The sequence below is a fragment of the Pseudomonas sp. nanlin1 genome (genome assembly GCF_045571515.1).
Classification (GTDB): Bacteria; Pseudomonadota; Gammaproteobacteria; order Pseudomonadales; family Pseudomonadaceae; genus Aquipseudomonas.
In genome coordinates, this window is sequence record NZ_CP124218.1 from 3265407 (window position 1) to 3489679 (window position 224273).

The 224273-nt window shown below is 61.7% G+C and carries 218 protein-coding genes, 3 tRNA genes and 5 pseudogenes (2 of these 226 cut by a window edge); 97 read left to right on the plus strand and 129 right to left on the minus strand.

Going from position 1 to position 224273, the window contains the following annotated elements:
- The 3 genes from QCL65_RS15045 to QCL65_RS15055 form a co-directional block, all read left to right on the plus strand.
- Positions 1-1429: the 3' portion of a sensor histidine kinase gene (locus QCL65_RS15045; protein ID WP_407309957.1), read on the plus strand. The gene continues 125 nt to the left of window position 1, outside the view; only the last 1429 of its 1554 coding nucleotides appear in the window; its start codon lies beyond the left edge, outside the window; its stop codon occupies positions 1427-1429.
- A 245-nt stretch (positions 1430-1674) separates the two neighbouring features.
- A complete protein-coding gene (locus QCL65_RS15050; RefSeq protein ID WP_407309959.1) occupies positions 1675-2106 on the plus strand; it encodes a hypothetical protein in 432 nt (143 codons plus the stop codon).
- Between the two features lie 167 nt (positions 2107-2273).
- Positions 2274-2603: a hypothetical protein gene (locus QCL65_RS15055; protein ID WP_407309961.1), complete on the plus strand. Its 330-nt coding sequence runs from the start codon at positions 2274-2276 to the stop codon at positions 2601-2603.
- Positions 2604-2667: 64 nt separating this feature from the next.
- Here the strand turns inward: QCL65_RS15055 and QCL65_RS15060 are convergent, their stop codons facing one another.
- The 4 genes from QCL65_RS15060 to QCL65_RS15075 all read right to left on the minus strand — a co-directional run bounded on the left by QCL65_RS15060 (position 2668) and on the right by QCL65_RS15075 (position 7385).
- The gene (locus QCL65_RS15060; protein ID WP_407309963.1) at positions 2668-3399 is read right to left on the minus strand and encodes a carbon-nitrogen hydrolase family protein; all 732 of its coding nucleotides are present in this window, start codon (positions 3397-3399) and stop codon (positions 2668-2670) included.
- Positions 3400-3502: 103 nt separating this feature from the next.
- Entirely contained in the window at positions 3503-5716 is a 2214-nt protein-coding gene (locus QCL65_RS15065; protein ID WP_407309965.1) for a xanthine dehydrogenase family protein molybdopterin-binding subunit, read from the minus strand.
- The gene (locus QCL65_RS15070) at positions 5713-6708 is read right to left on the minus strand and encodes an FAD binding domain-containing protein (RefSeq protein WP_407309967.1); all 996 of its coding nucleotides are present in this window, start codon (positions 6706-6708) and stop codon (positions 5713-5715) included. Before QCL65_RS15070 ends, QCL65_RS15065 begins: the two co-directional genes overlap by 4 nt.
- Positions 6708-7385, minus strand: coding sequence for a (2Fe-2S)-binding protein (locus QCL65_RS15075; protein WP_407309969.1), 678 nt, complete (start codon positions 7383-7385; stop codon positions 6708-6710). Before QCL65_RS15075 ends, QCL65_RS15070 begins: the two co-directional genes overlap by 1 nt.
- Positions 7386-7788: 403 nt before the next feature.
- On the opposite strand from QCL65_RS15075, the gene dmeF reads away from it, so the two are divergent.
- Both dmeF and QCL65_RS15085 read left to right on the plus strand, forming a co-directional pair.
- The gene (dmeF, locus tag QCL65_RS15080; protein WP_407309971.1) at positions 7789-8721 is read left to right on the plus strand and encodes a CDF family Co(II)/Ni(II) efflux transporter DmeF; all 933 of its coding nucleotides are present in this window, start codon (positions 7789-7791) and stop codon (positions 8719-8721) included.
- Between the two features lie 51 nt (positions 8722-8772).
- Positions 8773-9102 (plus strand): hypothetical protein, encoded by a 330-nt coding sequence (locus tag QCL65_RS15085; protein ID WP_407309973.1) that lies wholly within the window; start codon positions 8773-8775, stop codon positions 9100-9102.
- A 153-nt stretch (positions 9103-9255) separates the two neighbouring features.
- On the opposite strand, the gene QCL65_RS15090 is transcribed toward QCL65_RS15085, so the two are convergent.
- Positions 9256-11514 carry a TonB-dependent receptor gene (locus tag QCL65_RS15090; RefSeq protein ID WP_407309975.1) on the minus strand — a complete coding sequence of 753 codons (2259 nt, stop codon included), beginning with the start codon at positions 11512-11514 and terminating at the stop codon, positions 9256-9258.
- A 263-nt stretch (positions 11515-11777) separates the two neighbouring features.
- Between QCL65_RS15090 and QCL65_RS15095 the strand changes: the two genes are divergently transcribed.
- Together QCL65_RS15095 and QCL65_RS15100 are read left to right on the plus strand one after the other, a co-directional pair.
- Positions 11778-12614 carry an AraC family ligand binding domain-containing protein gene (locus QCL65_RS15095; RefSeq protein ID WP_407309977.1) on the plus strand — a complete coding sequence of 279 codons (837 nt, stop codon included), beginning with the start codon at positions 11778-11780 and terminating at the stop codon, positions 12612-12614.
- 49 nt (positions 12615-12663) lie between these two features.
- Positions 12664-13233, plus strand: coding sequence for a LysE family translocator (locus tag QCL65_RS15100; protein ID WP_407309979.1), 570 nt, complete (start codon positions 12664-12666; stop codon positions 13231-13233).
- Between the two features lie 110 nt (positions 13234-13343).
- Here QCL65_RS15100 and QCL65_RS15105 read toward each other — a convergent pair whose 3' ends face one another.
- A complete protein-coding gene (locus QCL65_RS15105) occupies positions 13344-14255 on the minus strand; it encodes a LysR family transcriptional regulator (RefSeq protein ID WP_407309981.1) in 912 nt (303 codons plus the stop codon).
- Positions 14256-14369: 114 nt separating this feature from the next.
- Here QCL65_RS15105 and QCL65_RS15110 point away from each other — a divergent pair, with 114 nt between their 5' ends.
- The 3 genes and pseudogenes from QCL65_RS15110 (at position 14370) to QCL65_RS15120 (ending at position 17345) form a co-directional block, all read left to right on the plus strand.
- Positions 14370-15287, plus strand: coding sequence for a DMT family transporter (locus QCL65_RS15110; RefSeq protein ID WP_407309983.1), 918 nt, complete (start codon positions 14370-14372; stop codon positions 15285-15287).
- A gap of 114 nt (positions 15288-15401) precedes the next feature.
- Positions 15402-16484: pseudogene (locus QCL65_RS15115) on the plus strand (cache domain-containing protein); the annotation flags it as partial.
- Positions 16485-16577: 93 nt separating this feature from the next.
- Positions 16578-17345 carry a methyl-accepting chemotaxis protein gene (locus QCL65_RS15120; protein ID WP_407316868.1) on the plus strand — a complete coding sequence of 256 codons (768 nt, stop codon included), beginning with the start codon at positions 16578-16580 and terminating at the stop codon, positions 17343-17345.
- Between the two features lie 49 nt (positions 17346-17394).
- Here the strand turns inward: QCL65_RS15120 and QCL65_RS15125 are convergent, their stop codons facing one another.
- The 3 genes and pseudogenes from QCL65_RS15125 to QCL65_RS15135 form a co-directional block, all read right to left on the minus strand.
- Positions 17395-18177 carry a hypothetical protein gene (locus QCL65_RS15125; RefSeq protein WP_407309985.1) on the minus strand — a complete coding sequence of 261 codons (783 nt, stop codon included), beginning with the start codon at positions 18175-18177 and terminating at the stop codon, positions 17395-17397.
- A gap of 55 nt (positions 18178-18232) precedes the next feature.
- Positions 18233-18499 (minus strand): hypothetical protein, encoded by a 267-nt coding sequence (locus QCL65_RS15130; RefSeq protein ID WP_407309987.1) that lies wholly within the window; start codon positions 18497-18499, stop codon positions 18233-18235.
- A 227-nt stretch (positions 18500-18726) separates the two neighbouring features.
- Positions 18727-19695: pseudogene (locus QCL65_RS15135) on the minus strand (DUF4113 domain-containing protein); the annotation flags it as partial.
- Between the two features lie 55 nt (positions 19696-19750).
- Between QCL65_RS15135 and QCL65_RS15140 the strand changes: the two are divergent.
- Genes QCL65_RS15140 through QCL65_RS15155 form a run of 4 tightly spaced genes read left to right on the plus strand, consistent with a single transcriptional unit; the run spans position 19751 to position 22333 of the window.
- Positions 19751-20167: a TetR family transcriptional regulator C-terminal domain-containing protein gene (locus QCL65_RS15140; protein ID WP_407309989.1), complete on the plus strand. Its 417-nt coding sequence runs from the start codon at positions 19751-19753 to the stop codon at positions 20165-20167.
- A gap of 35 nt (positions 20168-20202) precedes the next feature.
- Positions 20203-20658: an MFS transporter gene (locus QCL65_RS15145; protein WP_407309991.1), complete on the plus strand. Its 456-nt coding sequence runs from the start codon at positions 20203-20205 to the stop codon at positions 20656-20658.
- A complete protein-coding gene (locus tag QCL65_RS15150; protein ID WP_407309993.1) occupies positions 20658-21446 on the plus strand; it encodes an MFS transporter in 789 nt (262 codons plus the stop codon). Before QCL65_RS15145 ends, QCL65_RS15150 begins: the two co-directional genes overlap by 1 nt.
- A gap of 11 nt (positions 21447-21457) precedes the next feature.
- On the plus strand, positions 21458-22333 hold the full coding sequence (locus QCL65_RS15155; protein WP_407309995.1) for an NAD(P)-dependent oxidoreductase: 876 nt from the start codon (positions 21458-21460) through the stop codon (positions 22331-22333).
- Positions 22334-22706: 373 nt separating this feature from the next.
- Here QCL65_RS15155 and umuC read toward each other — a convergent pair whose 3' ends face one another.
- On the minus strand, positions 22707-23987 hold the full coding sequence (gene umuC, locus QCL65_RS15160; protein ID WP_407309997.1) for a translesion error-prone DNA polymerase V subunit UmuC: 1281 nt from the start codon (positions 23985-23987) through the stop codon (positions 22707-22709).
- Positions 23974-24402 (minus strand): LexA family protein, encoded by a 429-nt coding sequence (locus QCL65_RS15165; protein WP_407309999.1) that lies wholly within the window; start codon positions 24400-24402, stop codon positions 23974-23976. The genes umuC and QCL65_RS15165 overlap by 14 nt, the downstream gene beginning before the upstream one ends.
- 101 nt (positions 24403-24503) lie before the next feature.
- On the opposite strand from QCL65_RS15165, the gene QCL65_RS15170 reads away from it, so the two are divergent.
- Positions 24504-25190: an SOS response-associated peptidase gene (locus tag QCL65_RS15170; RefSeq protein ID WP_407310001.1), complete on the plus strand. Its 687-nt coding sequence runs from the start codon at positions 24504-24506 to the stop codon at positions 25188-25190.
- A 78-nt stretch (positions 25191-25268) separates the two neighbouring features.
- On the opposite strand, the gene QCL65_RS15175 is transcribed toward QCL65_RS15170, so the two are convergent.
- The 13 genes from QCL65_RS15175 to QCL65_RS15235 all read right to left on the minus strand — a co-directional run bounded on the left by QCL65_RS15175 (position 25269) and on the right by QCL65_RS15235 (position 37289).
- A tRNA-Cys gene (locus QCL65_RS15175) sits at positions 25269-25342 on the minus strand.
- 190 nt (positions 25343-25532) lie between these two features.
- Complete coding sequence (locus QCL65_RS15180) at positions 25533-26459, minus strand: ABC transporter permease (protein ID WP_407310003.1); 927 nt, start codon at positions 26457-26459, stop codon at positions 25533-25535.
- Entirely contained in the window at positions 26459-27568 is a 1110-nt protein-coding gene (locus QCL65_RS15185; protein WP_407310004.1) for an ABC transporter permease, read from the minus strand. The genes QCL65_RS15180 and QCL65_RS15185 overlap by 1 nt, the downstream gene beginning before the upstream one ends.
- A complete protein-coding gene (locus tag QCL65_RS15190; protein ID WP_407310006.1) occupies positions 27561-29075 on the minus strand; it encodes an ABC transporter ATP-binding protein in 1515 nt (504 codons plus the stop codon). The genes QCL65_RS15185 and QCL65_RS15190 overlap by 8 nt, the downstream gene beginning before the upstream one ends.
- Entirely contained in the window at positions 29072-30151 is a 1080-nt protein-coding gene (locus QCL65_RS15195) for a BMP family ABC transporter substrate-binding protein (RefSeq protein WP_407316870.1), read from the minus strand. The genes QCL65_RS15190 and QCL65_RS15195 overlap by 4 nt, the downstream gene beginning before the upstream one ends.
- 56 nt (positions 30152-30207) lie before the next feature.
- Positions 30208-30594 carry a glyoxalase gene (locus tag QCL65_RS15200; protein ID WP_407310008.1) on the minus strand — a complete coding sequence of 129 codons (387 nt, stop codon included), beginning with the start codon at positions 30592-30594 and terminating at the stop codon, positions 30208-30210.
- A gap of 1 nt (position 30595) precedes the next feature.
- Positions 30596-31609 (minus strand): isopenicillin N synthase family dioxygenase, encoded by a 1014-nt coding sequence (locus QCL65_RS15205; RefSeq protein WP_407310010.1) that lies wholly within the window; start codon positions 31607-31609, stop codon positions 30596-30598.
- A 195-nt stretch (positions 31610-31804) separates the two neighbouring features.
- Positions 31805-32548, minus strand: a complete 744-nt coding sequence (rutR, locus tag QCL65_RS15210) for an HTH-type transcriptional regulator RutR (RefSeq protein WP_407310012.1) — start codon at positions 32546-32548, stop codon at positions 31805-31807.
- A gap of 96 nt (positions 32549-32644) precedes the next feature.
- On the minus strand, positions 32645-33646 hold the full coding sequence (locus QCL65_RS15215; RefSeq protein ID WP_407310014.1) for an ABC transporter substrate-binding protein: 1002 nt from the start codon (positions 33644-33646) through the stop codon (positions 32645-32647).
- 39 nt (positions 33647-33685) lie between these two features.
- The gene (locus tag QCL65_RS15220; protein WP_407310016.1) at positions 33686-34552 is read right to left on the minus strand and encodes an ABC transporter permease; all 867 of its coding nucleotides are present in this window, start codon (positions 34550-34552) and stop codon (positions 33686-33688) included.
- A gap of 21 nt (positions 34553-34573) precedes the next feature.
- Positions 34574-35437, minus strand: coding sequence for an ABC transporter ATP-binding protein (locus tag QCL65_RS15225; protein ID WP_407310018.1), 864 nt, complete (start codon positions 35435-35437; stop codon positions 34574-34576).
- A gap of 13 nt (positions 35438-35450) precedes the next feature.
- Positions 35451-36335 carry a TauD/TfdA dioxygenase family protein gene (locus QCL65_RS15230; protein WP_407310020.1) on the minus strand — a complete coding sequence of 295 codons (885 nt, stop codon included), beginning with the start codon at positions 36333-36335 and terminating at the stop codon, positions 35451-35453.
- Positions 36336-36437: 102 nt separating this feature from the next.
- Positions 36438-37289 (minus strand): urea carboxylase-associated family protein, encoded by an 852-nt coding sequence (locus tag QCL65_RS15235; protein ID WP_407310022.1) that lies wholly within the window; start codon positions 37287-37289, stop codon positions 36438-36440.
- Between the two features lie 165 nt (positions 37290-37454).
- Here QCL65_RS15235 and QCL65_RS15240 point away from each other — a divergent pair, with 165 nt between their 5' ends.
- Positions 37455-38018: a DUF1003 domain-containing protein gene (locus QCL65_RS15240; protein WP_407310024.1), complete on the plus strand. Its 564-nt coding sequence runs from the start codon at positions 37455-37457 to the stop codon at positions 38016-38018.
- 110 nt (positions 38019-38128) lie between these two features.
- Entirely contained in the window at positions 38129-39190 is a 1062-nt protein-coding gene (locus QCL65_RS15245) for an SDR family oxidoreductase (RefSeq protein ID WP_407310026.1), read from the plus strand.
- Between the two features lie 48 nt (positions 39191-39238).
- On the opposite strand, the gene QCL65_RS15250 is transcribed toward QCL65_RS15245, so the two are convergent.
- Positions 39239-39766 carry an SgcJ/EcaC family oxidoreductase gene (locus QCL65_RS15250; RefSeq protein ID WP_407310029.1) on the minus strand — a complete coding sequence of 176 codons (528 nt, stop codon included), beginning with the start codon at positions 39764-39766 and terminating at the stop codon, positions 39239-39241.
- 168 nt (positions 39767-39934) lie between these two features.
- On the opposite strand from QCL65_RS15250, the gene QCL65_RS15255 reads away from it, so the two are divergent.
- The 4 genes from QCL65_RS15255 to QCL65_RS15270 are packed head-to-tail and all read left to right on the plus strand — an operon-like array spanning position 39935 to position 44575.
- Positions 39935-41119 carry a sensor histidine kinase gene (locus QCL65_RS15255; protein ID WP_407310031.1) on the plus strand — a complete coding sequence of 395 codons (1185 nt, stop codon included), beginning with the start codon at positions 39935-39937 and terminating at the stop codon, positions 41117-41119.
- Entirely contained in the window at positions 41116-41781 is a 666-nt protein-coding gene (locus QCL65_RS15260) for a response regulator (RefSeq protein ID WP_407310033.1), read from the plus strand. Before QCL65_RS15255 ends, QCL65_RS15260 begins: the two co-directional genes overlap by 4 nt.
- Positions 41778-44120, plus strand: coding sequence for an ATP-binding protein (locus QCL65_RS15265; RefSeq protein ID WP_407310035.1), 2343 nt, complete (start codon positions 41778-41780; stop codon positions 44118-44120). The genes QCL65_RS15260 and QCL65_RS15265 overlap by 4 nt, the downstream gene beginning before the upstream one ends.
- Positions 44117-44575, plus strand: coding sequence for a response regulator (locus QCL65_RS15270; protein WP_407310037.1), 459 nt, complete (start codon positions 44117-44119; stop codon positions 44573-44575). The genes QCL65_RS15265 and QCL65_RS15270 overlap by 4 nt, the downstream gene beginning before the upstream one ends.
- Here QCL65_RS15270 and QCL65_RS15275 read toward each other — a convergent pair.
- From QCL65_RS15275 to QCL65_RS15285, 3 genes are all read right to left on the minus strand, one after another.
- Complete coding sequence (locus tag QCL65_RS15275; RefSeq protein WP_407310039.1) at positions 44550-45275, minus strand: ABC transporter permease; 726 nt, start codon at positions 45273-45275, stop codon at positions 44550-44552. The two genes, QCL65_RS15270 and QCL65_RS15275, sit on opposite strands and share 26 nt — an antisense overlap.
- Before the next feature lie 12 nt (positions 45276-45287).
- Positions 45288-46010, minus strand: a complete 723-nt coding sequence (locus tag QCL65_RS15280; RefSeq protein WP_407310041.1) for an ABC transporter permease — start codon at positions 46008-46010, stop codon at positions 45288-45290.
- A 68-nt stretch (positions 46011-46078) separates the two neighbouring features.
- Positions 46079-46933 (minus strand): transporter substrate-binding domain-containing protein, encoded by an 855-nt coding sequence (locus QCL65_RS15285; RefSeq protein WP_407310043.1) that lies wholly within the window; start codon positions 46931-46933, stop codon positions 46079-46081.
- Between the two features lie 284 nt (positions 46934-47217).
- Here QCL65_RS15285 and QCL65_RS15290 point away from each other — a divergent pair, with 284 nt between their 5' ends.
- Entirely contained in the window at positions 47218-47931 is a 714-nt protein-coding gene (locus QCL65_RS15290) for a cupin domain-containing protein (protein ID WP_407310045.1), read from the plus strand.
- A gap of 172 nt (positions 47932-48103) precedes the next feature.
- Here QCL65_RS15290 and argE read toward each other — a convergent pair whose 3' ends face one another.
- The 10 genes from argE to QCL65_RS15340 all read right to left on the minus strand — a co-directional run bounded on the left by argE (position 48104) and on the right by QCL65_RS15340 (position 59522).
- A complete protein-coding gene (argE, locus tag QCL65_RS15295; protein ID WP_407310047.1) occupies positions 48104-49264 on the minus strand; it encodes an acetylornithine deacetylase in 1161 nt (386 codons plus the stop codon).
- A complete protein-coding gene (locus QCL65_RS15300) occupies positions 49261-50415 on the minus strand; it encodes an NAD(P)/FAD-dependent oxidoreductase (protein WP_407310049.1) in 1155 nt (384 codons plus the stop codon). Before QCL65_RS15300 ends, argE begins: the two co-directional genes overlap by 4 nt.
- Positions 50412-51788 (minus strand): FAD-dependent oxidoreductase, encoded by a 1377-nt coding sequence (locus tag QCL65_RS15305; RefSeq protein WP_407310051.1) that lies wholly within the window; start codon positions 51786-51788, stop codon positions 50412-50414. Before QCL65_RS15305 ends, QCL65_RS15300 begins: the two co-directional genes overlap by 4 nt.
- Positions 51770-52078, minus strand: a complete 309-nt coding sequence (locus tag QCL65_RS15310) for a (2Fe-2S)-binding protein (RefSeq protein ID WP_407310053.1) — start codon at positions 52076-52078, stop codon at positions 51770-51772. Before QCL65_RS15310 ends, QCL65_RS15305 begins: the two co-directional genes overlap by 19 nt.
- Positions 52075-53919, minus strand: coding sequence for an ABC transporter ATP-binding protein (locus QCL65_RS15315; RefSeq protein WP_407310055.1), 1845 nt, complete (start codon positions 53917-53919; stop codon positions 52075-52077). The genes QCL65_RS15310 and QCL65_RS15315 overlap by 4 nt, the downstream gene beginning before the upstream one ends.
- Positions 53920-54756: an ABC transporter permease gene (locus QCL65_RS15320; RefSeq protein ID WP_407316872.1), complete on the minus strand. Its 837-nt coding sequence runs from the start codon at positions 54754-54756 to the stop codon at positions 53920-53922. It lies immediately after the preceding gene.
- 41 nt (positions 54757-54797) lie between these two features.
- Positions 54798-55754 (minus strand): ABC transporter permease, encoded by a 957-nt coding sequence (locus QCL65_RS15325; RefSeq protein ID WP_407310057.1) that lies wholly within the window; start codon positions 55752-55754, stop codon positions 54798-54800.
- Positions 55755-55784: 30 nt separating this feature from the next.
- Positions 55785-57428, minus strand: coding sequence for an ABC transporter substrate-binding protein (locus QCL65_RS15330; RefSeq protein ID WP_407310060.1), 1644 nt, complete (start codon positions 57426-57428; stop codon positions 55785-55787).
- 81 nt (positions 57429-57509) lie between these two features.
- A complete protein-coding gene (locus QCL65_RS15335; RefSeq protein ID WP_407310062.1) occupies positions 57510-58784 on the minus strand; it encodes an NAD(P)/FAD-dependent oxidoreductase in 1275 nt (424 codons plus the stop codon).
- Between the two features lie 66 nt (positions 58785-58850).
- On the minus strand, positions 58851-59522 hold the full coding sequence (locus QCL65_RS15340; protein ID WP_407310064.1) for a haloacid dehalogenase type II: 672 nt from the start codon (positions 59520-59522) through the stop codon (positions 58851-58853).
- A gap of 518 nt (positions 59523-60040) precedes the next feature.
- Between QCL65_RS15340 and QCL65_RS15345 the strand changes: the two genes are divergently transcribed.
- The 3 genes from QCL65_RS15345 to QCL65_RS15355 all read left to right on the plus strand — a co-directional run bounded on the left by QCL65_RS15345 (position 60041) and on the right by QCL65_RS15355 (position 63853).
- The gene (locus tag QCL65_RS15345) at positions 60041-60895 is read left to right on the plus strand and encodes a GNAT family N-acetyltransferase (RefSeq protein WP_407310066.1); all 855 of its coding nucleotides are present in this window, start codon (positions 60041-60043) and stop codon (positions 60893-60895) included.
- A 206-nt stretch (positions 60896-61101) separates the two neighbouring features.
- Positions 61102-63039, plus strand: a complete 1938-nt coding sequence (locus QCL65_RS15350) for a DNA topoisomerase III (RefSeq protein WP_407310068.1) — start codon at positions 61102-61104, stop codon at positions 63037-63039.
- A gap of 484 nt (positions 63040-63523) precedes the next feature.
- The gene (locus QCL65_RS15355) at positions 63524-63853 is read left to right on the plus strand and encodes a hypothetical protein (RefSeq protein ID WP_407310070.1); all 330 of its coding nucleotides are present in this window, start codon (positions 63524-63526) and stop codon (positions 63851-63853) included.
- Between the two features lie 56 nt (positions 63854-63909).
- On the opposite strand, the gene QCL65_RS15360 is transcribed toward QCL65_RS15355, so the two are convergent.
- Together QCL65_RS15360 and QCL65_RS15365 are read right to left on the minus strand one after the other, a co-directional pair.
- Entirely contained in the window at positions 63910-66504 is a 2595-nt protein-coding gene (locus QCL65_RS15360) for an EAL domain-containing protein (RefSeq protein ID WP_407310072.1), read from the minus strand.
- Positions 66505-66624: 120 nt separating this feature from the next.
- Positions 66625-67149 carry a DUF4174 domain-containing protein gene (locus QCL65_RS15365; RefSeq protein ID WP_407310074.1) on the minus strand — a complete coding sequence of 175 codons (525 nt, stop codon included), beginning with the start codon at positions 67147-67149 and terminating at the stop codon, positions 66625-66627.
- A 265-nt stretch (positions 67150-67414) separates the two neighbouring features.
- Here QCL65_RS15365 and QCL65_RS15370 point away from each other — a divergent pair, with 265 nt between their 5' ends.
- Positions 67415-68440, plus strand: coding sequence for a hypothetical protein (locus tag QCL65_RS15370; protein WP_407310076.1), 1026 nt, complete (start codon positions 67415-67417; stop codon positions 68438-68440).
- Between the two features lie 170 nt (positions 68441-68610).
- Here QCL65_RS15370 and hutH read toward each other — a convergent pair whose 3' ends face one another.
- Positions 68611-70143: a histidine ammonia-lyase gene (gene hutH, locus QCL65_RS15375; protein WP_407310078.1), complete on the minus strand. Its 1533-nt coding sequence runs from the start codon at positions 70141-70143 to the stop codon at positions 68611-68613.
- 372 nt (positions 70144-70515) lie between these two features.
- Here hutH and QCL65_RS15380 point away from each other — a divergent pair, with 372 nt between their 5' ends.
- Complete coding sequence (locus QCL65_RS15380; RefSeq protein WP_407316874.1) at positions 70516-70758, plus strand: DUF6555 family protein; 243 nt, start codon at positions 70516-70518, stop codon at positions 70756-70758.
- Between the two features lie 73 nt (positions 70759-70831).
- On the opposite strand, the gene QCL65_RS15385 is transcribed toward QCL65_RS15380, so the two are convergent.
- Entirely contained in the window at positions 70832-73528 is a 2697-nt protein-coding gene (locus QCL65_RS15385; protein WP_407310080.1) for a glycoside hydrolase family 3 protein, read from the minus strand.
- Between the two features lie 212 nt (positions 73529-73740).
- Between QCL65_RS15385 and QCL65_RS15390 the strand changes: the two genes are divergently transcribed.
- Positions 73741-74346, plus strand: coding sequence for a TetR/AcrR family transcriptional regulator (locus tag QCL65_RS15390; RefSeq protein ID WP_407310082.1), 606 nt, complete (start codon positions 73741-73743; stop codon positions 74344-74346).
- On the opposite strand, the gene QCL65_RS15395 is transcribed toward QCL65_RS15390, so the two are convergent.
- The 3 genes and pseudogenes from QCL65_RS15395 to QCL65_RS15405 all read right to left on the minus strand — a co-directional run.
- Positions 74343-75389, minus strand: a complete 1047-nt coding sequence (locus QCL65_RS15395) for a DUF1615 domain-containing protein (protein ID WP_407316875.1) — start codon at positions 75387-75389, stop codon at positions 74343-74345. The genes QCL65_RS15390 and QCL65_RS15395 overlap by 4 nt on opposite strands.
- Before the next feature lie 107 nt (positions 75390-75496).
- Positions 75497-76405 carry a LysR family transcriptional regulator gene (locus QCL65_RS15400; RefSeq protein WP_407310084.1) on the minus strand — a complete coding sequence of 303 codons (909 nt, stop codon included), beginning with the start codon at positions 76403-76405 and terminating at the stop codon, positions 75497-75499.
- 43 nt (positions 76406-76448) lie between these two features.
- Positions 76449-76852 (minus strand): annotated as a pseudogene (locus tag QCL65_RS15405) (REP-associated tyrosine transposase); the annotation flags it as partial.
- Between the two features lie 248 nt (positions 76853-77100).
- Here QCL65_RS15405 and QCL65_RS15410 point away from each other — a divergent pair.
- Positions 77101-77532: a YeeE/YedE family protein gene (locus tag QCL65_RS15410; protein WP_407310086.1), complete on the plus strand. Its 432-nt coding sequence runs from the start codon at positions 77101-77103 to the stop codon at positions 77530-77532.
- 2 nt (positions 77533-77534) lie between these two features.
- The gene (locus QCL65_RS15415) at positions 77535-77957 is read left to right on the plus strand and encodes a DUF6691 family protein (protein WP_407310088.1); all 423 of its coding nucleotides are present in this window, start codon (positions 77535-77537) and stop codon (positions 77955-77957) included.
- 20 nt (positions 77958-77977) lie between these two features.
- On the opposite strand, the gene QCL65_RS15420 is transcribed toward QCL65_RS15415, so the two are convergent.
- From QCL65_RS15420 to QCL65_RS15460, 9 genes are read right to left on the minus strand one after another with little or no spacing between them, the layout of a single operon-like run.
- On the minus strand, positions 77978-78751 hold the full coding sequence (locus QCL65_RS15420) for an ABC transporter ATP-binding protein (protein WP_407310090.1): 774 nt from the start codon (positions 78749-78751) through the stop codon (positions 77978-77980).
- A 2-nt stretch (positions 78752-78753) separates the two neighbouring features.
- Positions 78754-80094: an ABC transporter substrate-binding protein gene (locus QCL65_RS15425; protein WP_407310092.1), complete on the minus strand. Its 1341-nt coding sequence runs from the start codon at positions 80092-80094 to the stop codon at positions 78754-78756.
- Positions 80095-80119: 25 nt separating this feature from the next.
- Complete coding sequence (locus QCL65_RS15430; protein ID WP_407310094.1) at positions 80120-81184, minus strand: branched-chain amino acid ABC transporter permease; 1065 nt, start codon at positions 81182-81184, stop codon at positions 80120-80122.
- A gap of 2 nt (positions 81185-81186) precedes the next feature.
- Entirely contained in the window at positions 81187-82065 is an 879-nt protein-coding gene (locus QCL65_RS15435; RefSeq protein ID WP_407310096.1) for a branched-chain amino acid ABC transporter permease, read from the minus strand.
- Positions 82065-82835 (minus strand): ABC transporter ATP-binding protein, encoded by a 771-nt coding sequence (locus QCL65_RS15440; RefSeq protein ID WP_407310098.1) that lies wholly within the window; start codon positions 82833-82835, stop codon positions 82065-82067. Before QCL65_RS15440 ends, QCL65_RS15435 begins: the two co-directional genes overlap by 1 nt.
- On the minus strand, positions 82832-83779 hold the full coding sequence (locus QCL65_RS15445; protein WP_407310100.1) for an acyl-CoA synthetase: 948 nt from the start codon (positions 83777-83779) through the stop codon (positions 82832-82834). Before QCL65_RS15445 ends, QCL65_RS15440 begins: the two co-directional genes overlap by 4 nt.
- A 9-nt stretch (positions 83780-83788) precedes the next feature.
- Positions 83789-85189 carry an LLM class flavin-dependent oxidoreductase gene (locus QCL65_RS15450; protein ID WP_407310102.1) on the minus strand — a complete coding sequence of 467 codons (1401 nt, stop codon included), beginning with the start codon at positions 85187-85189 and terminating at the stop codon, positions 83789-83791.
- Positions 85179-85622, minus strand: coding sequence for an acyl-CoA dehydrogenase family protein (locus QCL65_RS15455; RefSeq protein ID WP_407310104.1), 444 nt, complete (start codon positions 85620-85622; stop codon positions 85179-85181). Before QCL65_RS15455 ends, QCL65_RS15450 begins: the two co-directional genes overlap by 11 nt.
- A 15-nt stretch (positions 85623-85637) precedes the next feature.
- Positions 85638-86828 (minus strand): SfnB family sulfur acquisition oxidoreductase, encoded by a 1191-nt coding sequence (locus QCL65_RS15460; protein ID WP_407310106.1) that lies wholly within the window; start codon positions 86826-86828, stop codon positions 85638-85640.
- A gap of 257 nt (positions 86829-87085) precedes the next feature.
- Here QCL65_RS15460 and QCL65_RS15465 point away from each other — a divergent pair, with 257 nt between their 5' ends.
- Positions 87086-88312: an acyl-CoA dehydrogenase family protein gene (locus QCL65_RS15465; RefSeq protein WP_407310108.1), complete on the plus strand. Its 1227-nt coding sequence runs from the start codon at positions 87086-87088 to the stop codon at positions 88310-88312.
- A 16-nt stretch (positions 88313-88328) separates the two neighbouring features.
- Here the strand turns inward: QCL65_RS15465 and QCL65_RS15470 are convergent, their stop codons facing one another.
- The 3 genes from QCL65_RS15470 to ampC all read right to left on the minus strand — a co-directional run bounded on the left by QCL65_RS15470 (position 88329) and on the right by ampC (position 90835).
- On the minus strand, positions 88329-88670 hold the full coding sequence (locus QCL65_RS15470) for a hypothetical protein (protein WP_407310110.1): 342 nt from the start codon (positions 88668-88670) through the stop codon (positions 88329-88331).
- Positions 88671-88808: 138 nt separating this feature from the next.
- A complete protein-coding gene (gene pcsA, locus QCL65_RS15475) occupies positions 88809-89528 on the minus strand; it encodes a phosphatidylcholine synthase (protein ID WP_407310112.1) in 720 nt (239 codons plus the stop codon).
- A 176-nt stretch (positions 89529-89704) separates the two neighbouring features.
- Positions 89705-90835, minus strand: a complete 1131-nt coding sequence (gene ampC, locus QCL65_RS15480) for a class C beta-lactamase (RefSeq protein WP_407310114.1) — start codon at positions 90833-90835, stop codon at positions 89705-89707.
- A gap of 116 nt (positions 90836-90951) precedes the next feature.
- Between ampC and QCL65_RS15485 the strand changes: the two genes are divergently transcribed.
- On the plus strand, positions 90952-91827 hold the full coding sequence (locus QCL65_RS15485) for a LysR substrate-binding domain-containing protein (RefSeq protein WP_407310116.1): 876 nt from the start codon (positions 90952-90954) through the stop codon (positions 91825-91827).
- Here QCL65_RS15485 and QCL65_RS15490 read toward each other — a convergent pair.
- From QCL65_RS15490 to QCL65_RS15515, 6 genes are all read right to left on the minus strand, one after another.
- Positions 91817-93052, minus strand: a complete 1236-nt coding sequence (locus QCL65_RS15490) for an aspartate aminotransferase family protein (protein ID WP_407310118.1) — start codon at positions 93050-93052, stop codon at positions 91817-91819. The two genes, QCL65_RS15485 and QCL65_RS15490, sit on opposite strands and share 11 nt — an antisense overlap.
- Positions 93053-93078: 26 nt before the next feature.
- Positions 93079-94365, minus strand: a complete 1287-nt coding sequence (locus QCL65_RS15495) for a TRAP transporter large permease (protein WP_407310121.1) — start codon at positions 94363-94365, stop codon at positions 93079-93081.
- Complete coding sequence (locus QCL65_RS15500; RefSeq protein WP_407310123.1) at positions 94362-94859, minus strand: TRAP transporter small permease; 498 nt, start codon at positions 94857-94859, stop codon at positions 94362-94364. Before QCL65_RS15500 ends, QCL65_RS15495 begins: the two co-directional genes overlap by 4 nt.
- A gap of 2 nt (positions 94860-94861) precedes the next feature.
- Complete coding sequence (locus QCL65_RS15505) at positions 94862-95857, minus strand: TRAP transporter substrate-binding protein (RefSeq protein WP_407310125.1); 996 nt, start codon at positions 95855-95857, stop codon at positions 94862-94864.
- Positions 95858-96393: 536 nt separating this feature from the next.
- On the minus strand, positions 96394-97086 hold the full coding sequence (locus QCL65_RS15510) for an OmpW/AlkL family protein (protein ID WP_407310127.1): 693 nt from the start codon (positions 97084-97086) through the stop codon (positions 96394-96396).
- A 93-nt stretch (positions 97087-97179) separates the two neighbouring features.
- Positions 97180-98106 (minus strand): LysR family transcriptional regulator, encoded by a 927-nt coding sequence (locus QCL65_RS15515; protein ID WP_407310129.1) that lies wholly within the window; start codon positions 98104-98106, stop codon positions 97180-97182.
- A gap of 114 nt (positions 98107-98220) precedes the next feature.
- Between QCL65_RS15515 and QCL65_RS15520 the strand changes: the two genes are divergently transcribed.
- The 3 genes from QCL65_RS15520 to QCL65_RS15530 are packed head-to-tail and all read left to right on the plus strand — an operon-like array spanning position 98221 to position 101792.
- On the plus strand, positions 98221-99111 hold the full coding sequence (locus QCL65_RS15520; protein WP_407310131.1) for an NAD(P)-dependent oxidoreductase: 891 nt from the start codon (positions 98221-98223) through the stop codon (positions 99109-99111).
- 3 nt (positions 99112-99114) lie between these two features.
- Positions 99115-100632: an aldehyde dehydrogenase family protein gene (locus QCL65_RS15525; RefSeq protein WP_407310133.1), complete on the plus strand. Its 1518-nt coding sequence runs from the start codon at positions 99115-99117 to the stop codon at positions 100630-100632.
- Positions 100633-100637: 5 nt separating this feature from the next.
- Positions 100638-101792: a M20 aminoacylase family protein gene (locus QCL65_RS15530; protein ID WP_407310135.1), complete on the plus strand. Its 1155-nt coding sequence runs from the start codon at positions 100638-100640 to the stop codon at positions 101790-101792.
- A gap of 125 nt (positions 101793-101917) precedes the next feature.
- On the opposite strand, the gene QCL65_RS15535 is transcribed toward QCL65_RS15530, so the two are convergent.
- Entirely contained in the window at positions 101918-102343 is a 426-nt protein-coding gene (locus tag QCL65_RS15535; protein ID WP_407310137.1) for a VOC family protein, read from the minus strand.
- Positions 102344-102450: 107 nt separating this feature from the next.
- Here QCL65_RS15535 and QCL65_RS15540 point away from each other — a divergent pair, with 107 nt between their 5' ends.
- The 11 genes from QCL65_RS15540 (at position 102451) to QCL65_RS15590 (ending at position 116015) form a co-directional block, all read left to right on the plus strand.
- Positions 102451-103332 carry a LysR family transcriptional regulator gene (locus QCL65_RS15540; protein ID WP_407310139.1) on the plus strand — a complete coding sequence of 294 codons (882 nt, stop codon included), beginning with the start codon at positions 102451-102453 and terminating at the stop codon, positions 103330-103332.
- A 455-nt stretch (positions 103333-103787) separates the two neighbouring features.
- A complete protein-coding gene (locus QCL65_RS15545; RefSeq protein WP_407310141.1) occupies positions 103788-104699 on the plus strand; it encodes a glycosyltransferase family 2 protein in 912 nt (303 codons plus the stop codon).
- Positions 104700-104707: 8 nt separating this feature from the next.
- Positions 104708-105517: a polysaccharide biosynthesis/export family protein gene (locus QCL65_RS15550; RefSeq protein WP_407310143.1), complete on the plus strand. Its 810-nt coding sequence runs from the start codon at positions 104708-104710 to the stop codon at positions 105515-105517.
- A gap of 59 nt (positions 105518-105576) precedes the next feature.
- Positions 105577-107565: a GumC family protein gene (locus QCL65_RS15555; RefSeq protein ID WP_407310145.1), complete on the plus strand. Its 1989-nt coding sequence runs from the start codon at positions 105577-105579 to the stop codon at positions 107563-107565.
- The gene (locus tag QCL65_RS15560; protein WP_407310147.1) at positions 107565-108746 is read left to right on the plus strand and encodes a glycosyltransferase; all 1182 of its coding nucleotides are present in this window, start codon (positions 107565-107567) and stop codon (positions 108744-108746) included. Before QCL65_RS15555 ends, QCL65_RS15560 begins: the two co-directional genes overlap by 1 nt.
- Positions 108743-110065, plus strand: coding sequence for a beta-xylosidase (locus QCL65_RS15565; RefSeq protein WP_407310149.1), 1323 nt, complete (start codon positions 108743-108745; stop codon positions 110063-110065). The genes QCL65_RS15560 and QCL65_RS15565 overlap by 4 nt, the downstream gene beginning before the upstream one ends.
- 14 nt (positions 110066-110079) lie before the next feature.
- Entirely contained in the window at positions 110080-111294 is a 1215-nt protein-coding gene (locus QCL65_RS15570; protein WP_407316877.1) for a glycosyltransferase family 4 protein, read from the plus strand.
- The gene (locus QCL65_RS15575; protein WP_407310151.1) at positions 111285-112388 is read left to right on the plus strand and encodes a glycosyltransferase family 4 protein; all 1104 of its coding nucleotides are present in this window, start codon (positions 111285-111287) and stop codon (positions 112386-112388) included. Before QCL65_RS15570 ends, QCL65_RS15575 begins: the two co-directional genes overlap by 10 nt.
- The gene (locus QCL65_RS15580; protein ID WP_407310153.1) at positions 112388-113785 is read left to right on the plus strand and encodes an O-antigen ligase family protein; all 1398 of its coding nucleotides are present in this window, start codon (positions 112388-112390) and stop codon (positions 113783-113785) included. Before QCL65_RS15575 ends, QCL65_RS15580 begins: the two co-directional genes overlap by 1 nt.
- A complete protein-coding gene (locus tag QCL65_RS15585) occupies positions 113782-114603 on the plus strand; it encodes an acyltransferase (RefSeq protein WP_407310156.1) in 822 nt (273 codons plus the stop codon). Before QCL65_RS15580 ends, QCL65_RS15585 begins: the two co-directional genes overlap by 4 nt.
- Complete coding sequence (locus QCL65_RS15590; RefSeq protein WP_407310158.1) at positions 114603-116015, plus strand: lipid II flippase MurJ; 1413 nt, start codon at positions 114603-114605, stop codon at positions 116013-116015. Before QCL65_RS15585 ends, QCL65_RS15590 begins: the two co-directional genes overlap by 1 nt.
- On the opposite strand, the gene QCL65_RS15595 is transcribed toward QCL65_RS15590, so the two are convergent.
- The gene (locus tag QCL65_RS15595) at positions 116005-116901 is read right to left on the minus strand and encodes a helix-turn-helix domain-containing protein (RefSeq protein WP_407310160.1); all 897 of its coding nucleotides are present in this window, start codon (positions 116899-116901) and stop codon (positions 116005-116007) included. The two genes, QCL65_RS15590 and QCL65_RS15595, sit on opposite strands and share 11 nt — an antisense overlap.
- A 268-nt stretch (positions 116902-117169) precedes the next feature.
- Here QCL65_RS15595 and QCL65_RS15600 point away from each other — a divergent pair, with 268 nt between their 5' ends.
- Positions 117170-118483: an ABC transporter substrate-binding protein gene (locus QCL65_RS15600; protein ID WP_407310162.1), complete on the plus strand. Its 1314-nt coding sequence runs from the start codon at positions 117170-117172 to the stop codon at positions 118481-118483.
- Positions 118484-118536: 53 nt separating this feature from the next.
- Positions 118537-119310 (plus strand): L-iditol 2-dehydrogenase, encoded by a 774-nt coding sequence (locus tag QCL65_RS15605; protein WP_407310164.1) that lies wholly within the window; start codon positions 118537-118539, stop codon positions 119308-119310.
- A gap of 6 nt (positions 119311-119316) precedes the next feature.
- On the opposite strand, the gene QCL65_RS15610 is transcribed toward QCL65_RS15605, so the two are convergent.
- The 5 genes from QCL65_RS15610 to moaB all read right to left on the minus strand — a co-directional run bounded on the left by QCL65_RS15610 (position 119317) and on the right by moaB (position 124034).
- A complete protein-coding gene (locus tag QCL65_RS15610; protein WP_407310166.1) occupies positions 119317-120123 on the minus strand; it encodes an MOSC domain-containing protein in 807 nt (268 codons plus the stop codon).
- Between the two features lie 54 nt (positions 120124-120177).
- Complete coding sequence (locus QCL65_RS15615; RefSeq protein WP_407310168.1) at positions 120178-121113, minus strand: chemotaxis protein CheV; 936 nt, start codon at positions 121111-121113, stop codon at positions 120178-120180.
- 186 nt (positions 121114-121299) lie between these two features.
- Positions 121300-122199, minus strand: a complete 900-nt coding sequence (gene yegS, locus QCL65_RS15620; protein ID WP_407310170.1) for a lipid kinase YegS — start codon at positions 122197-122199, stop codon at positions 121300-121302.
- Positions 122200-122287: 88 nt separating this feature from the next.
- Complete coding sequence (glp, locus tag QCL65_RS15625; RefSeq protein WP_407316879.1) at positions 122288-123475, minus strand: gephyrin-like molybdotransferase Glp; 1188 nt, start codon at positions 123473-123475, stop codon at positions 122288-122290.
- A gap of 19 nt (positions 123476-123494) precedes the next feature.
- Positions 123495-124034 carry a molybdenum cofactor biosynthesis protein B gene (gene moaB / locus QCL65_RS15630; RefSeq protein WP_407310172.1) on the minus strand — a complete coding sequence of 180 codons (540 nt, stop codon included), beginning with the start codon at positions 124032-124034 and terminating at the stop codon, positions 123495-123497.
- Between the two features lie 78 nt (positions 124035-124112).
- Here moaB and mobA point away from each other — a divergent pair, with 78 nt between their 5' ends.
- From mobA to QCL65_RS15650, 4 genes are all read left to right on the plus strand, one after another.
- A complete protein-coding gene (gene mobA, locus QCL65_RS15635) occupies positions 124113-124697 on the plus strand; it encodes a molybdenum cofactor guanylyltransferase MobA (protein ID WP_407310174.1) in 585 nt (194 codons plus the stop codon).
- Positions 124698-124770: 73 nt separating this feature from the next.
- Positions 124771-124992 carry a YgdI/YgdR family lipoprotein gene (locus QCL65_RS15640; RefSeq protein WP_407310176.1) on the plus strand — a complete coding sequence of 74 codons (222 nt, stop codon included), beginning with the start codon at positions 124771-124773 and terminating at the stop codon, positions 124990-124992.
- A gap of 61 nt (positions 124993-125053) precedes the next feature.
- Positions 125054-125130: transfer RNA gene (locus tag QCL65_RS15645), tRNA-Pro, on the plus strand.
- Positions 125131-125279: 149 nt separating this feature from the next.
- Positions 125280-126878: an inorganic phosphate transporter gene (locus QCL65_RS15650; RefSeq protein ID WP_407310178.1), complete on the plus strand. Its 1599-nt coding sequence runs from the start codon at positions 125280-125282 to the stop codon at positions 126876-126878.
- On the opposite strand, the gene QCL65_RS15655 is transcribed toward QCL65_RS15650, so the two are convergent.
- The 3 genes from QCL65_RS15655 to QCL65_RS15665 form a co-directional block, all read right to left on the minus strand.
- Positions 126879-127766, minus strand: coding sequence for a pseudouridine synthase (locus QCL65_RS15655; RefSeq protein WP_407310180.1), 888 nt, complete (start codon positions 127764-127766; stop codon positions 126879-126881).
- A gap of 41 nt (positions 127767-127807) precedes the next feature.
- Positions 127808-128122 carry a transcriptional regulator gene (locus tag QCL65_RS15660; protein ID WP_407310182.1) on the minus strand — a complete coding sequence of 105 codons (315 nt, stop codon included), beginning with the start codon at positions 128120-128122 and terminating at the stop codon, positions 127808-127810.
- A 124-nt stretch (positions 128123-128246) separates the two neighbouring features.
- Positions 128247-128678 carry a D-Ala-D-Ala carboxypeptidase family metallohydrolase gene (locus tag QCL65_RS15665; RefSeq protein ID WP_407310184.1) on the minus strand — a complete coding sequence of 144 codons (432 nt, stop codon included), beginning with the start codon at positions 128676-128678 and terminating at the stop codon, positions 128247-128249.
- A gap of 261 nt (positions 128679-128939) precedes the next feature.
- Here QCL65_RS15665 and QCL65_RS15670 point away from each other — a divergent pair, with 261 nt between their 5' ends.
- The 4 genes from QCL65_RS15670 (at position 128940) to QCL65_RS15685 (ending at position 131514) form a co-directional block, all read left to right on the plus strand.
- The gene (locus QCL65_RS15670; RefSeq protein ID WP_407310187.1) at positions 128940-129254 is read left to right on the plus strand and encodes a YqjD family protein; all 315 of its coding nucleotides are present in this window, start codon (positions 128940-128942) and stop codon (positions 129252-129254) included.
- A 2-nt stretch (positions 129255-129256) separates the two neighbouring features.
- Positions 129257-129643, plus strand: coding sequence for a phage holin family protein (locus tag QCL65_RS15675; RefSeq protein ID WP_407310189.1), 387 nt, complete (start codon positions 129257-129259; stop codon positions 129641-129643).
- On the plus strand, positions 129640-129987 hold the full coding sequence (locus QCL65_RS15680) for a hypothetical protein (RefSeq protein ID WP_407310191.1): 348 nt from the start codon (positions 129640-129642) through the stop codon (positions 129985-129987). Before QCL65_RS15675 ends, QCL65_RS15680 begins: the two co-directional genes overlap by 4 nt.
- Positions 129988-130182: 195 nt before the next feature.
- Positions 130183-131514 (plus strand): deoxyguanosinetriphosphate triphosphohydrolase, encoded by a 1332-nt coding sequence (locus QCL65_RS15685; protein WP_407310193.1) that lies wholly within the window; start codon positions 130183-130185, stop codon positions 131512-131514.
- Here QCL65_RS15685 and QCL65_RS15690 read toward each other — a convergent pair.
- On the minus strand, positions 131501-132397 hold the full coding sequence (locus QCL65_RS15690; RefSeq protein WP_407310195.1) for a LysR family transcriptional regulator: 897 nt from the start codon (positions 132395-132397) through the stop codon (positions 131501-131503). The two genes, QCL65_RS15685 and QCL65_RS15690, sit on opposite strands and share 14 nt — an antisense overlap.
- 131 nt (positions 132398-132528) lie before the next feature.
- Between QCL65_RS15690 and QCL65_RS15695 the strand changes: the two genes are divergently transcribed.
- The 3 genes from QCL65_RS15695 to QCL65_RS15705 are packed head-to-tail and all read left to right on the plus strand — an operon-like array spanning position 132529 to position 135500.
- Entirely contained in the window at positions 132529-133821 is a 1293-nt protein-coding gene (locus tag QCL65_RS15695) for a CitMHS family transporter (protein ID WP_407310197.1), read from the plus strand.
- Positions 133822-135186: an acyclic terpene utilization AtuA family protein gene (locus QCL65_RS15700; protein WP_407310199.1), complete on the plus strand. Its 1365-nt coding sequence runs from the start codon at positions 133822-133824 to the stop codon at positions 135184-135186.
- Complete coding sequence (locus tag QCL65_RS15705) at positions 135183-135500, plus strand: hypothetical protein (RefSeq protein ID WP_407310201.1); 318 nt, start codon at positions 135183-135185, stop codon at positions 135498-135500. Before QCL65_RS15700 ends, QCL65_RS15705 begins: the two co-directional genes overlap by 4 nt.
- A gap of 6 nt (positions 135501-135506) precedes the next feature.
- Here the strand turns inward: QCL65_RS15705 and QCL65_RS15710 are convergent, their stop codons facing one another.
- From QCL65_RS15710 to QCL65_RS15730, 5 genes are all read right to left on the minus strand, one after another.
- Positions 135507-137777: a molybdopterin guanine dinucleotide-containing S/N-oxide reductase gene (locus tag QCL65_RS15710; protein ID WP_407310203.1), complete on the minus strand. Its 2271-nt coding sequence runs from the start codon at positions 137775-137777 to the stop codon at positions 135507-135509.
- A gap of 24 nt (positions 137778-137801) precedes the next feature.
- Positions 137802-138596, minus strand: a complete 795-nt coding sequence (locus tag QCL65_RS15715; RefSeq protein WP_407310205.1) for an ABC transporter ATP-binding protein — start codon at positions 138594-138596, stop codon at positions 137802-137804.
- Complete coding sequence (locus tag QCL65_RS15720; RefSeq protein WP_407310207.1) at positions 138590-139585, minus strand: ABC transporter permease; 996 nt, start codon at positions 139583-139585, stop codon at positions 138590-138592. Before QCL65_RS15720 ends, QCL65_RS15715 begins: the two co-directional genes overlap by 7 nt.
- On the minus strand, positions 139572-140636 hold the full coding sequence (locus QCL65_RS15725) for an ABC transporter substrate-binding protein (RefSeq protein ID WP_407310209.1): 1065 nt from the start codon (positions 140634-140636) through the stop codon (positions 139572-139574). The genes QCL65_RS15720 and QCL65_RS15725 overlap by 14 nt, the downstream gene beginning before the upstream one ends.
- 188 nt (positions 140637-140824) lie before the next feature.
- Positions 140825-141040: a molybdopterin-binding protein gene (locus QCL65_RS15730; RefSeq protein ID WP_407310211.1), complete on the minus strand. Its 216-nt coding sequence runs from the start codon at positions 141038-141040 to the stop codon at positions 140825-140827.
- Positions 141041-141266: 226 nt separating this feature from the next.
- Between QCL65_RS15730 and tauD the strand changes: the two genes are divergently transcribed.
- On the plus strand, positions 141267-142100 hold the full coding sequence (gene tauD, locus QCL65_RS15735; protein ID WP_407310213.1) for a taurine dioxygenase: 834 nt from the start codon (positions 141267-141269) through the stop codon (positions 142098-142100).
- Between the two features lie 64 nt (positions 142101-142164).
- Here tauD and QCL65_RS15740 read toward each other — a convergent pair whose 3' ends face one another.
- On the minus strand, positions 142165-143625 hold the full coding sequence (locus tag QCL65_RS15740; protein WP_407310215.1) for an aldehyde dehydrogenase family protein: 1461 nt from the start codon (positions 143623-143625) through the stop codon (positions 142165-142167).
- A gap of 358 nt (positions 143626-143983) precedes the next feature.
- Between QCL65_RS15740 and QCL65_RS15745 the strand changes: the two genes are divergently transcribed.
- Positions 143984-144862, plus strand: a complete 879-nt coding sequence (locus QCL65_RS15745) for an MBL fold metallo-hydrolase (protein WP_407310217.1) — start codon at positions 143984-143986, stop codon at positions 144860-144862.
- A gap of 12 nt (positions 144863-144874) precedes the next feature.
- The gene (locus QCL65_RS15750) at positions 144875-145672 is read left to right on the plus strand and encodes a sulfite exporter TauE/SafE family protein (RefSeq protein ID WP_407310219.1); all 798 of its coding nucleotides are present in this window, start codon (positions 144875-144877) and stop codon (positions 145670-145672) included.
- An 8-nt stretch (positions 145673-145680) separates the two neighbouring features.
- On the opposite strand, the gene nikR is transcribed toward QCL65_RS15750, so the two are convergent.
- Entirely contained in the window at positions 145681-146127 is a 447-nt protein-coding gene (gene nikR, locus QCL65_RS15755) for a nickel-responsive transcriptional regulator NikR (RefSeq protein WP_407310221.1), read from the minus strand.
- Between the two features lie 107 nt (positions 146128-146234).
- On the opposite strand from nikR, the gene nikA reads away from it, so the two are divergent.
- From nikA to nikE, 5 genes are read left to right on the plus strand one after another with little or no spacing between them, the layout of a single operon-like run.
- The gene (gene nikA, locus QCL65_RS15760) at positions 146235-147806 is read left to right on the plus strand and encodes a nickel ABC transporter substrate-binding protein (RefSeq protein WP_407310223.1); all 1572 of its coding nucleotides are present in this window, start codon (positions 146235-146237) and stop codon (positions 147804-147806) included.
- 3 nt (positions 147807-147809) lie between these two features.
- Positions 147810-148751 carry a nickel ABC transporter permease subunit NikB gene (gene nikB, locus QCL65_RS15765; protein WP_407310225.1) on the plus strand — a complete coding sequence of 314 codons (942 nt, stop codon included), beginning with the start codon at positions 147810-147812 and terminating at the stop codon, positions 148749-148751.
- Complete coding sequence (nikC, locus tag QCL65_RS15770; RefSeq protein ID WP_407310227.1) at positions 148748-149596, plus strand: nickel ABC transporter permease subunit NikC; 849 nt, start codon at positions 148748-148750, stop codon at positions 149594-149596. Before nikB ends, nikC begins: the two co-directional genes overlap by 4 nt.
- The gene (locus tag QCL65_RS15775; protein ID WP_407310229.1) at positions 149593-150366 is read left to right on the plus strand and encodes an ATP-binding cassette domain-containing protein; all 774 of its coding nucleotides are present in this window, start codon (positions 149593-149595) and stop codon (positions 150364-150366) included. The genes nikC and QCL65_RS15775 overlap by 4 nt, the downstream gene beginning before the upstream one ends.
- On the plus strand, positions 150363-151142 hold the full coding sequence (gene nikE / locus QCL65_RS15780) for a nickel import ATP-binding protein NikE (RefSeq protein ID WP_407310231.1): 780 nt from the start codon (positions 150363-150365) through the stop codon (positions 151140-151142). The genes QCL65_RS15775 and nikE overlap by 4 nt, the downstream gene beginning before the upstream one ends.
- A 26-nt stretch (positions 151143-151168) precedes the next feature.
- Here the strand turns inward: nikE and QCL65_RS15785 are convergent, their stop codons facing one another.
- Genes QCL65_RS15785 through QCL65_RS15825 form a run of 9 tightly spaced genes read right to left on the minus strand, consistent with a single transcriptional unit; the run spans position 151169 to position 159908 of the window.
- Positions 151169-151915, minus strand: coding sequence for a fumarylacetoacetate hydrolase family protein (locus QCL65_RS15785; RefSeq protein WP_407310233.1), 747 nt, complete (start codon positions 151913-151915; stop codon positions 151169-151171).
- Positions 151912-153348, minus strand: a complete 1437-nt coding sequence (hydA, locus tag QCL65_RS15790; RefSeq protein WP_407310236.1) for a dihydropyrimidinase — start codon at positions 153346-153348, stop codon at positions 151912-151914. The genes QCL65_RS15785 and hydA overlap by 4 nt, the downstream gene beginning before the upstream one ends.
- Before the next feature lies 1 nt (position 153349).
- Positions 153350-154078: an aspartate/glutamate racemase family protein gene (locus tag QCL65_RS15795; protein WP_407310238.1), complete on the minus strand. Its 729-nt coding sequence runs from the start codon at positions 154076-154078 to the stop codon at positions 153350-153352.
- On the minus strand, positions 154075-155457 hold the full coding sequence (locus tag QCL65_RS15800) for an amidohydrolase family protein (RefSeq protein WP_407310240.1): 1383 nt from the start codon (positions 155455-155457) through the stop codon (positions 154075-154077). The genes QCL65_RS15795 and QCL65_RS15800 overlap by 4 nt, the downstream gene beginning before the upstream one ends.
- A complete protein-coding gene (locus QCL65_RS15805) occupies positions 155454-156251 on the minus strand; it encodes an SDR family NAD(P)-dependent oxidoreductase (RefSeq protein WP_407310242.1) in 798 nt (265 codons plus the stop codon). The genes QCL65_RS15800 and QCL65_RS15805 overlap by 4 nt, the downstream gene beginning before the upstream one ends.
- A complete protein-coding gene (locus tag QCL65_RS15810) occupies positions 156248-157246 on the minus strand; it encodes an NAD-dependent epimerase/dehydratase family protein (RefSeq protein ID WP_407310244.1) in 999 nt (332 codons plus the stop codon). Before QCL65_RS15810 ends, QCL65_RS15805 begins: the two co-directional genes overlap by 4 nt.
- Before the next feature lies 1 nt (position 157247).
- Positions 157248-158018, minus strand: coding sequence for an ABC transporter ATP-binding protein (locus QCL65_RS15815; protein WP_407310246.1), 771 nt, complete (start codon positions 158016-158018; stop codon positions 157248-157250).
- A 2-nt stretch (positions 158019-158020) separates the two neighbouring features.
- On the minus strand, positions 158021-158881 hold the full coding sequence (locus tag QCL65_RS15820) for an ABC transporter permease (RefSeq protein WP_407310248.1): 861 nt from the start codon (positions 158879-158881) through the stop codon (positions 158021-158023).
- 1 nt (position 158882) lies between these two features.
- Positions 158883-159908, minus strand: a complete 1026-nt coding sequence (locus QCL65_RS15825; protein ID WP_407310250.1) for an ABC transporter substrate-binding protein — start codon at positions 159906-159908, stop codon at positions 158883-158885.
- Between the two features lie 317 nt (positions 159909-160225).
- On the opposite strand from QCL65_RS15825, the gene QCL65_RS15830 reads away from it, so the two are divergent.
- Both QCL65_RS15830 and QCL65_RS15835 read left to right on the plus strand, forming a co-directional pair.
- Positions 160226-160957, plus strand: a complete 732-nt coding sequence (locus tag QCL65_RS15830) for a GntR family transcriptional regulator (RefSeq protein ID WP_407310252.1) — start codon at positions 160226-160228, stop codon at positions 160955-160957.
- A gap of 44 nt (positions 160958-161001) precedes the next feature.
- Positions 161002-161742 (plus strand): aspartate/glutamate racemase family protein, encoded by a 741-nt coding sequence (locus QCL65_RS15835; RefSeq protein WP_407310254.1) that lies wholly within the window; start codon positions 161002-161004, stop codon positions 161740-161742.
- 11 nt (positions 161743-161753) lie between these two features.
- Here the strand turns inward: QCL65_RS15835 and QCL65_RS15840 are convergent, their stop codons facing one another.
- Entirely contained in the window at positions 161754-163169 is a 1416-nt protein-coding gene (locus QCL65_RS15840) for an amidase (RefSeq protein ID WP_407310256.1), read from the minus strand.
- 327 nt (positions 163170-163496) lie between these two features.
- Between QCL65_RS15840 and QCL65_RS15845 the strand changes: the two genes are divergently transcribed.
- The 8 genes from QCL65_RS15845 (at position 163497) to gudD (ending at position 172246) form a co-directional block, all read left to right on the plus strand.
- Positions 163497-164603, plus strand: a complete 1107-nt coding sequence (locus QCL65_RS15845; RefSeq protein ID WP_407310258.1) for an ABC transporter ATP-binding protein — start codon at positions 163497-163499, stop codon at positions 164601-164603.
- A 14-nt stretch (positions 164604-164617) separates the two neighbouring features.
- Positions 164618-165664 carry an ABC transporter substrate-binding protein gene (locus tag QCL65_RS15850; RefSeq protein WP_407310260.1) on the plus strand — a complete coding sequence of 349 codons (1047 nt, stop codon included), beginning with the start codon at positions 164618-164620 and terminating at the stop codon, positions 165662-165664.
- 152 nt (positions 165665-165816) lie between these two features.
- Complete coding sequence (locus QCL65_RS15855) at positions 165817-166674, plus strand: ABC transporter permease (protein ID WP_407310262.1); 858 nt, start codon at positions 165817-165819, stop codon at positions 166672-166674.
- Positions 166671-167489, plus strand: a complete 819-nt coding sequence (locus QCL65_RS15860) for an ABC transporter permease (RefSeq protein WP_407310264.1) — start codon at positions 166671-166673, stop codon at positions 167487-167489. The genes QCL65_RS15855 and QCL65_RS15860 overlap by 4 nt, the downstream gene beginning before the upstream one ends.
- A 30-nt stretch (positions 167490-167519) precedes the next feature.
- Positions 167520-168197 (plus strand): GntR family transcriptional regulator, encoded by a 678-nt coding sequence (locus QCL65_RS15865; protein WP_407310266.1) that lies wholly within the window; start codon positions 167520-167522, stop codon positions 168195-168197.
- Positions 168198-168311: 114 nt separating this feature from the next.
- Positions 168312-169346: a LacI family DNA-binding transcriptional regulator gene (locus QCL65_RS15870; protein WP_407310268.1), complete on the plus strand. Its 1035-nt coding sequence runs from the start codon at positions 168312-168314 to the stop codon at positions 169344-169346.
- 153 nt (positions 169347-169499) lie between these two features.
- Positions 169500-170864: an MFS transporter gene (locus tag QCL65_RS15875; RefSeq protein WP_407310270.1), complete on the plus strand. Its 1365-nt coding sequence runs from the start codon at positions 169500-169502 to the stop codon at positions 170862-170864.
- 26 nt (positions 170865-170890) lie between these two features.
- Positions 170891-172246 carry a glucarate dehydratase gene (gudD, locus tag QCL65_RS15880; protein ID WP_407310272.1) on the plus strand — a complete coding sequence of 452 codons (1356 nt, stop codon included), beginning with the start codon at positions 170891-170893 and terminating at the stop codon, positions 172244-172246.
- 148 nt (positions 172247-172394) lie between these two features.
- Here the strand turns inward: gudD and QCL65_RS15885 are convergent, their stop codons facing one another.
- Entirely contained in the window at positions 172395-172589 is a 195-nt protein-coding gene (locus QCL65_RS15885; protein ID WP_407310274.1) for a hypothetical protein, read from the minus strand.
- Between the two features lie 187 nt (positions 172590-172776).
- Here QCL65_RS15885 and QCL65_RS15890 point away from each other — a divergent pair, with 187 nt between their 5' ends.
- A complete protein-coding gene (locus tag QCL65_RS15890; protein WP_407310276.1) occupies positions 172777-173571 on the plus strand; it encodes an SDR family NAD(P)-dependent oxidoreductase in 795 nt (264 codons plus the stop codon).
- Here QCL65_RS15890 and QCL65_RS15895 read toward each other — a convergent pair.
- The 8 genes and pseudogenes from QCL65_RS15895 to QCL65_RS15930 all read right to left on the minus strand — a co-directional run.
- Positions 173568-174929, minus strand: coding sequence for an MmgE/PrpD family protein (locus QCL65_RS15895; protein WP_407310278.1), 1362 nt, complete (start codon positions 174927-174929; stop codon positions 173568-173570). The two genes, QCL65_RS15890 and QCL65_RS15895, sit on opposite strands and share 4 nt — an antisense overlap.
- Positions 174926-175819 (minus strand): polysaccharide deacetylase family protein, encoded by an 894-nt coding sequence (locus QCL65_RS15900; RefSeq protein WP_407310280.1) that lies wholly within the window; start codon positions 175817-175819, stop codon positions 174926-174928. Before QCL65_RS15900 ends, QCL65_RS15895 begins: the two co-directional genes overlap by 4 nt.
- A complete protein-coding gene (locus QCL65_RS15905) occupies positions 175812-176660 on the minus strand; it encodes a polysaccharide deacetylase family protein (RefSeq protein ID WP_407310282.1) in 849 nt (282 codons plus the stop codon). The genes QCL65_RS15900 and QCL65_RS15905 overlap by 8 nt, the downstream gene beginning before the upstream one ends.
- Positions 176661-176722: 62 nt before the next feature.
- On the minus strand, positions 176723-177556 hold the full coding sequence (locus QCL65_RS15910; protein WP_407310284.1) for an ABC transporter substrate-binding protein: 834 nt from the start codon (positions 177554-177556) through the stop codon (positions 176723-176725).
- 27 nt (positions 177557-177583) lie between these two features.
- Positions 177584-178348 carry an amino acid ABC transporter ATP-binding protein gene (locus QCL65_RS15915; RefSeq protein ID WP_407310286.1) on the minus strand — a complete coding sequence of 255 codons (765 nt, stop codon included), beginning with the start codon at positions 178346-178348 and terminating at the stop codon, positions 177584-177586.
- A 12-nt stretch (positions 178349-178360) separates the two neighbouring features.
- The gene (locus QCL65_RS15920; RefSeq protein ID WP_407310288.1) at positions 178361-179236 is read right to left on the minus strand and encodes an amino acid ABC transporter permease; all 876 of its coding nucleotides are present in this window, start codon (positions 179234-179236) and stop codon (positions 178361-178363) included.
- A gap of 19 nt (positions 179237-179255) precedes the next feature.
- Entirely contained in the window at positions 179256-180683 is a 1428-nt protein-coding gene (gene argH / locus QCL65_RS15925) for an argininosuccinate lyase (RefSeq protein WP_407310290.1), read from the minus strand.
- Positions 180684-180699: 16 nt separating this feature from the next.
- A pseudogene (locus QCL65_RS15930) lies at positions 180700-180879 on the minus strand (argininosuccinate lyase); the annotation flags it as partial.
- Positions 180880-181043: 164 nt separating this feature from the next.
- Between QCL65_RS15930 and QCL65_RS15935 the strand changes: the two are divergent.
- Positions 181044-182030, plus strand: a complete 987-nt coding sequence (locus tag QCL65_RS15935) for a LysR family transcriptional regulator (RefSeq protein ID WP_407310292.1) — start codon at positions 181044-181046, stop codon at positions 182028-182030.
- Positions 182031-182042: 12 nt separating this feature from the next.
- On the opposite strand, the gene QCL65_RS15940 is transcribed toward QCL65_RS15935, so the two are convergent.
- Positions 182043-182999, minus strand: a complete 957-nt coding sequence (locus tag QCL65_RS15940; RefSeq protein ID WP_407310294.1) for a LysR family transcriptional regulator — start codon at positions 182997-182999, stop codon at positions 182043-182045.
- 426 nt (positions 183000-183425) lie between these two features.
- On the opposite strand from QCL65_RS15940, the gene QCL65_RS15945 reads away from it, so the two are divergent.
- Positions 183426-184184 (plus strand): class II aldolase/adducin family protein, encoded by a 759-nt coding sequence (locus tag QCL65_RS15945; RefSeq protein WP_407310296.1) that lies wholly within the window; start codon positions 183426-183428, stop codon positions 184182-184184.
- Positions 184181-185107, plus strand: a complete 927-nt coding sequence (locus QCL65_RS15950) for a 2-hydroxyacid dehydrogenase (RefSeq protein ID WP_407310298.1) — start codon at positions 184181-184183, stop codon at positions 185105-185107. The genes QCL65_RS15945 and QCL65_RS15950 overlap by 4 nt, the downstream gene beginning before the upstream one ends.
- A gap of 13 nt (positions 185108-185120) precedes the next feature.
- Here QCL65_RS15950 and QCL65_RS15955 read toward each other — a convergent pair whose 3' ends face one another.
- From QCL65_RS15955 to QCL65_RS15965, 3 genes are all read right to left on the minus strand, one after another.
- Positions 185121-186155, minus strand: coding sequence for a methionine synthase (locus tag QCL65_RS15955; protein ID WP_407310301.1), 1035 nt, complete (start codon positions 186153-186155; stop codon positions 185121-185123).
- A 24-nt stretch (positions 186156-186179) separates the two neighbouring features.
- Complete coding sequence (locus QCL65_RS15960; protein WP_407310303.1) at positions 186180-187163, minus strand: DUF1852 domain-containing protein; 984 nt, start codon at positions 187161-187163, stop codon at positions 186180-186182.
- 210 nt (positions 187164-187373) lie between these two features.
- Complete coding sequence (locus QCL65_RS15965) at positions 187374-188318, minus strand: GlxA family transcriptional regulator (protein WP_407310305.1); 945 nt, start codon at positions 188316-188318, stop codon at positions 187374-187376.
- A 195-nt stretch (positions 188319-188513) separates the two neighbouring features.
- On the opposite strand from QCL65_RS15965, the gene QCL65_RS15970 reads away from it, so the two are divergent.
- The 4 genes from QCL65_RS15970 to QCL65_RS15985 all read left to right on the plus strand — a co-directional run bounded on the left by QCL65_RS15970 (position 188514) and on the right by QCL65_RS15985 (position 191932).
- The gene (locus QCL65_RS15970; RefSeq protein WP_407310307.1) at positions 188514-189458 is read left to right on the plus strand and encodes a choline ABC transporter substrate-binding protein; all 945 of its coding nucleotides are present in this window, start codon (positions 188514-188516) and stop codon (positions 189456-189458) included.
- A gap of 72 nt (positions 189459-189530) precedes the next feature.
- Positions 189531-190418, plus strand: a complete 888-nt coding sequence (locus tag QCL65_RS15975; RefSeq protein ID WP_407310309.1) for a 3-keto-5-aminohexanoate cleavage protein — start codon at positions 189531-189533, stop codon at positions 190416-190418.
- Positions 190419-190453: 35 nt separating this feature from the next.
- On the plus strand, positions 190454-191419 hold the full coding sequence (locus tag QCL65_RS15980) for an L-carnitine dehydrogenase (RefSeq protein ID WP_407310311.1): 966 nt from the start codon (positions 190454-190456) through the stop codon (positions 191417-191419).
- Between the two features lie 36 nt (positions 191420-191455).
- Positions 191456-191932 (plus strand): thioesterase family protein, encoded by a 477-nt coding sequence (locus tag QCL65_RS15985; protein ID WP_407310313.1) that lies wholly within the window; start codon positions 191456-191458, stop codon positions 191930-191932.
- Between the two features lie 37 nt (positions 191933-191969).
- Here the strand turns inward: QCL65_RS15985 and QCL65_RS15990 are convergent, their stop codons facing one another.
- The 8 genes from QCL65_RS15990 to QCL65_RS16025 all read right to left on the minus strand — a co-directional run bounded on the left by QCL65_RS15990 (position 191970) and on the right by QCL65_RS16025 (position 200535).
- The gene (locus QCL65_RS15990; RefSeq protein ID WP_407310316.1) at positions 191970-192422 is read right to left on the minus strand and encodes a hypothetical protein; all 453 of its coding nucleotides are present in this window, start codon (positions 192420-192422) and stop codon (positions 191970-191972) included.
- A 302-nt stretch (positions 192423-192724) separates the two neighbouring features.
- Complete coding sequence (locus QCL65_RS15995; protein WP_407310319.1) at positions 192725-193942, minus strand: fumarylacetoacetate hydrolase family protein; 1218 nt, start codon at positions 193940-193942, stop codon at positions 192725-192727.
- Between the two features lie 116 nt (positions 193943-194058).
- On the minus strand, positions 194059-195648 hold the full coding sequence (locus QCL65_RS16000) for an aldehyde dehydrogenase (NADP(+)) (protein ID WP_407310321.1): 1590 nt from the start codon (positions 195646-195648) through the stop codon (positions 194059-194061).
- Positions 195649-195684: 36 nt separating this feature from the next.
- Positions 195685-197226: a UxaA family hydrolase gene (locus tag QCL65_RS16005; RefSeq protein WP_407310323.1), complete on the minus strand. Its 1542-nt coding sequence runs from the start codon at positions 197224-197226 to the stop codon at positions 195685-195687.
- Between the two features lie 98 nt (positions 197227-197324).
- Positions 197325-198020 (minus strand): hypothetical protein, encoded by a 696-nt coding sequence (locus tag QCL65_RS16010; RefSeq protein ID WP_407310325.1) that lies wholly within the window; start codon positions 198018-198020, stop codon positions 197325-197327.
- 20 nt (positions 198021-198040) lie between these two features.
- A complete protein-coding gene (locus QCL65_RS16015) occupies positions 198041-198934 on the minus strand; it encodes a fumarylacetoacetate hydrolase family protein (RefSeq protein WP_407310327.1) in 894 nt (297 codons plus the stop codon).
- A gap of 3 nt (positions 198935-198937) precedes the next feature.
- Entirely contained in the window at positions 198938-199735 is a 798-nt protein-coding gene (locus tag QCL65_RS16020) for a 2-keto-4-pentenoate hydratase (RefSeq protein WP_407310329.1), read from the minus strand.
- Positions 199735-200535, minus strand: a complete 801-nt coding sequence (locus QCL65_RS16025; protein WP_407310331.1) for an IclR family transcriptional regulator — start codon at positions 200533-200535, stop codon at positions 199735-199737. Before QCL65_RS16025 ends, QCL65_RS16020 begins: the two co-directional genes overlap by 1 nt.
- A gap of 243 nt (positions 200536-200778) precedes the next feature.
- Here QCL65_RS16025 and QCL65_RS16030 point away from each other — a divergent pair, with 243 nt between their 5' ends.
- From QCL65_RS16030 to QCL65_RS16045, 4 genes are all read left to right on the plus strand, one after another.
- The gene (locus QCL65_RS16030; protein WP_407310333.1) at positions 200779-202206 is read left to right on the plus strand and encodes an MFS transporter; all 1428 of its coding nucleotides are present in this window, start codon (positions 200779-200781) and stop codon (positions 202204-202206) included.
- Positions 202207-202280: 74 nt separating this feature from the next.
- The gene (locus QCL65_RS16035; protein ID WP_407310335.1) at positions 202281-203105 is read left to right on the plus strand and encodes a shikimate dehydrogenase family protein; all 825 of its coding nucleotides are present in this window, start codon (positions 202281-202283) and stop codon (positions 203103-203105) included.
- A gap of 272 nt (positions 203106-203377) precedes the next feature.
- Positions 203378-204379, plus strand: a complete 1002-nt coding sequence (locus tag QCL65_RS16040) for a Gfo/Idh/MocA family oxidoreductase (RefSeq protein ID WP_407310337.1) — start codon at positions 203378-203380, stop codon at positions 204377-204379.
- 74 nt (positions 204380-204453) lie between these two features.
- On the plus strand, positions 204454-205254 hold the full coding sequence (locus QCL65_RS16045; RefSeq protein WP_407310339.1) for an IclR family transcriptional regulator: 801 nt from the start codon (positions 204454-204456) through the stop codon (positions 205252-205254).
- 119 nt (positions 205255-205373) lie between these two features.
- Here the strand turns inward: QCL65_RS16045 and QCL65_RS16050 are convergent, their stop codons facing one another.
- On the minus strand, positions 205374-206183 hold the full coding sequence (locus QCL65_RS16050) for a sugar phosphate isomerase/epimerase family protein (RefSeq protein WP_407310341.1): 810 nt from the start codon (positions 206181-206183) through the stop codon (positions 205374-205376).
- Between the two features lie 274 nt (positions 206184-206457).
- Here QCL65_RS16050 and QCL65_RS16055 point away from each other — a divergent pair, with 274 nt between their 5' ends.
- Positions 206458-207249, plus strand: coding sequence for an SDR family NAD(P)-dependent oxidoreductase (locus tag QCL65_RS16055; RefSeq protein WP_407310343.1), 792 nt, complete (start codon positions 206458-206460; stop codon positions 207247-207249).
- Positions 207250-208447: 1198 nt separating this feature from the next.
- Positions 208448-208708 carry a hypothetical protein gene (locus QCL65_RS16060; RefSeq protein WP_407310344.1) on the plus strand — a complete coding sequence of 87 codons (261 nt, stop codon included), beginning with the start codon at positions 208448-208450 and terminating at the stop codon, positions 208706-208708.
- Positions 208709-209295: 587 nt separating this feature from the next.
- Here the strand turns inward: QCL65_RS16060 and arsH are convergent.
- The 5 genes and pseudogenes from arsH to QCL65_RS16085 form a co-directional block, all read right to left on the minus strand.
- Complete coding sequence (gene arsH, locus QCL65_RS16065; protein ID WP_407316881.1) at positions 209296-209988, minus strand: arsenical resistance protein ArsH; 693 nt, start codon at positions 209986-209988, stop codon at positions 209296-209298.
- Positions 209989-210026: 38 nt separating this feature from the next.
- Complete coding sequence (locus tag QCL65_RS16070) at positions 210027-210500, minus strand: arsenate reductase ArsC (protein ID WP_407310346.1); 474 nt, start codon at positions 210498-210500, stop codon at positions 210027-210029.
- Positions 210501-210508: 8 nt separating this feature from the next.
- Positions 210509-211798 carry an arsenic transporter gene (locus QCL65_RS16075; RefSeq protein WP_407310348.1) on the minus strand — a complete coding sequence of 430 codons (1290 nt, stop codon included), beginning with the start codon at positions 211796-211798 and terminating at the stop codon, positions 210509-210511.
- Positions 211799-211818: 20 nt separating this feature from the next.
- Positions 211819-212169: a metalloregulator ArsR/SmtB family transcription factor gene (locus QCL65_RS16080; protein WP_407310350.1), complete on the minus strand. Its 351-nt coding sequence runs from the start codon at positions 212167-212169 to the stop codon at positions 211819-211821.
- Positions 212170-212272: 103 nt separating this feature from the next.
- Positions 212273-212446 (minus strand): annotated as a pseudogene (locus tag QCL65_RS16085) (CrcB family protein); the annotation flags it as partial.
- 35 nt (positions 212447-212481) lie between these two features.
- Here QCL65_RS16085 and QCL65_RS16090 point away from each other — a divergent pair.
- The 4 genes from QCL65_RS16090 to QCL65_RS16105 all read left to right on the plus strand — a co-directional run bounded on the left by QCL65_RS16090 (position 212482) and on the right by QCL65_RS16105 (position 214993).
- Positions 212482-212634, plus strand: coding sequence for a hypothetical protein (locus QCL65_RS16090; protein WP_407310352.1), 153 nt, complete (start codon positions 212482-212484; stop codon positions 212632-212634).
- Between the two features lie 283 nt (positions 212635-212917).
- Positions 212918-213505: a hypothetical protein gene (locus tag QCL65_RS16095; RefSeq protein WP_407310354.1), complete on the plus strand. Its 588-nt coding sequence runs from the start codon at positions 212918-212920 to the stop codon at positions 213503-213505.
- A 37-nt stretch (positions 213506-213542) separates the two neighbouring features.
- Positions 213543-213944 (plus strand): helix-turn-helix transcriptional regulator, encoded by a 402-nt coding sequence (locus tag QCL65_RS16100; protein WP_407310356.1) that lies wholly within the window; start codon positions 213543-213545, stop codon positions 213942-213944.
- The gene (locus QCL65_RS16105) at positions 213830-214993 is read left to right on the plus strand and encodes a tyrosine-type recombinase/integrase (RefSeq protein WP_407316883.1); all 1164 of its coding nucleotides are present in this window, start codon (positions 213830-213832) and stop codon (positions 214991-214993) included. Before QCL65_RS16100 ends, QCL65_RS16105 begins: the two co-directional genes overlap by 115 nt.
- A 77-nt stretch (positions 214994-215070) precedes the next feature.
- Here the strand turns inward: QCL65_RS16105 and QCL65_RS16110 are convergent.
- From QCL65_RS16110 to thrS, 9 genes are all read right to left on the minus strand, one after another.
- Positions 215071-215147: transfer RNA gene (locus QCL65_RS16110), tRNA-Pro, on the minus strand.
- 133 nt (positions 215148-215280) lie between these two features.
- The gene (locus QCL65_RS16115) at positions 215281-215637 is read right to left on the minus strand and encodes a MerR family transcriptional regulator (protein WP_407310358.1); all 357 of its coding nucleotides are present in this window, start codon (positions 215635-215637) and stop codon (positions 215281-215283) included.
- Complete coding sequence (gene ihfA, locus QCL65_RS16120; RefSeq protein WP_002553164.1) at positions 215618-215920, minus strand: integration host factor subunit alpha; 303 nt, start codon at positions 215918-215920, stop codon at positions 215618-215620. The genes QCL65_RS16115 and ihfA overlap by 20 nt, the downstream gene beginning before the upstream one ends.
- A gap of 3 nt (positions 215921-215923) precedes the next feature.
- Positions 215924-218302, minus strand: coding sequence for a phenylalanine--tRNA ligase subunit beta (gene pheT / locus QCL65_RS16125; RefSeq protein ID WP_407310392.1), 2379 nt, complete (start codon positions 218300-218302; stop codon positions 215924-215926).
- Positions 218303-218329: 27 nt separating this feature from the next.
- On the minus strand, positions 218330-219346 hold the full coding sequence (gene pheS / locus QCL65_RS16130) for a phenylalanine--tRNA ligase subunit alpha (protein WP_407310394.1): 1017 nt from the start codon (positions 219344-219346) through the stop codon (positions 218330-218332).
- 111 nt (positions 219347-219457) lie between these two features.
- A complete protein-coding gene (gene rplT / locus QCL65_RS16135) occupies positions 219458-219814 on the minus strand; it encodes a 50S ribosomal protein L20 (RefSeq protein WP_407310396.1) in 357 nt (118 codons plus the stop codon).
- 27 nt (positions 219815-219841) lie between these two features.
- Positions 219842-220036 carry a 50S ribosomal protein L35 gene (gene rpmI, locus QCL65_RS16140; RefSeq protein WP_407310398.1) on the minus strand — a complete coding sequence of 65 codons (195 nt, stop codon included), beginning with the start codon at positions 220034-220036 and terminating at the stop codon, positions 219842-219844.
- A 60-nt stretch (positions 220037-220096) separates the two neighbouring features.
- Positions 220097-220648, minus strand: coding sequence for a translation initiation factor IF-3 (gene infC / locus QCL65_RS16145; protein WP_407316885.1), 552 nt, complete (start codon positions 220646-220648; stop codon positions 220097-220099).
- Positions 220648-222570 carry a threonine--tRNA ligase gene (gene thrS / locus QCL65_RS16150; RefSeq protein WP_407310400.1) on the minus strand — a complete coding sequence of 641 codons (1923 nt, stop codon included), beginning with the start codon at positions 222568-222570 and terminating at the stop codon, positions 220648-220650. Before thrS ends, infC begins: the two co-directional genes overlap by 1 nt.
- A 350-nt stretch (positions 222571-222920) precedes the next feature.
- On the opposite strand from thrS, the gene QCL65_RS16155 reads away from it, so the two are divergent.
- Together QCL65_RS16155 and QCL65_RS16160 are read left to right on the plus strand one after the other, a co-directional pair.
- Complete coding sequence (locus QCL65_RS16155; RefSeq protein WP_407310402.1) at positions 222921-223223, plus strand: hypothetical protein; 303 nt, start codon at positions 222921-222923, stop codon at positions 223221-223223.
- Between the two features lie 288 nt (positions 223224-223511).
- Positions 223512-223724 carry a cold-shock protein gene (locus tag QCL65_RS16160; protein WP_003234260.1) on the plus strand — a complete coding sequence of 71 codons (213 nt, stop codon included), beginning with the start codon at positions 223512-223514 and terminating at the stop codon, positions 223722-223724.
- A gap of 65 nt (positions 223725-223789) precedes the next feature.
- Here the strand turns inward: QCL65_RS16160 and QCL65_RS16165 are convergent, their stop codons facing one another.
- Both QCL65_RS16165 and QCL65_RS16170 read right to left on the minus strand, forming a co-directional pair.
- A complete protein-coding gene (locus QCL65_RS16165; protein WP_407310405.1) occupies positions 223790-224107 on the minus strand; it encodes an I78 family peptidase inhibitor in 318 nt (105 codons plus the stop codon).
- A gap of 131 nt (positions 224108-224238) precedes the next feature.
- A protein-coding gene (locus tag QCL65_RS16170) for a hypothetical protein (protein ID WP_407310407.1) crosses the window boundary here: on the minus strand, positions 224239-224273 show its 3' portion. 271 nt of this gene lie beyond the right edge of the window; the window shows 35 of its 306 coding nt (coding positions 272-306); the start codon falls outside the window, past its right edge; the stop codon is at positions 224239-224241.

Genomic DNA, 224273 nt, shown 5'->3' on the forward strand with positions numbered 1-224273 from the left:
CGATCTGCTGACCGACGCCTGCATCGCAGTCGCCAAAGGCATGAACACGCAGTTCGCAAAAATCCTCATTTACCAGCCTGACGAGTCGAATTTCGTCCTTTACAAGGGCGTTGGCTGGGCACCCGAAGACATTGGCAGCGCCACGGTGGGCGCTGACGACGCAAGCCCGGCCGGGTTCGCCTATAGCCACAACCGCCCGGTGATCTCCAACCATTTGGGCGATGAGCACCGTTTCCGCACCCCAGCGCTGCTGCAAAAATACGGTATCGAGCGCGCTATTAACGTGCCCATCCGCGGTTTGGCCTCAGCCCCGTATGGCGTGCTCGAGGCCGACAGCACCCAGGGCGACGCCTTTATCGAGAGCGACCTGGTGTTCATGGAAGGCATCGCCAATGTCATCTCCATGGCCGTGGAGCGCCTGCTGACTCAGGGCCAACGCGCTGCCCGCGAGTCGTACTCAGAGAACGTGCTCAATTGCAGCCCCGATTGCATCAAGGTGCTGTCGGTGGACGGCAAGGTTGAGTTCATCAACGAGAGCGGAGCCGCGCAGATGGAGCTCGAGCCCCTGCAACCGGTCATTGGCGTGCCGTGGGCCAGCCTGTGGTGGGGTGAATCCAGGGGAATAGTGGAGTCGGCCATTGCCCAGGCGACCCAAGGCAACACGTTGCGTTTCGAAGCGCTGCGCGAGCCTCCCGGTGGTCAACGGCGCTGGTGGGACACGACCGTAGCGCCCATCGCCGACCCAGACGGCCGGGTGGAACGCCTGATCGTTGTGTCGCGCGACGTCAGTGAGCGGCATGCCCACGAAGAAGCCCTGCAAAGCTTGATCAAGCTCGGCCATGAGAAGGTCAGTGAAAGTGTTTTCGCCTTGGAGGAAATCCACCACCGGGTGCGTAACAGCCTGCAACTGGTCAACACCTTATTGCTCCTGCAAGCCAACCTGGCCAACGACGAGTCGGTCGAAAGCCAACTCAAGATCGCAGCGCACCGGGTCCTGACCATCGCCTCGGTGCACCAGCGCTTGTACCAAAACCCAGAAAGCGGCCGGCTCGAGCCCACCGACTACCTGACGGGCTTACTCGATGACATCCGTAGCCTCTTCGGCGAGCGCCCTATCGCGCTGAACGCCGTTGATATTCTGGTGCCCAGCGACCGTTTGGCCGCACTCGGCCTGGTGATATCGGAACTGGTGACCAACGCCGTTAAATATGGCGCCGGGCAGATCAAGGTCAGCCTTGAACAGCAAGGCAGCGACCTGATGATCGTGGTCACCGACGAAGGTAACGGCTTCCCCAGCCACTACCCGGTCCCCCAGGGTACGGGCCTGGGCATGCGCCTGGTGAAAAACTACGCAGGCCATGGCGAGCAATCGATAGAGGTCGATCGCCATGTTCCCTACAGCCGTATCGTGGTGCGCTTCAAGACTTGATGGCGGTTCGCGCACATCCGCTGCGCCTCATTCGGCCCCATGCCTGCAAGTAAGAAAATCAGCCGCGAGCGCTCAAGCACAGGCTTCTGCGGCCGATAGCCTGCTGCTGCCCAGGCCACAGGTGACTCACAGGAAGACTCACCAGTCGCACCCCGGGCGCGCACCTCACAACCAGAGGCGATAGCCGCACGCCTAGCGGCGGCTCAGCCTCCACGGTTCGAATATGGAAATTAAAGGAATAGCCGATGTCCCTCCTCCGCAACCTAGTAGCCGCCACGTGCATAGCATTGACCGCCGGCTGCGCCAATGGCCTTAACTCTGCTCAGGAATCCGAGCTTGCCGGCCTGCGAGCCAACAACCTCGCGGTACAGGAAAAAAGCCCAGGGCTGGCAGCTGCCCTGGGGCTATTGCCTGGTGGCGGTTCTTTTTACGGCCGCTCTTACGGGCTTGGCGTCGTTAACCTGTTGTTTTGGCCGATATCCATCCTGTGGGACCCTATCAGCGGTTACAACGCTGCCGAATCTATCAACTACCAAGCGTCGAAAGCACGCGTAGCCAGCTTGAAAAGACGCGACATGGAGGAACTGGATACGCAGCTGGCTTCTGATCAGATCAGCATGAAGCAGTACTCCCTGGAGCGGAGCAAGATCAGCCACAAATACGCCTACGACCTTTAAAAGATCGGCCCATCCCAAGCACGCGTCAGCGGTCAGTCTATACATCTTCTGTAATGGTTCAGCCGCAGTACAGATACCAACTGTTACAACATCTTCGTACAGATGCATTCGAGCGCTCAGGCCTTGCCTGGCGCTCTACCAACTTGCAGGGGTTTCGAGGAGGTAGCATGTTCTTACGGTATGCGGCACTGATCGTCCTATTCGCAACAGCGTCTGGCTGCGTAGAAGAACGCGTCGTCCACGAACGCGCGCCTGTGCACCATGAGTATGTGGAAGTCATCGCGCCCCAGGCCCCGCCCGAGCGCGTCATCGAGGTCGAACCTGCACCTCGCCCCGGCTACGTTTGGGCACGCGGCTATTGGCACTGGAACGGTCAGCGGTTCGTAGCGGTCCATGGCCATTGGGAAGTGGAACGGCCGGGCTACCGTTATGTGCATCCGCACTGGGAAGCCGCCGGTGATGGTTGGCATTGGCATGCCGGGGTATGGGTCAACTGACCTGTTTTAACTCATAGCCTGCTGGAACCAATGGGCCCAGCAGGCCCGGGCAATCCGGCGCAAATCAGGCCAGCTTATGCAAAGCCGCGATACCGGTCTGTAGGTCATATGCCAACAACACCTCCCGGTCGGCATCAGCGCTGCACAAGCGCTCGCCCTTAGGGTTCCAAACCCCAGACTGCCCCGCGCCGACGAAGTTGTCAGCCGGCCCAATGCAGTTAGCCATCATCACCGTCATCCCCAGTTCGCTGGCTATTTGTGGGTAGTGCGCGTAAGCGCCAAGCACGCCCTTGGCGGATTTCGCCACGCTCGCCACATAGACCTGCGCACCCAACCCCGCCGCTTGCTGGGCATGTTCCGGCTGTAACGACTCGAAGCAGATGGCAGGCGCCAAGACCTGGCCCTTGACCTGATACACCCGTTGCTGCTTGCCTGGAACGAAAAATGGCAGCTCGTGCGCGTGTAAATGCATTTTGGAATACGAACTGCGCGCTTGCGCCGGCTGAAAGATCACCATGCCGATCTCAGTGCCTTTATCACCCACCAAAGGCACACCTACACCTATCACTAGGGCGTGCTGGTCACTGAGTGTTTGCAAGACATCCAGGCGCTGATCACTCGCCAACATGGCCAACTGCTCAGCCAGGTGTGGCTCGTAGCCGGTGAGTGACAGCTCTGGAAAGAACACGCAGTCGGCGCCGTGCCCTGCAGCGACCTCGATGGCGTGCCGATGTTTATCCAGGTTGCGTGGGATGTCTCCTGGGTGTGCGGCCAGTTGGGCGGCGATCAGTTTCATAGCGAGTCCATCTGCAGCGGCGTTAGTCGAAGAGGCTTGCAAGTACAGGCAAGCGCTGGCGAGCAGAATACACCAGGGCCAGCCTCCCCGGGCCACCTCAGGCCTACACCTGCATCAACTTCTCAAGACTAATCGGCAGGTTGCGTACGCGCTTACCGGTTGCATGGTAGACGGCATTAGCCACCGCCGCCGCCAGCCCAGTCACGCCGATTTCACCCACCCCACGGGCGCCGAACTCGTTCAGGTTGTAGTCTGGATAGTCGAGCAGAATCACCTCGATGTCCGGCTGATCCGCATGCACCGGCACCATGTACTCGGCATAGTTATTGTTCACCGGCAGGCCGTTGCGTTCGTCGTAGTCGGCCGACTCGAACAGGGCCATGCCAATGGCCATGACGATCGCGCCTTCGACCTGATTGCGCGCCGTTCTAGCGTTGATGACTTTGCCCACATCAATGGCACTGACCACCCGCGACACGCGCAAGCGAGAAATACCCGGGTCCCAGCGCACTTCCACGAAATGCGCGCCGAAGCTACTGAAGGCATGCTTGGCGGTATCCGCCATGCCAGTGTGAGCATCGCCGTCAGCGCTGGCGATCTTCAGCTGATTAAGCACTTCGGCGAACCCCAGGCTGGTCGTTGCGTCGTGCAAGCGGCCAGCGCTGACCGTGAGGGCATCGGCTTTGCTGTTAGGGAAGCCACCATTGGCCGACGCCGCGAAGCTTTTCAGTTGCGTAAGCGCCGCACGGGTCGCCTCAGCCACGGCAGGCAGCACACTGGCGGTGATCCACGAACCGCCGGAAACAGGCGCTGGGGGATAAGAGGAATTGCCCAGCTCCACCTCGACCCGGTCCAGCGGCAAACCGGTGATGTCGCTGACACATTGCGCGATGATCGTGTAGGTGCCCGTACCGATGTCCTGAGCACCGCAGTACACCACCGCGCGCCCGTCGGCTTTGAGCGACACCCGAGCCTGGGCCGGCGTGCGATAGGCATCCCAGTTGCACTGGGCCATGCCGTAGCCAATGACTTCCTGGCCGTCACGCATGCTGCCGATACCAGGGCTGCGCTTGCCCCAACCGAAACGCTCGGCCCCTTGCGCCAAGGCTTCGCGTAGATGATTGCTCGACCAAGGCAGCTTTTCCTGCTCATTCTGCTGCGCCCAGTTGAGCTGGCGAAATGCCAGGGGGTCGAGCCGACATTGGTCGGCTAGCTCATCGATCGCGCACTCCAGGGCGAACAACCCCGGCGCGGCACCCGGCGCACGCATGGAGGTTGGCGCCCCACGGTTGACCTGCACCGTGCCGTGGGTCACTTGCACATTGGCACATGAGTAAAGGCTGGCACTCATACCGCCGCAGTTCTCGACGTATTGGTCGCCGAAACCCGTGCTGTTGAGGGATTCGTGGCGCAGGGACAGCAATTTGCCCTGGGCATCGGCGGCCAGGCGCAGACGTTGCCGGGTTTCGGGCCGGTGCCCTACGGTGGTGAACATCTGCGCGCGTGGCACGACCAACTGTACCGGCCGGCCCAGCACTTTTGCCGCAGCGCACGCCGCTACTGAGTGAGGCCAGATCCACAACTTACCGCCAAAGCCCGAGCCAATGAACGGTGCCCGAACTTCCACCCGTTCGGTCGGTAGGCCAAAGATCTGCGCCAGAGTATTGCGATGCACGACCACAGACTGGGTGGCTTCGTACACCACCAACCGGCCATGCTCCCACAGCGCCACAGTGGCATGCATTTCCATCGGGTTATGGGTTTCCACCGGGGTGTGATAAGTGGCGTCCAGGGTTTGCGCGCCGCGTTCGAATGCAGAAGCCGGGTCACCGCGTTTGTGCCCTTGCCCGCCATCGGCCGGGGCGCCTCGTTTCAACCCCTGCTCGAGATTGGCCAATACAGGGCTAGTGGTGTAGCTAACGTGCACTTTGTACGCCGCCTCGCGGGCATGCTCGAACGTATCGGCGATCACCAGGGCGACGAACTGCCCTGCATAACGAATGATTTCATCCTCGAACGGCAAGCGTTTCTCATCGGTGCGAGACCCCGTCAACACCCCAGCCAACGAGAATGGCACCGGTGAGGTGTGAAACGCCTGAGGGAAGTTGCCATGGTGCAGAATCTCGACCACCCCGACCGAGCGGCGTGCGGCCTCGACGTCCAAGGCCTTGATCGAGCCGCTGGCCACAGTGCTATAAACGCCATAGGCGAAGAGCATACCTGCGGGATGTTGATCGGCTGCATATAGGGCTTTGCCGGTTACCTTCAAACGGCCGTCGATACGCCGCGGCGATGCGCCCAGGATAGATTCGCTCATACCAAAGCCCCCATGCCCAGGGTGGTCAGATTGCGCACGATGGCCTGCTGTCCCAAGGGGATCTTGTAGGCGTTGTGCGCGTAAGGCACTGCACCTTGCAGCGCAATAGCCGCGGCCTTGGCGAAGTTTTCCGCCGTAGCCGTAGCCCCTCGCAATGCCCGCTCTGCTTCGAGGGCTCGCCAGGGCTTGGTGCCAACGCCGCCCATGGCGATCCGGGCGTCGCGAATGACATTGCCTTGCATGACCAAAACCACCGCACTCGACGCCAAGGCAAACTGATACGAGGCGCGGTCCCGTAGCTTCAAATACCCTGAGCGACTGTGGGGCAATGGTGCATTCAGGGTGACGTGGGTGATCAATTCATTCGCTTGCAGTGCGTGTTCCTTCCAGGGTGTGCTGCCTGGCAACAGATGGAAGTCGAGAAAATCGATCTCGCGCTTGCCGTTCGGCCCTTGTACTTGCACCGAGCCCCCCAGGGCCGCCATCGCCACGCACATGTCAGAGGGGTGGCTGGCGATACACTGATCGCTGGTCCCCAGCACGGCATGCACGCTCCGGTTGTGCCCCCCAATAGCCGCGCAGCCAGAGCCTGGAACACGCTTGTTGCAGGCCGAGACACCATCACGGAAATAGTTACAGCGCACGCGCTGTAAAACATTACCGCCCGTGGTGGCTTTGTTGCGCAATTGCGTAGTCGCCCCGGAAAGCAGCGCCTGGGACAATACGGCGTATTCGCTTTTGATCCGCGGATGATGGGCCAACTGGGTATTGGTGACCATCGCCCCGATACGGGTGCGGCCATCCTGCAAGGTTTCGATCTGGTTCAACCCCAGCTTATGCACATCGACCACCCGATCAGGTTGCATGATGTCCAGCTTGACCAGATCGAGCAACGTTGTGCCGCCGGCCAGGAAAGCGCTGGCGGGCTCGCGCGCGTGGGTTGCAATGGCCTGTTCGGGGCTCGTGGCCCGGGTATATTCCAACGCTCTCATCAGCTCACCCCCTGTACTTTACTGCGAGCGTCCTGCACGGCGGCGAGGATGTTCTTGTAGGCACCGCAGCGGCAGATATTGCCGCTCATGGCCTCACGGACGCTGGCGTCGTCAGCGCCGATGTCGGGATCTTTGAGGATCGCCGCGGCCGTCATCATCTGCCCAGAAGTGCAATAGCCGCATTGGAACGCGTCATGCGCCCAGAACGCTTCTTGAATGGGGTGCAATTGCCCATTGTGCTCCAGGCCTTCGATAGTGGTGATTGCATCACCTTGATGCATGGCCGCCAGGGACAGGCAGCTGTTCACGGGCTGGCCGTTGATGTGCAAGGTACAGGCACCGCATTGGCCGTGGTCGCAACCCTTCTTGGTCCCGGTGAGCTGCAAGCGGTCACGCAAAACATCCAGCAACACGGCATTGCCCGGTACGTTAAGGGTATGGCGTTGCCCGTTCACCTCAAGGGTGATCCGCTGCTCGCCTTTGGCCAGGGTCTTTTCGCTGTCATCGATGGGGCGTTCGAGCTGCGCCGCCTGGGCCCATACCGGTGCCGTCGCGGCGGCCATGCCGGAGATACCGACGGTGCGCAGAAAGCTGCGACGCGAGGGCGCGGTGAGTTCTTCGAATAGCGGCTCGGGCCGGTCCTTCTCAGGGCGGGGGCTGTTGGTCGGTTCGGTCACGGGATGGTCCTCATTGGCTAGGTTCAGGTCACGGCACTGACACCCATCTGACGGTAACCTGGGCCTGTACTACCCAACCCCGATCCCGGCTATTTTTAGGCGCTACAAAGACCAGAGTATGCCTTTAGGCATACACGGCCACTTGCCCAATTGAAGCGGGTTATTGCCTATTCCGACGTTTGTCTGGGGCGAAATCGTTGTAACAATACGTTACGGATCAACTGGATGGCGCCGAGGGCAATACCCTGCTCAAGGAGCAGCCTCAGGGATCTATATCGCCCGGCCAGCTGCCGGAACCGTGCAAAAGAGCATAGAGCGTGCAACTATTCCCCCAATTAGCGGCCGATGCGCTTCTGCAAGGCATCCGCCCCTGTTCCAACTCATCAACACAGGCGTGCACCCTATGAACCCAAACGCTGGCTTCACGCACAACCACGTCTTTCTTGGTTCCGCCCATGACGATAACGCCCGGCGCACACTCTGGGTCGTGGCGCTTACCCTGACGATGATGGTGGGGGAAATCGCCGCCGGGTATATCACCGGCTCCATGGCGCTGCTCGCGGATGGGTTTCATATGGCGACCCACGCTGGAGCGTTGGGGATCGCGGCCGCGGCCTACGCGTACGCCAAGCGCCATGCGGGCAGCGCCCGCTTCAGCTTTGGCACGGGCAAGGTGGGCGACCTGGGCGGCTTCGCTTCGGCGCTTATCCTGGGGCTGGTGGCGCTGGGGATTGGCGTAGAGTCGGTCATTCGCCTGCTGCAGCCGACGGCTGTCGAGTTTGGGCCGGCGACGCTGATCGCCGTGGTCGGGCTTGCCGTGAATGTCGTCAGCGCGCTATTGCTTGGCCACGGTCATAGCGCTGGCCACGATCATCACCATGGCCACAGCCATAGCCCCCACGGGCATGACAACAACCTGCGCTCGGCCTACGTCCACGTGCTTGCCGATGCCCTGACCTCCGTCCTCGCCATCGTCGCCCTGCTCGCCGGGCGTTATCTGGGCTGGGTATGGCTTGACCCGGTCATGGGCCTGGTGGGCGCCATTGTCATCGCACGCTGGGCGTGGACTCTGATACGGTCGACGGCCGCCGTGCTGCTGGACCAGACCGATGGTCATATTGCCGACGAGATCCGCACCCTGGTCGAACAGCCGGGCGACGCCGCCATCACTGACCTGCACGTCTGGCGCATCGGCCCAGAAGCCCATGCCGCCATTGTCAGCGTAGTGGGCAGCGTGGGTACCAGTGCAGGCAGTATCCGTGAGCGGTTGAAACCCGTTCACGAAATCAGGCACCTGACCGTCGAGTTTCGCCAAGCCACAGGGCCCAGCTTTTAACCCTCCTAACCTGGGCCAGTCCGTGCCCTTGCGCCTTATTACGGAATCCCTATGCCACCGACTAAACGCGATAACGCTCGGCTGGAGCGGCTTTTGATTACCTGCCTCACCGACGCGTGTGAAACCGCCAAAAGCGAAATCGTCGGCTTCCAATGGCTTACCCATGAAGCCGATTTCCAGGCCTTGGCGCAGAGCTTGCGGGTGGTCTGGGTGTTCGATACCCAGGCCCATCGAGAGCAAGCGCTCGCCGCTGGGCAGGCCGCTCGGATGATCGAACTGACGGCCATGGCGCTCGCGGCCGCTGATGTGGCCATCGCCCACCCGGCACGCCATGTGTATTTTGATTCTGAAGAGGAGTGCCGGGCCAGAGATAGGGGCTGATAGCGAATGCCGTGGAGCCGTTTCGGCCACACAGGCCCCACGCGCCCAAGCCGGCAATTCCCAACCTGGCCGCATTGCCCGAGACTAAAAGACGCTTGGTAGATAGGCGCAGGCGGTCACCGGCGCCTATTACTGGTTGTTAGCCTATAACCCTTAAAAATCGACCGACGCGCTGACCGAGAGCGTGCGTGGAGCGCCGAGCACCAAGTAGTTGGCGTTCGGGAAACCACCGGTGGATGCCCAGTAGTTACGACCGGTGACGTTATCCAGGCGGGCCCGTAAAGTTACGTCGCGGTCCTCGACTTTGAAGCCATAACGGGCACCGAGGTCTAGCCGGGTCCAAGAGGGGATTTCGAAGCTATTGGCGTTATTGATGTACTGGCTGCTGGTGTAAACCACGCGGCTGGTCAGCGTCACGCCATTGAGGCCCGGCACGTCCCACTCGCCGCCCACATTGGCCTGGGTCTTGGGCACGCCGATGGCCCGGTTGCCGTCATTGGTGCCGTTTTGTGTGTTGGTCAATTCGGCATCCAGCAGAGTCAGACCGCCCAACAGGCGCACGCCTTCGGCAGGTGCACCGAACAGGGAGAGCTCGATACCGCGGTTGCGTTGCTCGCCATTGGTCTTGAAAGTTAAATCTTCGATGAAGCCCACCGGTTTTTTGGTCTGGAATACCGCCAGGCTGCCGCCTATCCCACCGCCGTCGTATTTCACGCCGACCTCGGTCTGCTTGGCGATATAGGGTTCCAGTGACTGACTGCCATTGGAGAGTGGGACGGTTGTTCCATTAGGCAAGGTGGTGGTGGCGCCTACCGTGTCGCCCTTGGTCAAGCCTTCGATGTAGTTGGCATAAACGGACACTTGGTCGTTCAACTGGTAAACGATGCCCGCTACGGGGGTGTTCGCGTACTTTTTGTAAGGGTCAGCCCCTATCCCGGTGATGAAGTTGTAGTCCCTCACGTCCAACCCTTGGCGACGCATGCCCAAGGTGACCTGCAAGCGATCTTCGAAGAAACCCAGGGTGTCGGCCACAGCGAGGCTTTGGCTGTGAGTGCGGTTGGTGATATGGGGGTCTGACATTGAGCCGTTGAATGATATGTTCTGGGGCTGAGCAGCATTACCCGAGTTGTCGAGGTCACCGATGATGGGGCTACCGAAGTTACCCGCCCAAGCATTGCGGTCCTTGGTGTCATACATGGCACCAGACACCACCCACTGATGAGACACCGGCCCGGTTTGCAGGCTGAAGCGCATCCCCACTTCGCCAGTGGTGACGGTTTCTTCCCGGTAGTTGTCGAACCGTGAAGCCGTGGTCACACCCGCCGCATCAGACGACGGGTTGGCCAGTACGTTCTTTTCCTCGCCCTTGCGCATACCCGCGGCGGCCCAGGTGGTAACGGAATCGGACAGGTCATATTCGGCGCGGAAAGTGCCGAAAGTCTGCTTTTCCTTCGCGTAGGTCCACGACTGGCCGAAGTTTTTATCCGCATCCGGCGGGCTAGGCGCACGCCCCTGCGGGGTGACGCTCGGCAGCGGATTGTCGATAAAGTGATACTGATGGCCGATGTCGGCGGACAGACGCAGGCGCTCACCTTGGTAATCCAGGCCCAGCGCGAACATGTCCAGGGACCGGTCTTGGTCTTCTACCGATGTTTCGCCATCGCGCTTGGCGACGTTCAAGCGCACGCCAAAACGGTCTTCTTCACCAAAGCGGCGCGCCACGTCGGCAGCGACGGTGCCGAAGCCGTTATTTTCCGCGCCCACTGTCAAGCGCGTTAGCGGTTCATTCGGCGCGCGCTTGGGCAGGATATTGATCGCCCCCCCGATCCCCGTGCCGCCCGGCGCCGCACCGTTGAGAAATGCGCTGGCGCCACGGAAGACTTCTACCCGTTCGATAAACTCAGCCGCGACGTACTGGCGCGGCAACAACCCGTACAGGCCGTTGTAGGAAATATCATCGGAATACAGCGGAAAGCCGCGCACCATATACAGCTCTTGGAAGTTGCCAAAGCCCCGGGACACGCGCACGGAAGGGTCGTTCTGCATAATGTCCGCGACGCTGCGGGCCTGCTGGTCCTGAATCAGCTGATTGGTGTAAGACGTGGAGGTGAACGGCGTCTCCATGTAGTCCTTGTTCCCCAGAATACCCACGCGGCCACCGCGAGCCACCTGCCCACCCTCGAACTCAGGCACTAGCCCATCCCGGGACGCATCGGCACTGGCGGTCACTGAGGTGGCTTCAAGCTCCAACGCCGCACCTTGGCTATCCTTCGCCGTGGGCTGGGTCTCTTGGGCGGGGGTTTCAGCGGTGGTCTGGGCAAACGCAAGTTCTGTCGAGAAGCTCGCCACAAGACAGATAGGCAGCCACACGGAGTTGACCGCCGCTTTGCGTGGGAAAAAGGGAATAGCCATGGAAGATCCTGCTGAGAATAGGGAGGGATAGGCGCCTGTCCGGAAGGATAACGGCCAAACGACATCACCATTATAGCGAATGCGAATACTTCGCATAGATATTCGTCAGAAATTTATTACAAACGTCGCGTTTAAGATCGTATTAACGTCATACGCTTCTCGCTCAATCAAAAGCCTCAACCTCGAACAGGCCAGCACGAATGTTCTAGACTCCCCCCCTCGCCCGAGCGATAACCAAGCGTTTCCGCCGACCCAGGTGCCCTATGCCCTCATCACACTGGATAGACCTTGCCCGGGATCACGACACCGGTATCGAGACCTTGCATGCGCATTTTCAAGGGCACGCCTACGACCCGCACTGGGATGACAGCTATCTGGTGGGGGTCACCCAACAAGGCGTGCAACAGTTTCACTGCCGCCGCCAGCGCCACGCCAGCACCCCGGGGCAGGTGTTTACCCTGGAGCCAGGGGAAATCCACGATGGCACTGCCCCCTGCGCCGAGGGTTTCACCTATCACATGTTGTACCTGGACCCGCACTGGTTGAGCGGCGAACTCAGCGGCCTGTTCGATCACGCACCCGATTTGCACCTGCCCTCCTTCGCCAACACCTTGCAAACCGAACCCCGCCTGGCGCGCGCGGTGAGCCAGGCGTTCGCCGCCCTGCATCATCAGGAACTGCGAATCGTCCGGCAAAGCGCGCTGGATCAACTGTTGGCGCGGCTCACCGATCGGGTGCACTGGCGACGCCGCCCGGATCCCGATCCGCGCCTGCCCCAGGTTGCCCTGCGGGCACGGGAGTATTTGCATGCCCATGTGCATCAGGACGTGGGCTTACAGGAGCTGGCCGTAGCCTGCGGGGTCGACCGCTTCCGCCTGACCCGCGCCTTCAAGGCGGCTTTTGGCCTGCCGCCGCATGCCTACCTGGTGCAACTGCGCCTGGCCACGGCACGCCGCATGCTCGCCGCCGGGGCCTGGCCGGCCCACGTGGCGAGCGACCTCGGCTTTGCCGACCAAAGCCATTTGGGCCGTTGGTTTATGCGCGCTTACGGGCTCAGCCCAGCCGCCTACCGCTCGCGCTGCTCAAACCTTCCAGACTGAACCACGCCTTTGGCAGAGCATAGGGTTTTTCCGCTCTGGATCACTGCCCATGCTGCCTTTTTTATTGTTTGCCTTCGTCGCCTCGATCACTCCAGGCCCGACCAATATCCTGGTGATGAGCAACAGCGCCCGCTTCGGTTGGCGCGCCGCTGTGCCACTGATTCTGGGGGCCTGCAGCGGGGCTGCGGTTCTGGTGCTAGTGGTAGGCACGGGGGTTGGCCGTTCGCTACTGGAAGTCCCCGGTGCTCAGCGCCTGATGGCCTGGGTCGGGGTGTTGTGGTTGAGCTGGTTGGCCTGGAAGATATTCACCAGCCCTACCGACTCCGCTATTGAGCAACGCAGCCTACACCTGGGGTTTATCGGCGGCGCCGCCCTGCAAGTCGTCAACCCCAAGACCTGGATGATGGCCCTGGCGGTGGTCAGTGTGTTCAGCCAACGTAGCCCAATGCTCCAGTTGGCCCTGGCGTTCTTTCTGGTGGCCCTGCCCTGCATGGGCTGTTGGGCTCTGATGGGGGCAGGTTCGGCGCGCTGGCTGACATCGCCACAGCGGTTGCAGGGGTTGAATCGAGTGTTAGCGCTGTTGTTGCTGGTGGCGGCTTGGGTCGGGTTTATGGCGTAGATACACGATATGCTTTCGCCTTTACAACGCAGGGGCTGTAACGAAGGGCTCGGGGGCAGGGCCCCCTCCTACGATCGGCAAATTTCCCAGACATTACGAAACCGACGTCATTACGCAAACTGCTCAACCAAATAATCGATCAGCACCCTGACTTTCGGGGGCAAGTAGCGTTTAGGCGGGTACAGCAACCAAATCGAGCCAACGTAGGCCCCGGCTTGCAACTCCCAGTCAGGCAATACTTGCACCACCTGCCCTTGGGCCAGTGATTCCTTCGCCACGAAGTCCGGCAGGTTGGCAATGCCGAAACCCTCTTTGGCCGCGTCCAGCCGAGCCCCCGCATGGTTGGCGATGTAACGGCCCTTGACTTGCACTGTTTCGGTTGCGCCAGCCTGGCTCAAGCGCCAGCGGCTATCGTCGGTGTTTTCCCCCAGGTACAAACAGTCGTGCTGCTGAAGGTCCATGGGTTGGTGCGGCACGCCGCGTTCTGCCAGGTATGCCTCAGACGCCACCAATAGCCAGCGCACCGCACCGAGTGTACGGCCGGCCAACCCCAGGGGCGGACGCGTGGTCAGGCGAATGACCAGGTCGAGGTCGTCTATCAAGGGGTCGGTGTGCAGGTCGTTGAAAACCAGTTGCACATCTACCTCAGGGTAGCGCTGCAAGAACTCGAGCATCAGTGGATGCAAAACGGTTTTGGCAAAGGCGGTCGGTGCACTCAAGCTGACCCGCCCCCTTGGCCCAGCTGCCAGGCGGCCCGCCGCGTCGACTGCTTCGGCGGCGGCACCTAGCATCGCCCTACAGTGGCTGTACACCTGCGCGCCAGATTCGGTAAGGCGAATTCGTCGGGTCGAGCGCTCCAGCAGCTGGGTGCCAAGCCGTTGTTCCAAGCGTTTGACCTGGCGGCTGACGGTAGAGGGCAAACTGCACAGTTGCCGGGCCGCCGCTGAAAAACTCCCCGCATCGACCACCCGCACGAAAACCGCCATGTCAGCCAATGAGTCGAACAGCTCAGGTGGGTTCATAAAATTCTTCAAGCGCTATTTATGTATAGGAAGCACAGATTCTGTGCGTGAACGCAACATTATCATCCTCAACGCATCAATCGATACTGGGCGCCTTAGCAAAAGGAGCTTTCGATGAACGCGCCACACAAATCAGTCTTACTCAGTGACCTTATGCTGCTGGCCGTCGCCGTGGTGTGGGGAACCAGCTATGGGGTGGTCAAATCCGCCTTATTTTTCTATCCCGTGTTAGGGCTATTAGCCCTGCGGTTTGGCATCACATTCCTGTTATTGAGCCCAGCCTTGCTAAGCCTGCGCGACCTGCCCAGAGCCAAACTGCTCCAGCTCCTGGGCACCGGCGTGTTGCTGCTGAGTGTGTTCCTGTGTGAAACATTCGGCCTCTTGCATACGACGGCAACCAATGCGGCTTTTTTGATCAGCCTCTGTGTGATGCTGACGCCTTTGGTGGAATGGCTATGGCTCAAGCGCCAGCCGACTCCAATGGAATGGTGCGCGGTCGGTTTGTCAGGGCTGGGCGCCGTGCTGCTGAGCGGCGATGGCAAATGGATATTCAACTGGGGCGATGCCTTGATCTTGCTCGCCGCATTGATCAGAGCCTTACAGGTTTGCCTGCTCAAAAGCGTGACCACCAGTACCCATCTTCCAGCACTCACGGTCACAGCGGTGCAAGCCGGTGTGGTGACCGTGGGCAGCCTGTTGCTGGTCTTTATCTTTGTGCCTAGCCCGTTGCAAACCCTTATTGCCATGGAAAACAGCGGCGCATTCTGGGGCTACGTGGTTTACCTGGTGTTGGCTTGTACCTTATTTGCATTCTTCGCCCAAAACTATGCAATCAAACGCAGCAGCCCCACTCGAGTCGCCCTGTTGATGGGTAGCGAACCCCTGTTCGGCGGCTTGTTCGCAATGTTTTGGCTAGGCGAAAGCGTCTCTTATGTAGGCTGGCTTGGCGGTGGGTTAATTGTCGCCGCGTGCCTGTTGGCTAGCGTTCGTTGGGTGCCGGGTAAGGTACGGGTGATTGCGCCTACTGCTTAGGAGCAGCCTAAAGGTTCAGGGGCTGGCTGCCGATAGCGTAGAAACGCTCAAAAAAAAAATTAACACACCGTCGTTCTCTTCTGCCGGCCAACCCCTATAACCAGTGGGCTCTCAATGAATATCAGACAGAAACTGACCTGGGCGTTTGCAGTTATCGCCTCTCTCCCGGTGATTGTGGTAGCAGTGCTCGTTGTCTTCAACGTACGAGAAGGCGCCGAAGCTGACTTCGTCGATAGCAGCGCCAGAGAAATTCGCCAGATCGACAACGGCATGAAACAGTTTTTCGACGGTATCAGCCAGAACGTTGAATACATCGCCAAAGACCCCCGAATTATCGCCACCAAAGACTTGAAAAATTACGCGGGCGCGGACGCGGCGCAAATTCCGCTGACCGCCAGCAACCGTGAACTCCTGGATATTTTTGACGGCTTTGCTAAGAGCCACCCCAGCACCGCGTACCTCTCTTTGGGTACGAGCGATGGCGGTTATGCCAGTTGGCCTGACGACCCCAAACTCAACAACTACGACCCCCGCCAACGGCCTTGGTATAAAGCTGCGATAGCGGCGCCCGGCACTACGGTGCGCACGGGCGCTTACTACTGGGCACCCGATGATGTATCGCTGATCGGCACCGTGCGCACCGTTACCGATGCCGCGGGCAAGCTACTGGGCGTGGTAGGCCTGGACGTGTCGCTCAAGCAACTGACCGAACTGGTAAAGCGCATCAAGCTAGGCAATAGCGGCTACCTGATGCTGGTGGAAGCTAACGGCAACGTACTGGTCGACCCCAGCGATGCCAGCCATAACTTCAAGCCGCTGGCGGACCTCGGCGCTAACTATGCCGAGCTGGCCAAGCAAGGCGACGGCCCGACTCAGATCGAGATCAATGACAAGACTTACATGGTCAACATCGTCAGCTCACAAGGCCTGGGCTGGCGTTTTATCGGCCTGATTGAGCGGGACGAAGTCATGGCCAAGGCGGCTAATCTGACTTGGCTGATCGGCGCGATTGCAGCGGCACTGGCGATCATTTTCGCCATCGTCGGGGCAAGTTTTGCCGGGGTCATTGTGCGACCGATTCGCGGCGTCGCCGATGGCTTGCAGAAGATCGCCGAGGGCGAAGGCGACCTGACGCGCCAGCTCACGGTGCACGGCAAGGACGAAACGGCGACACTGGCCGGCTGGTTCAACCAGTTCCTCGGCATGATCTCCCAGTTGGTGCAGCGTATTGGCAGCGCTTCTTCCGAGCTGCAAGTGGCGGCCGCCGACACCAGCCAGGTCGCACGCAATATGGATGAAGTCGCTGGGCGGCAGCGCGAAGCGGTAGAGCTGGTCAGCACCGCATTCAATGAAATGGTCGCCACGGCTAACGAAGTGGCGCGCTCGTGCAGCCAGGCGGCGTCCAGCGCCGATGATGGCTACCGCGATGTGCACGACGGCCAGCAACACATCAGCGAGGCCACCGGCAGCGTGCTTAAATTGAGCAAAGATCTACAGCAGTCGACCCAGACCATGCAGATGCTCGAACAGGACAGCAAGAACATCAACAGCATCCTCGACACCATTCGCTCGATCGCCGAACAGACCAACCTGCTGGCCCTCAACGCCGCCATCGAGGCCGCCCGTGCCGGCGATCAGGGCCGCGGGTTCGCCGTGGTCGCCGACGAAGTGCGTGCGCTGGCGCGACGCACCGCCGACTCGACAGGCGAAATCGATGGGCTATTGGGCAACCTGGCGCGGCGCACCCAAGAGGTCACCCAGCAGATGCAAGGCAGCCTGCAGGTTTCCCAGAACAGCGTCGAATGCATTCAGCAAGCGCGGGACAGCTTCGACAAAATCCGCACCTCGGTGGATTCGATCCGCGACCAAAACACCCAGATCGCTACCGCCGCCGAAGAACAACATCACGTTGCGGAGGACATCAACCGGCACATCGCGCAGATTCACGCCGATGCCCAACTGGTCGAGCAATATGCCCATTCGGCGCAGGCTGGCTCAGGGCGTTTGGTGGATATCTCGGGGCAACTCAAAGGGTTGGTCGGACGCTTTAAGTGCTGAGTAAGCCGTTATAGCAATACCCAAAGGCTCCTCCATCGAGGAGCCTTTTTTACTTAGCTATGCCCTTTGCTCGCCTATTCACTACCCGCGCAAGCCAGGCCGTAATCACCACGGCCAACAGCACACCTATCGCCACCGCGCTGTAAATGCCCCACGGCAGCACCAACCGGTCCACGGCGAGGTAAAAACCGATCACACCAACGGCGCCAATCCCATTACCGCGCACGATCGCAGCAAGTTCATAGCGGCCGCCTTGCACGTGAGCAAACACTGCCAAAGGCCAGGCAATCACCGGTATCGGCGCCAAAAACCCACTGGCCACCGGCCCCAACCACTCGGCGCTTGCGGTAATCAGCAGCAGCAACAAGGTCGCACTCAGCATGCGCATCGGGATGACCCAACGCGGCAGCGCCACATAGCCCGCTGGGGTGCTGCCACCCCCATTCGCGGTCACGCGGATAATCCCTACCACGAGGCAAAAAGTCACCGCGATAGAAACCACCAGCGATCCCGCCAGGTTCATGCAAAAGGCCATGGCCAAATAAAATGCCAACGCCGTCACGCACCCAGCCAAAATCGGCAGGCGCCGCGTCGTTATGAAGTAAAAAAGATAGGTCGCCTGAATCGCCGCCACCCCAGCCAATGCCCCTGGCACCGCTTGCGAGGCGAATTCGGGGCCTTGCTCAAGGCTCAGAAACAGCATCACCAACGCCGACGTCACCGGCAGCCCAGACAGCAGCCCAGCGAGGTGCGTACCCCAGCGTCTAGCCGCTAGAGAGATGGATAGCATAAGCAGAGGGGTGATGAGTAACTTGAGGTAAAAAGCGGTCATGGGCAGTGTCGTTGATAAGGAAGCTAGGGCATGTAGCCCTAGCTACTAGCAGTTGTCACTTTTTCTTTTTCGCAGGCTTTTCAGTCTTTTCGGCTTTCTCGGATTTCTTAGCCTTTTCTGGCTTGCTGTCTGCCTTTTTTACCGACTTCTTCGGTTCAACGTCTTTTTTCTTTTCTTTCTTTTCAGGCTTGTCGGAGGATTTCGAAAGCGCCGAGGCTGCAGCTGATTTTTTCGCTGGTGAAGCCTTTTTGTCTTTCAAGTCCTTGCTGGCTTTCGAAGCTTCACTTTTGCTTTTCTTCTCGTCTTTAGCCACGTTGACCACCTCTCAAAGTATGCCGATATTGGCACAGTGCCTGTGGGATTCCCCACACGCTAATCATTAGGTGAGCGTGGTGAAAAGCGGTTCAAAATACTTTTCGCGGTGTTCAATGTGAAGGTCAAAAGATCGGGGGCGGCAGCATATTCGACATTCGGTGTGCCGCCAACCGTAGGAGGGGGTCTTGCCCCCGATAGGCCGCACAGCGGCCGGTTTCAGCCGCGCCGCCATCGCTAACCACTCGACACCGTCCAAAGCTGATCAAGCCGAGTCGTAAAACTCTGACTCATCATCTCCCGCCGCATCCCCCAATCGGGCGCAGTCGGCACGCTGCCCGTGCGCAACGTCCCCCTCCCCCAACGTCCATTAATCGCGTCCAGCACGCCCATCACCCGCTCCGCCGCCACGGGCTGGGATGCAGCGAACAGGTCATCGGTATACTCACCCCGCTGGCAGAGATCGAGCAGCAGCACCTCGGCCTTGCTGTACTTGAACCCCTCGCGAAACACGTGATCCAGCCCCTGCACCGCGGCCTTAGTCAGCAGCCGAACATCGTCCGTGGGGTATGGTAAGGCCACAACGACGCCATTGGCGTACTTGGCCTCCTCGGGGTTGAACATGCCGGTGCGGATGCTCACCCTGATCTTGCGGCACAGCGAGCCCTGCGCCCGGAGCTTTTCCGACGCCCGCATCATGTAGGTGGCCACCGCCTCGCGGATCGGCGGCAAGGTATCGAGCCTGCGCCCGAACATGCGGCTGCAGCAGATCTCCTGCTTGGCTGGGTCGGGTTCGTCCAGTTCCAGGCACGGGGTGCCCGCCAGTTCTCGGGCGGTTTTTTCCACCACCACGCTGAATTTTTTGCGCAGTAGCCTTGGGTCGGCTGCGGCCAGGTCCCAGGCCTTGTTGATGCCCATGCCCTGGAGGTGACTGGTCATGCGCTTGCCGATGCCCCAGACGTCGCTCACATCGGTGATCTTCAATAAGCGATCACGCCGCCGAGGGTCGCGCAGATCGAGCACGCCGCCCAACTGCGCCTGCCACTTCTTGGCCGCGTGGTTGGCCAGCTTGGCCAGGGTCTTGGTACCGGCGATGCCGACGCCCACGGGGATGCCGGTACAGCGATGCACCTTGGCGCGGATCTGCCGGCCGAGGGCTTCTAGGTCCTGGGGCATGCCGGTGAGGTCAGCGAACGTTTCGTCAACCAAAGGAAAGATTGTTAACTATGGACATAGCCTCAGTGCCAGTCACGGTCTGCATTTGCCTCTGATCGCCGACGTCCTCAATGTGCGCAACGACAAGATCCGCCTATTACTGCGCGAACATCAATCGCCCCGCGAGCAGCTCCGGGTGCTTTTGGAGTTTTATATTGAGTCATCTCATCTCGAAGAGGGTCGCCTGGGCTGCATGGTCGTCGGCACTGCCATTGAGTTAGCCACCCACGACAGCGAGATCAAGTTCAAAGTCGGCAACGCCCTGGACCGCAATGAAAGACGGCTTGCCGACCTCATCAGGCTGGGCCAGGAGCAAGGTAAAATCGGCGCTGATATAGACGCTGGTGCCACGGCGCAGCTGATGCTCGCGCTTTTTCAAGGGCTGCGCGTGCTGGGTAAATCTCGTCATGAGAATACGGATATGACGGGTGTCGTCAAAACTGCCATGCGCCTGCTAGATTAAATTTTTCTCCAATTTGGACATGAATGTTTCCTAAAATGCGAAATTCTGCCCCCCTGAATACTCGGTCCGAATCAATACCTCGCTTGCCCTCGGCGCTGTCAGCGTTCCTGGCTATGGCCTGCGGGCTAATCGCCGCGAACATTTATTACGCCCAACCCCTGGCAGCGCTGATTTCAGCCTCGGCTGGTCTATCAGCGCAAGCGACCGGCCTGATCGTGACCCTCACGCAGCTGGGGTACGGTCTGGGGCTGTTGTTGATCGTTCCGTTGGGCGACTTGGTGGAAAGCCGCAAGCTGGCAAGCACGGTGCTGGCGATGGGCGCCCTGGCATTGCTGATGATGAGCCTGGCAGGCTGTGCCACGATGCTGTTGCTCTGCGCCTTCCTGGTAGGACTGGGCTCGGTCACGGTGCAGATACTGGTGCCCTATGCCTCCCACCTAGCCGCGCCCTCCCACAGGGGGCGGGTGGTGGGCAACGTGATGGCGGTTTGATGCTGGGCATCATGCTGGCGCGCCCGGTCGCCAGCCTCATCGCCTATGCGACGTCTTGGGAAATGGTGTTTCGCTTGTCCAGCCTGCTGATGGTCGGGCTGGTGGTGATGCTGAACCTTGTCCTGCCCAGACGGCTGCCGGAACCCGGGCTTTGCGCCGCCGCCTTGTTCCACTCGATGGCGTTGCTGTTGCGCCATAACCGGGTGTTGCAGCGCAAAGCGGTTTATCACGCCTGTATGTTTGCAGCCTTCAGCTTCTTCTGGACCACGACACCCCTGCTACTGGCCAGCGCCCCGCTGGCATTGGACCAGGCCGATATAGCTCTGTTCGCGCTGGTCGGCGTGTCCGGGGTCGTGTCGGCGCCAATTGCCGGCAGGCTTGCCGACCAGGGGCTGTCGCGTCCGGTGACCGCTGCTGTTCTGGCCATCGCGGCCGGAGTACTCGTACTGGGTAGTTTCACCTTCGCCAACCAACGCCTTGAGTTAGCGCTGCTAGGCGGCGTCGCCATCTTTCTGGATTTCTGCGTGGCGGCAAACCTGGTACTTGGCCAGCGCGCGCTGTTCAGCCTGGACGCCGCTTTGCGCAGCCGCCTGAACGGTCTGTATATGTCGATTTTCTTTGCCGGCGGCGCGCTCGGCTCCGCGGGCGGTGCCTGGCTCTACAACCATTACGGCTGGCAGGTGGCGGCGCTGTCCGCGGCAGCCTTGCCAGGCGTCGCCATGCTCTATTCGCTCTTTGACACTCAACCTAGCGATACGACGCCTCCCTCAACCTCCCCACAACGATAAGGAAGCACCTCATGACTATCGGATTTATCGGCCTCGGCGCCATGGGTATGCCCATGGCCACCAACCTGCTCAAGGCCCAACTGCCGCTGTTGGTCTGGAGCCGCAATGGGGCGAACACCGAAAAGCTGGTTGGCGCCGGCGCCACCGCCGTTGCCAGCGCTGCCCAAGCGGCCAAGGTCGACGTCCTCTTTTCCATGCTGGCCGATGATCAGGCCGTCAGCGATGTATTCATCGCAAGTGGCGTGCTCGACCAAATGCCCCAGGGCTCGATCCACGTCAACATGGCGACCGTCTCCGTTGCCATGGCTAAAAAACTGACACAGCTGCATGCCGCCCGCGGCGTGGGATATATCGCAGCCCCCGTGCTGGGGCGCATTGACGTCGCCGCTGCCGGCAACCTCAACATTCTCGCCGCCGGCAAAGGGCAGGATCTGGAACGTATTCAGCCCCTGCTGGACCTCATGGGCCAGAAAACCTGGCACTATGGCGAAGAGCCCGCGCAAGCCAACGTGGTAAAGATCGCCGCCAATTTCTCGATTGCTTGCGCGATCGAAACCATGGCCGAAACCTCGGCACTCGTGCGCGCCTACGGCATTGAATCCCAAGCGTTCATCGACCTGCTCACTCAGACGCTCTACCCGTCTCCCGTCTACAAAGGCTACGGCACGATGATCGCCCAGGAGCGCTACTCGCCGGCCGGGTTCAAGCTATCGCTGGGCCTCAAGGATGTCCGGCTCGCGTTGGAAGCCGGGGAAGCGCAACACCTGTCACTCCCCCTCGGAAGCACACTGCGTGACTGCCATCTTGAAGCTATTGCACAAGGCGATGGCCTGCTGGATTGGGCCGCGCTCGGCAAAGCTGCAGCGCGTCGCGGCAACATCGACTAAACACGATTCTTTTTACGGATTCCTATTTTCAGCCTCTGTTATATCGACCGCGCACGGTGGGCGGTCGATATAACAAGAGCCAAGTATCGCCTTTTGAAAAAGTCCGGGATAAGGATGCGGCAAGGCCTGCCGAGATAGACAGCAATTCGTCAGCGTTACCCGGGCTTTTCGTGGGCTAGGAGGGTGGTCACAGTCATCCATTTTCAAAATGCTTCTTACGATAATTTGTGAAAATGCGAAGATCAAAAGAACGGGGGCAAGACCCCCTCCTACGGTCGGCGGCATATTCAACATTCGGTGTGCCGCCAACCGTAGGAGGGGGTCTTGCCCCCGATAGGCCGCAAAGCGGCCGGTTTCAGCCGCGCCGCCATCGCTAACCACTCGACACCGTCCAAAGCTGATCAAGCCGAGTCGTAAAACTCTGACTCATCATCTCCCGCCGCATCCCCCAATCGGGCGCAGTCGGCACGCTGCCCGTGCGCAACGTCCCCCTCCCCCAACGCTCATTAATCGCGTCCAGCACGCCCATCACCCGCTCCGCCGCGGCCGGTTGGGATGCGGCGAACAGGTCATCGGTGTACTCACCCCGCTGGCAGAGATCGAGCAGCAGCACCTCGGCCTTGCTGTACTTGAACCCCTCGCGAAACACATGACCCAGCCCCTGCACCGCGGCCTTAGTCAGCAGCCGAACATCGTCCGTGGGGTATGGCAATGCCACAATGACGCCATTGGCGTACTTGGCCTCCTCGGGGTTGAACATGCCGGTGCGGATGCTCACTCTGATCTTGCGGCACAGCGAGCTCTGCGCCCGGAGCTTTTCCGACGCCCGCATCATGTAGGTGACCACCGCCTCGCGGATCGGCGGCAAGGTATCGAGCCGGCGGCCGAACATGCGGCTGCAGCAGATCTCCTGCTTGGCCGGGTCGGGTTCGTCCAGTTCCAGGCACGGGGTGCCCGCCAGTTCTCGGGCGGTTTTTTCCACCACCACGCTGAATTTTTTGCGCAGTAGCCTTGGGTCGGCTGCGGCCAGGTCCCAGGCCTTGTTGATGCCCATGCCCTGGAGGTGACTGGTCATGCGCTTGCCGATGCCCCAGACGTCGCTCACATCGGTGATCTTCAATAAGCGATCACGCCGCCGAGGGTCGCGCAGATCGAGCACGCCGCCCAACTGCGCCTGCCACTTCTTGGCCGCGTGGTTGGCCAGCTTGGCCAGGGTCTTGGTACCGGCGATGCCGACGCCCACGGGGATGCCGGTACAGCGATGCACCTTGGCGCGGATCTGCCGGCCGAGGGCTTCTAGGTCCTGGGGCATGCCGGTGAGGTCGGCGAAAGCCTCGTCAATGCTGTAAACCTCGACGGCGGGCACCAGGGACTCGATCACACTCATCACCCGGTCGCTGATATCACCGTACAGCGCGTAGTTGGAGGAAAACGCAACGATGCCGTGCTGGCGCAGTTTGTCTTTGATCTGAAAGTAAGGCTCGGCCATTTTCACAAAGGGTTTAGCGTCGGCCGAACGGGCAATCACACAGCCGTCGTTATTACTCAGCACGACAATGGGCGTCTTTAACAAATCCGGACGAAACACCCGCTCGCAAGACGCATAAAAGCTATTGCAATCGATCAGGGCAAAAGCGGGTTCAGGCTTTTTCATGGGCACGTACGCTGAAGGTGACCACACCCCAAATGATCAGCTCATCACCTTCCATAATGTAGCGCGGCGCAAAGTTGCGGTTAGCCGATTGCAGGATCACTTCGTTGCCACGCTTATGCAGGCGCTTGCATACGGGCTCGGCGTTAACCGCCGCAATGACGATATGGCCATGCTCAGCTTCGATGGAGCGGTCGACCGCCACCAGGTCGCCGCAGAAGATACCGGCGCCCTGCATGCTGTCGCCTTCGATACGCACTAGGTACATATGCGGTGCGCGGATGTCTAACAGTTCATCCAGGGAGATTCGCCGTTCGATATGGTCGGCCGCAGGCGACGGAAACCCCGCCGGTACGCGAAATGAATAGAGCGGGAGTTGAGCCCCCTCGCCTGCCAATGGGCCGAGTATCGTTAGCATTAGAATCGCCTATGAAATAAAGCTGTATATGCGTACAGTAGTTAGGATCCAACGCTTTGGTCAATCGGCCGCGTGGGAAATGCGACGGGAGGAAGGCACCTATGTGCGGACGGTATTCGCTGTATGAATCAATGGACCACTATCTGCGCGAGTTAGCGCCAGAGCAGCACATCATCAGTTATGTGGACCCCCACCCCATCGAGCGCTACAACATCGCCCCGACCACCCGGGTGCCGGTGCTGCACACCCGTGACGACGGCTTGCACATCGACAGCCTGCGCTGGGGCTGGGCGCCCCCGTGGGCCAAGGGCAAACGGCCTGACCCGATCAACGCACGCGGCGAAACCGTTGCCAGCAGCAAGTTCTTCAAACAACTATGGCCCCAAGGCCGCCTGCTGGTGCCCGCCAATGGCTGGTTCGAGTGGGTCAAGAGCGCCGACGACCCGAAGAAAAAACAGCCGTATTACATTCGCCTGAAAAGCCAGGCGCCGATGTTCTTCGCCGGGCTTGGCCAGGTGCACCCGGGCCTGGAGCCCCATGAAGGGGATGGTTTTGTGATCATCACCGATGCCAGCGACGAAGGCATGGTCGACATTCATGACCGCCGGCCAGTGGTGTTGCGCCCTGAAGACGCCCGCGCGTGGCTGGAGGGGTCGCTCAGCGAGGCGGATGCGCAACTGTTGGTCAGGCAAGGTTGCCGCCCGGTGGCGGACTTCGAATGGTTCGAGGTGGGCCAGGCGGTGGGCAATGTGCGTAATCAGGGCGAGGGGCTGTTGGCGCGAACATGAGAGGCTAATACCAAGCCAGGCGTTTCTAACGCCCAACAAAAAAGCCCCGCAGACGTTAATCTACGGGGTTTTCAATAGTGGAGGCCGAGGTCGGAATCGAACCGGCGTAGGCGGATTTGCAATCCGCTGCATAACCATTTTGCTACTCGGCCTCAAAACGCATTGTGGCTTCAGAAGCCCACACCACGTTGTTTAACTGTTATGGGAGCTTAGCGCTTTACTTCACGCTATCCCATTGATCTTGCTGAAGTTTTTGATTCCGCCTTCAGAAGATGGACGAGATTATGGACTAACCCTCCCCCGCTTGCAACCGCTAATTTCCATATTATTAGCGTGGCGGCCCTAGCGGCGTTCCTCACGGATGTAGGGTTCGCCGAGGGCGCCGGGTTGGCTGGCGGATTCGCGTTTGCCCAGGGCAACCCAGACCATCACCAGCAGGGTGACGGCATAGGGTGTCATTTGCACGAAGTATTGCGGCAAGCGTACGCCGGTGGCGGCCAGTTGCGGGATCAGGGCTTCGATGCAGCCGAACAGCAGCGCCCCGGCCAGGGCGCGCCAGGGTGACCAGCGGGCGAAGATGACCAGGGCGACGGCGATCCAGCCGCGGCCGCCGGTCATGTCGGCGATCCACATTTTGGTGCTGAGCACCGAGATGTAGCCGCCCGCCAGGCCGATCAGCGCGGCACCGGCCATGATCGCGGCCAGGCGGTAGCCCAGCACCGAAATGCCAGCGGCGTCGGCCGCTTGTGGGTTTTCCCCGACGGCGCGCAGGCGCAGGCCGGTTTCGCTGCGTTGGAGCAACGCCGTGACGCCCAGAAAGATCAGCGGGGTCATGAACACCAGCGGGTTTTGCATAAACAGCTTGCCCACCAGCGGCAGTTCGGCCAGGGGCCACAGGCTAACGGCGCCGAGGCCGGTGACGGGCTGGTTGGTCCAGCCCAGCAAGGTGCCACACAAGCCGGTCAGGCCCTGGCAGAAAAACACCAGGGTGAGGCCGGCGATCACTTGGTTGATGCGCAGCACAATGACCATCAGGGCGAACAGCAACGACACCAGGCTGGCGGCAAGCATGGCCATGAACAAAGAAATCATCGGCGTGTGGTAGGCCAGTTGGGCGCCAATGCCGGCCAGGGCGCCGACCAGCATCAAGCCTTCGGCGCCCAACGCCAGCACCCCTGCCCGCTCGGTCAGGATCAGGCCCAGCGCGGCCAGGGCGAACGGTACGGCGAAGTCGGGTGAATTGCCCAGCCAGTTGGCAATCAAGTCCATCACTGCACCCCACTCTGAATACGCCGCAGGCGATGACGGATGAAAAAGTCTGAAGAGGCCACGCAGATCACGATGATCGCCTGAACCAGCTGCACCATGGAAAACGGTATCTGGTAGAACACCTGCAAACTGCGCCCGGCGACGAACAGCATCGCGACCAGCAAGGCGACGACCATACAAGCCACTGGATTGTTACGCGCCAGGAAGGCAATCAAGATGCCGGAGAAGCCATAGCCTTGGTAGAACGACTGGGTCAGGCGCCCTTCCTGGCCGGCGGTGACCATAAACCCGGCGATGCCAGCCAGGGCACCGGAGAGCAGCACCGTGCCGACGATGACCTTGCCCACTGGCACCCCCACGGCGCCCGCCACCCGTGGGTTGGCGTCGACGAAGCGCAGGTACAGGCCCGCGCGGGATACGCCGACGAACCACAGTACCAACAGCATCATCAGCAGCGACAAGAGCATCGCCGCGCTGTAGCCGCCGAACAGCTCCGGCAGGCGCTCGAAGGCGCGAAATGGCGGCGAGTAAGGGAAATTGTCGCGCGGGTCTTTCCAGCTGCCGTAGACCAGATGCAGAAGAAAGTTGGCGGCGATGTAGTTGAGCATCAGCGTCGAGATGATTTCGTTGACCTTCAGCCGTAGCTTCAACAGCAAGGGCGCCAGGGTCCAGAGCACGCCGCAGGCCAGCGCCGCGCTGAACATCAGGGGCAAGCGCAAGGCGGTCGGGCCGATGTCGAACAGCGACACCGCCGTGGCGCCAATGGCCCCCCAAATCATCTGGCCTTCCAGGCCCAGGTTCCAGAAGCGCGCACGAAACGCCAGGCAGCCGGCCAGGCCCACCATGATCATGGGCGCGGCCTGAAACAGCACCGCCTTGAAGTTCTGCGGGTCGAGTACGGTGAGCACGACGAACTCGTTGAGCAACTCAGCGGCAGGCACCCCGGCAGCGATCAAGATCGCCGCGGAAATGGCCAGGCCGGCCACCAACGCCAAAGCGATGATCAAAGCCTGCCAAGGCCATGCCAGTTGCTGGCGGATCTCCAGGGTATAACGGCGCGCCAATAGGGCTTGGCGTGGCCGTGGTAGCGGTTGCGCGAGGTCAGTCATGACTCACCATGGCTTTGCCGATCGCTTGGCGGTCGGCCGGGTGGGCAAATTCGGCGACGATCCGCCCGTTGTTCATTACGCCGATGCGGTCGGCCAGCGCCAGCACTTCATCGAGGTCTTCACTGATCACCAGCACCGCTGCACCAGCATCGCGGGCCGCCCGCAGGCGCCCGTGCACGGCCTGAGTGGCGCGGGCGTCGAGGCCACGGCTGGGGCTGTGCACTAACACCAGCTGCGGGTCGCGGCTGAATTCCCGGGCAATCACCAGTTTTTGCGCATTGCCCCCCGACAACAACGCCGCCTTCTGCTGCAACGAGCGCACCCCTTGCACATCGAAAGCGTGCACCGCCTCTGCGGCGTCTTGCTCCAGGCGCTGCTGGCGCAAACGGAAGAACGAGCCGTAGCGACCGCTGTGAATCTGCCCTACCGCGAAGTTCTCGGCGATCGACAAGGCCCCGGCCAAGGCAGCGCCGTAGCGGTCGGCCGGGATCGAAGCAATGCGCAAGGTGCGCCGGACCTCGGCGGACGCACCGCGCAGGTCGCCGAAAGCGGCCAGGTGGATTTCCCCTTCGATGGCCTGGGGCAAGCCCATCAGGGCATTCGCCAACTCACTCTGGCCGTTGCCGCCGACACCGGCGATGCCGTAGATCTGCCCTGCGTGCAGGGTCAGGTCGACCCCCCGCAAGGGGCCCTGGCCGCCGGGCGAACGTACGTCACGCAATACCAGCCGCGCCTCGCCAGGGCTGGCGGGGGGGTGCTCGCCGGGAGGCAGCGACTCGCCCACGGTCAGGCGCACCAATTCCTCTACCGAGACCGCCTTAGGGTCCAGCACCGCCACGGTACGCCCGGCGCGCATCACCGTAACGCGGTCGGCATAACGCGCCACGTCCGCCATCTTATGGGTCACCAAGATCACGGCGGCGCCTTGCCGCGCGAACGCCTGCACGGTGAGCAACAAGCGCTCCGCTTCCAGGTCGGTGAGCACGGCGGTCGGCTCGTCGAGGATGAGGATGCGTGCCCCGGCCAGCAACACTTTGAGGATCTCCACCTGTTGCTGTTCGGCGATCGACAGGTCTTCGACCCGGCGTTGCGGATCGATGGAAAACCCAAGCTCAGCGACCTTGGCCCGAATACGCTCCTCCAGCGCCTGCAAGCGCCGCGAGTAGCTGCCCTGGGCATCGCGCTGGTTGAGGCCGAGCAGAATGTTCTGGGCCACGGTGAACGGCCGCACCAGCTTGAAATGCTGGTGCACCATGCCGATCCGGTGGCGGCTGGCATCCCGAGGCCCGCCGAGGCGCACGGGGTTGTCATCGATCAGCAGGCCGCCGCTCTCCGGCGCATACAAGCCGGCGGCGATATTCATCAAGGACGACTTACCCGCGCCATTTTCGCCAAGCAGCGCGTGCACCTCGCCCCAGCGGGCAGTGAAGTCGGCATCGGTGAGGGCCTTGAAGCCGTCAAAGGACTTGCTGATGGCGGTCAGTTGCAGCGCATTGGCCTGGCTCATTGTTGGCTGGTCACACCTTTGACGAACCAGTCCATTTTCCACAGCTCGGGGTCGGACAAGCTCTCGCCGGCGGCGACGCGCTCTTTGCCGTCGCGGTCGGTGATCGGCCCGCTGTAAATGATTTTCTCGCCTTTGAGCAGCGCCTCGCGAACGGCGTTGATCTTCTGCGTATCGGCTGCGCTGATTTTGTCCCCGGCCGTTAGGGTAATGTCGGTACCGCCCTGCTGCATCGACAACAACGCACCGTTGGCGGCAGGCACCCAGTTACCGGCCATGACTTTCTTCAGCTCAACATCGAGGAAACGGTCCCACACCCACACCGACGAGCAAACCGTAGCCTTGGGTGCGAACTCATGCAGGTTGCGGTGATGGCCGGTGCCCAACACGCCGCGCTCCTGGGCGACGATTTGCGGGGTGGGGGTGTCGACGTGCTGGCCGATCACATCGGCGCCGCTGTCGATCAAGGCCATGGTGGCCGCGCGCTCTTTCACCGGGTCGTTCCAGGCCCCGGTGTAGATCACGTTGACCGTGGCCTTGGGGTTGATTTGCTGGGCACCGAGTTCGAAGGCGTTGACCGTCCAGTTGACTTGGCCAAACGGGTTGGCCGCGACGAAGCCCAGTTTGCCGGATTTGGACGCCGCCCCGGCAGCCATGCCGCACAGGTACTGGCTTTCATAGGTGCGCCCGTAGAAGGATTCCAGGTTAGGTGCATTGGTGGTGCCCGAGCCGTTCAGAAACGCCACTTTGGGGTATTTCTTCGCCAGTTCGAGAAAGGTGTCGGAGTAGCCGAACGCCGTGCCGATGATCACATTGGCCCCACGGGCGATAAGGCGGTCGACCACGGGGGTGATGGACGCGGCATTTTCCGGCACGCTTTCGACGTACTGGATCTTGGTGTCGAGGCTTTTTTCCAACTTCACCCGGGCTTCTTCGAAGGCCTGGGTCCAGCCGCCGTCGTTGCGTGGGCTGATATACACCATGGCAATTTTCGCCGGTTTTTCCAGGGTCAGGCCTTCGGCGTGAGCCCCACAGGAAACCCCCAGGCCTATCAAGGTATAGACGGTCAGCTTGAGCATTCGGTTGAGCATTTTTAGATTCCTGATCAAAAGCCAGCGGCGAACGGAAGGGCAAGTCAGAGCATGAAGTTGATGCGAAAAACGTTCTGTTCCGGGTCCAGGAGCACCGCCTGATACCAGTTGTAATAGGTCAGGTACGGCGCTTTGATCAGGCGTGCGCCCTGCTCCACCGCCAGCGGCACCAGGCGGTCAACCTCGGTTTGCGCCGGCACGTCGATATTGAGGAGAAATTTGCAGCCCGTGGCGTTGGCGAACTCGCCCAGCCCGAGCAATTGGTAGGCTTCGGGGGCATTGAAACCGATGCACGATTTACCGGTATCCAGCCCGCGAAAAATCGGCGAGCGGATCGCAGCGATTTCGCTGAAACCAAACAGCCGAGCGTAAAAATCGCTGAGGGCGACGATGTCCTGAGCGAACACATTGACGTAAGACAACTGGTTCATCTCAAGCCCCCTTGGTGCCGCCAAAGGTCGTCTGCTTGACGAACTTGGACAGTAAATGGTCCCCGGAAGTGACTGCGGCGTGACGCGGCGCTGCCCCGGCAGGTAGGCAACCGGGCAAGCACTCGATCAGGGTGTCGTAGTTGGGCTGATGAAAAAAAACCAGGGACTGGCGGCGGTTGTCCTGGTCACTGGCCGCCGGTGGGTTGACCACCCGGTGCAGGGTGGAAATCCACTGGTCGTTGGTCCATTGCATCATCAGGTCGCCGATGTTCACCACAAAGCCGTTTTCTACATAGGGCACGTCCACCCACTGCCCTTGGCGGTTGCGCACCTGCAAGCCACCCAAGGCGCTGTCGGGGCGTACGATGGTCAGGCTGCCGTAGTCGGTGTGGGCGCTGGCGCGCAGTTGGCCGGCTTCCACCGGCGCCTTGATATCGGGGTAGCTGAGGGTCCGGAACATGCTGATATGGCGGTCGATCTTGTCGTCGAAGAAACGCTCTTCGAGGCCCAACGCCAGGGCAAACAAGCGCATCAGCGACTGTGCCAGGTCACTCATGGCGGCGAAGTAGTCTGCGTAGGCCGCTTGAAAGCCGGGCAGCAGCGCCTCTGGCGGCCACACATTGGGCGCGAAGTGTGGCCCTGCCGCGGCGCAGTGGTAGTAGTCTGCGGCAGGCACCACAATCGGGCCGATGGAAAAGGACTCTTTGAGATCGCCCGGCGCTTGCTCTTCCAGGGAGTACGACAAGCTTTCTTCGGCTACCGCGCTGTAGCCGCGAACCATCTCCGGGCTGGGTCGGTCGACTTTGCGTTTCTCGGCCAGGGGCAGGTCGAAGAACTGCCGAGTCAGGCCTGCGACGCGCTCGATCAACTCGGCGGGAATCTGGTGCTCGGTGATCACCAGAAAACCGATGTCCCTGCAGGCCTGGTTAACCGCTTGTGCCACGGCCGCCTTGCCGTCGGATGTACCGCGAAAATAAGGCGATAGGTCAATGATGGGCACAGATTGCAGAGTCATGCGGCTGATTCCTCTCGCGGCGTGGCACCGTGGACGGTGGGCAGCGAGAGAAAAGCAGAAACTGTGCCAGGCGCCTACAGGCCTGGAAATACGAGGCCTGGGAAGGCGCGCCCGGCTAGATCAGATCAAATGGTCTGAAACAGAGCGCTTGGTTTGAGTGCATGCCGGCAGAACATGCGCAACAACTGCGCAAATTCACAGCCGCGGGCGTACTCCGTTGAGCACCAGTGCCTGCAGGTTCTGCAGCACTTCCTCGAAAAACAGCGGATCGTCGAGGGTGCGCCCAGTGACCGCGTCGATTTGCGCACGGAAGTCGGCGTAGTGCTGGGTGGTGGCCCACAACGAGAAGATCAGATGATGGGGCTCGACCGGGGCCAGCTTGCCACTGTCAATCCACGCCTGAATCACCTGCACTTTGGTTTGCACCAGCGTGCGCAACGGCTGCTGCAACTCCCCCAGCAGCAGCGGCGCGCCCTGGATAATCTCCAGGCAGAACAACCGCGATTCCGCTGGGTGGTCGCGGGACAATTCGAGCTTGATGCGGATGTAATCGGCGATGGCCTGCAGCGGTTCCTGGTCGACACTAAAGCCCAGCAGCGGGCGCAACCAAACGTCCAATAACTGGCGAAGTACGCTGATGTACAGCTCTTCCTTGCTGCTGAAGTAGTACAGCAGGTTGGTCTTGGACACATCGGCCAAGCTGGCGACCTGGTCCAAACTGGTGCCGTGCAGGCCAAAGCGGGAGAAGATCTCCAGAGCGGCATCGAGAATGGCCGTGCGTTTGCTTTCCGTGAGCCGGGTTCGCCGGCTCACGGTGGAGGCGCTGGGCTTGCGGGGTTTTTTCACAGCAGCCTGCACGCCCTTGGCGGCAGCTACCTTTGGCTTGGCGCGGCTGGGCTGGCTGGCAGCGGCTGGCGGTATTGGCGTTTCCTCACTCACGGCATTGACCCAAAGCATTTAGACAGCGGGCACTGTAGCGCGTACCGGGAGATTCTGCGAAACGCCTTTGCAAACACGCGCCCAGCGCTGCGTTGTTTAGCTGCCGTCGCCGCCGTGGGCTTCTTCAAAGAAGTAGTCTTTCCAGCTGCCCGCCTTATTCTTCAGCACACCCAGTTCGTGCAACTGTTCGGCGTAGATAAACGTGCGCTGCGGCACCACCGTGAAGTTGATTTCCGGGTCTTGCACGATACGTTCGACAAAGGCCTCGCTCAAGGTCGACTGCTCGACGCGGATATAGGTCTTGGCCGCGGCGACCTTGTCGGCCTTGATGATCTGCTCGGCTTCGACCAGCGCGTCGTAAAAGGCTTTGTAGGTCTTAGGGTTGGCGTCGTGGAATTTCTCGGTGGTGTACAACACGTTAAAGGTGGCCGGGCCGCCGAGCACGTCATAGGAGCTCAGCACTTTATGCACCTTGGGGTTTTCCAGCGCCTGGTACTGGAACGGCGGGCTGGAGAAATGCGCGTTGATTTCAGAGCCCCCGGCCAGCAACGCGGCGGTGGCATCGGGGTGCGGCACGCTGACGGAAATCGCGTCGAAGCGCTTGAAGTCGGCGGCGCCAAACTCACGGGCCGTCTCGATCTGCAGGGTGCGCGACTGGAAGCCGACGCCGGCGGCCGGCACGGCGATGCGGTCCTTGTCGGTGAAGTCCTTGAGAGTCTTTACCGCCGGGTTGTTGCTCAGCAAGTAGTTGGGCATCGAGCCCAGCGAGGCGATGGCTTTGACATTTTGCCGGCCGCGCGTGCGGTCCCACACCGTCAACATCGGCGGCACGCCAGCCGACACCACGTCCAGGGCGCCCGCCAGCAACGCTTCGTTCATGGCCGTGGCACCGGAAATGCTCCGCCACTCCACGTCGATGTCGACGCCTTGCGCCTTACCGTGTTTTTCGATCAGTTTCTGGTCGCGCACGACATCCAGGATCAAATAGCCAATGCCATATTGCTGGGCGATGCTGAGCTTGCCTTCGGCCTGCGCGGCGCTGCCCAACAGCGCAGACACCAGCCCTAGCGCCAGGGAAATTCGGTTGAGGGTTTTCATCGGGGTTCTCAATCAAGGGATAGAAAGGTCTGGCTGCATTCAGCGCTGCATGCCCCAGCGCTTGACCGTCAGGCGCTCGAACGTGGCGAACAGCAGGTTTTCCACCAGCAGGCCGATGAGAATCACGGCGGCCAAGCCGGCGAACACTTTGTCGGTGTACAGCTCGTTGCGGTTTTGAAAGATGTACCAGCCCAGCCCGCCTTTACCGGAGGATGCACCGAACACCAGCTCAGCGGCGATCAGGGTGCGCCAGGCAAACGCCCAGCCGATTTTCAAACCGGCGAGAATCGACGGCAGCGCCGCCGGGATCAGGATGTACCAGACAAAACGCAGGCCGCGCAGGCCGTAATTGCGCCCCGCCATGCGCTGGGTGTCAGACACGCCCATAAAGCCGGCGTAGGTGTTCAGCGCCAGGGCCCAGAGCACCGAATGCACCAAAACGAAAATCAGGCTGTTCTCGCCCAGGCCGAACCACAGCAGCGACAGCGGCAACAAGGCGATCGCCGGCAGCGGGTTGAACATCGCCGTAAGCGTGCCCAGCAGGTCACGCCCCAGTTGGGTCGAAACCGCCAGGGTAGTTAGGCCAAACGCCAGGAAAATACCGATCAAATAGCCTTTGATCAGCACCGTCAGGGAGATCCACACCTTGCTTAGCAGCTCGCCACTGGCAATGCCGTCGAAAAACGCCTGGGCCGTTTGCAAGAAGCTGGGCAGCAGCAGGTCGTTGTCTTGCCAGCGCGCCGCCAATTCCCAGACTAACGCGAGGGCCAGCAGGATAACGCCCTTGCGCACCCAGCCCTGTTGCCAGATACGTTGCGCAAGGGGGATGTGCCGGGCCAGGTCGGACGCCGTGAAAGGCTCCAGCTGTACTTCATATTCCTGGCGCAGATTCGGGTTCAAACTCATGGACAAATACTCGGTTCGAGGTCAGTAGGCGAGGCGCAGGTGCTGAAAGTCCAGCTCGGGCTCGGTGCCCTCTTCGCCTTCGTCGAACAGCAGCCGGTGGATACGCCGGGCACTGGCCTGAAAGTCCGCGCCGCCCAGGCTCTGCAAGCCGTAGGCATGGCTGTTGATCTCGGCGCGCACGCGCCCTGGGTGGGGCGACAGCAAGAGGATGCGGTTACCGACCACCAGCGCTTCTTCGATGGAGTGGGTGACAAACAGCAAGGTGAAGCGCACCTCCTCCCACAGTTGCAGCAGCTCTTCCTGCATCTTGCGCCGGGTCAGGGCGTCGAGGGCGGCGAACGGCTCGTCCATCAAGAGGATCTTGGGCTGCATGGCCAGGGCCCGGGCAATCGCCACGCGGGCCTTCATGCCGCCGGACAAGGTATGCGGGTAGGCATCGGCAAAGGCGCTCAGGCCGACCTTCTCCAGGTAATAACGGGCACGCTTTTCAGCCTCTGGGCGTTTTAGCGTGCGGGAAGCGAGCAACGGGAACATGACGTTCTGCAGCACGGTTTTCCAGGCCGGCAGTTGGTCGAATTCTTGGAACACCACGATGCGGTCCGGGCCGGGTTGGTCGATGCGCGTGCCACCCAGGCGAATCTCGCCTTCGCTGGGGCGGATAAACCCGGCCACGGCCTTGAGCAGGGTCGACTTGCCGCAGCCCGAAGGGCCCAGCAGCACGAAGCGGTCGCCTTGGTCTACTTCGAAACTCACCTGGTGAGTGGCCCGCACCACCCGCTCCGGGGTGCGGTATTCCAGGCTCACGTCCTTGACCTGGAGCAATACCTCAGGGGTAGCCGTGGTTTCAGAAGTGCTGGCCGTGTGGCCTTGCAGTGCAGCGTTCATCGGTCACTCCTGATCAAAAGGGTGCATCGCCCTGAATGGTGGTGCGGTACAGCTTGCGCCGCAGGTGGTCCGGGCAGCCGGCGGCCAGGTGGATCAGCGAGCGGTTGTCCCAGAACACCAAGTCACGGGCCTGCCATTGATGGCGGTAGACGTGTTCCGGGCGCACGCTGTGGGCGTACAGTTGGTCGAGCAGGTCACGGCTCTCGTCAGCGGGCAGCCCCACGATGTGGGTGGTGAAGCCTTCACTGACGAACAGCGCTTGGCGGCCATTCTCTGGGTGGGTACGGACCACCGGATGGGTGACCGTGACCACCTGAGCCAATTGTTCATCGGTCAGTTTCGGGCGCCAGTTGGCGGCGTTTTTGCCCTCGCTGTAGCGCGCGGTGTAGGAATGCACTGCCGAACGCCCGCGCACCGCTTCACGCAACTCAGTCGGCAGCGTGTCCCAGGCCTTGTGCAGGTCGGCGAACAGGGTGTCGCCGCCCTCACTGGGCAGCTCCTGGGCATGCAGCATCGAGCCCAGGCTGGGCAATTCTTTGTACGACAGGTCGGAGTGCCAATACTTGCCCGCGTCGCCAAGCCCTACCGGCTGACCGTTTTCGACGATGTTGGAGACGATCAGAATTTCCGGGTGCCCGGCCAGGAGAAATTGCTTGAGCACATGGATTTGCAGCACGCCGAACCGGCGGCTGAAGTCGATCTGCTGTTGCGGCGTGATGCGCTGGTCGCGGAACACCACCACGTGGTAATCCAGGTGGGCGCGATGGACGCGGGCGAAATCCGCCTCGTTGAGTGGCTGGGACAGGTCCAGGCCGATGATTTCAGCACCGACGGCACCCGCCAGCGGGCGTACCTCGAAATCCTGGGCAGCGGGTGCGACTAAAGACAATGCGGGCATGTTGGGCTCCGGCTCACGGTTAATACGGCATAAGCCCAACTTTATAGATATAAGAGGAGTTAAATAAATACCTTTATAGAATAAGCATACAACAAATAATTGTTACCTCTCCCAGGCTGCCGGCTCGATCTTCAACCCATGCCGCCCTTGGTAGGCGGCTCGCTTCGGCGAACTCCAGCCAGTTAACAGAGCCGCATCGAGGTCATAGATTTCCACGCCCAGAGGCCGACATACGCTCAGCGGGTCTTGCGCCTCTGGCCCCCACATGGGCAGGGACAGGTCGCCGCCCGGGCAGGTCGACAGTGCGCACAGCAGGTCGATTTCGGCGAAAAACTCCAGGTAGTCGCCCTGCTGCGCCGGGCAGGCCTTCATAAAGTACAGGTCGTCATGGTTCAGGCCCGTGCATTGAAAAATGTTCAACACGTCATGCACATCGAACTCGGTCAAGCCGTGGGGCAATACAGCACGGGTGAGGTTGGAGTGGCAGTGATGGTGGAAGTCTTCGCCCGTGAGCATCTTGTTGACGTAAGGATCGCAGCGGGTGCCGAGCAGATCGTGCAAACGCCCGCCATGTTCGTCGGTGCCATAGGCCGCCAGGCTATCGTCGGTGATGGTCACCAGTGGCCGCAGAAACGGCAGGTTCGACCAGAGCCGGTCGTGGGTGCTCACGTGGGCCCCTTGCAACTGCCGGGTTCGCGCGGCCCATAAGCGCTCACGGGGGTCGTCGGCATTCCATACGTTGAAGTCACCCACCTGCGGCCCAACCGGGGTGGTCACACGAAACACCTGACCGGCCTTTACGTGCCAGGCGCGCCCGGTGCGGATAGGCACTTCGAACTGCTCGACCAATTGGCGCGCCTCTTGCCGTTGGCGAATACGCTCATAGAAGGCCGTATCCACTTGTAGGGCTGAGCCTTTGCTGACCTGATAGGCCGCAGGGTAATCCTTGTACATGGGGTGCACCTTTGGGTTAGGAAGGTAAACATCTGCCTGAGTAGCTGTTTTAACCCATAGCGCAGCCGTTGTAACCCCGCGAATCTGTCATGCAGATTGCACAATCTGGCCTCGGCGGCCTGATAAACTGGCGGCTACCTCACTGCCGGCCATCGAGAACGCCCCATGTCTGAAAAGCACCCGCTCGACCCCCTCGCCAAACGCTTCCTCGGTAAGCGCGCCAGTGCATTGGAACCCGAAGAAACCCACGTACTGGAGCAGATCATGGGGCGCCGGCCCACTAGCCGCGACGCGGCGGATGCCTCGGACGAAGCCTCCTCGTTTGGTGAGCGGCTGTCCGACCGGGTCGCAGCGGTAGGCGGCTCGTGGGCGTTTATCATCACCTTCACGGTGATCCTGCTGGTGTGGATGCTGCTCAATTCCGATGTGCTCAACCACTTCGGGCTAGTCTTCGACCCCTACCCGTACATTTTCCTCAACCTGATGCTGTCCACGGTGGCCGCGATCCAGGCGCCGGTGATCATGATGAGCCAGAACCGCCAATCGGCGAAAGACCGCCTGGCCGCCAGCCTGGACTTCGAAGTGAACCTGCGCGCCGAGCTGGAAATCATGCGCCTGCATGAAAAAATCGACAGCGCCATCATCGAGCGCCTGGACCGCATCATGCTTCGCCTTGAGTCGGGCCAGGCCTTGTCCGCCGAGGCTAAACCACCCGCGCCGGCACCCTGAATTCAGCCGCGAGAGCCATAGGGCGCACATCCCAATTGAGCTAAATCGGTTCTGCGCCTGTCAGACTACCCAAGCAGTTACTTTTCACCTGTCTCAAGGGAGTCCGAAGTATGAGCGATCTCGCATTAGTGGTTGGCGCCAGCGGTATCATTGGCAGTGCCACCGTCGCTGAACTCAAGGCCCAACAACGCCCTGTCGCTGGGCTGTCGCGTAAACCAACGCAGACGCCTGGCGTGACTGCCGTCGCCGCTGACCTGCACGACCCGGCATCGTTACAGCAGGCTCTGCAAGGCTTAAAGCCGACCGCAGTCTATTTCACCACCTGGGCACGCCAGGCTACCGAAGCAGAGAACATTCGGGTCAACGCCGCCATGGTGCGCAACCTGCTCGACGCTGTCCGCCCGGCAGGCAGCGTCAAGCATGTGGGCTTGGTGACCGGGCTTAAGCACTACCTGGGCCCGTTCGAGGCCTACGGCAAAGGGCACATGCCAGCCACGCCGTTCCGTGAAGAGCAAGGCCGTCTAGACGTCGAGAACTTCTATTACGCCCAGGAAGATGAAGTGTTCAGCGCCGCCGAGCGCGACGGTTTCACCTGGAGCGTGCACCGCCCCCATACCATCACTGGCGTGGCCGTTGGCAATGCAATGAACATGGCCACCACCCTGGCCGTCTATGCCTCGGTGTGTAAAGCCACCGGCCGGCCGTTCGTGTTTCCCGGCTCGCAGGTGCAGTGGGACAGCCTCACCGACATGACCGATGCGCGCATGGTCGCCCGCCAACTACTGTGGGCCACCGACACCCCGGCAGCCGCCAATCAAGCGTTCAACATCACCAACGGTGACGTGTTCCGCTGGAAATGGATGTGGAGCCGGATTGCCGAGTGGTTTGGCCTAGAGGCCGCGCCCTTCCCTAGCCAAGTCTCGCCGTTGGAACAACAAATGGCCGGTGACGCTGCAACCTGGCAGAAGATCGCCCAGGAGCATGGCTTGGCCGAACCTGAGATCGACCGCTTAGTCTCGCCTTGGCACACCGACGCCGACCTGGGCCGCCCCATTGAGGTGGTCACGGACCTGTCGAAGAGCCGCGCGTTGGGCTTTCTCGACTACCAGGCCAGCGACCAAGCGTTTTTCAAAGTGTTCGAACAGTTGCGTAAAGATCGCCTGATCCCATAGGCGCACAACATGGCGGCGGGCAATCCGCCGCCATCGCCAGGCAAACCTTTACAGCGCGGCATGCACTTGCGGCATCGCCGAAGAATGGTGGTTGATGATCTTCCACTCACCATTGACCCGCTCATAAATGAACGAATAACGCGCCTGGACCCTACGGGTGGAGCCATCGGCGGCCGTCAGGTTGAAGGTGTAGACGCCGCTGTCCATGGCCGAATCGGCGCCCATATGGCGGATGAGCCGATAGTTGATTTGCCCAACCGGTTTATTGGCCAGGAAATGGTCGAAGTAATCGCTGATCGACTCAGGCGTGGTGCGCACCTCATTCGACACAGTGGGCTGCAAGATCGCGTCCGGTGCATACAGCGCCGCCACCTTTTGCGAATCGCCAGTCTTCAGTGCCGCGTTCCAGCGGTCGAACAAATCAGCCACTTCCCGGTCCTTGGCGCTTACCGGCTGCTCGGCGATTGTGGTATACACACGGCCCAATGGCTCGTCAGCATGGCTCAGTGGAGCGATGCTCAACGGCGCGATCAAAGCGAACATCAGGGCGGTGGCGCGGGTTTTGTTCAGTTGCATGCTTGAGTACCTCAGTGGCTTGATGGCGCTCATTTTGCCCAGCCTGCCAACCTGGGCCATCGGCCAGTTGGTCCTCAAGGCCTATGCCATTTGGCAGATAGGCAGGCCAGCGTGGACCGGGTTCAATGCTGTCATTGAGCCACGCGTCGCCCTTAGCTGGAGTTTCCCATGCACAACCCGCCGCTTGACCCCTCCAGTGCCCTGGCCCTGCGTTCGCAGTACCGTCAGTGGGAAAGCCGTGCGGCGCGCTTGCGCTTATTAGTCGACACCGGCCAGGAACTCACCCAGTTACCGCCAGCCGCCATGCGCCAGAAGGTCTTGCAGCGGGCCTGTGGTTTCGTGGCCATGGACCATGGCGTGCTCATGGAATGGAGCGCCACCCAGACGCCTCAGCCCAGCGCCCGGCACGGCAGCCCGGAACGCCTGGAACCCCTCATGGGCCTGCAAGGCCTCGACCAGCCAGGCAGCGAGTGGCTGAGCCAGGCACCTGCCGCACTCCCCAGTGTCCTGCGGGTGCCCCTGCTGGCGGCCGATGGCAAACCCTTCGGCGCCCTGCTGCTGGGCAACAGCGTCGCTATCGCCGCGCCAGACGCCGAAGACCTGGAGTCGCTGCAACTGCTGGCCACCCTGCTGGCGGCGCACTTGGAGAACAACCGCCTGCTGGCCGCCTTGAGCGAGCGCGAGCGGATCATGTCCGAGCTGGTCCATCGGCTGTTCACCGCGCAGGAAGATGAGCGCAAGCGCGTCGCCTACGACTTGCACGATGGCCTGGCACAGACTCTGGCCGGCCTGCATCAACGGCTGCAAGGCTTCGCAGGCCGTTGCCCGGCTCTGCCGGCGCAATTGTCGGTTGAGCTGCAGACCATCCTGGGCTTGGCCCAACGCTGCGTCGGTGAAGGCCGCCAGGTGATCAAAGGCTTGCGCCCTTCTGTGCTGGATGACTTCGGCCTGCTGCAAGCCATCGACAAAGAAGCCGACCGCCTGCGCGAAGCCGGTTGCCCTGTGCGCTGGAGCGCAAGGCTGAGCACACGCTTGCCGGACAACGTCGAGATCGCGCTGTTTCGCATTGCCCAGGAATGCATCAATAATATTCTCAAGCATGCCGGGCCCTGCCGCGTCAGCTTCGGCCTGGCGCTACACGAAGGCCAGGCGTGCCTGCTGGTGCGCGACGACGGCGTGGGTTTTGACATGCGCAAACAGGCCGCCAGCGAACGCGGTCACAGCCTTGGCCTGGCGGCCATGTGCGAACGCGCCAACCTGCTGGGGGGGCGCCTGGTGTGCGTCAGTGAACCTGGCAAAGGCACGGAAATTCGTGCCACCGTACCCATGAGCGAAGGGCAGGACAAATCATGAACACACCGATCAGGCTGGTGCTGGCCGACGACCATGAAGTCACCCGCGAAGGGTTTGTCTCGTTGCTGGCTGGGCACCCCGAATTCACCGTGGTGGGCCAGGCCGCTGATGGCCAGCAGGCCCTGGAGCTGTGCGAACAGCTACTTCCCGATATCGCCATTCTCGACATCCGCATGCCGCTGCTCAATGGGTTGGGGGCCGCGCGCCTGCTGCAACAGAAGTTGCCCCAGGTAAAAGTGGTGATGTTTACCATGGACGACAGCCCCGACCACTTGGAGGCCGCGATCGCTGCGGGCGCCGTGGGTTACCTGCTCAAAGACGCCAGCCGCGAGGAAATGCTCGATGCCCTGCGGCGGGTGGTCGCCGGGGAAGAAGCCTTGAATAGCGCGGTCAGCGCACGCTTGCTGCGCCGTATCGCCGAGCGCAGCGCCAGCGGTGGCATCGCCCAGGAAGTCCTCACCGAGCGCGAACGGCAGGTATTGGGCCTGGTCGCCGGGGGCTTCAGTAACCGCGAGATCGGGGAAAAACTCGGCATCGCCACAGGCACCGTCAAGGCCCACGTGGAGCGGGTGATTGGCAAACTCGGGGCAGCCGACCGCACCCAGGCCGCCGTGCGCGGGATCGCCATTGGCATCATTGCCCAGCCGGCCACGCACTGGTGACCCCGCACACGCCAGGGTGGCGCGGCAGCCGCTGGTCCGAGTTGTCCCTGCGCGGCAAAGCGCTGCTGGCGATTTCCCTGCCCCTGGTGGTCTTGCTCTCCTCCCTGGTGCTGATCTTCCTCGCCGAACGCCAGACCACCCGCGCCGAAGAAGACGTACGCCGGGTGCTGCTGGTACAAGGCGATATCCAGGCCGTGCACACCCTCCTGGCCGAAGCAGTGGCCGGCGTACGCGGTTATCTGTTGACCCGCCGCGAGGACTTCTTGCCCGCCTACCTGCGGGCCGACGAGCAGATTCATTTGGCCCTGCACCGCCTGGACACAAATGTTCGTGATGAACAAATGCGCGCCTACCTGCAACGAATCACCCCGCTGATCCAAACCAAGCTCGAAGGGCTGGCCCAGTTGCACGCGGGGCTGGCCGACAACAGCGCTGAAGTCACCGCCATTTTGATCGACAACAAGCGTGTGCTCGACGAACTACGCGGCCTGATCAGCAGCATGCGCATCCGCGAAGACGCGCTGCTCGCCGAGCGCACGGCGGCGGCCGCCGACACCCGCCAACGCCTGCTACTGGCAACCCTGCTAGCCGCTGGCTGCGGCCTGTTCGGTGCCATTGGCGCGGTCCTGTTGCTGTTCAGAGGCATTGTGGTGCGGGTGCAGCGGGTGCAACGCAACGCCGAGCGTTTGGCCCTGGGCCAACCGTTACTGCCGCAGCCGCCAGAAAGCGATGAGGTGGGCCAATTGGGCACCCGCCTGGTGGAAGCCGGGCAACTGCTGGCCGAACGCGAGCGTGCCCTGCGCGATAACGAAGAACGCCTGCGCCTGATCATCGAAGGCGTGAAGGACTACGGTATCTTCGCCCTGGACGCCGACGGCTATGTCACCACCTGGAATGCCGGGGCCGAGCGCATCAAGGGCTACACCGAACAAGAGATCCTCGGCCAGCACTTCTCGCTGTTCTACCTGCCGCAAGAGTGCCCGCAGCATCCTGAGTTCGCCTTACGCCAGGCGATAGACACCGGCCATTACATGGAGGAAGGCTGGCGCCAGCGCAAAGACGCTTCGCGCTTCTGGGCCAGCGTGGTGATCACCGCGCAATATGACCAAAATGGCACCCTGCGCGGTTTTTCTAAAATCACCCGCGACATCACCGACCGCCGCGCCGCGGAAATCGCGCTGGGCAATGCCCGTGAAGAAGCCGAACGCGCCAGCCGGGCCAAAAGTGAGTTCCTCTCACGCATGAGCCACGAGTTGCGCACCCCGCTCAATGCGATCCTGGGCTTCGCCCAATTGCTGGAGATGGAATCGCCCGCCGGCCAGCGGCCCCAGGTCAAACACATACTCGGTGCCGGCCAGCACTTGCTGACGCTGATCAACGAGGTGCTGGATATTAGCCGGATCGAAGCCGGGCGGCTGCCGCTGAGCTTGCACGACATCGCCCTGTGGGGCGCCTTGAACGAAGCCCTGACCCTGGTCTCGCCCATGGCCAGCGAAGCCCACATCCGCTTGCTGCCGGTGCCGCCGCTGGCGCCCCAGTGCGGCGTACGTGCCGATCGCCAGCGCCTGATCCAGGTCTTGCTCAACCTGTTGTCCAACGCCATCAAGTACAACAAGCCAGGCGGTGAAGTGCGGATCGAGGTGAGCGTGCGCGCCGAACGGGTGGCGGTGGCGGTCCGTGACACCGGCCCAGGCATCGCCCTGGACCGCCTCGACCGCTTGTTCCGCCCGTTCGAACGGCTGGACGCCGACCCGCGGGTGGAAGGCACCGGCCTGGGCCTGGCCTTGAGCAAAAGCCTGATGCAAGCCATGGACGGCCAGCTAACGGTCCTTAGCCAGCCCGGCCAGGGCTGCTGCTTTACCCTGGAACTGCCTTTCGTGGCGGTGACCAGCGAGCAGCACGACGGCGCCGAGGCTCTGCCGTTCGAGCCACGGCCAAGCCTGCCAGCGCCGGCGGTCAAGTATCATGCACGGCTGTTGTGCATCGAAGACAACCTGGCCAGCCTGGCCTTGATCGAAACGGTATTGCAGCGCCGGCCGGGCATCGAACTGCTGTCAAGCATGCAAGGGCAAATGGGCCTGGACTTGGCGCGCCAGCATCGGCCACAGTTGATTCTGCTCGATGCCGACTTGCCGGACCTCGCTGGGGTCGACGTCCTGCAGCGGCTGCGCAGTTACCCAGGGACCGCCGAGGTGCCGGTGCTGATGTTCAGTACCGACGGCAGCGATGCCACCCGCCAGCGCCTATGCGCCGCAGGCGCCACTGATGTATTGACCCGCCCTATTCGTATTCCGGCGTTCCTGGCCCACCTGGACCGTCACCTGCAGGAGCCATCATGAACCGAGACTTTCGTATCCTGATCGTCGACGACCAGCGCACCAACCTCGAGTTGATGGAGCAGCTTCTGGCCCGCGAAGGCCTGCACGATGTCCTCAGCAGCACCCAGCCGCTGCGCACCCTGGAGCTGTTCAACAGCTTCGAGCCGGATTTGGTCATTCTCGACCTGCACATGCCCGAGTTCGACGGCTTTGCCGTGCTCGAACAGTTGAACCGGCGGATCCCGGCCAACGATTACCTGCCGGTGCTGGTACTGACTGCCGACGCCACCCGCGAAACGCGCCTGCGCGCCCTGGCCCTGGGTGCGCGAGACTTCATCAGCAAACCCCTGGACGCCCTGGAGACCATGCTGCGGGTGTGGAACCTGCTGGAAACTCGCGCCCTCTACAAAACACTGCGTACGCTCATACCGGCCACCGACATCGAGCTGATCAAGCCTGGGAGAGCGGCCCAATGACGTCGCCTTCGGCGCGGTCGCGCAAATGCGGGTTAAGGCGGTACTCCAGCCAGGCCAGCCCACGCACCACCAGAAAATTCAGCACCAGGTAGATCAGCGCCGCGCACATAAACACTTCCATGGTGCGGTAGCTGCGCTGGATGATCTGCTGGGCGACCCCGGTGACGTCCCACACCGTGACCAGACTGGCCAGCGCGGTGGACTTGACCAGCAACACCGCTTCGGTGGAATACGCCGGCAACGCCTGGCGCAGGGTGATCGGCGCGATGATCCGGTAAAGCAAGGTCCACGGCGACATGCCCATGGCCCGCGCCGCCTCGACCTGCCCTGGCGGCACCGCCAACAGCCCGCCGCGAATGATCTCGGCGGTGTAGCCCGCCGTGCACAACGCCAGGGAGATGACAGCGCAGCCATAGGGCGACTTAAGCACGGTCCAGGCGAAACTCTCACGCACCGCCGGAAACTGCCCCAGCCCGTAGTAGATCAGGAACATCTGAATCAGCAGCGGCGTCCCGCGAAACAGCAGGATATAGCCGCGCGCGGGATAGCTGAGGAACCACCAACGGCTGACCCGCAGGCTGACCACCGCGCACGATAACAACAAGCCCAAGGCCAGAGAACTGAAAAACAGCCCCAGGGTGGTTGGCAGTGCTGCGAGTAATTTGAGTAACGTGTCGCCGAGAAAAGCCAAATCGATCATCGAAGGGTCACCTCAAGACTGCCCAGGGCTGCGCTGCCGGGTGCGTTGCACGCGAGCCTCGGCCAGGTTGAACAGGCGGCCCGACAGCCCGGTGAGGAGCAGATAGCCCGCCCCACCGATCAAGTAGAAGGTGAAATACTGCCGCGTCGAACCCGCCGCCACCTGGCTGGCGCGCATCAATTCCACCAGGCCGATCACCGAAATCAGGGCCGAGTCCTTGAGGCTCATCTGGCACACATTGCCCAGCCCCGGTAAGGCGTAGCGCAGCACTTGCGGCACCAGCACCCGGCGCAGTCGCAACGACCACGACATACCCATGGCCAGCGCCGCTTCCAGCTCGCCCTTGGCTACCGACAGGTAAGCGCCACGGTAGACCTCGGCCTGGTAGGCACCGGAAATCAGCCCAACGGCCAACGCCCCGACCAGAAACGGCGGTACGTCGATGTAGCCCTCGGCGCCGAACCAGTGGCCGATAGCCGAGACCAGGCTGGCCCCGCCAAAGTAAAACAGGTAAATCACCAACAGTTCGGGAATGCCGCGAAACAGCACCGAGTAAGCCTCGCCAACGACTCGCCACAGGCGCCGACGGGCCAGTTTGGCCGCGGCGATCAAGCTACCAAAGAGCGCGCCCAGCAGCAGCGCACAGAGGGTCAGCGCCACCGTCATCGCCATGGCTTTGAGCAGCGCCATACCCCAGCCGGTGTCGCCCAGGCTTAGCAGTTGCAGCAAGTTCATCCATCAGCCTCTTTTCGGTGTACAGCAGCCCGGCACCAGGGCCAGGCTGGCGGCCAACGCGTGGGAGATCAAGGCGCGAGGTCGACCTTGAACCATTTCTCGCTCAAGGTCTTCACCGTGCCGTCGGCCAGGGCGTCTTTGAGGGCCGCGTCGAATTTGGCCTTGAGTTCAGGGTCGCGATGGCGGAACGCCAAGGCCTCGCCCTCGCCCCAGATCGGCCCTTTGATTTCCGGGCCTGTGTAGGCCAAATCTTTGTTCTCGGGCTTGCTCATCATTGAATTGAGGAAGGTTACATCGTCAAACACCACATCGATCCGGCCGGCCTGCAAGTCGAGGATCGCCTCGGCTGAAGAGCCGTACTCGCGCACGCTGGCAACGTCTCTGAACTGCTCGTCGATAAACGGCGTGTAAACCGTGCCTGAGGCGATACCGATGGTCTTGCCTTGCAGGGCTTTGCGCACCTCGGCCATGGCGGCGCTGGTGGCTTTGCTGTCGTGGTCCAGGGTCAGGGCCGCTGCAGCGCCAGGGGTACCGGGCAGCAGCTTGGCGTCCAGGGCGAGGAAACTGGCCGGGGTGCGCGCGTACGGCAGCGAGAACGCCATGACCTTTTTACGCTCTTCGGTGATCACAATCGCGTCCATCAGCACGTCGAACTTGCCCGCATTGAGGCTGGCGATCATGCCGTCCCAGTTCTGCACGGCGATATTGCATTTGAGGGCCATGCGTTTGCACAAAATCTCCATCAACTCAGGCTCGAAACCGCCGAGCTTGCCGCCCGGGAGGGTCAGGTTCCACGGCTCATAGGTGCCCTCGGTGGCGATATTGACCTCACTCCACTCTTTGGCCTGGACAGCACTGGCGCCGGCCATAACGCACGCACCCAGGGCCAGCGAACCCAGCCATGCCGTAGTCTTCAGTTTCATTGTTTTCCCGCCTGATTTCATTGATGGAGTGCGACGGGTCAACCGACCGCCCCCAAAAAAGACCCACCGCTGCCCCATGAGTTCTAAAAGCCGTGGCAAAACCTCTCCAAGCGCGTCGCAGAGGCTAGCATTTGCTGCCAAGGCCGGCGGGCAAAAGAGCCGAAAATAGGGTGGCGGACGGCGTGGCGCAGCGAACCTGCCGAATGTCGTTCGCGCCCTTGTCAGCCCTAGCGATTGATGGGATACAAGGTCGCAACCCCAGCCTATTCGAGGACTTTATACCCATGCCTGCCCCCGCCATCATGTTACTTGCCCGCGCCGACGGGCATCCCGTCGCTACGCCTTTGCAGCGCCAACCCGCCGCCCCCGCCGACCCGTTCGCTGAGTTTCGTCAGGTCGCCTGGGAAGATGAGCACGGCAACGTGGTGGGGCTAATCGAAGGCGCCGGGGCCATGACGGTTAAAGCCTTCCCGTTCATTGAAACCTGGGTCTTGCACAGTGGTAGCGCCAGCTTGCGCAGTGACAGCGGGCAGCTTGAGCTGCTGCCCGGTATGGGCGTGGTGATCGGCTCGGGCAGTGACCTGGCGCTGGACCTGCAACCCGACAGCCGCCTGGCGTTCCACAGCGTCACCCGGCCCCAGGGCGCTGCCCAGCCAGGGCTGCAAGCCATCGAACGCTATGTGCCGCTGGCGCCGTCGGCTGCCCCCGAAGCGGCCATTCTGATCGGCCCAGCGCCTCAATGCCGGGCCAATAACCTGTTTATCGAGGCCGCTGGAGAGCTTAAGGTGGGTGTCTGGGACTCCACCCCCTACCAACGTCACGGCCGGGCGCACAAACTCAATGAACTGATGCACCTGATCGAGGGCGAGGTTGCGCTAACCGATGACCAGGGCCAGGTCACGCGGGTGTGCCGTGGCGATACCGTATTCGTCGCCAAGGGTGCCTTCGCGGCCTGGACCAGCACGGTGTACGTGCGCAAGATCTACACAGTCACGTAGGAGGGGCCTCGGCCCCGATCTGTCGATCTTCAACCACGCCACCAGATCATTGGTGTCTGCAAGAGCAGAAGATCGGGGGCAAGCGGAGCGCCGCCCGGCCCACTCCTACCGATCAGCGACATTCGTGGGAGGGGCCTCGGCCCCGATCTTTTCTGGCCCAAAACCCCACCCATCACCGCAATGAGCCAACCAACCCCTCTAGAAAGCGTTCACAGGCCTGCAATTGGCTGAGTTCAACGTACTCGTCGGGTTTGTGCGCCTGTTCGATGGAACCCGGGCCGCACACCACCACGGGCACGTTCAAGCGCTGCGCGAAGAGCCCGCCTTCGGTGCCATAAGCGACCTTCAGTTGCGCCGTACCCGGCGCCGCGAAGGCGCCCAGCAAGCGTACCGCTTCGACGGTCGGTGAGGTGTCGAGCCCGGGGTAGGTATTGATGGTCTCGATCTCGATCGCGGCACCGCCCGAAACCTTCTGCGCTTGGCGGGCGATGGCCTGGGCCTGGGCTTGCAACTGGTCGAGCAATTGCTGGGGATCATCGGCTGGCAGGTGGCGGATCTCGAAGTCCAGCACGCACAGGTTCGGCACAATGTTCAGGGCCTTGCCGCCGTCGATGCGGCCGACGTGAACGGTGCTGTAAGGGATGTCATAGGCGTCGTCGCGCGAACCATGGCTGAGCAGGCCTTGCTGCACCTGACGCAAGGCACTGATGACGTCGCTGGCCAAATGAATGGCATTGGCCGCCAGGGGCGCCAGCGACGAGTGCGCCTCTTGGCCGTGGCAATGCACTTTGTAGGCGGCCTTGCCTTTGTGGCCGAGGGCAAACTGCATCATCGTCGGCTCGCCCACCAGGCACAAAAATGGCCGCTGGGGCGCCAGGTGTAGCACGTCGAGCAAACGCCGCACGCCAACGCAGCCGATTTCTTCATCGTAAGACAGCGCCAACTGCAAGGGCCGCTGTAACGGCAACTGCGCAGCACTGAGCATGGCGTCGATGGCCACCGCGATAAAGCCTTTCATGTCGCAGCTGCCACGCCCGTACAGCTTACCGTCGCTGACACTGGCGGCGAAAGGCTCCACCGTCCAGGCCTGGCCCGCCACCGGCACCACATCGGTGTGGCCCGAGAGCAACACCCCTGGCACGTCCTTGGGGCCAACGCTGGCGAACAGGTTGGCTTTTTTGCCGCTGTCATCGAACACCAGCGTCGACTCGATGCCCTGCCCTTCGAGCAGCTGCTGCACGTAGCCGATAAGCTCCAGGTTGGAATACTTGGAAGTGGTATCGAAGCCAATCAGGCGTTTGAGAATCTCGAGACTGCGGCTGATGGTGGTCATGAGGCCTGGCTGCGCAAAGGGTGGGAAGTGGCAAAACGTTTGATGTCGAAATCGGCGATTCGCGTGGTCGTGCTGCCTGTGCTGATCAGCTCCGCCATCACGTCGCCAACCCCTGGGCCGAGTTGAAACCCGGCCCCGGAAAAACCAAAAGCATAGTACAAACCGTCTACCTGGCTGCTGGGGCCAATAATCGGCAACGAATCGGGCAGGTAGCTCTCGATACCGCTCCACACCCGGATAATGTTCAACGCGCCAATGCCCGGGAGCAAGCGGTGCATCTGTTGAATATGGTTAAGAACACTGTGCGGCTCGACGTGGGCCCGGCGCTTGAGCATGTCGGGTTTGCTGCGAAGGCCGCCGCCGATCACGATATTGCCGCGGGCGATCTGGCGAAAGTAGATGACCTCTTCGGGAATCTTGGTGAACACGCCGAGCACCGTTTTCAGCGCATAGGGCACCGGCTCCGTCACAGACATCTGTGGCCCATGGGTATCCAGGGGCACCGGCTCACCGAACTGCGCGGACAGCTTGTCGGCCCACGCCCCGGCGGTAATGAGCAGGTTGGGCGCCTGGAAACGGCGGCCATCGACGCAATCGATATGGAAGTCGCCGGCGTTTTTCTGCACCTCGCGCACTTCGGTCCTCTCGTAGACCTTGGCGCCGGCCCGCGCCGCTGCACGGGCGAACGCCGGGGCAGCCAGGCGTGGGTTGGCGTGGCCGTCATGGGGCGCGTAAGAGCCCGCCTGCACTTCTGGACCCAGGAACGGGAAACGTGCGTGCAGGGCCTCGCCAACCAACACTTGCAGGTCCAGTTCCCGGGCCTCGGGCGCTTGCGCATAGGCTTCTAGCTCAGCCACGTGGGCCGCGTCATAGCACACGCGCATATGGCCGCTGGGGAGAAATTCCAGGTCGTCGTCGATCAGCTCCGGCAGGCGCCCCCAGAGCTCACGGGAACGGTTGGCCAGCTCGAGTTGGCCCAGGTGGCGGCCTTGCCGGCGCACATTGCCGAAGTTCACACCACTGGCGTATTGGCCGATCTGGTCACGTTCGAGCAAGATCACCGAGCGCCCGCGCTGGCGCAGAAAGAACGCCGAGGCGGCGCCCATGAAGCCGCCACCGACAATCACCACATCGGCTTGTTCGACACTCATGGCTGTACCTCCTGCCAATGCATAGTCAGGGGTTTGACCGGGGCCTGGCCGCGCTGGCGACCGACTGCCTCCACGGCCACCCCAGCCTGGGCGGCGATAATCTGCGCGGCGGCCTGGGCGCAATAACGGCCCTGACAGCGGCCCATGCCGACCCGGCTGAAAGCCTTGGCGCGGTTAACCTCGCAGGCGCCCTTTTGGTTGACCACACTGCGCAACTCACCCGCGCTGATCATCTCGCAGCGGCAGACGATGGTCTCGTCCGGCAGCGCCGCAGCGTGCTGGGCAGGCCAGGGAAAAGCCTGGCTCAGGCCCAAGCGGAAGCTGTCCATTTTCGCCAGCAACTGGCGTTGCGCCTGCTGCTGCGCCGGGTCGACGCGTAAGCCGAGGTCCTGCAGCAGCGCCATGGCCACCAGGCACCCGGCCGCTTCGGCTGCATCGGCACCGCGGATACGCGCACCGTCACCGGCGGCGTAGACATCGTGCAGCGAGGTGCGGCCGTCATCATCGGTGTCCAGCAGCCACTGGCTGGACACCGGATCGAAGGCGAACGCACAGCCGGCCAGGTCCGCCAACTGGGTTTCCGGGCGCAGGTGGTAACCCAGGGCCACCGCGTCGCAGCTCACTTGCAGCTCGCGACCGTTGCCCAGGCGCACGCGCACGGCGCTGACGCCAGTGGCCTGGTCACCCAGGATTTCCAGCGGCTGCACGCCCATGTGCACGGCAATGCCGGCCTTGTACAGGCCCGCCAGCAGGCCCATCCCCGTGGCCAGCACCCCAGGCCGCGCGAGCAGTTTAGGGGTGGCCAGCAGGCGCTGGGAAAAGGCTGCGGTGTCCAGGACCGCCGCCACCTTGGCCCCGGCTTTGTGGTATTGGCTCGCGACCAGGTAAAGCAGCGGCCCGGTACCCATGAACACCACGTTGGCGCCAATGGAAACGGCCTGCGCCTTGAGCGCGATCTGCGCCCCACCCATGCTGTAGGTGCCTGCCAGTTGCCAACCCTTGACCGGCAGCAAACGGTCAGTCGCCCCCGTGCACAGCACCAGGGCATCGTAATCCTGGGTGCTGTGCTGGCCTTGGCGGATGCAGTTGAGCTGTTGCCCGGCCAGGTTCCACACCAGGGTTTCGGGGCGATAGTCGAGCTGGTCACGCAGTTGGTCGAAGCGCTGGTGCAAGGCCAAGGCCTTGGCCGCCTCGGTGCCGTACAACTGGGCGTAATCACGCTGGAAACCTTCGGGCTGACGCCGATAGATCTGCCCGCCATCGCGCCGCCCTTCGTCCAGCAACGTCGGGCGAATCCCGGCTGCCAGCAAGGTCTCGGCGCAGCGAATACCCGCCGGCCCGGCGCCGACGATGGTTACCCGTGGAGTGGCCATGTCGCCTCCGGTTGCGTGGTGAGGATATCCAGCCCGGCGCGAACTTCCTGGGAGCAGGCCCGTAGGCGCTCGCCGGCGCGGGTCCAGACCCAACAGTCCTGGCAGGCGCCCATCAGGCAGAAACCCGCACGCCGGCCCGGGTCAAACTCCGAACCGCGCAGGCTGTCACCCTGGGTCAACAAAGCGACCATCAAGGTGTCGCCCTGCAAGGCCTCGATGGCTTGGCCATCGACCTGCAGGGTCACGGTAGGCCGCCGGCGTTCGCCCAGGCGAACGAATCGGGGGCTCATGCGTAGGCTCCATGGCTAGACAAAGGCGTTACGGGTTGCTGCGCGGCCAACTGAGCGCTGTCCAGATGGCAGAGGATCTCGCTGCCCCCGGCGATCGCCCGGCGCGTGGGTGGCACCTGGTTGCACAGGCCTTCCACGCGCAGTGGGCAGCGGTTGAGGAAGGTGCACAGGGCGCGTTTGTCGGCCACCCTCGGCGCGCTGATCGGCGGCAATCTGGCGATGCTGGCGCTGTCTTCCAGCCAACCCTGGCGCAGTTCCGGCACAGAGTTGACCAGCAGGTTGGTATAGGGGTGGAACGGCGCTTGAGCCAGGGCCGTACGGCTGCCGTTCTCGACCATATGGCCGCTGTACATCACCGCCACGTCGTCGCACAACGCGCGCACCGTGGAAATGTCATGGCTGATGAACAGGTAAGACACTTTCAGCTCACGGCGCAGTTCGGCGAGCAACTCCAGGATCGCCGCACCGACCACGGTATCCAGCGCTGAAGTGACTTCGTCACAGAGGATCAGGTCCGGTTTGGCTGCCAACGCACGCGCCAGATTAACCCGCTGTTTTTGCCCCCCGGACAGCTCGCCGGGGTTACGTTCGGCCAGGGTACGCGGCAGCTTGACCAGATCGAGCAGTTCGTTGATGCGGTTGCGCTGGGCCTGCCCTTTGAGGCCATGGTAAGCGCGCAAAGGCCGACCGATGATATTGGCCACGCTGTGCACCGGGTTGAGCGCGGTGTCGGCGTTTTGGAAAACCATCTGAATGCGCCGAAACTGGTCCTGGCTGCGCCCGGCCAGGTCGCCGGACAACTTCTGGCCGGCAAACGACAAGTCCCCCTGGGCCGGCGCCAGCAGGCCGGCCACCACCCGTGCCAGGGTCGATTTGCCGGACCCCGATTCGCCGATGATACCCACCGCCTGGCCGCGATAGACGTTCAAGTCGATGTCTTCCAGCACCCGAATCAGCGGCAAGCCGTTAAGCCCCTTGGGCCCATAACCGGCCACCAGGTTGCGGATGCTCAACAGCGGCGCCTCCGCACGGGCCACAGCGTCAATCCGAATCTTCGCCTCGGGTCGCGCCGCCTCCAGCAAACTGCGGGTGTAAGCATGGTCGGGGGTGCTCAACAGCCGGCTGGTGGGGTTGTCTTCGACGATCTCGCCGCCCTGCAGCACCACGATCTGGTCGGCCATTTGCGCGACGACCGCGAGGTCATGGCTGACGTACACGGCGGTCGCGCCGCGCTCACGCACGACCCGCTTGAAGGCGTGCAGCACCTCGATTTGGGTGGTCACATCCAGCGCCGTGGTGGGCTCGTCGAGCACCACCAGCAGCGGGTCGCTGATCAGCGCCATCGCTGCCATGATGCGTTGCAATTGACCACCGGAGACTTGGTGGGCGAAGCGTTCGCCGATATGTTCCGGGTCGGGCAATGCCAAGTCGCGGAACAGCCCGATAGCCTTGGCTTCCAGCTCTTTGCGCGAGCCCAGGCCGTGAATCAGTGCGCCTTCGAGCACCTGGTCCATCAAGCGGTGAGCCGGGTTAAATGCCGCCGCCGCGCTTTGCGCAATGTAGGACACGCGGTTGCCGCGCAGTTTCGCCAATTCAGCTTCGTCCAGGCCAAGCAGGTCGACATCGCCCACCCGCACCTGGCCCCCGGCAATGCGGCAGCCGCGCCGGGCATAACCGAGCAGCGACAAGGCGATGGTAGTTTTGCCAGAACCGGACTCGCCGATCAGCGCCAACACTTCGCCGCGCTCCAGGTTAAAGCTCACCCCTTTGACGATATCCACCTCCCCGGCGTCGCCGTGGGCCGTAACGCGCAGGTCTTTGACTTCGATGAGGTAACTCATTCACTGCCCTCCCGAGCGGCGGTGGCGGCGCGAAGAGATGCTGTCGATCAACAGGTTGATCGCCACCGTCAACGAGCCGATGGCCAAAGCCGGCGCCACCAGAGCCGGCGCACCTTGGCTGAGGCCGCCGATGTTTTCCCGCACCAGGGAACCGAGGTCGGCATCCGGTGGTTGCACCCCCAGGCCGAGGAAGCTCATACCGCTGAGCAACAACACGATAAAACCGAAGCGCAGGCCCAGGTCGGTCAAGACCGGGTTAAGCATATTGGGCAATATTTCCACGCAAGCCACATACCAGCGTGGCTCGCCACGGGTGCGGGCGACCTGAACATACTCCAGGGCCTCGATATTGGCAGCCAGGCTGCGCGCGATGCGAAACGAACCAGGGCAATAGCTGAGCACTGCCGTGGCGATCAGCAAAGGCACCGACGACCCAAACGCCGAGACCATCACCAGCGCAAGCATCTTGCTCGGAATCGAAATCAAAGCATCCATGACTCGGCTGATCACGCCCTCCAGCCAGCGCGGCGAGACCACTGCCAGCAAAGCGAATGAAGTGCCAATACCACTGGCCAGCACCGCCGCGATCAACGCCAGGCCCACGGTATAGCGCGCCCCCACGAGGATCCGGCTGAGCATGTCGCGGCCCAGGTAATCGGTGCCCAGGGGGTACATTGCACTGAGGCTGTCGAACACGTTATCGGACACCACCTCACCGATGTTATGCGGGGCCAGCCAGCCACCGAATACGGCCACCAACAGCCAAAACAGACAGACCACCGCACCTATGGCACCCAGTAGCGGGACCCGCCGTTTGCGCCGTGGCGCCTGGGCCATGGGAAGAGCGGTCACCGCTGAGCCTTTGCCTAGGACTTTGTTCATCGCTGTCTCAGCCTCGGGTTGGAAAGGATCGCGCAGATGTCGGCGACCAACACCAGCGCCAGGTAGCAGGCGCAGAACAGCATGGTGCAGGCTTGCACCAGTGCCAGGTCACGGTTGGTCACGGCGTCCACCATTAGGCTGGCGATCCCAGGGTAATTGAAAATGGTCTCGACGATCACCACGCCGCCGAGCAGGTAGGACAGGCTCAAGGCCACCGCATTGACGATGGGCCCAAGCGCATTGGGCAGCGCGTGGCGCAAGACGATGCGCACCGGGCCGACGCCCTTGAGCCGGGCCATCTCTACGTAGGGGCTGTCCAACTGGTCGATCACCGCCGCGCGGGTCATGCGCGCCATCTGCGCCACGATTACGCAGCACAGGGTCAACACCGGCATGGCATAGGCCCTGAGGAACTGTAGCGGTGAGCTGACATCGCTGGCGTAGGACAGCGCCGACAGCCAACCCAGGTTCACGGCAAACACCAGTACGGCCAAGGTCGCCACCAGAAATTCCGGGACCGCCACCAGGGTCAGGGTGCAAAAACTCAGCACGCTGTCCAGGCGCCCGCCCCGGCGCATCGCCGAGACGATACCCAGGGTCAAGGCAATCGGCACCGAGACCAGCGCCGTGACGCCCGCCAGCATCAGCGTGCCAGGCAAGCGCCCGGCCATCAGTTCGGTGACCGGCATGGCATTGGACACCGATTGCCCCAGGTCGCCCGAGAGCATGCCTTTGAGCCAGTGCAGGTAGCGCACCACCCCCGGCTGGTCGAGGCCCAATTGCGTGCGCAAGGCCGCCACCTGTTCAGGCGTGGCGAACTGCCCTAGCGCCTGCTGCGCGGCGTCGCCGGGCAATACGGCGGTGATCGCATAGACCACCATCGACACGATCAACAAGGTCAACAGCGCGGCGCCGAGGCGGCGGGTTATCAGCCAGAACATGGGGTTATGCATGGGGTTCCTCCTGCAAGCCGAGCCGTTCGATCAAGCGTCCAGCCAGACCTGTTCCGCGAACATGTAGCCCATGAAGCCGCCCAGGGGGTTACTGACATAGCCCTGGATGCGTTTGTCGACGCCGTCGATATTGCTGATGAACACCGGTATGCCGATGCCGCAATGATCGTGCACCAGGGTTTGCATGTCGCCGTACATCTTGGCGCGCTTGGCATCGTCGGTTTCGCCACGGGCCAGCAACAGCAACTGGTCGAATTGGTCGTTCTTCCAGGCCGATTCGTTCCAGGGCGCGGAGGACTGGAAAAACTGCGAAAAAATGATGTCGGCGTTGGGCCGTGGGTTGATGTTGCCGAAGCTGATCGGGTGTTTCATCCAGTGGTTCGACCAGTAACCATCGGACGGCACGCGGTTCACCGTGAGGTTAAGCCCGGCCTGTTTGGCCGACTGCTGGAAGAGTACCGCCATGTCCACCGAGCCAGTGGCGGCTGGCGACACCACCATGGGTAAACGCACGTCGCTGAGGCCGGCTTTTTTCAGGAGGAAGCGGGCTTTTTCCGGGTCGAACTGGGTCTGCGGCAGGTCCGCATTGAAGTAACGCGAACCCGGCGCGATCGGTTGGTCATTGCCCACCACGGCGAACCCACGGAACACTGCCGATTTGATCTGCTCACGATCGAGCAGGTACTTCATGGCCTGGGTGAATTCCGGGCTGCTGGTGGGCATCTGGTCCTGGCGCATGATCACATCGGTGTAGTTGCCCGAAGGTGCATCGACCACGCGGTGTTTGCCACTGGCGCCGATGCGCCCGGTGGAGCGCGGGTTGACCTCGTTGATCATGTGCACATCGCCGGAGAGCAGCGCGTTGACCCGCGACGGCTCGTCTGCAATGGCAATAAATTCGATCTCATCCAGGTACGGCAGGCCGGGTTTGAAGTAGTTGGGGTTGCGCTCGGCCACCGAGCGCACGCCGGGGCGGAATTCTTTGACGGTGAACGGCCCGGTGCCGATCCCTTTGCTGAAATCGGTGGTGTCTTTCGGCACGATCAACAGGTGCGAGACGGCCAGGATCGACGGCAATTCAGCGTTCGGTGCGCTCAGTTTGATCTGCACCTGGAGGGGGCCGACGGCTTTGATTTCTTCGAGCTGCGCCACCAGTTGCATGACTTTGGAACCCGTGGCCGGATCTTTGTGGCGATTCAGGGAGAACACCACGTCCTCGGCATCCAGGGATTTACCGTTATGGAAGGTCACGCCGCTGCGCAGGGTGATGGTCCAGACGGTGGCGTCGGTGTTGTCGATCTTCTCGGCCAATTCCAGCTGCGGCACCAAGTGCGAATCAAAGCGGGTCAAGCCGTTGTAAAACATGTAGTGGCGCACATAGTCGGTCGACAGCGCGCCCTTGGCCGGGTCCAAGGTATCGGCCGTGGATGACGACATACCGGCGACGCGGATCTTGCCACCGCGTTTGCCCACCGTGGCGGCGGTGCTGGTACTGTCTGCCGCAAAGGCGCTGCCGGCGCTGCCGAGCAAGCCACCGACACCGCTGGCCATGACCCCAGCGAGGCCGAGCATGCGCAAGGCATCCCGGCGCGACATACCCTGGTTCAAGCCTTCGAAAATACGCATGCTGTCCTGGCCGCTGACCAGTTGAGACTCGACCTTTTTGTCTGTCATGTTTTTCGTCCTGTCGATAATCGGGTTTCACGAAGGGCCCAGGGTTAGCCCTGGGCATGCTTGAAGCGAACGCCGGTACAACTAGTGCAAATGATCCTGCAGCCGATAGTACGCACCGACTATCGGGAGGAACCAAGGCTTGCCGAAATGCCCCGGAATCGCTGGCCACTCCAGCTCCCGCCAAGGGTTGGCCTGGGGCTTGCCATCGAGCACATCGGCCATGACCTGGCCCATATGCACCGACATCTGCACACCATGGCCGCTGTAGCCCATGGAGTGATAAATACCGTCATGCTGGCCGGCCCGGGGCAAGCGGTCGGCGGTCATGTCCACCAGCCCGCCCCAACAGTAGTCGACGCGCACGTCGGCCAACTGCGGGAACATCTGCACCATGGCCGCTTGCAAAATGCGCCCGCTCTTGGCGTCGGAGCGCTGGTCGGACATGGCAAAGCGGGCGCGGCCACCAAACAACAGGCGCTGGTCGGGGGTCACGCGGAAATAATTGCCGATGATGCGGCTGGTCACATAAGAGCGCTGCTGCGGTAGCAGCTTGGCCAACAGTTCGGCCGGCAGCACCTCGGTGACGATGATAAAGCTGCCCACTGGGGCCATGCGCCTGCGGTACCAGTTAAGCTCCCCCACCTGGGAGGCCCCCGAGGCCAGCAGTATTTGCTTGGCCTCTAACGTGCCCCGGGCGGTTTTGACCTGGTAGCGGCCCGCCTGGGATTGCCAGCTATGCACTGCAGCATTTTCGTAGATCAGAGCGCCTTTGCGGGCAGCGGCCTCAGCCAGGCCGACGCCAAACTTGCCCACGTGCATTTGCACGCCATTGCGCTGCAACAGGCCGCCGTGAAAGGTCTCGCAGCCGATCTCACCGCGCACCTGAGTGGCATCGAGCAGCTCGACGTTCGGGTCGACCTCGCGGCGCAACAATTCATAGGTGCGCGCCAAGCCTTCGTAGTGCTGAGGCTTGGCGGCCAGTTTGAGCTTGCCATTGCGGCTGAAATCGCAGTCCAGCGCTTCGCTGTGGACGATCGCTGCGACGCTTTCCACGGCGCTTTCATAGGCACGGTAGAACGCGCGGGCCTGCTCGGCACCCAGCTTGGCCGACAACGCCGCGTAGTCGTGGGCGACCCCGGTATTGCATTGGCCGCCGTTGCGCCCAGACGCTTCACCGATCACTCGGCCGGCCTCCAGCACCGCCACCCGTGCGCCGCGCATGGCCAACGCCCGCGCCGCCGCCAGGCCGGTAAATCCACCGCCCACCACGGCAACATCGACCTGGCCTGCGACCGGGCCGGGCTGACCTGCGTTAAAAGCCGGTGCGGTGTCGAGCCAGTAGGATTCACTGCCCATTTCGTTCTCCCAGCCAAAACGATTCGGCACCTGGCCCCTGCTGCGACAGCGGCCAGGCAAAGCGCATCAAAGACCGACCAGGCCCGGCAAGCCGCCGATGTCGCTGATCTGGTTGTAGTTGAACGCAGCGTTGGCCGCCGGCTCATGCCCACGGGCCACGAACGCCTTGTGCTTGATGCCCATGTCATGGGCCGAGAACAGGTCGTAGCGAAAGCTCGACGACACATGAAGAACGTCTTCAGGGCCGCAACCCAGGTTGTCGAGCATGTATTCGAAGGCCGCCAGGCGCGGCTTATAGACTTGCGCCTGTTCAGCGGTGAAGACTTTGTGGAACGGTACGCCGAGCTTGTCGACGTTGGACATGATCTGCGCGTCGCTGGCGTTGGAGAAGATCACCAAGGGGATCTTGTCGGCGATCTTGGCCAAGCCTGCGGTCACATCCGCATGGGGGCCCCAGGTCGGCACGGCGTCGTAGTACATCTGCCCTTCGGCTTCCTTGAAAGGGACGTTCCAGCGCTTGCAGGTGCGCTCCAGGGCGTTCTTCAAAATGACGTCGTAGGGCTTCCAGTCGCCCATGACTTCGTCCATGCGGTAGCTGGAGAAGTCTTTGACGAATTGGTCCATGCGCTCGGCCGGCACACGGTCAGCGAAGATCTCACGGGTCATGGTGCCCATGTGGAAATTGGTCAGGGTGCCGTAGCAGTCGAAGGTAATGAATTTGGGGCTAAGAAAGCTCATTGTGCCGTCCTGAGAGTCGTGGAAGTCGACGCGCCGTGGGGCCAGCAGGGTCCCGTGGGAGGTTGTCTCCCGTTGCGCAGCGACTTCATTACAACACTGTGAAATCAGCAGATGCCGTTTAAAGCATCGGCTGGAGAACAGAAAAAACCGTTTTGCAGTGGGCTTTCAGCACAGTTTGCGGCCTGCTCCAGGGCCGAGCAGGCCTATAGGGTGCGCACTGTTTTGGACAATCTTCGCCCATTCAAGCACTTGCGATAGCGTTGTGGGCCGGCGACGGCAGGCCGGCAGTGCAGTATCGACGTTGCGCCGCACTACCACATCGCAGGCTGGTCCCGGTGCGCACCCGCGCCCGGGGCCCTGGCATTTGCTGCCGATGTGGGACACCTTTCAAGCAGTAACTTCGGCCGCCTGGAGTGCCTTTGGGCGAATCTGCCGAATCCGCCTGCGGCTCTTGTCAGCGCCGCGGGGTTGGTGGGATATAGAGCGCCTCGTTAGTTGTTTTCGCTTTGGAGACCACCATGCCCAGCCCCGCCCTCAGTATCCAGCTGCGCCCCATGAGCAGCGCTGACTTGCCTGCCGCCCACGCCTTGTCGTTGGCGTTGAAATGGCCGCACCGGCTGGAAGACTGGGCGATGATGCAGCGCCTGAGCGACGGTTGGGTGCTGGAAGACAATGGCCGAGTGATCGGCACGGCCTTCACCTGCCCCCAGGGCGACTACGCCAGTATCGGCCTGGTGATCGTTGATGCTGCTTACCAGGGCCAAGGCCTGGGCCGGCGCCTGATGAACCAGGTACTAGAGGCCTCGGCGCCGCGCGTGCCGGTGCTTAACGCGACGATCGCGGGGGCCCCGCTGTATATCAGCCAGGGCTTTGTCGAGTGCGGCCGACTGGTACAACACCAGGGCCCGGCGCACCCCACTGAACTGCCAGCGTTGCCGGCTGGGCAAACCTTACGTGCCGTGCATGCCACGGACCGCCCTCGCCTGCTGGAGTTGGCCAATGCCGGGAGCGGCGTGGGCCGCGAAAGCGTGCTCGACGAAGTGCTGGCGATCCAGGAAGCCGCCGTGGGCCTGGAAGTCGACGGCCAACTGCAAGGCTTCGCCGTGCTACGCCCGTTCGGTCGGGGACGCGGCCTCGGCCCGGTGGTGGCCCAGGATGCGGCACAGGCGCGGCAGTTGATTAATCACCTGCTGGCCAAGGTGCTGGGGGAGTTCGTGCGCATAGACGTGCCGGTTAGCACCGGGCTGGGGCCGTGGCTGGCGTCTGCGGGCTTGCAGCAAGTCGACGAAGTAGCACAAATGGCCCGCGGCGAGCCGCCCAAAGCCAGCGGTGGGGTGAGGCAGTTTGCTTTGGTGACTCAGGCGATAGGCTGAAGAGCTCGGGGGCAAGCCCCCTCCTACGGTATGCGGCATATTCGATATACAGTGTGCCGCAACATCTGGTAGGAGGGGGCTTGCCCCCGATCTGTTTCCCCTCCCAGACACACAACACTGTACAAACATACAGATAAACCCTTGCCAAACCCCTCCTCACCCGCGCATCCTTGCCACCTCTGAACCCGACCCGGATGCGGCCCGCCATGCGCCTCTTTCTCTGCGAAAAACCCTCTCAAGCCAAAGACATCGCCAAGGTCCTGGGCGCCACGCGGCGTGGTGAGGGTTGCTGGGTTGGGGCCGCTGCGACGGTGACCTGGTGCATCGGCCACCTGCTGGAAACGGCGCCGCCCGACGCCTACGACGCGCGCTACAAACGCTGGGACCTGGCTGACCTGCCGATCATCCCCAGCCAGTGGAAAATGCAGGTCAAGCGCAAGACCGCCAGCCAGTTCAAAGCCGTCAAACGCCTGCTCGGCGAAGCCACTGAGCTGGTGATCGCCACCGACGCCGACCGTGAAGGCGAGATGATCGCCCGGGAACTGCTCGACCATTGCCGCTACCGGGGGCCGGTGCAACGGCTCTGGTTGTCGGCGCTCGATGAGGCCTCTATCCGCAAGGCCCTTGGCGCACTCCGGCCCGGCGCGCAAAGCCATAGCCTATACCACTCGGCCCTGGGCCGCTCGCGGGCCGATTGGTTGATCGGCATGAACATGAGCCGCTTGTTCACCCTGCTCGGGCGCCGCAGTGGTTACCAGGGGGTATTGCCCGTGGGCCGGGTGCAAACCCCGACATTGCGCCTGGTAGTCGACCGCGACCGGAGTATCGCCGACTTCGTGCCGGTGGCTTATTGGGCCATCGAGGTGGAGCTGCTCAGTACCGGGGTGCCCTTCCTGGCCCAATGGCGTGCCCCCGACGATGCTTGCGATGAGCACGGCCGCTGCTTGAACCATTCCCTAGCCCTGGAAGCCGCCCAGGCCATGGCCGGCGCGGCCACCGCCACGGTCACGTCACTGGAGACCGAGCGATTGCGCGAGGCTGCGCCGCTGCCCTTCGACCTAGGCACCTTGCAGCAGGTCTGTTCGGCACGCCTGGGCCTGGGGGCGCAGGAGACCCTGGACATCGCCCAAGCGCTGTACGAAACCTACAAGGTCATCACCTATCCGCGCAGCGATTGCGGTTTTCTGCCAGTCAGCCAACACAGCGAGGCGCCCGGCATTATCGCGGCCCTGGGTCGCGCAGACACCTCACTGAAAGAGTTGCTTGGCCATGTGCAGGCGCAACGGCGTTCGCGGGCCTGGAACGATGCCAAGGTCGGCGCCCACCATGGCATCATCCCCACCGCCGCCGCGGCCGCCTATGAACGCTTGAGTGGCAAGCACCGTGCGGTTTACCAACTGGTCCGCGCCCGTTACCTGGCGCAGTTTTTACCCAACCATGAATACGACCGCACCCAGGCCGACTTCGACTGCGCCGGCCAGCACCTGCGCGCGGTGGGCAAAGTGGTGGTCGAGCCCGGCTGGAAACGTGCCCTGCCCCAGGCCATGGCCGCGACCCGCGGTCAAGACACCCAAGCCCAGGCTCTGCCGGTCTTGCAGCGGGGCCAGGCATGCAGCGTGGCGCAGGTCATCCCTAAAGACCTGTTCACCCAGCCACCCAAGCCGTTTACCGAAGGCGACTTGATCAAAGCGATGAAAAACGTCGCCAAGCTGGTACAAGACCCGTTGCTCAAACAAAAGCTCAAGGACACCACGGGTATCGGCACCGAAGCGACCCGGGCGGGGATCATTCAGGGCCTGCTCGACCGCGGCTATCTGAACAAGAACGGGAAAGCCCTGGCAGCCACGCCCGCAGCCTTCGGCCTGATCGATGCCGTGCCGCGGGCCATCGCCGACCCTGGCACCACGGCCATCTGGGAACAGGCACTGGACATGGTGCAAAGTGGCGAAATGAGCCTTGATGCTTTCGTAGAAAAACAATCGGCCTGGATGAGCCGGCAAGTCACTCGCTGCCTTGGGCTAAGCCTGACCATCAGCGGGCCCGTGCTGAATGCGCGGGGTGCGGCACCCTGGAAGAAAAACCGCAAAGCATCTGGCAAAACCAGCGGCAAGCGCCCAGCTAGCCCTAAGAAAAAAGCGGTCTAGCCTGAATACCCCGCTGTAAGGACGGCCTGATTAAGTGACTGGGCGGTCAAAGTGGGAAATATGTAGTGCTGTTATTTTTTCACTACATAACCATTGACGAGCACTCTTTTCACTTGCATTATGCAGACGTCTCCCCGATCGGGAGCACGGGTCAAGATGGTTTTCAAGCAGGTCGACGAGCTGTCGGCTTGTTTTCGGATGAGGTACTGCCCACAAGGCAGATTGATGAAGCTGAACCGGCATGTCGTCCTGGTAACTTGGCGAGAAGGCTGGCGAAACGTCCTCAAAACGCTTGTGGCGCACCCTCGTGCAGCCCAATCTGGTCGACGCTCGTCCGACTTCCCGCTGTGCGCCCGCCATAGCCCTGTAGCCCAGCTTCTCAAGCACTACCTCACCCAGCCAGCTCTCCGTGCCGCCGACCTGTCGAGGCACCACCTGTTCGACCATTGACTGACGAAATAAAAGCGCTGAAAGGGGGCTTGAGATGAATCTGAACCAACAACCGACCACCGATGAACTGGCTCGCCTGTTTGCCTCGCGCAAAGACAGCCTCGACAGCCATATCCTCTGGGTCAGCGCCGAAGGCGACGTACATATCGACTGCCTGTCGCCCTGCAGCGAAGAAAGCGAGTTCGGCAAAGACCGCCCAAACATGCGCGCACGCTTGAAAATGTACCGCCGCGGTCACGGCTACGTTGGCAAAAAAGCCGCTGCCGATACCCACTACATGGAACGGGTGCTCAGCACCCTGACCGAGACCTGGCAGCAAGCCCGGGCGGCCCGTGAAGTTCAGGTGGTCGACCGCTACTGCTAATCAGCCCTACCAGCACCGGGGCACATGCGCAGCATGTGCCCCGGTTTGCTAGGTGCTTACTCCAGTGCTTGCCCTGCGCGAAATAGCGCCTCAGCGCGAATCAGGCCAAACAAAGTGGTGGCGTCCACCGGGCGACTGAGCAAATAGCCTTGCGCCTCATCGCACTGCACGTTTTCCAACACCGCCAGCTGCTCAGGGGTTTCGATGCCTTCGGCGGTAACGGTCAGGGATAAAGCGCGGCCCAACCCAACGATAGCCTGAATAATCGACTGATCGTCGACGCTGTCGGTCAACTCGCAGATAAAACTGCGGTCAATCTTCAGGCCATCGAAGGGAAAGTTGCGCAGATAGCTCAACGACGAATAGCCCGTACCGAAGTCATCCAAAGCCAGGCGTACGCCTAGGCCTTTGAGCTCCTGCAGCGTCTGCAAGGCACCTTTGGCATCGTCCAGCATCACGCTCTCGGTGAGTTCCAGCTCCAGCCGCGAAGGCCGTAGCCCGGTGTTCGCCAGCGCCGTTTCGACCCGGCTGACCAACTGCCCACGCTGAAACTCCACAGGCGACAAGTTCACCGATACGAACAAGGGCTCGGGCCAACTGGCGGCGACCGTGCAGGCGTTGGCCAACACCCAGTTGCCTAGCGCCACGATCAAACCGGTTTCTTCTGCGATGGGAATGAACATGTCCGGCGGCAACCAGCCGCGCGTAGGGTGACGCCAGCGCACCAGGGCCTCGGCGCCGACCATCTGGCGGCCGTCGATGCGGTAACGCGGCTGGAAAACCAGGGACAGTTGATCGTGCTTGATCGCATTGCGCAGGTCGTGCTCGAGCTGCCGACGCTCGATGATCCGCGCGTTCATCTCCCCAGCATAAAAACGCCAGGTGCTGCGCCCGGCGTCCTTGGCTTCATAAAGGGCGATATCGGCATAACGCAGCAGCTCATTGGCTTCAGTGGCATCGGCTGGGGCCATGGCGATACCGATACTGGCACTGACATAGACTTCATGTTCGTCCACCTGGATCGGCTGCTCAATGCAATCGATCAACCGCTTGCACAGGGTCTCGGCTTCGTCCTGGCCGGTCATTGCGGCAATCACCAAGACAAATTCGTCACCGCCGATGCGCGACACCAGGTCATCGTCGCGCAAGCATTGTTTTAAGCGCCGGGCCACCGTATTCAGTACATGGTCGCCAGCGCCGTGCCCAAGCAGATCATTGACCCCTTTGAAGCGGTCCAGGTCCAGGCTCAGCATCACCAGCGGCTCTTTTAACGTGGGCACGGTTTTTAGCCGCCCTTCGAGGAAGGTTTGCATACGCGTGCGGTTGGGCAGCCCGGTCAACGCATCGTGCTCAGACAGATAGGCGATGCGCCGCTGGGCCGCCACCTCGTCGGTAATGTCGCTGGCGGTGCCACGAAAGCCGCGGCCCGACATCTCACGAACCGATAGCCGGCTGATCCGCACCAGGCCATCACCGGCCACGTAACTGCATTGCAAGCTGGCCCGGGCACGGCGGTTGGGGCTGCGCAACAGCTGCCCAAGGGCGTCGCCCTCGGCATGCAACAAGCTATCGATGGGGCGCCCGATGCACTCGCTACGGGTCAGGCCGGTCACGGTTTCAAAGCGCTCTGACAAGTAAGTGAAGCGCAACTGTGGGTCGACTTCCCAGATCCAGTCCGAAGAGGCTTCGGCTACGTCACGAAAGCGCGCCTCGCTGGCGGCCAGGGCTGCTTCGCTGCTTTGCAGCGACTGGTAGCTGGCATCCAGGGTGGAAGCGGCGAGATGGGCACGGCGCAACAGGCGCGTGGTCATCAAGCCGCCTAGCAAGGCGCAGATGCCCATTAAAGGAATCAGCGCCAGCATCAAGTAGTCACCCGGGCGAGGTGCGGTCCAGCTCAGGGCGGCGCTCAGGTCGCCTTCGACCATTGGCATGGCCGGCATTCCTGGTACCAGAGAGGCTTGTGGCAAGGCATGTAAACCTTGCACACCGAACTCCTCGCCCAGGGCGAGGAGTTTGCTGGGGGCCAGGCGGTCGACGAATATCAACACCGAGGGCGGCCCGGCATCTATCGTCACGTGGGGGTCGGTGGCGGCGAGTAACGGCGCCGCCGCGACCAGCACCGGCACACCCTGCACATTGAGTAGCTCAGTGGCCAAGGCCGTGTCGCCGCTGTTCGAGCGTGCCTGTTCGAGCAGGGCATCCACGGGGTGGCGCAACCAGTCCGCGACTGCGGTGGTGCTCGCTTGCCCCTCGATTACCGCATACTGGGTGCGATTGTCCGGGCCCACTACGAACACGCCTTCGAAGCCCCGATCGCGGTACAGAGAGGGGCCTAGATTATCGTTGGCATAGGCCCAGTCGGTATCCACCTGCTGGTGCAAATGGACATAGGTTTCGCCTAGGGAGGCGTAATCACGCAGGGTAACGCCCAAGGCACGCTCACGTGCCTGCAGCGCTTTGCTGACGTAAAAAGCCCCTTCAGCTTCGGCCCTGAGGTTTTGCTCGCGGCCGATATACACCACCAACGCACTGACGCAGGTGAAGATCAGCAGCAGCATCGCACTGAAACCCAGCAAGTTGTTGCGCGTCAGCGTCAGGTTGGACGTACGTGGCCCCATCGGCGGATTCGTAGAGCGTTCAGTCTTGCGCATGGTGCTCCAGGCAGCACGGCGGCCGAGGAAAAACCCAGGGTCGCCTGCCACAGTGACAATAGCCGATGATCCTGTATCGGCGTCTTCACGTTGCGCTAAAGCGTGAACCTCACAACATTCTCAATCGTCCAGCGCTTTGCTCCCCTGCCCTGCCTTGCCGGTCTTTTGCACAGGCTCAGCCGGGGCAGCTTCGACCGCAGTGGGAGCACTGGCCTCACGTTCGCGCATGGGCATTTCGTCGATGGTGGCGAAAATTTTCTGCAGCTCGACAGGGCCGCTCTGTTCGAGTTTTTTCTCGCCGTCCTTGCCCACCAGAATGACTTTGGGCAACTCGCCAGCGCTGAGTTTGAGCTCGCGGATCAGGGCCATGGTGACCTGTGGGTCAAGGCTCTTGCCCTCCCGCGCGCCGATGGTATTGACCACCGTGAACAGCACCATTTGCCGTTCATCGAATGCCTTGCGCACCTCTGGCTTGGCGATTTCCTTTTGCAGGTTGACCAGCGTGGGGTCTACCGAGCTGCTCGCCATAATCACCAGCGGGCGGGCCTTGCCGCGCTCTTGGGCCAAGGGGGCGTCACTCTCGGCGGCGAGTGTAGAACCGGCGCCAAGCATCAGTGCGGCCAAGGTAAGTGTCCTGAAAAACATGCCATTCTCCTTCGTCTGCGTAGGGCAATGATTGCCGATCATGCAAACAAGGTCCAGAACGCGCCCCAGATTCCTTCACACCCCCCGCGATTCAACGCCATCCAGGCAGCTGGCGAATGGAAAAAAAGTGAACTAAAACCGTAAGATAAAAGAATACAAACACTGCGATTTTTTTTGCAACTTCTCGATTTGGCCCTAGGTCTTCAGATGGTGAGCCTCATATACCTATAGGGGGCCGCCCTAACCTCTGCCAAGGAAATACGCCATGATCCGAGAAGACCGCACCGACCCCGTGGGTTATCCCACTGCCACCTACCATGAGGGGACCACTGTCGCCCCGTTGCTCAAGCGTATTTCTTGGAGTGCAATCGTTGCCGGTGTTGTGCTGGCGATGGTGGTCTCGCTGATCCTCAACGTGCTGGGCACGGCCATTGGCAGCGCCAGCATTGATCCGTTGCAAGAGAACAACCCGATGCAGGGCATGGCTACAGGGGCCGGGGTATGGCTGGTAGCGAGCGGGATTATCTCGCTGTTCGTCGGCGGTTGGGCGGCAGGTCGCCTGGCGCATCGTGAAGGCGCCCTGCACGGCTTGCTGGTGTGGGCAAGCGTTTCCCTGATCACTGTATACCTGGTGTCGAGCACGGTAACCGGCGTGATTCGCGGTGGCTTGAACCTGGCCGGCAGCAGCCTGTCAGCACTGGGCAGCGGCGTGGCCCAAGTGGCGCCGGCGCTGGGCACTGAGATCCAGGACCAACTCAAGCAGCAAGGCATTGATTTCAACCTGAACGACATCCGTGGTGAAATCGAAACCGCGATGCGCCAGACCGGTAAAGCCGAACTGAACCCCGATGCGGTCAAACAACAGGCCGAGGAGACTCAGCAGGACGCCTCCAACACCGCTGAACGCAGCGCACAGAACCCACAGCAGGCCGACGACCAGATCGGGGCTTTCCTGGACCGTGTGAAAGCTAAAGGCGACCAAGCGTGGGATGCCGCCGACCGTCAGGCTCTGGTGAACCTGATCAAAGCACGTGGCAACAAGACCGACGCCGAAGCCAACCAGATCGTCGATCAGGCCGAAGCCAGCTATCGCCAGGCCTACGCCAAGTATCAGGAACTCAAGGCTCAAGCCGAACAGAAAGCTCGCGAAGCGGCTGAAGTGACTGCCAAGCGCGTTTCCCAAGCTAGCTGGGTGCTGCTGGCCACGCTGCTGATTTCTGGCCTAGTGGCCGCATTCGCCGGCATGCTGGGCCGTCGTACTCAACCGGCTGCAAAAGTCGTCAGCGTTTAACTTCCAGCCAAGCCCCCCCGCTCAGGGGGGCTTACCGCTCTTATCAAACATAAATAATCTATTGGAAGATTTGTGTTTGCAGGGGGAAAAGATCGGGGGCAAGCCCCCTCCTACGGTCATCGCCAACCGTAGGAGGGGGCCTTGCCCCCGAGCTCTTAGCTACCTCCGGTCTATCGGCTCGGCAGCACACCAGCCGGTAGCAGCTCGCTAAGACAACCCTGGGCCAACAGCGCCACGGCCGCTTCGATGTCCGGAGCGAAAAATCGGTCTTGGGCATAGAACGGCACGTGGCCGCGTAATGTGGCGCGGGCTTTTTGCAGTGCCGGCGACGTCTGCAGACCCTCGCGCAAATCCAGGCCCTGACACGCGGCCAACCATTCCACCGCTAACACGCCGCGAACGTTTTCAGCCATTTCCCAGAGGCGTTTGCCGGCCGCCGGCGCCATTGACACATGGTCTTCCTGGTTGGCCGAGGTTGGCAGGCTGTCGACGCTGTGGGGATGGGCCAGGGCTTTGTTCTCGCTGGCCAGCGCCGCCGCCGTCACCTGGGCGATCATAAAGCCGGAATTAACCCCACCGTTGGCCACCAAGAACGGTGGCAGTTGCGACATGTGTTTGTCCATCATCAGGGAAATGCGCCGTTCGCTCAGCGCGCCGATCTCAGCGATGGCCAGGGCCATGTTATCGGCGGCCATGGCCACCGGCTCGGCATGGAAATTACCGCCCGATAGCACGTCACCCTCGGCCGCGAACACCAACGGGTTGTCGGACACCGCATTGGCTTCGACTTCAAGCACCTGGGCGGCATTGCGCAGTTGGTTCAGGCAGGCCCCCATGACCTGCGGCTGGCAGCGCAACGAGTAGGGATCCTGCACCTTGTCGCAATGCTCATGGGAGCGCGACACCTCGCTAGCATCGCCCAACAGTTGGCGGTAGCACGCCGCCGCATCGATTTGCCCCGACTGGCCACGGGCCGCATGGATGCGCGCATCAAACGGCGCGCGCGAACCCAGCACCGCTTCCACGGTCAGGCTGCCGCACGCCACAGCAGCGGCAAACAGATCCTCACCTTCGAACAACCCACGCAAGGCATAGGCCGTGGACACCTGGGTGCCATTGAGTAGCGCCAGGCCCTCCTTAGCCGCCAGGGTCAGAGGTTGCAGGCCGGCGACCGCTAGGGCTTCGACGGCGCCTAGCCACTGGCCGCGATAGCGCGCCTTGCCTTCGCCGAGCAATACCAAGGACATATGCGCCAACGGCGCGAGGTCGCCACTGGCGCCCACCGAACCCTTGAGGGGAATATGCGGATAAACCTCGGCGTTGATCAGTGCGATTAAAGCGTCGATCACACTGCGGCGGATGGCGGAAAAACCCCGGCTCAAGCTATTGACCTTGAGCACCATGATCAGCCGTACCAAGTCATCGCAAAGCGGCTCACCGACTCCAGCGGCATGGGACAAGACCAAAGAACGCTGGAGGTTTTCCAGGTCGTGACGGGCGATGCGGGTCGAGGCTAACAGGCCGAAACCGGTGTTGATGCCGTAGGCGGTGCGGTTCTCGGCCAAAATACGTTCGACACAAGCCACGCTGTCGTCGATGCCCTGTGCCGCGCTGCCAGATAGCTGCAATTGCAGTGGCTGGCGATAAATGGCCCGCAGTTGGGCCAGGGTCAGGGTGCCGGGGGTAAGGGTCAACAGGGTCATGGCAGAGCTCCGGGAAAAAGATTAAGGAGGCATGATTGGCAGGCTCAGGCCCCGCTCGCGGGCACAGTCGACAGCATCCTTTAACCGGTGTCGGCGCAGCGTGGCTATCGCCATCACGAAACGCTGAAAAAGTGGTTTTGGGTGCCTCGAAAAAAAACCGGTGCCTGCGCCCTCTTGGGTAATCGCAGCTAAGACGGCATAGGCCAATCTAAGCATGTATATACAAGCCCAATCAATCGCTTTTTTAGGCGCGCTTTGGCGCCAGAAAAGCGCCACGCAAAACTAGACGGTCAATCATTTTTACCGGTGGGCAATCAGAATGAATTTTTCAAAACCCCACGACTCTGTAAATCACCACAGGGAGGAAAGACAATGGCGTCGGGGCTTTACAGGGTTGCATACCGCCTTCATGGCGAAGCGAAGTCGTTCATTATCCGTGCGGACAAAATGGACAACACCGAGGCTTGGCACTGGGCGAGCTGCGATGTCGGGGTGGGTCGGATACCGCGTTATGGTCGCGAAAGGACTAAGCGGGTCACGATTGAAGAAGCGCAAAGGTTCGGCATTACCGAAGTGAGCTGGCGTTCATGCGAACGGGTGGTAATGCCCAGCTGAGACTCGTGCAGGAGGTAGAGAACAGGTAAAGGTGCCGCCCGGTAAAGGCGGCACCTTCCGTTACAGGCCTAGGTTAGTAAGCGGCGTCGGCGTCGATTTGCACGGCCTTTTGCACACTGGCTGGCAACGGGTTGCTGGTGTTGGTCGGCAATAGCTGGCGGGTCAGGCTGCGCACGGTGCCCTTGAGCGGCAGGCTGTCGGACGAACCGCCCACCGAGACGCGATAGCGCCCGGCATCGACCACCCAACTCCAGGTCTCAGGGTCGAAGTACGACAACGAGCGAGCGTCCAGCGTAATCGCCACTTCCTGGGACTCACCCGGCTCTAGCCAGACTTTTTTGAAGCCTTTGAGTTCTTTGAGCGGGCGCTCGACCTGGGCGTCCAATGGGCTGACGTAAAGCTCGGCAACTTCATAACCTGCCACCTTGCCATTGTTGCGCAGGGTGAATTTGACGTTGACCTTGGCATCGGGCACCACCACCTGTGGCGAAATTTTCAGGTCGCTGTAGTCAAACGTGGTGTACGACAGGCCGTAACCGAATGGGAACAGTGGGCGCTTGCTGGCTTTGTCGTAACCGCGGTAGCCCAGGAAGATATCTTCCTTATAGGTCATGTCGGTCAGCGCGTTAGCCCCTTGGTACGGACGTGGGTCCGGGTAGCTGGCGTAGCTGGTGTTGTCCTCGATGCTACGGTCCCAGGTGACCGGCAATTTAGCCGACGGGTTGACCTCGCCAAACACCATTTCGGCGATGGCACGGCCACCCTGGGCACCGGGGTACCAGGCGTGCATCAGCGCACCGACCTGGTTGACCCACGCTGACACATCCAGGGTGCCACCGGCATGGGTAATCACCAGGGTCTTGGGGTTAGCGGCGATAACGTTCTTGATCATCTCGTCCTGGTACTCGGGCAGGCCATAGCCATGGTCCGAGGCCTCGCCTTCGTACTCATTATTGATCCCTGCGGCGACCACCACTGCATCGTACTGGCTGAGATCCTGAGGCGCGGCCAGGGCCGCCCAGCTCATCTGCACACCCCACAGGCCGCCGCTGGAAGGGATAAAGCTGCTGGCGACGCGGCTGTACTCCAACTTGACGTCATACATTTGCCCGGCTTCCAAACGCACCGCGCGGCCAGACTTGGAGATCGGGTCGGCCAGGTCGTTGGACAACGCCGTGCCGTCGTCGTCGATGATCAACTTGTTGTTCACCCACAGCTTCATGGCGCCGTCACCGCGCACCTTGAATACTTGGTTACCGCTGATGGTGGGCTTGATGCGGCCACTGAAACGCGCGGAGAAATTGCCCTGAGTGGTGGAGAAGCCGCTCACCGCCGTGGTACCGCCAGCGGTGCTGTTGATGCCCGCAGTGAAGATCCAGTTCACCCCAGGTTCGATCCGCGTTACCGCCGGCGAGCCACTGAAGTTGGCATTGTTGAAGTACTCGGCCGTAAGGCCCTTGACGTAGGCCTTAGGCGTCGCACTGGCGGCGTCCTTGGTGTACCAGACGGCTTTTTGCGGGTCCAGGGCCATGCTTTGCAGGTAGTCGACCTGACCGGTGCCGCGGTTTTTCAGCCCGGCCAGTTCAGTCACGTGGTCGTCGACTTTCGACCATGCAGTGCCGAACGGCGAAGGTGGCGCCTGGTTGGCGATATCGCCGATTACGGCAATTTTCGCCTCTTTAGCCAGGGGCAGTAATTTAGCACCGCCACTGACCGGTTGGTTTTTCAACAACACGACGCCTTCGCGGGCAACATGCAAAGAAGCCTTGATGCTACGCGGATCGTCCTTGATCCCGGAGGCCTTCGGCAGGCCCTGGTCGAAGCCGTAGCTGACCATCGCCCGCAGGTTGCGGCGCACCTTGTCATTAAGCGTGGCCAACGGCAGCGCGCCGCTATCGAGGTAAGGAGCCAGGGTCGCCTGGTTCATCTTTAGACCGCTGGGCATGTCCAGGTCGGTGCCAGCCAGGGCGGCCTTGAGGCCGTCGTTGATCGAATTGAAGTCGCTCAGGACAAACCCCTGGAAACCCCACTCGCCCTTCAAGGCATCCGCCAGCAGGCTATGGCTCTCGCAGGCGAAATCATCGTTGATCTTGTTGAAACCGCACATGATCGCCGCCGGGTTGGCGTTTTTCACCAGCGACTCAAACCCCGGCATGTAGATTTCACGCAGCGCACGCTGGCTTACATGTACGTTCAGGTAGTGCCGATTGGCATCCTGCTCGTTGGCCAGGTAATGCTTGGCCGAGGTCCAGACGCCCTGCGCCTGAATCGCGTTGGTCACCGCCGGCCCCATGACGGCACCCAGGAAAGGGTCTTCGCCACTGACGTGCTCCGCCGCGCGGCCGTTGAACGGAGTGCGGTACATGTTCAGGCCCGGCGAAAGCAATTGCTGGCCGCCAGCAGCGCGGGTGTCGTAGCCCACGGCCAGGCCATATTCCTTGGCACGGGGGATGCTCCAAGTGGCTGCCAGCGCCGACTGTGCCGGGTACTGAGTACCGAACATAGTCGACTCCACGTGCACGCCCATGGACGAGTCGTAGCTGACGGTGGCCGGCAAACCGTACTGGGGCATGGCGCGCAGCATGTGGCCGTCATCAATGTTGATGTAGGCGAATTTCTCGGACAGGGTCATCTGCGCTAGGATGGCGTCGACTTTTCTTTCTACGGCATCGCCGGTCATGGGTGTCACCGCCCAGGCAGATGAAGCCCCGGCAATGGCCAGCGTAAGCAGCGAACGGCAAAACAGGTGTGAAGAACGGGATGGGGTCATTCGCGAATTCTCTTGGAAAACGTAAGGCCGCGCGCCCCGAAGGCGGCAACCGCAGGCCCATCCCTGGACAAAACCATACAGTACGGTACGTTTTTAAACGTCACGCACAAAAAAGACCGCCTTCATTGAGGCGGCCTAGCAGGTAACGTCACTCAGAGCCTGGATCCGCACGGGAGTTCCCTGCCGATTAAACTTTATTTCACGAGCACTCCATGAAACTTAAGACCGAAGCTGTCCGCGACAGAATCCTCAGTGCGGCCAGTCGAATTTTTCTGGAAAACGGCTTTGATAAAGCCTCTATGAGCCAGATCGCTGCGTGCGCGGGTGGTTCCAAATCGACGCTCTACAACTATTTCGCGTCCAAGGAAGAAATCTTCGCGGCGGTCATTCGCTTCAATGCGCATAACGGCATCGAGCAGGCCTTCGTGCCCCTCAATGACCCTGACGCACCGCTGCCGCTGTGCCTGCAACGCTTCGGCGTGGCCTACCTGGAAAGAATCCTGGCGCCGGACATTCTCACCGGCAAGCGCATCATTCAGCACAATGCGACCACTTCCAATGTCGCGCGCATCTATTACGACAACGGCCCTGGCCTGGGTTGGGCCAAGGTGGCTGACTACCTGGCCGGGCATATGGCCCGAGGGCACCTGTGTGAGGCGCCCAGCCAGGTAGCGGCGGCGCATTTGCGCGGCCTGCTGGAGGCCGAGTTTCTGGAAAAAAGCCTGCTGGCCCTGATCGACACCCCCGACCAAGCCGCTTTGCAGGCCTCGGTGGAGCGTTCGGTCGCGGTGTTTCTCCGGGCGTACGCGCCAGCTTAACGAAGCATGCATTTGCGCCGCCGCTCGTCCACGCGCTCGGCAAACCAGGCGGTGGTCAGCTTGCGGGTGATCTTCGGACTTTTCAGGGTGATGCCCGGCAGGATCGCCCTGGGCAGGGCTTTACCCGCCTTGGCTTCGGCGAGTTTGTAGACTTGGCCATAGAGTTCGGTTTCTTCGAAATCCAAGGTATCGCCCTCCTCCAGCGCCTGGCGTATGGCTCGCTCACTCAAGCCCAGGCGCGGGCCTAGTTGGCGCACGGCACGTTCAGTGGTGCCCGCTTCACGGGTGTCGTAGCGAATCAAGTCGCCGTCCAGCGCCAAATCGACACCACTGGCAAGGCTCACAGCGCTCTGGAAGGCGGCATTGCGGCTGGCGTACCAACCGGCGTTGAAGTCGGCGAAACGGTACAGCGAGCGCGTATAGCTGGCCGGGTAACCGAGCAGGTGTGCGGTGCCGAAATACAGGCCACCCCGGCGGGTAAAGACCTCGCGACGAATCGACCCATCGACTGTGTAGGGATAACCCCGGGCATTTTTTTCGGCGAAGGCAATGCTCACCTGCATCGGCCCGCCCGTGCGCACCGGGTTGAAGTTACCGAACAGCTGCTGGCCCAGAGGCGCCATGCCGATGAAATCATCGAACACGGCACTCAACTCGCGTTCTGTGCGCACACTGTTCAGGCGCTGGGCGTAGGTCTTGCCGGTGGGTGAGGTCAAACCCAGCGCCGCCGACACCAGAAAGCCCGGCACGTGCAACCGCGCGGCCCGCCGGTTGATTTCTTCCCGGGCGATCCGCGCCAGCCCCGGCACCGTGGGGTCGGCCTGGTAAGTGGATTCCTGCTCGGCCACGGCCAGCACCGCACAGAGGTTCTCCTTGCTGGGGTCCAGCCCCTGGGCTTCGAACGCCGCGTAGATATCGGTGGCCCAGCCCTGGCGATTGCTGGCGCTGGCGGGCATCAATCGCACGATCTGCGCGCGCACCTCGTCCGGGTCAGGTTTGGGCGCCAGCGCACGCTGGGTGCCGCAACCGGCGAGCAATAACATCACGGCAAGGACAGCGGCAAGACGATTCAAAGGCAAGGGTTTCCTGATCGGGTAAGCGTGGCCATTCGGCAACATCCGCAAGGGAGTCGTTCAATCCCGCCATGGCGTCATCGCGCCCGCCCCCATCGCTCAAGGGCGAATTCGACGAAGCTGCGCACCTTTGGCAGGCGATAGCGGTCTTGGGCGTAGAGCAGATGAGTCGGGCGGCTGGGTAGCTGGTAGTCCTGTAGCAAGGTAATCAGGGCGCCACTGCGCAGGTCGTTCTCGACCAAGGCATCGGGCAGCATGACGATCCCCATGCCCGCCAGCGCGGCGCGGTGTAACCCCGACGACGAGTTGATTTCCATCGGCCCGCTGACCGCCACTTGCACCTCCCCCTCGGGCCCCTGCAGGCGCCACAGTTTGCCTGCTGAACGCCAGTCATCCCCTGCCGGGTAGGCAAACGCCAGGCAGTCGTGGGCGTGCAAGTCTGCGGGCAGCAACGGCGTACCGCGCCGAGCGAGGTAGGCAGGGGCCGCGCAGATGGTCAGGGTGTAATCTTCCAGCGAACGTAAGATTAGCCCCGAGTCCTCCGGGATGCCCAAGCGAATGGCGACGTCGAAGCCATCGCCGGTGAGGTCCATGCGCTGGTTGCTGAGCACCACGTCGAGCTTGACCTTGGGCCAACGCTGGCTGAAGTCGCTCAAGGCGGGAGCCAGGCGTTCGACACCGAAGGTCAACGGCGCGGTGATGCGCAAGGTCCCGCTGGGTTCACCCTGGGCCTGCTCGGCCAGGCGCTCGGAGTCCGCCACCAGCGCCAGCACTTCCAGGCAGCGTTGGTAATAAGCATTGCCGAATTCAGTGAGGTGCTGGCGGCGGGTCGTGCGCTTGAGCAAACTCACGCCCAGGCGTTGCTCCAACGCCCGCAGATGGTTACCCACCATAGTGGTCGACAACCCACAGGCCTGCGCCGCGGCAGTCATGCTGCCGGTTTCGACCACCTTGACGTAGACCGACATGGCCTGGAACACATCCATTGGCAAGCCCTGCTTGAGAATGCGCGGTAATGTAACAGGTATTTAGAAGCTCGGCTCGTAGAGGATTGGCCACTATGTACCTGGCGGCGATGTACAGGTCCTCATGCAAACGTAGCGCGCGGTCATAAAAACCCTGCTGCCATAGCGCCCCCTCACGCCCAAGCATTTTGTTCACGGAACGCGCTGCTCGGGATTTGACTCTGCGCACTACTGAGGAAATGTCACCGCACTGCAACTCAATCAACCAGTGCACGTGATCGGGCATGACGACCCAAGCGATTGACCGAACGATGCCGTTGTCGTGCTCGGCTTTCAATTGCTGTACAACTGCCGGCCAGCTTTTAGATCAACAAAGAATGGTTGGCGATCATGGGTGACGAATGTCAGCAAGTAAGGCCTGCCTTGCTCGGAAAATCGTCCTTTACGTAAATTGCACTGCTTTGGCATTCCATTGCCCTCGGGGTAGCATGGCTCAAAAATAGCGATCATGTGGCCCATGCGCTCGAGATCGTTTGTGATTTATTGTTTGCTGAATCTGCGTCGCAAATGAAGAGCTCGGGGGCAAGGCCCCCTCCTACGGTTGGCGACATATGTAGGAGGGGGCCGGGCGGCGCTCCGCTTGCCCCCGATCTTCTACCCCCTGCAAACACAAATTTCCCAGACACCACGAAACCGACCGTTAGAAGGCTGTATTCATGATTGATTGGTCACACTTCACTCCCTGGTCGTCGCTGGCCGGTGGGGCCCTGATTGGCTTGGCCGCGAGCCTGTTCGTGGTGGTTAACGGGCGTATCGCCGGGATCAGCGGGTTGCTCGGCAGCCTGTTGCAATTGCGCGGGGACGGCCGGGGCGAGAAGGAATTATTCCTTCTGGGCCTGCTGGTCTCGCCGCTGGTGTGGAGCCTGTTCCAGGTGCTCCCGGTGGTGAACTTCGCGGTGGGCTGGGAAGGTCTGGTGGTGGCTGGGCTATTGGTGGGTTTGGGCACTCGCTATGCCTCGGGCTGCACCAGCGGCCATGGCGTGTGCGGGGTCGCTCGGCATTCGCCGCGTTCGGTCGTGGCCTGTGTGACCTTTATGCTGGCCGGGTTTGCCACGGTGTATATCAGCCGCCACGTGTGGGGGAACTGAGCATGGGTAAGCCGACCGCGTTCATCGCTGGCCTGTTATTTGGCCTTGGTCTGCTGCTCTCGGGCATGACCGACCCGGCCAGGGTGCTGGCCTTTCTCGATCTGGCCGGCCCCTGGGACCCTTCGCTGGCCCTGGTGATGCTGGCCGCCGTGAGCGTCACCGCCCTTCCGTTCGCCTGGGCCACGCGCCAGAGCCGCTCACTGATTGGCGCGCGCATGCAACTGCCGGTCAAGCGCGCGATCGATGCGCGGTTGATCGGTGGCAGCCTGTTGTTCGGCGTCGGCTGGGGCATCGCTGGCCTGTGCCCTGGCCCGGCTTTCGCGCTGCTACTGACCTGGCACTGGCCGGTGGGGGTATTTTTTGCCGCCATGCTGGCCGGGATGCTTTTGTTCAAGCTGCTGGATGCGCCCGCCAAGCGCGCCTGAGCCGATCGCCCGGCCCTGGCTTATGCGTGTTTACCCAGGTAGATGTCCTGCAACCCGCCCCCCGCCAGCAGGGCCTGGGCGCTGCCTTGCGCAACCACCTGGCCGGTACTGAGCACGTAGGCGTGGGTGGCGTATTTGAGCGCGACGTTGATGTTCTGCTCGGCGATCAGAAAACTCGTGCCTTGTTCGCGATTCAACTGGGCGACGATCTCGAAAATCTCTTCGACGATCAGCGGCGCCAGCCCCATGGACGGCTCGTCCAACAGCACCAAGCGCGGCCGGGTCATCAGGGCGCGGCCCAGGGCAACCATCTGTTGCTCGCCGCCCGAGGTCAACCCGGCCGGGGTGCTGCGCTTGGTCTTGAGGCGCGGAAACCACTGGTAGACCCGCTGCAGGCTGGCCGCCATGTCAGCCCGCGACAAGCGCTGAACGAAACCACCGCTGCGCAGGTTGTCTTCCACACTCAAATGGGCGAACACGTGGCGCCCTTCCAACACATGCACCATGCCCTGGCGCACCCGCTCACTGGGTGCGGTACGGGCCAGGGGTGCGCCTAGAAAGTGCACTTGGCCCCGGGTCACCTCAGCACGCTCGGCGCGGACCAAGCCGGAGATGGCTTTGAGCGTGGTGCTCTTGCCCGCACCGTTAGCCCCTAACAAGGCAACGATGGCGCCGGGCTCGACCGCCAGCGAGACCCCGGACAGCGCCAGAATCGAGCCATCGTAGACCACTTCGATGTCGTCCACCTGCAGCAGCGCTGCCGTGGCGGGCTGAGGGTGCAAGGGGCTGCCCATACTCATGGCTCCACACTGCAATCGCGCGGCACGATGTTCTTCTCGCGGGCGAAGGCGGCTGCTTTTTCATCGATCAGCGGCCGCAACAACGCGCGATCGGCCGCGATCCAGTCACTGACCAGCGTCCAGCGCGCGCCGTCCCATTGCTGCACCCGCGCCGAGCCGCCGCCTTCATGGTCGGCGCAGGACAGTTTGAGGTTTTGCATCAGGCCCAAATAGCCCATCTGCTGCAGGCGCGCGTCGTCGATATTCAGGTGTTCCAGGCCCCAGCGGCCTTCCTCGCCATTGAGCGGGCGCTTGCCGAATTTAGCCTGGGCGGTGCGAATGGCTTCCACGGCAATGGCCGCGTTGACCAGCCCTGAGTTGTAGTAAACGCTGCCGAAGTTGGCCAAGTCCTTAAGGTCACTTTTGCCTTTGTCGAGGATCGCGGCCTTGAGCCGGCGATGGATCTCGAAGTCGCTCCCGGCCGGGTACGGTGTCAATGCCAGGTAGCCCTTGGCGGCGGCACCGGCGGGCAGCACGTCTTCGCTGGAACTGGCCCAGATGTCGCCGACGATATGGTCCACCGGAAAACCAAAGCGCGCTGCGGTTTTGACCGCCACCGGCGTCGACACCCCCCAGGTGCGCAGGAACACCCAATCCGGTTGCTGCTGGCGAATCTGCCGCCACTGCGCCGACTGCTCGTTGCCGGGGTCGGCCACCGGGATCTGGATGTTCTCGAAGCCATACTTTTGCGCCAATAGTTTCAGCGGCCCCAGGGTTTCTCGGCCATACGCTGAGTCGTGGTAAAGGGTGGCGATTTTCTTGCCCTTGAGCTTATCGAGCCCGCCCTCGCGCTGGGCGATGTAGTTAACCAGGGTCGAGGCCTCGGAATAGAAGGTCAGCATCACCGGAAAGTTGTAGGGGAACACCCGCCCGTCCGTGGCCTCGGTGCGGCCGTAACCCAGGGTGATCAATGGAATGCGGTCGACCTCGGCCCGCTCGCTCAGGGCATAGGCCGCTGGCGCGCCATTGGGTTGATAAACCGCGACCGGCGCACCGTTCAGGCCCTTTTTAAAGCGTTCATAGCATTCGATGCCCTTCTCGGCCGTCCATTCGGTCTCGCACTCTTGCCAGACCAACTTGACTCCGTTGATGCCACCCTCCACTTCATTGATGTAGTTCAGGTAGTCGATCATCCCCGCCCACACCTGTACACCACTGGAGGCATAGGCGCCCACCCGATAGGTGGCCAGGGGGAAAAACTGCTGGTCGCTGGCGGCCTGCGCGGCAGGCGCCAGAGCGACGCAACCGAGCACACCAAAGGTAATGCCAAACAAGGACCGCTGAATGAATGCACGCATGGGAAGGCTCATGGTTGGGGGTGGGTCAGAAACGCAGCGGCCAGTGCCCTAGCCGCTCACGTGCGTTGTGCAGGAGGCGGATCAGGCCTTCGGGTTCCTTGATCAGGAAGACGATAATCAGCACGCCAAAGATGATCTTTTGCAGGTTTTGCAACTGCCCGCCGTCCAGGGCGCCACCGAGCAGCGCCTGGCCGGCATGGTCGAGCACGATGGGCAGCAGGCAGATAAAGGCCGCACCGACGAAGTTGCCCGCCACACTGCCCATCCCACCGATAATGATGATGAACAGGATCTGGAACGAGCGGTTGATATCGAAGCTGCTGGCGCTGGCCGTGCCCAGGTAAGCGAACGCCCACAAGGCCCCGGCGACCCCCAGGTAAAACGAGCTGATGGCGAACGCCAGGCGTTTGTAGCCGGCCACCGGAATACCGATGACGGCCGCCGCCGTGTCCATGTCGCGAATCGCCATCCAGTTACGCCCCACCTGGCTGCGCAGCAGGTTTACGGCGACCCAGGTCAGCAGCACGACGCTGGTCAAGGTCAGCAGGTAGCGCCCGGCTGGGTTGTTCAGGTCGTGGCCTAGCAAGCTCAAGCGCGGCGCAGAAATGGTTCCCGAAGATCCATAGTTGTAAAACCAGGGAAATTTCACGAACAACCACTCCAGAAAAAACTGCGCCGCCAGGGTAGTGACCATCAGGTAAAAACCCTTGATGCGTGAACTGGGCAAACCAAACAACAACCCCACCAGACCGGCGATCACCCCGCCGCCCAACAGCGCCACGGGCAGGCCCAGCTCGGGCAGGCGCAGCAAAAACCCATAGGTGGCAAAGGCCCCCACGGCCATAAAACCGGCCGAACCCACTGAAGTCTGCCCCGTGTAACCAGTCAGAAGGTTCAGGCCCAGACCGGCCAGGGACAACACCAAAAAAGGGATAAGAATCGCGTTGAGCCAGTAGTCATTGCTCAGCCACGGCACTGCGCCATAAGCCAGCGCCAGCAGCCCGAGCAGCGCCCATCGTGGGCGCCGAGGGCTGACCAGCAGCGGTGCTTCGACGCTCGGCGTGGGCAGGCTATAGGTAGTGTGGGTCATGTTCAGACTCGCTCAATGGCGCGCTCGCCGAACAGGCCAGCGGGGCGTATGTAGAGGAAAACCAAGGCCAGCGCATAGGCAAACCAAGGGGTGATGCCGCCGCCGATCAATGGGCCCAAGTAAACCTCGGCCAGGTTTTCCGCTGCGCCAACGATCAGACCGCCCACCAGCGCCCCACCGATGGATGTGAAGCCACCGATGATCAGCACCGGCAGGGCCTTGAGCACCACCAGCGACAAGGAAAACTGCACGCCCTGGCGGGCCCCCCAGAGCAACCCGGCGACTAGCCCGGCCACCCCGGCCACCGCCCAGACAATCTGCCAGATGCGGTTCAGGTTGATGCCGATGGACAACGCCGCGGTGGTGTCGTCGGCCACGGCCCGCAACGACACGCCAATGCGGGTTTTGTTGAACAGCAAGGCCAGGATCGCCACCAGCAGCAAGGCCACGGCGGCAGCGATCAGGTCGAACTGGCTGAGCATGATCGGCCCGAGAAACAGCGGTACATCGTCGATGCCCAAGTCCAGCGCGCGCACCTGCGAGCCCATCAGGCCTTGAGCTAGCCCTTCGACGATAAACGACAGGCCCAAAGTGGCCATGAACAAGGTGATCTGCGAGCGGTTGACCAGCGGCCGTAACACCAGCCGCTCGATCAGCAATGCGCCGACCACCATCACCACCACGGTCAGCGCCAGCGCAGCGAAAAACGCCACGCCGTGCTCCTGCAGGCTGACAAAGGTCAAAGCGGCGAACAGCAGCATGGCGCCCTGGGCAAAATTGAACACGCCGCTGGCCTTGTAGATCAGCACAAAGCCGATAGCGACCAACGAATACAGGGTACCGGCGAGCAAGCCGCCGATTAGGGTTTCGAGAAAGGCCATCAGTGGCTGACTCCTAGGTAAGCGGCGATCACCTCGGGGTTTGCCTGGACCTGCTGGGGGGTGCCATCGCCCACCTTGCGCCCATAGTCGAGTACCACCACGTGGTCCGAGAGCCCCATCACCACGGCCATGTCGTGCTCGATCAAAACCACCGTGGTGCCCAGGGCGTGATTGATGTAGCGGATAAAATCCGCCATTTCCTGTTTTTCCTCGGCGTTCATCCCGGCCATGGGTTCGTCCAGCAGCAGCAAGCTAGGCCCGGCGATCAGCGCCCGTCCCAGTTCCACCCGTTTCTGTACGCCATACGCGAGGTTGCCCACCAGCACCTGGCGATGGGCTTGCAACTCGAGAAACTCCAGTACGCCTTCGGCCTGCAGGCGAAACGCTTGCGCTTCGCGGCGCGCCCTTGGCAAGCCCAGGGCCTGCTCCAGAAAGTGGCTGCGGCTGTGGCGCGAAAGCCCGGTGAGGAGGTTGTCGAATACGCTCATTTTTTTGAACAGGGCGTTGTTCTGGAAGGTCCGCCCGATCCCCCGCCGCGCCGCCGACAGCGGGTCATGCCGCTCGACACGCTGGCCGTCGAAGACAATCTCACCGGCATCGGAGCGATACACGCCGTTGAGGATATTGAGCAGTGAGCTCTTCCCCGCGCCGTTAGGCCCGATCAGGGCGCAGATTTCCCCACGGCGCACGGCGAAGGAAAAATCATTGATCGCCTTGACCCCGCGAAAGGCCAAGGAGATATGCCGCACCTCCAGAATGGCGCCGGTCATGCCGCTTCTCGATGCACGTCGCGGACCCACACGTGGGTCTCAACCACTGGCGCCTGCGGGGCCTGCCAGATAGACCGCAGGTTATCCAAACCGAGCAAGCGCCTGACCCGCTGTTTCAGGAGCCGCCGCACCCCAGCAGCGGGCTGGGCGATGGCCCAATCGCACAGCGCGCGACGCCAACTCCGCGCGGGCGGTAGACGCTGTTCGATCTCGGCCGCCAGGGCCGCCAAACGCGGCGCCGACAGCAGCAGGGCCACTGGGCGCACGTCGCGCCGGTCGCGGGCGGCCGAGGCCAGGGATTCCGGAAAGGCCAGGGCCTGGCCGCCGTCCAGCCATTGCTGCCAGAGCACCTGCAAGCCGTCGCCCCACTCGCTGCCCTCCTCGGCCCACCAATGGGTCGCCAGTGCTGCACGCCAGGGCCGCACCTGCTGGCTTTGCCTGGGTGCCGCGCGCCACTGGGTTAAAACCTGCAGAGCAGGTGTGGCCACCTCGCCCAGCGGCGCCTGCGCCACGATCAGGCACGGGTGGCCAGGGTAACGGGCGGCAGCGGCCAGCCACTGTTGCAGGTCGCGCCGTTTTTGCACGAAGGCGTGGCTGGGGCGGATGCGCCGCCATTGTTCTACCAATTGCGCGGCGCCCTGCCCTTCGGCCAGGCAGGTCACGCGGCCACCCAGAGCATGGGCGGCCAAACCGAGCAAGAGCAGGTCGGGTTCGAAAGCGCCGCACAGCAGCAGGCAGGAGCGAGTATCGAAACCCTGTTGGCGCAGGCCGTCGACTCGCTGCTCGACTTCACGCTGCACATCAATCCAACGCCAAGCTTGCCATTGGCCATGGCGCTTGTGGCGCAGGGCGACCTGCAATGGCTGCACTTGCGCCCAATGGTTTAAACGTTCTAGCCAATGCACGGCGGCGCTGGGCTGGGGGTGGAGTTGGTAAACACTCATCGGTAGGCCTCAGGCACGTTCTTGGGCAAGGGTTCGATTGATCGCCGCCAGGTCGCGCCACTGGCTGCCAGGGTGTTCGGCGCCCAGCCGTGGGCCGTCGCCGAAGAGTTTTTCGCGCAGGGTGCCGGGGGCGTACTCGCGCTTGAACGCGCCGCGCTTTTGCAGCTCCGGCACGAGTAACTCGACGGCGTCGCTGAAGGTCTCGTGGGTCAGCGCGTAGGCCAGGTTGAAGCCGTCTACGTCGGTCTCCTCGACCCACTCCTGAAGCAGGTCGGCGACGGTCTCGGGGCCGCCGACGAACAGCGGCCCAAAGCCGCCGATGCCCACCCAGTTGGCCAGCTCGTTCGGGGTCCAGACCGTATTCGGGTCCGCCGTGGAGAAGGTTTCCACAGCCGACTGAATCGCGTTGGTGTGGACGTGCTTGAGGGGCTCGCCTGGCTTGAACTGGTTGAAGTCGATGCCGGTCCAGCCTGAGATCAACGCCATGGCGCCCTCATAGCTGACCCAGGTTTTGTACTCGTCGAACTTGGCCTTGGCGGCCGCATCGGTCTCACCGAGGATCACCGTCTGCAGATTGAAAATCAGCACCTTGCGCGGGTCACGCCCGGCCTCGGCGGCGCGTCGGCGTATATCGGCGACGGTTTTTTTCAGCAGTAACTTGGACGGCGCCGCCACGAACACGCACTCGGCGTGCTCGGCAGCGAACTGCTTGCCACGGCTGGAGGCACCGGCCTGATACAGCACGGGCGTGCGTTGCGGCGAGGGTTCGCACAGGTGAATACCCGGCACCTGGAAATGCCGGCCCACGTGTTGGATTTCATGGATTTTGCTGGGGTCACTGAAGATTCGCCGCTCGCGGTCACGCAATACCGCGCCGTCCTCCCAACTGCCTTCCCAGAGTTTGTAGCAGACCTCAAGGTATTCCTCGGCATAGTCGTAGCGCGCGTCGTGTTCGGTCTGGGCCTTTTGCCCCAGGTTCTTTGCGCCACTCTCCAGGTAGGAGGTGACGATGTTCCAGCCGGCGCGGCCCTTGGTCAGGTGGTCGAGGGTGGAAAGGCGCCGGGCGAAGGGGTACGGGTGTTCGAAGGACAAGGATGCGGTCAAGCCAAAGCCCAAGTGCTCGGTCACCAGCGCCATGGGCGGGACCAGTTGCAGCGGGTCGTTGACCGGCACCTGGGTGGCCTGGCGGATGGCGGCGTCGCCGTTGCCGCGAAACACATCGTAGATGCCCAGTACGTCCGCCAAGAACAGGCCATCGAATTTGCCCTTTTCGAGAATTTTCGCAAGGTCGGTCCAGTATTCGAGGTCTTTGTATTGCCACGAACGATCCCGCGGATGGGCCCATAGGCCGGGCGACTGGTGGCCCACGCAGTTCATGTCGAAGGCGTTCAGGCGGATTTCACGAGGCATGGCGTGGCTCCTGTGCCAGGCTTGGCTGCACGCCATTGAGGCGGTACTCGCCGATCAGCCGGTACTCGTGGCGCAACGCTTGGCGCCCGCCCTGAAGCGCGCGCTGGGCTCGCGAACCGGTCAGTTCGTGCTGGGTATCGTCGATAGCGCGCAGGGCCTCGGCGCTGGCGATCAGCGCCTCGGCCACGGCCACTCGGCGCTCGGCGGCTGGGTCGGTGCTGGTGGCGGCACGGTGATAAAGCGCCCGGGCCAGTTCCAGGCGGATCGACAGATCGCCGAAGCGGGCAATCACATAGGGGTCGTCGCTCAGGCCAGGGCCTTGGGCCCGCGCATGGTTAAGGCTGAGGTCGAGGCTGGCCTGGGCTTGGCGCAGATCATCGGCGGCAAACTGCAGAGCGTCGTCGTTTAACCAAGAGGGTACTGGGCTGTTCATCAAAGGTTTCCTCGGTCAGTTCCAGGCGTGGCGTGGCGGCTTGACGCCGTTGAGCAAGGCATTGCCCACCAAGTGGTATTTCCAGCGCGCGGGGTCATGCAGGGTGTGGGTGCGGGCGTTGCGCCAATGCCGGTCCAGGCCATGCTTGGCCGAGACCGAGCGGGTGCCGGCCAGTTCGAACAGTTTGCTACTGGCCAGCAGGGCTATTTCCGTGCTGAGCACTTTGGCCTGGGCCACCTCCACCGAGGCCTGGGCAACGCTGTGCTCACTGGGCTCGGCCAAGGCGCGGTCGACGGCGCGCGCCGCGTTGGCCAGCATCGCTTCGGCGCCGTGCAGGCGCCATTGCAGGTCGCCAATGGCCGCCAGGGTGAAGGGGTCTTGGCCGCCGTGGGCCTGTTGGCTGTCGATCCATGGCCGGGCCCAGCGCGCATGGGTGAGCGTCGCGGCAAAGGCCCCGGCCGCGATGCCGGTGTCGACGGCAGCCTGGATCAGTTGCGAGATTGGACCATTGGCGGTGGGCTGATCGAATGCACGATGGGCCGGCACCACGGCGCTGAGGGGGACCTTGGCCGCAGTGAAGAACGCGTTGCCACTGGCGGTGGTGCGCTGGCCAAAGCCATCCCAGTTATCGACGACGCTAAGACCTGGGTTGTCGCGCTCGACAAAGGCGATATGCGCGCGGTTAGCTTCGTCCACCCCCACCACCGGCACGATGTGGGCAAACAAGGCGCCCGTGCAGTAGAACTTCTCACCGTCGATCTGCGCGTGCTGTTCGCTAAAGCGGATACGGGTTTCGAAGGTGCCGGCGTTTTTGCTCTTGGCCTCAGAGAACGCGTTACCGAACCGATAGCCGTCCAGCACCTTGCCAAAGTAGTAGTGCTTCTGCGCCTCGCTGCCGGTTTGCACAAGGATATCCAGTACGCCCAGGTGGTTCTGCGGGATTTGCCCCAGGGAGGGGTCGGCGGCGGAGATCAGGCGGATGACCTCGGCCACCGTCACATAGGACACGCCCGCGCCGCCATAGGCCTTGGGCACGGTGATCCCCCACAGGCCACTGGCGGAAAATTCGTCCAGCTCCGCCACCGGCAGGCGCCGCTCGCGGTCTCGTTCAGCCGCGTGCTCGGCGAAGCGTGCGGCCAGAGCACTGGCAACGGCGATGGCTTCGGCGTCCGAGCGAATCAGGTGGGCTTTGGGCGGGATACTCATGGTGCGCCTCTCGTGACGGGTAGGTGTCAGCGATAGAGCAGCAACCGTGCCATGTATAAAAACCCAATACTTTCAGCAGGTTATAAAGATTATTGAAATAACCGGGCTGTACGATTGGGCCGCAGCCTGCTGATGCACTGTTGCTGTGGCAACAGTCGAGCCGCCTGCTCTAGGCGCCATACCCAATGAAATCAAGGGTTTGCTGGCAGGCATGAAGCGTGCAACGGCCTTCTGACCATTCTTCAGGAGCCCCCTTTATGAGCCAGCCCAACCTGTTGTCCCGCGGCACTGATTACCCAACCCTGGCCCAACGCTTCCGGCCGATCTTCCGTGAGATCGCCGCCGGTGCAGTCGAGCGAGAACAGGCCCGGCGCCTGCCAGAAGAGCCGATCCGCTGGCTCAAACAAGCCGGCTTCGGCGCCGTGCGCGTGCCCCAGGAACTAGGCGGCGCGGGCGCGTCCATCCCGCAGTTGTTCGAACTGCTGATCGAACTCGCCGAAGCCGACTCCAATATTGCCCAGGCGCTGCGCAGCCATTTTGCCTTTGTCGAAGACCGCCTGAATGCGCCGCCGGGGCCTGACCGCGACAAATGGCTCGCACGCTTTGTCGCCGGCGACCTGGTGGGTAATGGCTGGACGGAAGTGGGGTCGGTCAAGCTCGGCGAGGTGATCACCAAAGTCAGCCCCGACGGAGCCGGGTTTCGCTTGAATGGCGCCAAGTACTACAGCACCGGCAGCCTGTTCGCTGACTGGATCGATGTCTACGCCCAGCGTACCGACACCGGCGCCGATGTGATTGCCGTGGTCGACGCGCACCACCCAGGTGTGCGGCACAGCGACGACTGGGACGGTTTCGGCCAGCGCACCACCGGCAGCGGCACGTCAGTCTACGAGGATGTGCCGGTGCCCGCCGAGCAGGTGATCCCCTTCGAGACGCGCTTTCGCTACCAGACCGCCTTCTACCAATTGGTCCTGCTGGCAACCCTCAGCGGTATCGGCCGCGCCGTCGAGCGCGACGCCGCCCAGCAGGTGAGTGAGCGCAGCCGCGTATACAGCCATGGCAACGCCACCCGCGCCGCAGCCGATGCCCAGGTGCAACAGGTGATTGGGCAAATCGCTGCCCAGGTGTACGCGGCCGAGGCGGCCACCCTGCGCAGCGCCCTGCCCCTGCAACGGGCCTACGAGGCGCGTTTGGGCAACGATGCGGCGCAAGAAAAAGCCGCCAATATCGCCGCCGAACTGGAGACGGCCAAGGCCCAGGTCGCGGTCAGCGAGCTGGTGCTGCGGGCGGCCAGCGACCTGTTCAACGCGTTGGGGGCTTCAGGGGTGAGTATCAGCAAGGCGTTGGACCGCCACTGGCGCAATGCGCGCACGGCGGCGTCACATAATCCATCGATCTATAAGGCGCGGATCGTCGGCGACTGGCGGATTAACGGAACTGAACCGCCCTATGTGTGGCAGATCGGCGCGGGCGGCAAAGGCTAGCTTCGAGCGTCGCGTATCAGGCACCGATAGGGCTAGACTCGGCAGCGGCCGTGGCGCATTGCACCAGCATGCTGCGGTCATGGTAGCCCTGGGCACGGGCGGCGGCTTCGACTTGCTCTTCGGAGGCGCCGTCTTGATGGTTGCGCCCCAGCACTTCGTAATGGCCGGCGCACAGGTCCAGGGCTTGCGAGCGGCAAGCGTCCCAACTGCCGAATACACCGGGGCATTCGACCTGGTGCGCGGCGCTCGCGTCGCTCAGGTAAGTCACATGGGAGCTGGCGCAGCCGCTCAGCAGCGCCATGGCGAGTAGGCCACTAAGCCCGGGAAAGGTACGCAAGGCAGAACGCAAGATCGACATGGGGCAGCTCCCTGAAGTGATGGAGCCATTCTAGGGAGCCGACCTTGACAAAAAAAATCACCGGATATGATAACGACCATCGCTGTTAACGATGGTCGTCAAAGTGGGCTGCGCCCTACCGGGGATAGCGGGCCAGGTTTAGCCGCGCAATTTGCCCAACCACTCCATGGCGGTACGCCAGAAGCACACACCCATAAAATAGGCCGACATCGCCAGCCAGGTGGCGACCACTACGGGGCTGTTGTTGGGGTGGTTGATCACCAGCAACATGCAGCAGAGCAACCAGACAAAGGTGACCACGATATTGACCGGCATGAATTTGCGCACGCGGAACGGGTGCAGAAACTTCATGCGGGTCAGGGTCAACAACGACAGCACGATGATGGTCAGCAGGCAGACCCACGGGGCTGGCGACAGGATGTACAGGCACAGCGCAACCACGTTCCAGGCCGCCGGAAAGCCGACAAAGTAATTGTCGTTGCTCTTCATGTTCAGGTTGCAGAAGCAGAACAGTGACGACACCAACACCAGCGATACGCCGATCAGCAAGGTGTAGTCCGGCAGCGGAATGTAGCGGTAGATAAACAGCGCAGGAATGAAAACGTAGGTCAGGTAGTCGATGACCAAATCCAGCACCGAGCCATCGAAGTGCGGCAGCACCCCCTTGACGTTCACTTTGCGCGCCAGCGAGCCGTCGACGCCGTCCACCAACAAGGCCAGGCCGAGCCACAGCAGGCAGCTTTTAGGCTGGTTGTCGAACAGGCTGAGGGTCGCCAGGAAGGCCAGAATCACCCCGGTTGCAGTAAAGCCATGGGCGCCCCAGGCTTTGAGCCTGTCTGTGGCTCGGGTCAGTATCAAGGGTCATGCTCCAGGTAAAAAAAATTAACGGCGGCCATGACTGGACGTCGGCCGTCATACATATTGAAACAGACTCGACACGATCCAGCATCACTTATGCGCGTTTTGACCGGCAAAACGGCCCAAAGGTTCAGGCCATACCCGTGTCTGCGCACCAGCCCGCGCGCCGCGCAGCGCTACAGCAACTCGGCAATCTGGCGGGCCAGACGCGCGCGAGCCTCGTTGGGGTAGTTGCGGTTCGCCAGAATCACAATGCCCCACTGCTTGCTGGGCACGAACGCCACGTAGGCGCCAAAGCCGTTGGTAGAGCCGGTCTTGTTCACCCAGGTGCCGGCTTGCGGCGGCCGCGCTGGCTGCAATGGCTGCACGGCGCGGGTGGCCAACGCCACGGAACTGGCATTGCCGGCGGCTAGGTCTTCCAGCGTCACGCTGTCAGGGTATTGCTCCCAGACCATGCCCTGGGTCATGGCGCCCACGGTGAAATAGCCGGTTCGGGTCGCGACTATGGCCTCTTGTAGTGGACGTTCAAGGGGCACGCGGCCCAGGTTCGCTTCGATAAACCGCAGCAAGTCATTGCTATTGGTCTTGATCCCGTATGCCTGAGCCGCCAGTGGCCCGGGGTTGACCCTGACGGGCTGGTTGTCCTTGGTGTAACCCTGGGCATAACGGCTGCGCTGCGCCTGGGGCACGTCCAGGTAGGTGCTGCGCAAGCCAAGGGGAGAAAACAGGTGCTGCTGTATGGCCGCTGGGAACGGTTGCTGCAAGGCCCTGGCGGCGACGATGCCCAGCAGGCCGATGCTGGGGTTGGAATAGGTGCGATGGGTGCCGGGGGCATAAGACGGCTGCCAGGCCTTGAGGTAATCCAGCGCCTGGGCATCGCTGCTTATCTCATCGGGAAATTGCAGGGGTAGGCCGCCCGCCGTGTAGGTCGCCAAGTCGAGCACCCGCGCCCGCGCCACGGCGCTGCCCGCCAGCTGCGGCACATAGCGTGCCGCGCTGGCGTCTAGAGCCAGAAGGCCCTTGGCCTGGGCGTACTGGGCCAGCGTCGCGGTAAAGGTCTTGCTCACCGAGCCCAATTCGAACAGCGTCGACTCGTCGACCGCCTGCTGGGTTTCCCAGGAGGCGACGCCAAAATTGTAGAAGTGCTGTTGGCCGTTGACGCTGACTGCGATGGCCAAGCCGGGGATGTCGTATTGCGCGATGACCCGTTCGGCGGCCGCGCGCACATGGGCGTCGGGGGCGGATGCGGCGGCCTGAACCCCGCAGGAAAATGACAAGGCAAAACAAAAAATGGCGGTCAAGCGCATAACGGGCCTATCGACAAGAACAAAGGGAAGAGCCGTTGCGCACTATAACCGACAAGCCGGCGGAACAGAGTTTGCATAGCTGTGGCTGCCCTGCCCCCTTTGTGAGGTTTCTACCCATGCGCCACCTGGACACCGATGCTTTAGCTGCCTTCGTTGCAGTGATCGACTATGGCGGCTTCACGGCGGCGGGCGCGCGGATCGGCAAAACCCAGGCGGCGGTCAGCCTGATGCTCGGGCGCCTGGAGAGCCGGGTCGGGCGCAAGTTGATCGAGCGTTCGCGGCGCGGGGTGGCGCTGACCGAACATGGCGAGCGGCTGATCGGCTACGCGCGGCGTATTCAGATCCTCGAAGATGAAGCCTTCCTTGCCCTGCAGGGCGAAACCGAGGCCTCGCGCATTCGCATCGGCATGCCCGATGACTACCTGGAAAGCATTGGCTGCGTGCTGATGCAGGGGTTCAGCGAGCGCTACCCGCACCTGCAGGTGGAAATCATCTGCGACTTCTCCAACCGCCTGGAAAACCTGCTCGCCGACGGCAGCGTTGACCTGGCCATTGTGACCCGCGCCGACGGCCGCGAAAACGGCGACCTGCTGCGCAGCGAAGCGCAATTATGGTGCGCCGCACCGGGCCAGTACCCGGAACGGAGCGGCGTATTACCGCTATCGTTGTTCGCCGACAATTGCCGGGCGCGCCCGCGCATTCTCGAGGCGTTGGACAAAGCCCAACAGCCGTGGCGGGTGGTGAGTTCCTCGTCGCACCTGCCCGGCGTGCTGCATGCCGTGCGCACCGGGCTGGCGGTGACCGTATTACCCGCCTCGGTGATCCCGCCCGGCTGGCGCCTGCTGGGCGAAGCGGAAAACCTGCCCACCCTGCCCGGCCTGGACCTGGCGCTGATGGTGCCCGAACATGCGCCGCTGAACGCCCGACGCCTGGCCCAGTTTGTCCGCGAGCACTTTCAGAGCAGCCCGCCCGCCTGCGCCGTCAGCGCTTGAGCAGCGCCTGCGCCGCCGCAGCGTAGCCTTGATACAGGGCTTCGCAAGCCGGCTCATCATGGGCGAAGGTTAAATACACCCGGCCATAGGCTGAAGGCATGCTCATGACCCCATGGCGGCGTAAGGCGCTGTGCAGGTCGAGGGTCCATTGCGGGTCAGCCAAACGGCTGGCCTGGGTGTAATCGCGAGGGGGCGTGGGGCTGTTCCAGCAAGTGAAAACCGTGCCATAGCCGCTGCTACAGATGGCCGCGCCCTGCTCAGCGAAAGCTTCGGCAATCCGTTCGCGCAAGCGCTCGCCCCGCGCCAGCAGCCCGGCGTAGTCGCTGACGGCCAGTTGCGCCAGGGTCGCCAGCACCGCCGCGCATGCCGGAGGGGCTCCGCTGTAAGTGCCGGCACGAACGATGCGGCCTTCCTCGAATAACCCCATCAGGGTTGGGCGACCGACCAGTGCGGCGACCGGTATGCCGCTACCAATGGCCTTGCCCAGGGTGGCCAGATCGGGCTCGGCGCCCAACAGAGTGCCGCTCAGGCCGCAGTGCAGGCGAAAGCCCATCAGCACTTCATCGAGGATCACTAGCGCGCCGTGTTGGTGGGCCAGGTCGCTGAGGGCTTTCAAGTATCCGGGCGCTGGGGCGATACACCCGGCGTTGGCCAATACCGGCTCGACCAGCACGGCGGCGATGTCCGGGTATTCGCGGAACAGGGCTTGGGCGTCCGCCAGGTCGTTGTAGCGCAACAACACAATACCGTCGCGCTGCGGGCGGGGTCCGGCGGCCATCTGCGCTGCGGCGGTGCCGGCATTGCCGAAGGCGATCTGGTCATACCAGCCGTCATAGCCGGCAGCGAATTTGGCGATCAGCCGCCGCCCCGTAGCCTCCCGCGCGGTGCGGCAAGCCAAGTGCACCGCTTCGCTGCCGGTATTGAGAAAAATCACCTGGCTCAGGTCGCCGGTATAACGGGTGAGCGCCGCCGCTGCTTGCTCCTCGGCGGCATGGGCGAAGGACGGCATCGGCCCGTTGCGCAGGGCTTGGCAGGTGGCCTCCATCACGGCCGGGTCGGCATGCCCGAGCATGCTTGCGCCAAAGCCCAGGGCCGTGTCGAGGTAACACTTACCCTCGCTGTCCCACAGGTAAGGCCCCTGGGAACGGGTGACCTGCAAAGGCGTGGCGCCGATTGAAGGCAAAGCGCGGCCGGCGCTGGAAATTCCACCGATTAGATGCGTCATGTGTGTTCTCGATCAATAAGGGAAAGTCAGTAACCCATGACCCGTGGCAACCATTGGGTCAGCCCGGGGAAAGCGATTAACAGGCCGATGGCCACGGCCGTGGCAAACCAAAACGGGATCAGGCGCCGTGACACCGAGCCGATGGCGACCCGGCCGACGTTGCACACCACGAAAATATTGGTGCCGATGGGTGGCGTGAAGAGGCCCCAGCCCAGGGTCATGGTGAAGATCAAGCCGATCTGGTACGGCTCGAAACCGGCTGCCTTGGCCACAGGCACGAGGATCGGCGCCAGAATGATCATCGCCGGGCCCAGGTCGAGCCAAAAGCCCACCACTTTAAGCACCAGCACCACCAACAGGATGGTCGCGATGGGCCCGGCGTGGGTGCCGACAATCCACGAGGCTACGGTGTGCGGCACCCGTTCGAAGGTGAGGATCCAGCCGAAGGGCATCGCCACAGCCATGATGATCATCACCGAACCGGTGATAATCACCGCTTCAGTCATGGCCGGGAACAGGTCGCGCCAGCTCAACTGGCGGTAGACCACGGTGCCCACCAGTAGCGCATAGAGCACCGACAGCGACGCCGCCTCCGTGGCGGTGGCGAACCCGCTGACGATCGACCCCAACACCATGATCGGCATCAACAGTGCCGGCGATGCGCCCCACAGGTCGCGTAGCAGTTCTTTGAGCACGAAGGGCTGGTCGCTTTTCGGGAAGTTTTCCTTCAGGCCGACCAGATACGCGGTGAGCATAAAGGTCGCTGCCAACATCACCCCCGGAAGCACCCCGGCCATGAACAGGCCGCCAATCGAGGTGTTGGTGAGTACGCCATACATGATCAGGATCACACTGGGCGGCACGATAATGCCTAGGGTGCCCGACGCCGCCGTCACTGCCGCCGCGAACGCCCGCGGGTAGCCGCGCGCCTCCATCACCGGGATCATCACTTTGGCCACCGTGCCGGTGTCCGCCGTGGCCGAGCCGGTCAGGCCGCCGTAGACGAACGCGGTCGCCACGTTGACCAGGCCCAGGCCTCCGCGCAGCCGGCCAAAGCAGTGTTCGGCGATGCGCATGATGCGCACGGTCAGGCCACCACGGTTCATCAACTCCCCGGCCAACAAGAACAGCGGGATCGAAGCCAGGGTGGAAGAGTCAGCGCCGCGTAGGGTTTGCTGGGCCAGCCACGCGACGGGCAAATGCAGGTCGCCAAAGGTCAGCGCGGCAATGCTGCCGCCGGCCATGGCCCAGACCACCGGCAGACCGGCCATGAGCAGGCAGAAAAACGCCAGGAATAAAATCAGCACGGTCATAGTGGGCGCTCCCGACGGCTGTAGAGACGGCCCAGGCGCACCAGCGCCAGCATGGCCAACATCGCAGCGGCGCTGACCAACGCCAGGGTGGTCAACCCGGCCGGCCAGCGCAGCACCGGGCTGGGGGTCCAGCCAGAGCGCGCCAGCACCGCACTGCCGCTGTACAGCAGCCAGCCGCTGACAATCAACAGACCGAGGCAGGCGACCCCATCCAAGACGCGCCTTGCCGGGGTCGGCAGCATGTTCACCAAGCCCTGGAAGCGCACGTTTTCGTCACGCAATTCGGCCAGTACCGTGCCAATAAAGGTGACCCAAATAAACGCCAGGGTAGCGATCTCGAACGACCATTCGAAGCCATGCAAGTTGAAGTAGCGCGAGAACACCCCCGCCAGGGTGGCGAGGAAGGTGATTAGAAACATCACCACCCCCACCCCCGCGAGCAGGCGTTCGGGCCATGAGCGCAGGGGCTGATCAGGGTGCAGGGTGGCCGCCATGGTTATTGCCCCTGCACGTCTTTACGCAATTTGGCGACGAACTCGGCGCCCCAGACCTTGCCGAATTGTTCATACACCGGGGTGCTCAGGGTGCTGAAGGCGGCACTGTCGACCGGGTTGAACTTCACGCCCTTGGCCTGCATTTCCTGCTGGATCTTGGCGTACACCGCATCGAGTTGCCCACGGTACCAGGCGGTGGTGTCAGCGGCGGCCTGGGTCACCACGGCGCGGTCCTTGTCGCTGAGGGCGGCATAGCGGTCGTTATTGATAAACCAGAAATTGGCCGACCAGACGTAGTTGGACAGCGACACGAACTTCGCCACCTCGAACCATTTCTGGTCATAGAAATCCCGCAGCTCGGGCTCCACACCGTCCACCACGCCGGACTGCAACGAGGTGTACACCTCACCGAACGGAATCGACTGGCCCAGCGCGCCCAATTGCTTGATGGTCGCCAGGATCACCGGGTTTGGCGGGGTACGTACCTTCAGGCCGGCCAGGTCGGCGGGCTTAGTGATGGGGTGCTTGCTGTTGGCAAACTGGCGAAAACCGGAGTCCAGCGCGCCGAGCATGATAAAGCCGCGGTCCTGGCCCATGCTCAGGAAGGTTTTCCCGGCAGCGCTGTCGAGGTAAGCGTGCACCGCCGCCGCATCCTTGAACAGGAACGGCAACGACAGCGCGTTCAACCGTGGGTCGATGCCGTCTGCCGACCCTCCCAGGCCGATATCAATGGCTCCGGCGCCCACGGCATCGACGATGGGCGCTTCGTCGCCCAGTTGGCCATCCGGGTAGATCTGCACATTCAAGTCACCGCCGGTGTCTTTACTGACCTGATCTGCGAAGCGTTGCATGGCCTGGTTGATCAGGCTCTCACTGCTCGAGGCATGGGCCAGGCGCAGGGTCTCAGCGGCCATGGCACTGCCCATGGACAAGGTTAACGCCAGGCCGAACAGGCCTGACAATAAGCGCGAAGTGGGGAATGGGCAGAGTAAGGACATGGCGAATACCTCGGGGTGGCTGACGCCCGATTTATCCGTTTTGCGCGGCGGCGGGTCAAGCAATGCGCGAGGTTTGGCGATTAAGATGCGAAATGCGGGTATACGTTTATTTATGCGGGGGGGTTGGCGAGGGCAAAAGCTCGGGGGCAAGGCCCCCTCCTACGGTCGACAACATTTCATATCAAATATGTCGCCAACCGTAGGAGGGGGCTTTGCCCCCGAGCTTTTGCGCTCTCGAACACAAATTTCCCAGACACCACAAAACGGACCGTCAGTAGGCCGAGTGGAGGCACTGCGCAGCTGGGTGCGAGGCAGGAGCCGAGCAAGCGCTGTAGGGCCAGGGACGGCCCTTCAGCGCGTCCCGGCGGGAGCAGTGCCGCAAGGAGGGAACCCGAAGCGCAGCGTAGGGCCGGATGTAGGGACCCGGGTTTTGGTTACTTTTGCCGCAAAAGTAACCCGCCGTAAGGGCGGAAGGGGCCAGGCGCAGCAGCGCAAATGTCGGATAAGCCCACAGTCAAACGTTTTCCGGCTGCCGCTTAGAAGCGATACCCCAACCCCACCATATACACCCAAGGGTTCACATCCATATCCACCTTGGCCCTAACCCCCAGCGCGGTGTTGCTGACGAACGCGTCGGTCTCGATGTCGATATAGCGCAGTTGGGCGTTGATCATCACGCGGTCGGTGAGCATGTAATCGGCGCCGATTTGCGCCGCCCAACCCCAGGAATTGCGTGCATGCAAGTTATCGAAACCGGCGGCTCGGGCGTTGCTGCCAACGGTCTCGTCGTAGATCCAGGTGTAGTTGAGGCCTGCGCCGACGTAGGGCTGAAACCTGGATTGCTTATCCAAGGGGTAGTACACCAGGCTCAAGGTGGGCGGCAGGTGTTTGAGCGAGCCCAGTTTGCCGTCGGCAACGCCGTTGGCGGTGCCGCTGATGTGCACATCGTGCTCGAACGGCGTGGCCGCCAACAACTCGACCCCTAGGTGATCGGTGACCATGTAAGCGAAATTCAAACCCAATTGGGTGTCGCTGCCCATGCTGGCCTTGCCGCCCAGGTCAGTGCCCGGCGCGCCACGGTCCAGGCGCACGCTGGAACTTTTCTCGCGCGGGTCGACGGTCACCGCGCCGGCCCGCACGATGATGTCGCCCGCCTCGAACGCCTGTACGGCCGGGGCCGCAATGGCCAAGGTTATAAGGCTAGCGCTGGCAAGGGTAAGTCTAGGCATCGTCGGTCACTCCAAGGGGTCGATTGAGACCTGAAGTGTCTAGAGCCCTACAACTGCCAGCAATCGGCCAAATGGCATAGCCAGCGCCAACATTTAAGAACGAACCGATAGCGGCTCACCTTTAAAGGCCGGCATGTCTTGCAACAGCAGCGCCAGTAGACGGCTGGCGGCGACGCTCAGCTGGCGCCCGAGGCGGCTGACCAAATGGGTTTGTGGGGTCGCGAAAACGGGGTCCTGCAACGGCAGGGAGGCCAGGGTGCCGAGCCGCACGTCCTGCTCGACCATAAAGGTCGGGAGCAACGTCACCCCGCCTTGGGCAGCATAGAGTTTGAGCATGTTCAATGTGTTGCAGGTCAAGGTGGGCGCCAGGCTCAGCCCGGCGCGGTGCTCGGCCTGGCCGAGGATTTGCCGGACTCCGTAGGCCACGCCCGGGAGAGCCAAGCGGTACTGATCGAGCCCTAGCAACGGCACCGCGCCAGCAATACGGGTCAGCGGGTGCTGCGGGTTTACCACCACCCGGACAGGCTGGCGCTGGTGAGCATGGGAGCGCAATTTGGGCTCACCGGGCGGGTTGAATACCAGCCCCAGGTGCACTTCATCATCCAACACCTGGCGAATCACTTCGTTGGTGCCGCACACATTTACTTGCAATTCCACTTGGGGATACAGGGCTGAAAACTGGTTCAAGTGAACTGCCAGCGCCTCGATAAAGCCCTCACCGATGGCCAGGCTGACCGCACCCCCTTGCAAACCGCGCAAGGCCTGCAGGGCGTCGAGCAGCAACTCCTGTTGAGTCAGGTGCTGGCGGTAATAACTGAGTACCCGCTCGCCCGCCTCCGTGGGCTTCACGCCGCGGCGGTGGCGCTCCAATAGCGAAGTCGCCAGTTCATGTTCCAGTTGGGCGATCTGCCGGCTCACCGCTGATGGCGCGACGTCCAGGTAGTCGGCGGCGGCGCGCACACTGCCCAGGCGCACGGCCTCGAAAAAATACAGAATCCTGCGATCTTGCACCGAGCTCATAAGGGCACCTGTGTTGCCTTGAACGCAACAAAAAAACGATTGGGTGATTATTGCGGTGGTGGCAGAGCGCTGTCCATACTCAAGCCATCGCTACTGTGCCTATAAGGAATTCTGATGAACATGACCGTCGGTGTGATCGGCTTGGGCAACATGGGGGGTGGCATGGCCGCTACCTTGGTTCGCAAAGGTTTTGCGGTAAGCGGCTACGACCTCTCAGGTAGCGCATTGGCCCGGGCCGAGGCCCAGGGGGTCAACCCAGTGGCTCAACTCGATGAGCTTATTGCGCGGGTCGACCTTTTGATCCTGTCCCTGCCCAAGGCCGAGCACGTCGAAGCCCTCTGCCTGGGCGCCGGCGGCATCCTTGAACGAGGCCGTGCGGGCCTGCTGGTGGTGGACACCACCACCTCCACCCCTGAAGCCAGCCGCAAGGTGGCTGCGGCCCTTGCCGAAAAAGCCATCGGCTTTATCGACGCGCCGGTTTCCGGCGGCCCCAAGGGTGCTGCTACAGGCAGCATGTCAATGGTCATCGGCGGCAGCGATGCCGACCTGGCTAAAGCCAGGCCGGTACTTGAAGCCATGAGTGGCACCCGCGTGCACATTGGCCCCAGCGGCGCTGGCAACGTGGCCAAGATCGCCAACAACCTCTTGGCCGCGTGCCACCTGATCAGCACCGCCGAAGCCGTGAGCATGGCCGCCAAGGCCGGTGTCGACCCAGAAAAACTGCTTCAGGGTTTGAACGCAGGCTCAGGCCGCAGCGGTGCGACTCAAGTGATGTTTCCCACCTGGGTATTGAATAAAGCCTACGACTCCGGCTTCACCATGGGCCTGATGCGCAAGGACGTCGGCTTGGCCAGCGACCTGTGCGAGAGCCTGGGCCTCGACCTGCCGCTGTCGCGCCAGGTGGCCGCGCTCTGGCAAGCCAGCGCCGAGACCCTGGCCGACGGTGAAGATTTCTGCTGCATCGTGCAGCGCAGCGACAGCCAACTTTACGCCAAAGGGGAATGACCGATGAGCCAGGACAAACTGCTGGACTTGATGCGCCCGTTCTGGGGTGAGCGTGAGACCATCGCCAGTTATGTAGGCGGCGAGTTCATCGACGGTCACGGCGCCCCCATCGAGGTGCGTAACGCCCACGATGACACCCTGCTGCTGAGTTTCGCCGACGCAGACCCCAGCCTGGTGCCTCGCACCGAACAGGCGGCCCGCACAGCCCAGGCGCAGTGGTGGGCGCTGACCGCTCAGGCCCGGGGCCGCGCGATTTACCAAATTGGCGCACTGGTGCGCCAGCATGCCGAGGCGTTGGCCCAGGTCGAATCCCTGACCGCTAATAAGCCGATCCGCGACGCCCAGGTTGAGGTGATCAAAGTCGCCGAGATGTTCGAGTACTACGCCGGGTGGGCCGACAAGTTGCACGGCGAAGTGATCCCGGTGCCCACCTCGCACCTCAATTACGTCACCTACGAACCCCTCGGCACGGTGTTGCAGATCACCCCATGGAACGCCCCCGCGTTCACCGCCGGCTGGCAGATCGCACCGGCCATCGCGGCCGGCAATGCGGTGATCATCAAGCCGTCTGAATTGACCCCCTTGTCGACCCTGATCATCGGCGTGCTGGTGGAGCGCGCCGGGGTCCCCAAGGGCCTGGTCAACGTGATCGCGGGCTATGGCCATAGTATCGGCCAAGCCTTTATCGCCCAGGCCGATCTGCGCAAAGTGGTGTTCGTCGGCTCCCCCGCCACCGGCCGCCACATTGCTGTCGCGGCGGCGCAACGGTGCATTCCGGCGGTGCTGGAGCTGGGCGGTAAGTCGGCCAATATCGTGTTTGCCGATGCCGACCTCGACACCGCCTTGCGCGGGGCCCAGGCAGCGATCTTCTCCGGCGCGGGGCAAAGCTGTGTATCGGGCTCGCGGCTGCTGGTGCAGGACACCATCTTCGAAAAATTCACCCAGGCCCTGGCCGCCGCGGCGCAGCAGTTCAAAGTGGGCGACCCTGGCGACCCCAACACCCAGATCGGCCCGATCAACAACGCCAAGCAATACGCCCACGTCAAAAAGATGGTCGAAAGCGCCGTCGCCGATGGCGCCCGGTTGCTCGGGGACAACGCCGAGCCCCTGCCCCAGGGCCCTGGCTACTACGTAAACCCGACGGTCCTGGCGGGGCACAACGGGCTGGCCTGCGCCCAGGAAGAAATCTTTGGCCCGGTGGTGGTGGCGATCCCCTTCAGAGACGAAGCCGAAGCTATCCGCCTGGCCAATGACAGCCGCTTCGGCCTGGCCGGAGCGGTATGGACCCGCGACGTTGGGCGCGCCCACCGCATTGCCCGGCAGGTACGCGCGGGAACCTTTTGGGTCAACGGCTACAAGACTATCCATGTCAGCTCGCCCTTCGGCGGCTATGGTGAAAGCGGCTACGGCCGTTCATCGGGCCTCGACGCACTGCGCGAATACAGCGAAGTCAAAAGCGTGTGGGTAGAAACCGCCGCACAACCCGCCGCCAGTTTTGGCTACGGCGCCAGCTTGGAATGAGCCTTATGACCCTTTCGCAAAAACTGCTGGACGACGCCACCGCCTGGCGTCGCACGTTCCATGCCGCACCGGAGCTGGGCTTCGCTGAGGTGCAGACCTCACAACGGGTCGCCGACCTGCTGCACAGTTTTGGCCTGCAGGTGCATCGCGGCCTGGGCGGCACCGGCGTGGTAGGCACCCTGCGCGTCGGCGAAGGCCCAACTATCGGCCTGCGCGCCGACATGGACGCCCTACCGATCCAGGAGTTGGGCCAATGCGCCCACAGCTCGCGCCACCCCGGCGCCATGCACGCCTGCGGCCACGATGGGCACACGGCGATTCTGTTGGCCACGGCCCGCCACTTGAGCGAAACCAAGAGCTTTCGCGGCACTGTGCATTTTGTTTTCCAGCCGGCCGAGGAGAACCTTGGGGGCGCGCAGAAAATGATTGAAGACGGCCTCTTCGAGCGCTTTCCCATGCAGGCTATTTATGGCCTGCACAACTGGCCGGGTGCACCGGCGGGCCGGGTGATCATCAACCCGGGGGCGATGATGGCTTCGCTCGATACGTTCGAAATCACCGTGACCGGCAAGGGTTCCCACGCGGCGATGCCCGACCGCGGCTTCGACCCCATCGTGGCGGCGTCGGAGTTGGTCTTGGCGCTGCAGACGATCACCTCACGGCGGTTATCGCCGCTGGACTCGGCGGTGGTCAGCGTGACGCAGTTCAACGCCGGTGAGGCGATCAACGTTATTCCAGAGACTGCTGTGTTGCGCGGTACGGTGCGCTGCTTGCAGACCCCGGTGCGGGAGAAAGTGCAGCAGTTGCTGGGCGAGTTCGTCGAGCAGTTGCCCAAGGCGTTTGGCGCCCGGGGGGCGTTGCAGTATCGGGTGGGTTATCCGGTGACGGAAAACCATCCAGCCTCGGCGGCGCTGGTACGCGATGCGGCGGTGGCGGTTCTGGGGGAGGCTAATGTGCAGTGGGGTTGCAACCCTTCGATGGCTTCCGAGGACTTTGCTTATATGTTGCAGGCGTGTCCTGGGGCTTATGTGTGGATGGGGGTCGATGGCGTGGAGCCTTCGGCGGCTTTGCATAATCCTTATTATGATTTCAACGACCAGGTCATTGAGCCGGGGGTTAGGTTGTGGGCTAGTTTGGTGGAGCGGTCTTTGCCGGTTTAATTGGGCTGCTGGGGAATTGGGGTTTGCAGGGCAAAAGATCGGGGGCAAGCCCCCTCCTACGACGATATGTCGCGGATTGTAGGAGGGGCTCGGGCGGCGCTCCGCTTGGCCCCGATCTCTTGATGTTACTTGGCAAACAGCTGCGTCATGTCTTTAAAAGCTTTGAATTCCAACGCATTACCGCAGGGGTCGAAGAGGAACATGGTGGCTTGTTCGCCGACTTGGCCTTTAAAACGTACGTAAGGTTCGATGACGAAGGCGGTGCCGCGTTGGGTCAGGCGCTCGGCCAGTTGTTCCCATGTGTCCCAGGCCAGGATGACGCCGAAGTGAGGTACGGGGACGTCGTGGCCGTCGACCGCATTGGTGTGGGCTGAGGCCTGTGATTCGGTCTTGGGGTGTTCGTGAATGACCAGTTGGTGGCCGAAGAAGTCGAAGTCGACCCAATGTTCGCTGGACCGGCCTTCGCTGAGGCCGAACACGTCTCCATAGAAATCCCGAGCGGCGGGTAGGTCGTACACGGGGATAGCGAGGTGAAACGGCGATAGGCTCACGGACAAGCACCTTCTGAGGGGAGTTGCCGCTATTTTTACCTAGGGTAAAACTGATTAAAAGCGCATAATTTTCAACCTTAGCCCCACTATTATTGATGAGTCGCGCCGTGATTCGGGAACTCAAGACGTTCGTAGCCGTAGTCAAAACTGGGACTTTCGCCGCTGCGGGCCAGCAGATAGGCCTGACCCAGTCGGCGGTCAGCGCCCAGATCAAACACCTCGAGCAAGTCCTCGGGGTACGCCTGTTCGAGCGCTCCGGGCGCTCGGCGCATCTGAGCGGGGCGGGTGAGCGGGCCGTCGGCATGGCGCAGGAAATTCTCGGCATCTTCGCGCGGATGGGCGAGCCACTGGGCCTAGACGACATCCAAGGCCGCCTGCGCATCGGCGCGATCAACTCGGCGCAGTCCACGCTGCTGCCCAAGACCCTGGTAAAGCTGCGCCAAAGCGCACCGCGCATCGAACCTACCCTGGTGCCGGGGGTTTCCTTGAACCTGCTTAGCCAGGTGGACAGCGGCGAGATCGACCTGGCGCTGATCATCAACCCGCCCTTTGCCCTGCCCAAGGAGATCCACTGCGAAGCGCTGTGCTCGGAAGAGTTCGTACTCATCACCCCGCTGGATGTCAGCGAGCCCTCCCCGCTGCGCATTCTTGCCCAGGAGCCGTTCGTTCGCTACGACCAGGCTTCGTTCGGCGGGCGTTTAGTTACCCGCTTCCTCAAGCAGCAGCGCCTGGAACCTCGCCAGGTGTTGGAGTTGGATGAGCTGGACGCCATCGTCAAGATGGTCGAGCACGGTTTGGGCGTCGCGCTATTGCCCAAAGCCGGCCTGTGGTTCGAGCGCGCGCCCCGCGTCAGGGTCGTGGCCCTGGGCGACGCAGTGTTCTATCGCGAATTAGTGCTGGTGTATCGCCAGGCCCAGGGCATGCCGCGGGCTCGTGAGCTGTTTCGGCAATGCTTGCATGAAGTGGCTCAGGGCGCAGCACCACGGTAGGAAGCCATTCACTGTTTCAAGTTTTTTACATATCTGACACTAACTAGGCAAATAACCCAAGCAACTTTCCGCGATTATAGGCATCACGGAAGATGGTTTAATGACGCCAATTTAAAGGCATATCGCCAAACCTCTCACCGCTATAAAGCGCTCGTTATCGGCCGTGCAGACCGTTCGTCGGCCATAGTGGCTGCCCGCCATCAACAATCGCTGAAGGGCCGGCCTAAGGGGCCTGGGAGCAATAGTTCGGCACTTGACATAACAGTCGAATAAGATAGCATTCCGCCATCATTCCAATTGGCCATTACTTATTATGCGCCTATTAATTGGATATCTACCCCGCTTTTTAAACAATAACTGCTCGCGTTGTACAGCGAAGAGGCGTCCATGCGTCAACCTACGGCCGACCACTGTTATGTCCCCATCTGCACGCCCCTGGCGCCGCGGGTGATGCCATGCGCGTAGCCCTGCTGATTCCGACCCGCAACGCCTCGGCGCACCTGGACCATCTGCTGCCCGCGCTCAAGGCTCAAACACACCTGCCAGAGCGCATCCTGGTAGTGGACAGCAGCTCCAGCGATGACACTGTGCAGCGCTTTCGCGAGTTTGGCGCGCAGGTCGAGATCATTCCGGTCGCGCAATTCAACCACGGTGGGACCCGCCGCTGGGCCAGCCAGCAAGTCGACGCGGACATTCTGTTGTTCCTCACCCAGGACGCGATCCCGGCCACCCCGGAGACCTTCGCCAACCTGATCGCTGAACTTGAGAGCGACCCGCTCACCGGCATGGCCTACGGGCGCCAGTTGCCGCACCCCGGTGCGGGCATCCTGGCGGCCCAGTCGCGCTACTTCAACTACCCCACCCAGAGCCGAATCAAAAGCCTGCAGGACGCCCCGCAGTTGGGTATCAAAACTTGCTTCAGCTCGGACTCGTTCTCGGCCTACCGGCGCAGTGCGCTGGATGGGGTGGGCGGCTTCCCGGACGATGTGATCGGCAGCGAAGACGCCTACATGGCCGCACGCATGTTGCTGGGCGGCTACCACGTGCGTTACGCCGCCAGCGCCTGCGTCGAACACTCCCATGAATACCGCCTGCTGGAAGAATTCCGCCGTTATTTCGATATCGGCGTGTTCTACGGCCGCGAACGCTGGATCGCCCAGACCTTCGGCAGCGCCCGCGGCGAGGGCAAGCGCTACCTGCTGGCAGAACTGCGCGCCCTGCACGAAGCCGGCGACTGGTATTTGATCCCCGAGGCGCTGCTGCGCACCGGCTTGAAACTGCTCGGTTACCGCCTGGGCCACCTTGAACGCCACCTACCTCGGCGCCTCAAGCGCCACCTGGGTATGTTTTCCAACTATTGGACATGAGCGCCGCAATGAAAACCACTGACTTGCTTTACCGTGTGGGCGTGTGCAGCCTGCTGGCCACCCTGCTCCTTGCCAGCGCCTGCACCACCCCCGCGCACGTGGCATTGCCCAACGACGCTACGCTCAAGGCGGGCCACCAGGCCGCCCTGACCCTGGCCGACCTGCCGCCACCGCAGGTGCTGATCCAGGCCGGTGACACCTTGCGCATCGTGCGCGACGCCCAGGAGGCCGTCGGCAGCGAAGACAGCGCGCTGTTCGTGGTGCGCCCTGACGGTTTTATTTCGATGCCCAATGTCGGCCGAATCAAAGCCGCCCAACGCACCCCGGAAGAACTCGGCCAGGCGATTACCGCGCAATATAAGGCCACCTACCGTGAGCCGGCGGTGACCGTCAATATCGCCATCGCCCCGAGTAACCGCGTGTTCGTTGGCGGCGCCGTGCCCAACCCCGCGTTTTTCAACCTGGCAGGTGCAGTTTCGGTGGAACAAGCCCTGCTCGCCTCGGGCGGCGTGCTGCCCTCGGCCGACTCCTCCAACATTGCCCTGCTGCGTGCCGGCACTGATGGCCGCTACAAGCTCTACTACGTCAACCTGGCGTCCATGCTCGAAGACCCGCAACACCCCGTGGTCACCTTGCAACGTGGCGACCTGATCTACGTACCGCAATCGACCATTGGCAGCACCGTCGAGGCGGTCGACATGTACTTCACCAAGCTGTTCCCGATCAACAAAGGCATCGGTATCGGCCTGAACTATGACCTTAACGGCCAGACCGTGAAGAACAGCGGCAACACCACCAACAACATTACTAATCCTTGATCAGGATCGGTTCATTTAACGGCACCTCAGCGCCCACCACGCCTTAATGGAGTGATCCTGTGATCGAAATACGTTCCCTGCGCGATGTACTGCGCCTGTTCTTCATCTTCCGCCGCGAATTCAAAATCGCCGTGGTCAGTACCCTCATCATCGCCGTGTTGGGCGCGTTCCTGCTGCCCGCCCGTTACGAGTCCAACGCGCGCTTGCTGGTCAAGCCGGGCCGCGACAGCACCACCGTGCCGATCGAAGCCGGTAACCGCCAGACCCTAGTAGCCCCGAGCACCCAGCACGACCCGATCGTCGATGAAGAAAAAATGCTCACCGGCCGCCCGATCGTGCACATCGTCGCCGAGCGTTATCTGGAAATGAGCGCCCAGGCAGCGCCCGAAGGTTTCTGGAAGACCACCAAGTTCTACCTGAAGAAGGCCGCCAACACCGTGATCGACGGCCTGCGCAGCTTTCTGCAGATGCTCGGCATTGTCGAAGCGCAGAGCCCGCTGGAACGGGTCGCCAGCAAGCTGGAAAAAAGCTTCAGTGCCGCCCACGAGGCAGGGTCTTCGGTGATCGAGATCAGCTTTACCTGGGACGACCCTGCCGTTGCCCAACAGATCGTCCAGACCTGGATCGACGCTTACCTGCAGGAACGTGCCCGCGCCCTGGGGCGCACCAGCCTGTATGCCTTCTACGAGACCGAAAGCGGCAAGGTGTCGGAGCAAATCCTGGGCTTGCGCCAACAGTTGCAGAGCCGTTTGAAAGACATCGACTCGATCAGCGTGGAAGCTCGCCTGAACAACCTGACCAACCAGATCGACCGCGCTACCGATGCCCGCTCCAGTGCCCAGCACGAAGTGGCCGGTATCCGCAGTTTCCTCGCCAATGCGCGCAAGCAAATCAAGGCGCAACCGGCTGAAGTGGTGACTTCGCGAGAAACCAGCCTCAACCCTACCCAGCTCGACCTCAAACGCCAGCTCAACACCTTGCAAGTGGAGCGCGCGCGTTTGCTGCGCATCTACCAGCCGGAAGCGGCGGCGGTGAAACAGATCGAGCAAAACATCCGCGACCTGCAAGCCCTGAGCGGCCAGGAAGCCACCCGCCTGGAAAACTCGCAGAACTCGGCACCCAACGGCTTGGTCACCAATGTTAAGCAGCAGGTCATCGACGCCGAGCTGCAAGAGCAGAAACTGGCCGGGCAAATCAGTGGCTATGACAAAACCCTTGAGGCTTTGCGCAGCGAGCGTGACCGCGTGCTCACTGACCAACCCACCCTGAACCGCTTGACGCTGCAACTGCAAAGCGCTGAGAAGAGCTATGCGCTGTATGCCGAAAACCTGGAAAAGGCCCGCATCGACCAGGCCCTGGACAGTAGCCAGATCAGCAACATCGCCATGATCGAAGTGGCCACCTACAACCCGTCGCGGGTCTTCCCCAAGAGCCTGATGATCTTGCTGCTGACCCTGCCGGCCGCTATCGCCGTGGGCTTGCTGACCATCTACCTGTGCTACCTGCTGGACCAGCGCATCCATGACGGCGCGCGCTTGCAAGAGTTCTTCAACGTGCCGCTGTGGAGCAGCATCCCTGAAGCCAACCCCCAGGCGCCGCTGGATAACGCCCTGACCGCCAGCCTGTATCGCCTCTACAGCGCCCTGCCCCATGAGCGCATCGCGCTCGAAGGCCTGACCCTGGGCCTGACTTCGGCACGGCCCGGTGAAGGGGTGAGTTTTATCATCGAGCACCTGCGCCGCCTGCTGGAAGAACGCGGCCACAGCGTCAGCCAGCAAGCCGACGGGGCCAAGCGCCCTGGCGAAGTGCGCTTGCTCGATGCCAGCGCGCTGCTGTCCAACCCACAAGCCTTCCTGACCTTGCGTGAAGCAGACCAGATCGCCCTGGTGATCGAGGCGCGCACCAGCACCGTGCCGATGGTGGAGAACGCCCTGACGCTGTTGCTCACGGCCTTTAAACAAGTGGACGGGCTGATCCTCAACCGCCGCCGTTTCGAGGTGCCCAGCACCGTGCTCAACCGGCTTAACCGGCTACGAGGGGCGGCTTGATGCGCATCGCCCTGCTCGCCCCGCTACCCCCGGAGCAGACCGGCATTGCCGATTACGCCGAACACTTTCGTCGTGCGCTGCAAGGCGAAGGGGTCGAGGTGTTGACGCCCCTGGCCGGAATCCTCGATCCGGCTGCGCAACTGCGCCGCTTGCACAGCTTCGACTGGAACCGCGTCGACCTGGTGCATGCCGAGCTCGGTGGCGGCCGCTTCGGCGAGTTTCAGGCCCTTAATTACCTGAGCACCCACTACCCGCAATTGCCCTTGACCGCCACCGTGCATGACCCCGAGCGCCTGATCTGGCGGCGCGCCAAGTTGTTCTGGCCGCTGACCCTGCTCGAACGCCTGCCGCAACCGATGCCACAAGCCGCGGCGCTGTTGGCCAACCCCCTGACCCTGCACGAAGAACGGCGCCTGGCGCGGCGCCTGACCCGGGTCGTGACCCTGACCCGCCTGGGCGGCGAGTGCCTGCGCCGGCGTATGGGCCTGAGCGCCGAGCGCGTGGTGCACATCGCCCACGGCAACCTGGCCCTGGCCGCCGCGCCGCTGCCGCCGCTGGAGCCGCTGCGCCTGCTGTATTTTGGCTTTATCTACCGTGGCAAAGGTATCGAAGACCTGCTCCAGGCCTTGGCCCAGGCGCTCGCTGCGCAGCCGCTGCGACGCCAGCAGGTCCGCCTGACCCTGGCCGGCGGCAGCGCCCCGGAACTGACCTTCGACCCCGCCGGCAACTACCTCGAAGGCCTGCGCCAGCGCATTGGCGAACTGGGCCTGGATGGGCTGATCGACTGGCAGCTCGACCTGCCGGCCACCGACATCGCCGCCACCCTGCAGGCCCATCACGTGATGGTGCTGCCTTACCGTGAATCGAAGAAACTGGCCTGGCTCGGTGCCATGCGCGGCACCAGCGGTGCGTTATCCTGGGCCAACGCGTGCGGCCGTGGGGTGATCACTTCCAACGCCCGCGCCTTCGCCGAAGAAGTCGCCGCGGGCAATGGTGTGACTTACGCCCAGGGCAATGTCGAGGCACTGGCCGAGCACCTGCAGCAACTGCTGGTAGACCCCCAACGGGTCAGCCAATGGGGCGAGCGTGCGGCGCAGTTGGGTCTACAACGGCAATGGCCGACCACGGCGCGCAAGTTCGCCGAGATGTTCCAAGCAGCCTGCGGGAAGTCAGCACAATGAATGTTCTACGGGTGACGAAAGGGGCTCTGTTCGGGCTGTGCACGGGCTGGCTGTTGAGCGCGGGCGTGGCGAGTGCGGCGCCGGTCAACCTGGCCCCCGAGCGCAGCGTGCAGTGGAAAGACTTTCTGGGGGTCAATGCGCACTTTCTCTGGTTCACCCCGGCGCAGTACCAAAAGCAGATCGAGCAATATCAAAAGTTGGGCCTTGAGTGGGTACGGGTGGACCTGCACTGGGACCGCCTGGAACCGAAAGAGGGCCAATACCAGTTGGTGGAGCTGGACGCGCTGAACCGCACCCTGAATGAGCAGCACCTGAAATCGCTGTTCTATATGGTCGGCTCGGCCCCGTTTATCACCAGTGCCCCGGCCGGTGCGCCTTTTCAGGACCAGTACCCACCGCGCGACCCCAATGTCTATGCCCAGCGCATGGCGTTGCTGGCCAAGCGTTACCCAAACGTGGACGCCTGGCAGGTGTGGAATGAACAAAACCTGCCGAATAACTGGCGGCCTAAAGTCGACCCCCAAGGCTACGGCAAGCTGTTGCTGGCCACTCACCTGGCCTTGAAAGCCGCAGCGCCGGGCAAAACCCAAGTGATCGGCGGCATGGCTTACTACAGCCAGATGCCCGATGGCGGCGGCAAGCTGATGTTCGAGGCCCTCGGTGGCTATGGCGTGCAGAAGCTCGACGCGGTGGCGGCGTATCACCCCTACTCCATGACCCCGGAAACCGACGAACTGGGCAAAAACGAAGTACTGCTGCGCGGCAACCAGCTTAACGGCATGCTCCAGGGCGCTGGCATCCGCCAGGTGTGGGCCACTGAGTTCGGCTGGTCCAGTTACGCCGGGCCTGAGGAAATGCAGCCGATCATCGGCCGCGCCGGGCAAGCGGATTACACCTTGCGCCGGATCGCCCTGATGAGCGCGCAGAACTACCAGCGGATCTTCCTGTTCGCTTTGTCCGACCTGGACGATCGAGCCACCGTGCGCGACCGTGAATACGGCCTACTCGACCTCAATGGCGACCCCAAGCCGGTGTATGACGCCCTGGCCCGCTTGCTCGACATCACCGGCCCACGCTTACTGCCGGGGCGCACGCCCAAACTGATCGCCCCACCCGATGACCTCTTCAGCGTGGCCTGGACCCGCGCCGACGGCAAACACCTGCTGATGTTCTGGAGCGCCAAGGGCGGCGTGCTAAAAGTGCCAGGTGTGGCCCGCGCCGAACTGTTCGACCCCCTCAGTGGCCAGCAGCAGAGCTTGAACCAGGCCGACGGCGTGGCCCCCCAGAGCAAGTCGAGTTTGCAGGTGCTGGTGTGGTAAGCGCCCCCTCGCCCCTGCGCATACTCTGGGTGTTGTCCTATCTGCCCTGGCCGTTGACCAGCGGCGGCAAGACCCGCCAGTACCATTTGCTGCGCACCCTGGCCGAGCGTGGGCACCGCATCACCTTACTGGTGCAAAGCAAGACCGCGCTCGATGACGCCAGCCGCAGCGCGTTGGAGCCACTGCTCGACAGCCTGATCGTGATGCCCCGGCGGCCGCTCAAACACCCGGTGACCCTACTGGCCGGGCTATTGGCGCCCTGGCCCTTACTGACCACCATCAATGGCCTGGCCCCGGCCCTGACCCAGCGTTTCAACGCTCTGTTGGAGCAACCCTGGGACGTGGTACAGATCGAACACAGCTACACCTTGCAGCCGTATCTGGCCACTCTGCGCCAACGGCGCCAGCCCTTCGTGCTGACCGAACACAACCTGGAGTCCAGCCTCGGCGGTGCTACCTACGACCGTTTTCCGCGTTGGGCTGCAGCGTTCGTACGCTATGACCAGCGCCGCTGCCAGCGCTGGGAGCGCAATGCGTTCGACGCCGCACATAAGGTGATCGCCGTCACCGAAGCCGACGCCCAGGCCATCCGGCGCCTGACCAAGACCCCGGTCGAGGTGGTGGTCAACGGCGTCGACAGCCAGGCGTTTGAGGGGGTTCAAGCCGCCCCGCAGAGTGCTAGGGTGCTGTTCGTCGGCAACTACGAGTACGCGCCTAACCTGGACGCCGTGCAGTGGCTGCTGGATGAAATCTTCCCCCAGGTCTGGGCGCAACGGCCTGACGCACGCTTGGCGGTGGCCGGCTACGCCCTGCCCGATGCCTGGAAAAGCCGCTGGCCCGACCCACGAATCGACTGGCTGGGGTTCGTTCCCGATCTGCCCGCCCTGCAGGGCACTTGCGCGGCCTTTATCGCGCCCTTGCGCCACGGCGGCGGCTCGAAACTCAAGGTGCTGGAAGCCATGGCCGCCGGTTTGCCGTTGGTCAGCACCGCCCAAGGCAGCTCCGGGTTGGCCTTGCGACCCGAACAACATTACTTGGCCGGTGAAGATACGCGGACCTTGGCCGATGCAGTGGTGCGCGTACTGGCTGAACCCGACCTGGCCGCCGGCCTCGGGCGTGCGGCGCGCGACTATGCGCAACGTCATCACGATTGGGCGGTGGCCGCCAACGAACTGCAGCACGCCTACCCACCCAGGCTTTCATCACCGGAGCGGCCCCCATGCGTATAGGTTTGGATTATCGCCCTGCGACCATTGCGCCGCAGTCCGGTATCGGCCGCCAGGTCAAAGCGCTGGAACAGGCCCTGGGTGCCCACGACGGCACAGAGCTGCGCCTGTTCAGCGAAGCTCCACTGGACCACCCGCAGCGCCAGAGCGCCTGTTGCCCGCCCTGGGCCAGCCCCTTGCATGGCTTGCAAAGGCCGCAAGTGCGGCTGCGCTTCGAGCGGGGTTTTCTGCCGGGGCAATTACGCGAACAGCGTATAGACCTGTACATCGCCACCGCCAACATGGGCCTGCCATTGGGCCGTAAACCTGCCGGTTGCCGCTATGTGTTGGTGCTGCACGACCTGTTTCAGATGACCCAGCGCAACGCCCACGGCTCGCGCCTCAAAGCCCTGGCGTACCGCGCCATCGACAGCCTGTCGATCGCCTGGTCGGTGTGGATCGCCGACCGGGTGTGGTGCCCGTCGCAGTTTTCCTGCAACGAAGCAGCGCGCCTGTTTCCCTGGGCTAAGGCGAAGTTTCGCGTGCTGAGCAACTGGGTGCCCCAAGCCACCCCCGTCACCAGCACTGCACCACCCGGCACGCCTGCCCGTTACTGGCTGGTGGTGGGCAGCCGCGAGCCACGCAAGAACGTGGGGTTTTTTCTGCAGCAATGGCAGCACTGCCGCCAAGCCGACAGCGAGATACCCGAACTGGTGATCGTCGGCCAACCCGAAGATGTCGAGCCGCACCTGCGCCAGCTAGCGGGTTTGCATTGGCTGCATGGCCTCAGTGAGGAGCACTTGCAGGCGTTGTACAGCCACGCCGAGTGCCTGTGGCAACCGTCTTACGCGGAAGGCTTCGGCCTGCCGGTGGTCGAGGCCCTGAGCCACGGTACTCCTGTGGCCGTGGCCACCGGTTCAGCGCTGGACGAAGTAGCGCCCGCCAGCGCGCGGCGCTTTGCCCCCCACGACAGCCAGCAGCTACAGGCAGCGCTGCGCGAGGTGGCCCACGACACCGATGACACCGACCACGAACCCTTGCGGGCCTGGGCGCAGCAGTTTGCGATGCCGGCCTACCGTTTACGTTTGAACGCTTTGATTAGCGAGCTGGAGCACTGATGGCACCGGGAAAAGTCATTGGCCTGGGGCTTGGCCTGTTATTTGGCGCCCTGTTATGCGTGCTCTCGCCGGCCAAGGTCATGATCGCTATCGCCGCCCTGGCGGTGACCGTGACCCTGTTGCGCCAACCGCTGTGGGGCCTGCTGCTGTTCGCCCTGTTGGCCACCAGCATTCCCTACACCACCCTGGAAATGGGCATCCGCACCACCCTCAGTGAGGCGGTGCTGGGGCTCACCTGGCTGGGCGTGTTCTGGCAGGCCTTTATCGGCAAGACCCGCGGCTTGCTGCACTGGCGCCCCACCGAACGTGCCCTGGCATGGCTGATGCTGTTCAGTGCGATTCCTTTCGTGGTCGGCATGCTGACCATCCACGCGGACGGCAATGGGCCGGTCAACTGGGTGCGCTGGCTGATGAACCTGTCCCTGTTGTTTATGGTGCCACTGTTGCTGCGCACCGACGCCGACCGCGACAAGCTGGTGGTCGCCCTGCTGCTGGGCAACCTGGCAATGCTGTTGCTGTCGGTGTTTATGTTTCTCAAGTCGCGCAACGCCATGTCCATGGTGCCGATCCTCACCAGCCTCAAATACGCCCACCCCGAGGCGCTGCTGGACATCTTCTCGGCCAACTACCAGCGCATGGCCTCACCCTGGGTGCACCCCAACCTGACCGGCGGCGCCCTGGTGCTGTTCATTCCCATGGCCTTGCTGTACGGCTGGACCCAACGAGGCTGGCGCCGACTACTCGGCCTGAGCGTGGCACTGCTGGGCTGCGCCGGCCTGCTGCTGAGTATTTCCCGTGGCGCCATTTTGGCCCTGGCCCTGGTATTACTGTGGCTAACCTACAAACGCGTGCCTTACAGCGGCCGGATCATCGGCCTGGGCGCGGCGTTCGCCTTGGCGCTGGTGATGTTCTACCCGCCGTTGCAAGAACGCCTGATGACCATGTTCTCGGCCAGCAACGCCAGCACCGAGGTGCGCTTCGACGAGTACGCCCGCTTCCCCGAAGCCATGGCGCGCTACCCGTTGGGCATTGGTTTCAAAGTCGACCCGCCGGTGCCGGGCAGCAACCTGATCGGTATCTCCAACCTGTGGCTGAACTTCATCTACAAAGTCGGCGTGCCGGGCATGCTCCTGTTCGTGCTGGTCACCGTGTTGTGGTGGCGCGAGGTACGGCCTAAGGGTGAAGTGCGGCAGATTTCCCGCGACAACGCCTTGTGGCTGGGAACCGTGTCAGGCCTGCTGGCAGCCCTGCTGACCGGGCTGTTCGACCACTATTACAGCTTTACCTTCGTACTGATCGGGCTGTTCTGGCTGTTGATGGGCCTGAGCCTGCAGCAGGCAAGGCGGCTTACTTCGTTACCCGGCCCACGCCCTACGCCCGAGGACTCGCAACCATGAAGCACCGTATCCAGCAACCCCTCGACCTGCCCAGCCATTTCCCCACGCTGGCCAGTGAATGGGGCGTCAGCTTGGCCGACCTGCAAGCGGCCTATGCCAATGGCCTGAACACCGACGTATTTTTCGAAGACGGCGAAGGCGACGGCAAACGCTATTGCATCAGCTCGGTGGACGCCAGCGCGCGCATAAATGATCCGCTGACCCGGCGCTTGTATGTGTATCTGCAGCAGCAAGTGCCTGCCACGTTCGTGCCGGTCTATGGGAAAAACTGGCCCACCCTGCGTGACCGCTGGCTACGCGCCTGGGAACAGGCCTACAACATCCTCATCAACAAAATCCCCAGCCACCATGTACGCATTGCCTGGCTACGCCTGGGCGGCGCGAAGATCGGCCGCGGCTCAAGTATCTGGCGCAACACGGAAGTGTTGGGCGTGGACAACCTGGTGATGGGCCACGACAGCGTGATTGCCTGGCATTGCCAGGTCGACGCGCGGGCTGGGCTGATCATCGGCGACCACGTGGCGGTGGCCTCCCACGTGCTGATCATCGCCGGCAGCCACGATTTGACCGCGCCGGAGTTCTGGTCGGTGTCGGCGCCGATCTACATTGACGACTACGCCTGGATCGCCTCGCGGGCGTTGATCGGCCATGGCGCGCACATCGGCCGGGGCGCGGTGGTGACCGCCAACACGGTGGTGGCCAAAGCCATCGCGCCGTACAAGATCGTCGGCGGCAGCGGTGCCAAACCCATGGGCGAGCGCCCCCACGACCTGAATTACAAGGTGGGTGGCAAGGGCCTGTTCACCCTGTTCCACTGATGTTCGGCGCAACACTTTGGCTGACCCTGGCCACCCTGGCCGGGCTGGTCGCCGGGTTCGCCCGCGAATGGCTGCTGATCGCTGCCTGGGGCGCTGGCGGACGCAGCGACGGCTTTCTAGTGGCGCTGTTTCTGCCCGAAGCGCTGCGCATGACATTGGCCGCCGGCTTGCTCGCGGCGGCCGCGCTGCCGCTCTATCAGGCCCGGAGTGCCGAACGCCGGCAAACCTGGCTGGCGGGCATGTCGGCGCGCCTGCTTGGCCTGGGCCTGGGCCTGTACGCGCTACTGGCGCTGGCGGCGCCGTTCTGGGTCGGGCTGGTGGGCCCTGGCTTGGATCCGGCAGCCAAAGCCGAAGCGGCGGCCAACCTGCGTTGGCTCGCGGCCTGCGCCCCTGCCCTGCTGCTGCACGCGCTGTGGAGTATCCCTCTGCAAGCCGGGCAGCGTTTCGTGCTACCCGGCTTGGGTTCGCTGCTGTTCAACCTGCCGCCTGTGCTGTATTTGTTCAGCCAAGGCAACGCCAGCCAAGGCACGGGTCTGTCGATGGCTTGCCTGCTGGGTAGCTGGCTGATGTGCCTGCCCTTGTTAGGGCCGGTCTGGCGAGGCGGCTGGCGCCCCTGGCAACTGCGCGGCGAAGCGGGTGACGGCCGTGAATTGCGCGGGCGTATCGGCCCGCTGCTGTTCAGCAACCTGGCCAGCCAAGGCCTGGCCTGGCTGGAGCGGCTGGTCGCCAGCTACCTGGGCGATGGCGCCGTGACCTGGGTCAACCTGGCGCGCAAACTGATCAACCTGCCATTAATTGCCCTAATGAGCCTGAACCAGGTACTGCTCGGGCTGATGAGTGCCGAGCAAGGCGCGCAACGCTTGCAGCTGCTGCGCCGGGGGCTGGATGCGGCAACCCTGCTGACCCTGCCCGCCGCCATTGGCCTGGTAGGCGCCGGCCCGGCGCTGATCCATTGGCTGCTACCTGCGCAGAGCGCCAATGGGCCGCTGCCCGAGCTGCTCGGTTGGTTCGCTATCCCACTGTTGTTTGGCGCCTGGAATGCCCTGCTGGCACGCTTTGCCTATGCCCAGGGCGACACGCGCCTGCCCTTGCACTGTGAGCTGGCAGGCAGCCTGATCAATGCCGTGCTGCTGTTACTGCTGCCTTTCTGGCTAGGCTTGAGCGGCATTGCCCTGGCGGCATTGGGTGGGGTCATCGTGACTAACCTGCTGCTGATGCGCCGTCAGGGTCTGCTCGGGCCACTGCGCTGGCGGCCCCAATGGCTGGCTGGGGCCGCTTTGCTGAGCCTGGCGGCCATGGCCCTGCACCCGCTGCAAGGGCCTGGCTGGCAACTGGGCCTGAGTACCCTCTTGGCAAGCGTGGTGATGCTTGCTCTGGCGCTATGGTTGCGCCCCTGGAAGATCAGCCCATGAACGCCCGGCGATAGTCGCTGGGGGTCTGGGCCATCTCGACACGAAAATGCCGATTGAAGTTGGACAGGTTGCCGTAGCCCACTTCAAAGCAAATGTCCGCCACCGACATGGGCGTCTGCAAGAGCAAGCGGCAAGCCCGCTGCACCCTCAGCTTGCGCATCAGGTCGATAAAACAGTGGCCGGTGTTGCGTTTGAAAAACCGCGAGAAGCCCGCGTCACTCATGCCCAATTGAGCAGCGATGGTGGACAAACGCACGTCGTTGGTCAGTTCCTGTTGCAGGTAGGCGAAGGCCCGGTGGATACGCTCCGCACTCCTGGCGTCCAGCGCCGGCGCATAGCAGCTACTGGCCAGGCAGCGGGCTTCGTTGATCGGCGCACTGGCCAGATGGCCCAGCAGTTGCAAGAACAGCAGCAAACGCTGCAAGCCCTGGGCCGGGCCCATGTTTTCCAGTAAGTGGGCGGCCTGCAGCGCCGTGGCGCCGCTGAATTCGACCCCGCGCCGAGCCCGCTCGAACAGCCCCTGTAGGCCCCCCAGTTCCGGCAGTATATCGCGCAAAGCCAGCAAGGCAGCACCGTCGAATTGCAGCACCACATCGCGCCCCTCGATGCGTTCCCCTGGCGCCAGATCGCCGAGCCAGTCATGGGGCAGGTCGGGGCCGATGATCGCCACGTGGCCCGGGCCGAACGCGCCAATGTAGTCGCCCGCGACCAACTTGCCGCTGCCCTGACGTATCAGGTGAATCTCGTACTCTGGGTGGTGATTCCAGCGCGCCAATGGGTATGGGTAGTCGTGCTGGTACCAGCGAAAGCTCTGCTGCGGCTCGGGGAGGATGACTTCAAGCTCGGCGCGGTGGTGTTCGAACAACGCGGCGCGGGGGTCTGGCATGGCCTGGGCTCTTTATTATTGGAGGCGATCCTGCTGCGCACCATAGCGGCAAAGATCGCCTGCGGCTACCGCTGGAATTCGCCAGCACTGGTACTTTGTTGACTTGTCGGTAAAACCGCAGCCACGATCAAAAAAGCACCGGTCACGGGTGCTCAGCGCGTTTGTCTGGCCCATACCGAGCTGCTGTAATCCAGCCGTCACCGCGCTCCGGTCGGTGGCAGCCACGACAATAATAATGCTGCGCCCCCGGCGCGCAGTGGAGAGCCCTATGAACATCAGCTACCCAGCGTTGCTTCTGTGTGCAGGCTTGTCCCTGACCTGCACAGCCCAGGCAGTGCAAACCCTGACCATCGCCACGGTCAACAACAGCGACATGATCCGCATGCAGCGGCTATCGAAGACTTTCGAAACGCAGCACCCCGAGGTCAAACTCAACTGGGTGGTGCTGGAAGAGAACGTGTTGCGCCAACGCCTGACCACCGACATCGCCACCCAAGGTGGGCAGTTCGACATTCTCACCATTGGCACCTACGAAACACCGCTGTGGGCCGAGAAAAAATGGTTGGAACCGATGTCCGACCTGCCCGCCGACTACGACGTGGCCGACATCATTCCCTCGGTACGCCAGGGCCTCTCTTACCAAGGCACGCTCTACGCGCTGCCCTTCTACGGTGAGAGTACGGTCACCTACTACCGCACTGACCTGTTCCAGCAAGCCGGTCTGAGCATGCCCCCACGGCCGACCTGGACCCAGCTGGGTGAGTTCGCCGCACAACTGCACCACCCCGACAAAGACCAGTACGGCCTGTGCCTGCGCGGCAAGGCGGGATGGGGCGAAAACATGGTGCTGCTGACCACCATGGCCAATAGTTTTGGGGCGCGCTGGTTCGATGAGCAATGGCAACCCCAGCTGACCAGCCCGCAATGGACCGCCGCGGCGAACTTCTACGTCAATACCTTGAAGCAGTACGGCCCGCCGGGCGCTTCGAGCAACGGTTTCAACGAGAACCTGGCGCTGTTCAACAGCGCAAAATGCGCGATCTGGGTAGACGCCAGCGTGGCCGGCTCCTTTACCACCGACCCGCAACAGAGCCGCGTCGCCGCCCACGTGGGTTTTGCCCCGGCGCCGGCGCAAGTCACCGACCAGGGTGCCTCGTGGCTGTATGCCTGGTCGCTGGCCATCCCCAGCACGTCCAAGCACAAAGAGGCAGCCAAGGCGTTTATCACCTGGGCCACCTCCAAAGCCTACGTTCAATTGGTCGCCGACACCGATGGCATCGCCAACGTACCGCCCGGCACCCGCACCTCCACCTACAGTGAGGCCTACCTCAAGGCCGCGCCCTTCGCTCGCATCACCCTGCAAATGATGCAGCAGTCCGACCCCACTCACCCGTCGGTCAAACCGGTGCCCTACGCCGGTATTCAGTACGTGATCATTCCCGAGTACCAGGCCATCGGCACCTCGGTGGGCAAGCTGTTCTCTGCCGCCCTTACCGGGCAAATGAGCGTCGAGCAGGCATTGAGCGCGGCCCAGACCAGCACGCTGCGGGACATGCAACGTGCGGGCTACCCTAAACCTTAAAGCCTAAGCCCCTGCGCGGGGCTCACTTGCAGCCACTAGGGAGAACACCCTCAATGAAACGACTCGAAGGCAAAAGCGCATTGATCACAGGCTCTGCTCGCGGCATCGGCCGCGCGTTCGCCGAGGCTTATATTGGTGAAGGGGCCACCGTGGCCATTGCCGATATCGACCTGGCACGGGCGCAAGCCACCGCCAACGAACTGGGCCCCCAGGCCTACGCCATAGCGATGGACGTCACCGAACAGGCGTCTATCGACGGCGCCATCGCTGCAGTGGTGGCCCAGGCCGGCAAGCTCGATCTGCTGGTCAATAACGCAGCCCTGTTCGACCTGGCGCCCATCGTCGAAATCACCCGGGACAGTTACGCACGACTTTTTTCGATCAACGTGGCGGGCACTTTGTTCACCCTGCAGGCGGCCGCGAAACAGATGATCAAGCAAGGCCACGGCGGCAAGATCATCAATATGGCCAGCCAAGCCGGACGCCGTGGCGAGGCACTGGTGGGGGTGTATTGCGCGACCAAGGCGGCGGTGATAAGCCTGACTCAATCCGCCGGGCTGGACCTGATCAAGCACCGCATCAACGTTAACGCCATCGCCCCGGGGGTGGTCGATGGCGAGCACTGGGACGGCGTAGACGCGCTGTTTGCCCAATATGAACAGCTACCCCGAGGCGAGAAAAAACGCCAGGTCGGCGCGCAAGTGCCCTACGGACGCATGGGCACCGCGCAGGACCTGACCGGCATGGCGGTGTTCCTTGCCTCGGCCCAGAGCGACTACGTGGTCGCCCAGACCTACAACGTCGATGGCGGTAACTGGATGAGCTGAGATGGGTTATTCGAGCACAGTCACCGGCATGCCCAACTGCAGTTCACCACTGCCGTCGGCGACCAGGTTTTGCCCGAAGAACACATCCCCTTCGTGGGCGCGGTATTGCTTGAGGGTGGCCAGGGGTTCGCGGTCACTGGCGCGCTCGCCGGTGGCCGGGTCGATGGTGGTGAGAATGCAGCGCGAACACGGCTTGACCACGCGGAACTCAACCGTGCCGATGCGGATACGCTGCCATTGGTCTTCCGCGTAGGGGGCGATGCCATCGACCACCAGGTTGGGCCGAAAACGCAGCATTTCCAAGGGCCGCCCGACTCGGCTGGAGAGGTCGTCGAGGGAGCCCTGGCCAATCAACAGCAGGGGAAAACCATCGGCGAAGGCCACGCGGTCACCGTCTTGGCCGTAGCCTGACTGCAGGTGGCGAGCCCGCGCTGCCGGTACATAGACCAGCCGTGTTGGCTTACCGATAAAGCGGCTAAGCCACTGCGCGGCCGCCTCGCCGGCATCGGGCACCTGCAGGGTGTCCTTCCATACGCTGATGCCGCGCAGCGCGGCGTGTTCATCGGGGGTAGTCACGAGCAGTGGCGGGTAACCGGGGGCGCTCAGGGTCAAGCTGGTACCGCCATCGCATCGTGCAGCCAGTTGGCTCATCTGGCCCAGCGCGCGCTGGGTCAGGAAGCGTCCACTGGCTTCATCCACCAGCATCCAGCGGCGGTCGCCCAGTAGGCCCAACCCATCGACGCTGGAGCGCTGCAAGGTTTCGGCCATGGCCGATTTCAATGGAAAACGATACAGCGCGCTCAAATGCGGCATGCCCAGCCTCTGCAAGCAAAGCCGCCATTGTATACGAGCGGCCGATCCCCGGCATTAAGCGCTGGGGTGGTCCAATGCCAGGCGCTGACGCACCACGTCCACCAGTTTGTCGGGCTGAAATTTGGAGAGGAAGTTGTCGCAACCGACCTTCTTCACCATCGACTCGTTGAAACTGCCGGACAAAGACGTGTGCAATACAACATAGAGGCTACGCAGACGCGGGTCGTTGCGGATTTCAGTGGTCAAGCGGTAGCCGTCCATCTCGGGCATTTCGGCGTCGGTGAAGATCATCAAGAGCTTCTCGGTCATCACTTCGCCGGTGTCGGCCCAGGCTTTGAGCATGTTCAAGGCCATCAGCCCGTTGCCCGCCACGTGCAGTTTCACCCCCAGTTGCGACAAGGTGTCACGCAACTGCGAGAGCGCCACGGTGGAGTCGTCCACCAGCAGCACCTCGCGGCCACGGGCCTCGGCGAGCAGCGGGTCTCCGAGTTTTTCGGTGGAGACTTTGGCGCTGTAGGGCACGATTTCGGCCAGGACTTTCTCGACGTCGATGATTTCCACCAGTTGGTCTTCGACCTTGCTGATGGCGGTGAGGTAGTGCTGGCGCCCGGCACTGGTGGGCGGCGGCATGATCGCCTCCCAGTTCATGTTGACGATACGATCCACGCCCCCCACCAGGAACGCCTGGACCGAGCGGTTGTACTCAGTGACGATAATGGTGCTGTTAGGGCCCGGCTGCAGGGGTTTCATGCCAATGGCCTGGGACAGGTCGATCACCGGCAGGGTTTGGCCGCGCAAGTTGACCACGCCGCACACATAAGCGTGACGCTGCGGCATCAGCGTGAGCTTGGGCAGTTGCAAGACTTCTTGAACTTTGAATACGTTGATCGCAAAGAGCTGACGCCCGGCTAGGCGAAACATCAGGATTTCCAGGCGATTCTCACCCACCAGCTGTGTACGTTGATCTACTGTGTCGAGAATGCCGGCCATCGAAGACTCCAAGGCGTTGTTAACGGGTGACTGCTTGAGGAGTCTATCGGCAGGTTTTGGCGAAGCTTGACGGGGGATTTTTTACAGCGAAAGATCGGGGGCAAGCGGAGCGCCGCCCGGCCCCCTCCTACATCGCCTGTAGGAGGGGGCCGGGCGGCGCTCCGCTTGCCCCCGATCTTTTGCTCTTCACGCCTGATGGGCCAACAACAACGACTGGGCCGGCAGGTGAATACGCAGCGCCGCAGGGCGCACCGAGAAGCGCAGGGTGTCGCCTTTGAGCGGTTCGCCGTCGAGGTTGATGTCCAGGCCTTCGGCGCTTTTGATCTCGACCCAAGGCAAGCGCGCGCGGATAAACATGTTTTCCAAGCCCAGGCCGCCGGAGAGCAGGTCCTTGAGGGTACTCACCACCTCGGTCGGCGCCGGCAGGATGCTGATATCCAGCAGCCCATCATCGATCCGCGCTTCGGGGCATAGCACGTGCCCGCCGCCGGCCTGGCGGCCATTGCCGATACCCAGGGCGAGCATTTCACCGGCCCAATGGAAATCGGGCCCATTGAACTCTCCGTAAGCCGAGCGCAGTTCACTGAAGCGGCTCAAGCCGGTAAACAGATACGCGGCGCCGCCGAGCACCTTCTTAAGGTCTTCCGAGGTATTGGCGGTTACCTGGCTGCCAAAACCACCGGTGGCCATATTCAGGAACAGCTGGTCGCCCACTTCGCCCAGGTCGACCTCTCGTGCCGGTTGCTCAAGCATCGCCAGCGCGGCCTGGGGGTCCAGCGGGACGCCGGCGGCGTGGGCGAAATCGTTAGCAGTGCCCAGCGGCAGCAATACCAGGCTGGCAGCACCACCGGCCAGGGCCAATGCCTCGGCCACGTCGCGCAGGGTGCCATCGCCGCCGCCGGCAATGATCGTCGGGTAGCCCGCCGCCAGTGCTTCCTCCACCAGCCGCTTGGCGTCACCGCCCTCCCAGGTGACCCGCACCGCCAGTTCCCAGCCCTTGTCGCGCCACTGCTCTACCGCGTCGCGGACTTCTTCATTGAGCGCCTGCTTGCCGTGCAGAATCAATAAGGCCTTGCGCTCACTCATGGTTGCCGCTCCTGGAAAAAAATGGTGATTAAGAGCTATGACCACGGCGAGTTTGAAAAAAGCCGCTGGTGAGCGGCGTTTTTGCCATTTAGCCGAGCAATTCGCTGAATGGGATGAAACGCAGCATATCGCCCGCGGCCAGGGTCTGCCCTTCCAGCACCTCGACTAGGCCGTTGGCCCACGCCGCGCTGCGCAAAACCCCGGAGCTCTGGTTCGGGTAAATCACCGCTCGACCCTGCTCGATGCGCCCGCGCAGGTACTCACGGCGGTTGCCCGGCTTGGCCCAGGTAAACCCGGCCGGCACCTGCAGCGCCAGCGGCGCAACCTCCAGCACGCCCTGGCGGCGTAACAGGTAAGGCCGCGCCAGCAAAGCGAAGGTCACCAGGGTAGAGGCCGGGTTACCGGGTAGGCCAATCACCGGCACGCCACGGAAATGGCCCACGGTCAGCGGTTTACCCGGCTTGATCGCCAACTTCCAGAAGGTCAGTTCGCCCTCTTCACGCAGGGCGATACCGAGAAAGTCAGCTTCGCCCACCGAGACACCGCCGGTCGATAGAATCAGGTCGACTGCCGCCAGTTGCGCCAGGCGCATACGGGTCTGGGCCAGGTCGTCGGGCAAAATACCGGCGTCGATCACCTCGCAGCCCAGGCGCTCGAGCCAACTGCACAGCAATTGCCGGTTGCTGTTATAGATTTGCCCCGGGCCCAGGGGTTGGCCGGGCTCGACCAATTCGTCGCCGGTGGACAACACCGCGACGCGGATACGCCGGCAAACCTCCACGCGGGGCGCCCCCAGCGACGCCGCCAGGCCCAGTTCGATCGGCCCCAAGCGCGTGCCGCTGGCCAGAATCGATTCGCCGACCCGGGCTTCCTGGCCCTGGGGGCGGATGTTCTGGCCGACCCGCAAAGGCTGTTTGAACAGTACCCGCTGATCGTCCAAGACCTCGACGTTCTCTTGCATCTCCACGCAATCGGCACCGGCCGGAAGCGGCGCGCCGGTGAAGATCCGCGCACAGGTGCCGGCCGCCAAAGGCTGCGGGGCCTGCCCGGCGAAAATCCGCTGGGTCACGGCCAATGGCTCGCCGGCCCAATCGCCCAGCCGAAGCGCATAGCCGTCCATGGCGCTGTTCGGCCACGGCGGCATGTCCAGGCGACACACCAGCGTCTCGGCCAGAATCCGCCCTTGGGCGTCGGCCAACGGCAGGCTTTCACGTTCCAGTAAGGGGGTGGCCGCAGCCATGCCCAGCAGCCGCTCCAGGGCCAGTTCCAGCGGCATCAAAGGCGCCGCGCCTAACTCAGCCACGGCTGGCGCAGGGTTCGGCCTGCTTCAGGTGGGCGACGAAATTACACGGGCGATGGCGCACGTCGAGCTGCTCGGCGAGGATGCCGTCCCAACCCGTGCGGCACGCATTGGTCGAGCCCGGCAGGCAGCACACCAAGGTGCCATTGGCGAGCCCGGCCAGCGCCCGCGATTGCACAGTGGAGGTGCCGATGTCGGCTACGGAAATCTGCCGGAACAGCTCGCCAAAGCCGTCGACCTGTTTATCCAATAGGCAGGTCACGGCCTCTGGGGTGCTATCACGACCGGTAAAGCCGGTGCCGCCGGTGATCAACACCACCTGAACCTGGTCATCGGCAATCCAGGTCGCGACCTGGGCGCGGATTTTGTACAAATCATCTTTAAGCAGTACCCGCGCCGCCAGGCCATGGCCAGCGGCTTGCAAACGGTCAACGAAGACCTGCCCGGAAGTATCGGTTTCGAAAGTGCGGGTATCGCTGACGGTCAAAACGGCAATATTGAGCGACACGAAAGGTACATCAGCCTTGGCTTTCATCGGCTTTATCCTGTTGTTGGAACACGTGCGCGGTGTTATATCACAAGGCTTGTTCCGCCTGCCTGCCGAGACCCACCCATGCCCTTGCCCTACCCTCTGCCCGCCTGTTCCGTTCTGCTCCTGGCCGGAGGGCGCGGGCAGCGCATGGGCGGGCGTGACAAAGGCTTACTGCCCTGGCGTGGCGAGCCCTTGATCGCCCACCTGCACCGCTTGGTGCGCCCCCTTAGCGACGACCTAATCATTTCCTGCAACCGTAACGCCGACCAGTACGCGCCCTACGCCGACCAACTGGTGGCCGACGACAGCGCCGACTTTCCGGGGCCGATGGCGGGCATTCGGGCGGGCCTGGCGGTGGCCCGCCACCCCATGCTGCTGGTGCTGCCCTGCGATGTACCTGGGCTGCGCCCCGACCTGTTGCGGCGCATGCTGGCGCAGGCGGCGCAGCACCCTGAGCAAACTTTAATGGTGCGCCAGGGGGAGCACTGGGAACCGCTGCTGTGCGTCATTGGCCAGCAGCACCGTGCAGCGTTCGAAGGGGCCTGGCAGGCCGGCGAGCGCAGCCCGCGCAAGGTCATGCTGGCGCTCGGCGTCCAGGCGCTGCTGTGCCCCGCCAACGACCCGCAATTGGCCAACCTCAATACCCCTGAACTGTTGGGCCCGTAGCGGCCGGGAACTTGCGAAAAACTTCAACGTCTCTATGCTGAGCAACCAAGAATTATCTCACCGGAGAAACACCATGACTCGTCGGACCCTTCCCGCCCTCCTGCTGGCCCTCGGCATGGCCACCCTCGCCGGGTGCGCATCGCCAACGGTGATCACGCTGAATGATGGGCGTGAAATCCAGGCCGTTGACACCCCGAAATTCGATGAAGATTCGGGCTTTTACGAGTTCGAGCAACTGGACGGCAAAACCACTCGCGTCAATAAAGACCAAGTGCGTACCGTTAAGGACCTCTAATCGGGGCGAGAGAGGCACAGGCTTGCCGAGCAGCTTTTATTGAGTAGAATTTTATTCAAAGCGGAGTGTAGCGCAGCCAGGTAGCGCGTCTCGTTCGGGACGAGAAGGCCGCAGGTTCGAATCCTGTCTCTCCGACCAACCGTAAAATCGGGAGCTTAGGCTCCCGATTTTTTTTGTTCGCGAATAGCCTGAGCGGGCTTGCGTTAGCATGGAACACTTTGCGTTGTCGTGACACTGTCACACTTCGTATCAATTATGGAGGCTCATTCCTCACAGAAGATCGAGCCATGACTGCTTATTCGATGGCACGCCCCTATGCCGGGCCGCGCCTGGATAAAAAGCCCAGCCGCAACACCCTTCTGGCATTTTTTTTGATCCTGGGCCTTGGTCTGTTCTACAGCGCTTGGAGCCTGATCAGCGACGTTGGCGAGACCGCCACCGTGGTGACCACCTGGACCCCCTTCGTATTGCTTGGCGTCGCCCTGCTGATCGCCTTGGGGTTCGAATTCGTCAATGGTTTTCACGATACCGCCAATGCGGTCGCCACCGTCATCTATACCCATTCACTGCCGGCCAATGTGGCGGTGGTCTGGTCGGGGGCATTCAATTTTCTCGGTGTGCTGTTGTCCAGCGGCGCCGTGGCCTTTGGCATCATCGCCCTGCTACCGGTGGATTTGATCCTGCAGGCCGGTTCGTCGGCGGGCTTTGCGATGATTTTCGCCCTGTTGATCGCCGCCATTATCTGGAACCTGGGCACCTGGTGGTTGGGGTTGCCGGCTTCGTCATCCCACACTTTGATCGGCTCGATCATCGGCGTGGGCGTGGCAAATGCGCTAATGCATGGCCAAGACGGTGCCAGCGGGGTGGACTGGGGGCAAGCGTCGAAGATTGGCTACGCCCTGTTACTGTCGCCTCTGATTGGCTTCGTTTGCGCGGCCCTGCTTTTACTCGCCTTGCGCGCGCTGGTGAAAAATCGTGCCCTGTACAAAGCGCCGGTCGGTGACGCACCGCCGCCCCTGTGGATCCGCGGGCTGTTGATTCTGACCTGTACCGGTGTGTCGTTCGCCCATGGCTCTAACGATGGGCAAAAAGGCATGGGCCTGATCATGCTGATTCTGGTGGGCACCCTGCCCATGGCCTATGCCTTGAACCGCACTATGCCCGCTGATCAATCGCTGCAATTCGCCGCGGTGGCCCAAGTGACCCAATTGGCGCTGGTGAAAGCGGCGCCGCAGCCGGCGCCGGCCGACCCTCGTCAGACCCTGGCCCAATACGTACGCAACAGGCAGCCAACCCCCGAGCTGATTCCAGCCGTGGCGGCCCTGGCGGGCACCATCGGCAATGATGTCGCCAGCTATGGCTCGCTGGCGCGGGTGCCTGCCGAAGCTGTGACCAACGTGCGCAACGACATGTACCTGACCGCCGAGAGCCTGCGCCTGATCGAGAAAAACAAGGTAGTGACCTTCGACGCCGACACCCAGGCCAAACTCAAGCTGTTCACCGAGCAACTGGACAGCGCGACGCGTTTTATTCCGCTATGGGTGAAAATCGCTGTGGCCCTTGCCCTGGGGTTGGGCACCCTGGTGGGCTGGCGGCGCATCGTGGTCACGGTCGGGCAGAAAATCGGCAAGACCCACCTCACCTACGCCCAGGGCGCCAGCGCCGAGTTGGTCGCCATGTGCACCATTGGCGCTGCCGATATCTACGGCCTACCGGTGTCCACCACCCACGTGCTGTCATCGGGCGTGGCGGGCAGCATGGTGGCTAACGGCGCAGGCCTGCAATGGCGCACGTTGCGCAACCTGGCCATGGCCTGGGTACTGACCCTACCGGCGGCGATGCTGTTGGCGGGCGCCCTGTATTGGTTGTTCAGCCAGTTCACCTGATCAACTGAGGCTTAGGCCTGTCTGGAAGTAGCGCTCGACGCCGCTCAGCGGGTCGTCGAAGCGCAGGCTATGGGCCAACAACTTCAAGGGGTTGGCGTAGTCATCCGGGCCGGCTGGCTGTACCTGCGGGTAGAACGGGTCATTACAAATGCTCGCCCCCAGTGAGGTCATGTGCACACGCAATTGATGGGTTTTGCCGGTAATGGGGTAAAGCCGATAGCGCCAGTGCTCGGCGTCGCGCTGGGCGACTTCCACCAGGGTTTCGCTGTTGGCCTGCCCAGGCACTTCGCACATGCGGAAGAACGGCTCGCCATTGACCATGCGGCTACAGTGACGATAGGGAAATGGCAGATGCGGCAGAGGCGCAGCAATGGCCTCGTAGCACTTGTGGATACGCCGGGTAGGAAATAACGATTGGTACGTAGCGCGGGTCTGCGGGTTGGCGGAAAACAGCACCAGCCCGGCGGTGTGCCGGTCGATCCGGTGCAGCGGTACCAGGTGGGGGTTATCGAGGCGGCGGATCAAGCGCCTGAGCAGGGTCTGCTCGACGTATTCACCGGCAGGCGTCACCGGTAAGAAATGCGGTTTGTCGGCCACCACCAGATGCTCATCCTGATAGAGGATGTGTTCCTGTACCGGTATGACCTTTTCGTTAGGCACTTCCCGAAAGTAGTGAATCCGCAACCCAGGCCGATAGGCCATGGCTGAGGTGATAGGCAGCCCCTGGGCATCGAGTACGCGCCCGCGGGCGATACGGTCCAGCCATTGCTCCCGACTGATCGCATGAAAATGCCCGCACAGGCAATCCAGCACCGTGGCCCATTCGCCGGGGGGCAGGCAAACGGTACTGGCTTGCTGCTTAGCCGGGTCGAAAGGCGCGCTGGACATGGAGGCTCCACAGATAGGAAAGGCCGGGCATTATCCCGCTATCAATGCGCGTGCGCCAGTTGCGCGGCCTCGGTGAACTCTTTGAGCCAGCGCAACACGTCCACCGCCTCCCAGCGGGTTGGATCGTACAAGGCATACAGCAACCCTTGGTAGCCCACCACATCCAGTGGTCGGTGATAGCCGGCACGCTGGAACAACGCTTCGATTTCGGCAAAGCAGGTGTTGAAGTGCAACTTGTTGAAGGGTGTTTTGCCCTCCGTCACCAGCCCATCGAGACGTAATTCCAGCACGGCCTCGCGGATCACATCAGCGGACATGCGGTTGACGCTGGACTTCAATTGTTCGACGTTGACCATTGGTTCATTTCCTTAATTTGCAAACCCGAGCGCCTCCTGCTTACTCGCAAGCCCGCCCCGACAACTGTATCTTTATACAGCATAAATAGCGCCCGCTTGAGCGTCAATGCCCGGCGACCGCTGGCTAGACCAACCCGGCGCAGTATCCCTGCCCTTTGCGCACCGTCAGCACTTGCTGGCGCGGCGCCTGCAACGCAACGGCTACGTGCACCCAGCGGTCGTATTCCAGAATGACCTGATCGAACGGCACCGCACTGGCGATGATCGCTTCAGCCGCTTGCCGGGCCGTCCAGCCCGGTACCCACAGATCAGCCGCCAACCCGGCCAGGTGGGCACTCTCGCCCACCCCGCCCACGGCTGCATTCAAGGCTGCACAACGGTAGCCGCTGTTGATTCGGATGGGCCGGCCAAGATGTTGCCGAATGCGATCGAGGGTCTTTGCCAGGCACTGCAAATTTGCCAACACCGCTGCGCTGGGCGTGTTGTCGATACCCAGGCGCTCGGCGGTGGCGGAGGCGGTCAATTCTTGCAGGGTGAAGTATTTACTGATGTTCATAGGGCCATTCCTTGGCTGAATGATCTGTACCCCTGCGGCCACCATGGGGCGGTGTGGCAGGGTGTAAGCCGCATATTGCCAGGGGGCGAAACGAATCGAGTCTAAATATGTACGGGGCCTGCGGGTCTACAAACAGCCCCAGCTGCGCTATGGTTTCGCTATCGGTCACCTGCGCGGGCGATTGCACTGAACCTTCGGCCGATCTTGCCACTCGAACCACACAGACGTTACATACGACGCCACTTATAGGAGATAACCATCATGGCCACGACCACCGCTAAAACCGCCCAAGACGTTTTGAAGGCAGACTTCCAGACCCTGGTCCGGGACACCGAAAAACTCCTCGAGCACACCGCGACCCTGGCCGGTGATCAAGCCGATGAACTGCGTGCGCAGATCAACGAAAGCCTGGCCCGTGCCCGCGAAACGTTGCAGCAGACCAGCGAAACCGCCCGCGAACGCGGCCGTGAAGCTGTGGTTGCCGCTGAAGATTACGTACAGACCAACCCATGGCAGTCTATCGGCATCGCAGCCGGCGCGGGCTTCCTGCTTGGCCTGCTGGCCACAAGGCGCTAACCATGGCTCTGGACACCGAATCACCTCATTCGGGTGCCGCAGGCTCAGGCCGTCGCCTGGGCGCGGCGGTCCTTGGCCTCTTGCACAGCCACGTCGAGCTATTCGGCATCGAGCTGCAAGAACAGAAGTCACGCACAGTAAGCCTGCTGTTGTTTGCCGGGCTTGCCCTGGTTTTTGCCTTACTGGCGTTGGTAGCGGTGTCAGGGCTGGTGTTGATACTGCTCTGGGACAACTACCGCATGGCAGGCATGCTAGGCCTTTGCGTGTTCTACGTACTGGCTGGGATTTTCTGCGCCTTGCGCCTTAAAGCGGCGGTTTTCGATGAGTCCTCACCGTTCAGCGGAACCCTTGAAGAACTTGCCAACGACCGGGAGCGCCTGCTGCCATGACCGCCCAGCCCCCAAGTAAGAACTCGCGGCGCGAAATGCGCAAGGCGCTGGTGCGCCTACGCCTGGAGATGCATCGCCAGGAAATCCGTCATGAGTCCAGCCAGTTGGTCAACCCGTTCAAGCGCTTGCGCGGCATGACCGACAGTGTTCAAGCGGGCCTCGGCATCAAGCATGCGCCCCTGTGGGGCATGGCCGGGGTCATGTTGATGGGCTTTCTGGCCGGCAAACGCACAGCGGCACCGCGGGTAGTCGTACCCGTCGCCGCTGGCGGCAGCGTCTCACGCCTGGTCCGCCTGGGCACCAGCCTTATCCCGCTGATCAAGCTAGCGCTGCGCAAGCGCTGACTGGCCGCTTCGCCGTTGCAGCCTGCCACAAGGCTGCAACGGCGTATGGCTACCCGCCCTCACATCCCCATACTCCCCATACTCCCCATAAAGTCTGCGTATCTGCGCCTTCGCGACAGCCCCTGGCGTTGATCGATATCGATGCCGCTGACCTTTAGGTAGACTGACGGCAGTGGACACTTTTGGAGAATGGCCTTGGACTGGCAAACCCTGCTGACCCGCGAACGACTCGGTAAACCATTGCACAGCCCTGATGAGATGGGCCGTAGCCCGTTCCACAAGGACCACGACCGGATTATCTTTTCCGGCGCCTTCCGCCGCCTTGGGCGTAAAACCCAGGTGCACCCGGTGTCGAGCAACGACCACATCCATACCCGCCTCACCCATTCCTTGGAGGTCAGCTGCGTCGGCCGCTCCCTGGGCATGCGCGTGGGTGAAACCCTGCGCGAGCGTTTGCCCGACTGGTGCGAGCCAAGCGATTTGGGCATGGTAGTGCAGTCGGCCTGTCTGGCCCACGACATCGGCAACCCGCCTTTCGGGCACTCCGGTGAAGACGCTATCCGCCACTGGTTCAAGCAAGCCGCCGGGCGCGGCTGGCTGGACGGCATGAGCGAAGCCGAGCGCGCGGACTTCTTGAATTTCGAAGGTAATGCCCAGGGCTTCCGGGTACTGACGCAGCTGGAGTACCACCAGTTCGAGGGGGGCGTACGCCTGACCTACGCCACCCTGGGCACCTACCTGAAATACCCCTGGACCGCGCGCCATGCCGATTCGGTGGGCTACAAAAAGCATAAATTCGGCTGCTACCAAAGCGAGCTGCCATTGCTGGAGCAAATCGCCCACAAGCTTGGTATTCCCCAGCTCGAAGAACAACGCTGGGCCCGCCACCCGCTGGTCTATCTGATGGAGGCGGCGGACGACATCTGCTACGCCCTGATCGACCTCGAAGACGGCCTGGAAATGGACCTGCTGGAGTACGCCGAAGTCGAGTCGCTGCTGCTCGGCCTGGTCGGTGACGATTTACCGGAAACCTACCGCCAACTGGGCCCTGGTGACTCCCGCCGGCGCAAGCTGGCGATCTTGCGCGGTAAGGCGATCGAACACCTGACCAACGCCGCCGCCCGGGCCTTCGTCGAGCAACAGGATGCACTGCTGGCTGGGCAACTGCATGGCGATTTGGTGGAGCACATGCACGGCCCTGCCAAGCGCTGCGTACTGAATGCCAAGGACATGGCGCGCAAAAAGATCTTTCAGGACAAACGCAAGACGCTGCACGAGATCGGCGCCTATACCACCTTGGAGATTCTCCTCAACGCGTTCTGCGGCGCCGCCCTGCAACAACACAGCGGCGGCAGCCTGTCATTCAAGAACCAGCGCATCCTCGACCTGTTGGGCAACAACGCCCCGGCGGCGGACTGGCCGTTGCACAAAGCTTTTATGCGGGTGATCGACTTTATCGCCGGCATGACCGACAGCTACGCCACCGAAATGGCTGCCGAGATGACCGGGCGCTCTAGTCCACGCTGACCGGGCTGCGCAGCGCCTCCAGCAACTGCACGAACTCGATCACCGACGGCGCCAGGGTTTGCTCAGTGCGGGTGATCAGCCCGATCTGCCGCCGCACCGCGGGGTGGTCGACCGCCACCTTGGCCAGGTCGTCGCGGCCATCGTCGGCGGATTCGGGAAGCAGGGTAATGCCCTGCCCCTGCCTGACCAACGCCAACACGGTAGACATGTAGTTGGCTTCCAGACCGGCCGACAACGGCAAATGCTCGTCGGCAAACAGGCGCTCGACCAAGTCGCGAACGCTGCTATCGCGCCCGGTCAGGACAATCGGAAATACCGCGAGCTGGCTCAGCTTCACCGCCTGCCGCTTGGCCAGCGGGTGATTCTTGGGCGTAAACAGGCACAAGCGATCCTCCAAGATGGCTTTGAACGTGAGCCCATGGGTAGGCCGAGCCTGGACGCCCAACCCGAAATCCACCTCGCGTTCCAACACCAGCGTATCGATGCGCTGCGCCACCACATCCCGCAGCCTGACTTCAACGCCGGGAAACCGCTGGCGAAATGTCTGCAGCACGCTGGGCAGCACCCCAGCGCACAGCGAGGGCAGCGCGGCGATGGTGATGACCCCAAGCCGTGAGGCGGCGATGTCGCGGGCAGCATTAACGATGTTGTCCAGATCCAGCAGTAGCTTCTCCATGGGCAGCAGCGCGTTTTGCCCGGCGCTGGTCAAGCCCACGTGGCGCGGGCTGCGCTCCAGCAAGGCGACGCCGAGCCAATCCTCCAGTTGCTGGATTTGCACAGTGAGGGCTGACGGTGACAGGTTCAGGGCGGTGGCCGCCTTGGAGAAACTGCCGGTCTGCACCACCGACAGGAAGGCCCGGATGTGCTGAATGGCATTCTTCATTTTGTTTTTCCGAACAAGAACAGCCGAATATTTCAATTCACAGAGCATAGCGCTGTTGTTATTACTCTTGCAAAACAACAAGAGGGTGTCTCGTCGCTGCCGCGAACAGGGATGCCAAAGAGGAACAGCCCATGCTCGCCACGCTCGGTGTCATCACCATTCTCTGCATGCTCGTCAGCATCATGAGCAAACGCATCTCCCCCCTGGTTGCCCTGATCGCCTTGCCCATCATCGCTGCGCTGCTCGGTGGTTTTGGGCTGCAAACCAGCGGATTCATCATCACCGGCATCAAGAACGTCGCCCCCGTAGTGGGAATGTTCGTGTTCGCCATTTTGTTCTTCGGCATCATGACCGATGCCGGCATGCTCGACCCCATCATCGACCGCATTCTTAAACGGGTCGGCACCCGTCCCACCCGAATCGTCATGGGCACTGCGCTGCTGGCGCTGTTGGTGCATCTGGACGGTTCCGGCGCCGTGACCTTTCTGGTGACGATCCCGGCGATGCTGCCGTTGTACACGCGCCTGGGCATGGATAAACGGATACTGGCCTGCGTCACGGCGATGGCAGCGGGGGTCAACTTTCTGCCCTGGACCGGCCCCGTACTGCGCTCCTCGGCGGCGCTGCACGTGCCCGTGTCAGAGCTTTTTCAGCCGCTTATTCCGGTGCAGATCGTCGGCCTGATTTTCGTCTTCAGCTGTGCTTATGTCCTCGGCCGGCGCGAAGAACGGCGCCTGGGCCTGGGCCCGAATAACCTTGATGCCAAACCCCATCAGCGCGTGCTCAGTAAGGCGGAACTCGAACTGCGCAAGCCCAGGTTGTTCTGGCTCAACCTGCTGCTGACCCTGGTGGTGATGGGCGTGATGATTGCCGGGGTGGTGGACCCGGTGGTGATGTTCATGCTCGGCACGGTGGTTGCGCTGTGCCTTAACTACCCAGCCGTGGACGCCCAGCGCGCGCGTATCGATGCCCATGCGAAAACGGCACTGACCATGGCCAGTATTCTGCTCGCTGCCGGGGTTTTCACCGGGATCATGCAGGGCACCGGGATGCTCAAAGCCATGGCCGAAGTGGCCGTAGGGCAAATTCCAGCGGGGCACGGCAAGCTGATCCCCATGGTGGTGGGCTTTATCTCCATGCCCCTGAGCCTGCTTTTCGACCCTGACTCGTTCTACTTCGGCATCATGCCGGTGGTGGCCGAAGTCGGTAAGGCGCTGGGTGTAGACCCCATGCAAGTGGCCCAGGCGTCGCTGCTGGGCGTGCACACCACCGGGTTCCCGGTTAGCCCGCTGACACCTGCGACCTTCTTGCTGGTCGGTTTGTGCAAGATCGAACTGGCCGACCACCAACGCTTCACTATCCCCTTCCTGTTTGCGGCCTCGGTCATCATGACCTTGACCGCGATGGTCATTGGAGTGTTCTGAATGAAAACGCTACGGATTGGTTCAGGGGCCGGCTATTCCGGCGACCGCATCGAGCCCGCCATCGAGCTGGCCGAACACGGCGATCTTGATTACCTGGTGTTCGAATGCTTAGCGGAACGCACCATCGCCCTGGCGCAGCAATCGCGGCGGCTAGACCCCAGCGCAGGCTACGATCCCTTGTTGAGCGAGCGCATGCGCCGGGTCTTGCCTTTTGTCGGCACAGGCGCCGATGGCACGCGCCGCCGTTTGCGCATCATCACCAATATGGGCGCGGCAAACCCGCTGGCCGCCGCTGGCGAAATCCGCCGGATAGCCGCGCAGCTCGGCCTGACGGGCTTAAAGGTCGCCGCGCTGACCGGGGATGACGTGCTTGCGGCGCTGTTGCAACGCCCCGAGCAGACCCTGGACAACGGCAGAACCCTGCGCTCCCTAGGCGATAGGCTGATTTCGGCCAATGCCTACCTGGGCGCTGAAGGGATTATCCAAGCGTTGCGCGCCGACGCTGATGTGATCGTCACCGGCAGGGTCGCTGACCCGTCACTGTTTCTCGCGCCGCAAATGTTTGAGTTCGGCTGGGCCGAGGACGACTGGGCATTGCTCGGCCGTGGCACGCTGGTGGGGCATTTGCTCGAATGCGCCGGGCAAGTCAGCGGCGGGTATTTCGCCGACCCCGGCGTTAAAGATGTCCCCGACCTTGATCGTTTGGGTTTCCCATTGGCTGAAATAGACCCGGATGGTAACGCGGTCATCAGCAAAGTGGCAGGTTCCGGTGGGCGCATCGACACGGCCACCTGCACCGAGCAAATGTTGTACGAAGTGCATGACCCCGCCGCCTATCTGACGCCCGATGTCAGCGCGGACTTTAGCCGTGCCACCTTCGCTGGCCTGGGGACCGATGAGGTCAGGGTGCAGGGGGCCAATGGGCACCCCCGCCCCGACACCTTGAAGGTGTCAGTAGGGTTTCTCGATGGCTGGATCGGTGAAGGCCAAATGTCCTACGGTGGCCCCGGCGCAGCGGCTCGCGGGCAGTTGGCGCAGGACATCGTGCTTAAGCGCCTGCAATTGACGGAGGTGGCCTGTGAAGAAATCCGCGCCGAGCTTATCGGCATGAACGCTTTGCACGGCAGTGACCTGAGCGGGCGGGCCGCCGGCGAACCTTGGGAGGTGCGCCTGCGCGTGGCGGCGCGTTGCCCCGACCAACAGACGGCAGTGCGCGTTGGCAATGAGGTGGAAACGCTTTATACCAATGGCCCTTATGGTGGAGGCGGCGCGAGCAAATCCGTGCGTCAGGTGGTTGCAGTGGCGTCGCTGTTCTTGCCAAGGGACGCCATCGGCGTGCAAGTGCACATGGAGGATTTGCCATGAACGCCACCCCATTGCGCAATATCGCCCACACGCGTACGGGTGATAAAGGCGATACCTCCAATATCTCCATCATTGCCTATCATATCGACGATTACCCCCTGTTAGCTGAGCGGCTCACGGTGCAGCGGGTCACCGAATACTTCGCCCAGCTATTGGACCCCAACGGGCCGCCCGTTAGGCGCTACGAACTGCCAGGGGTCGGGGCACTGAACTTCGTTCTGCCCGGCATCCTGCGCGGTGGGGTGACCCGCTCCCTGGCGCTCGATGCCCATGGCAAAGCGTTGGGGGCCGCCCTGCTCGATCTGCTCTTGTAAGCCCCCTTAAGCTAACGGTGGCGGGTCGAACGCCGTCACCGGCGGCAACGCCTGGTCCCATTTGACGATGTCGACAAAAGCAGTCTGTGCCGAGCAACCCTGGGACAGGCTCGACGAGCCGACGTCGGCGGTAATCATGTTGGGGTTGCCGTGTTTGTCCAGGCTGTCGCGTTCGCCGTGGGCCAGGGGATCGAACCAGGCGCCGGTGGCGATTTGCACCACCCCAGGGCGAATGTTCGCGGAGACGATCACCCCCGCCAGAAACGCGCCGCGCTGGTTAAACACCTTGACCACGTCGCCATCGACCACACCCCGCGCTGCCGCATCCTGCGGGTTGAGGGTCAAGGGTTCGCGCTGCTGGATTTTCGAAGCACGGCTGTAGGCGCCGTGGTCATACTGGCTGTGCAGGCGGGTTTTCGCTTGGTTGGACAACAATTGCAGCGGGTGGGCCGCTGCCGGTTTGGCCAGCCACACCGGGTGGCCAGGGCAGTCCGCGTAGGCAAACCCGGCAATGCGTTCGGAGAAAATCTCGATGCGCCCGGACGGCGTGGTCAACGGGTTGGCCTGGGGGTCATCGCGAAACGCCTGGAGCAGCACGGTCTCCCCGGGTGGATAAGGCACTTCGAAAAGCCCTTCCTGCCAAAATCTATCGTAGGGCGGCAGTTCGATGCCGTGCTGCTGCGCCCGCCCCCGCGAGTCTTCATAAATAAACCGTAGCCACTGCTCGGTGTCGCGGCCCTCGGTGAAGCCCTTGGCAAAATCCAGACGCTCGGCCAGCGCGGCGAAGATCGCATAATCATCGCGGGCCTGCGCCACCGGCTCGATCGCTTGCTGCATGGCGATCATAAAGCGGTCCGAGGCGGCGCTACCGATGTCATTGCGTTCAAGGGCCGTGGTGGCGGGCAAGACAATGTCCGAGTACTTGGCCTGGGCGGTCCAGTATTGTTCATGCACGATCACGCTTTGTGGCCGCTGCCAGGCCTGTAGTAGCCGATTCAGGTCCTGATGATGGTGAAACACGTTGCCGCCGGCCCAATACACGAGCCGAATGTCGGGGTACGTCAGCCTTTGGCCGTTGTAGTCAAAAGGCATCCCCGGTTGCAGCAGCATGTCGGTGATGCGCGCGACGGGGATAAACGCTTTGACCGGGTTTACCCCTTGGGCAAAGCGTGGCCCGGAAAACCCACTACGGCCGCTGCCGGTGTTGTTCATGCAGCCGTAGCCCAGGCCGAAGCCGCCGCCCGGCAGGCCGATCTGGCCGAGCAGCGCGGCCAGGGTGACGGTCATCCAAAACGGCTGCTCACCCTGCACTGAACGCTGCAGCGAATACGCCACATTGATTAAGGTGCGCTGGCTGGCCATGCGTCGCGCCAAGTCGACGATCTGTTGGGCGGGAATGTCGGTCAGCCCTTGGGCCCACTGCGGGTCTTTCGCCTGGCCATCGACATGGCCCAGCAGGTAGGCCTGAAAGCGTTCGAAGCCCACCGTGCAGCGCTGGATAAACTCCAGATTATGCAAACCTTCGCTGACCAGCACATAGGCCAACGCCATCATCAATGCCGTGTCGCTGCCGGGCCGTACCGCCAGCCATTGGTTGTGTTGGGGGCCCGTGAGGTCATCGCGCAAGGGGCTGACGTTGACGAACTGCACGCCCGCGGCAGACATCTCTTCTAGTGCCCGGCTCAATAGGTGATCGCTGGCGCCACCGGGGCTGGCCTGGGCGTTTTTCGCCGGCAGGCCGCCAAAGGCTACGAACAACTGGCAATGTTGGGCGAGGTTTTTCCACGAGGTATGGGCCGCCAGCAAGGTGTCCATGTCGCCGACGATATGCGGCATCAACACCCTGCCCGCGCCCAGGCTATAGCTGTCTCGGCTGGAGACATAACCGCCGAACTGGTTGAGAAACCGATGCAGCTGGCTTTGCGCATGGTGAAAGCGCCCGGCGCTGCCCCAGCCGTAACTGCCGCCAAAGATCGCCTGGTTACCGTACTCGGCCTTGACCCGTTTCAGCTCGGCGGCGACCAAGTCCAACGCCACCGCCCAGGACACCTCGACAAAAGGCTCCTGGCCGCGCAAATGCGGGTTGGCGCCGGGCTTTTCCAGATAACTGCGGCGCACCGCCGGGCGCTTGACCCGGGTCGGCGAGTCGATCGCATCCACCAGCGAAGCACCGATCGGCGACGGGTCCGAGTCCCACGGCGCAGGTGCCATGGCCCGCAGCCGGCCGTCGACTACCTGGGGGCGGTAGGCGCCCCAATGCAAAGATGTAAAGCCCATATCGGTGGTCCACCTTTTAACGGATTACCAGCTTTCGGCCAGGCCGAGCAAGCCCATGATTTGCCGCCGCAGATCGATCAGGTAAGGGTCGTCGCGATGGCGCGGGTATGGCCGCTCGATCCGCAGCTCGGCCTTGATAGTCGCAGGCCGCTCGCTGAATACAATCACCCGATTGGCCAACAACAAGGCCTCTTCGACATCGTGGGTCACCAGTAGCGCCGTATAGCCCTGGCGCTGCCAGAGGTCGATCAATTCTTTTTGCAGGGTGATGCGGGTTAACGAATCCAGCTTGCCCAGCGGTTCATCAAGAAGCAAGAGGCGCGGCTCATTGACCAACGCGCGGGCCAGGGCCACCCGTTGCGCCATACCGCCCGACAACTGCCGAGGGTAGGCCCGGGCGAATTCGCCCAGGCCGACTTTAGCCAGCGCGGCATCGACTTTACCCCTCTGGGCCTTGAGCAAGCCCTGGGCTTCCAGGCCCAGGGCGACGTTATCCCAGACCCGTCGCCAAGGGTACAAGGTTGGGTCTTGGAACACCGCCACCCGGCTAGGATGCGGCGCCGTAATGGTTTCACCATCGGCCTGCAACGTGCCGGCATCAGCAGAGTCCAGCCCCGCCACCAGCCGCAGCAAGGTGGATTTGCCGCACCCCGAGGGCCCGAGCAGAGCCACGAATTCACCGGGCGCCACGTCCAAAGATACCTGCTGCAGCACCGGCAAGTGTTGGCCGTCCAAGGCGAACCCGTGGTTCAACTGGCTGATATGCAACGCCAGACCCCGGTTAGCTTTTATGTCGTGCTGGGATGCCAGGGCTACCATTGCATCGCTCCTTTTTGCCAGGCCAATAAGCGGTCACGGACCAGAAACAGCGCCGAGATCAGCCCGGAACACGCCAGGGCCATGATCAACAATGCTGCATACATATTGGCGTAGGCCGCCCAGCCCTGGGCCCACTGCAGGTACCAGCCAATCCCTGCCTTAACGCCCATCATCTCTGCCACCACCAAGGTCGAGAACGACGCCCCCAAGCCCATGAATAGACCCACGAACACGTGGGGCAGCGCGGCGGGAATGGCCACTTTGAAGATCAGAAAGCGCGGCTTGGCGCCCAGGGTGCGGGCAACGTCGTAATAGGCCGGGTCAACGCTGGCAACGCCCGACCAAGTGAGTACGGTCACCGGGAACCAGGTGGCCAGGGCGATCAAAAACACGCTGGCACTCCAACTGCTGGGGAACAGAAAGAAGCACAAGGGCAGCAAGGCGGTGGACGGCACGGGGCCAAGGATCCGCAGCACCGGGTGCAACCAGTAGGCGATATGGCTCGACCAACCGATCGCCACCCCGGCAACGAACCCGCTCGCCGCCCCCAGGGCGACCCCGCTGCCCAACAATAGCGCTGAATGCAGCAAGCTTTCGGCCAGGCGCGGCCAATCTTCCAGGTACACCGCCAGCAAGGCCTGGGGAGGTGCAAAGAAAGGTACGGGCAACCAGGCCCACTTGGCGGTCAGTAGCTCCCAGGCGGTCAATAGCAGCGGCAGCGCCACCCACCATGGCCCGGCGCGGCGCACGCTGGCCGCCACCGCTGGCGACCAGCGCCCCAGAACGCTCAGCAGAACGCTTAGCGCAGCAATCGCCAGGCACAGATTGGCCAGGCCTTGGGTCATCGGCCACAAGCGCGTGGCATTGGGTACGTAGAGAATCACCAATGCCGCAGCGAGCCACGCCAGGGCCGCGACTATGCTCGGCCAGTGATCGAGCGCGACCCAGCGCAGGGGGCGGTGTTGAGTTGTCGCGTCAATTGAAGACATCAGCGGTGATCTCCCGGGCGAATGACGGGGCATCGGTGCTCTTGCCGATCACCTCAACGGTCTGCAGGTCGCTGACGTAGGTGAGGATTTCTTGGGTCAGCGCCGCGCCGACCGCGTGGTGCCCGTGGGTATGGTCATGGAGGATCGCTTGCACCTCTTCGGTGGAGGTATTCAGGGCGTGCGCCTGGAACCCTTTGGCCACTGCCTCAGGGTGCTGCACGGCGTAATCGTGGGCCTCCAGAATCGCCTGGGTGAGCGCCGCCGCCACGGGTTTTTCCTCGCGCACCAACTTGCCCGTCACACCCACCACGCAGCAGCTGAGGTTGGCATATTGCTCTACCAGGTTGGTCGACAATTCGCGGGCCTTGCCGCTCTGGATCAGGCGGTACATGAACGGGTCGCTGCCGCTCACCGCCTGCACCTCCCCGCGCTCCAGCGCGGTGCCCAGCAAGTCCGCCGGGTAGAGCCGCCACTGCACGTCACGCACCGGGTCGACGCCGTGCTTTTTCAACAGGATGGAAAAGAAATTACGGTCTGGGCTGGCCATGTCGGTGACGCCAATGGTCTGGCCTTTGAGGTCTTCAAGCTTGGCCACCTTGCCGTCGACGGCACTGAGCAAACGCAGGCAGCCGCCATGGGTGCCGGCGGTGAGCTTGACGTCGAAGCCCTGCTCCAGCGCCTTCAGCCAGCGCAAGGCCATGCCCACGCCCGCGTCGGCCTTGCCGGTGGCGATGGCTTCGAGCAGCACTTCGGTGGAATTACCAAAATTGACCAGCTCGACGTCCAGGTTGTGTTTTTTGAAGAAGCCCTGGCCGTGGGCGATCACCACGGGGGCCAGGCACACTGCATTCAGATTGACCGCCAGTTTCAGCGCGCGCGGCGCGTCCAGGCGGATAAGCTCTCCGGTACCTGCTGGCTCCGCCGCACCGTGGGTGGCATGCCCATCGTTGGCCCAACTGATCCGCGGTAGCGCCAGCCACAGCGGGCTGGCCAGCGCAGCGCTGGCAACGCCCAATAAGCGACGGCGGGTCAAACCATTAGTCACAGCCATGCAAATATCCCCTTGCTTAGCGATCGCCTGGAAGCCAGCGAACTTAATGACTAATGATTATATTTAACTGTAGTTATTATCAAAGAAACATATAACGCTAAGGTTATTCCGTGGCTTTTCTGCCGGGCAAAAAAAATCGGCGGCAAGCGCCATTGCGCTTACCACCGATTTTTTGCGCTGCAAGCTTTTTACAGCTTGGCGATAGACACCTCGGTCGACTTAACGAACGCGATCACTTCGCTACCCACTTTCAGTTCCAGGTCACGCACGGAACGGGTGGTGATCACCGACGTCACGATACCGGAGGCGGTTTGCACATCGATTTCGGAGACCACGTCACCTTCGATGATTTCCTTGATGACGCCTTTGAACTGGTTGCGCACGTTAATCGCTTTAATGGTCATGCTGAGGCTTCCTCTTGTGGGATACGCAGATCCGCGTGGATCAGGCTTGCAAGATGCATCAAGCGGAAAAATATTAAAAGGAATAAATAGACATTTATTTATTCGATTTAAGAATATATATCACTAGCCTCACCGCTACTAAGCTCATTCTAAAAAGTTATTTATAAGACTCTTGTTAGATCATTTAGCCTGTTCATACTTTCAGGTAGATCCCGAGTTTTATCCCATGACCCTGCAGTTGACCCCTTTGAGCCCTGCCCTCGGTGCGCGAGTCAGCGGTATTGACCTCAGCCGCGAACTCGATGGTGCAGAGCAGGCGGCGCTCGAGCGCGCGTTATTGGACTATCAGGTGTTGTTCTTTCGCGATCAGCCGCTGACCCCACACCAGCACGCGCGTTTCGCCGCTCGCTTCGGCGATTTGCATGTTCATCCCATCTACCCCCACGTGCCCGAGCAGCCCGAAGTGCTGGTCCTCGACACGGCGCAGACCGACGTGCGCGATAACGCCATCTGGCATACCGACGTGACCTTTCTGCCGGCACCCGCCCTGGGCGCGGTATTGAGTGCCCGGCAAGTGCCCGAGTACGGTGGTGACACCTTGTGGGCCAGCGGCATCGCGGCGTACGAGGCCTTGTCAGCGCCTATGCAACAGTTGCTCGAAGGCCTGACCGCCACCCACGATTTCACCCAGTCGTTCCCCCTGGAACGCTTCGGCCGCAGCGCCGAGGCCATCGCGCGCTGGGAAGCGGCGCGCCTACAGCACCCGCCGTTGGCTCACCCGGTGGTCCGCACCCACCCCGGCAGTGGGCGCAAGTCGCTATTCGTCAACGAAGGCTTCACCAGCCGTATCAACGAATTGCACGCCAACGAAAGTGCTGCCTTGCTGCAACTGCTGTTCAGCCACAGCACCCGCCCCGAGTTCTGCATCCGCTGGCAGTGGCAAGCCAACGATGTGGCGTTCTGGGACAACCGTGTGACCCAGCACTACGCCGTCGATGACTATCGGCCGCAGCGCCGGGTAATGCATCGCGCGACCATCCTTGGCGACGTGCCTTTTTAGCCCAGGCTTAGCGCACCGTCAGACAGCATCGAGGCCTCGGCCAGCGCCCTGCCCTCGCCCCTGTTCAAGCGAAGCCGACAATGGCCTTGGTTTCCAGGTACTCCTCGAAACCCTGCACACCGAATTCGCGGCCATTACCAGAACGCTTGTAGCCGCCAAAGGGCGCCATGGGGTTCCAGGTCGGGTAATTCAGCAGCACTTGGCCGGCACGAATCCGCGCGGCGACTGCGCGCACTTGATCCAGATCTTGGCCCTGGACGTGGGCGCTCAAGCCATAGACGGTGTGGTTGGCGATGGCCACGGCCTCATCGAGGCTGTCGTAGGCCAGGATGCACAACACCGGGCCAAAGATTTCTTCCTGGGCAATGCGCATGGCCGGGTCCACTTCGGAGAATACGGTCGGGCGAGCGTAGAACCCCTTGGGCAAACCCTCAACGCGACCAGGGCCGCCGCACACCAGGCGGGCCCCTTCGCTCAAGCCGGCGTCGATCATGGCTTGCACGCGGTCGTACTGGGCGCGATTGGCGATCGGGCCCAGCACCGTCTGCGCGTTTTGCGGGTCGCCCACCACGATCCCTTGAGCGGTCGCGGCGGCCAGGGCTTCGACCTCGGCCAGGCGCTGCCTGGGCACGATCATTCGCGTCGGCGCACTGCACGACTGGCCAACGTTACGTAGCGCCGACATCACCCCCAGCGGCACCGCCTTGGCAAAATCGGCATCGGGCAAGAGGATGTTCGGCGACTTGCCGCCCAACTCCTGGGTCACGCGTTTGACCGTCGCTGCCGCCGCCTGGGCCACCAGGGCGCCCGCGCGGTTGGAGCCGGTGATGGAAATCATGTCGATATCGGCGTGGGCCGCCATGGCCGCGCCCACCTCGGGCCCACTGCCGTTGACCAGGTTGAACACCCCCGCCGGCAACCCGGCGTCATGCACCAATTGCGCGAACAGCAGCGCGCTCAAGGGCGACAGTTCACTGGGTTTGAGCACCACCGTGCAGCCCGCAGCAATCGCTGGGGCCACCTTGGCGGTGATTTGATAGAGCGGCCAGTTCCAGGGGGTAATCAGGCCGCACACGCCAATCGGCTCGCGGACAACCGCGGTGCTGCCTTGCAGGGTCTGAAAAGAGTAATCGAGCAGGACATCCCGAGCCACGCGCACGTGTTCGGCCGCCAAGGGCACGTGCATGGCCCGGGCAAAGCTGATGGCCGCGCCCATCTCCAGCGACAGCGCCTGGGCCAAAACTTCTTGGCGTTGCAGGATCAGGCCATGGATTTTTTCCAGAAAGCCGGCGCGCTCAGCGACGCTGGTGGCCGCCCAGCCGACCAGCGCCCGCCGCGCCGCAGCCACGGCGCGGTCGACGTCGGCGCCAGTGCCGCTAGCGACCTCGGCCACTACTTGCTCGGTGGCCGGGTTGATCACCGCCAAGCTGGCCGGCTGGGTCGGCTCGACCCATTGCCCATCGATGTAGAACAACTGCGCAGTGTGGGGGTCGACGCGGTAGCTGGCTGAGGGTTGAGTGGTCATCCTACGGGCTCCCTGGAGCGGTCTGATTACATCGCACTAAATTAGCAAAACCGCCCTGGCCGAATGTGCCGCTGTTGGCTGCGCCAAAGGATAATCTGCCGAATCTGCCGGCCCTTGCAGGCAAACCGCCAGGCTCCAGCTTTGCCGGCAGCCATGGGCCCGGTTTCGCTGGGTAGCCGAAGCCCTGGCGCTATCCAATGTTTGCCAACCGCGTTGCGGGGCTGACACACCTCGGTAGCGAGAGGCGAACTTGGGACAACGACGGATAGCATCGCGACACTGAGCACGATCGACCTACATCGCCATGGGCAGTCTAGTAAACTAGTTATGGCGCCAAGCGCCCGCTCAGGAGAAACACATGACCCCACGAATGCAGGTTGAAGGGTTCTTCGACACCGCCACCCAGACCATCAGTTACTTGGTGCTCGATACTGCGACCCGCCGCTGCGCGCTGATCGACAGCGTGCTGGACTTCGACCCGAAGTCGGGCCACACCGCGACCACCTCCGCCGACGCCTTGATCGCGCGGGTCGCCGAGTTGCAGGCGCAGGTCGAATGGATTCTGGAAACCCACGTGCATGCCGATCACCTCACCGCCGCGCCCTACCTGCAAGGCAAACTGGGGGGCAAGGTGGGGATCGGCAGCCGTATTCCCGCGGTGCAAGAGGCCTTTGGCACGCTGTTCAACATAGGCGACGAACTGCCCCGCAACGGCAGCCAGTTCGACCACCTGTTCGAAGACGAAGAAACCTTCGCCATCGGCTCCTTGCACTGCCGCACTCTGCATACCCCAGGCCATACCCCGGCCTGCGTGACCTATGTGATCAGCGCCGGTGACAGCCTGGCCGCCTTCGTCGGCGATACCCTGTTCATGCCGGACTACGGCACCGCCCGTTGCGACTTTCCCGGCGGCGACGCTAGCGCGCTGTATCGCTCAGTGAATAAGGTGCTGAGCCTGCCTGCCCATACCATCCTGTACATGTGCCACGATTACCAGCCCGGTGGCCGTGACGTGCAATTCCAAAGCACGGTCGCGCAACAGCGCCAGGCCAATGTGCATATCCGTGACGGCATCAGTGAGCACGAGTTCGTCACCATGCGCACCGAGCGCGATCGTACCCTCGGCATGCCCACGCTGCTGCTGCCCTCCGTGCAAATCAATATCCGCGCCGGGCACCTGCCCGAGCCTGAAGCCAACGGCACACGCTACCTGAAAATCCCCTTGAACATGGCTTGAGGCAGGCGGCGCGTGTTGATCGTAGTGCTGGGCTTCATCGTCGGGGTGATCCTGGCCCTCACCGGGGCCGGTGGCGGTATTCTCGCGGTGCCCTTATTGGTTTTCGGCGCGGGGCTGAGCATGGTTCAGGCCAGCCCCATTGGCCTGTTGGCAGTGGCCTTGGCCGCAGCCCTGGGCGCCGCCATCGGCTTGAAAAACCGCACCGTGCGCTACAAGACAGCGCTGTTGGTCGCCGCTACCGGGATCGTCGCTTCGCCGATGGGCCTGTGGCTGGCGCATCGGGTGCCCAATAAACCGCTGGCCATCTTTTTCGCTTTAGTGCTGTTGTACGTGGCGGCACGCGCGTACAAGCGCAGCCTGCCGCCCGCCCCCGATGCGCCCTGCCCGCCGCCCCGAAGCCCACCGCCGTGCCTGCTCGATGCCCGGCGCGGCAAGCTGACCTGGACCGCCCCATGCGCCCGTGCGCTGTGCGCGTCGGGGGCACTGGCCGGCGGTTTGTCGGGGTTGTTGGGGGTGGGCGGTGGTTTCGTGGTGGTCCCGGCTTTGCAGCGCTACACCGACTTCAATGCACAAACCGTGCGCGCCACCTCCCTGGCCGTGATCGCTCTGGTCTCGCTGGCGGGCGTGGCGACCAGCGCGGCCACCGGGCATTTGTACTGGCCGGTGGCGCTGCCGTTTTCCCTAGGCGCGGGGCTCGGCATGCTCGCCGGTAGCCTGGTGGCTGCCAGACTCTCCGCCGCGCTGCTGCAACGCAGCTTTGCGCTGGTGTCGGGGGTGATCGCTGTCGCCCTGTTGGTGAACAGCCTTTAGACAGCGAATCAGCTTTTGTCTGGCACATCCACGGGGGCGTCGTGGCCGTGCTGCAGTTTGTCCACCGGGATGATCTGCACATTACCGTGGCGAACACCGCGTTCGGCAATCACCTGGCGGGCCAGGTCGGCCACCTGCCCGGTGGGCCCCTGCAGCACCGAGACTTCCAGGCAGTTGCCGTGGTCGAGGTGAACATGCAGGGTGGAAAGCGTCAGGCCATGGTGGGAATGGAACGTGCCGTTCAGGCGCTTGGACAACTCGCGGGTGTGGTGGTCGTAGACGTAACTCAAAGTCGCTATACAGCCGGCGTCACGGTCGCCCGTCTGCGGCTCGAGCAAGCCCGCGCGCAGCAAGTCACGCACCGCCTCGGAACGGCCCTGGTAACCATGGGTGCCAACGCGTTGATCGATCGCCGCCAGCAGTTCCTCATCCAGTGTGATGGTGACTCGTTGCATCGATAGCTTCCCGCTTAGTGTGAGGTTTAACCATAGACATCATACTGCCCGATGAATACTCTATGCCCCCATCGTCGTGGAGGGGCATAAGTGTGAAGCAGCCAGGCATGAAACGAAAGCTCGGAACTTGGGTACTGGCGGCATCCGCAGCGCTTTTATTGGCGCCCCTGGGCAACCTCGCCTTCGCTCAGACAACGGCTGACAGCCTGGTCTACACCTGGCCCACCAATGCCGGCCCGCTGGACCCGCGCGGCTATTCGCCGAACCAGATGTACGCCCAGGCCATGGTCTATGAACCCCTGGTGCGCTACACCGCCACGGGCGCCGTGGAGCCGTGGCTGGCCAGCAGCTGGCAGGTCTCCGCCGACGGTAAAACCTACACCTTCACCCTGCGCGAGGGGGTGACCTTCAGTGATGGCACGCCCTTTACCGCTGCGGCCGCCAAGAGCAACCTCGACGCAGTGCTGGCCAACCCCCAGCGGCATCAGTGGATGGAATTGGTCAGCACCTTGGAACAAATTCAGGCGCCAGACCCGCACACCTTGGTGCTGGTGCTCAAACACCCCTATTACCCGACGCTGCTGGAGCTGGCCCAGGTGCGCCCGCTGCGCTTTGCCGCGCCTAGCGCCAAGCCCGGCCAACCGGTGGGTACCGGCCCGTGGAAATGGGTAGAAACCCGCCGTGGCGAGTACGACCGTTTTCAGCGCAACGAGCACTACTGGGGCCCTCGGCCGGCCTACGGGGAGGTGTTGGTCAAGGTCATCTCAGACCCGGACAGCCGCGCCATTGCCCTGCAGACCGGCGAGGTAGACCTGATCCAGGGCGCCGAAGGTGAAATATCCCCCGGGACCTTCGTACGCCTGCGCGACGCTGGGTTCAACACGGCCATCTCGGCGCCGTTGGCGACCCGCAGCGTGGCGATGAACACTGGGTTGGCGCCGACCAACGAATTAGCGGTGCGCCAAGCCATCAACCAGGCCATCGACAAAGACAGCATCATTGCCAAGGTGCTGCACGGCCTGGAGCCCCGTGCCGATACGCTGTTCGCCAAGAACATGCCGTACACCGACCTTGGCCTCACAGCTCTGCCCTATGACCCCGCCGCTGCTCGGCAAACCCTGGAGGCCGCCGGCTGGCAGGCTGGGCCGGGTAAGGGCCCACGGCGCAAAAACGGCCAGCCCCTGAGTCTGGAGCTGTGCTTCCTGGGCACCAGCGCTTTGCAAAAAAGCCTCGCCGAGATCATTCAAGGTGAGCTGGCTAAAATCGGCATCCAGGTGCAGTTGCGCGCGGAAGAAGAAAATGCCTTGGTGCAGCGCCAGCGTGAAGGTCGTTTCGGCATGATCTTCGCCGACACTTGGGGCGCTCCATACGACCCGCACTCGTTCGTCAGCTCCATGCGCTACGCCGGCCATGCCGATTACATGGCCCAGCGCGGGCTACCGATGAAGGACGCTATCGACCAACAAATCGCCGAAGTTCTGGCCAGCACCGACGAGGCCAAGCGCGCGCAAGGTTACCGAAATATCCTCACCACCCTTCACGACCAGGCCGTGTACCTGCCCATTTCCTACCTCACCGCCATCAGCGTCAGCCGCCCGACGGTGCAAGACGTCGAGTTCGGTAGCACGCTGTTCGACGTACCGTTCGAACGCATGCACCCCAGCGCCGGGAAACCCTGAGCCATGCTGCGTTATGTTCTCCTGCGCCTGGCGCTGCTGATCCCCGTGTTATTGGGGGTATCGTTGATCGTGTTCACCTTGCTGCACCTGGGTAACGGTGATCCGGCCCTGGATTACTTGCGCCTGTCGCAGATCCCACCGACCGACACGGCGCTGCAGGAAGCCCGGCACGCGCTGGGGCTCGACCGGCCGCTGCCCGAGCAGTACCTGAGCTGGCTGTGGCATGCCCTGCACTTGGATTTCGGCACCTCCTATGTCACCGGCCGCCCCGTGCTGGATGACCTGCTGTACTACTTGCCCGCCACCTTGCAGCTGGGCGGGTTGGCACTGGCCAGCACCTTACTGCTTAGCATCCCCCTCGGGCTCGCCGCAGCGCGCTGGCGTGGGCGCTGGCCCGACCAACTGGTGCGGCTGGTGACCTTTGTCGGTGTCTCGATGCCGAATTTCTGGCTGGCGTTCCTGCTTATTGCCGTATTTTCCCTGTGGCTCGGTTGGCTTCCGGCTCTGGGCCGAGGCAGTGCCGCGCACCTGGTGATGCCGGTGCTGGCAATCGCCCTGATGTCCATGTCGATCAACGCCCGGCTGTTGCGCGCCAGCCTGCTGGACGTCAGCCAGCACCGCCACGTGCTGTATGCGCGGGCGCGCGGCCTGAGCGAGCGGAGCGTGTGGCAGCAGCATATTCTGCGCAACGCCTGGATGCCCCTGGTGACGGCCACGGGTATGCACATTGGCGAGTTGCTCGGCGGTGCGTTGGTCATCGAAACCATCTTCGCCTGGCCCGGCGTGGGCCGATTCTCAGTCGGCGCGGTGCTCAACCGCGACTATCCGGTGATGCAATGCTTCACCCTGCTGCTCACCGCCCTGCTGGTGCTGTGCAACCTGGTGGTGGATATCTGCTACGCCTGGCTCGACCCACGCACACGCCGCGCCGGGGTGCCCGCATGAGCCAGCCATTAACCACCATCCGCCGCACGGGCCATTGGGGGCTGCGCCTGGCCGGCGCGATGGTCGCTATTTTGTTGCTGCTGGCATTACTTGGCCCCTGGCTGGCCCCCTACGATCCGACCCTGGTCGACCTGGGTGAACGCCTGCTTCCCGCCAGCAGTAGCCACTGGCTGGGCACCGACCACCTGGGGCGCGACGTGCTATCGCGGCTGATCGTCGGCACCCGCCTGTCACTGGGTAGCGTGGTCTTGACCCTGGCCCTGGTCCTGGCGATGGGGGTGGCCATCGGCGGCCTGGCCGGCTTCGTGGGCGGCAAGCTGGACATGCTATTGATGCGCCTGTGCGACATGTTCCTGACCTTCCCGACCCTGGTGCTGGCGTTCTTTCTGATCGCCGTGCTGGGCACCGGGCTGGGCAACGTGATCGTCGCCATCGCACTGTCCCACTGGGCCTGGTATGCGCGCATGGTGCGCGGCATGGTGATCGCCCAGCGCGGGCGCGACTATGTGCTGGCCTCGCGGTTGGCCGGCGCGGCGCCCATCACCCAGGTGCGCCAGCACATTCTGCCCAACGTCGCCGGCCAGTTGCTGGTGTTGGCGTCGATGGACATCGGCCACATGATGCTGCACGTCTCAGGGCTGTCATTCCTGGGCTTGGGCGTTAGCCCACCGACCCCTGAGTGGGGGGTGATGATCAACGATTCCAAAGAGTTCCTGTGGACCCAACCGCAGCTGCTGCTATGGCCTGGGTTGATGATCTTCTTCTCGGTCATGGCTTTCAATTTATTGGGCGATGCCCTGCGTGACCGCCTCGACCCGGCCCTGCGCGCGGAGCAGCCCACATGAGCGAGCAATTGCAGTTGCGCGGGCTGCGTATCGAACACCGCCACCAAGCATTGGTCAGCGACGTCGACCTGAGCCTCAGCACGGGGCAGATCTGTGCCCTGGTGGGGGCCAGTGGCTCCGGCAAGTCGCTGACCTGCCTGGGCATGCTCGACCTGCTGCCCGCCAGCCTGCGGCGGGTGGCCGGGCAACTGGCGGTGGATGGCCAGGCCAGGCCGCCGGCCGAGCTGCGCGGCCGGGAGGTGGCGTTGATCCTGCAAAACCCACGCAGCGCCTTCAACCCGGTGCGCACCCTGCGCCAGCATGCCTTGGAGACTCTTCGGGTACGCGGCATCAACGGCGCCCAGGCCCGCGCAAAAATGCGCGAAGCGGTGAGCGAAGTGGGCCTGGACGAGGTGGAGCGGGTCCTCGACGCCTACCCTTTTGAACTCAGCGGCGGCATGCTGCAGCGGATGATGATCGCCTTGGCGTTGCTGGCCGACAGCCGTTTTTTACTGGCGGACGAACCCACCAGCGACCTCGACGTCGTGGCCCAAGCGCGCTTTCTCGATGTGCTGGAACGGCTGGCTGCGCAACGCAACCTGGGGGTGTTGTTGGTGACCCACGACATGGGCGTGGTGGCGCGCAGCTGCGACCACGTGGCAGTCATGGAGGGCGGACGCATCGTCGAATATGGCAACGTCGCCAGCCTGTTCCAGTCACCCCGCAGCGGCGCCGCGCAAGCGCTGCTCCACGCCCACCAGCGCCTGACCCAAGAGCACCCCTGGACATGAGCCTGCTGCACGCGCATCACCTCAGCCATAGCTATACCAGCGGCGGCCTGTTGACCCGCAAGCACCGCGTGCAAGTGCTGCGCGACCTCAGCCTGGAACTGCAGCCCGGCCAAAGCCTGGGCCTGCTGGGGCGCAGTGGCAGCGGCAAAAGCACCTTGGCGCGCCTGTTGATGGGCCTGGAACAACCTGAACAAGGCCATATCACTTTTCAGGGCGCTGCCTTCGACCCCACCAGCAAAGCCTTTCTGCAGACCGTACAGATGGTCTTCCAGGACGCCCCCAGCGCGTTCAACCCGCAGCGCAGCATCGCCTGGAGTATCGCCGAACCCCTGCGCCACCTCTGTGGCCTCAGCGCCAGGGCCTGCCAGGCCCGTGCCAACGAACTGCTGGCGCAGGTGCATCTGGCCCCTGCCGATGGGGCAAAACTGCCTGCGCAACTGAGCGGCGGCCAATTGCAGCGCGCAGGGCTCGCCCGAGCGTTAGCGGCTAAGCCGCAACTCATCATTCTCGACGAAGCCCTGTCTAATCTCGACCGGGTCCTGCAAGTGCAAATGCTCGGGTTACTCGCCGACCTGCGCGAACGCCTGGGCACCGCGTTCGTGCTGATCACCCATGACCTGAGCCTGGTGCAGCACTTCTGCCAGCGGGTGGTGGTGCTGGCCGACGGCAGCGTCGCCGAAGACCGCAGCGTGGTGGCCAATATGCAGTTCGCTCACCCCGCCGGCCAGCTGCTACAAGCGGCGGTGTTACCGGCGCGGCCGTTGCGCCAGCCCTGAAGGCTGAGCCTTGGAGTGGGGTCGCATCAGGTGTGCATCACGACGCTTCCCAAGCCCATAAATGCCACTTCAACCTGAGCGCCCATCGGCGCCCAGTAAAGGCCGGTCCAACTGCCGGTGGCCACCAGGTCTCCAGCCCGCAACGGCTGGCCTTGGGCAGCGGCATGCCGGGCCAGCCATGGCAAAGAGTGCAACGGCTCGGCAAACGGATGACTGCCGCTGGCGCTGAAAACCACAGCGCCGTCGACCTTCAATTCGACCGCTTGCTGCGCCCAGTTGGGTAACCCCTGCAACCTCTGCGGCTCGCCGAGAATCAAGGCGCGGTTAAGTTGCTGGTCAGCCAAACGCAGCAAAGGGGCTGCCTGCTCTCCCCGCACCCAGCGGGTGTCGCACAGCTCGATACCCGGCATCCATGAATCGATAGCCGCATACGCCTTGGCCAGGTCAGTGTGTTCGTCGAGGTCATGGGCCAGGCGCACGAACAACTCGCCTTCAATGCCGAAGGCAAAGCAATAGTCCGCCGGGGCTTGCCAGCCTGTCCCATGCACCGCAGCGCTGGGCACCCTGGCGGCGCTGATCAAACCTGCCGGTGCGCCGCCCAACTTCCATGCCTGCGGTCCTGAGCAGGCCAAGCCGCCAATGGTTTCGGCGACCTGGCGCTGCACCTCGTAAGCCTCGGCTTCGCTGGTTAACGCTACGCTTGGCAGGGGCTGGCGCCGCCCCTCTTGCCAGCTGCGAATCAGGCTGGCGGCAACTTGCTCAACGGCGCTCATTGGGGCAACTCGGTCTTGCGCCGGCGAACCTGCGCTGGCGCGGGGCGCGCGCAAGCCAGGAACTGGCCACGGCCCGCTGCGCCGCGGGGCTGGCCGTCCCACACCACTTCGCCGCGGGACAGTGTCACGGCCGGCCAAGCGCTCAATTGCATGCCGGCGTAGGGGGTGTAATCGACGTTGTGGTGCAGCATTTCATTAGTGATCGACACCGTTTGCCCTTCGTCCCAAATCACCAGGTCGGCATCCGTGCCAATCGCGATGCTGCCTTTGCGCGGGTACAAGCCATACAGCTTGGCGGCATTGGTGGAAGTCAACGCCACGAAGCTTTGTGGGGTGATCCGCCCCGTTCGTACACCTTCGGACCAGAGCAAGGCCATACGGGTTTCGACCCCCGGAATACCGTTGGCGATGCGGTCGAACGACACCTCTTCGCCGTGGGCCTTTTTGCCTTCTGGGCCATCGAAGCGAAACGGCGCGTGATCCGAAGAAAAAATTTCAAACGAGCCGTTCTCCAAACCATCCCAGATCACTTGCTGGTTGGCGGCGTCGCGCGGCGGCGGGCTGCAGATGCATTTAGCCCCCTCGAAACTGTCATCGCAGCCCAGCGAGTCGGCGGTCAGGAACAGGTACTGCGGGCACGTCTCGGCATACACCTTCAAGCCCTGGCTCTGGGCCCAGCGGATCTGCTCCACGGCTTCGCGGCCTGATACGTGGACGATCAGGATCGGCACGTCGACCAACTCGGCCAAGGCAATCGCTCGGTGGGTCGCCTCTCGTTCCACCAGCATGGGCCGTGAGTTGGCGTGGTAACGCGGCGCGCTCAACCCGGCCGCCAGCAGGCGCTCGGTCAGCCAGGCGATGCAGTCACTGTTCTCCGCGTGCAGCATCACCATGGCCCCTTCTCGACGGGCCACCGATAAGGTTTCGAGGATTTCTCGATCACCCAGTTTGAGCGCGTCGTAAGTCATGTAGATTTTGAACGAGGTGTAGCCTTCGGCGATCAGCGCCGGCAGCTCTTCGCGCAACACCTGGGGCGTGGGGTCGGTGACGATCAGGTGAAACCCATAGTCGATCACCGGCTTGTTGCCGGCCCGACGGTGATAGTCATCTACCGCCGCACGCAGGCTTTCGCCCTTCTGCTGGCAGGCGAACGGGATGACCGTGGTGGTGCCGCCGCACGCGGCCGACACCGTACCGCTGAAGAAATCGTCGGCCATGACCGAGCCGTCGCCGGTCGGTTGGTCCAGGTGCACGTGGCTGTCGATGCCACCGGGGGTGACGTGGCGCCCGGCGGCATCGATTTCCTCGGCGCCTTGGCCCAGGTCCAGGCCCAGGGCGGCGATGCGCCCATCGCGGATGCCGATGTCACTGGTGAAGGTGTCTGCGGCGGTGACCACGCGGGCGTTGCGGATGACCATATCGAACGGTTGCATATCAGGCCTCATCTAGCAGTAACCGGCCCCAGCCGGTCAGGCGGCGCGTATCGACGCCGGTGGTTTTCAACATGTCCCAAACGACCGTGGTCACCGTGTCGAACACCGGCACGCCATACAGGCGCTCCCAGTGCTCGACGCGGTGCGCGGCGTGCAGGTTGGTGCAAAAGGTACTGACCGCCTGTGCACCGGCCGCGACCACGGCCTGCACTTGGTGGTCCAGGGTCGCTTCGCTGACTTGGGCGAAGGAGAAGTTGTCCTGCAACGAGAGGTGGCTCTCACAGCTGGCATCGATACCCAGGGCCGCGTAATTGGCGATGATCTTGGCCTGCACGTCGCCCAGGTAAGGCGTCACCAGCCCCAGGCGCTGGATACCGAAAGCCTGCAAGGCAGCATTGAGGGCCAACACCGAGGTGGTCGCCGGTATCCCCGTGGCCTCGGTAATGGCCGCGCATAATTGGACATCGGTATCGAACCCTAGCCAGCCGGCCGAGGTGCCGCTCCAGCCGATCACGTCGACCTGGGCGTCGGCCAGCAAGCGCGCGGCGTCGAGCACCCGTTCGCGCTGAAATTGCCCCAACGCCTCGGCGCTGAGGGCGATCTGGGTCACGCTAAAGCGCGAAAAGTGCACGCTGACCTCTCCCAGGCCGGCGATCAGCGCCTGGGTCAAAGGCTCCAGTGCCGTGTTGGAGGAAGGCGTCAAGACGCCCAGGCGAATACGACGGGTCATGGGCTCACTCCGCAGGCAAAACTAGAAGAAGGATAACCCCGTACCGGGTTGGGGCAGCGCTGCCAGAGTGCCTGGCATACCCTGGCGGCTTCGACGCGTACTTGGGCTTCGTCGACCCGGGTCGAACGGCCTTGCTCGATCACCACCTGGCCATTGACGATGACCGTCTCGACATCAGCCCCAGTGGCGTTGTGCACCAGGCTGCCAAGGGCATCGATGCACGGCGTGAGGTGCAACTGGCGGTAGTCGAGAATCGCCAGGTCGGCCAATTGCCCGACTGCCAGGCGGCCCAGCCGGTCACCCCAGCCCAGGGCGGCAGCGCCGTTGCAGGTGGCCATGCGCAGTACGTCGGACGGCTGCCAGTCATCGGCGACCTTACCCGCCTGCAAGCGCCCGACCGCCAGGGCCCAGCGCATCACCTCGATCATGTCACCGTGCATGGTGTCGGTGGCCAGGCACAGGGCGGCGCCGGCTTTGCGCAATTGCCGGATGGGCGCCATGCGTCCTGACATTGCGTTGCCCACCGGGATATGCACCACGTGGGCTCCTGAGCGGGCGATGCGCGCGATGTCGTCGTCAGTCACATGAATGCAGTGCCCGGCCAACAGGCGCTCATCGAGCATGCCCAGCTCATGGAGCAACTCTACGGGGGTGCGGCCGTACTGGCGCCTGACCCAGCTCACTTCGGCCTGGCTTTGCGCAAGATGGGTGCTGATCTGCAAAGCGTGCCGACGCGCCAAGGCATCCATCTGGCGCAAGAAGTCCAGCGAACAGGTGTCCGCCGCGTGGGCAGTCAAGTGTGCTTGGATGCGCCCTTCGGCGCGCCCGGCCCAGGTCTGGACAAAGGCTTCGGCTTGCTCCAGCTGGCGCTCGCCACGCTCGCGGTCAAAGCGCCGTTCGCCCTGCAACAGCGAGGCGAAATCGACATCGGCCAAACGCTGGCTGGCAAATAAACGCACACCCGTTTCGGCCATACCGGCGACGGTATCCTGGGCGTGGACGAAGCTGTCGACCAACGTCGTGCACCCCGCCCGTAGCGCCTCCAGGGCCCCCAACCGGGACAGCGCCAGGGCTTCTTCCGGGGTGACCCAAGACGTCTGCGGCAGCCCCGGGGTATAGGACGGCGCAAAGCCGCAGTCGGGGGCCACACCGCGCACGAAGTTCAGCCCGGCATGGTAATGGGTGTTGATCAACCCCGGGACGATCACCCGCCCCGGCAGGTGCAGGTGGCGCTGTGCAGCCAGAGCAGTGCCGCGGTCCGGGCCCAAATAGGCAATGTGCTGTCCGAGGATCCCCAGGCTGGCTGGGCGAGCGACACCGTCCAGCGGGTCTAGCGCCAGCGCGCCGGTGATCAACAGGTCGAAGTTAGGCAGGCTCATGCGGCCATCCAGCCACCGTCGACCATCAAGGTGGTCCCGGTGATAAAGCTGGCTTCGCCGCTGGCTAAAAACGCCACGGCTTTGGCCACGTCATCCGGGCGCCCCAAGCGCGGCCACGGCGTACGTTGGCCGGCGCGTTGCAGCACCGCCGGGTCGATGGCGCGGCCGCCGGCCCCGGTCTGCACCTTGCCCGGTGCCACGGCGTTGCAGACGATCTGTTGCGCGGCATAGTCGCACGCGACTTGCCGGGTAAGGTAGTCGATGCCGGCTTTGCTGACGCCATAGGCCAGATCGTGCGGCGCTGCAATCATGCCGTGCTGGGACGATAAATTGATGATGCGCCCACGGACTTCGTCCTCCGGCACCTGCTGGAGCATCTGCCGAACGCCTGCACGGCAGCAGCGATAAACGCCGCTCAGGTTGACGTCCAGTACACGCTGCCAGTCGCCCTCGGCCAATTCCAACAAGGGCCGCGCATGGCGGATGCATGCATTGTTGACCAGCACATCGAGGCGCCCGAAGCGGCTGACGGTGGTCTCGATCAAAGCATCGACCTGGGCGCTGTCGGCGACATCCGTGTGCAGGAAACAGCCCCGCTGGCCCGCTTGGGCGATCAATTGTGCGGTGGGGCTACCGCCTTCAATCACCGCTTCGGTGACGTCGGCAATCACCACCACCGCCCCTCTGGCCGCCAGCAGCAGCGCGATAGCGCGGCCGATGCCCGACGCCGCGCCGGTGACGATACAGACTTTGTCGGCCATGCTCAGGCCTGACCCTGCCAGCGCTGGGTTCATTGCGCCCCCTTATGCTCGTGGCGCGCGGTGCACGCGAGCCATTGATGAAAGTCTTGATCGGCCGCCGCCAGGTCAAAGCGCGGGACGAAGCCGGTGGCCTCACACAGGCGTTGCACACTCAGGCTGGCGCGATCGTAATCGGCGTACAGGTCGACGTTAGGGACTTCACCAGGCTCGGCCAGGCGCCAGCGAAAGCCCGGGTGGCGGGCCTCGAGCCGTCGGCACCACTGGCTGAGCCACCAGGTGAAACCGGCGGCCACGTTGTACACCGGCAGTTGCCAGCGGGCCTGCGCCAGCAGATCGGCGATGGCCTGCGCTGCATCGCGTACGTATAGCCAGTCGCGCTGGCTGTCGCGGGGCAATAGCGCAGTACCGCCCTGCCGAGCGATTTGCAGCAGCTGCAACGGCGCGCTCAGTGTGTCGCGCACGCCGCTATCGGCTTCCCATGGGCCGAAGCAAGTGCCCAGGCGGCCAATACACAGGGGCATACCGCGCAGGCTAGCCAAACGCAGGGCGGCTTCCTCGGCGGTCCGTTTTGACAGGCCGTACAGCCCTTCGGGCGCCAAGGGTGAGCGCGCTTCATCGAGGCTGAAGGGTGCCCGGCCGGTGGCCCCGTACACCGAACCCGAGCTGATGTGCAGCACCCGCGCAACGCCACAATCGGCGGCGGCCCCGATGGCCGCCAGCACGCCACCGACGTTCACGTCGAAGATTGCCTGGGACGCCTCGCGCTCGCGCCGGGTATCGGCCGTGATCGCCGCCAGGGTCACTAACTGCTGGGGTCGGTGGGTATGCATGGCGTAGTGCAGCGCAATGGCGTCACGCACATCCCCTTGTTGATAGGCGAAGCCACCCGGCAATGCACTAAACAGCGCCAGGGCCGCCGGCGGGACCGGGCTCAGGTCGAAGCCCACCACCTCCTCGCCCTGGCTCAGCAGCAACTCAGCCAACGCTAGCCCAACAAAGCCACTACAGCCGGTGACCAGGGTTTTCATCTCAGGCCGGTTCCTGTACCGGCTCAGGCCGCAGCAGCGCCAGCACGTGCCGCTTGTAGTCGTTGAAGGCTTTCCCGGTGGGGTCGCGTGGGCGCTCCAGGTCGATCGGCAATAATTCGCGGATACGCCCCGGCCGGGCCGACATCACCGCCACATGCGTCCCCAAGGCGAGGGACTCATCGATGCTGTGGGTGACGAATACAATGGTGCTCTGGCTTTCGCGCCAGATACGAATCAATTCGGCGTGCATGTCCATTTTGGTCTGTTCGTCTAGCGCGCCGAAGGGTTCATCCATCAGGATCACTTCAGGGTTCATCAACAGGGCTCGGGCGATGCCCACGCGTTGGTTCATGCCGCCGGACAGCTCGCTGGGAAAGTGATTCTCGAAACCTTTGAGGCCGACCATGTCGATAAACTTCTGCGCCTTGGCCCGCCGCGCATCCTTACCCACGCCGCGCATTTTCAGGTGAAAGGCCACATTCTCCCAAACCGGCAACCAGGGCATCAGGTTGGCCTGCTGGAACACCACGCCACGGTCGGCGCCGGGGCCGGTCACCTGCTGGCCGCCCACGGTCACGGTGCCCTCGGTGGGGTGATCGAAACCGGCGATCATATTCAGCAGGGTCGACTTACCGCAGCCGCTGGGCCCCAGCAGGCAGAGAAATTCGTTGCGCGCGACGCTCAGGCTGACGTCGTCCAGGGCACGAATACCGGTGGGCCGCTTGGGGTCGTCGAATACCCGGGAAACCCGGTCGATGGTAATCAACGCCATGGTCAGGCTTCCTTTTGCAATGTGGAACCGCGCTGCCAACGCAGAAGGTAAGCGCCTACCCGTTTGATCACGTAGTCGCTGAGGAACCCCAATAGGCCGATGCTGGCCATGGAGGCAATGACGATGTCGTAGCGCAGGAAGTAATAGGAGTCCCACAGCACATAGCCGACGCCACTCTTCACAGCGACCATTTCGGCGGTCACCGTCAGCATCCAGGCCGAGCCAATGGCAATGCGCAGGCCAGAAAAAATGCTCGGTAGCGCTGCCGGAAACACGATGTAGCGCAGCAATTTGCTGGGCATGCCACCGGTCATGGCGCCGGCCCGCAACAGGTTGCGATCGCAGCTTTTTACGCCGTGGATGGTGCTCAGCAGGACAGGGAAAAACGAGCCCATAAACACCAGGAAAATCGCCGGCTTGTCGGCAATGCCGAACCAGATGATTGCCAGCGGAATCCATGACACCGGCGGCACCGGCCGCAAGATCTGCAGCACCGGCTCGAACAGGTTTTCCACGGTCCGCGACCAACCAATAGCCATGCCCGCTGCAATGCCCAACAACGCGGCTAGGGCAAAGCCTGAGAACACACGAAACGAACTGGCGGCAACGTCGAGCCACCAGTGGCCGCTGTAGCTTTGGGTATTGCCGTCGGTGGCGAAGCACCAGTCGGCCCAGGCGATCAGCACCTGGGAGGGCGCGGGCAACAGCGCCCGTGGCAAGATCCCCGAGCGGGAGAACACTTCCCAGCCGACGATCAACAGCACCGGCACGATACCGCGCTCGATCATTTTGTACAGCCGCCACAGGCCGGACGCGCCCTGGCCGCGTCCAGCCCGGTCAAGCTTGATGGCAGAGCTTTTCATCTCAGTACCCCAGCTCGGTTTTCGGCTTGCCGGTCACGGCCTCCAGGAAGCTGTAATCCAGGTTTTTTTCCACCGCCTGGCTGACATCCGTGCTGATGTACTTGAGGTCACGCATCATCTGCGCGATCGCCACTGCCGAGGCACGATGCATTTTGTAGTCGGGGTAGAGGTTGTCGACCGCACCGGTGGCAATCGCCTGGTCCAGGCCGGTGACTTTCTGGATGGTCTCAATGAACAAAGGTTTATCGCTGGCCATGAGGTCGTTGACCTTGACGATGGCGCGCACGGTTTCTTCCACCCCCTTGCGGTTGTCTTCGATGACATCCGAGCGGGTGACGATCAGGTTGGTCAACTTGCCGGCGGCCTGGTCGTAAGGGAAATCGAAAAATTTGGCCGCTTTGACTTCACGGATCTGGGTGGCGAACGGGTCAACCGAAGTGATCAACTCCACTTCACCGCGGCGCAACGCCTGCACGTGGTCAGAGGGGTTGGGAATATTGATGAATTGGACATCTTTATTGATATCGATGCCATGGGCGAGGAAAGCACCGCGCATGTGAATGTCTTGGGCATTACCCCGCGAGGCCGCCACTCGAAACGGCTTACCCTCGGCCTTGTATTGGCCGATGAGTTTTTTCAAACCCTCCCAGTCGCCCGGCTGAACCGGCAGGTCGTTGCCCACCAGGATCTGTGAACCGCCGTTGATCTGGCCAGAGATGGCGACCACATCGAAGCCTTTGTCCAATGCGGTTGCATAGTGCAAATAAGTGACTTGGGCCACGTCAATACTGTTCGACAGCAGTGCAGTCAGCACATCGTTGCCGGTATTGAAGGCAATGGCTTCTAGCTTGACGCCGGTGGCGTGCTGCGGGGTCAGCGACAAGGGCGTGCAATGGGCACATTTGGCGTACCCCAGTTTTACCGGCTGCGCCTCCTCGGCCTGGGCCACGGCCAGCAAGCCAAGGCTGAGCAGCAGGGCTGAAGCAGCGCGTACGAGTAGGTTTCTGGCCGAGCACATAGAAGGCATTGAGCTTCTCCAATTGTCACTAAAGACTGAGGCTTTGTGACAAAAGGTTTGCAACCGTTATGCCAATCTTTGTTACTCCTTGAACTTACGACTGCTCACACTGCCGCGCCCGAGCTTGTAGCGCCCGCCCAGCAAGGTTCTTCACGCTGGGTCCAATCAGCTATCGGGGCGAATACGGCGTTAAAACAGAGGCGCTACTCTTGCGCGAAGAAAGGGCAATTCCAAAAAAGCGACCGCCGAGGGTGCAATTTTGGACAATCGAGTTTCATTTTGTGACAATACCCAGCATAACTGTAGCAACCCTCGAGGGCGTGCCTGTGCTCATTGAAGAAACCTCCACCCCCCGCCCCCGCAAGGCCCGTTCGACGGAGCAGATACTCGGTACCGGCGCCAAAGGTGACGGCATTTATGAACGCATTCTCAATGCGGTGATGGAACACCGGCTTATACCGGGCACCAAACTGGTCGAAGAGAAGCTTGCCGGGGTTTTTCAGGTCAACCGTACGCGCATTCGTGAAGTGTTGGCGCGCCTGGCGTATGAAGGCGTGGTCACGACCATTCCCAACCGGGGGGCCTTTATCGCCAGCCCGTCGGTGGAAGAAGCCCGGCACATTTTCCAGGCCCGGCGCATACTCGAGCCAGCGCTGATCCGCAGCCTCGTCGCCAAAGCCGATGCCGAGCATTTTCAGCGGTTGCACGCCCATGTCGGCGAAGAGCGGGCCGCACGGGAGGTGGGCGACAAGCGCGCGGTGATTCGTTTGTCCGGGGAATTCCACCTGCTGATTGCCCAGATGGTCGACAGCCCGCCGCTGATCAAGCTGATGCGCGAGCTGTCTTCCCTGACCTGCCTGATCATCCTGCTGTACGACTCACCCAACGTGCCGGCCTGCCCCAACCATGAGCACACGGAAATCATCCATGCCATGGAACAGGGGCAAGTCGACGAAGCGATCCGCCTGATGCTCGGGCACCTGGACCATATTGAAGCGACCCTGGACCTCTGCGTCGAGGAAGACCCTGAAGTCGACCTTGAAGCCATATTCGGCTGATAGCGGCCCTGCCCTTTTCAATGAACCGACCGCCAGGAATTGCCATGCGCTTGCTGATCATTAACCCGAACATTTCCCTCAGCGTGACCGAGCTCATCGAAGCCGAAGCCCGGCGCACAGCGGCAGCGGATACGCAGATCCTCATGGCGACGGCGGCAAGCGGCGTCGCGTACATCGAAACGCGCTTCGAAGCGCTCCTGGGCGGCCATGCGGCGGCGGTCATCGCCGGTGAACAGCTGGGCAACTACGACGCCGTGGTGGTCGCCGCATTCGGCGATCCCGGCCTGCTGGCCCTTAGAGAAGTTTTGCAAGTGCCCGTGGTCGGTTTGACCGAGGCGGCGTTGATGACCGCAGCACAACTGGGGCAACGCTTTTCCATCATCGCCATTTCGCAGCGCATCACCCCTTGGTACCGCGAATGCGTCGAGTACAACGGCCTGCTCGGCAGACTTGCCAGCATTCGTCATTTAGACCGGCCTTTACGCGACGCTGGCAGCGTGCAAGACGACCATGGGCAGCGCCTGCTGGAGCTGTGCCACCTGGCGGTGAAAGAGGACGGCGCCGACGTGCTGATCCTCGCCGGCGCGCCCCTGGCCGGCCTTGCTCGCGGCCTGGCAGGGCAACTGCCGGTGCCGGTGGTGGACGGCGTTTCCTGCGCCGTGGCCCAAGCGCAAGTGCTGCACCGCTTACAAGCCGGCCAGGCCCGCGCAGGCAGCTTCGCCCGCCCGCCGCGCAAACCCAACCAAGGCCTGCCGCCCGGCTTGCAGGCGCTGCTGCGAGCTTAGGTTTCACGCGTTCAAGCCAGCAACATGGGCGCCTGCAGACATAACCCCAGCGAGCGCTCGATGGCCGCGGCGGCGTGCAATACCCGCGCGTCCTGGTAGCGCGCAGCGACGACCTGCAGGCCCACGGGCAAGCCGCGACGGCCGACCCCGCAGGGTAATGACAACGCCGGCACCGCGCAGTAGTTGAAGATCGGCGTATACCCGGCATGGTCGCGAGGCCCAGCCGGTTGCCCGCCAATCAGCGCCGGGCCAAGCTGCTCGGCGGCCCAGGCCTCGACCGGCGCAGTGGGGCACAACAACAGGTCGTAATCGTCGAAAAAGCGCGCCAGCGAACCTGACAGCTCATTGCGCAACTGCAGCAACTGAGCAGTGACCACCCCGGTAATCGTCAAACCCATTTCCACCTGTGCGCGGATATCCGGGTCCAACTGCGCCCGTTGCGCTTCGGGCAGGGCGCCGAACTGGGCGGCCAACGCCGTGTGCTGCAGGCCCAGCAGTGCATAGCCTTGCAGACTGGCCGGCCAGCGCGGGGTCGCCGGTTCAATCGCCCAGCCGTCGCCCCGCAAGGTGTCCAGCGCCTTTTCAAGCGCCGCTAGCACGCCGCTGTCCATGGGCAAATCCAGCCCCAAGTCCGCTGACCAGGCGATGCGTAATGAACGCGGGTCACGCTGGGGCGGGTCAAGGGCCTCGCTGGAAAAATGCGGTTGCGAGAGCGGGTCTTCGGCGCACCAGGCATACAAGCTGCGAGCCATTAACGTGACGTCTGCCACGTCTCGCCCCACCTGACCGACCACCGACAGCAAATGGTTGGGGTCGGCAAAGCCCCAGGGGTTGGGCACCGCCCCCAGGCTAGGCTTGAACCCCACCAGGCCGGTATGCGCCGCTGGCCGGCGGGTCGAGCCCCCGGCATCGGTGGCCAACGCCAGTGGCCCCAGCCCTGCAGCCACAGCGGCGACGGCCCCACCAGAGGAACCGCCGGGCGTCAGGCGCAGGTCCCAAGGGTTAAGCGTGGTGCCGTGCAAGCGGTTGGTGGTCACCCCCTTGCAAGCAAACTCGGAACAGTTGGTGACCCCCAGCGCCACCCCGCCCAGCTCGCCCAAGCGCGCCACGCACCAGGAATCGCGCGGTGCGATGAAATCAGCGAACAGCCGAGAGCCGAAGGTCGCCGGCGCGCCGCCCAGCCATAGGTTGTCCTTGACGCTAAAAGGCACGCCCGCCAATGGCAAAAACTCGCCACCGGCCAGGCGCGCATCGACCTGGCTGGCGCGGGCCAGCACCGCCTGACGGTCATAATTGATAAATGCGTTGAGCGAGGGGTTCAACCGGTCCAGGCGATCGCAGATGGCCCCCGCCACCTCGAGCGAACTCAACGTCCTGTTGTGCACCAGGTGGGCGATCTGGTGAGCGCTGAAGCGATGGATGTCCATGGATACTCCGGGTTGGGCAAACGACGATAGCCAGGTGCTCAGCAAGAACCGCGCCGCTGCCCGCGCCCCTGAAAACCCGGCGATTGGAGCGGATGACGCAGTTGGGGCGTGCCGCAAAATAGTGAACGCAGCGAGAATTGAGCACAGCAATGGTGCGCTATATAGTTTTCACGATTGTGCACAATCTGTACAAAAAAGATGAACCGACAGTTAATTTTTATCATTTGAATCAACAGCATAATTACCGGCCCACACTTCACAAGCCACCTATGGCACGTGCATTGCTTTAGCGATTTTCAGTCTACCGCACTCACTGCGAGCTCAAGCATGACCACCTCCACCACCAGCTTCGACTTGACTCTGGATGACATTTTCCATCAGTACCCCGGCGCTGCGCCGGCGGTGGACCATATTACTTTGGAGGTCGCCGCGGGCGAGCTGGTGGCTTTGCTAGGGCCGTCGGGCTGCGGCAAAACAACTCTGCTGCGGATCATTGGCGGCTTCCAGCCGCAAACCTCGGGCAAGGTGGTGATTGGCGGCAAGGTGATCGACAGCCTCGCGCCCCATCACCGTGACATCGGCATTGTCTTTCAGAACTACGCGCTGTTTCCCCACCTCAGCGTGGCCGAAAACATCGCCTATGGCCTCGATGCCCGGGGGGTGGCGCGCCCGCAAAAGCGCGAGCGGGTCGCCGAGATGCTGGAGATGATCCAGCTCGGCCACTTAGCCGATCGCTACCCGCGCCAGCTCTCCGGGGGCCAGCAACAGCGGGTGGCCTTGGCCAGAGCGCTGGCGGTGGCGCCGCGTATTCTGCTGCTGGACGAGCCCTTTTCCGCGCTGGATAAAAGCCTGCGCCTGGACATGCAAATCGAGATCAAGCGGCTGCAACGCCAGTCTGGGGTGACGTGCGTCATGGTCACCCATGACCAGGAAGAAGCCTTGTCCATGGCCGACCGCGTCGCGGTGCTCAACGCGGGCCGCCTGGAGCAATTCGCGACGCCCTCGCAGATCTACGACTCGCCGAGCAGCTTGTTCGTCAATACCTTCGTGGGCACTGCCAACGTGCTGCCGGGCACACTGGAAAGCATGACAGCGCAGACGGCCCAGGTGCGCCTGACCGACGGCAACCTGCTGACCTGCCGCGCGCCCCAAGACGCCCAACCGGGCAGCGCGGTGCTGGCGTGTATCCGCCCTGAAAACCTGCAGGTCACGGCGGCCGGTGAAGGCTTGGTGGCGCGCGTCGAGCTGGGGCTGCCCCTGGGCCCTTCAATCGTCCATGAAATGCTTACCCCAGGCGGCTTACGGCTCAAAACAGCCGCACCGCGAGGCATGGGCAGTGAGCCGCTGAAACCCGGCACCGCTGTAGGGCTGCGGCCTATTTCAGCCCACGCCATCACCACTTTTGCTGCCCCACCGGCTGTTGCCTTGAACTGAACCAGGAGTCGACGATGGATATTTCCCGCAGGCGCATCATGCAGTCCGCCCTCGCTTTAGGGGCGTTGCAATTGTTTCCGCAACTGAGCATGGCCCAGGCGCGCAACCTGGTATTTGCTACTTTCACCGGCAGCTGGGAGGAAGCCCACCAAGCGGTGCTGGTGCCTGCTGCCCTGGCGCACATGAAAGACGCGAATATCATTCTGGACCCGATGATATCGGTGGACCAAATCTCCAAGGTAATGGCGTCCCGTGAGCACCCACCCATTGATGTCATGTTGCACGATCCAGGCCCTGCCCTGACGGCTATCGCCCAGGGCTTGATCGAGCCTTACCCGGTGGCAGACAGCGCCTTTTACAAGCAGCTGATGCCCGAAGCGCAGGACCCCATGGGCCCGAGCATTTTCTTCCAGATCGTCGGCCTGACCTATAACCCGGACACCATCAGCACACCGCCGACGTCCTGGATGGATCTGTGGAAGCCGGAATATGCGGGCCGAGTGGGCATCACCAATATGAACTCGTCCCTGGGCACCGGTTTTATGGTGGAGCTGGCGAAACTGAAGGGCGGCTCCGATAGCAATATCGACCCCGCATTCGAGCTGCTGAAAACCCTGAAGCCGAACTTGGCGGCGGTTGCGACCAACCCTGGGCAACTGGCCACGCTGTTCCAGCAAGGCCAGATCGATATCAGCCCCGGCAATTTCAATGCGATTCAGATCCTCAAGGCCCGCGGCGTACCGGTGGAATGGGTCGCTCCCAAGGAAGGCGCCATCGCCTTCAAGACCAGCATTCATATCGTCAAGAACTCGCCCAACCGCGACTTGGCGTTTGCCTTGATTGAAGCGTCGATGTCTCCCCAGGTGCAGGAGCAGTTGATGCAAGCCCCTTATTTGGTGGTGCCGACCAATACCCAAGTGAAGATGGCGGGTGAAATCGCGACCTCGCTGGCCAAGGACCAGGCACAGATGAAAGCGCGCTTCCGCTTTCAGGACTGGAGCGTGATCAACCAGCACAGGGCCGCCTGGATCGAACGCTTCAACAAGGAAATCCAGGTCTGATGGCCCACCCGTAAAACGGCGCTCGCCCCGTAGGAGGGGGCTCGCCCCTGTAGGAGGGGGCTCGCCCCCGAGCTCTATGTCCTCAGCAATATCGGCAAAAAATCAAAAGATCGGGGCCAAGGCCCCTCCTACGCAATGCCGGGAGTGTCTCTGTGAACGCGCGACATCATGATGTGACGGTTTACAACTTAAACTACAGCATGCCGCTGGCCGCCTTTTTCGTGCTGTTTTTTGTAGCGCCGTTGTTGCTATTGGTGTTCGTCAGCTTGCACAACGATTCGGCCGTCAGCGTGTTCGGCCTGGGGCAGTATGCCAAGGTATTTGGCGAAGGCATGGCCCTGCCCATCCTCGTGGACACATTGTGGCTGGGGCTGCAGGTCACGCTGTTGTGCCTGGTACTGGGTTATGCCCTGGCCTGGGCATTCGTACGCAGTTCGCCGTCCGTGCAAAAGGTGTTGATAATGATCATCGTGCTGCCGCTGCTCACCAGCGTGGTCGTACGCACCTTTGCCTGGGTGGTGATCCTCGGCCGCCAGGGCATCATCAACGAACTGCTACTGAGCTGGGCCTGGATCGAAAAGCCGCTGCGCTTGTTGTACTCGCGTGAAGGCCTGATCTGGGCCTTGGCCAACGTGCAATTACCCCTGATGACCCTGCCGCTGATCACCACGCTGCAACGCCTGGAAAGTAACCTGGAAGATGCGTCGGCTGCCCTTGGCGCGAATGCGTGGCGCACCTTCCGCCGGGTCACGCTGCCGCTCTCTTTACCAGGGGTGATTGCCGGTAGCCTGCTGACCTTCTCGGCCACCATCACGGCGTTTATCACCCAGTCATTGGTGGGTGGCGGGCAGATGCTGTTCATGCCGATGTACATCTACCAACAGGCTTCGGCACTGCAGAACTGGCCCTACGCGGCCGCTATCTCATTGGTCTTTCTGTTGGCCGTCATCGCCTGCGTGACGTTACTTAGCTACATGGGCCAGCTCAGCAAGAGGAACGCGACGCTATGAGTATCGGCCGCCGTAACGATCTGTCCGACATCGCCCTCAAGGGCGGCTTTTATCTGGTGGCCTGGGCCGCCGTGGCGCTGTTGTTGGCGCCGACGCTAATCGTACTGATCGTGTCGTTCACCGACAGTTACTCACTGCGCTTTCCGCCCCAGGGTTTTTCCACCCGTTGGTACGTCGCGTTATTCAAGGCGTTCACCTTGCACTTCGCGGCCTGGAACAGTTTCTTGGTGGCCTTGGCCACCACCGCCTTGTGCGTGGTACTGGGCACGGCCGCCTCGCTCGCCCTCGCCCGTTCCACCAGCAAGGCCGCGCGCTGCCTGGACGTGCTGTTTATGTCACCGCTGATTTTGCCGGGGCTAGCCTTTGGCTTGTCGGCGCTGATTTTCTTCAGCGAGATGGGCATTGCGGTGTCGATGACCACCTTGATCATCGGCCACACGGTGGTGTGCGTGCCCTATGTGATTCGCACCACCTCCGCCGCCCTGCTGCAACTGCCGCCGGGGCTGCTGGAAAGTGCCGCCAGCCTGGGCGCCTCCAGGGGCCACGCGTTACGGCGCATTACCCTGCCCTTGATCGCCCCAGGGATCGCCGCAGGTGCCTTTATCGCTTTTATGTCATCGTTCGATAACACCGCCGTGTCGCTGTTCCTGCGCGACGCCCGCACTGACATGCTGCCGATCCGCATGTGGCAAGACCTGGAGAGCAAGCTGGATGTCACCATCGCCGCGCTTTCCAGTGTGCTGGTGATGGTGACGCTGATCATGATGGTGCTGATGGAAAAGTTGACCGGCATCAGTCGGCGAATTCGCGGATAATCGCGGCCAATGGCAAGTCAGAGAATTCGTATGGGCCCCAACACACCTCAGGATGCAGACGGCATTGCCGAACAGATCACTGCCGCGATCATGGAGCACCGGCTGCCACCGGGGATCAAATTGGCCGAAGAAAAACTGGCGGTAGCGTTTGGCGTGGGCCGCAACAAAATTCGCCAAGCCTTGATGGCGCTGGCCAAGCAAGGTCTGGTGAAACTGCACCCCAACCGGGGGGCCTTTGTCACCAGCCCGGGGGTACAGGAGGCGCGCGACTTGTTCGCCACGCGGCGGTTGCTGGAGCCCGAAATTATCCGCAACGTCATCAACCGCTCGACCAAAGCCCAACGCAAGCCATTGCACGCACATTTGAAAAAGGAAGCCCTGGCGCGCAAGAACAACGACCGCCGCGCGGTGATCAAGCTGTCCGGGGACTTTCATATCCTGCTGGCAGAGATCGGCGCGAACAGTTTTATCAGCCGTATCATGCGCCAGCTCTGCCCCTTCACCTCGCTGATCCATGCCCTCTACGACGGCCCGCAAACCCTTGCCTGCCCCGAGGACGAACACGGGGCAATCGTCCAGGCCATCGAAGACCGCGATGAAGCGCGGGCCATTGCGCTGATGCTGCATCACCTGGAGCACGTGGAAAACGCGCTTAACCTGAGCCTGGACCAGCAGCCCGCGATTCAATGGGAGACGGTCTTTAACTGATCCGTTTGCTGGAAGTGGGTGCGTTTCGTACACTGCGAGCTTCGTGGGCAATGGCTTCAGCCCGGTTTCACCGACCGGCTCCACCCTGCGCAGCCTAAAGACCCCAGGAACGCCGTGGCAAGGAAATCAAAAAGGGCACTTTTGAGCCCTGCAGACGCGGCCGACATGCCGGTTACGGTGACCGAAGTGGCGCGGGCGGCTGGCGTCTCGCCGATTACCGTCTCGCGCGCCATCCATCGCCCGGAGCTGGTCAGCGAGGCGACCCGTACCTATGTGCTCGAGTTCGTTCGAGCCATGGGCTACGTGCCGAACCTGCTGGCCGGTAGCCTGGCGACCAGCAAGAGCAAGCTGGTGGCGATTCTTATCCCGACCATCGCCCATTCGATTTTCGCCACGGCCGTGCAAGCCATGATGGATCGCCTGACCGCCGCAGGTTATCAGTCACTGCTGGGGCCGACCGGCTACTCCCCCGAGAAAGAAGAAACGCTGCTGGAGGCCATTTTGGGCCGCAGGCCGGACGGTATCGTCCTCACCGGCACATTGCATACCCCTGGCAGCCGGCAGCGCCTGGCCTCGGCCGGAATCCCGGTGGTGGAAGCCTGGGACCTGAGCGAAACCTGCCTGGATATGCAGGTCGGTTTCTCCCACGAAGCGGTGGGTGTGGCGGTCGCCGAGCATTTTCTCGCCAAGGGCTATCAGCGCTTTTCGGTCATCACGGTCGATGACCCTCGCGCCATCCGGCGCTGCAACGGCCTGATCGAGCGGCTCAAAGCCCAGCGGATCGAAAATGTCCCGGTCGAAACGCTACCCCTGCCCTCCACTTGGGAAGTCGGGCGGGAGGGCCTGAAACGGCTGCTGTCGCGCCCGCAGCGGCCCGAGTTGGTGTTCTGCAGCTCCGACACGGTGGCCATGGGGGTTTTAGCGCAGGCGGCTGAGTCCGGGCTGCGAGTGCCGGAGGATATGGCCGTCCTGGGTTTTGGCGACACGACCAACGGTCGCTTCACCCACCCGGCGCTGTCCACCATCAGTGTTAACGCTGCCGTTATGGGCGATGAAGTCGCAAAGGCTCTGCTACGGCGCTTCGCGGGCGAAAGCGCGCAGCGTCAATTCGACAGCGGCTTCAGCCTTATCGAGCGCGCCAGCACCTGAGCGCCAAGCTCCAGAAAAAATAATTCCCGAGATCACTTGAACGGTGACGCTATCTGCTGAATGATAACGTTATCGTTATACGACAACAGACATGTTGCACTTTCGACGATGACCCCTCTACCCGCATAAAAATAATTCGTGGGAGCGCCAGACATGCAAGAAACGAAAAGAACTCGTGCCCGCTATTTGATCCTGCTCATGCTGTTTCTGGTGACAACGATCAACTACGCCGACCGAGCCACCATCTCCATCGCCGGGTCCAGCATCCAAAAGGCTTTAGGCATCGACGCCATCACCCTAGGCTACGTGTTCTCGGCGTTCGGCTGGGCCTACGTGCTAGGGCAGATACCCGGGGGTTGGTTGCTCGACCGCTTCGGTTCGAAACGGGTGTACGCCGGTAGTATCTTCACTTGGTCGCTGTTTACTCTGCTGCAGGGCTACATCGGCGAGTTCACGGTTTCCACTGCGGTGGTGCTGCTCTTCCTGCTGCGTTTCACCGTCGGCCTGGCCGAAGCCCCCTCCTTCCCGGGTAACGCCCGCATCGTCGCCTCCTGGTTCCCGACCAAAGAACGCGGCACGGCCTCGGCGGTGTTCAACTCCGCGCAATATTTTGCCACGGCATTGTTCGCACCCTTGATGGGCTGGATCGTTTACACCTTCGGCTGGGAACATGTGTTTATCGTAATGGGCGCCCTGGGCATCGTGTTTTCGGTGGTCTGGATGAAAGTCATCTATAGCCCCAAGGATCACCCACTGGCCAACGCCGCCGAGGTCAAGTACATCGCCGATAACGGCGGCCTGGTGGACCTGGATGACAAGCGCACGAAAAAAGACAGCGGGCCAAAGTGGATGTACATCCGCCAACTGCTGTGCAACCGCATGATGGTGGGCATCTACCTGGGCCAGTTTTGCATCAACGCGCTGACCTACTTCTTCCTCACCTGGTTCCCGGTGTACCTGGTGCAAGAACGTGGCATGACCATTCTCAAGGCGGGCTTCATTGCTTCGTTGCCGGCCATTTGCGGGTTTCTGGGTGGCGTGTTGGGTGGTGTGTTCTCCGACATGCTGCTGCGTCGCGGCAACTCCCTGAGCGTGGCGCGCAAAACCCCAATCGTGTTGGGCATGCTGCTGTCCATGTCGATGATCATCTGCAACTACGTCGAGGCCGACTGGATGGTGGTGTCGTTCATGGCCCTGGCCTTCTTCGGCAAAGGCATTGGCGCGCTGGGCTGGGCGGTGATGTCCGACGTTTCACCCAAGCAAATTGCCGGGCTGTCAGGTGGGATTTTCAACACCTTCGGCAACCTCTCCTCCATCTCCACGCCGATCATCGTTGGCTACATCATCGCGGCCACCGGCTCTTTCAAAATGGCCTTGGTGTTCGTGGGCGTCAATGGGTTGATCGCCGCTGTCAGCTACCTGTTCATCGTGGGTGATATCAAGCGCATCGAGCTCAAGGGCCTGCCTGTCCAGCCAGAGCCGATCCCCAGCGTACCTGACGCCAAAACCAGCCACTGATCTGCATAATAAAAAGGAATTGGACCATGAATGCATTGACCTCTAACGCCACCACCTCTGGCGCGCCGACTATCACCGAGCTGCGCGTAGTGCCGGTGGCTGGCCATGACAGCATGCTGCTCAACTTGAGCGGTGCCCACGGCCCCTACTTCACCCGTAATGTGTTAATCCTCAAGGACAATGCCGGCCGCATCGGCATTGGTGAAGTGCCAGGCGGCGAAGGTATTCGCCAGACCCTGGAAGACGCCCGTGAGCTGCTGGTCGGCCAGTCGATCGGTAACTATCAGAGCCTGTTGAACCAGGTTCGCAGCCGCTTTGCCGACCGCGACTCCGGCGGACGCGGCCTGCAAACCTTCGACCTGCGTATCACCATCCATGCCGTGACCGCTGTGGAATCGGCACTGCTCGACCTACTCGGGCAGCACCTCGAAGTGCCCGTGGCGGCGCTGCTCGGTGAAGGCCAGCAGCGTGACGCGGTGGAGATGCTGGGCTATCTGTTTTATGTCGGCGATCGTCAGCGCACCGACCTGCCCTACCGCACCGAAGCCGACCATGAAAACGCCTGGTTCCGCCTGCGCAACGAGGAGGCCCTGACGCCGGAAAAAATCGTCGGCCTCGCCGAAGCCGCCTACGAGCTTTATGGCTTCAAAGACTTCAAGCTCAAGGGTGGCGTATTGAGCGGCGGCGAAGAAATCGAAGCCGTCACCGCCCTGGCCGAACGCTTTCCCGAGGCACGTATCACGCTGGACCCCAACGGCGCCTGGTCACTCAAAGAAGCGATCGCCCTATGCCGCGATCAACACCACGTCCTGGCCTATGCCGAAGACCCCTGCGGCGCGGAAAACGGCTACTCGGGCCGGGAAGTCATGGCCGAGTTCCGACGCGCCACGGGGCTGCGCACCGCCACCAACATGATTGCCACCGACTGGCGGCAAATGGGCCATGCGATCCAGTTGCAGTCCGTTGACATCCCTCTGGCCGACCCGCATTTCTGGACCATGCAGGGGTCGGTGCGAGTGGCGCAAATGTGCAACGATTGGGGGCTGACCTGGGGCTCACATTCCAACAACCATTTCGACATTTCCCTGGCCATGTTTACCCATGTAGCCGCCGCCGCGCCCGGCAACGTGACGGCTATCGACACCCACTGGATCTGGCAAGACGGCCAGCGCCTGACCAAACAGCCGCTGACCATCAACGGCGGCCTGGTCGAGGTGCCCAAGCGCCCTGGGTTGGGCATCGAGTTGGATTGGGACGCGTTGGCCCAGGCTCACGAGGTGTACAAAGGCATGGGCCTGGGGGCCCGCAATGACGCCGTCGCCATGCAGTATTTGGTGCCGAACTGGACGTTCGATAACAAGCGGCCTTGCTTGGTGAGATAACGGGGGATGCGTCGACCGTTGGAGGCTTGCGCGGGGCTGTAGCGAAGATCGGGGGCAAGCCCCCTCCTACAGTCGGCGACACATCCAGCAGATATGTCGTTGATTGTAGGAGGGGGCTTGCCCCCGAGCTTTTGCCCTGCAATCTGGGTTATGACCTCAAACGCACTTCAATACGGTCACCTTGCATAGTGGCGGCCAGCCGATGCGGTAGATCCGCCACCCGCAGGTGCCGCGGATAACCGAGTACCTCATTGAAGGGCAAACCCACACCTATCACAGAGGCAGTGGGTTCATCGAAGGTGGGCCGTTGCTCGGCCTGCTTGCTCAGTGCGGCGGCGGTCATACCTGGGTCTCTTAAATACGTTCAAAACAGCTATCGGCCAATGCCAGGCAAAGCCTGAGACCGGCCGTCGGCTGAATTGCGCGGGTACTTGCTAAATGGCCAAGCACGGTGGGCTAGCGGATGGTGCAAGTGAACGGTCGGGATAGCGCGAACTCGAATCCTTGAGACATCTTCCTAAGGAGCCCCCATGAAAATCGATTTAAGCGGTAAACGCGCACTGGTCACCGCCTCCACCGGCGGCATTGGTTATTCCATCGCTAAAGGCTTGGCCGAAGCCGGTGCCAGCGTTGTCGTCAATGGCCGCAGCGACAAAAGCGTCAATGAAGCCATTGCCCGCCTGCAAGCGCAGGTACCCGGCGCTGCGGTCAGTGGTATCGCTGCGGACCTGGGTGGTGCTGAAGGCGTTGCGGCGCTGGTCAGCGCAGTTGGCAGCGTCGATGTGCTGGTCAACAACGCGGGTATTTACGGCACCCAGGACTTTTTCGACACCGAAGATGAGGTCTGGGACCGTTACTGGAGCACCAACGTCATGTCCGGCGTGCGCCTGAGCCGTGCGTTGCTGCCAGCCATGGTGGAAAAAGGTTGGGGCCGCGTGGTGTTCGTGGCGTCCGAGTCGGCACGTAACATTCCTGCGGACATGATCCATTACGGCGTATCCAAAACCGCCCAACTGGCCCTCGCCCGCGGCCTGGCCAAGCGGGTTGCCGGCAGTGGCGTGACCGTCAACAGTGTATTGCCAGGGCCAACCTTGTCCGACGGTGTGGCCGGGATGATGCAGGCCGAGGTGGAACGCACCGGCCACTCGCTGGAAACCGTGGTGGCCGACTTCGTCAAGGCGCACCGCCCGAGCTCGATCATTCAACGTGCGGCCACCACTGAAGAGGTGGCGAACATGATTGTTTATGTCTGCTCGCCGCAGGCAAGCGCTACTACCGGGGCAGCGCTGCGAGTGGATGGTGGTGTGGTGGACGATATTGTTTAAGGGGCGCGGCACAACTGTCGCAACAGAGCCGGAGCTTCGATGCTGGCATCCAGCCCGAGGCACAGTGCGAGCAGCTCCTCGACCTGGGCAATCGGCAACGTCCGACCAGCCAGGGCGCGGAACTTGGCCACTAGCGCGGCATCGCTCAGCGGATTGAGCGGGCCGCCCAAGGCGAATTTGACTTGCCGCGAGGCCGCGCGGCCATCCTGCAACAGCACCTCGACAATAGGCTCATCAAGGGGCGCCAAGGTCGGCTCGAGCACCATCGTGATACGTGCGAGGAACCCCTGCACTTGCGCAGCCGAGCGCACCGGCGCCTCGTAACTGTCCAGCCCGGCGCTCCCGCGCAGGCAGCGCACGGCTAGCGCATAGGGCAGGCTCATCTGCGCTGCGGCCAGCGTGGTGGTGTCGGTGCCGGCGCACATGCCTAGCAGAAATTCGCTGGCGCGCACCTGGATACGCTCCACCTGGCGGCCATCGGCGCCCAGCCCATCGAGCAGATCGCCGACCGCGTCGATCGCCGAGTGGGTACCACGGCACGCGGCGTAGGGTTTGATTGAACAGCGTGCGAGCTTCCACACGCAGCCCAGTTCAGCGGTCAATGCCTGAGGCACGGCAGCAGCGCCCGCGTAGGTGCGCAAAAAGCCGCCCCAGCGATCTTCGAATACCTGCAGCGGCCCACTCATGCCCTCACGGGCCAGTAAGGCGGCCAGCAAACCCGCTTCGGCCGGGCGCCCGGCGTGCAGTTTTTTACTGTCGGCACCGTCGTGAATAAACGACCACAGGCCGCCGCTCAGGCTGGCCGCTAGACCCAGGGCGTTGGCGACCTGCAAGCGGTCCAAGCCCAACAGCCGAGCACAGCCGGCCGCCGCGCCGAACACCCCGCAGGTTCCGGTAGAGTGCCAGCCGACCGCGTTGTGCGGCGAGTAGCCGCCGCAGGCCTCGAGCACTCGCCGGGCCACGTCGTAGCCCAGAACCATGGCGGTCAGTAGCTCTTCACCGGTAGGCGGCACCGCGCATAGGTCGACGGCCGCCAGCAAGGCTGGCACCACTACCGCACCCGAGTGGTCACAGCCACCGGCGTCATCGAGTTCCAGTGCATGGGCAGCGACGCCGTTGACCAACGCAGCACTGCGCGCCGACAAGCGCTGTGCTGAGCCCCACACCCCTACGCGGCCAGCAGGCTCGCTGCCCACAAGGGCGGCCAGGCAGCGCTGAGCCTGGGCGCTGTCGGCACCCGCCAAGGCTGCCCCCAGGGTGTCGAGCAAATGCCGACGTGCCTTGGCCACCACCGCATCCGGGATCGCCGCAAAAGGCGATTCGGCGACAAACCCAGCCAGCTCCAATAAGCCACTCATACGCCCTGCCCCTTAGCCTGATGCCGTGCAAAAACAGCGGCGGGATGGTCCTCAGGCAAGCGCGGATGCGCCGTGGCCCACCACTGCGCGACCTCTTCGGCACTGGCGAACCAGACGCCAGGCTGCGCCTTCAGCCAGCCCAGCCATTCCTGCAGCAGAGCGCTGCGGCCTACTGTCCCGAGGATCTCTGGGTGTAGGCGCATCAGGTAACACAGCCCGAACCGCTGAAAGCCGGTGAAGTCACGCTGCCAGTTGAGCAAGACGTCAGCGTAGCTGGCGATCCGCGCCTGGCTGGCGGGGACCGCCGGGGCCAGGTTGAAAGCAAAATAGGGTGCATCTTCGAGTTCGACATGCAGGGGTAGCTCGACCAATGCAGCGTCCACCTGCCCTGCCGGATGCACATAAGGCAGGTCATCACCGCCCCAAGAGGACGACCACGTTAGGCCGGCCGCACGTAAGTCGTCCACCAGCCCCGGCGCATAGCTGCCGGCGGGTGCGCGAAAGCCCCTAGGGCTGCGCCCGGTCAAGCGTTGGAGCACCGCGCAGCCGTGCAGCACCGAGGTGCGTTGCTGCTCGCGGTTCAAGCTGCTGAAGTCCTCATGGCGATAGCCAGCGCAGGCCAGTTCATGCCCTGCCGCATGGATCGCCCGTATGGTTTCGGGGTTTTCCTGCGCCACGATTCCGGGTACGCACCAGCTGGTGCGCAGGCCATGCTCGGCGAACACTGACAACAGCCGCTGCACTCCACGAGTAGTGCCGTAGCGCCACACCGACAGGCTCTTTTCGCGCCCCGCGATGGCCGGTACCTGGGTGCAAATACCGTGGATATCGTTGTAATCCACCGTCACCACCACCGCGCAGGTGTAGGGTGCGGGCCAAGGGCTAGTCATCGGCGTACTCCTGGGCCCAGAACCGGGCGATGTCATTGCAGGTGGCGAACCATACGTCGGCGTGGCTATGCATATGCACCAGAAACTCCTCAAGCACACCTATGCGCCCCGGTTTACCGGAAATCTTCGGGTGTAGCAGTGTGGTCATGCACAGGCCTTCGCGGTAAGTGCCATCGAACTCTCGGCACCAGTTGTCCAGGGTCTGGTCGTAGCTGGCGATGCGGTCAAGCCCGGCGGGATAATCCGGCGCACGGGTGTAGGCCAGCGAAGCGTAATCGTCGAGTTCCCAGCGGCCGGGAATTTCCACCAAGCGCCGAGACGCGTCGCCAGCGTCAATGAAGTACGGGCGATCATCACCGCGCATGCTGCTCGAATAGGTCACGCCGCAGTCCAGCAGCAGCGCCGGGGTGTCGGCGTGCCAGTCGCCCGACGGCGTGCGAAAGCCGCTGGCAACCAGCCCCAGGTGACGTTTGAAGATCGCCGCACTGCGCTCCATCACGGCTCGCTGCTGGGCCAGGGTGAGCGTGAAAAACGACTCATGCTGATAACCGTGATAGGCCACCTCATGGCCACGCTCGACAATGGCCTGGCATTGCCGTGGCCAGGTCTCGACCACCCACGCCGGGACAAAAAATGTGGCGGGCGTTCGGTGGGCCTCAAGCATGTCGAGCAACCGCGGCAAGGCCCGGTATGGGCCATAGCCACCGAAGGTGAAGTACTCGGGTTTGCCCCAGAGAGAACCGTCCAGCATCGCCGCGCCCGTCGGCCCGTCCAGGTCGAACGCCATGGCGACGCTGGCACGGGCCTGACCGGGCCAGCGCAGAGGGGTTGAACTCAACATCGATAATAGCTCCGCTGGGGCAATTCAATGCGCGGCGTGGGGACACACCGGCGGTATGCGTATTACTGCCCTTGGTTGAGCTGCGCCTTGGTCACAGCGCCCTTCTCCAGGTCCCACTTCTTGAGAATGCTGGCGTAGGTGCCATCGGCGATCATCGCGTCGAGGGCGCCGATGATCGCCGAGCTGAGCCCGGCATTGCTTTTGGCGACGCCCAGGCCGGTCAGTTGCAAGGTCAGCGGCTCACCGATCACCCGGTAAGCGCCTGGCTCTTGAGACTGAATGTACGGCAGGGTTTCGCTGCCTTGCACGGCCGCGTCGAGGCGCGCCTGGCGTAATTGCGCACGCGCGTCGGCAGAACCTTCGGTGCCCACCACCTGGATCGCCGGTCGGCCATTGGCTTCGCAGTTTTTACCGCTCCATTTGGCGATTTCAGCCGGAAAGTTCGTGCGCCGGCTGGTGCCGACCTTCTTGCCGCACAGGTCGCTGGCCACCTTGATGTCCGTGCTGCTGTCGAGAATGTAAAACTGCGGGCCAGTTTTGAAGTAGTCGACGAAGTCCACAGTCTTCTGCCGCTCAGCGGTGTCCGTCATGCCTGACAGCACGATATCCAGGCGCTGGGTGACGAGGCCGCTGACCATCTGCTCAAAGGCCGTTTCCTGCCACTTCACCTCCAGGCCCAGGCGTTTGCCGATCGCCATGCCAAGGTCGTAATCCACCCCGGTCAGTTGGTTGGTGGCAGGATCTTTGAAGTCCATCGGCGGATAATTGGGCATGATCCCGGCGACGATAAAGCCTTTGCTTTTGATGCTCGCAGGCAAGCCCGCAGGCTCCGCCGCCCAGCTACTGGCGGTGGTGAGTACGGACAGTACAGCGGTCAAAACGAGGTTGAGTTTCATCACGGGCTTTCCTGAGTCAGGTGAGATTCAATTCAAAACGGCAGCGATAAAGTCTTGAGTGCGGGGGTTGCGTGGGCTCATCAACACCTCCTCCGGCGAGCCGGTTTCGATGATCTGCCCGCCGTCCATGAACACCACTCGGCTCGCCACTTCGCGAGCGAAACCCAGTTCATGGGTGACCACCACCATGGTCATGCCACTGGCGGCCAGGCCACGCATCACCGAGAGCACTTCGCCCACCAGCTCCGGGTCGAGGGCCGAAGTGGGCTCGTCGAATAGCATTAGCTTGGGGCGCATGGCCAGGGCGCGAGCGATTGCCACCCGCTGCTGCTGGCCACCGGACAATTCGATCGGATAGGCGTCAGCCTTTTCCGTCAGGCCCACCCGCTCGAGTAGGTCCATGGCCTGCTCGCGGCACTCCTGCTGCGGCCGGCGCAACACCTGGGTCGGACCCTCGATGATGTTTTCCAGCACGGTCATGTGGGCGAACAGGTTGAAACGCTGGAACACCATGCCGGTGGCCAGGCGTTGGCGGGCGATCTGGTTGTCGCTGAGTTCGATCAACTTGCGCTCCACGCAGCGATAACCGAGCAGTTCGTCGTCGACCCACAGGCCGCCTTGGTCGACCTTTTCCAATTGATTGATACAGCGCAGCAAGGTGCTTTTGCCTGACCCGGAGGGACCGATGATGCACACCACTTCGCCGTGGGGGATCTCGAGGTCGATAGCCTTGAGGGCATGAAAGGCGCCGAAGTACTTGTTGACGTTGACCGCCTTGACGATGTTTCGCATGGTCACCTCCCCTTAACTACGTTTGCCGGCGCCGCGGCCGAATCGAAGTTCCAAGCGGCTCTGGCCGAAAGTCAGCACCGTGACCACGGCCAGGTACCAGATACCGGCCACGATCAGCAGCTCCATGACGCGGGCGTTGGCGTAGTAAATGTTTTGTGCGTTGTGCAGCAGCTCGGAGTACTGGATCACGCTGGCCAGGCTGGTCATCTTGACCATGCCGATGAATTCATTACTGACCGGCGGAATGATGATGCGCATGGCCTGGGGCAGGATAATCCGCCGCAGAGCCTGCAGCCGCGGCATGCCGATCGACTTGGCGGCCTCGTACTGGCCGCTGTCCACCGAGAGCAGCCCGGCCCGCACCACTTCCGAGGTGTAGGCGCCCTGGTTGATCCCCAGCCCGAGTAGGGCCGCCGCGAACGGTGTGATCACCTCCACAGTCTTGAGCTCGAACAGGCCGGGAATGCTCAGCACTGGAAAGATCAGCGCCAGGTTGAACCACAACAGCAGTTGCAAGATCAGTGGCGTGCCGCGAAACAACCATACGTAACCGCTGGCCACATACCGCAGCACCGGGTTCTGCGACATGCGCATGACCGCCACCACGACGCCGAGCACGACCCCCAGGGCCATAGCCAGCACGGCCATAACGATGGTGTTGAGCAGCCCGAACATGATCGACTGCGCGGTTAAAAACTGCTGCACGAACGACCACTCGATATTGCCTTTGGCGAACGCCTGGGCCAGGCCCATTAGCAACAGCACAATCACCGTCGCCGAGGCGTAACGGCCGTAGTAGCGGCGCTTGACCACCTTGTAGGTAGAAAGGTCGTACTGGGCTTGCTGGGCCTTGAGCGGTGTAGCACCGCTTGCGTGAGTCTGTGTCATGGCTGCGTCCCCGGGTAGATCAGCCGCGTGGGCCGGTGTAGTCCAGTGCCCATTGTTGCTGGGCACCCAGTTGCTGCTTGAAGCGCTCGATCTGCGCGCAGACCTGGGCCGGCGCGGTGCCATTCCAACCACTGCGAATAGCCAGGGCGGCGTCCAGAGTCAGGGCTTGGCGCACGCCTTCGCTGAGCCGCGTATCCACAGCCAGCAGAAACGCCGGGCTGGCCTCTTCCAGGCCGATACCGGCTGCTTCGCAGGCCTGCACCAACGTGCCAGTGATCTCGTGGGCCTCCTTGAAGGGGATGCCACGCAGCGACAGCCAATCCGCCACCTCCGTGGCCAGGGTGAAGCCCAGGGGGGCCTGGCGCAGCAGCTCATCGGTGCGCACGGTCATGGTCGCGACCATGCCCGCGAATGCGGGTAGCACCAGGTGAATCGTGTCGAGGCTGTCGAGCACGGCATGCTTGTCTTCGCTCAGGTCGCGGTTATAAGAAAGCGGCTGGGCTTTGAGCACGCAAAGGATGCCAGTCAGCGTGCCAATCAGGCGGCCTGACTTACCCCGCGCCAATTCGGCGATATCGGGGTTCTTTTTCTGCGGCATGATCGAGCTGCCGGTAGCATAGCCATCGTCCAGCGATACCCAGTTGAATTGGCGGGAGGTCCACAGGCAGAACTCCTCGGCTAGGCGCGAGACATTGACACCCAGCATGCTCACGATAAACAGAAACTCGGCCACGTGATCACGGCTGGCGACCGCATCGATGGAGTTTTCGCAGGGCCCGCTATAGCCCATTTCAGCCGCCGAGCTATGCAGGTCGCGGGCTATGGCGGAACCGGCCATGGCCGCGGCACCGAGCGGCGACAGGCTGAAGCGCCGGTCCCAGTCCTGCAGGCGCTGAATGTCGCGGTGCAGCGCTTGAGCATGGGCCATCAGGTGGTGAGCAAACACAATGGGTTGGGCTTGCTGCAGGTGGGTGAAACCCGGCGCAATGCTGTGGGTGTGTTGCTCGGCCTGCGCCACCAAGGCTTGCTGCAGTTCCAGCAGCGCCAGCGTCAATACCCGCGCCTGGTCGCGCAGGAACAGCCGCATGTCGTTGGCCGACTGGTCGTTGCGCGAACGGCCCGCGCGCAGCTTGCCGCCCAAGGCGCCGAGGCGCTCGGTCAGCAAGCGCTCGATAAAGGTGTGAACGTCTTCGTCGGCGGCAATCGGCTGCACTCGCCCGGCGGCGAAGTCTGCATCGATCCCTTGCAACGCGGCGATGATCTGCCCAGTCTCGGCGGCGTCCAGCAGGCCGGCACGTTGCAGTTCGTGGGCATGGGCCTTGGAGCCGGCAACGTCATAGGGCGTCAGCCGAAAATAGGCCAAGGGTGAGCGCGACAGGTTAGCCATGGCTTCGGCGGGGCCACTCTTGAAGCGGGCGCCCCAGAGGCGGTCGGTGGGCTCGGACATGTACGATGATCTGCCCAGTCTCGGCGGCGTCCAGCAGGCCGGCACGTTGCAGTTCGTGGGCATGGGCCTTGGAGCCGGCAACGTCATAGGGCGTCAGCCGAAAATAGGCCAAGGGTGAGCGCGACAGGTTAGCCATGGCTTCGGCGGGGCCACTCTTGAAGCGGGCGCCCCAGAGGCGGTCGGTGGGCTCGGACATGTAGAAACTCTCCATTGGCACGTGGCTTGCTATTTCCCTCTGCGCGCTGGGCAATTCGCGGCTGCTCAGCCATCACTGGCGAGGGAGCGGTTAAACGGGTCGGACCTAAACGACTGCATGGGAGGGATACTAGAAAGCACACCGGGCGGGGGTAAATGTATTAAATGGAAAGTCAACTTTCTCAATCTGGAAATGTGCCGAAAAGAGCCAGTGATACTGCACTTTCCATGGCCACCGCGATGGACTTGAAGTTATTCAAGGTATTCAAGGCTGTGGTCGAATCCGGCGGATTCACCGCCGCACAGGCGGAACTCAATATTGGCTTGGCGGCGATTAGCAAACAGATATCGGACCTGGAGATTCGTCTGGGTATGCGCCTGTGCACACGCGGGCGGGAAAAGTTTGGTCTGACTGAACAAGGCAAGGTTATTTACCAGGCCAGCCTTGACCTGTTTTGCGCGCTGGACGAGTTCCGCGGGCGCCTGGGTAACGTGCGCGGCGAACTGCTCGGTGACCTGAACATCGCGGTGATCGACAACACCTGTTCAGACCCCAATTCGCCGCTAATCAACGTGCTACAGGACTGGCAGGCGCAAGCACCCAAAGCGCGCATGCGGTTGAGCGTGGCCCCCCTCGAAGAAATCGAACAGGGCATCCTCAAGGGCCAGTTCGCGGCCGGCATCGTGCCGGTCTACGACGACAAGTACGAGTTCGAAGTGCTGCCGATGTACCGGGAAACCAGCGAGCTGTATTGCTCCCACGACCACCCGCTGTTCGCCCTCGATGACGCGGCCATCGACGATAACCTGCTTAGCCAGGCCGAATACATCGACCACGTTTACGCCAACCATCAAGAGAAATTTCGCCCCCTGGGGCCGCGCAATATCAGCGCTATCGCCACTCAGGTCGAAGCCGTGGCAATGCTGGTGATGACCGGCCGCTATTTGGGCCACCTGCCCGTGCACTGGGCGAAGATCTACGTCGATCGTGGGCAGATGCGCTCGATCAAAGCCAAGCGCTTTCGCGTCAACACACCCTTCAAGCTGCTGTATCGCCCGAACGGTCGCAGCAATCCGCTGTTGGACGTGTTTTTGCAAATCATGCAGCAGCACCTGAGCGACAAGGTCGCAGTCCTTGCCAGCGGCCAGTGAACACACGGGGTTTCACGCGTTTGCCAGCAGCGCGGTAGCCTCGCGCAACCCCGCGAGGAACACGGCTTCCGCCCGGCTTAGGCGTTGCTCCTTATTCCACAGCAGGTTGATGTCCACCGTACAGACTCGCTCGGGTGGCAGCGGCCACAGCTCGCCACGGGCCTGTTCACGCTCATACAAGGGATGGGGCAAGCAACCGATACCATAGCCGGCCAGGACCAAGCGCAAGACTTCCTGACTGTTGGCCGAGCAGCCCATGACAGGCCCACGCCAGCCGTGCCGATGGCGAAAATCGGCCAGTGCATTGAGAGTTCCGCCCAGCAGGTCACTGGTGAACAAAATCAAAGGCTCTTGCTTGAGGCTATCGATACTAATGCCCGATACCCCAAATAACGGGTGCTCCGGACCGCAATAGAAGCGGTAGTGCTCGCGGGTCATGCACTCCTGGGCGAGCCAGGGATAGCGGGTGGGGTTGATGGCCAAGCCGAAGGTGGCGGTGTTCTGCTCCAGGGCGCGCAGAATCTCGTCATTGGGCTGCACTTCGATTTCCACGGCAAGGCCTGGAAAACGCCGCCGCAGGCTCGCCAACGCCTGGTCGTAGGCGCGACAGCGCACGCCGTCGACCGATAACAGGCGCACCTTGCCCACCACTTGGTCGCCCACGCCTTCGATGGCAGCGTCCAGTTGGGCAAACTGCCCTTGCACGTCATTGGCGATGCGCAGGGTTTCGATACCGGCAGCGGTCAGTTGAAAGCGCGGGCCGTTGCGCTCGATCAATGCCGTGCCCAGTTGCTCTTCCAGGCGCTTTAGCGCCTGGCTCACTGCAGGTTGGGACAAGTGCAGGCGCACCGCCGCACGGCTGATGCTCAACTCTTGGGCAATCGCTTGAAACGTACGCAGCAGGTTCCAGTCAACCCGTTCGCTGGAAGAGCGCACGGTGGGCCGCGCCAACCCTAGGCCTTTACTCATGTCGTATTACTCCAACGCACTTTCACACACTGAAAATCAGAATAGTCGCGTTTGCCCGTACCAAGCGCCCACTTCCCCTACAACTTAACGAGCGTGCAACAGCGCCACATAAGTTTACCAGTGCCAGGTTTAACGCCATCAAATCAGTAATAGTAGAGGCCTATAGAAACGCACAAGCCTGGTGCGTTTCGCGCCCATCGGCACTGTAACGAAGCGTACACGCTAAACATATTAGATTAGAGGCCCCTTAGCTTGACTCACTTTTATTCGCTATACCAATATTCATTATAATAAATACTGTATTGCTCGAATTAAATAGCATTTATAACAATAGTAAGAGCACCGTTGTATTGTTGCCGCGCCACATCGGCTTTGCCACGGCGGTTCTCACCTATCTATCCGCTGCGCACAAGGATCCCCTGCCCCATGACCACGCCGATGCCCAGCTTGCCTGAATCAGAATGGACGGCGCGCTGCGAGCTGGCGGCCCTGTACCGGCTGCTGGCGCACTTTCGCATGACCGACTTGATCGACACCCACATCTCGTTACGCCTGGAGGACGGCAGCAACCACTTTTTGATCAACCGCTATGGCGTGCTGTTCGAACACATGAAGGCCAGCGATTTGGTGCGCATCGACAGTGAAGGCCAGGTGGTGGATCGCTACTTCCCAGACCACCGCGTCAACCGTGCCGGCTTTGTCATCCATTCGGCCATCCACGCTGCGCGCCCCGACCTGCACTGCGTGATCCACACCCACACCGCTGCCGGCATCGCCGTGTCGGCGCAGGCCAAGGGCCTGTTGCCGATCAGCCAGCACGCATTGAAGTTTTACAACCGCCTGGGCTACCACCGCTACGAAGGGATTGCCTTACGGGTGGCCGAGCGCGAACAGCTGGTTCGTGACCTGGGCCCGCACAGCGCCATGATCCTCTGCAACCATGGCCTGCTGGCCGCCGGGCCGAGTGCCGCCCACGCGTTTCAGACCATCTTTATGCTCGAGCGCGCGTGCCAGGCGCAGGTGCAGGCATTGGCGGGCAACGGCGAGTTGATCTTGCCCGATGCCGATACCTGCGAATTCACCGCGCAGCAATTCGAGCAAGACGACGAGGCCGGCCTGATCGACCTCGGTTGGCGGGCTGCGCTGACCTTGATCGAGGGCCAGCGCCAGGAGTATTGCGCGTGAGCCCGATCGTACTGGTGGGCCCGGGCAAGGACCTGGTTGAAGCCCATCGACTGTTACAGCAAATGCGCCCCGCACTGCGCTTCTGCTACCCGGACGACAGCCTGGCCCAGGCAGCTGAGGTGGCTATCTGCTGGGCGCCACCTTCCGGTAGCTTTGCTAGATTACCGCAGCTCAAGCTGATCCACTCGGTCGGTGCCGGGGCCGATCCGATTATCCGTGAGCCCAGCCGGCCCGCCAGTGCCGCCGTCTGCCGTATCGTCGATCCAGGCCATTGCCAGGGGATGCTCGAATACGTGTTATGGGGTGTGCTGCATTACCATCGGCGCTTTGACCAGATCCTCGCCAACCAAAGCCAGCAGCGCTGGGAACGTCTGACGCAGCACGGCGCGCAACAGACCCGCGTTGGCGTCATGGGGCTCGGGCAGCTAGGCAAAGCGGCGGCCGAGCAACTGGCACGTTTAGGCTTCGCCACGCGCGGCTGGGCCCGTAGTGCCCAGCCCCTACCGGGCGTGGCCACCTTCACCGAGGCGCAGTTGCCCGATTTTCTGGACGGGCTGGACATCCTCGTGTGCTTGCTGCCGCTGACCGAACGCACCCAGGGCATTCTGGGTGCAGAGACCTTCGCTCACCTCACGCCGGGGGCGGCGCTCATCAACTGTGGCCGTGGCGGCCATTTACGTGTCGACGATCTACTAGGGGCACTGGCCAGCGGCCAACTACGCGGCGCTCTGTTGGACGTCTTCGAACAGGAACCGCTATCGCGCGAACATCCGCTGTGGTCCACCCCAGGCGTGACGGTCACCCCGCACATCGCCTCCAGCGCTTCGCTCAGCGTTATCGCCGAACAAATCCTGACCAATATCGACCGCCAGCAGGCTGGGCTGCCCTTGTTCAATCGGGTGGATACGGCGTTGGGGTATTGATTCGAGCAAAAGATCAGCGCTCGCCCAAGAGCTCCCTGCGGACAATCTCCGCCCCCGCACTTAACGCGTGCAGCTTGCCACTGGCAACTTTACGCGGCAAAGGCGCCATTCCGCAGTTGGTGCAAGGGTAGAGTTTGTCGGCATCGACAAACTGCAGCGCCTTCCTAAGGGTATCGGCGACTTGCTCAGGCGTTTCAATGGTATGGCTGGCCACATCAATGGCGCCGACCATCACTTTCTTGCCTCGAATGAGTTCCAGCAGCTCCATGGGGACGTGGGAGTTGTGGCATTCCAGCGAGATGATATCGATACTGGATTTTTGCAGTTTGGGAAACGCCTCTTCGTACTGTCGCCACTCCGAGCCCAGGGTCTTCTTCCAGTCGGTATTGGCCTTGATGCCGTAGCCGTAGCAAATATGCACGGCGGTTTCGCATCGCAGGCCTTCAATCGCCCGTTCCAACGTGGCAACGCCCCAGTCGTTGACCTCATCGAAAAACACGTTAAACGCAGGCTCATCGAATTGAATGATGTCGACCCCGGCAGCCTCCAGCTCTTTGGCCTCCTGATTGAGAATCTTGGCAAATTCCCAAGCCAGTTTTTCACGGCTTTTGTAATGCGCATCGTAGAGGGTATCAATCATGGTCATTGGCCCAGGCAGCGCCCACTTGATGGGCTGCTTGGTTTGCTGACGGAGAAACTTGGCGTCTTCGACGAACACCGGCTTCTTACGCGCAACAGGCCCCACTACCGTGGGCACGCTGGCGTCATAGCGGTCACGAATTCTAACGGTCTCACGCTGCTCGAAATCAACGCCGTCCAGGTGTTCGATGAAGGTAGTCACGAAATGCTGGCGAGTTTGCTCGCCGTCACTGACGATATCGATCCCAGCCTGTTGCTGCTCTAGCAGCGCCAAACGTAACGCATCCTGCTTGCCTTCAAGCAAGGCTTCGTCTTGCAGTTTCCAAGGCGACCATAGGGTCTCAGGTTGCGCAAGCCAGGAGGGTTTAGGCAAGCTGCCAGCGGTCGAAGTGGGCAATAGTTTTTTCATGAACATGACCTTGGTGTTAATGAGTCAGAGCGCGCCGCTGGCGGCCCATTGTTGAAGAACGGCCTGATAGGGTTTGATAAAGTGTTCTTCGGCAAACTTGCCTTGCTCAGCCGCCAGGCGACTGCGCTCTTCGCGGTCGTAAACAATCCGCGTCAATGAGTAATCCTGGTTGTTCAAGCTAGGCCGATAGTATTCCCCGGCTACTGAGTTCGCGTTATAGATCTCGGGCCGATAGATTTTTTGAAAGGTGTCCATTGTGCTAATGGTGCCAATAAGCTCGAGGTGGGTGTAGTCGGTCAGCAAATCGCCTGAAAAATAAAACGCCAAGGGTGCAGCGCTGTTCGCCGGCATGAAGTAGCGAACCTTCAGGCCCATTTTGTTGAAGTACTCGTCCGTCAGAGAGTGTTCGTCCTGGCTGTATTCGTAGCCGAGCACAGGGTGCAGATGCTCGGTGCGCCGGTAGGTCTTGGTGCTTGATACGCTAAGACAGATAACGGGAGGCTTAGGGAAATGCGCCTTGTAGGTATTGGAATTGACCAGGGACTTGAAGAGCTTGCCGTGCAAATCGCCAAAATCGTCTGGGGTACTGAACGCGGACGTGTTCTTGTTGTGCTCTAGCAACCGAACACTGAAGTCGTAGTCCCGTACGTAAGACGAAAAATTATTTCCTACGATCCCATTTATACGTTCATGGGTGTGCCGATCAACAATGGTTGCCTGCAACACCTCAATCAATGGAATCGCACGCTCGCTGCCACCCGCCTCAATATTCATTTCGGCAGAGATAATCTCCAACTCAACGCTGTACCTATCACCTTGAGGATTATCCCAAGAGGCCAAAGCATTGAAGCGATTGTTTATCATCTTCAAAGTATTGCGTAAGTTTTCCTGGCGGCTTGCGCCTCTGGCAAGGTTGGCGAAGTTAGTGGTGAGGCGCGTTTTGTCGGAGGGTCGGTAGTGCTCATCGAAGCAAATGCGTTTAATCGCAAAGGTGAATGCGTTGTTCATCTTGATCTGACACCCGTCTTTTGAGCCACACCTCAAGACACTGCAGGGCTTGTTGAGATGGGGCTAATAGTCTGTTGTCACTGGGGCAGCCATAACATTGCCCGTCGTGAAATCTGGGTGCATTTTAGGCTCGCTGGCCACATGAACAAAAACGAATGAATTTCAGAGGAACATTAGTCATGCTCATGATGAGCACTGACTAAGGCAGGCTCAGATAACCTCTCGGCGTCGATCTTCCCTCGGGCACTTCGCAAACCGCGCGCGATAGCGGCGAGTGAAGTACGACGGCGATTCGAACCCACAGGCGATGCTCACCTCCAGCACACTGAGATCACTCTGACGCAGCAGTTGCCGTGCTTTCTCCAGGCGCAGACCCAAATAGAAGTTGCTCGGCGTGTCGTTCAGATGCAAGCGAAACAGGCGCTCCAGCTGGCGCCGGGTGACGTTGATCGCCTCGGCCAGCGCCAACGTGCTCAGGGGCGGTTCGGTATGCTGCTCCATCTCGCCGATCACTTGGACCAATTTCTTGTTAGTGATGCCGTAGCGCGTGGCGATCTGCATACGCTGGTGGTCTTGGCGCGGGCGGATGCGGCCAAGCACGAATTGCTCTGAAACCTTGATCGCCAACTCGGCGCCGTGGGCCTGGCCGATCAGGTCGAGCATCAGGTCGATGGACGCGGTGCCGCCTGCGCAGGTGATGCGGCGGCGGTCGATCTCAAACAGTTCCTGGGTGACGGTGAGCTGCGGATAAGATTCTTTAAATGCGTCAATGGCTTCCCAGTGCAGGGTCAATCGATAGCCGTCGAGCAAGCCAATTTTCGCCAGCACGCAGGCGCCTGTATCGATGGCGCCAAGGGTCACGCCCTCGTGGTCGAGGCGCCGCAGCCAGTGCTCCAGGGCCGGGGTGACGAACTGCAGCGGTTCGAAGCCGGCCACCACCCACAAGGTGGCGCCTTTTTCTGGCACGCCCAGCGCGCTGTCGGCGTTGACGGACATGCCATTACTGGCCAGTACCGCGCCGCCGTCCACGCTCAGGACGTGCCAGCGGTACAGCTCGCCGCCGAAGCGGTTGGCCACCCGTAGCGGTTCCAGCGCAGAGATAAAGCCGATGGCGGAGAACCCCGGCATTAACAAAAAATAGAAATTTTGGGCCATGCTGGCGCGCTCGTTAGACCCGTAGCTAGGCATTGTGATACTCCCGTTCAGGGGCGGATTCAAGGGGGTGATAGGTCGCCGCAGTGCAGAAGTGGGTCGCCGCCGTGCGCTTGCTGACCGCCCGAGCCGGGTAACTTGTTTGCACGGCGCAGAAAGATGCCGGCCCCCCAACAATACTCTGCCCAGGGCCCCACCATGAACCGACTGATCAGCCGCAGCGTGCTTGCACTCAGCGCCAGCGCTATTTTGAGTACCAACGTGATGGCAGCCGATGCTGCTGCATGCCAGAACGTGCGCATGGGCGTGGTCAACTGGACCGACGTGATCGCCACCAGCGCCATGACCCAAGTACTGCTCGACGGCCTCGGCTACAAGAGCAAACAGACCAGCGCCTCCCAGCAGATCATCTTCGCGGGCATCCGCGACCAGCGCCTGGACTTTTTTTTGGGCTACTGGAACCCGCTGATGACCCAGACCATCACACCGTTCGTTGAGACCAATAAAATCAAAGTCCTCGACCACCCCAACCTGGAAGACGCCCGCGCCACCCTTGCAGTGCCGACTTACCAGGCAGACAAAGGCCTGAAAAGCTTTGCCGATATCGCCAAGTTCGAGAAAGAGCTGGGCGGCAAGATCTACGGCATCGAGCCCGGTTCGGGCGCCAATACCCAGATCAAAGCCATGATCGCGAAAAACCAGTTCGGCCTGGGCAAGTTCCAACTGGTGGAGTCCAGCGAAGCGGGCATGCTCGCCGCCGTGGACCGGGCCGTGCGCCGCAAGGAAGCGATAGTGTTCTTCGGCTGGACGCCACACCCAATGAACGTCAACGTGGCAATGACTTACCTCAACGGCAGCGACGGCGCCCTGGGCCCAGACGAGGGCATGGCCAGTGTTTGGACCGTCACCTCACCGACCTACGCCGAGCAGTGCCCCAACGTGCACAAGCTGCTGACGAACCTGACCTTCACCGCCGCCGACGAGAGCCGGATGATGCAGCCACTGCTGGATCACAAAGATCCCCTCGAGTCCGCCAAGCAGTGGCTCAGGGAGCATCCCCAAGACCAAGCGCGCTGGCTGGAAGGCGTCACCACCTTCGACGGCAAGCCGGCCGCAGCGAACCTTCAACTGCGCGGCCAATAACCTGATTCGAACCGCTGTTGCGCGGCCCCCCGGGCCGTGAACGGCCTCCCCACGCCTTTAAGGAGCCACGCCATGAACCAAGACGTCATCATCACCTGCGCACTTACCGGTGCTGGCGACACGGCTGCGAGAAGCCCACACGTGCCGGTCACGCCTAAACAAATCGCGGCAGCCGCTGTTGAAGCCGCCAAAGCCGGTGCCACAGTGGTGCACTGCCATGTGCGCGACCCGCACACCGGTAAATTCAGCCGCGATGTAGCGCTGTACCGCGAAGTGATGGAGCGTATCCGCGAGGCCGACATCGACATCATCGTCAACCTCACCGCTGGCATGGGGGGCGATCTAGAGATTGGCGAGGGTGAACAGCCAATGGCGTTCGGCCCCAACACCGATCTGGTCGGCCCGTTGACACGTCTGGCCCACGTTGAGGAGCTACTGCCAGAAATCTGCACCCTGGACTGCGGCACCCTGAACTTCGGCGATGGCCACACGATTTATGTCTCCACCCCGGCGCAATTGCGGGCAGGTGCCAAACGTATCCAGGCGCTAGGCGTAAAGGCTGAGCTGGAAATCTTCGACACCGGCCACCTCTGGTTCGCCAAGCAGATGATCAAGGAAGGGCTGCTCGACAACCCGCTATTTCAACTGTGCCTGGGCATTCCATGGGGTGCACCAGCCGACACCACCACCATGAAAGCCATGGTCGACAACCTACCCGCCGACGCGGTGTGGGCCGGCTTTGGCATCGGCCGTATGCAGATGCCAATGGCCGCGCAGGCAGTGCTGCTGGGCGGCAATGTGCGGGTCGGCCTGGAAGACAACCTTTGGCTGGATAAGGGCGTGCTCGCCACCAATGGCCAACTGGTGGAACGCGCCAGTGAAATCCTTAACCGCCTGGGCGCGCGGGTTCTGACCCCGGCCCAAGGCCGCATCAAGATGGGCTTGCGCCAGCCTGGCTAATCCGTGTCATCACCGAACTCTTCAGGAACGTCGCCATGCACTTTATCACCGAGATCAAAACGTTCGCCGCCATCGGTGGCGGCGTCATCGGCAGCGGCTGGGTCTCCCGCGCCCTCGCCCACGGCTTGGACGTGGTCGCCTGGGACCCCGCGCCCGGCGCCGAAGCCGCCCTGCGCAAACGTGTTGCCAATACCTGGGGCGCCCTGGAGCAACAGGGCCTAGAGCACGGGGCAGCCCAAAGCCGCCTGCGCTTTGTCGACTCTATCGAAGCCTGCGTGAGAGACGCCGACTTCATCCAGGAAAGCGCCCCAGAACGCTTGGCGTTAAAACTGGATTTGCATAGCAAGATCAGCGCGGCAGCCAAGCCGAACGCGTTGATTGCTTCCAGTACGTCCGGCCTGCTGCCCAGCGAGTTCTATGAAGGTTCCAGCCACCCGCAACGCTGCGTGGTCGGCCACCCGTTCAACCCGGTGTACCTGCTACCACTGGTGGAAGTGGTGGGCGGCAAAAACACCGCAGCGGCGGCCATTCAGGCGGCGATCACGGTGTATGAATCCATCGGCATGCGGCCGCTGCATGTGCGCAAGGAAGTCCCCGGTTTTATCGCGGACCGCCTGCTCGAAGCGCTCTGGCGCGAGGCACTGCACCTGGTCAACGACGGCGTGGCGACCACCGGCGAAATAGACGATGCGATCCGCTTCGGCGCCGGACTGCGCTGGTCGTTCATGGGCACCTTCCTCACGTACACCCTGGCCGGCGGCGACGCCGGCATGCGCCACTTCATGGCACAGTTCGGCCCGGCATTGCAGTTGCCATGGACCTACCTGCAGGCACCGGAACTGACCGAGCAACTGATCGACAAGGTAGTGGACGGCACCACTGATCAACTCGGCCAATACAGTATCTCAGCCCTGGAACGCTACCGGGACGACTGCCTGCTCGCCGTGCTGGAGGCGGTGAAAACCTCCAAAGCCAAACACGGCATGACCTTTGCCGAATGAGCCGATCCAACCGATGACTGATGAGCAACCGCCGATATGCCAACGCTGACCACCTACACCACGCAAATCCAACCCGAATGGGTCGACTACAACGGGCACCTGCGTGACGCGTTCTACCTGCTGATCTTCAGCTACGGCACCGACGGGCTGATGGACGCCCTGGGCCTGGATAGCGCTCACCGCGAAGCCAGCGGCCACTCGCTGTTTACCCTGGAACTGCACCTCAATTACCTGCACGAAGTAAAACTCGGTGCCGAGGTTGAAGTACACACCCAACTGATCGCCCACGACGCCAAACGCTTGCATCTCTACCACAGCTTGCATGGGGTCGGTGACGACCGGGTGCTGGCCGGCAATGAGCAGATGCTGCTACACGTAGACCTCGCCGGCCCGCGTGCTGCGCCCTTTACCGCTGCCGTGCTGGAGAAGCTTAACGCTATGAGCGCTGGGCAGGCTGAGCTGCCGAGGCCGGAGCTACTCGGGCGGGTGATTGGGTTGCGGGCTGGGAAATAATGGCCGCGGGCGATCGGCGGTGTCGCTAGCAACTCCCCTATTGAATTCGCTTGATCAGGTACATCAAAACAAAAATAGAAAGTACCTTGCACGTTGCCAAACCCGCTTTAAAAGCAAGGGAATACCACTCTCGGTTTTCAACGCAGTTTAGGCACTCTAATGTGGCAGAGGACTTTCCGTGCTTCTTGAATTCAAGCTCTCGGCAGTAGCCATAGAACATAAATGACCAGAGCAGCATAAGCGCCCCTAGCCCTTTAACCTGGTCGCCAGAAGAATAATAAACCTCGGGTTCCAGCAAATAAGAAACACCCGCCACAACAAAGATAAGCAGGCCCACATACGCCCATTTTTTACGCGCCTTGGGTGAGGCCTTAAAGTTATTGAACACATCGAAAGGATAAAAGCGCTTGTCTCTTTGTAATCTGTCCTCGAGGGAGACTAGGTAGCCCGAGCTAAAAGCAAGCATTCCGACGATCAGGATGAGAATCATATGAAACACCGCTTGCCCTTGAGAATCTTGAATTTAAAGGGTGTCAAACCGTCAAGCAAGCGACCGACAGCGATCCAGCAAATCGCCGGTTTGGGCAAGGAATTCGGGCGCATGCCCCTCCTCTCATGTTGACCCCGCCGGCCCGCGTGCTGCACGGTTTAGCGCTGAGCAGGCTGGGCTGGCGAGGCCTGGGTTTTTCCGGCGGTTGATTAAGTTGCAGCGGCCGCCCACCAAGCGCAATCGAGCAATGTCCGAAAACGCTTGGTGGTTGTTAAGCCCTGTACGTAAAGCGCCAGCGCCAGTCAAGGCTGGCGCGCAGTCGCTGCAACTTCCAGCAGACCGCGACGGCCGAGGCTGTCAATCAGCGAACGTAACCCAAACGCCCACTGCGGCGCCAGATCGCTGGTGGTAACGCGGTTGCACAGCGTACCCAGCATTGGGTTGCTGATACTCACCACATCACCCAGCTTATGGGTGAAGCCATTGCCAGGCTGGTCGCGGTCCTGGTTAGGGGCGAACAGGGTACCGAGGAACAGCACCAGCCCGTCTGGGTATTGGTGGTTTTCGTTGATCGTTTGCTGCACCAAATCCTCTGGGTCACGGCTGATCTGGCGCATGGAGCTGCGGCCGCAGAGGATGAAACCATCCACGCCTTCAACCCTCAGGTCTACCTCCGCATCGCGTACATTCTGCAGGTCGAAGCTTTCGTCGAACAGGCGCAGCAACGGGCCTAACGCTGTAGATGCGTTATTGTCTTTGGCCTTGGACAGCAGCAGTGCGCTACGACCTTCGAAGTCGCGCAGGTTGACGTCGTTACCGAGCATGGCGCCTTTGATACGGCCATCGCTCGACACCGCCAACACGACCTCCGGTTCTGGGTTATTCCAGCTCGATTTGGGATGCAGACCGATTTGCGCACCGTAACCAATCGCCGACAGCGGCTGGGCTTTGGTAAACACCTCGGCATCCGGGCCAATACCCACTTCCAGGTACTGGGACCACAATCCCTGCTCCACCAGAACCTTACGTAACGCTTGCGCCTGGGCCGAGCCCGGTACGATTTGCGAGAGGTCCGCGCCAATGCGACTGGCCAGTGACTCACGCACCGCATCGGCTTTGGCGGGATCACCCTTGGCCTGCTCTTCCACCACACGTTCCAGCAGGCTGGTGGCGAAGGTCACACCGGCGGCCTTCACTGCTTGAAGATCGATGGGCGCCAGCAGCCACGGCTGGCGCGGGTCGCGCTGAGCCGGGTCACTGTTGTCCAACAACGTCGGCAGATCGATCAGCGGCTCGGACAAAGGCAAGCCACGTAGGTAGGCCACAGGATCGGCCACCTCCAGCAGGGCCGAAACGGTCGCCACGTAGGCGCTGATGTCGTGTACAGCGCCGCCCTTGACGAGGACCACCGCAGGGCCTAAGTCCGGTAGCCAGACCCGCCCTATCCAGCTGCCGGCGGCGAATACGCTGGCATCGTAGTGCAATGGCAGAGGTGGGTTGGCGTTCGATCGTTCAGTCATCTGTGTACCCCTATTACTGTTATTCATCGCGCAAGCGCTGGCGATTACAGCTGCCCGGTGAGAGGCGGCCAGCTAGCGGCGTCGCGGTATGGGCGTTGGTTGCCGGCGGCTGGTACTTACGTCAATCGGCTCAGTGCCGCGGTGCTGGGGATGCCATCCAATAAACGCTGGATGCCCAGCGGGTTGGCATCCTGCAAAGCGGCAGGCAGCAAGCTGTCGGGGACGTTCTGATAGCAAACCGGGCGCAGGAAGCGGTCGATCGCCAGGGTGCCGACAGAGGTGCCGCGCGCATCGGAGGTGGCCGGGTACGGGCCACCATGCACCATGGCATCACACACCTCGACACCCGTTGGGTAACCGTTGACCAGCACCCGGCCGACCCTCTCTTCCAGGGCGCCGAACACCAGGGCAAAAGTCGGCAGGTCTTGCTCATCGGCTAGCAAGGTCGCCGTCAGTTGGCCGTGCAAGGCACGCACGGCGCGCAGCAGCTCGGCTTCGTCAGCCACCTGGATGACGATGGTGCACGGGCCGAACACTTCTTCCTGCAACAGTTCGTTCTGTTCCAGCAACAGGCTCACGTCGGCGCCGAACAGTTGCGGCTGCGCCTGATTGCCGGCCTGGGCCTGGCCGCTGAGGTGTTCAATACCAGGATGCGCGAGCAGTGCCTGCAGCCCTTTGCTGTAGCTGGTCAGGGTGCCGGCGTTGAGCATGGTCTGCGGCGCCTGCTCGGCAAGATGCCCGCCCAGTTGCTCGATGAATGCAGTGAAGGCTGCCGAGCGGATACCCAACACCAGGCCCGGATTGGTGCAAAACTGGCCACAGCCCTGCACCACCGACCCGCACAGCTCCTTGGCGATTTGCGCGCCACGGGTCTCCAGCGCCTGCGGCAGCACCAGCACCGGGTTGATGCTCGACATCTCGGCGAACACCGGAATGGGGTGCGGCCGTGCAGCGGCAATGTCGCACAGGGCCCGCCCGCCTTTGAGCGAGCCGGTGAAGCCGACCGCCTGGATACCCGGGTGTTTGACCAGCGCCTCCCCGACGCCACTGCCAAAGATCATGTTGAACACACCGACCGGCATGTTCGTGCGCTCGGCTGCGCGGATCAGCGCCTCGGCGACTCGCTCGGCGGTGGCCATGTGACCGCTGTGGGCCTTGAACACCACCGGACAGCCCGCAGCCAGGGCCGCAGCGGTATCTCCGCCGGCCGTGGAGAACGCCAGCGGAAAGTTGCTGGCACCGAACACCGCCACCGGGCCGACCCCGATGCGATATTGGCGCAGGTCCGGGCGCGGCAGCGGCGTGCGTGTCGGCAACGCCTGGTCGATCCGGGCGCTGTAGAAATCACCGCGACGCAGCACTTGGGCAAACAGACGCATCTGGCCACTCGTACGGCCACGTTCACCCACAATGCGCGCGCTGGGCAGGGCCGTTTCCTGGCAAGTCAGGGCGATGAAGTCGTCGTCGAGGCGGTCCAGCTCTTCGGCAATGGCCTCGATAAATTCGGCCCGACGGGTTGCCGGCAACTGGCGATACAGCGGGAACGCCGCACTGGCGGCAGCCACGGCGGCATCGACTTCGTCCAGCGTAGCTTGATGAAAGGCGCCAGGCAGACGCTCGCCCGTGTGAGCATCGATGCTGTAGACCAGGGTCTGACCTTGGGCGCTGCGCTGGCCAGCAATGCAGTTGTATCCGCTAACGTGCATGGGTAAGTGCCTTAATAATTTGCAATGGGCCATCAGTCAGGTCACGGCGCCGATCTGCCAGGGCACGAACTCATTCTGCCCATAGCCGTGCTGTTCACTTTTACTGCGCGCTCCGGAGGCGATGCGTAGCATCTGTTGGAAAATGTACGCACCGCGCTCTTCAATGCTGGTCGAGCCATCGGCGATGCCGCCGCAGTTGACGTCCATGTCTTCTTCTTGGTGCTCGAATACCCGATTGTTGGTGGCCAGCTTGATTGAAGGCGCCGGGGCACAGCCATAGGCCGAGCCGCGACCGGTGGTGAAGGCAATCAGGTTGGCGCCGCCCGCCACCTGGCCGGTGGCCGAGACCGGGTCGTAGCCTGGGGTATCCATGAACACCAGGCCGTGGGCGCGGACGGCTTGTGCGTACAGGTAGACATCGACCAGGTTGCTGGAGCCGGCCTTGGCCACCGCACCCAGCGACTTTTCCAGGATGGTGGTGAGGCCGCCAGCCTTGTTGCCGGCCGAGGGGTTGTTGTTCAGCTCAGCGTTCATGCGCTGGCAGTAGTCTTCCCACCAGTGGATACGAGCCACCAGCTTTTCGCCGACCTCACGGCTCACCGCGCGACGCGTCAGCAGGTGCTCGGCACCATAGATTTCAGGGGTTTCCGAAAGAATTGCGGTGCCCCCCGCCGCCACGAGGCGGTCGACGGCATTGCCCAGTGCCGGGTTCGCGGTAATTCCCGAGTAACCATCGGAACCGCCGCACTGCAGGCCGACGATCAGGTGGCGCGCACTGACCGGCTCGCGCTCGACCTGATTGGCCTGGGCCAGTAGCGTCTTGACCTGCTCGATACCTAACGCGATGGTCTTCGAAGTGCCACCTGTGCCTTGAATGGTGAACACGCGCAGTTGTCCACCGGCCTTGAGGCCCTGGGTCTCGAGCAGGCTTTCGATCTGGTTGGTTTCACACCCCAGACCAATGATCAGCACAGCAGCGAAATTAGGGTGTACCGCATACCCGCCCAAGGTGCGGCGCAATAGGCCCAACGCCTCGCCGGAGGGATCGACCGCGCAGCCAGCCCCATGGGTCAACGCCACCACCCCATCGATGTTTGGATAGTCGGCCAGCGCGTCGGGATGAATATCGCGACGAAAGTAGTCGGCCACGGCACGGGCCACGGTCGCCGAACAATTCACCGAGGTGAGAATGCCAATATAGTTGCGCGTGGCAACCCGCCCGTCAGCCCGTACGATGCCCTGAAACACCGCCTCGCTACTGGGCATGCTGCGGACATCGACGCCAAAAGCGTAGTCGCGGGCAAAGTCCCCCATCTGAACATTGTGGACATGCACATGGTCGCCAGCGTCAATGGCCTGTGAAGCAAACCCGATGATCTGCCCGTAGCGGCGCAAGGGCTCGCCCTGCTCCACCCGTTCTGTAGCGACTTTATGGCCCGAGGGGATCGGCTGGCGCACGGTGATCGCCTCGGCATCCAGGCGCAGGCCTTGCTGCAGGGGCTGGCGGGCGATGAGCACGTTGTCCAGCGGATTGAGACGAATAACGGCAGGGGCGCCGGTTTTGGCAATCAGTTGCATAGGACCTCTCAGGGCAACGCGGCTCAATTATTGTTATTAAGTGGCCTGGCCAGTGACGGCGAGGCTAGACCTTGAGCGTGACTGCAGGTCAGCACTTATCAACCCGCGCTAGCAGATGTCTTGCAGCGGGTGTATTCCAGTTGATAAAGCGTGGTGCTGAGCGACTGCGCTGGGGTGTCCAGCAGCGTGCCAAGCTCGGCGACCAAGCGCTCTCGTACATGGGTGACATAATCGGCGGCGCAGCCTTCGATCATGATGACCCAGGACGGAATTTCAGTGCCTTCTGATCGGGCTTTTTTCTCGGCAGTTTCGACTTTGCTGACAGCATGATCGGCGGTGCCGAAGTGCACACCCGTGATGCCCTGTGCATCCACTAATGGCGGCAAAACTTGATCGCGCAACGCTTGCAGCACTTGCTCGGAGCGTTCGCCGGCGACATCGAAGCGTAGGGTCACCAGGTAAGCGCCATGACCCACGCCGGCGCTGTAATGGACATCGCAGATCGACCTGGCGACATTCCGGTAAGACTGTACGACCTTCTGCGTCCAGGTTGTCGGGGCGTTGAGGCGAGCCAGATAGTCTTCGCCCCCCAGCACCTGCACCGAGTCGGCCTCGTACAGGTTGAAATAGACTGGCCCTGCATCCAGCGCTATGTATCGGCGCCCACGCTGGAAACCGGGGATACCCAGGCGTTCGGGCATGTGCTCACGGTTATGCCACTCATAAAATTCGTCCCGTGCTTCAGGGACAACATCATGCCAAATTGCAACCACACCCGTTCCTGCAAAACTCATAGGTTTATCTCCAGTCGGCATCAATCAACGTTTGGGTAACGACCAGCAGCCCAGGCTGCGCCCATCTGCGCAACATAGGGCACAACCGTTTGAGACTGCTCGCCCAGCCCCGAGCCGCCGACGCGCATGACGTCCCCAGCTTTGAGGAACACATGTGGTTTCTGGCCAAAGCCGACTCCCGGCGGCGTTCCGGTGATGATGACGTCACCCGGCAGCAGCGGCATGAAACGGCTCAGGTACGAAACAATGTGCGCCACGCTGAAAATCATGGTGCGGGTGTTACCGTTCTGGAAACGCTTGCCGTTCACTTCGAGCCAGAGATCGAGATTCTGCGGATCGGCAATTTCATCGCGGGTCACCAACCAAGGGCCCAGCGGCGCAAAGGACAAGCCGCTCTTGCCCTTGGTCCACTGACCTTCATATTCAAGTTGGTAAGCCCTTTCGGAAACATCGTTGGCCAAGCAGTAACCGGCAATGTGATCCAGAGCCTCGCTCTCCTCGATGTGCCAGGCCGGTGAACCGATCACGATGGCCAACTCGACTTCCCAGTCAAGTTTTTTCGCATCGACTGGCAGGATCACAGGGTCGTTGGCACCACTGATGGAGCCAGTGTGTTTGTTGAACACGACGGGCTGACTCGGTATCGGCGTATTGGTTTCTGCAGCGTGGTCAGAATAGTTGAGGCCGATACAGATCAGGTTCGGTACGTTGCCTACACACGGCCCCAGACGCGTTTCAGGCGGCAACAGTGGTAGGCGTTCAATATCGATAGTGCGCAACTTCTCGAGGCTGGACGGTGACAGCGCCGCCGCGTCTATATCATCGACGATGCCAGAGAGATCCCGGATCCCTCCTTGCGCATCCAAAATCCCAGGCAGTTCTTGTCCTGGCAGACCGAAACGAACCAAACGCATAGGTTACTCCTCAAGAGTTGAGAAAAAGACAGGTAGAGACCCTGCCTCGCCGAACTGAATATCCAGCGGCTGTTGAGTGGGGACTTGCAGAACACCTGCATAAGAGCCGGTGATCACGACTTGACCTGCTTGCAGATCGATTCCACGTGCAGAAAGAAAATTCGCCAGCCAGACAATGGGCGACACGGGATCATGGTCCGGATGAGCCCCGGCAATCCTTAAAGGCTCGACACCGGGATGGCTCAGCGTCACATCGAGACTAACGGGCAGATTGCTCGAGCTCAGCGAAATTGCCTGGGGCCCTAGCACAAGGCCATGGTTGAATAGCCCGTCAGCCAATAGTTGCTCGAAGGTAACCTTGTGAGGATCGGTGTAGCGACAGTCGATCACTTCGAGAGCAAGACGTACCTCACTGATCGAACGTAGGATGTCTTCAGCCGTGTAAGGCGCCGAGCGCGCAGGCAGGTCAGCCCCTAGAACGCATGCAAGCTCAGGTTCGATTCGAACGGTGGCGGTCGTAACGTTCAGCGGGTACTGGTGGGAGCGCACGATGTCATCAGCGTAGATCGGTGCGACTATCCATTTGCCAGGCTTGGGCAGCGCACATTTCCAGCCACCGACTTGCTTGCCAGCCAGCACACCGACCTGTTGCTGTATCTGGAAGCCTTGTTCAAGGTTCAACAATCCATCGTCACATGGCAGAGCGTCTAGCCGACTGTTTGTTTGCCGCGCCCGCACTAGCTCGGCGGCCGCATGCGCGATGGATGCTTCAGGCATATCAGCGACTGCGCTCTGATCCATCACTGTCGCCCCTGCACGCTGGCTTGGCGAGGCCACACCGTGCCGAGTTTGTTCGCCGCATCCTCCAGCAGGGCGTGCAATTGGGCGTAACGGTCGGGGTGCATACGCATGACCGGCCCGGCAATGCTCATGGTCCCGACTACGGAGCCTGACGAAATCAATTTCACCGGCACCGCAATCGCCCAGACACCGGCCTCGGCCTCTTCCACCACCAGTCCGTAGCCGCGCTCCCTAGTCGCCGCTAGTTCAGGCAGCAAGCGTTCGATGCTATTGATAGCGCGCGGGCCTTTTGCGCCGCCCTGCTCTTTACCCAGGCCGTTGCGTATGGCGATCTCGACAGCTTGCTCATCAGGCATCGAGGCAAGCCAGACCTTGCCGTTGGCAGTGGTATGGAGATTGATCGGCTGATCCATGGCTGGCGAATACATTAACCCGGGTGCAGCGCCCTGAGCCGAAGCAAGCCATGACAGCCCGTTCTCGGATACGACAGTCAGGCGTACCAGCTCTTGGGAGACGGAAGCTACATGTTCAATGATGGGCTGAACCAGTTCAGGCAAGCCGATGCCATTCAGATAGCGTTGCCCCAAGAGCGCCAGCTTGAGGGTCAAACGGTACTGGGATGTGGCTTCATCCTGCTCCGCCCACCCTTGCTCTACCAACTGGGCAAGCACACGGTGGGCCGGCCCTTTTTCCATGCCCAGCTCAATTGCGATATCAGACATGCGCATCCAGCGGGCTTCTCGGGCAAGTAGCTCGATGGCTTCCAGGCAGCGGTCGACAGCACCTTTAACGACTCTCATGGGATTTTTCTCGACTGGTAATCAGCAGCAGCATAGCTTCGGTTACGCCGTTCTATTTGGAACACAGTTACAATAGTAAGCACTCTGTGATCTGCAAGTCAACGCAGCAGGAAGCAAATTACGGTCATACCGCGCGTCATACATTGACGCCAGGCATCACCCAGCCCCCTTGACAACAGCTCAACACCGGGAACACCATTACAACTGGAACGTCGTTACAATAATAAAATCCGGAGAAACTTCATGAGCCATAGCAATCAGGCCGATCCAAATTCCAAACGTCAGTCAAGGAAGGCCGCCGCGAGCGGCTGGATCGGCTCGGCGTTGGAGTACTACGACTTCTTCATCTACGCCACCGCAGCGGCCTTGCTGTTTCCGCAACTGTTTTTCCCGACAGACAATCCGACGGTGGGGATCATTGTTTCGCTGGCGAGCTTCGGCGTCGGTTACATCGCGCGGCCCATCGGTGCTGTGGTGTTAGGGCACCTGGGAGATCGCCATGGACGCAAGACCGTACTGGTCTACTGCATGTTCTTGATGGGCTTTTCAACCGTGTGCATCGGGCTGCTTCCCACCTACCAGCAAATCGGTGTGTGGGCCCCTGCACTGTTGATTATTTTGCGTCTGATTCAGGGGTTCGCTGTCGCTGGAGAGGTATCGTGCGCCAGCTCTATGACCCTGGAACACGCGCCTGATGGGCATCGGGGGTATTTCGCAAGCTTCACGCTGCAAGGCGTGCAAGCCGGGCAGCTTCTAGCCGCTGCGGTGTTCCTGCCCCTCGCGCAGTTCATGCCAGCCGATCAATTTGCTGCATGGGGCTGGCGGATTCCATTTCTGCTCAGTGCCCTGGTATTGGTCGCCGGGTGGATCATCCGTCGTGAAGTTCATGAAGCCCCAGTGTTCACCGAGGCGCAGACCCATACCGAACCGCGCAAACTACCTCTGGTTGAAGTGGTCACGCAGAGCTGGCGAGATGTGCTACGGGTCATTGGCATGGCGCTCTCTGCGGTCCTCGCCATCGTCGCCTCTGTATTCGGAGCAACCTACGCAGTCCAGCCTGCCTACGGCATTGGCTTTCCTTCTGGTGTATTCATGTGGATACCGGTGTTAGGCAATTTATGCGCGGTTATCCTTATCCCCTTCGTAGGCAGGCTCTCTGACAGAATTGGCCGCCGGCCCCCGGTGATTGTCGGCGTGCTGTGTGGTGGACTTTTGTCATTCGCGTATCTCTATGCAATCAGCATTCACAATCTGTGGCTTTCGTTAATTCTCTCGCTCCTTATGTGGGGTGTGGCTTATCAGGGTTTCAACGGTGTATTCCCCAGCCTGTTCCCGGAGCTGTTCCGTACACGCGTACGGGTTACCGGCATGGCAATTGGTCAAAATATCGGTGTGGCCTGCACGGCATTTCTACCAGCCCTTTTCGTATCGATTGCGCCTCCCGGAACTGAGAATATCCCGCTGAAAATCGGGGCATTGACGTTTGCTATCTGCGCCATCTCTGCGATTGCCGCTCTTACTACCCGCGAGACATACCGCATTCGCCTGAAGGATCTCGGCGATCCTGATGCAGTGCCGATGTCGGAAGAGGAATACACACGAGTACAGAAACAGTTCACGTCCAAGCCGCTAGTCGATGCTGCCCATCCAGCAGCAGCGACACGCTCCTGACAAACAGTTCTGAACCGCGCTGTTCAGACTCCCTGACCAGCGCCTATTCACCGGCAACGCCACAGTAGGTTGACATGCATCCACGGATCACCGGCAGCACTCGTATATATGGGTTGATTGGCACCCCCCTCAAGAGTGCCAAGTCTCCAATGCTGCTGAACACGTTGTTTACCGACGCACAGGTTGACGCCGTCTGCATTCCACTGGAGGTCGGTTCAGCAAACCTGGCTGAGTTTGTCAGAGGCATGCGATTTGTAAGCAACCTTGCCGGGCTTTTGATCACCATGCCGCACAAGCAGAGCATGCTTGACGTGGTGGACGATCTTCATTCGACTACGCAGCAGATTGGCGCAATCAATGTCGTTCGTTGCCACCCCAACGGGCGCTGGGAGGGTGCCGTATTTGACGGGTTGGGTTGCGTGCTGGGCATGCAGCGCCAGGGCGTTTCCCTGCTCGGAAAATCCGTTTTGCTTGTCGGTGCTGGCGGCTCAGGAAGCGCCATCGCGTTCGCCGTCGCCGCTGCTGGCGCGCGAGTGCTGACCCTCTCAGACTTGGACCCGCACCGCTCCCTGGACCTTGCGCAACGTGTCGCAAAACAGGGAGGGTGCGCGGTGCATGCAGGCTCAGCGGACCCTAAGGGCCATGACATAGTGATCAACGCCACCCCGCTCGGCATGAGCTCTGATGACCCGATGCCGATAGACGCAGAGCGGCTGACCTCAACTACGGTGGTGGTCGATATCATCACCAGATCCGAGCCAACCGCCTTGCTGCTCAAAGCGCAATCCCACGGCTGCCAAACCTTGGATGGTCAACCTATGCACGTAGGCCAAGCTCTGTTGACACTGAGCTTTCTTGGTTTCGAAGATATCGCGCTGCGCTACCCGAGCGGATTGTGAGGCTCGCGTATCTCTTACTTCAATCGAAGTGGTCAATGATGTGCACTCCCCTGGCATGTACACATCTTGCCGCACCTGTTGAAACTGCACCGTCGCTTAACTACCAAACTCAGCCTTGTCCGCAAAACGTAACTCACTTCCGTTCGTAACCAGCTCGTGCTAGCCTTCTGTGCAACCTCCAATCGTGGCTGTCGCACTATTTTTTCTGGACTTGACCCGCAATACCGAGGGCATCGGCGAGCTAATCAAACACTCTTGTCTATAAGGAATGAATGTTGAAAGTCGTTCTTCTGGAAGTTAGCCATTGGCACACCCCACTCTACCTCGACGCCCTTGAGCGTTTGCCAGATGTGACCGTCTCGGCGGTATCTGACGCCACCGGCTCGCGCGGTCCAGCCCTCGCTCAACGCTTCAGAGCACAGCCATACGACCACTGGAAAAACCTGTTGGCTAACGAAGAGGCTGATTTTGCATTCGCTTTCGGTCCGCACGATGAGCTGCATGCAATGGGCAAAGCCTTGATCGAACGCAACATTCCGTTCGCGATGGAAAAGCCCTGCGGGCTCACTCAGGACGAAGTGCTGGATCTGTACCAACGCGCTGAAGCCGCAGATCTGTTCGTGGCGGTACCGTTGGTTTGGAGACACAGTGAATTATTGGACCGCCTCAAACAAGCAGCGCTTGAGAGCAGTGCAAAGTGGCGGACCCAGTCGTTTCGATTCAACGCTGGGCCGCCTGAACGCTACCTAACCAATAGTTGCTCATGGATGCTTAACCCATTACGTTCTGGAGGCGGTTGCACGATCAACCTCGCCGTCCATTTCATCGACCTGGTTCAGGAAATTTCTGCAGAGCGCATACGCAGCGTGTCGGCCGTGATGTATCGCGACCCGCAGCTAACAGCGGTAGAAATCGGCTCAATGATGACCCTGGTAACCGAAAGTGGCTGCATTTGCACCATTGAAACCGGCTACAACTACCCGGCCAATACGCCCGAACAACGGGAATATTCATTCTCAATGTCAACTGATCAGTTTTATGCGCGCTCGACACCGGATGGCATGCGCTTGGTGGATGCGACCGGGCAGGCAAGCGACCTGCACATGAGCCTGAACTCGGACGTGTATTACGGCAATTTCGTAACCGATGTCCTTGCGCCTGGCCGCAAAACTGCCTATACAGGCGCCGGACTTGCGACGATGCATAGCGTCATGGGTATTATCGAGGCTGCCTATGAGTCAGATCGCCTTGGCGGTATCCCCATCACACTTTAGGTTCTGTACTTAAAGTGCCTGCACGTCGATCATGCTGCGCCTGGCCATAGCCAGCAACAAAGAGGATTGGAAATTTGTCCCACATTGGCCGCTACTTCAACACCCTGGAACTGCTGCTCTCCCATCCAGGCGGTCTCGCGCTGTCCGAAATCAGCGAACAGACCCAAGTCGCCATGGCCACGGCTCACCGCATCCTAAGCGCGCTTCGAGAACGAGGCTATGTCTACCAGGACGAACAGGATCACTACCGCTTAACGCTCAAGATCCCCAGCATGGGTGTGAACTACATCAGTGAAACGGGTTTCGCCCGGATCATGCAACCGTTGCTGGACGATCTGGCCAGCGAAACCGGCGAGCATGTCCGCCTGGCGGAGGTTGCAGAAGATCATCTGACCTGGGTCCTGCAGGCCACGAAAAATACCAGAGGCCTGCAGTACCGCCGCGCCCTGGATGAGAAAATCATTCCCCACACCACCGCAGCGGGCAAAGCATGGCTCGCCACCATGCGTGACGAGCGCGCGATGCGAATTCTAGCCGCCTGGGACATAGAGAACACCCGGGACTACGCAGGGCCCAATGCGCGCATTTCGATTCGCGACATTTTTGACGATATCGCCCATATTCGCCAAGAGGGACACGCGATCGTTCGTGAAGAAGGTGAAGTCGGCGTGTGCGTGGTGGCGGTCGCTGTATTCGACACCTCAAGGCCAGACAGCTCCGCCCCGGTGGCTACTCTGAGCATCGCCGGCCCTATCGCTCGCTTGCGAGAGGAAACCCTGGGCGCGCATATCGAAAGCTTGAAACGCTCGGCCATCAAGGTTGGTGAGCGTTGGGCGCTATGGAGTTCGGTCAGTGGGAGTGACTCGCTGTCTTAGTAGTAGCGCCGCGCAAGAAGATAGTTTCTGGTAACCGCACCTGGGGCCTGATCAGGCCCCCGGATTATTGGAACAATATGGCCGCAGGCCTCAACGACAGCCGAGCGAGCGAAAGGCAATTACGGAATTTTCCAGCCCTTGCTACGCAGATCCTGCACGCCTTTGTTCAGCTCATATAAAGCGTTTTCTTCGCGGATGATTTCCAGTACGCAGTTTTCAATGCCGCAGGTCGCGTGAACGGCCTCGCCCAACGCGATGAAGTCCACAACGCCCGTGCCGACCGGATCATGCCCCCACACATCCACACCGGTGTCGGACACATGCACAAAGTCGATGGCAGCCTGGTAACTCAGCAGACTCGCAACAGGGTCTTCACCAATGTAAGCGGCATTGGCGATGTCATAGACCACCTTGACCACATCATCATTAAGCGTGCCCACAACCTGCGCCAACTCCCCCATAGTGGGGGTGAAGCAATACGGCGTATTTTCCAGCAGCAAGCGCACGCCAGCCTGTTTTGCCAGCGGAATCAGGACTGCCAGGCTCTCGTACATCCACTCGTAGGTCTTTTCAAGCGGCGGGGAAATCATAGGTCGCCGGGTGCCCGGTGATATCACCACTTCCTGAGTCTCCCAGGCTACGGCCAGGTCAATCACCGCCTTGATGTGCTCGATGCTCTTGTCACGCATATTGGCCGCGGGGCTGGCTAGATTGACGTCATAGCCACCGGCGTTGAGCGACCTGATCTTTGCGCCGTATCCATGAAGTCGCGCAGCGACCGCAGAGCGTTCTGCCGTCGAGATTTCCACCGGCCAGCAATGTGGCGAGCTGACGGGAACCTCGAACACCCGGTGTCCATGCTCGGCCAGTTGTGCAATTGCATCGATTGCCGTGGATGACCACAGGTAGGAGAACGTGCTGATGATCATATCGAAACATCCTTTCAGTTGAGTATTCGCTGGAGTGAAACGGGCCATTCGTATTATGGGTTTTGTACCTGGACCACTATCGCTGGCGGGAAGACGCGACCATGAATCGATAGATCCGGATAGCAATAACCACTGCCCTGGCAAGGCTACCCGGTAACGAAAAAAACGATATCGGAATCGAATTCCATTGTCAATTTGATTGCAAAGTGAACCCTATTTTCGTATTTTAAAAATCTCTTTTACCCCGATGTATAACTATAAAAAGGAGTGTCCAATGAGAGCTTTGGTCAGTGGCGGCAGTAGCGGTATCGGTGCAGCGGCATGCCTGAGAATCGCCGAGGCGGCCCTCGCCCGCGGCTCGCAGCCGAAGATTGCGGTTTGCGGGCACACACCCACCACTACGCAAGAAGAAGTCGTCGAATCCATCAAGGCCATGGGCGGTATCGCCATCGCGTTGTGCGGAGATCTTGGCAATCCTGAGGTACCCAGCCAAATGATGGCGGCGGCAGTGGCGGAGTTCGGCGGGCTCGACGCGCTGGTGGCGAATGCGGGCATCGCCAGCCCTGGCGCAATTTGTGATTTATCCATCGAGGACTGGGACGACATGTTCGCGGTCAATCTTCGCGGCGCTTGGCTGCTCGCCAAAGCCAGCTACCCTTACCTACGGGAGAGCCGGGGCGCGGCGTGCTTTACCTCGTCGATGTCTGGGCAAATTCCGCATGCCGGCTCAGGGGCTTACAGCCCCACCAAGGCCGCCTTGACCATGCTGGCCCAAACGCTCGCGCTGGAGTGGGCTCCGGACGGGATCCGTGTCAACGTGGTGTCTCCAGGAATGACTCACACACCGATGTCGGAAAAAATGTATGCCGACCCGCAGATCAAGAAAGCACGTGAAGCAATCATTCCGCTAGCGAGAATCGGCGAGCCCGTGGATATCGCCAACGTGATCGAGTTTCTCGTGAGCCCCTTATCCGGATACGTCACGGGTCAGGATATCTGCGTCGATGGCGGCTTCTCCAAATCGATACTGAGCCACATCCCGGGCCGGCCGAGCTCCAAATCCTGAGCACAATTGCTTTGATAGAAGGCTCAGCGCCCGGGTAGGTTCGATTAATCGGGCTTTAGCCGATAGCGTCGTCCAAGCATGTAGCATGGGCGTAGAACCCGCTCAGGCAGGAACCGGCGCTTGGGCATCGAGCAAGCGCTGGGTCTTGAGTTCCTCCCATGAAGGAAGTGTTGTCGCGGTGGCGGACGCGCTTTTCGAAATGGAGATGGACTGACGTGAACGGTGAGCATCGTTCGGGCTGCCCACGCACACCTAGCGATGAGTGAGTGCAGAAGGTGGTTGAACAGGTTTTTAGGGGCGAATCTGAAGATGCCAGGAAAGAGATGATGCCAATTACCAGCAAGATCATGCAGACGTAGCTTGGTCTAAGGTCGGAGCGGACTTCGCTATCAGCTGGATTGCGGGATAGTTTTGCGCAAGTTTTGCGCAGGCACAAAAAAGCCACTTTCAAGAAGTGGCTTAAGTGTCTGATTTTACTCAGGAATAAATGGTCGGGACGGAGTGATTCGAACACTCGACCCCTTGCAGCCCATGCAGCACCCACAAAGCGCGTAACCCATTGATATTGAAAGGTTAAGTGCTTAAACTAACGTGCAAAACATAGCCTTATTCGTCGTTTCGCAAACCTTACAAATCAATGACTTAGCGGCGGGTTTTGATTGAGGTTTTCCCATGACTGAAGCCCTAGGCGCGCTGGAACCTAAATCATGCTTATGGACATAACGTCTTTTTAAATCAATCGGTTATGGCGCCCGCAACCCGTCACACCGTCCCAAGAATACCGCCCATGTCACAGCGTGACAGAGCGTGCGACACAATCTCGTCACATGGGCCATAGCGCCCTCCCCGGCGTCCTGCCGATCCGCAAAAATTCCAAAATGATCTACCATTCCATGATGCCCATCATGGAGATGCACATGAACAAGGAAGCGTGGCTAGACCGCTGGGAAATCACCGGCAGCTATATGCAGTGCCGTGTCTGCAAAGCTAGGCAACATATGAACAGCGGCGCGTCCCCTTTCCTGCACCTGGAAGGCTGCACGGCAGTCACTAGATTTTCGGAGCTTCCGTGGAGGGACTATTCCTCGCTCCTACGTCTCACCCTTTCGAGCGAAGAAGCAAGCCACCCATCGGCAAATTCTTGAGCATGATATCGCGCATCAATTACTGTTCATCCATACAGTATTGGTGCGCAGCTATGTTGATAGACGACGAAGACTTCTCCCTGGGCATTCCCACCCTTGAGCAAATGCTCAAGCAGCAAGCCGTCCTCCTTGACAACGAATGCCATCAGCTCATGAGTGAGCTTGGTCACGCCCGGTGCAGCATCGCCCAACTGGTGCTGATGAACGACGAGCTCAGTGCGGAGTGCGCCAAGCTGAAGGCTGCTTTCAAGGAAAGGTGCTGGCAGCTACCAGGCCAGGCACACCTACGCCTCGATGATGCTTTCTGCGGGTGAGCAGCCAAGGTGAGTTGCTAATCAGATGGGTCATAATGCCTGGACAATTATCGCCTGTGTCTCCCGCAGATGGATGTCTTTAGCCGACCAGTACACAGGCAGCACCTCGCTAGCGGGGGCCCACCTCTTTCATCACCTAAATGATTGTCAGTTGGCCGCCCGTTTTTCCAGAGCGACCTTGCCGGCAACTTGCTGAAGTTCTGCAATCCGATCCTCCCCCGGTTAACCGCTAGACGGCTGGTCGCTAGGGGCCGCAGTCGGGCAGAAGCGAACGCTTAACCAACGTCCTTATTGACCGATAGCTGCCGTTCAGCACTCACCCGTATAATTGCGTAAACCGTACCCGGCTAGCTTAACCTGGAAAAAGTGGCCATCCCGCTCTGCGACCATATACGGGTATTTGAGCAAGGTTGATTCGATGCGGTGCGCCATCGCTTCGACCGTGGGCGGTTCCAGCTCTAAGGAGATGACGGTGTCCTCTACCACCGCGGGTAGATAGCCCGGATGACAGCTGCATCCTAAGCGGCCGCTGTTCTCACCCTGTTGTTCATGCTCATCTGAAGCCTCCTGTGCCTGAAACAACTTGCCTAAATGAGTCGCTGATTCACGCGCTTGGAAAGCGCCTCGGCGCTCTCCTTGCGTTCTGAGTAGCGGTCTACCAGATAGTCCTCCCGGCCGCGGATCAGCAGCGTAAATTTCATCAACTCTTCCATAACGTCTACCACGCGATCGTAGTAGCTCGAAGGCTTCATGCGGCCGGCCTCATCGAACTCCAAGAACACCTTAGGCACGGAGGATTGGTTGGGGATCGTGACCATGCGCATCCAGCGGCCCAGTACGCGGAGCTGGTTGACCGTGTTGAACGACTGCGAGCCGCCGCAGACCTGCATCACGGCCAGGGTCTTACCCTGCGAAGGACGCACCGCACCAAGTGCCAGCGGAATCCAATCGATCTGCGCTTTGAACACCGCCGACATTGAGCCGTGGCGCTCGGGAGAGCACCACACTTGGCCCTCTGACCACATCACAAGGTTTCGCAGCTCTTGCACCTTGGGATGCTCCACCGGTGCGTCATCGGGCAACGGCAGGCCGGATGGATCGAAAATAGCTGTCTCGGCCCCCATGAGTTCCAGGATGCGTGCCGCTTCCTGGATCAACAACCGGCTAAACGACCGCTCGCGGGTCGATCCGTATAGCAAAAGGATGCGTGGCTTGTGCAAGGGCGGGTCGCCCTGGGCGAGTTTGTCCAGGCCCGGTAAATCAAACAGCGTAAAATCCAGGCTGGGAATATTTCCTTTTTCCGCATCGGTGAAGTCACTCACGGCAGTTCCCCTATCTGGTCGAGAGCATGCTTAAGCTCTGCCGCGCTAAGCGCCTCAAAATCAAGCGTAAAGAAAGCCGCAAATCGCCGGCGGATGAGCGCAACCGTCGCGTCGAAAGCCACCTGGATTTCTTCATCGCTGCCTTCTACGTCTGACGGATCAGACAACCCCCAATGGCTCTTGATGGCAGGCCCGAAATACACCGGGCACGGCTCGCCGCCGGCTTTATCGCAGACGGTAATCACGATGTCGGGCGGGTTGTCCTGGAAACTCTCCGACCCCTTGCTGTAGAGCTTCGAGGTATCCACCCCCAGGCCTTGCAGAGTGCTCACAGCGTGCGGATTCAAGCGTCCGCTGGGGAAGCTGCCTGAGCTGACGGCGGTCATCCCTTCGGGGGCTACGTGGTTGAACAAACCTTCAGAGAGCACACTGCGGCAGCTGTTGGCGGTACACATGAAAAGAATGTTCATCATTGGTCCTACGCGTGAAAGCTCAGCCGCAGGGCCAACGCGGCCAAGGTAGCGAGCAGGATGGGAAGGGTCAGGATGCTGCCGACTTTGAAGTAGTAGCCCCAGGTGATGCGGATGTCCTTCTGTGCCAGCACGTGGAGCCAGAGCAAGGTAGCCAGGCTGCCAATAGGGGTGATCTTTGGCCCCAGGTCACAGCCGATAATGTTGGCATAGACCATGGCTTGGTGAACGATGCCTGTGGCAGTGCTGTCCTGGATGGAGAGAGCCCCGATCAGCACGGTGGGCATGTTGTTCATGACGGAAGACAGCAGCGCGGCCGCCAATCCAGTCCCCAAGGTCGCGGCCCACAAACCCTGCTCCGCCAGTATGTTTAGCAAGGCGGTAAACGCTTCCGTCAGGCCAGCATTACGCAGTCCATACACGACCAGGTACATCCCTAGGGAAAAAACAACCACCTGCCAAGGTGCATGCTTGATCACACGCTTGGTGGAGATGACGTGCCCCCTGCCGGCAATGACCAGCAGTATCAGCGCACACGAGGCTGCAACTGCGCTAATGGGAATACCCAGGGGCTCCAGCGCGAACAGGCCAACCAACAGCAAGGCCAGTACCCACCAGCCGGCAACGAAGGTTGCATGGTCACGAATAGCGCGCTTGGGTTCATCCAACTGCTCCGGCACGTACTGTACGGGAATGTCCTTTTTATAGAACAGCCAGAGCATCAGCAGCGTCGCCGCCACGCTCACCAGGCTCACTGGCCACATAACCGAGGCGTATTCCCCGAAACCTAAGTCGAAGAAATCAGCCGATACGATGTTGACCAGGTTGGACACTACCAGGGGTAGGCTCGCAGTGTCTGCGATGAAACCTGCGGCCATGACGAAGGCAAGGGTAGAAGCAGGGGTAAAGCGCAGGGCGTTCAGCATAGCAATGACGATAGGGGTCAGGATCAACGCGGCGCCGTCATTGGCAAATAAGGCCGAAACGGCAGCGCCGAGGAGAATCATCAGGGCAAACAACCTGCCTCCGCTTCCTTCACCCCAGCGAGCCACATGGAGTGCAGCCCATTTGAAAAATCCGGCTTCATCCAGTAGCAAGCTGATGAGGATGACGGCGATAAAGGTAGCTGTGGCATTCCAGACAATGTGCCATACGGTAGGTACGTCACTCAGACTGACTACCCCCGTCAGGAGAGCCAGCACGGCACCTGCCGCTGCACTCCAACCTACCCCCAAACCCTTGGGCTGCCAGATCACCAGCACTAACGTGAACACGAATATTGCAGCAGCAGTAAGCATCTCAAAAGCCTCGGATTAGGTCAGCAGCAAGCAGCCTGGCGGACCGGACGGCCTTCCATTGAGGAGAGTCGACCCGTGTCCTGGGCAATCAAGGCTTGGTTGGCTTTGAGGGTGACCTGAAGCACTTCCAGCACCCACGCCGGCAATTGCGGGTGAAGCCTGTAATAGATCCACTGGCCCTGCCGGCGATCCTCAAGCAGCCCGCAAGTCCGCAACTGGGCCAGGTGGCGGGAAACCTTCGGCTGGCTGTCTTCGAGTGCCCAGATCAATTCGCACACGCATAGCTCGCCCTGCTCGGCCAGCATCAGCATGATGCGAGTTCGTGTCTCGTCGCCCAGGCATTTGAAAAGAGTCACAGTAGAAAAGCTCATAGCGCACAGCCCATCTGTATATACGGATATTCGAATATACACACGACGCTGCTGTTTTCCTACTGTTAGGTGCAGATCGCGAGCTGACCGGACCCTCCGACCTCTACACCATACGATTCACCACTCCGTATCCCAGAAAGGTCATCAGCAATGATCCAATGAGATGAGCGCTAACTGTCGCTGCCGCCCATCCCAGCTTTCCTTGCTGAAGCATGAAGACGACTTCTGCCGAAAACGTAGAAAAGGTGGTGAGGCCTCCGCAAAAACCCGTTGTAAGCTGGGCGACACCGTGCAGGTGCCCAAGGAGCTGATATGACCGACCGCGAACGCTTCGAACAGGCCTACGCCGAATATACGAATCACCCGGTCGAATTCATCGTCCTATGCCGGCTTGGCGCCAGCTACTCGGTCCCGAAGGTTTCTGCAGCCTGGCACTGGTGGCGGAGCGGGCAGGAGGCGGCATGAAGGTCGTCTCCGATGCAGGTACGGGCCTGCTCAATATACGGGCTCAGAAGTTCGGTGCCCCCGGCGAAATTTACCGATGCCCATCGCACTCTGCTGACGATTGCGGGATGTGTGGCGGTACCGGATTTCCAAACGTATGCGACAGCACTCGCTGCCATGAATACGGCTGCCAAGGCGGATGCAGCCGATCCGAGGAAGATTTCCTGATCCAACGATCCCGCTCAAAGCTCTAACCCCTTCCCTTCTATTGAGCCTGCCGGCGACCGGCGGGCGAGGATTCGCTATGCGCAATGAAAAAGTCGTGATGTTCAATTCCCCAGAGGCAGCGAGCTTTCAAACCGTCAGCGGCTGGGTCGACTCAAAAGGGCGGTTCTGGGGTCAGGACGAAGATCAGGCCCGCTACTGTGGGTCGACGCACCGGCACTGCAAAAACAATCCAGCACACCCGATCCATGAAACGAACGGGTACTGCAAAGTCTGCAGAGAAGAGCGCATGGAAGAGCGCTTTTTGAAAATGGAAGTTAAAGACTGGGCGGACGAGCCGCTGGTTATATACGACGGCGACACATACTTCTTTGACGCGGACTCTCTCCGGGATTACCTGGTTGAATGCGAAGAAGATCCTGAAAACATTCGACTTTGCATATGCGAGCCGAATATGCCCCGCGAAATAGACCCATCGGATTACTTCCTCGACGACCTGCCAGAAGACGGCGAACTGAATGATGATCAACTGATCGCTGCTTTCGATCTGGTTAACGAGATGATCCGCCAGTCCGGGCCTTTGTCTTGGTCTCAAGGTCAGCATGTTGCGCGCCTTCCCACAGAGTTTATCGCAGAAATCAAAGCTAAGCGGGCTACCGCCGAATAACCCCTTCTGCCGCCATAGAGCGGCACGGAGCATACCCATGGCAAACGCTACAGCGGCGCAGGCATCCTTCCTGCCGCGCTTCATCCGTGCCCGCGACGCTGCCAATTATTTGGGCATGTGTCGGGCCGAGTTCGAGAAGACCGTACGGCCGCACGTGCGGGAGTTCCCAATCGGCGAGCGAGGTGTCGGCTTTGACCGGCTCGACCTGGACGAGTGGGCAACCGCATACGTCGAGGCAAAGGCGATTGATAAAACCGGCGCTTCAGGGCAACAATCAACCCGCAGCGAGCGCCAAGCTGGAGAAACAGAATGGCGCGAAAAACGATCACAGGCCTCTCTCAGAGGAAAGGCCTTTGGCATATTGACAAAAAAATCAACGGAGAACGACTTTACGAGAGCACTGGCACTAGTGACCGGGCGGAAGCCGAACGTTACCTGATTCATCGTCTGGAGCAGATCCGGCAGCAGAAGGTGTACGGGGTGCGCCAGGTGCGCACTTTCCGCGACGCCGCCACGCGATACTTGCTTGAGCATAAGGATCAGCCGTCGATTCATCTGACGGCCCTATGCCTACAGCAGCTGGACCCTTACATCGGCGCCATGCCACTGACCCACATTGACGACCAGGCCCTTGAGCAGTTCATCAAGGATCGCAAGGCCGGCCATGTTGAGCCGGACGGCAAGATAAAGAAAGGGGTCAGCAATCGCACGATCAACATAGCGCTGGAGCGAGCTATTCGGGTTCTGTCGATGTGTGCCAGGAAATGGCGGGATGATGAACGGCGGCCATGGCTGGACAGCGTGCCGATGATCGCGAAGCTCGAAGAGAAGCGGTCGAGCCGAAAGCCCTACCCCATGTCGTGGGATGAGCAGTCGATTCTATTCGGAGAGTTGCCCGACCACCTGCACAAAATGGCCCTGTTCAAGGTGAACACCGGCTGTCGAGAGCAGGAGGTCTGCAAGCTGAGGTGGGATTGGGAGATCAGCGTGCCGGAGCTAGGCACGAGTGTGTTTCTGATACCCGCCGACTTCGGCGGCCGGCACGCACGGTCGGGTGTGAAGAATGGGGACGAGCGATTAGTTGTGCTGAACAGCGTGGCAAAATCGATTGTGGAACGGCAGCGCGGCATTAGCCGGGAATGGGTATTCCCTTACAACGACAGCGCGATGCACAGGATGAATGACTCGGCCTGGAAAAAAGCACGGGTGAGAGCGGCGAAACTCTGGCAGGAGAAAAACCTTCGCCCCGCTCACCCTGGATACGCTTCGATCAGGATCCACGATCTAAAACATTCGTTCGGTCGTCGCCTTCGCGCAGCGGGTGTAACCGAAGAGGACCGTAAGGCTCTATTGGGCCACAAGAACGGCAGCATCACCAGTCACTACTCAGGCGCAGAGCTAGGGCATTTGATTGAGGCTGCAAACAAGGTATCGGCAACCGACTCGCGCGGGCCGGTGCTGACCATATTGACTCGGAGGCAGGCATGAAAAAGAGAAGTCACGCAAAAGTCACGCGCATGAAAAAGGCCACCCCTTGCGGAAATGGCCTAAGTCATTGAAATAAATGGTCGGGACGGAGTGATTCGAACACTCGACCCCTTGCACCCCATGCAAGTGCGCTACCGGGCTGCGCTACGCCCCGACCGAGCGTAACTCTACTGCTGCAACACAGCTAATGCCGTATTACGGTCTTGCGATGTTACCGTTCCAAACCTCTTGGAACGGCGAGAAATATACCTTAAGCATTTGAATTTTGGAAGTATTCTCTCCAAAATTTATTTCTTAAGGACCCCCAGCACATCTTCCAGCTCAGAGATCATTTGGCGAATCAGCTGTTTGTACTGGGTGGTGTCGTCCTTGGCCTCGTCGCCAGAGAGGCGCAGCCGCGCCCCGCCGATGGTGAAGCCTTGGTCGTACAGCAGCGCGCGGATCTGGCGAATCATCAACACGTCCTGGCGTTGATAATACCGGCGATTGCCGCGGCGCTTGACCGGGTTGAGCTGTGGAAACTCCTGCTCCCAATAGCGCAATACGTGGGGTTTAACCGCGCAAAGCTCGCTGACTTCACCAATGGTGAAGTAGCGTTTGCCAGGGATCGGCGGAAGCTCGTCGTTATGACTTGGTTCCAGCATAGGCCTCAACTCGGGCTTTCAACTTCTGCCCTGGACGAAAGGTGACCACACGGCGAGCCGTGATTGGGATTTCTTCACCCGTTTTAGGGTTGCGGCCGGGCCGCTGGCGTTTGTCCCGTAGGTCAAAATTGCCGAAACCCGACAATTTGACCTGCTCGTTGTCTTCAAGAGCGTGCCTGATTTCTTCGAAAAACAGTTCCACCAACTCTTTGGCTTCACGTTTATTCAGGCCCAGCTCTTCGTAGAGACGTTCCGCCATTTCAGCTTTCGTCAGAGCCCCCATACGCTACTTCCTTAACGTGGCATTCAACCTTTGTTCGAGCGAGGTGAGGATTTGCTGCGTCGTGGCGTTCACCTCATCGTCGTTAAGAGTGCGCGATGGATGCTGCCAGGTCAAGCCGACTGCAAGGCTTTTTCTATGCGGATCAATACCTTTACCCTGGTAGACGTCAAATAGCCTGAGGTCTGTCAGCCATTGCCCTGCATTTTCACGAATTACCTGTAGGACGGCGCTAGAAGCGACATCACGATCGGCCACTAAAGCCAGGTCACGGCGCACTTCTGGGAAACGCGAGAGCTCCTCGAATTTCGGCAGGCGGCCTTCGGCAACTTCGGCCAGCAATAGCTCGAACACGAATACCGGGCGATCAAGGCCCAGGGTTTTGACCAGTTCCGGATGCAATGCACCCAGGTAGCCGACCTCCCGGCCATCGCGTTCGATCCGGGCGGTTTGGCCCGGATGCAGTGCTGGATGTTGACCTGGCACGAAGCTAAAGGCACCCAATGCGCCGGCGAAACCTAGAATTGCCTCGACATCGGCTTTGACGTCGAAGAAATCTACCCCGTCGCGGCCCTGCGCCCAGCCTTCAGGCAAGCGGCCACCGCAGACTACGCCAGCGAACATGGGTTCTTGCTTCAGACCCTGCAATTGGCCGACGAAGCGCAGGCCGCTTTCAAACAGGCGGACGCGGTCTTGTTGGCGGTTGAGGTTGTGCTGCAGCGCTTTGACCAAGCCAGGCCACAATGACGTGCGCATAGCCGCCATGTCGTTGGAAATCGGGTTGGCCAACAACAGGGGCTCTACGCCTGGGTTGAAGAGCTCGAACCACTTAGGGTCGATAAAGCTATAGGTGATCGCTTCCTGATAACCACGGGCCACCAACAGGCGACGCAGCTCCGGCAGGTCGCTGCGCGCTTCGGCCTTGGCCTGCGGGGCCAAACGCGCTTGCGGGTAGCGTACGGGTAGGCGGTTGTAGCCGTACAGGCGAGCCAACTCTTCAATCAGGTCAACTTCCAGGCTGATATCGAAGCGATGGCTAGGGATTTCTACTTGCCACTGCCCTGCCCCGTCGGCGCTGACCTTTAGGCCCAGACCAACCAGGTAGCCTTCAATCTCGTCGGCGTTCATTTCCAGGCCAAGCATTTGGCTGACCCGCGCCGCACGCAAGGTTACCGGGGCGACATTGGGCAGATGTTGTTCGCTGACGCTTTCGGTAATAGGGCCAGGCTCGCCGCCGGTGATTTCCAGCAGCAGGCCGGTGGCGCGCTCCATGGCTTCGCGGGCGAGCTGCCAGTCGACGCCGCGCTCATAGCGGTGTGAGGCGTCGGTGTGCAGGCCGTAGGAGCGAGCCTTGCCGGCCACAGCGATCTGGTCGAAGAAGGCGCTTTCGAGAAAGATATTCTGGGTCTTGGCGCTGACGCCGCTGTGTTCGCCGCCCATTACGCCAGCGATGGCCAAGGCCCGGGTGTGGTCGGCGATGATCAAGGTGTCGCTGCGCAAGGCCAATTCCTGACCGTCGAGCAAGACGATCTTCTCGCCCTCCTCGGCCATGCGTACGCGAATGCCGCCGTTGATCTCGGCCAGGTCGAACGCGTGCAGGGGTTGGCCCAGCTCGATCATGACGTAGTTGGTGATATCGACGATTGCATCGATGCTGCGGATATCACTGCGACGCAGGCGCTCGACCATCCACAAAGGGGTGGGCTTGGACAGGTCGACGTTGCGGATCACCCGCCCGAGGTAGCGCGGGCACGCAGCTGGGGCGAGCACTTCGACCGGGCGTACTTCGTCGTTGACGGCGGTAACGCTGGCCACGGGTGGGCGCGCGACCGGCGCGGCATAAAGCGCGCCGACTTCCCGAGCCAAGCCTGCCAGGGATAGGCAGTCGCCGCGGTTAGGGGTTAGGTCGACCTCGATGCTGGCGTCGTCCAAGCCCAGGTAGACGCGAAAATCCTCGCCCACGGGGGCATCGGCCGGCAGTTCCATCAGCCCGTCGTTGCCCTCACCCACTTGCAGCTCGGACTGAGAGCAGAGCATGCCGTTGGACTCGACACCCCTTAGTTTGGCTTTTTTGATCTTGAAATCGCCGGGCAGCTCGGCGCCCAGCGTGGCGAAAGGAATCTTCAGGCCGGGGCGCACGTTGGGCGCGCCGCACACGACCTGAAACGTTTCGCTGCCGTTGCTGACCTGGCAAACCCGCAGCTTGTCGGCGTCGGGGTGCTGCTCGGTGCTCAGCACTTCGCCGACGATGACGCCACTGAAGGCGCCTGCCGCGGGGGTGACGCTGTCCACTTCCAAACCGGCCATGGACAGACGAGCCACCAGCTCATCGCGGCTTACCTGCGGGCTTACCCAACCACGCAGCCATTGTTCACTGAATTTCATCCTGCTCTCCTGAAAGGTTCGTTACGACTAGCGAAATTGCGCGAGAAAGCGCAAATCGTTGTCGAAGAACAGGCGCAAATCATTGACGCCGTAACGCAGCATGGCCAGACGCTCGGCGCCCATGCCGAACGCAAACCCCTGGAACTCCTCGGGGTCGATCCCGGACAGGCGCAACACGTTCGGATGCACCATGCCGCAACCCATCACTTCCAGCCAGCCAGTCTGCTTGCACACCCGGCAACCTTTGCCGCTGCACATGACACACTGGATATCGACTTCAGCCGAGGGTTCGGTGAACGGAAAGAAGGAAGGCCGAAACCGTACAGCCAGTTCCTTTTCGAAAAACACCCGCAGGAATTCTTCGATGGTGCCTTTGAGGTCCGCGAAATTGATGTCGCGGTCGATCAGTAGCCCCTCGACCTGATGAAACATAGGCGAGTGGGTGATATCCGAGTCGCAACGGTAAACCCGGCCTGGGCAAACGATGCGGATAGGCGGCTTTTGCGACTCCATGGTCCGCGCCTGCACCGGAGAGGTGTGGGTGCGCAGCAGCATGTTGGCATTGAAATAGAAGGTGTCGTGCATCGCCCGCGCCGGGTGGTGGCCGGGGATATTGAGTGCTTCGAAGTTATGGTAGTCGTCTTCGACCTCAGGGCCTTCGGCAATGCCGTAGCCTATGTGGGTGAAGAATTGCTCGATGCGCTCCAGTGTTCGCGTCACCGGGTGCAGACCGCCTGAGACTTGGCCGCGGCCAGGCAAGGTGACGTCGATCTGCTCAGCAGCCAGCTTGGCACTCAGTTCGGCTTCTTCGAACGCCGCCTTGCGTGCGTTAAGGACCTCTGTAACACGCTCCTTGGCCTCGTTGATCAGCGCACCGACTTTCGGCCGTTCATCAGCAGGCAGGTTGCCCAAGGTCTTCATCACCTGGGTCAGCTCACCTTTTTTACCAAGGAATTGAACCCGGATTTGCTCCAGGGCATTGATGTCTTCAGCACGTTGCACGGCTTCCAAAGCTTGGGAGACCAGCGCATCCAGGTTTTCCATGTACAGACTCCAGATACGAAATAGGGGAAGAGCTTTAGAAGGCTCTTCCCCTATTTATGACGTTCAACACCCCAGGCCACCAGCGGCGACCAAGGGTGATTGTCGGGGTACTTAGGCCAGCGAGGCTTTAGCTTTCTCGACAATCGCAGCAAACGCCGCTTTTTCGTTCACTGCCAGATCGGCCAGAACCTTGCGGTCGATTTCGATGGAAGCTTTTTTCAGGCCGGCGATGAAACGGCTGTAGGACAGACCGTTGTTGCGAGCACCAGCGTTGATACGAGCGATCCACAGAGCGCGGAACTGACGTTTTTTCTGACGACGGTCACGGTAGGCGTATTGGCCTGCTTTGATAACCGCTTGCTTGGCAACACGGAATACGCGTGAACGCGCGCCGTAGTAGCCTTTAGCAAGTTTCAGAATTTTTTTGTGACGCTTACGGGCAATGACGCCACGCTTTACACGAGCCATGAGTTAGTCCTCTATCTTTGACCGAAATTAACGAAGGCGCAGCATGCGCTTGACTTTTGCCACGTCAGACGGATGCAGCAAGCTGCTACCGCGCAATTGACGCTTACGCTTAGTCGACATTTTGGTCAGGATGTGGCTCTTGAAAGCGTGTTTGTGCTTGATGCCGTTGGCGGTTTTCAAAAACCGCTTAGCTGCACCACTTTTAGTCTTCATCTTTGGCATGTTCGGATACTCCGCATTCAGTTGATAAACATAACCGCAAGGCCTGCCGTGCCCTGGTGGTTATTTCTTTTTCTTGGGGGCGATGACCATGATCAGCTGGCGTCCTTCCATCTTAGGATGCTGTTCGACGGCGCCGTATTCGAGCAGGTCTTGTTCGACCCGCTTGAGCAGCTCCATACCCAGCTCCTGGTGGGCCATCTCACGGCCGCGGAATCGCAAGGATACCTTGGCCCTGTCCCCATCACTCAGGAAACGTACCAGGTTGCGAAGTTTTACCTGGTAATCCCCTTCCTCCGTCCCTGGACGAAACTTGATTTCTTTCACTTGAATCTGTTTCTGGTTCTTCTTCGCCGCAGCAACCTGCTTCTTCTTTTCGAAGATCGATTTGCCGTAGTCCATCACCCGGCATACGGGTGGGACGGCGTCTGCGGAGATTTCCACCAGGTCTAGCTTGGACTCTTCAGCGATACGAAGCGCTTCATCGATAGAGACGATGCCAATCTGCTCGCCGTCAGCGCCAATTAATCGCACCTCGCGTGCCGAGATATTCTCGTTGATCGGTGCTTTCGGTGCAGCTCGTTTATCTTGTCTCATTTCACGCTTAATAGTAATTACTCCGAATCTTGGCGACCACGCCGGGAAACCGCTTGTGCGAGGAACTCGGTGAATTGAGCGACGGGCATGGAGCCCAGGTCTGCACCTTCACGGGTACGCACAGCGACAGTTTGCGTTTCAACCTCCCGATCTCCGATAACGAGGAGATACGGAACCTTGAGCAAAGTATGCTCACGGATTTTAAAGCCGATCTTTTCATTTCTCAAGTCGGACTTGGCACGAAAACCGCTTTCGGCCAGGTTTTTTTCCACCTCGAGGGCGAAATCCGCTTGTTTATCAGTGATATTCATAATCACTGCCTGGGTTGGCGCTAGCCAGGCCGGGAAGGCGCCTTCGTAGTGCTCGATCAGGATACCGACAAAACGCTCGAAAGAACCGAGGATTGCGCGGTGAAGCATGACAGGGTGTTTACGCGCGTTGTCTTCGGCAACGTACTCAGCACCCAAACGGATCGGCAGATTGAAGTCGAGCTGCAGGGTACCACACTGCCATACCCGGCCGAGGCAGTCCTTCAGGGAAAATTCGATCTTCGGCCCATAGAACGCACCCTCGCCCGGTTGCAGGTCGTAAGCCAGGCCCGCGCTGTCCAGCGCCGAGGCCAAGGCGGCTTCTGCGCGATCCCAAAGCTCATCGGAACCCACGCGTTTTTCGGGACGGGTGGACAGCTTGAGTTGGATATCCTTGAAACCAAAGTCGGCATACACCGCCAGGGTCAGCTTGATGAAATCGGCCGACTCGGATTGCATCTGCTCTTCGGTGCAGAAAATATGCGCATCATCCTGCACAAAACCGCGAACCCGCATGATTCCGTGGAGCGCCCCCGAAGGCTCGTTACGGTGGCACGCACCGAATTCGGCGAGGCGCAGTGGCAACTCGCGGTAGCTCTTCAGGCCTTGGTTGAACACCTGCACGTGGCAAGGGCAGTTCATGGGCTTGATCGCGTAGTCGCGGTTTTCCGACTGGGTGGTGAACATGTTTTCGGCATAGTTAGCCCAATGCCCGGACTTTTCCCACAGGCTGCGATCGACCACTTGCGGAGTTTTGATCTCTAGGTAGCCGTGATCACGCTGTACTTTGCGCATGTACTGCTCGAGCACTTGGTAGAGCGTCCAGCCATTGGGATGCCAGAACACCATTCCAGGCGCTTCTTCCTGGAGGTGGAACAGGTTCAGGCGTTTGCCAATTTTGCGATGGTCACGCTTTTCGGCTTCTTCGATGCGCTGAATATAGGCGGCCAACTGCTTTTTGTCGGCCCATGCCGTGCCATAAACGCGCTGCAGCTGTTCGTTCTTGGCGTCACCGCGCCAGTAGGCGCCGGACAGCTTAGTCAACTTGAACGACTTCAGGAAGCGCGTGTTCGGCACGTGCGGGCCGCGGCACATATCAACGTATTCTTCGTGGTAGTAAAGGCCCATGCTCTGGGTTTCAGGCATGTCCTCGACCAGGCGCAATTTATAGTCTTCACCGCGCGCCTTGAACACTTCGATCACCTCGGCACGGGGGGTGACTTTCTTCATCACGTCGTAGTCGGTATCGATGAGTTGTTGCATGCGCTGCTCGATGGCCGCCATGTCTTCAGGGGTAAACGGCCGCTCGTAGGCGATGTCGTAATAAAAGCCTTCGTCAATGACGGGGCCGATCACCATACGGGCGGTGGGGTACAACTGCTTCACCGCATGCCCCACCAAGTGGGCGCAAGAGTGACGAATGATTTCCAGGCCCTCGGCATCTTTAGGCGTGATGATCTGCAAGGTGGCATCGCTTTCGATCAGGTCACAGGCGTCGACCAACTGGCCGTTGACCTTGCCGGCCACCGTGGCCTTGGCCAAACCGGCACCGATAGACGCGGCTACCTCGGCCACGGAGACCGCATGATCGAATGAACGCTGACTGCCGTCGGGAAGAGTAATAGTGGGCATGGCGCCTCCTCTCCTAGTGGTGACCCCTACCAAAGGTCACGTGGGTTGGGATGAGCCAGTACGCGATCCGCCAGGTATGCCTGCCTTACATTGGCAGGAGCCGTAGGGCCAACCGTGAAGCGAACCAGAGTGACTGGAAAATCAAAGAATAGGTTAAGCCTGGTACTGGCGCGTGATGCACCCATTCACAGGGCCGAGCATGCTAGCACAGTTGAGCCCTTGCGGCGCTGGCTTTAGCCATCGCGCAAAAATATTGCAGCGTGCATACCCAGGTGAACTTGCCGCCGCTCACGGGGTTCAGATATCGCAAGCGTCATAGTTAGTACTAACGATCTACAAGGAGCACCGGTATGCGTCTTAAAAAATTACTCCCACTCGCTTCCGCCATTGCCTTGCTGCTGCCGCTTGGCGCCCACGCTGCTTGGCCCGCCGGGGAAAAAGCCAAGTTCATGGAACAATGCACGACGGCCGCCAAGGCTCAGGCAAAGGTCAGCGCAGCTGACGCCCAGAAACATTGCTCGTGCATCGCCAATAGCGCTGCAAGCAAGTTCAGCGAGGCGGAGCTGGTCAAGTTGAACCAACCCTCCTCGACTGACAACGAAAAGCTTCACGCGACCGTACTCAAAGACGCCCAGGCATGCCGGGGCCAATAGAAGGCGAAACGGCCAGAACATGACACTTACGTCAGCTGGGCGGCAGAAAAACACGGATTTCGCTCCCCGAATCAGGGTTTCACGGATTTTTTTCACACGATTTAATTCCGTTAAACCCAATGAAATCGGGGACTTGGCTGCGCGCGAAGAAAAAATATTTCGATTTACATCATCAGGCAGGCTTGGGGGGGGTTCATGAAGCAACATTTAGACTATGATATCTCTCGTGTGCCCAGTTGGCCTGAGCAGCACAGCACTACTGAATATTATGTTTCTTGGAGATACACCATGTCTAATCGCCAGACCGGCACCGTAAAATGGTTCAACGATGAGAAAGGCTTCGGCTTCATCACTCCTCAAGGTGGCGGTGACGACCTGTTCGTACACTTCAAAGCTATCGAATCCGACGGTTTCAAAAGCCTGAAAGAAGGCCAGACCGTTTCGTTCGTGGCTGAGAAAGGCCAAAAGGGCATGCAAGCTGCTCAAGTTCGCGGCGAGTAATCCTCCCCGAGCTAAAAAAAACCCGTCCTAGACGGGTTTTTTTATGGGCGGCGTTTAAGCCCTGTTTAGCCGCAGTTGGCGCGGTTGATGATACCTGCGTCATCGGCGTTCAGATTCAAACGCTCAGAGCGGTATTCCAACGTAACAATGTCCCTGGGCTTGAGGATACGTGCGGTCTGGGCCCCAGAACGAGCGCGTGCCTGCTCGAGGAGTTCGGCGGAGGCTGGTTTGCCCACAGCGAATTGGGCCAGTTCGGCGCTGCAGCGGCCGTCGGTAGGTGCGGGCGCCGCCGACACAGAGTCTGACGGCGAGTCTTTACTGGAACAACCCGCCAATAGCAAAACAGCCAACAGCGAAACCAGTGATGCACGCGTGTGAAGCATGAGGCCCCCTCTAAAAATAAAAATATGATTCCTTGCGACCATCACTGAAGTCTTTGGTTGCATGGGTTGCAGTTTGCAACACTGCGCCGCACCCTGCCCGCTCGGTTTGTGACTGAATATTTGGAAGGGCTTCAGTAGATGTCGATATAGTCAGACTTCGGCGTAG

What these genes read in the sequence shown, in the direction of transcription:
- QCL65_RS15190 (WP_407310006.1), bottom strand. Translation starts at nt 29,075, where the DNA reads ATGAGCCAGGCCAATGCGCTGCAACTGACCGCCATCAGCAAGTCCTTT.
- QCL65_RS15865 (WP_407310266.1), top strand. Translation starts at nt 167,520, where the DNA reads ATGGGCCCCAACACACCTCAGGATGCAGACGGCATTGCCGAACAGATC.
- QCL65_RS16155 (WP_407310402.1), top strand. Translation starts at nt 222,921, where the DNA reads ATGCGTCTTAAAAAATTACTCCCACTCGCTTCCGCCATTGCCTTGCTG.
- QCL65_RS15720 (WP_407310207.1), bottom strand. Translation starts at nt 139,585, where the DNA reads ATGTCTTCAATTGACGCGACAACTCAACACCGCCCCCTGCGCTGGGTC.
- QCL65_RS16115 (WP_407310358.1), bottom strand. Translation starts at nt 215,637, where the DNA reads ATGCTGGAACCAAGTCATAACGACGAGCTTCCGCCGATCCCTGGCAAA.
- QCL65_RS15820 (WP_407310248.1), bottom strand. Translation starts at nt 158,881, where the DNA reads ATGAAAAGCTCTGCCATCAAGCTTGACCGGGCTGGACGCGGCCAGGGC.
- QCL65_RS15580 (WP_407310153.1), top strand. Translation starts at nt 112,388, where the DNA reads ATGGCACCGGGAAAAGTCATTGGCCTGGGGCTTGGCCTGTTATTTGGC.
- QCL65_RS15795 (WP_407310238.1), bottom strand. Translation starts at nt 154,078, where the DNA reads ATGACCCGTCGTATTCGCCTGGGCGTCTTGACGCCTTCCTCCAACACG.
- QCL65_RS15710 (WP_407310203.1), bottom strand. Translation starts at nt 137,777, where the DNA reads ATGGGCTTTACATCTTTGCATTGGGGCGCCTACCGCCCCCAGGTAGTC.
- QCL65_RS15255 (WP_407310031.1), top strand. Translation starts at nt 39,935, where the DNA reads ATGCACAACCCGCCGCTTGACCCCTCCAGTGCCCTGGCCCTGCGTTCG.
- QCL65_RS15660 (WP_407310182.1), bottom strand. Translation starts at nt 128,122, where the DNA reads ATGGTCAACGTCGAACAATTGAAGTCCAGCGTCAACCGCATGTCCGCT.
- QCL65_RS15825 (WP_407310250.1), bottom strand. Translation starts at nt 159,908, where the DNA reads ATGCCTTCTATGTGCTCGGCCAGAAACCTACTCGTACGCGCTGCTTCA.
- QCL65_RS15280 (WP_407310041.1), bottom strand. Translation starts at nt 46,010, where the DNA reads ATGAACTTGCTGCAACTGCTAAGCCTGGGCGACACCGGCTGGGGTATG.
- QCL65_RS15325 (WP_407310057.1), bottom strand. Translation starts at nt 55,754, where the DNA reads ATGCATAACCCCATGTTCTGGCTGATAACCCGCCGCCTCGGCGCCGCG.
- QCL65_RS16000 (WP_407310321.1), bottom strand. Translation starts at nt 195,648, where the DNA reads ATGCACGTTAGCGGATACAACTGCATTGCTGGCCAGCGCAGCGCCCAA.
- QCL65_RS15370 (WP_407310076.1), top strand. Translation starts at nt 67,415, where the DNA reads ATGATCCGAGAAGACCGCACCGACCCCGTGGGTTATCCCACTGCCACC.
- QCL65_RS15425 (WP_407310092.1), bottom strand. Translation starts at nt 80,094, where the DNA reads ATGCGTGCATTCATTCAGCGGTCCTTGTTTGGCATTACCTTTGGTGTG.
- QCL65_RS15960 (WP_407310303.1), bottom strand. Translation starts at nt 187,163, where the DNA reads ATGAACAACGCATTCACCTTTGCGATTAAACGCATTTGCTTCGATGAG.
- QCL65_RS15525 (WP_407310133.1), top strand. Translation starts at nt 99,115, where the DNA reads ATGAGCCAGGACAAACTGCTGGACTTGATGCGCCCGTTCTGGGGTGAG.
- QCL65_RS16020 (WP_407310329.1), bottom strand. Translation starts at nt 199,735, where the DNA reads ATGGATCAGAGCGCAGTCGCTGATATGCCTGAAGCATCCATCGCGCAT.
- QCL65_RS15915 (WP_407310286.1), bottom strand. Translation starts at nt 178,348, where the DNA reads ATGCGAAACATCGTCAAGGCGGTCAACGTCAACAAGTACTTCGGCGCC.
- QCL65_RS15310 (WP_407310053.1), bottom strand. Translation starts at nt 52,078, where the DNA reads ATGAGCCCCCGATTCGTTCGCCTGGGCGAACGCCGGCGGCCTACCGTG.
- QCL65_RS15395 (WP_407316875.1), bottom strand. Translation starts at nt 75,389, where the DNA reads ATGTTATTGCTCGCCGGTTGCGGCACCCAGCGTGCGCTGGCGCCCAAA.
- QCL65_RS15680 (WP_407310191.1), top strand. Translation starts at nt 129,640, where the DNA reads ATGACCGCCCAGCCCCCAAGTAAGAACTCGCGGCGCGAAATGCGCAAG.
- QCL65_RS15585 (WP_407310156.1), top strand. Translation starts at nt 113,782, where the DNA reads ATGAAGCACCGTATCCAGCAACCCCTCGACCTGCCCAGCCATTTCCCC.
- QCL65_RS15510 (WP_407310127.1), bottom strand. Translation starts at nt 97,086, where the DNA reads ATGCCTAGACTTACCCTTGCCAGCGCTAGCCTTATAACCTTGGCCATT.
- QCL65_RS15105 (WP_407309981.1), bottom strand. Translation starts at nt 14,255, where the DNA reads ATGAACCCACCTGAGCTGTTCGACTCATTGGCTGACATGGCGGTTTTC.
- QCL65_RS16090 (WP_407310352.1), top strand. Translation starts at nt 212,482, where the DNA reads ATGACCGACCGCGAACGCTTCGAACAGGCCTACGCCGAATATACGAAT.
- pheT (WP_407310392.1), bottom strand. Translation starts at nt 218,302, where the DNA reads ATGAAATTCAGTGAACAATGGCTGCGTGGTTGGGTAAGCCCGCAGGTA.
- QCL65_RS16095 (WP_407310354.1), top strand. Translation starts at nt 212,918, where the DNA reads ATGCGCAATGAAAAAGTCGTGATGTTCAATTCCCCAGAGGCAGCGAGC.
- QCL65_RS15445 (WP_407310100.1), bottom strand. Translation starts at nt 83,779, where the DNA reads ATGAGTGTTTACCAACTCCACCCCCAGCCCAGCGCCGCCGTGCATTGG.
- nikR (WP_407310221.1), bottom strand. Translation starts at nt 146,127, where the DNA reads ATGCAACGAGTCACCATCACACTGGATGAGGAACTGCTGGCGGCGATC.
- QCL65_RS15725 (WP_407310209.1), bottom strand. Translation starts at nt 140,636, where the DNA reads ATGGCTGTGACTAATGGTTTGACCCGCCGTCGCTTATTGGGCGTTGCC.
- QCL65_RS15205 (WP_407310010.1), bottom strand. Translation starts at nt 31,609, where the DNA reads ATGACTCTGCAATCTGTGCCCATCATTGACCTATCGCCTTATTTTCGC.
- QCL65_RS15365 (WP_407310074.1), bottom strand. Translation starts at nt 67,149, where the DNA reads ATGTTTTTCAGGACACTTACCTTGGCCGCACTGATGCTTGGCGCCGGT.
- moaB (WP_407310172.1), bottom strand. Translation starts at nt 124,034, where the DNA reads ATGAAAGCCAAGGCTGATGTACCTTTCGTGTCGCTCAATATTGCCGTT.
- QCL65_RS15180 (WP_407310003.1), bottom strand. Translation starts at nt 26,459, where the DNA reads ATGGACTTGATTGCCAACTGGCTGGGCAATTCACCCGACTTCGCCGTA.
- QCL65_RS15900 (WP_407310280.1), bottom strand. Translation starts at nt 175,819, where the DNA reads ATGACTAGCCCTTGGCCCGCACCCTACACCTGCGCGGTGGTGGTGACG.
- QCL65_RS15785 (WP_407310233.1), bottom strand. Translation starts at nt 151,915, where the DNA reads ATGAGCGCCGTTGAGCAAGTTGCCGCCAGCCTGATTCGCAGCTGGCAA.
- QCL65_RS15845 (WP_407310258.1), top strand. Translation starts at nt 163,497, where the DNA reads ATGACCACCTCCACCACCAGCTTCGACTTGACTCTGGATGACATTTTC.
- QCL65_RS15355 (WP_407310070.1), top strand. Translation starts at nt 63,524, where the DNA reads ATGAATCTGAACCAACAACCGACCACCGATGAACTGGCTCGCCTGTTT.
- QCL65_RS15850 (WP_407310260.1), top strand. Translation starts at nt 164,618, where the DNA reads ATGGATATTTCCCGCAGGCGCATCATGCAGTCCGCCCTCGCTTTAGGG.
- QCL65_RS15835 (WP_407310254.1), top strand. Translation starts at nt 161,002, where the DNA reads ATGCGCTTGCTGATCATTAACCCGAACATTTCCCTCAGCGTGACCGAG.
- QCL65_RS16165 (WP_407310405.1), bottom strand. Translation starts at nt 224,107, where the DNA reads ATGCTTCACACGCGTGCATCACTGGTTTCGCTGTTGGCTGTTTTGCTA.
- QCL65_RS15565 (WP_407310149.1), top strand. Translation starts at nt 108,743, where the DNA reads ATGAATGTTCTACGGGTGACGAAAGGGGCTCTGTTCGGGCTGTGCACG.
- QCL65_RS15340 (WP_407310064.1), bottom strand. Translation starts at nt 59,522, where the DNA reads ATGAGCTTTCTTAGCCCCAAATTCATTACCTTCGACTGCTACGGCACC.
- QCL65_RS15300 (WP_407310049.1), bottom strand. Translation starts at nt 50,415, where the DNA reads ATGAGTGTCGAACAAGCCGATGTGGTGATTGTCGGTGGCGGCTTCATG.
- QCL65_RS15085 (WP_407309973.1), top strand. Translation starts at nt 8,773, where the DNA reads ATGCCACCGACTAAACGCGATAACGCTCGGCTGGAGCGGCTTTTGATT.
- QCL65_RS15885 (WP_407310274.1), bottom strand. Translation starts at nt 172,589, where the DNA reads ATGACCGCCGCCGCACTGAGCAAGCAGGCCGAGCAACGGCCCACCTTC.
- QCL65_RS15155 (WP_407309995.1), top strand. Translation starts at nt 21,458, where the DNA reads ATGACTATCGGATTTATCGGCCTCGGCGCCATGGGTATGCCCATGGCC.
- QCL65_RS15290 (WP_407310045.1), top strand. Translation starts at nt 47,218, where the DNA reads ATGCCTGCCCCCGCCATCATGTTACTTGCCCGCGCCGACGGGCATCCC.
- QCL65_RS15985 (WP_407310313.1), top strand. Translation starts at nt 191,456, where the DNA reads ATGCCAACGCTGACCACCTACACCACGCAAATCCAACCCGAATGGGTC.
- QCL65_RS15465 (WP_407310108.1), top strand. Translation starts at nt 87,086, where the DNA reads ATGAGCCAGCCCAACCTGTTGTCCCGCGGCACTGATTACCCAACCCTG.
- rplT (WP_407310396.1), bottom strand. Translation starts at nt 219,814, where the DNA reads ATGGCTCGTGTAAAGCGTGGCGTCATTGCCCGTAAGCGTCACAAAAAA.
- QCL65_RS15320 (WP_407316872.1), bottom strand. Translation starts at nt 54,756, where the DNA reads ATGGCCCAGGCGCCACGGCGCAAACGGCGGGTCCCGCTACTGGGTGCC.
- QCL65_RS16015 (WP_407310327.1), bottom strand. Translation starts at nt 198,934, where the DNA reads ATGCGTTTGGTTCGTTTCGGTCTGCCAGGACAAGAACTGCCTGGGATT.
- QCL65_RS15505 (WP_407310125.1), bottom strand. Translation starts at nt 95,857, where the DNA reads ATGTCCTTACTCTGCCCATTCCCCACTTCGCGCTTATTGTCAGGCCTG.
- QCL65_RS15975 (WP_407310309.1), top strand. Translation starts at nt 189,531, where the DNA reads ATGAACCAAGACGTCATCATCACCTGCGCACTTACCGGTGCTGGCGAC.
- gudD (WP_407310272.1), top strand. Translation starts at nt 170,891, where the DNA reads ATGAATGCATTGACCTCTAACGCCACCACCTCTGGCGCGCCGACTATC.
- QCL65_RS16030 (WP_407310333.1), top strand. Translation starts at nt 200,779, where the DNA reads ATGAGCCATAGCAATCAGGCCGATCCAAATTCCAAACGTCAGTCAAGG.
- QCL65_RS15800 (WP_407310240.1), bottom strand. Translation starts at nt 155,457, where the DNA reads ATGAGCCTGCCTAACTTCGACCTGTTGATCACCGGCGCGCTGGCGCTA.
- QCL65_RS15670 (WP_407310187.1), top strand. Translation starts at nt 128,940, where the DNA reads ATGGCCACGACCACCGCTAAAACCGCCCAAGACGTTTTGAAGGCAGAC.
- QCL65_RS15335 (WP_407310062.1), bottom strand. Translation starts at nt 58,784, where the DNA reads ATGGGCAGTGAATCCTACTGGCTCGACACCGCACCGGCTTTTAACGCA.
- QCL65_RS15495 (WP_407310121.1), bottom strand. Translation starts at nt 94,365, where the DNA reads ATGACCGTGCTGATTTTATTCCTGGCGTTTTTCTGCCTGCTCATGGCC.
- QCL65_RS15730 (WP_407310211.1), bottom strand. Translation starts at nt 141,040, where the DNA reads ATGACCATTAAAGCGATTAACGTGCGCAACCAGTTCAAAGGCGTCATC.
- QCL65_RS15250 (WP_407310029.1), bottom strand. Translation starts at nt 39,766, where the DNA reads ATGCAACTGAACAAAACCCGCGCCACCGCCCTGATGTTCGCTTTGATC.
- QCL65_RS15675 (WP_407310189.1), top strand. Translation starts at nt 129,257, where the DNA reads ATGGCTCTGGACACCGAATCACCTCATTCGGGTGCCGCAGGCTCAGGC.
- QCL65_RS15575 (WP_407310151.1), top strand. Translation starts at nt 111,285, where the DNA reads ATGCGTATAGGTTTGGATTATCGCCCTGCGACCATTGCGCCGCAGTCC.
- QCL65_RS15935 (WP_407310292.1), top strand. Translation starts at nt 181,044, where the DNA reads ATGGAAAGTCAACTTTCTCAATCTGGAAATGTGCCGAAAAGAGCCAGT.
- QCL65_RS15745 (WP_407310217.1), top strand. Translation starts at nt 143,984, where the DNA reads ATGACCCCACGAATGCAGGTTGAAGGGTTCTTCGACACCGCCACCCAG.
- QCL65_RS15260 (WP_407310033.1), top strand. Translation starts at nt 41,116, where the DNA reads ATGAACACACCGATCAGGCTGGTGCTGGCCGACGACCATGAAGTCACC.
- QCL65_RS15065 (WP_407309965.1), bottom strand. Translation starts at nt 5,716, where the DNA reads ATGAGCGAATCTATCCTGGGCGCATCGCCGCGGCGTATCGACGGCCGT.
- QCL65_RS15640 (WP_407310176.1), top strand. Translation starts at nt 124,771, where the DNA reads ATGACTCGTCGGACCCTTCCCGCCCTCCTGCTGGCCCTCGGCATGGCC.
- QCL65_RS16060 (WP_407310344.1), top strand. Translation starts at nt 208,448, where the DNA reads ATGTTGATAGACGACGAAGACTTCTCCCTGGGCATTCCCACCCTTGAG.
- QCL65_RS15520 (WP_407310131.1), top strand. Translation starts at nt 98,221, where the DNA reads ATGAACATGACCGTCGGTGTGATCGGCTTGGGCAACATGGGGGGTGGC.
- QCL65_RS15995 (WP_407310319.1), bottom strand. Translation starts at nt 193,942, where the DNA reads ATGACTGAACGATCGAACGCCAACCCACCTCTGCCATTGCACTACGAT.
- QCL65_RS16080 (WP_407310350.1), bottom strand. Translation starts at nt 212,169, where the DNA reads ATGAGCTTTTCTACTGTGACTCTTTTCAAATGCCTGGGCGACGAGACA.
- QCL65_RS15615 (WP_407310168.1), bottom strand. Translation starts at nt 121,113, where the DNA reads ATGGCCGGCATTCTCGACACAGTAGATCAACGTACACAGCTGGTGGGT.
- hydA (WP_407310236.1), bottom strand. Translation starts at nt 153,348, where the DNA reads ATGCAACCGTTCGATATGGTCATCCGCAACGCCCGCGTGGTCACCGCC.
- hutH (WP_407310078.1), bottom strand. Translation starts at nt 70,143, where the DNA reads ATGACCCTGTTGACCCTTACCCCCGGCACCCTGACCCTGGCCCAACTG.
- QCL65_RS15125 (WP_407309985.1), bottom strand. Translation starts at nt 18,177, where the DNA reads ATGACCGCTTTTTACCTCAAGTTACTCATCACCCCTCTGCTTATGCTA.
- QCL65_RS15270 (WP_407310037.1), top strand. Translation starts at nt 44,117, where the DNA reads ATGAACCGAGACTTTCGTATCCTGATCGTCGACGACCAGCGCACCAAC.
- pheS (WP_407310394.1), bottom strand. Translation starts at nt 219,346, where the DNA reads ATGGAAAACCTGGATGCGCTGGTCTCCCAAGCTTTGGAAGCCGTGCAA.
- QCL65_RS15090 (WP_407309975.1), bottom strand. Translation starts at nt 11,514, where the DNA reads ATGGCTATTCCCTTTTTCCCACGCAAAGCGGCGGTCAACTCCGTGTGG.
- QCL65_RS15515 (WP_407310129.1), bottom strand. Translation starts at nt 98,106, where the DNA reads ATGAGCTCGGTGCAAGATCGCAGGATTCTGTATTTTTTCGAGGCCGTG.
- QCL65_RS15430 (WP_407310094.1), bottom strand. Translation starts at nt 81,184, where the DNA reads ATGACCCACACTACCTATAGCCTGCCCACGCCGAGCGTCGAAGCACCG.
- QCL65_RS15965 (WP_407310305.1), bottom strand. Translation starts at nt 188,318, where the DNA reads ATGGCCCAAAATTTCTATTTTTTGTTAATGCCGGGGTTCTCCGCCATC.
- QCL65_RS16075 (WP_407310348.1), bottom strand. Translation starts at nt 211,798, where the DNA reads ATGCTTACTGCTGCTGCAATATTCGTGTTCACGTTAGTGCTGGTGATC.
- rpmI (WP_407310398.1), bottom strand. Translation starts at nt 220,036, where the DNA reads ATGCCAAAGATGAAGACTAAAAGTGGTGCAGCTAAGCGGTTTTTGAAA.
- QCL65_RS15665 (WP_407310184.1), bottom strand. Translation starts at nt 128,678, where the DNA reads ATGAACATCAGTAAATACTTCACCCTGCAAGAATTGACCGCCTCCGCC.
- QCL65_RS15195 (WP_407316870.1), bottom strand. Translation starts at nt 30,151, where the DNA reads ATGCTCAAGCTGACCGTCTATACCTTGATAGGCCTGGGGGTTTCCTGT.
- QCL65_RS15805 (WP_407310242.1), bottom strand. Translation starts at nt 156,251, where the DNA reads ATGAACCCAGCGCTGGCAGGGTCAGGCCTGAGCATGGCCGACAAAGTC.
- QCL65_RS15400 (WP_407310084.1), bottom strand. Translation starts at nt 76,405, where the DNA reads ATGGATGTGTTCCAGGCCATGTCGGTCTACGTCAAGGTGGTCGAAACC.
- QCL65_RS16010 (WP_407310325.1), bottom strand. Translation starts at nt 198,020, where the DNA reads ATGAGTTTTGCAGGAACGGGTGTGGTTGCAATTTGGCATGATGTTGTC.
- QCL65_RS16025 (WP_407310331.1), bottom strand. Translation starts at nt 200,535, where the DNA reads ATGAGAGTCGTTAAAGGTGCTGTCGACCGCTGCCTGGAAGCCATCGAG.
- QCL65_RS16050 (WP_407310341.1), bottom strand. Translation starts at nt 206,183, where the DNA reads ATGATCATCAGCACGTTCTCCTACCTGTGGTCATCCACGGCAATCGAT.
- tauD (WP_407310213.1), top strand. Translation starts at nt 141,267, where the DNA reads ATGACCCTGCAGTTGACCCCTTTGAGCCCTGCCCTCGGTGCGCGAGTC.
- QCL65_RS15185 (WP_407310004.1), bottom strand. Translation starts at nt 27,568, where the DNA reads ATGACTGACCTCGCGCAACCGCTACCACGGCCACGCCAAGCCCTATTG.
- QCL65_RS15360 (WP_407310072.1), bottom strand. Translation starts at nt 66,504, where the DNA reads ATGCGCAAGACTGAACGCTCTACGAATCCGCCGATGGGGCCACGTACG.
- QCL65_RS16055 (WP_407310343.1), top strand. Translation starts at nt 206,458, where the DNA reads ATGAGAGCTTTGGTCAGTGGCGGCAGTAGCGGTATCGGTGCAGCGGCA.
- QCL65_RS15905 (WP_407310282.1), bottom strand. Translation starts at nt 176,660, where the DNA reads ATGTTGAGTTCAACCCCTCTGCGCTGGCCCGGTCAGGCCCGTGCCAGC.
- QCL65_RS15875 (WP_407310270.1), top strand. Translation starts at nt 169,500, where the DNA reads ATGCAAGAAACGAAAAGAACTCGTGCCCGCTATTTGATCCTGCTCATG.
- QCL65_RS15235 (WP_407310022.1), bottom strand. Translation starts at nt 37,289, where the DNA reads ATGTACAAGGATTACCCTGCGGCCTATCAGGTCAGCAAAGGCTCAGCC.
- QCL65_RS15305 (WP_407310051.1), bottom strand. Translation starts at nt 51,788, where the DNA reads ATGGCCACTCCACGGGTAACCATCGTCGGCGCCGGGCCGGCGGGTATT.
- QCL65_RS15095 (WP_407309977.1), top strand. Translation starts at nt 11,778, where the DNA reads ATGCCCTCATCACACTGGATAGACCTTGCCCGGGATCACGACACCGGT.
- QCL65_RS15970 (WP_407310307.1), top strand. Translation starts at nt 188,514, where the DNA reads ATGAACCGACTGATCAGCCGCAGCGTGCTTGCACTCAGCGCCAGCGCT.
- QCL65_RS15120 (WP_407316868.1), top strand. Translation starts at nt 16,578, where the DNA reads ATGGATGAAGTCGCTGGGCGGCAGCGCGAAGCGGTAGAGCTGGTCAGC.
- QCL65_RS15840 (WP_407310256.1), bottom strand. Translation starts at nt 163,169, where the DNA reads ATGGACATCCATCGCTTCAGCGCTCACCAGATCGCCCACCTGGTGCAC.
- QCL65_RS15545 (WP_407310141.1), top strand. Translation starts at nt 103,788, where the DNA reads ATGCGCGTAGCCCTGCTGATTCCGACCCGCAACGCCTCGGCGCACCTG.
- QCL65_RS15910 (WP_407310284.1), bottom strand. Translation starts at nt 177,556, where the DNA reads ATGAAACTCAACCTCGTTTTGACCGCTGTACTGTCCGTACTCACCACC.
- QCL65_RS15460 (WP_407310106.1), bottom strand. Translation starts at nt 86,828, where the DNA reads ATGAGTATCCCGCCCAAAGCCCACCTGATTCGCTCGGACGCCGAAGCC.
- QCL65_RS15990 (WP_407310316.1), bottom strand. Translation starts at nt 192,422, where the DNA reads ATGATTCTCATCCTGATCGTCGGAATGCTTGCTTTTAGCTCGGGCTAC.
- QCL65_RS16035 (WP_407310335.1), top strand. Translation starts at nt 202,281, where the DNA reads ATGCATCCACGGATCACCGGCAGCACTCGTATATATGGGTTGATTGGC.
- QCL65_RS15215 (WP_407310014.1), bottom strand. Translation starts at nt 33,646, where the DNA reads ATGAAAACCCTCAACCGAATTTCCCTGGCGCTAGGGCTGGTGTCTGCG.
- QCL65_RS15485 (WP_407310116.1), top strand. Translation starts at nt 90,952, where the DNA reads ATGCGCCACCTGGACACCGATGCTTTAGCTGCCTTCGTTGCAGTGATC.
- QCL65_RS15200 (WP_407310008.1), bottom strand. Translation starts at nt 30,594, where the DNA reads ATGAACCAGTTGTCTTACGTCAATGTGTTCGCTCAGGACATCGTCGCC.
- QCL65_RS15170 (WP_407310001.1), top strand. Translation starts at nt 24,504, where the DNA reads ATGTGCGGACGGTATTCGCTGTATGAATCAATGGACCACTATCTGCGC.
- mobA (WP_407310174.1), top strand. Translation starts at nt 124,113, where the DNA reads ATGCCCTTGCCCTACCCTCTGCCCGCCTGTTCCGTTCTGCTCCTGGCC.
- QCL65_RS15690 (WP_407310195.1), bottom strand. Translation starts at nt 132,397, where the DNA reads ATGAAGAATGCCATTCAGCACATCCGGGCCTTCCTGTCGGTGGTGCAG.
- QCL65_RS16005 (WP_407310323.1), bottom strand. Translation starts at nt 197,226, where the DNA reads ATGCAACTGATTGCCAAAACCGGCGCCCCTGCCGTTATTCGTCTCAAT.
- nikB (WP_407310225.1), top strand. Translation starts at nt 147,810, where the DNA reads ATGCTGCGTTATGTTCTCCTGCGCCTGGCGCTGCTGATCCCCGTGTTA.
- QCL65_RS15455 (WP_407310104.1), bottom strand. Translation starts at nt 85,622, where the DNA reads ATGAACAGCCCAGTACCCTCTTGGTTAAACGACGACGCTCTGCAGTTT.
- dmeF (WP_407309971.1), top strand. Translation starts at nt 7,789, where the DNA reads ATGAACCCAAACGCTGGCTTCACGCACAACCACGTCTTTCTTGGTTCC.
- QCL65_RS15440 (WP_407310098.1), bottom strand. Translation starts at nt 82,835, where the DNA reads ATGACCGGCGCCATTCTGGAGGTGCGGCATATCTCCTTGGCCTTTCGC.
- QCL65_RS15945 (WP_407310296.1), top strand. Translation starts at nt 183,426, where the DNA reads ATGACCACGCCGATGCCCAGCTTGCCTGAATCAGAATGGACGGCGCGC.
- ihfA (WP_002553164.1), bottom strand. Translation starts at nt 215,920, where the DNA reads ATGGGGGCTCTGACGAAAGCTGAAATGGCGGAACGTCTCTACGAAGAG.
- QCL65_RS15705 (WP_407310201.1), top strand. Translation starts at nt 135,183, where the DNA reads ATGAACGCCACCCCATTGCGCAATATCGCCCACACGCGTACGGGTGAT.
- argH (WP_407310290.1), bottom strand. Translation starts at nt 180,683, where the DNA reads ATGTCCGAGCCCACCGACCGCCTCTGGGGCGCCCGCTTCAAGAGTGGC.
- QCL65_RS15240 (WP_407310024.1), top strand. Translation starts at nt 37,455, where the DNA reads ATGTCTGAAAAGCACCCGCTCGACCCCCTCGCCAAACGCTTCCTCGGT.
- QCL65_RS15980 (WP_407310311.1), top strand. Translation starts at nt 190,454, where the DNA reads ATGCACTTTATCACCGAGATCAAAACGTTCGCCGCCATCGGTGGCGGC.
- QCL65_RS15815 (WP_407310246.1), bottom strand. Translation starts at nt 158,018, where the DNA reads ATGGCGTTGATTACCATCGACCGGGTTTCCCGGGTATTCGACGACCCC.
- QCL65_RS15285 (WP_407310043.1), bottom strand. Translation starts at nt 46,933, where the DNA reads ATGAAACTGAAGACTACGGCATGGCTGGGTTCGCTGGCCCTGGGTGCG.
- glp (WP_407316879.1), bottom strand. Translation starts at nt 123,475, where the DNA reads ATGCCGCTGGAACTGGCCCTGGAGCGGCTGCTGGGCATGGCTGCGGCC.
- QCL65_RS15600 (WP_407310162.1), top strand. Translation starts at nt 117,170, where the DNA reads ATGAACATCAGCTACCCAGCGTTGCTTCTGTGTGCAGGCTTGTCCCTG.
- QCL65_RS15530 (WP_407310135.1), top strand. Translation starts at nt 100,638, where the DNA reads ATGACCCTTTCGCAAAAACTGCTGGACGACGCCACCGCCTGGCGTCGC.
- QCL65_RS15055 (WP_407309961.1), top strand. Translation starts at nt 2,274, where the DNA reads ATGTTCTTACGGTATGCGGCACTGATCGTCCTATTCGCAACAGCGTCT.
- QCL65_RS15655 (WP_407310180.1), bottom strand. Translation starts at nt 127,766, where the DNA reads ATGTCCAGCGCGCCTTTCGACCCGGCTAAGCAGCAAGCCAGTACCGTT.
- QCL65_RS15345 (WP_407310066.1), top strand. Translation starts at nt 60,041, where the DNA reads ATGCCCAGCCCCGCCCTCAGTATCCAGCTGCGCCCCATGAGCAGCGCT.
- thrS (WP_407310400.1), bottom strand. Translation starts at nt 222,570, where the DNA reads ATGCCCACTATTACTCTTCCCGACGGCAGTCAGCGTTCATTCGATCAT.
- QCL65_RS15695 (WP_407310197.1), top strand. Translation starts at nt 132,529, where the DNA reads ATGCTCGCCACGCTCGGTGTCATCACCATTCTCTGCATGCTCGTCAGC.
- QCL65_RS15275 (WP_407310039.1), bottom strand. Translation starts at nt 45,275, where the DNA reads ATGATCGATTTGGCTTTTCTCGGCGACACGTTACTCAAATTACTCGCA.
- QCL65_RS15940 (WP_407310294.1), bottom strand. Translation starts at nt 182,999, where the DNA reads ATGAGTAAAGGCCTAGGGTTGGCGCGGCCCACCGTGCGCTCTTCCAGC.
- QCL65_RS15895 (WP_407310278.1), bottom strand. Translation starts at nt 174,929, where the DNA reads ATGAGTGGCTTATTGGAGCTGGCTGGGTTTGTCGCCGAATCGCCTTTT.
- QCL65_RS15350 (WP_407310068.1), top strand. Translation starts at nt 61,102, where the DNA reads ATGCGCCTCTTTCTCTGCGAAAAACCCTCTCAAGCCAAAGACATCGCC.
- QCL65_RS15100 (WP_407309979.1), top strand. Translation starts at nt 12,664, where the DNA reads ATGCTGCCTTTTTTATTGTTTGCCTTCGTCGCCTCGATCACTCCAGGC.
- QCL65_RS15390 (WP_407310082.1), top strand. Translation starts at nt 73,741, where the DNA reads ATGAAACTTAAGACCGAAGCTGTCCGCGACAGAATCCTCAGTGCGGCC.
- umuC (WP_407309997.1), bottom strand. Translation starts at nt 23,987, where the DNA reads ATGAAAAAGCCTGAACCCGCTTTTGCCCTGATCGATTGCAATAGCTTT.
- QCL65_RS15595 (WP_407310160.1), bottom strand. Translation starts at nt 116,901, where the DNA reads ATGCCAGACCCCCGCGCCGCGTTGTTCGAACACCACCGCGCCGAGCTT.
- QCL65_RS15410 (WP_407310086.1), top strand. Translation starts at nt 77,101, where the DNA reads ATGATTGATTGGTCACACTTCACTCCCTGGTCGTCGCTGGCCGGTGGG.
- QCL65_RS16160 (WP_003234260.1), top strand. Translation starts at nt 223,512, where the DNA reads ATGTCTAATCGCCAGACCGGCACCGTAAAATGGTTCAACGATGAGAAA.
- QCL65_RS15550 (WP_407310143.1), top strand. Translation starts at nt 104,708, where the DNA reads ATGAAAACCACTGACTTGCTTTACCGTGTGGGCGTGTGCAGCCTGCTG.
- QCL65_RS15650 (WP_407310178.1), top strand. Translation starts at nt 125,280, where the DNA reads ATGACTGCTTATTCGATGGCACGCCCCTATGCCGGGCCGCGCCTGGAT.
- QCL65_RS16070 (WP_407310346.1), bottom strand. Translation starts at nt 210,500, where the DNA reads ATGAACATTCTTTTCATGTGTACCGCCAACAGCTGCCGCAGTGTGCTC.
- QCL65_RS15380 (WP_407316874.1), top strand. Translation starts at nt 70,516, where the DNA reads ATGGCGTCGGGGCTTTACAGGGTTGCATACCGCCTTCATGGCGAAGCG.
- QCL65_RS15330 (WP_407310060.1), bottom strand. Translation starts at nt 57,428, where the DNA reads ATGACAGACAAAAAGGTCGAGTCTCAACTGGTCAGCGGCCAGGACAGC.
- QCL65_RS15385 (WP_407310080.1), bottom strand. Translation starts at nt 73,528, where the DNA reads ATGACCCCATCCCGTTCTTCACACCTGTTTTGCCGTTCGCTGCTTACG.
- nikC (WP_407310227.1), top strand. Translation starts at nt 148,748, where the DNA reads ATGAGCCAGCCATTAACCACCATCCGCCGCACGGGCCATTGGGGGCTG.
- QCL65_RS16040 (WP_407310337.1), top strand. Translation starts at nt 203,378, where the DNA reads ATGTTGAAAGTCGTTCTTCTGGAAGTTAGCCATTGGCACACCCCACTC.
- QCL65_RS15110 (WP_407309983.1), top strand. Translation starts at nt 14,370, where the DNA reads ATGAACGCGCCACACAAATCAGTCTTACTCAGTGACCTTATGCTGCTG.
- QCL65_RS15450 (WP_407310102.1), bottom strand. Translation starts at nt 85,189, where the DNA reads ATGCCTCGTGAAATCCGCCTGAACGCCTTCGACATGAACTGCGTGGGC.
- QCL65_RS15590 (WP_407310158.1), top strand. Translation starts at nt 114,603, where the DNA reads ATGTTCGGCGCAACACTTTGGCTGACCCTGGCCACCCTGGCCGGGCTG.
- QCL65_RS15605 (WP_407310164.1), top strand. Translation starts at nt 118,537, where the DNA reads ATGAAACGACTCGAAGGCAAAAGCGCATTGATCACAGGCTCTGCTCGC.
- nikA (WP_407310223.1), top strand. Translation starts at nt 146,235, where the DNA reads ATGAAACGAAAGCTCGGAACTTGGGTACTGGCGGCATCCGCAGCGCTT.
- QCL65_RS15225 (WP_407310018.1), bottom strand. Translation starts at nt 35,437, where the DNA reads ATGAACGCTGCACTGCAAGGCCACACGGCCAGCACTTCTGAAACCACG.
- QCL65_RS15145 (WP_407309991.1), top strand. Translation starts at nt 20,203, where the DNA reads ATGCGAAATTCTGCCCCCCTGAATACTCGGTCCGAATCAATACCTCGC.
- QCL65_RS15070 (WP_407309967.1), bottom strand. Translation starts at nt 6,708, where the DNA reads ATGAGAGCGTTGGAATATACCCGGGCCACGAGCCCCGAACAGGCCATT.
- QCL65_RS15220 (WP_407310016.1), bottom strand. Translation starts at nt 34,552, where the DNA reads ATGAGTTTGAACCCGAATCTGCGCCAGGAATATGAAGTACAGCTGGAG.
- QCL65_RS15500 (WP_407310123.1), bottom strand. Translation starts at nt 94,859, where the DNA reads ATGGCGGCCACCCTGCACCCTGATCAGCCCCTGCGCTCATGGCCCGAA.
- QCL65_RS15715 (WP_407310205.1), bottom strand. Translation starts at nt 138,596, where the DNA reads ATGGTAGCCCTGGCATCCCAGCACGACATAAAAGCTAACCGGGGTCTG.
- argE (WP_407310047.1), bottom strand. Translation starts at nt 49,264, where the DNA reads ATGACCACCATCAGCCGCAGTCTCGAGATTCTCAAACGCCTGATTGGC.
- yegS (WP_407310170.1), bottom strand. Translation starts at nt 122,199, where the DNA reads ATGAGTGAGCGCAAGGCCTTATTGATTCTGCACGGCAAGCAGGCGCTC.
- QCL65_RS15740 (WP_407310215.1), bottom strand. Translation starts at nt 143,625, where the DNA reads ATGACCACTCAACCCTCAGCCAGCTACCGCGTCGACCCCCACACTGCG.
- QCL65_RS15315 (WP_407310055.1), bottom strand. Translation starts at nt 53,919, where the DNA reads ATGAGTTACCTCATCGAAGTCAAAGACCTGCGCGTTACGGCCCACGGC.
- QCL65_RS15560 (WP_407310147.1), top strand. Translation starts at nt 107,565, where the DNA reads ATGCGCATCGCCCTGCTCGCCCCGCTACCCCCGGAGCAGACCGGCATT.
- QCL65_RS15490 (WP_407310118.1), bottom strand. Translation starts at nt 93,052, where the DNA reads ATGACGCATCTAATCGGTGGAATTTCCAGCGCCGGCCGCGCTTTGCCT.
- QCL65_RS15955 (WP_407310301.1), bottom strand. Translation starts at nt 186,155, where the DNA reads ATGAAAAAACTATTGCCCACTTCGACCGCTGGCAGCTTGCCTAAACCC.
- QCL65_RS15890 (WP_407310276.1), top strand. Translation starts at nt 172,777, where the DNA reads ATGAAAATCGATTTAAGCGGTAAACGCGCACTGGTCACCGCCTCCACC.
- QCL65_RS15470 (WP_407310110.1), bottom strand. Translation starts at nt 88,670, where the DNA reads ATGTCGATCTTGCGTTCTGCCTTGCGTACCTTTCCCGGGCTTAGTGGC.
- QCL65_RS15060 (WP_407309963.1), bottom strand. Translation starts at nt 3,399, where the DNA reads ATGAAACTGATCGCCGCCCAACTGGCCGCACACCCAGGAGACATCCCA.
- QCL65_RS15920 (WP_407310288.1), bottom strand. Translation starts at nt 179,236, where the DNA reads ATGACACAGACTCACGCAAGCGGTGCTACACCGCTCAAGGCCCAGCAA.
- QCL65_RS15775 (WP_407310229.1), top strand. Translation starts at nt 149,593, where the DNA reads ATGAGCGAGCAATTGCAGTTGCGCGGGCTGCGTATCGAACACCGCCAC.
- QCL65_RS15435 (WP_407310096.1), bottom strand. Translation starts at nt 82,065, where the DNA reads ATGGCCTTTCTCGAAACCCTAATCGGCGGCTTGCTCGCCGGTACCCTG.
- ampC (WP_407310114.1), bottom strand. Translation starts at nt 90,835, where the DNA reads ATGCGCTTGACCGCCATTTTTTGTTTTGCCTTGTCATTTTCCTGCGGG.
- QCL65_RS15810 (WP_407310244.1), bottom strand. Translation starts at nt 157,246, where the DNA reads ATGAAAACCCTGGTCACCGGCTGTAGTGGCTTTGTTGGGCTAGCGTTG.
- QCL65_RS15150 (WP_407309993.1), top strand. Translation starts at nt 20,658, where the DNA reads ATGCTGGGCATCATGCTGGCGCGCCCGGTCGCCAGCCTCATCGCCTAT.
- QCL65_RS15245 (WP_407310026.1), top strand. Translation starts at nt 38,129, where the DNA reads ATGAGCGATCTCGCATTAGTGGTTGGCGCCAGCGGTATCATTGGCAGT.
- QCL65_RS16100 (WP_407310356.1), top strand. Translation starts at nt 213,543, where the DNA reads ATGGCAAACGCTACAGCGGCGCAGGCATCCTTCCTGCCGCGCTTCATC.
- QCL65_RS15050 (WP_407309959.1), top strand. Translation starts at nt 1,675, where the DNA reads ATGTCCCTCCTCCGCAACCTAGTAGCCGCCACGTGCATAGCATTGACC.
- QCL65_RS15165 (WP_407309999.1), bottom strand. Translation starts at nt 24,402, where the DNA reads ATGCTAACGATACTCGGCCCATTGGCAGGCGAGGGGGCTCAACTCCCG.
- QCL65_RS15230 (WP_407310020.1), bottom strand. Translation starts at nt 36,335, where the DNA reads ATGCCCGCATTGTCTTTAGTCGCACCCGCTGCCCAGGATTTCGAGGTA.
- QCL65_RS15415 (WP_407310088.1), top strand. Translation starts at nt 77,535, where the DNA reads ATGGGTAAGCCGACCGCGTTCATCGCTGGCCTGTTATTTGGCCTTGGT.
- QCL65_RS15700 (WP_407310199.1), top strand. Translation starts at nt 133,822, where the DNA reads ATGAAAACGCTACGGATTGGTTCAGGGGCCGGCTATTCCGGCGACCGC.
- QCL65_RS15860 (WP_407310264.1), top strand. Translation starts at nt 166,671, where the DNA reads ATGAGTATCGGCCGCCGTAACGATCTGTCCGACATCGCCCTCAAGGGC.
- QCL65_RS15610 (WP_407310166.1), bottom strand. Translation starts at nt 120,123, where the DNA reads ATGCCGCATTTGAGCGCGCTGTATCGTTTTCCATTGAAATCGGCCATG.
- nikE (WP_407310231.1), top strand. Translation starts at nt 150,363, where the DNA reads ATGAGCCTGCTGCACGCGCATCACCTCAGCCATAGCTATACCAGCGGC.
- QCL65_RS15420 (WP_407310090.1), bottom strand. Translation starts at nt 78,751, where the DNA reads ATGGGCAGCCCCTTGCACCCTCAGCCCGCCACGGCAGCGCTGCTGCAG.